Annotated in this window: 214 protein-coding genes, 2 tRNA genes and 1 riboswitch (2 of these 217 cut by a window edge); of the genes, 122 read left to right on the top strand and 94 right to left on the bottom strand. The window is 62.7% G+C overall.

Features of this window, described 5'->3' with window-relative positions; translation table 11 throughout:
* Positions 1 to 1,077: the 3' portion of a CaiB/BaiF CoA-transferase family protein gene (locus tag DOM56_RS11095; RefSeq protein WP_110709339.1), read on the top strand. Its footprint begins 165 nt before the window's first position; 1,077 of the gene's 1,242 nt are visible here — the last part of the coding sequence; its start codon lies off the left edge, out of view; it ends in the stop codon at positions 1,075 to 1,077.
* Positions 1,078 to 1,127: 50 nt separating this feature from the next.
* Here DOM56_RS11095 and csiR read toward each other — a convergent pair whose 3' ends face one another.
* The gene (gene csiR / locus DOM56_RS11100) at positions 1,128 to 1,817 is read right to left on the bottom strand and encodes a DNA-binding transcriptional regulator CsiR (protein WP_110708809.1); all 690 of its coding nucleotides are present in this window, start codon (positions 1,815 to 1,817) and stop codon (positions 1,128 to 1,130) included.
* A gap of 228 nt (positions 1,818 to 2,045) precedes the next feature.
* On the opposite strand from csiR, the gene DOM56_RS11105 reads away from it, so the two are divergent.
* Positions 2,046 to 3,254 carry an AGE family epimerase/isomerase gene (locus DOM56_RS11105; protein ID WP_110708810.1) on the top strand — a complete coding sequence of 403 codons (1,209 nt, stop codon included), beginning with the start codon at positions 2,046 to 2,048 and terminating at the stop codon, positions 3,252 to 3,254.
* On the opposite strand, the gene sulP is transcribed toward DOM56_RS11105, so the two are convergent.
* The 3 genes from sulP to DOM56_RS19935 all read right to left on the bottom strand — a co-directional run bounded on the left by sulP (position 3,249) and on the right by DOM56_RS19935 (position 6,680).
* The gene (gene sulP, locus DOM56_RS11110; protein ID WP_110708811.1) at positions 3,249 to 5,123 is read right to left on the bottom strand and encodes a sulfate permease; all 1,875 of its coding nucleotides are present in this window, start codon (positions 5,121 to 5,123) and stop codon (positions 3,249 to 3,251) included. The two genes, DOM56_RS11105 and sulP, sit on opposite strands and share 6 nt — an antisense overlap.
* A 160-nt stretch (positions 5,124 to 5,283) precedes the next feature.
* The gene (locus tag DOM56_RS11115) at positions 5,284 to 6,213 is read right to left on the bottom strand and encodes an alpha/beta hydrolase (protein WP_110708812.1); all 930 of its coding nucleotides are present in this window, start codon (positions 6,211 to 6,213) and stop codon (positions 5,284 to 5,286) included.
* A 92-nt stretch (positions 6,214 to 6,305) separates the two neighbouring features.
* On the bottom strand, positions 6,306 to 6,680 hold the full coding sequence (locus DOM56_RS19935) for a flagellar protein FlaG (protein ID WP_232822255.1): 375 nt from the start codon (positions 6,678 to 6,680) through the stop codon (positions 6,306 to 6,308).
* Positions 6,681 to 6,848: 168 nt separating this feature from the next.
* Between DOM56_RS19935 and DOM56_RS19940 the strand changes: the two genes are divergently transcribed.
* Together DOM56_RS19940 and DOM56_RS11125 are read left to right on the top strand one after the other, a co-directional pair.
* Positions 6,849 to 7,193, top strand: a complete 345-nt coding sequence (locus DOM56_RS19940) for a hypothetical protein (protein WP_232822256.1) — start codon at positions 6,849 to 6,851, stop codon at positions 7,191 to 7,193.
* Between the two features lie 371 nt (positions 7,194 to 7,564).
* A complete protein-coding gene (locus DOM56_RS11125; RefSeq protein WP_110708814.1) occupies positions 7,565 to 8,137 on the top strand; it encodes a polymer-forming cytoskeletal protein in 573 nt (190 codons plus the stop codon).
* Between the two features lie 74 nt (positions 8,138 to 8,211).
* Here DOM56_RS11125 and DOM56_RS19690 read toward each other — a convergent pair whose 3' ends face one another.
* The 4 genes from DOM56_RS19690 to DOM56_RS11140 form a co-directional block, all read right to left on the bottom strand.
* Entirely contained in the window at positions 8,212 to 8,979 is a 768-nt protein-coding gene (locus DOM56_RS19690; RefSeq protein ID WP_157958213.1) for a hypothetical protein, read from the bottom strand.
* Between the two features lie 56 nt (positions 8,980 to 9,035).
* Complete coding sequence (locus DOM56_RS11130; RefSeq protein WP_110709341.1) at positions 9,036 to 9,596, bottom strand: acyltransferase; 561 nt, start codon at positions 9,594 to 9,596, stop codon at positions 9,036 to 9,038.
* Between the two features lie 8 nt (positions 9,597 to 9,604).
* A complete protein-coding gene (locus DOM56_RS11135) occupies positions 9,605 to 12,448 on the bottom strand; it encodes a tetratricopeptide repeat protein (protein WP_110708815.1) in 2,844 nt (947 codons plus the stop codon).
* 163 nt (positions 12,449 to 12,611) lie between these two features.
* Entirely contained in the window at positions 12,612 to 13,508 is an 897-nt protein-coding gene (locus DOM56_RS11140) for a flagellin (RefSeq protein ID WP_110599439.1), read from the bottom strand.
* Between the two features lie 766 nt (positions 13,509 to 14,274).
* Here DOM56_RS11140 and DOM56_RS11145 point away from each other — a divergent pair.
* From DOM56_RS11145 to DOM56_RS11185, 10 genes are all read left to right on the top strand, one after another.
* Positions 14,275 to 14,514, top strand: a complete 240-nt coding sequence (locus DOM56_RS11145; RefSeq protein WP_232822257.1) for a hypothetical protein — start codon at positions 14,275 to 14,277, stop codon at positions 14,512 to 14,514.
* 193 nt (positions 14,515 to 14,707) lie between these two features.
* Positions 14,708 to 15,934 (top strand): oligosaccharide flippase family protein, encoded by a 1,227-nt coding sequence (locus DOM56_RS11150; RefSeq protein ID WP_110708817.1) that lies wholly within the window; start codon positions 14,708 to 14,710, stop codon positions 15,932 to 15,934.
* Positions 15,925 to 16,776 carry a glycosyltransferase family 2 protein gene (locus tag DOM56_RS11155; RefSeq protein WP_110708818.1) on the top strand — a complete coding sequence of 284 codons (852 nt, stop codon included), beginning with the start codon at positions 15,925 to 15,927 and terminating at the stop codon, positions 16,774 to 16,776. The genes DOM56_RS11150 and DOM56_RS11155 overlap by 10 nt, the downstream gene beginning before the upstream one ends.
* Positions 16,769 to 18,124 (top strand): hypothetical protein, encoded by a 1,356-nt coding sequence (locus tag DOM56_RS19695; protein WP_157958214.1) that lies wholly within the window; start codon positions 16,769 to 16,771, stop codon positions 18,122 to 18,124. Before DOM56_RS11155 ends, DOM56_RS19695 begins: the two co-directional genes overlap by 8 nt.
* Positions 18,117 to 19,121 carry a glycosyltransferase family 1 protein gene (locus DOM56_RS11160; RefSeq protein WP_110708819.1) on the top strand — a complete coding sequence of 335 codons (1,005 nt, stop codon included), beginning with the start codon at positions 18,117 to 18,119 and terminating at the stop codon, positions 19,119 to 19,121. Before DOM56_RS19695 ends, DOM56_RS11160 begins: the two co-directional genes overlap by 8 nt.
* A 60-nt stretch (positions 19,122 to 19,181) precedes the next feature.
* On the top strand, positions 19,182 to 20,306 hold the full coding sequence (locus tag DOM56_RS11165; protein ID WP_110708820.1) for a glycosyltransferase family 4 protein: 1,125 nt from the start codon (positions 19,182 to 19,184) through the stop codon (positions 20,304 to 20,306).
* Positions 20,307 to 20,400: 94 nt separating this feature from the next.
* The gene (locus DOM56_RS11170; protein ID WP_232822258.1) at positions 20,401 to 21,798 is read left to right on the top strand and encodes an undecaprenyl-phosphate glucose phosphotransferase; all 1,398 of its coding nucleotides are present in this window, start codon (positions 20,401 to 20,403) and stop codon (positions 21,796 to 21,798) included.
* Positions 21,799 to 21,940: 142 nt separating this feature from the next.
* Complete coding sequence (locus DOM56_RS11175) at positions 21,941 to 23,221, top strand: O-antigen ligase family protein (RefSeq protein WP_232822259.1); 1,281 nt, start codon at positions 21,941 to 21,943, stop codon at positions 23,219 to 23,221.
* A gap of 91 nt (positions 23,222 to 23,312) precedes the next feature.
* On the top strand, positions 23,313 to 24,668 hold the full coding sequence (locus DOM56_RS11180) for a UDP-glucose/GDP-mannose dehydrogenase family protein (protein WP_110708822.1): 1,356 nt from the start codon (positions 23,313 to 23,315) through the stop codon (positions 24,666 to 24,668).
* 49 nt (positions 24,669 to 24,717) lie between these two features.
* Positions 24,718 to 26,124, top strand: a complete 1,407-nt coding sequence (locus DOM56_RS11185; RefSeq protein ID WP_110708823.1) for a mannose-1-phosphate guanylyltransferase/mannose-6-phosphate isomerase — start codon at positions 24,718 to 24,720, stop codon at positions 26,122 to 26,124.
* Here DOM56_RS11185 and DOM56_RS11190 read toward each other — a convergent pair whose 3' ends face one another.
* The 3 genes from DOM56_RS11190 to DOM56_RS11200 all read right to left on the bottom strand — a co-directional run bounded on the left by DOM56_RS11190 (position 26,125) and on the right by DOM56_RS11200 (position 29,771).
* Complete coding sequence (locus DOM56_RS11190) at positions 26,125 to 27,510, bottom strand: mechanosensitive ion channel domain-containing protein (RefSeq protein WP_232822260.1); 1,386 nt, start codon at positions 27,508 to 27,510, stop codon at positions 26,125 to 26,127.
* 163 nt (positions 27,511 to 27,673) lie between these two features.
* Entirely contained in the window at positions 27,674 to 28,660 is a 987-nt protein-coding gene (locus DOM56_RS11195; protein WP_110708824.1) for a tripartite tricarboxylate transporter substrate-binding protein, read from the bottom strand.
* Between the two features lie 163 nt (positions 28,661 to 28,823).
* On the bottom strand, positions 28,824 to 29,771 hold the full coding sequence (locus DOM56_RS11200; protein WP_110708825.1) for a LysR family transcriptional regulator: 948 nt from the start codon (positions 29,769 to 29,771) through the stop codon (positions 28,824 to 28,826).
* 186 nt (positions 29,772 to 29,957) lie between these two features.
* Between DOM56_RS11200 and DOM56_RS11205 the strand changes: the two genes are divergently transcribed.
* Both DOM56_RS11205 and DOM56_RS11210 read left to right on the top strand, forming a co-directional pair.
* Positions 29,958 to 31,175, top strand: a complete 1,218-nt coding sequence (locus tag DOM56_RS11205; protein WP_110600421.1) for a CoA transferase — start codon at positions 29,958 to 29,960, stop codon at positions 31,173 to 31,175.
* On the top strand, positions 31,175 to 32,110 hold the full coding sequence (locus DOM56_RS11210) for a hydroxymethylglutaryl-CoA lyase (RefSeq protein WP_110708826.1): 936 nt from the start codon (positions 31,175 to 31,177) through the stop codon (positions 32,108 to 32,110). Before DOM56_RS11205 ends, DOM56_RS11210 begins: the two co-directional genes overlap by 1 nt.
* Before the next feature lie 6 nt (positions 32,111 to 32,116).
* Here DOM56_RS11210 and guaD read toward each other — a convergent pair whose 3' ends face one another.
* Genes guaD through xdhA form a run of 4 tightly spaced genes read right to left on the bottom strand, consistent with a single transcriptional unit; the run spans position 32,117 to position 38,328 of the window.
* Positions 32,117 to 33,442, bottom strand: coding sequence for a guanine deaminase (gene guaD, locus DOM56_RS11215; protein ID WP_110709346.1), 1,326 nt, complete (start codon positions 33,440 to 33,442; stop codon positions 32,117 to 32,119).
* Between the two features lie 2 nt (positions 33,443 to 33,444).
* A complete protein-coding gene (xdhC, locus tag DOM56_RS11220; protein ID WP_110708827.1) occupies positions 33,445 to 34,401 on the bottom strand; it encodes a xanthine dehydrogenase accessory protein XdhC in 957 nt (318 codons plus the stop codon).
* A complete protein-coding gene (xdhB, locus tag DOM56_RS11225; protein ID WP_110708828.1) occupies positions 34,398 to 36,881 on the bottom strand; it encodes a xanthine dehydrogenase molybdopterin binding subunit in 2,484 nt (827 codons plus the stop codon). The genes xdhC and xdhB overlap by 4 nt, the downstream gene beginning before the upstream one ends.
* Entirely contained in the window at positions 36,865 to 38,328 is a 1,464-nt protein-coding gene (xdhA, locus tag DOM56_RS11230) for a xanthine dehydrogenase small subunit (protein ID WP_110708829.1), read from the bottom strand. Before xdhA ends, xdhB begins: the two co-directional genes overlap by 17 nt.
* Positions 38,329 to 38,600: 272 nt before the next feature.
* Between xdhA and DOM56_RS11235 the strand changes: the two genes are divergently transcribed.
* Positions 38,601 to 39,245, top strand: a complete 645-nt coding sequence (locus DOM56_RS11235) for a TetR family transcriptional regulator C-terminal domain-containing protein (RefSeq protein WP_110708830.1) — start codon at positions 38,601 to 38,603, stop codon at positions 39,243 to 39,245.
* A 381-nt stretch (positions 39,246 to 39,626) separates the two neighbouring features.
* Here the strand turns inward: DOM56_RS11235 and modC are convergent, their stop codons facing one another.
* The 7 genes from modC to DOM56_RS11270 form a co-directional block, all read right to left on the bottom strand.
* Positions 39,627 to 40,760 carry a molybdenum ABC transporter ATP-binding protein gene (gene modC / locus DOM56_RS11240; protein ID WP_110708831.1) on the bottom strand — a complete coding sequence of 378 codons (1,134 nt, stop codon included), beginning with the start codon at positions 40,758 to 40,760 and terminating at the stop codon, positions 39,627 to 39,629.
* Positions 40,757 to 41,467, bottom strand: coding sequence for a molybdate ABC transporter permease subunit (gene modB, locus DOM56_RS11245; protein WP_110708832.1), 711 nt, complete (start codon positions 41,465 to 41,467; stop codon positions 40,757 to 40,759). Before modB ends, modC begins: the two co-directional genes overlap by 4 nt.
* Before the next feature lie 7 nt (positions 41,468 to 41,474).
* Entirely contained in the window at positions 41,475 to 42,266 is a 792-nt protein-coding gene (gene modA / locus DOM56_RS11250) for a molybdate ABC transporter substrate-binding protein (RefSeq protein ID WP_232822261.1), read from the bottom strand.
* Positions 42,267 to 42,358: 92 nt separating this feature from the next.
* Complete coding sequence (locus tag DOM56_RS11255; RefSeq protein WP_110708833.1) at positions 42,359 to 42,751, bottom strand: winged helix-turn-helix domain-containing protein; 393 nt, start codon at positions 42,749 to 42,751, stop codon at positions 42,359 to 42,361.
* 61 nt (positions 42,752 to 42,812) lie between these two features.
* Positions 42,813 to 44,192, bottom strand: a complete 1,380-nt coding sequence (locus tag DOM56_RS11260) for a PepSY-associated TM helix domain-containing protein (protein WP_110708834.1) — start codon at positions 44,190 to 44,192, stop codon at positions 42,813 to 42,815.
* Between the two features lie 113 nt (positions 44,193 to 44,305).
* Positions 44,306 to 44,704 carry a DUF2946 domain-containing protein gene (locus tag DOM56_RS11265; protein ID WP_110708835.1) on the bottom strand — a complete coding sequence of 133 codons (399 nt, stop codon included), beginning with the start codon at positions 44,702 to 44,704 and terminating at the stop codon, positions 44,306 to 44,308.
* Positions 44,705 to 44,807: 103 nt separating this feature from the next.
* Positions 44,808 to 45,512: a response regulator transcription factor gene (locus tag DOM56_RS11270; RefSeq protein ID WP_232822262.1), complete on the bottom strand. Its 705-nt coding sequence runs from the start codon at positions 45,510 to 45,512 to the stop codon at positions 44,808 to 44,810.
* Between the two features lie 126 nt (positions 45,513 to 45,638).
* On the opposite strand from DOM56_RS11270, the gene DOM56_RS11275 reads away from it, so the two are divergent.
* Positions 45,639 to 46,145, top strand: coding sequence for a hypothetical protein (locus DOM56_RS11275; protein ID WP_232822263.1), 507 nt, complete (start codon positions 45,639 to 45,641; stop codon positions 46,143 to 46,145).
* 22 nt (positions 46,146 to 46,167) lie between these two features.
* Positions 46,168 to 48,405, top strand: coding sequence for an ATP-binding protein (locus tag DOM56_RS11280; RefSeq protein WP_157958215.1), 2,238 nt, complete (start codon positions 46,168 to 46,170; stop codon positions 48,403 to 48,405).
* On the opposite strand, the gene DOM56_RS11285 is transcribed toward DOM56_RS11280, so the two are convergent.
* From DOM56_RS11285 to DOM56_RS11315, 7 genes are all read right to left on the bottom strand, one after another.
* On the bottom strand, positions 48,379 to 49,539 hold the full coding sequence (locus DOM56_RS11285; RefSeq protein ID WP_110708838.1) for an EAL domain-containing response regulator: 1,161 nt from the start codon (positions 49,537 to 49,539) through the stop codon (positions 48,379 to 48,381). The genes DOM56_RS11280 and DOM56_RS11285 overlap by 27 nt on opposite strands.
* Before the next feature lie 63 nt (positions 49,540 to 49,602).
* The gene (locus DOM56_RS11290) at positions 49,603 to 51,270 is read right to left on the bottom strand and encodes a methyl-accepting chemotaxis protein (protein ID WP_110708839.1); all 1,668 of its coding nucleotides are present in this window, start codon (positions 51,268 to 51,270) and stop codon (positions 49,603 to 49,605) included.
* A 260-nt stretch (positions 51,271 to 51,530) separates the two neighbouring features.
* The gene (locus tag DOM56_RS11295) at positions 51,531 to 52,055 is read right to left on the bottom strand and encodes a methylated-DNA--[protein]-cysteine S-methyltransferase (RefSeq protein WP_110708840.1); all 525 of its coding nucleotides are present in this window, start codon (positions 52,053 to 52,055) and stop codon (positions 51,531 to 51,533) included.
* Positions 52,052 to 53,416, bottom strand: a complete 1,365-nt coding sequence (locus DOM56_RS11300; protein ID WP_110708841.1) for an AlkA N-terminal domain-containing protein — start codon at positions 53,414 to 53,416, stop codon at positions 52,052 to 52,054. The genes DOM56_RS11295 and DOM56_RS11300 overlap by 4 nt, the downstream gene beginning before the upstream one ends.
* 174 nt (positions 53,417 to 53,590) lie before the next feature.
* Positions 53,591 to 55,726, bottom strand: a complete 2,136-nt coding sequence (locus tag DOM56_RS11305) for a YjbH domain-containing protein (RefSeq protein ID WP_232822264.1) — start codon at positions 55,724 to 55,726, stop codon at positions 53,591 to 53,593.
* Positions 55,727 to 55,735: 9 nt separating this feature from the next.
* Complete coding sequence (locus tag DOM56_RS11310; protein ID WP_157958216.1) at positions 55,736 to 56,572, bottom strand: capsule biosynthesis GfcC family protein; 837 nt, start codon at positions 56,570 to 56,572, stop codon at positions 55,736 to 55,738.
* Positions 56,573 to 56,645: 73 nt separating this feature from the next.
* Positions 56,646 to 57,329, bottom strand: a complete 684-nt coding sequence (locus DOM56_RS11315; RefSeq protein ID WP_110708843.1) for a hypothetical protein — start codon at positions 57,327 to 57,329, stop codon at positions 56,646 to 56,648.
* Positions 57,330 to 58,558: 1,229 nt separating this feature from the next.
* Here DOM56_RS11315 and DOM56_RS11325 point away from each other — a divergent pair.
* From DOM56_RS11325 to DOM56_RS11390, 14 genes are all read left to right on the top strand, one after another.
* Positions 58,559 to 59,692 carry a polysaccharide export protein gene (locus DOM56_RS11325; protein ID WP_232822265.1) on the top strand — a complete coding sequence of 378 codons (1,134 nt, stop codon included), beginning with the start codon at positions 58,559 to 58,561 and terminating at the stop codon, positions 59,690 to 59,692.
* Position 59,693: 1 nt separating this feature from the next.
* Complete coding sequence (locus tag DOM56_RS11330) at positions 59,694 to 60,131, top strand: low molecular weight protein-tyrosine-phosphatase (protein ID WP_110708845.1); 438 nt, start codon at positions 59,694 to 59,696, stop codon at positions 60,129 to 60,131.
* 19 nt (positions 60,132 to 60,150) lie between these two features.
* Positions 60,151 to 62,355 (top strand): polysaccharide biosynthesis tyrosine autokinase, encoded by a 2,205-nt coding sequence (locus DOM56_RS11335; RefSeq protein WP_110708846.1) that lies wholly within the window; start codon positions 60,151 to 60,153, stop codon positions 62,353 to 62,355.
* Positions 62,356 to 62,410: 55 nt separating this feature from the next.
* Complete coding sequence (locus DOM56_RS11340) at positions 62,411 to 63,754, top strand: oligosaccharide flippase family protein (protein ID WP_110708847.1); 1,344 nt, start codon at positions 62,411 to 62,413, stop codon at positions 63,752 to 63,754.
* Positions 63,755 to 63,858: 104 nt separating this feature from the next.
* The gene (locus DOM56_RS11345) at positions 63,859 to 65,019 is read left to right on the top strand and encodes a hypothetical protein (RefSeq protein WP_110708848.1); all 1,161 of its coding nucleotides are present in this window, start codon (positions 63,859 to 63,861) and stop codon (positions 65,017 to 65,019) included.
* A gap of 4 nt (positions 65,020 to 65,023) precedes the next feature.
* The gene (locus DOM56_RS11350) at positions 65,024 to 66,109 is read left to right on the top strand and encodes a glycosyltransferase family 4 protein (RefSeq protein ID WP_110708849.1); all 1,086 of its coding nucleotides are present in this window, start codon (positions 65,024 to 65,026) and stop codon (positions 66,107 to 66,109) included.
* Positions 66,102 to 67,319, top strand: coding sequence for a hypothetical protein (locus DOM56_RS11355; RefSeq protein WP_110708850.1), 1,218 nt, complete (start codon positions 66,102 to 66,104; stop codon positions 67,317 to 67,319). Before DOM56_RS11350 ends, DOM56_RS11355 begins: the two co-directional genes overlap by 8 nt.
* Entirely contained in the window at positions 67,319 to 68,164 is an 846-nt protein-coding gene (kdsA, locus tag DOM56_RS11360) for a 3-deoxy-8-phosphooctulonate synthase (protein WP_110708851.1), read from the top strand. Before DOM56_RS11355 ends, kdsA begins: the two co-directional genes overlap by 1 nt.
* Positions 68,165 to 68,184: 20 nt before the next feature.
* A complete protein-coding gene (locus DOM56_RS11365; protein ID WP_110708852.1) occupies positions 68,185 to 68,739 on the top strand; it encodes an HAD hydrolase family protein in 555 nt (184 codons plus the stop codon).
* Positions 68,740 to 69,052: 313 nt separating this feature from the next.
* The gene (locus DOM56_RS11370) at positions 69,053 to 69,985 is read left to right on the top strand and encodes a KpsF/GutQ family sugar-phosphate isomerase (protein WP_110599521.1); all 933 of its coding nucleotides are present in this window, start codon (positions 69,053 to 69,055) and stop codon (positions 69,983 to 69,985) included.
* Between the two features lie 170 nt (positions 69,986 to 70,155).
* Positions 70,156 to 71,517 (top strand): undecaprenyl-phosphate glucose phosphotransferase, encoded by a 1,362-nt coding sequence (locus tag DOM56_RS11375; RefSeq protein ID WP_110708853.1) that lies wholly within the window; start codon positions 70,156 to 70,158, stop codon positions 71,515 to 71,517.
* 134 nt (positions 71,518 to 71,651) lie between these two features.
* Positions 71,652 to 72,710, top strand: a complete 1,059-nt coding sequence (locus tag DOM56_RS11380) for an acyltransferase (protein ID WP_157958217.1) — start codon at positions 71,652 to 71,654, stop codon at positions 72,708 to 72,710.
* A 122-nt stretch (positions 72,711 to 72,832) separates the two neighbouring features.
* Entirely contained in the window at positions 72,833 to 74,800 is a 1,968-nt protein-coding gene (locus tag DOM56_RS11385; RefSeq protein WP_157958218.1) for an acyltransferase family protein, read from the top strand.
* A 107-nt stretch (positions 74,801 to 74,907) separates the two neighbouring features.
* Positions 74,908 to 75,108, top strand: a complete 201-nt coding sequence (locus tag DOM56_RS11390) for a hypothetical protein (protein ID WP_110708856.1) — start codon at positions 74,908 to 74,910, stop codon at positions 75,106 to 75,108.
* A gap of 80 nt (positions 75,109 to 75,188) precedes the next feature.
* Here DOM56_RS11390 and DOM56_RS11395 read toward each other — a convergent pair whose 3' ends face one another.
* From DOM56_RS11395 to DOM56_RS11405, 3 genes are all read right to left on the bottom strand, one after another.
* Complete coding sequence (locus DOM56_RS11395) at positions 75,189 to 77,579, bottom strand: right-handed parallel beta-helix repeat-containing protein (protein WP_157958219.1); 2,391 nt, start codon at positions 77,577 to 77,579, stop codon at positions 75,189 to 75,191.
* Between the two features lie 163 nt (positions 77,580 to 77,742).
* Positions 77,743 to 78,471, bottom strand: coding sequence for an LrgB family protein (locus DOM56_RS11400; RefSeq protein WP_110708858.1), 729 nt, complete (start codon positions 78,469 to 78,471; stop codon positions 77,743 to 77,745).
* Complete coding sequence (locus tag DOM56_RS11405; protein WP_110708859.1) at positions 78,468 to 78,836, bottom strand: CidA/LrgA family protein; 369 nt, start codon at positions 78,834 to 78,836, stop codon at positions 78,468 to 78,470. Before DOM56_RS11405 ends, DOM56_RS11400 begins: the two co-directional genes overlap by 4 nt.
* 266 nt (positions 78,837 to 79,102) lie before the next feature.
* Between DOM56_RS11405 and DOM56_RS11410 the strand changes: the two genes are divergently transcribed.
* Positions 79,103 to 79,179, top strand: a tRNA-Pro gene (locus DOM56_RS11410).
* 107 nt (positions 79,180 to 79,286) lie between these two features.
* Here DOM56_RS11410 and DOM56_RS11415 read toward each other — a convergent pair.
* Complete coding sequence (locus DOM56_RS11415; protein WP_110708860.1) at positions 79,287 to 80,741, bottom strand: DASS family sodium-coupled anion symporter; 1,455 nt, start codon at positions 80,739 to 80,741, stop codon at positions 79,287 to 79,289.
* Between the two features lie 184 nt (positions 80,742 to 80,925).
* Here DOM56_RS11415 and cysQ point away from each other — a divergent pair, with 184 nt between their 5' ends.
* From cysQ to DOM56_RS11475, 12 genes are all read left to right on the top strand, one after another.
* Positions 80,926 to 81,732, top strand: coding sequence for a 3'(2'),5'-bisphosphate nucleotidase CysQ (gene cysQ / locus DOM56_RS11420; RefSeq protein WP_198655755.1), 807 nt, complete (start codon positions 80,926 to 80,928; stop codon positions 81,730 to 81,732).
* Positions 81,733 to 81,824: 92 nt separating this feature from the next.
* On the top strand, positions 81,825 to 82,307 hold the full coding sequence (locus tag DOM56_RS11425; RefSeq protein WP_110708862.1) for a DUF2489 domain-containing protein: 483 nt from the start codon (positions 81,825 to 81,827) through the stop codon (positions 82,305 to 82,307).
* Positions 82,308 to 82,701: 394 nt separating this feature from the next.
* Positions 82,702 to 83,583 (top strand): OmpA family protein, encoded by an 882-nt coding sequence (locus tag DOM56_RS11430; RefSeq protein ID WP_110708863.1) that lies wholly within the window; start codon positions 82,702 to 82,704, stop codon positions 83,581 to 83,583.
* A 298-nt stretch (positions 83,584 to 83,881) separates the two neighbouring features.
* Positions 83,882 to 85,792, top strand: a complete 1,911-nt coding sequence (gene thrS / locus DOM56_RS11435; RefSeq protein WP_110708864.1) for a threonine--tRNA ligase — start codon at positions 83,882 to 83,884, stop codon at positions 85,790 to 85,792.
* A gap of 34 nt (positions 85,793 to 85,826) precedes the next feature.
* Positions 85,827 to 86,366, top strand: coding sequence for a translation initiation factor IF-3 (gene infC / locus DOM56_RS11440; RefSeq protein ID WP_083387150.1), 540 nt, complete (start codon positions 85,827 to 85,829; stop codon positions 86,364 to 86,366).
* A gap of 90 nt (positions 86,367 to 86,456) precedes the next feature.
* On the top strand, positions 86,457 to 86,651 hold the full coding sequence (rpmI, locus tag DOM56_RS11445; protein ID WP_071230088.1) for a 50S ribosomal protein L35: 195 nt from the start codon (positions 86,457 to 86,459) through the stop codon (positions 86,649 to 86,651).
* A 36-nt stretch (positions 86,652 to 86,687) separates the two neighbouring features.
* The gene (rplT, locus tag DOM56_RS11450) at positions 86,688 to 87,038 is read left to right on the top strand and encodes a 50S ribosomal protein L20 (protein ID WP_110599548.1); all 351 of its coding nucleotides are present in this window, start codon (positions 86,688 to 86,690) and stop codon (positions 87,036 to 87,038) included.
* A gap of 149 nt (positions 87,039 to 87,187) precedes the next feature.
* The gene (pheS, locus tag DOM56_RS11455) at positions 87,188 to 88,207 is read left to right on the top strand and encodes a phenylalanine--tRNA ligase subunit alpha (protein WP_110708865.1); all 1,020 of its coding nucleotides are present in this window, start codon (positions 87,188 to 87,190) and stop codon (positions 88,205 to 88,207) included.
* 28 nt (positions 88,208 to 88,235) lie between these two features.
* Complete coding sequence (gene pheT, locus DOM56_RS11460; protein WP_110708866.1) at positions 88,236 to 90,617, top strand: phenylalanine--tRNA ligase subunit beta; 2,382 nt, start codon at positions 88,236 to 88,238, stop codon at positions 90,615 to 90,617.
* A gap of 28 nt (positions 90,618 to 90,645) precedes the next feature.
* Positions 90,646 to 90,954, top strand: coding sequence for an integration host factor subunit alpha (ihfA, locus tag DOM56_RS11465; protein WP_110599554.1), 309 nt, complete (start codon positions 90,646 to 90,648; stop codon positions 90,952 to 90,954).
* Positions 90,955 to 91,102: 148 nt separating this feature from the next.
* Positions 91,103 to 91,564 carry a flavodoxin domain-containing protein gene (locus tag DOM56_RS11470; RefSeq protein ID WP_110708867.1) on the top strand — a complete coding sequence of 154 codons (462 nt, stop codon included), beginning with the start codon at positions 91,103 to 91,105 and terminating at the stop codon, positions 91,562 to 91,564.
* Positions 91,561 to 91,950 carry a hypothetical protein gene (locus DOM56_RS11475; protein WP_110708868.1) on the top strand — a complete coding sequence of 130 codons (390 nt, stop codon included), beginning with the start codon at positions 91,561 to 91,563 and terminating at the stop codon, positions 91,948 to 91,950. The genes DOM56_RS11470 and DOM56_RS11475 overlap by 4 nt, the downstream gene beginning before the upstream one ends.
* Positions 91,951 to 92,177: 227 nt before the next feature.
* On the opposite strand, the gene ppnN is transcribed toward DOM56_RS11475, so the two are convergent.
* Both ppnN and DOM56_RS11485 read right to left on the bottom strand, forming a co-directional pair.
* Entirely contained in the window at positions 92,178 to 93,542 is a 1,365-nt protein-coding gene (gene ppnN / locus DOM56_RS11480) for a nucleotide 5'-monophosphate nucleosidase PpnN (RefSeq protein ID WP_110708869.1), read from the bottom strand.
* A gap of 33 nt (positions 93,543 to 93,575) precedes the next feature.
* Positions 93,576 to 93,905, bottom strand: a complete 330-nt coding sequence (locus DOM56_RS11485) for a YfcL family protein (protein ID WP_110708870.1) — start codon at positions 93,903 to 93,905, stop codon at positions 93,576 to 93,578.
* 267 nt (positions 93,906 to 94,172) lie between these two features.
* On the opposite strand from DOM56_RS11485, the gene DOM56_RS11490 reads away from it, so the two are divergent.
* Positions 94,173 to 95,093: a LysR family transcriptional regulator gene (locus DOM56_RS11490; RefSeq protein WP_110599564.1), complete on the top strand. Its 921-nt coding sequence runs from the start codon at positions 94,173 to 94,175 to the stop codon at positions 95,091 to 95,093.
* Positions 95,094 to 95,226: 133 nt separating this feature from the next.
* Here the strand turns inward: DOM56_RS11490 and gcvP are convergent, their stop codons facing one another.
* Complete coding sequence (gene gcvP, locus DOM56_RS11495) at positions 95,227 to 98,127, bottom strand: aminomethyl-transferring glycine dehydrogenase (RefSeq protein WP_110708871.1); 2,901 nt, start codon at positions 98,125 to 98,127, stop codon at positions 95,227 to 95,229.
* A gap of 88 nt (positions 98,128 to 98,215) precedes the next feature.
* Complete coding sequence (gene gcvH / locus DOM56_RS11500) at positions 98,216 to 98,620, bottom strand: glycine cleavage system protein GcvH (protein ID WP_110599568.1); 405 nt, start codon at positions 98,618 to 98,620, stop codon at positions 98,216 to 98,218.
* 497 nt (positions 98,621 to 99,117) lie between these two features.
* On the opposite strand from gcvH, the gene DOM56_RS11505 reads away from it, so the two are divergent.
* Together DOM56_RS11505 and gcvT are read left to right on the top strand one after the other, a co-directional pair.
* Complete coding sequence (locus tag DOM56_RS11505; protein WP_110709355.1) at positions 99,118 to 100,512, top strand: sodium:alanine symporter family protein; 1,395 nt, start codon at positions 99,118 to 99,120, stop codon at positions 100,510 to 100,512.
* A gap of 33 nt (positions 100,513 to 100,545) precedes the next feature.
* Complete coding sequence (gene gcvT, locus DOM56_RS11510; RefSeq protein ID WP_110708872.1) at positions 100,546 to 101,658, top strand: glycine cleavage system aminomethyltransferase GcvT; 1,113 nt, start codon at positions 100,546 to 100,548, stop codon at positions 101,656 to 101,658.
* 91 nt (positions 101,659 to 101,749) lie between these two features.
* Here gcvT and DOM56_RS11515 read toward each other — a convergent pair whose 3' ends face one another.
* From DOM56_RS11515 to DOM56_RS11535, 5 genes are all read right to left on the bottom strand, one after another.
* A complete protein-coding gene (locus DOM56_RS11515; RefSeq protein ID WP_198655756.1) occupies positions 101,750 to 102,361 on the bottom strand; it encodes an alpha-ketoglutarate-dependent dioxygenase AlkB in 612 nt (203 codons plus the stop codon).
* Between the two features lie 9 nt (positions 102,362 to 102,370).
* A complete protein-coding gene (locus DOM56_RS11520; protein WP_110708873.1) occupies positions 102,371 to 102,925 on the bottom strand; it encodes a phosphatase PAP2 family protein in 555 nt (184 codons plus the stop codon).
* Entirely contained in the window at positions 102,894 to 104,051 is a 1,158-nt protein-coding gene (locus DOM56_RS11525) for a glycosyltransferase family 1 protein (protein WP_110708874.1), read from the bottom strand. The genes DOM56_RS11520 and DOM56_RS11525 overlap by 32 nt, the downstream gene beginning before the upstream one ends.
* A gap of 139 nt (positions 104,052 to 104,190) precedes the next feature.
* Positions 104,191 to 105,024, bottom strand: a complete 834-nt coding sequence (locus tag DOM56_RS11530) for a M23 family metallopeptidase (RefSeq protein ID WP_232822266.1) — start codon at positions 105,022 to 105,024, stop codon at positions 104,191 to 104,193.
* Positions 105,024 to 105,899, bottom strand: coding sequence for an acyltransferase (locus DOM56_RS11535; RefSeq protein WP_110599578.1), 876 nt, complete (start codon positions 105,897 to 105,899; stop codon positions 105,024 to 105,026). The genes DOM56_RS11530 and DOM56_RS11535 overlap by 1 nt, the downstream gene beginning before the upstream one ends.
* 410 nt (positions 105,900 to 106,309) lie before the next feature.
* On the opposite strand from DOM56_RS11535, the gene DOM56_RS11540 reads away from it, so the two are divergent.
* Positions 106,310 to 107,626 carry an MFS transporter gene (locus DOM56_RS11540; protein WP_110708876.1) on the top strand — a complete coding sequence of 439 codons (1,317 nt, stop codon included), beginning with the start codon at positions 106,310 to 106,312 and terminating at the stop codon, positions 107,624 to 107,626.
* A 146-nt stretch (positions 107,627 to 107,772) separates the two neighbouring features.
* On the opposite strand, the gene DOM56_RS11545 is transcribed toward DOM56_RS11540, so the two are convergent.
* From DOM56_RS11545 to DOM56_RS11560, 4 genes are all read right to left on the bottom strand, one after another.
* On the bottom strand, positions 107,773 to 108,042 hold the full coding sequence (locus DOM56_RS11545) for a GrxA family glutaredoxin (RefSeq protein ID WP_110708877.1): 270 nt from the start codon (positions 108,040 to 108,042) through the stop codon (positions 107,773 to 107,775).
* Between the two features lie 127 nt (positions 108,043 to 108,169).
* The gene (locus DOM56_RS11550; RefSeq protein ID WP_280951294.1) at positions 108,170 to 108,991 is read right to left on the bottom strand and encodes an inositol monophosphatase family protein; all 822 of its coding nucleotides are present in this window, start codon (positions 108,989 to 108,991) and stop codon (positions 108,170 to 108,172) included.
* A gap of 151 nt (positions 108,992 to 109,142) precedes the next feature.
* Positions 109,143 to 109,679, bottom strand: a complete 537-nt coding sequence (locus tag DOM56_RS11555) for a response regulator transcription factor (protein ID WP_110599584.1) — start codon at positions 109,677 to 109,679, stop codon at positions 109,143 to 109,145.
* A gap of 42 nt (positions 109,680 to 109,721) precedes the next feature.
* Positions 109,722 to 110,993, bottom strand: coding sequence for an ATP-binding protein (locus DOM56_RS11560; protein ID WP_110708878.1), 1,272 nt, complete (start codon positions 110,991 to 110,993; stop codon positions 109,722 to 109,724).
* A 303-nt stretch (positions 110,994 to 111,296) separates the two neighbouring features.
* Here DOM56_RS11560 and DOM56_RS11565 point away from each other — a divergent pair, with 303 nt between their 5' ends.
* From DOM56_RS11565 to DOM56_RS11575, 3 genes are all read left to right on the top strand, one after another.
* A complete protein-coding gene (locus tag DOM56_RS11565; protein ID WP_110708879.1) occupies positions 111,297 to 112,886 on the top strand; it encodes a peptide chain release factor 3 in 1,590 nt (529 codons plus the stop codon).
* 146 nt (positions 112,887 to 113,032) lie between these two features.
* Complete coding sequence (gene mscL, locus DOM56_RS11570) at positions 113,033 to 113,530, top strand: large conductance mechanosensitive channel protein MscL (protein ID WP_110599590.1); 498 nt, start codon at positions 113,033 to 113,035, stop codon at positions 113,528 to 113,530.
* A gap of 3 nt (positions 113,531 to 113,533) precedes the next feature.
* Positions 113,534 to 114,310, top strand: coding sequence for a TatD family hydrolase (locus tag DOM56_RS11575; protein WP_110708880.1), 777 nt, complete (start codon positions 113,534 to 113,536; stop codon positions 114,308 to 114,310).
* A gap of 16 nt (positions 114,311 to 114,326) precedes the next feature.
* Here the strand turns inward: DOM56_RS11575 and DOM56_RS11580 are convergent, their stop codons facing one another.
* A complete protein-coding gene (locus DOM56_RS11580) occupies positions 114,327 to 115,385 on the bottom strand; it encodes a folate-binding protein YgfZ (RefSeq protein ID WP_110708881.1) in 1,059 nt (352 codons plus the stop codon).
* A gap of 175 nt (positions 115,386 to 115,560) precedes the next feature.
* Here DOM56_RS11580 and DOM56_RS11585 point away from each other — a divergent pair, with 175 nt between their 5' ends.
* The 8 genes from DOM56_RS11585 to DOM56_RS11620 all read left to right on the top strand — a co-directional run bounded on the left by DOM56_RS11585 (position 115,561) and on the right by DOM56_RS11620 (position 124,333).
* Complete coding sequence (locus tag DOM56_RS11585; RefSeq protein WP_110708882.1) at positions 115,561 to 115,758, top strand: hypothetical protein; 198 nt, start codon at positions 115,561 to 115,563, stop codon at positions 115,756 to 115,758.
* 81 nt (positions 115,759 to 115,839) lie between these two features.
* Positions 115,840 to 117,873: an excinuclease ABC subunit UvrB gene (uvrB, locus tag DOM56_RS11590; protein WP_110708884.1), complete on the top strand. Its 2,034-nt coding sequence runs from the start codon at positions 115,840 to 115,842 to the stop codon at positions 117,871 to 117,873.
* Between the two features lie 21 nt (positions 117,874 to 117,894).
* Positions 117,895 to 118,716, top strand: coding sequence for an endonuclease VIII (gene nei / locus DOM56_RS11595; RefSeq protein WP_110708886.1), 822 nt, complete (start codon positions 117,895 to 117,897; stop codon positions 118,714 to 118,716).
* 178 nt (positions 118,717 to 118,894) lie between these two features.
* Positions 118,895 to 120,400, top strand: a complete 1,506-nt coding sequence (locus tag DOM56_RS11600) for a fumarate hydratase (RefSeq protein ID WP_110709361.1) — start codon at positions 118,895 to 118,897, stop codon at positions 120,398 to 120,400.
* A gap of 172 nt (positions 120,401 to 120,572) precedes the next feature.
* Positions 120,573 to 121,994, top strand: a complete 1,422-nt coding sequence (gene cls, locus DOM56_RS11605; protein ID WP_110708887.1) for a cardiolipin synthase — start codon at positions 120,573 to 120,575, stop codon at positions 121,992 to 121,994.
* 60 nt (positions 121,995 to 122,054) lie between these two features.
* A complete protein-coding gene (locus tag DOM56_RS11610; RefSeq protein WP_110708888.1) occupies positions 122,055 to 122,972 on the top strand; it encodes a LysR family transcriptional regulator in 918 nt (305 codons plus the stop codon).
* Positions 122,973 to 123,126: 154 nt separating this feature from the next.
* Entirely contained in the window at positions 123,127 to 124,122 is a 996-nt protein-coding gene (locus tag DOM56_RS11615; RefSeq protein ID WP_232822267.1) for a YihY/virulence factor BrkB family protein, read from the top strand.
* Complete coding sequence (locus DOM56_RS11620; protein WP_110708890.1) at positions 124,061 to 124,333, top strand: acylphosphatase; 273 nt, start codon at positions 124,061 to 124,063, stop codon at positions 124,331 to 124,333. The genes DOM56_RS11615 and DOM56_RS11620 overlap by 62 nt, the downstream gene beginning before the upstream one ends.
* 209 nt (positions 124,334 to 124,542) lie before the next feature.
* Here DOM56_RS11620 and DOM56_RS11625 read toward each other — a convergent pair whose 3' ends face one another.
* From DOM56_RS11625 to DOM56_RS11635, 3 genes are all read right to left on the bottom strand, one after another.
* On the bottom strand, positions 124,543 to 125,499 hold the full coding sequence (locus DOM56_RS11625) for a nucleoside hydrolase (protein WP_110708892.1): 957 nt from the start codon (positions 125,497 to 125,499) through the stop codon (positions 124,543 to 124,545).
* Positions 125,500 to 125,572: 73 nt separating this feature from the next.
* Positions 125,573 to 126,517 (bottom strand): ribokinase, encoded by a 945-nt coding sequence (locus DOM56_RS11630; RefSeq protein ID WP_110709365.1) that lies wholly within the window; start codon positions 126,515 to 126,517, stop codon positions 125,573 to 125,575.
* Positions 126,517 to 127,461, bottom strand: coding sequence for a D-2-hydroxyacid dehydrogenase (locus DOM56_RS11635; RefSeq protein ID WP_110708895.1), 945 nt, complete (start codon positions 127,459 to 127,461; stop codon positions 126,517 to 126,519). Before DOM56_RS11635 ends, DOM56_RS11630 begins: the two co-directional genes overlap by 1 nt.
* Before the next feature lie 303 nt (positions 127,462 to 127,764).
* On the opposite strand from DOM56_RS11635, the gene DOM56_RS11640 reads away from it, so the two are divergent.
* The 13 genes from DOM56_RS11640 (at position 127,765) to DOM56_RS11700 (ending at position 138,572) form a co-directional block, all read left to right on the top strand.
* Complete coding sequence (locus DOM56_RS11640) at positions 127,765 to 128,058, top strand: zinc ribbon domain-containing protein (protein ID WP_110600447.1); 294 nt, start codon at positions 127,765 to 127,767, stop codon at positions 128,056 to 128,058.
* 44 nt (positions 128,059 to 128,102) lie between these two features.
* Positions 128,103 to 129,884: an aspartate--tRNA ligase gene (aspS, locus tag DOM56_RS11645; RefSeq protein WP_110708897.1), complete on the top strand. Its 1,782-nt coding sequence runs from the start codon at positions 128,103 to 128,105 to the stop codon at positions 129,882 to 129,884.
* 163 nt (positions 129,885 to 130,047) lie between these two features.
* Positions 130,048 to 130,587 carry a crossover junction endodeoxyribonuclease RuvC gene (ruvC, locus tag DOM56_RS11650; protein WP_110708899.1) on the top strand — a complete coding sequence of 180 codons (540 nt, stop codon included), beginning with the start codon at positions 130,048 to 130,050 and terminating at the stop codon, positions 130,585 to 130,587.
* Positions 130,588 to 130,661: 74 nt separating this feature from the next.
* Positions 130,662 to 131,267: a Holliday junction branch migration protein RuvA gene (gene ruvA / locus DOM56_RS11655; protein WP_110708901.1), complete on the top strand. Its 606-nt coding sequence runs from the start codon at positions 130,662 to 130,664 to the stop codon at positions 131,265 to 131,267.
* A 7-nt stretch (positions 131,268 to 131,274) separates the two neighbouring features.
* On the top strand, positions 131,275 to 132,327 hold the full coding sequence (gene ruvB, locus DOM56_RS11660) for a Holliday junction branch migration DNA helicase RuvB (protein ID WP_110708903.1): 1,053 nt from the start codon (positions 131,275 to 131,277) through the stop codon (positions 132,325 to 132,327).
* Entirely contained in the window at positions 132,320 to 132,730 is a 411-nt protein-coding gene (gene ybgC / locus DOM56_RS11665; RefSeq protein WP_110708904.1) for a tol-pal system-associated acyl-CoA thioesterase, read from the top strand. The genes ruvB and ybgC overlap by 8 nt, the downstream gene beginning before the upstream one ends.
* 13 nt (positions 132,731 to 132,743) lie before the next feature.
* A complete protein-coding gene (tolQ, locus tag DOM56_RS11670) occupies positions 132,744 to 133,433 on the top strand; it encodes a protein TolQ (RefSeq protein WP_110708907.1) in 690 nt (229 codons plus the stop codon).
* A 14-nt stretch (positions 133,434 to 133,447) separates the two neighbouring features.
* The gene (gene tolR / locus DOM56_RS11675; protein WP_110599628.1) at positions 133,448 to 133,888 is read left to right on the top strand and encodes a protein TolR; all 441 of its coding nucleotides are present in this window, start codon (positions 133,448 to 133,450) and stop codon (positions 133,886 to 133,888) included.
* Between the two features lie 9 nt (positions 133,889 to 133,897).
* Positions 133,898 to 135,028 (top strand): cell envelope integrity protein TolA, encoded by a 1,131-nt coding sequence (gene tolA / locus DOM56_RS11680; RefSeq protein ID WP_110708909.1) that lies wholly within the window; start codon positions 133,898 to 133,900, stop codon positions 135,026 to 135,028.
* Positions 135,029 to 135,039: 11 nt separating this feature from the next.
* Positions 135,040 to 136,344: a Tol-Pal system beta propeller repeat protein TolB gene (gene tolB / locus DOM56_RS11685; RefSeq protein ID WP_110709367.1), complete on the top strand. Its 1,305-nt coding sequence runs from the start codon at positions 135,040 to 135,042 to the stop codon at positions 136,342 to 136,344.
* 47 nt (positions 136,345 to 136,391) lie between these two features.
* Positions 136,392 to 136,904, top strand: a complete 513-nt coding sequence (pal, locus tag DOM56_RS11690) for a peptidoglycan-associated lipoprotein Pal (RefSeq protein ID WP_110708911.1) — start codon at positions 136,392 to 136,394, stop codon at positions 136,902 to 136,904.
* Positions 136,905 to 136,922: 18 nt separating this feature from the next.
* Positions 136,923 to 137,765, top strand: coding sequence for a tol-pal system protein YbgF (ybgF, locus tag DOM56_RS11695; RefSeq protein ID WP_110708913.1), 843 nt, complete (start codon positions 136,923 to 136,925; stop codon positions 137,763 to 137,765).
* 48 nt (positions 137,766 to 137,813) lie between these two features.
* The gene (locus DOM56_RS11700; protein WP_110708915.1) at positions 137,814 to 138,572 is read left to right on the top strand and encodes a YciK family oxidoreductase; all 759 of its coding nucleotides are present in this window, start codon (positions 137,814 to 137,816) and stop codon (positions 138,570 to 138,572) included.
* Positions 138,573 to 138,584: 12 nt separating this feature from the next.
* On the opposite strand, the gene DOM56_RS11705 is transcribed toward DOM56_RS11700, so the two are convergent.
* Positions 138,585 to 139,262, bottom strand: coding sequence for an HAD-IA family hydrolase (locus tag DOM56_RS11705; protein ID WP_110708917.1), 678 nt, complete (start codon positions 139,260 to 139,262; stop codon positions 138,585 to 138,587).
* A complete protein-coding gene (gene ubiG / locus DOM56_RS11710) occupies positions 139,259 to 140,014 on the bottom strand; it encodes a bifunctional 2-polyprenyl-6-hydroxyphenol methylase/3-demethylubiquinol 3-O-methyltransferase UbiG (protein WP_110708918.1) in 756 nt (251 codons plus the stop codon). Before ubiG ends, DOM56_RS11705 begins: the two co-directional genes overlap by 4 nt.
* A gap of 273 nt (positions 140,015 to 140,287) precedes the next feature.
* Between ubiG and galU the strand changes: the two genes are divergently transcribed.
* On the top strand, positions 140,288 to 141,175 hold the full coding sequence (galU, locus tag DOM56_RS11715) for a UTP--glucose-1-phosphate uridylyltransferase GalU (protein WP_110708920.1): 888 nt from the start codon (positions 140,288 to 140,290) through the stop codon (positions 141,173 to 141,175).
* Between the two features lie 4 nt (positions 141,176 to 141,179).
* Entirely contained in the window at positions 141,180 to 142,460 is a 1,281-nt protein-coding gene (locus DOM56_RS11720) for a nucleotide sugar dehydrogenase (protein WP_110708922.1), read from the top strand.
* 44 nt (positions 142,461 to 142,504) lie between these two features.
* Here the strand turns inward: DOM56_RS11720 and DOM56_RS11725 are convergent, their stop codons facing one another.
* Entirely contained in the window at positions 142,505 to 143,089 is a 585-nt protein-coding gene (locus DOM56_RS11725; RefSeq protein WP_198655757.1) for a Fe-Mn family superoxide dismutase, read from the bottom strand.
* A 382-nt stretch (positions 143,090 to 143,471) separates the two neighbouring features.
* On the opposite strand from DOM56_RS11725, the gene DOM56_RS11730 reads away from it, so the two are divergent.
* From DOM56_RS11730 to msrA, 4 genes are all read left to right on the top strand, one after another.
* Positions 143,472 to 144,416: a hypothetical protein gene (locus DOM56_RS11730; RefSeq protein WP_157958220.1), complete on the top strand. Its 945-nt coding sequence runs from the start codon at positions 143,472 to 143,474 to the stop codon at positions 144,414 to 144,416.
* 4 nt (positions 144,417 to 144,420) lie between these two features.
* Positions 144,421 to 146,262 (top strand): autotransporter assembly complex family protein, encoded by a 1,842-nt coding sequence (locus tag DOM56_RS11735; protein ID WP_110708928.1) that lies wholly within the window; start codon positions 144,421 to 144,423, stop codon positions 146,260 to 146,262.
* Positions 146,226 to 150,404: a translocation/assembly module TamB domain-containing protein gene (locus DOM56_RS11740; RefSeq protein WP_232822268.1), complete on the top strand. Its 4,179-nt coding sequence runs from the start codon at positions 146,226 to 146,228 to the stop codon at positions 150,402 to 150,404. The genes DOM56_RS11735 and DOM56_RS11740 overlap by 37 nt, the downstream gene beginning before the upstream one ends.
* A 68-nt stretch (positions 150,405 to 150,472) precedes the next feature.
* Entirely contained in the window at positions 150,473 to 151,111 is a 639-nt protein-coding gene (msrA, locus tag DOM56_RS11745; protein WP_110708930.1) for a peptide-methionine (S)-S-oxide reductase MsrA, read from the top strand.
* A 57-nt stretch (positions 151,112 to 151,168) separates the two neighbouring features.
* Here msrA and DOM56_RS11750 read toward each other — a convergent pair whose 3' ends face one another.
* The 9 genes from DOM56_RS11750 to DOM56_RS11790 form a co-directional block, all read right to left on the bottom strand.
* Positions 151,169 to 152,197 carry a hydrolase gene (locus DOM56_RS11750; protein ID WP_110708932.1) on the bottom strand — a complete coding sequence of 343 codons (1,029 nt, stop codon included), beginning with the start codon at positions 152,195 to 152,197 and terminating at the stop codon, positions 151,169 to 151,171.
* Positions 152,198 to 152,204: 7 nt separating this feature from the next.
* Complete coding sequence (pepQ, locus tag DOM56_RS11755; protein ID WP_110708934.1) at positions 152,205 to 153,542, bottom strand: Xaa-Pro dipeptidase; 1,338 nt, start codon at positions 153,540 to 153,542, stop codon at positions 152,205 to 152,207.
* Complete coding sequence (locus DOM56_RS11760) at positions 153,539 to 154,477, bottom strand: LysR family transcriptional regulator (protein WP_110708936.1); 939 nt, start codon at positions 154,475 to 154,477, stop codon at positions 153,539 to 153,541. Before DOM56_RS11760 ends, pepQ begins: the two co-directional genes overlap by 4 nt.
* A gap of 118 nt (positions 154,478 to 154,595) precedes the next feature.
* Complete coding sequence (locus DOM56_RS11765) at positions 154,596 to 155,651, bottom strand: oligopeptide/dipeptide ABC transporter ATP-binding protein (protein WP_110708938.1); 1,056 nt, start codon at positions 155,649 to 155,651, stop codon at positions 154,596 to 154,598.
* Complete coding sequence (locus DOM56_RS11770) at positions 155,648 to 156,664, bottom strand: ABC transporter ATP-binding protein (RefSeq protein ID WP_110708940.1); 1,017 nt, start codon at positions 156,662 to 156,664, stop codon at positions 155,648 to 155,650. The genes DOM56_RS11765 and DOM56_RS11770 overlap by 4 nt, the downstream gene beginning before the upstream one ends.
* 4 nt (positions 156,665 to 156,668) lie before the next feature.
* On the bottom strand, positions 156,669 to 157,610 hold the full coding sequence (locus DOM56_RS11775; RefSeq protein ID WP_110708942.1) for an ABC transporter permease: 942 nt from the start codon (positions 157,608 to 157,610) through the stop codon (positions 156,669 to 156,671).
* Complete coding sequence (locus DOM56_RS11780) at positions 157,607 to 158,653, bottom strand: ABC transporter permease (RefSeq protein ID WP_110708944.1); 1,047 nt, start codon at positions 158,651 to 158,653, stop codon at positions 157,607 to 157,609. The genes DOM56_RS11775 and DOM56_RS11780 overlap by 4 nt, the downstream gene beginning before the upstream one ends.
* Positions 158,650 to 160,191, bottom strand: a complete 1,542-nt coding sequence (locus DOM56_RS11785; protein WP_198655767.1) for an ABC transporter substrate-binding protein — start codon at positions 160,189 to 160,191, stop codon at positions 158,650 to 158,652. Before DOM56_RS11785 ends, DOM56_RS11780 begins: the two co-directional genes overlap by 4 nt.
* Before the next feature lie 233 nt (positions 160,192 to 160,424).
* Entirely contained in the window at positions 160,425 to 161,069 is a 645-nt protein-coding gene (locus DOM56_RS11790; RefSeq protein ID WP_110709371.1) for a carbonic anhydrase, read from the bottom strand.
* Positions 161,070 to 161,290: 221 nt separating this feature from the next.
* On the opposite strand from DOM56_RS11790, the gene gorA reads away from it, so the two are divergent.
* The 4 genes from gorA (at position 161,291) to DOM56_RS11810 (ending at position 165,384) form a co-directional block, all read left to right on the top strand.
* Positions 161,291 to 162,652 carry a glutathione-disulfide reductase gene (gene gorA, locus DOM56_RS11795; protein ID WP_110708948.1) on the top strand — a complete coding sequence of 454 codons (1,362 nt, stop codon included), beginning with the start codon at positions 161,291 to 161,293 and terminating at the stop codon, positions 162,650 to 162,652.
* Between the two features lie 356 nt (positions 162,653 to 163,008).
* Positions 163,009 to 163,587: a diaminobutyrate acetyltransferase gene (gene ectA, locus DOM56_RS11800; RefSeq protein WP_110599674.1), complete on the top strand. Its 579-nt coding sequence runs from the start codon at positions 163,009 to 163,011 to the stop codon at positions 163,585 to 163,587.
* Between the two features lie 50 nt (positions 163,588 to 163,637).
* Complete coding sequence (gene ectB, locus DOM56_RS11805; RefSeq protein WP_110599676.1) at positions 163,638 to 164,903, top strand: diaminobutyrate--2-oxoglutarate transaminase; 1,266 nt, start codon at positions 163,638 to 163,640, stop codon at positions 164,901 to 164,903.
* Positions 164,904 to 164,988: 85 nt separating this feature from the next.
* Positions 164,989 to 165,384 (top strand): ectoine synthase, encoded by a 396-nt coding sequence (locus DOM56_RS11810; protein ID WP_110599678.1) that lies wholly within the window; start codon positions 164,989 to 164,991, stop codon positions 165,382 to 165,384.
* An 85-nt stretch (positions 165,385 to 165,469) separates the two neighbouring features.
* On the opposite strand, the gene cyoE is transcribed toward DOM56_RS11810, so the two are convergent.
* The 5 genes from cyoE to cyoA are packed head-to-tail and all read right to left on the bottom strand — an operon-like array spanning position 165,470 to position 170,301.
* Complete coding sequence (cyoE, locus tag DOM56_RS11815) at positions 165,470 to 166,363, bottom strand: heme o synthase (protein WP_110599680.1); 894 nt, start codon at positions 166,361 to 166,363, stop codon at positions 165,470 to 165,472.
* A 7-nt stretch (positions 166,364 to 166,370) separates the two neighbouring features.
* Positions 166,371 to 166,703, bottom strand: coding sequence for a cytochrome o ubiquinol oxidase subunit IV (cyoD, locus tag DOM56_RS11820; RefSeq protein ID WP_110599682.1), 333 nt, complete (start codon positions 166,701 to 166,703; stop codon positions 166,371 to 166,373).
* A gap of 1 nt (position 166,704) precedes the next feature.
* Positions 166,705 to 167,322: a cytochrome o ubiquinol oxidase subunit III gene (gene cyoC, locus DOM56_RS11825; RefSeq protein ID WP_110708950.1), complete on the bottom strand. Its 618-nt coding sequence runs from the start codon at positions 167,320 to 167,322 to the stop codon at positions 166,705 to 166,707.
* Positions 167,323 to 167,324: 2 nt separating this feature from the next.
* Positions 167,325 to 169,307: a cytochrome o ubiquinol oxidase subunit I gene (cyoB, locus tag DOM56_RS11830; RefSeq protein WP_110708952.1), complete on the bottom strand. Its 1,983-nt coding sequence runs from the start codon at positions 169,305 to 169,307 to the stop codon at positions 167,325 to 167,327.
* A 4-nt stretch (positions 169,308 to 169,311) separates the two neighbouring features.
* A complete protein-coding gene (gene cyoA, locus DOM56_RS11835; RefSeq protein WP_348627114.1) occupies positions 169,312 to 170,301 on the bottom strand; it encodes a ubiquinol oxidase subunit II in 990 nt (329 codons plus the stop codon).
* A gap of 413 nt (positions 170,302 to 170,714) precedes the next feature.
* Here cyoA and DOM56_RS11840 point away from each other — a divergent pair, with 413 nt between their 5' ends.
* The 3 genes from DOM56_RS11840 to yidD are packed head-to-tail and all read left to right on the top strand — an operon-like array spanning position 170,715 to position 171,919.
* Entirely contained in the window at positions 170,715 to 171,173 is a 459-nt protein-coding gene (locus tag DOM56_RS11840; protein ID WP_110708956.1) for a transcriptional repressor, read from the top strand.
* Between the two features lie 21 nt (positions 171,174 to 171,194).
* Positions 171,195 to 171,638 (top strand): phosphoribosyl-AMP cyclohydrolase, encoded by a 444-nt coding sequence (gene hisI, locus DOM56_RS11845; RefSeq protein WP_110708958.1) that lies wholly within the window; start codon positions 171,195 to 171,197, stop codon positions 171,636 to 171,638.
* Between the two features lie 20 nt (positions 171,639 to 171,658).
* Entirely contained in the window at positions 171,659 to 171,919 is a 261-nt protein-coding gene (yidD, locus tag DOM56_RS11850; RefSeq protein ID WP_110709373.1) for a membrane protein insertion efficiency factor YidD, read from the top strand.
* A gap of 16 nt (positions 171,920 to 171,935) precedes the next feature.
* Here the strand turns inward: yidD and DOM56_RS11855 are convergent, their stop codons facing one another.
* Positions 171,936 to 172,364: a SufE family protein gene (locus DOM56_RS11855; protein WP_110708960.1), complete on the bottom strand. Its 429-nt coding sequence runs from the start codon at positions 172,362 to 172,364 to the stop codon at positions 171,936 to 171,938.
* Between the two features lie 174 nt (positions 172,365 to 172,538).
* Between DOM56_RS11855 and DOM56_RS11860 the strand changes: the two genes are divergently transcribed.
* Complete coding sequence (locus tag DOM56_RS11860) at positions 172,539 to 173,510, top strand: DNA-binding protein (protein WP_110708962.1); 972 nt, start codon at positions 172,539 to 172,541, stop codon at positions 173,508 to 173,510.
* 13 nt (positions 173,511 to 173,523) lie between these two features.
* Here DOM56_RS11860 and DOM56_RS11865 read toward each other — a convergent pair whose 3' ends face one another.
* Positions 173,524 to 174,489 carry a TAXI family TRAP transporter solute-binding subunit gene (locus DOM56_RS11865; protein ID WP_157958221.1) on the bottom strand — a complete coding sequence of 322 codons (966 nt, stop codon included), beginning with the start codon at positions 174,487 to 174,489 and terminating at the stop codon, positions 173,524 to 173,526.
* Between the two features lie 222 nt (positions 174,490 to 174,711).
* Positions 174,712 to 175,299, bottom strand: a complete 588-nt coding sequence (gene nfuA, locus DOM56_RS11870; RefSeq protein ID WP_110599700.1) for a Fe-S biogenesis protein NfuA — start codon at positions 175,297 to 175,299, stop codon at positions 174,712 to 174,714.
* Between the two features lie 185 nt (positions 175,300 to 175,484).
* On the opposite strand from nfuA, the gene metH reads away from it, so the two are divergent.
* The 3 genes from metH (at position 175,485) to DOM56_RS11885 (ending at position 181,548) form a co-directional block, all read left to right on the top strand.
* Positions 175,485 to 179,252 (top strand): methionine synthase, encoded by a 3,768-nt coding sequence (gene metH / locus DOM56_RS11875; protein ID WP_110708966.1) that lies wholly within the window; start codon positions 175,485 to 175,487, stop codon positions 179,250 to 179,252.
* 117 nt (positions 179,253 to 179,369) lie between these two features.
* On the top strand, positions 179,370 to 181,025 hold the full coding sequence (locus tag DOM56_RS11880; RefSeq protein WP_110708968.1) for a nitrite/sulfite reductase: 1,656 nt from the start codon (positions 179,370 to 179,372) through the stop codon (positions 181,023 to 181,025).
* Positions 181,015 to 181,548 (top strand): DUF934 domain-containing protein, encoded by a 534-nt coding sequence (locus DOM56_RS11885; protein ID WP_110708970.1) that lies wholly within the window; start codon positions 181,015 to 181,017, stop codon positions 181,546 to 181,548. The genes DOM56_RS11880 and DOM56_RS11885 overlap by 11 nt, the downstream gene beginning before the upstream one ends.
* A 106-nt stretch (positions 181,549 to 181,654) precedes the next feature.
* Here the strand turns inward: DOM56_RS11885 and smrA are convergent, their stop codons facing one another.
* Complete coding sequence (gene smrA, locus DOM56_RS11890) at positions 181,655 to 182,254, bottom strand: DNA endonuclease SmrA (protein ID WP_110708972.1); 600 nt, start codon at positions 182,252 to 182,254, stop codon at positions 181,655 to 181,657.
* Positions 182,255 to 182,429: 175 nt separating this feature from the next.
* Between smrA and DOM56_RS11895 the strand changes: the two genes are divergently transcribed.
* From DOM56_RS11895 to pdxH, 6 genes are all read left to right on the top strand, one after another.
* On the top strand, positions 182,430 to 182,855 hold the full coding sequence (locus DOM56_RS11895; RefSeq protein WP_198655758.1) for a gamma-glutamylcyclotransferase family protein: 426 nt from the start codon (positions 182,430 to 182,432) through the stop codon (positions 182,853 to 182,855).
* Between the two features lie 149 nt (positions 182,856 to 183,004).
* On the top strand, positions 183,005 to 183,349 hold the full coding sequence (locus tag DOM56_RS11900; protein ID WP_110708976.1) for an arsenate reductase family protein: 345 nt from the start codon (positions 183,005 to 183,007) through the stop codon (positions 183,347 to 183,349).
* Between the two features lie 196 nt (positions 183,350 to 183,545).
* Positions 183,546 to 184,190: an NAD(P)H:quinone oxidoreductase gene (gene wrbA / locus DOM56_RS11905; RefSeq protein WP_110599714.1), complete on the top strand. Its 645-nt coding sequence runs from the start codon at positions 183,546 to 183,548 to the stop codon at positions 184,188 to 184,190.
* On the top strand, positions 184,187 to 184,573 hold the full coding sequence (locus tag DOM56_RS11910) for a DUF2069 domain-containing protein (RefSeq protein WP_110708978.1): 387 nt from the start codon (positions 184,187 to 184,189) through the stop codon (positions 184,571 to 184,573). The genes wrbA and DOM56_RS11910 overlap by 4 nt, the downstream gene beginning before the upstream one ends.
* Entirely contained in the window at positions 184,570 to 185,820 is a 1,251-nt protein-coding gene (locus DOM56_RS11915; protein WP_232822270.1) for a hypothetical protein, read from the top strand. Before DOM56_RS11910 ends, DOM56_RS11915 begins: the two co-directional genes overlap by 4 nt.
* Before the next feature lie 148 nt (positions 185,821 to 185,968).
* Entirely contained in the window at positions 185,969 to 186,619 is a 651-nt protein-coding gene (pdxH, locus tag DOM56_RS11920; protein WP_110600457.1) for a pyridoxamine 5'-phosphate oxidase, read from the top strand.
* Positions 186,620 to 186,720: 101 nt separating this feature from the next.
* Here the strand turns inward: pdxH and DOM56_RS11925 are convergent, their stop codons facing one another.
* The 4 genes from DOM56_RS11925 to DOM56_RS11940 all read right to left on the bottom strand — a co-directional run bounded on the left by DOM56_RS11925 (position 186,721) and on the right by DOM56_RS11940 (position 192,703).
* Complete coding sequence (locus DOM56_RS11925) at positions 186,721 to 187,611, bottom strand: glycine betaine ABC transporter substrate-binding protein (protein ID WP_110708980.1); 891 nt, start codon at positions 187,609 to 187,611, stop codon at positions 186,721 to 186,723.
* 81 nt (positions 187,612 to 187,692) lie between these two features.
* A complete protein-coding gene (locus DOM56_RS11930; RefSeq protein WP_110708982.1) occupies positions 187,693 to 188,535 on the bottom strand; it encodes a proline/glycine betaine ABC transporter permease in 843 nt (280 codons plus the stop codon).
* Positions 188,535 to 189,737, bottom strand: coding sequence for a glycine betaine/L-proline ABC transporter ATP-binding protein (locus tag DOM56_RS11935; RefSeq protein WP_110708984.1), 1,203 nt, complete (start codon positions 189,735 to 189,737; stop codon positions 188,535 to 188,537). Before DOM56_RS11935 ends, DOM56_RS11930 begins: the two co-directional genes overlap by 1 nt.
* A gap of 182 nt (positions 189,738 to 189,919) precedes the next feature.
* Positions 189,920 to 192,703 carry a bifunctional acetate--CoA ligase family protein/GNAT family N-acetyltransferase gene (locus DOM56_RS11940; RefSeq protein WP_110708986.1) on the bottom strand — a complete coding sequence of 928 codons (2,784 nt, stop codon included), beginning with the start codon at positions 192,701 to 192,703 and terminating at the stop codon, positions 189,920 to 189,922.
* A gap of 154 nt (positions 192,704 to 192,857) precedes the next feature.
* Between DOM56_RS11940 and DOM56_RS11945 the strand changes: the two genes are divergently transcribed.
* From DOM56_RS11945 to glp, 5 genes are all read left to right on the top strand, one after another.
* A complete protein-coding gene (locus tag DOM56_RS11945) occupies positions 192,858 to 193,793 on the top strand; it encodes a histone deacetylase family protein (protein WP_110708988.1) in 936 nt (311 codons plus the stop codon).
* A gap of 110 nt (positions 193,794 to 193,903) precedes the next feature.
* Positions 193,904 to 194,536 (top strand): XRE family transcriptional regulator, encoded by a 633-nt coding sequence (locus DOM56_RS11950; RefSeq protein WP_110708990.1) that lies wholly within the window; start codon positions 193,904 to 193,906, stop codon positions 194,534 to 194,536.
* A gap of 62 nt (positions 194,537 to 194,598) precedes the next feature.
* Positions 194,599 to 194,934: a DUF1244 domain-containing protein gene (locus DOM56_RS11955; RefSeq protein ID WP_110599730.1), complete on the top strand. Its 336-nt coding sequence runs from the start codon at positions 194,599 to 194,601 to the stop codon at positions 194,932 to 194,934.
* Positions 194,931 to 195,461 carry a molybdenum cofactor biosynthesis protein B gene (gene moaB, locus DOM56_RS11960; protein ID WP_110708992.1) on the top strand — a complete coding sequence of 177 codons (531 nt, stop codon included), beginning with the start codon at positions 194,931 to 194,933 and terminating at the stop codon, positions 195,459 to 195,461. The genes DOM56_RS11955 and moaB overlap by 4 nt, the downstream gene beginning before the upstream one ends.
* Positions 195,454 to 196,656: a gephyrin-like molybdotransferase Glp gene (glp, locus tag DOM56_RS11965; protein ID WP_110708994.1), complete on the top strand. Its 1,203-nt coding sequence runs from the start codon at positions 195,454 to 195,456 to the stop codon at positions 196,654 to 196,656. The genes moaB and glp overlap by 8 nt, the downstream gene beginning before the upstream one ends.
* 6 nt (positions 196,657 to 196,662) lie before the next feature.
* Here glp and DOM56_RS11970 read toward each other — a convergent pair whose 3' ends face one another.
* The 6 genes from DOM56_RS11970 to DOM56_RS11995 form a co-directional block, all read right to left on the bottom strand.
* Positions 196,663 to 197,211, bottom strand: coding sequence for an ACP phosphodiesterase (locus DOM56_RS11970; RefSeq protein WP_110708996.1), 549 nt, complete (start codon positions 197,209 to 197,211; stop codon positions 196,663 to 196,665).
* A gap of 20 nt (positions 197,212 to 197,231) precedes the next feature.
* On the bottom strand, positions 197,232 to 197,582 hold the full coding sequence (locus tag DOM56_RS11975) for a TusE/DsrC/DsvC family sulfur relay protein (RefSeq protein ID WP_110599739.1): 351 nt from the start codon (positions 197,580 to 197,582) through the stop codon (positions 197,232 to 197,234).
* Entirely contained in the window at positions 197,582 to 197,869 is a 288-nt protein-coding gene (gene tusB, locus DOM56_RS11980) for a sulfurtransferase complex subunit TusB (RefSeq protein WP_232822271.1), read from the bottom strand. The genes DOM56_RS11975 and tusB overlap by 1 nt, the downstream gene beginning before the upstream one ends.
* A 19-nt stretch (positions 197,870 to 197,888) precedes the next feature.
* Entirely contained in the window at positions 197,889 to 198,275 is a 387-nt protein-coding gene (gene tusC / locus DOM56_RS11985; RefSeq protein ID WP_110709000.1) for a sulfurtransferase complex subunit TusC, read from the bottom strand.
* Positions 198,272 to 198,667 (bottom strand): sulfurtransferase complex subunit TusD, encoded by a 396-nt coding sequence (gene tusD, locus DOM56_RS11990; RefSeq protein ID WP_110709003.1) that lies wholly within the window; start codon positions 198,665 to 198,667, stop codon positions 198,272 to 198,274. The genes tusC and tusD overlap by 4 nt, the downstream gene beginning before the upstream one ends.
* A 114-nt stretch (positions 198,668 to 198,781) precedes the next feature.
* Positions 198,782 to 199,453 (bottom strand): Bax inhibitor-1/YccA family protein, encoded by a 672-nt coding sequence (locus DOM56_RS11995; RefSeq protein ID WP_110709005.1) that lies wholly within the window; start codon positions 199,451 to 199,453, stop codon positions 198,782 to 198,784.
* A 165-nt stretch (positions 199,454 to 199,618) separates the two neighbouring features.
* Here DOM56_RS11995 and DOM56_RS12000 point away from each other — a divergent pair.
* From DOM56_RS12000 to DOM56_RS12025, 6 genes are all read left to right on the top strand, one after another.
* Positions 199,619 to 199,709, top strand: a tRNA-Ser gene (locus tag DOM56_RS12000).
* Between the two features lie 255 nt (positions 199,710 to 199,964).
* Positions 199,965 to 200,294, top strand: coding sequence for an STN domain-containing protein (locus DOM56_RS12005; protein ID WP_110709006.1), 330 nt, complete (start codon positions 199,965 to 199,967; stop codon positions 200,292 to 200,294).
* 87 nt (positions 200,295 to 200,381) lie between these two features.
* Entirely contained in the window at positions 200,382 to 200,750 is a 369-nt protein-coding gene (locus DOM56_RS12010) for a hypothetical protein (RefSeq protein ID WP_110709008.1), read from the top strand.
* Positions 200,751 to 200,853: 103 nt separating this feature from the next.
* Positions 200,854 to 201,096 (top strand): DUF1654 domain-containing protein, encoded by a 243-nt coding sequence (locus DOM56_RS12015; protein ID WP_157958222.1) that lies wholly within the window; start codon positions 200,854 to 200,856, stop codon positions 201,094 to 201,096.
* A gap of 107 nt (positions 201,097 to 201,203) precedes the next feature.
* The gene (locus tag DOM56_RS12020; protein ID WP_110709012.1) at positions 201,204 to 201,506 is read left to right on the top strand and encodes a hypothetical protein; all 303 of its coding nucleotides are present in this window, start codon (positions 201,204 to 201,206) and stop codon (positions 201,504 to 201,506) included.
* Between the two features lie 92 nt (positions 201,507 to 201,598).
* Positions 201,599 to 201,814, top strand: a complete 216-nt coding sequence (locus tag DOM56_RS12025) for a hypothetical protein (RefSeq protein ID WP_157958223.1) — start codon at positions 201,599 to 201,601, stop codon at positions 201,812 to 201,814.
* Between the two features lie 15 nt (positions 201,815 to 201,829).
* Here the strand turns inward: DOM56_RS12025 and DOM56_RS12030 are convergent, their stop codons facing one another.
* Entirely contained in the window at positions 201,830 to 203,539 is a 1,710-nt protein-coding gene (locus tag DOM56_RS12030) for a potassium/proton antiporter (protein ID WP_110709016.1), read from the bottom strand.
* An 82-nt stretch (positions 203,540 to 203,621) separates the two neighbouring features.
* Positions 203,622 to 204,488, bottom strand: coding sequence for a hypothetical protein (locus DOM56_RS12035; protein ID WP_157958224.1), 867 nt, complete (start codon positions 204,486 to 204,488; stop codon positions 203,622 to 203,624).
* Between the two features lie 69 nt (positions 204,489 to 204,557).
* Positions 204,558 to 204,659: riboswitch (TPP riboswitch) on the top strand.
* Between the two features lie 31 nt (positions 204,660 to 204,690).
* Between DOM56_RS12035 and DOM56_RS12040 the strand changes: the two genes are divergently transcribed.
* From DOM56_RS12040 to DOM56_RS12055, 4 genes are all read left to right on the top strand, one after another.
* Positions 204,691 to 205,434 carry an ABC transporter ATP-binding protein gene (locus DOM56_RS12040; RefSeq protein ID WP_110709020.1) on the top strand — a complete coding sequence of 248 codons (744 nt, stop codon included), beginning with the start codon at positions 204,691 to 204,693 and terminating at the stop codon, positions 205,432 to 205,434.
* On the top strand, positions 205,427 to 206,203 hold the full coding sequence (locus tag DOM56_RS12045; RefSeq protein ID WP_110709021.1) for an ABC transporter permease: 777 nt from the start codon (positions 205,427 to 205,429) through the stop codon (positions 206,201 to 206,203). The genes DOM56_RS12040 and DOM56_RS12045 overlap by 8 nt, the downstream gene beginning before the upstream one ends.
* A 72-nt stretch (positions 206,204 to 206,275) precedes the next feature.
* Positions 206,276 to 207,286, top strand: a complete 1,011-nt coding sequence (locus tag DOM56_RS12050; RefSeq protein WP_110709023.1) for an ABC transporter substrate-binding protein — start codon at positions 206,276 to 206,278, stop codon at positions 207,284 to 207,286.
* A gap of 24 nt (positions 207,287 to 207,310) precedes the next feature.
* Entirely contained in the window at positions 207,311 to 208,210 is a 900-nt protein-coding gene (locus DOM56_RS12055) for a hypothetical protein (protein WP_110709025.1), read from the top strand.
* Positions 208,211 to 208,237: 27 nt separating this feature from the next.
* On the opposite strand, the gene DOM56_RS12060 is transcribed toward DOM56_RS12055, so the two are convergent.
* On the bottom strand, positions 208,238 to 209,029 hold the full coding sequence (locus DOM56_RS12060; protein ID WP_110709027.1) for an alpha/beta fold hydrolase: 792 nt from the start codon (positions 209,027 to 209,029) through the stop codon (positions 208,238 to 208,240).
* Between the two features lie 70 nt (positions 209,030 to 209,099).
* Positions 209,100 to 209,780: a 7-cyano-7-deazaguanine/7-aminomethyl-7-deazaguanine transporter gene (locus DOM56_RS12065; RefSeq protein WP_110709029.1), complete on the bottom strand. Its 681-nt coding sequence runs from the start codon at positions 209,778 to 209,780 to the stop codon at positions 209,100 to 209,102.
* A 272-nt stretch (positions 209,781 to 210,052) separates the two neighbouring features.
* On the opposite strand from DOM56_RS12065, the gene DOM56_RS12070 reads away from it, so the two are divergent.
* Positions 210,053 to 210,355 (top strand): metalloregulator ArsR/SmtB family transcription factor, encoded by a 303-nt coding sequence (locus DOM56_RS12070; RefSeq protein ID WP_110709031.1) that lies wholly within the window; start codon positions 210,053 to 210,055, stop codon positions 210,353 to 210,355.
* Between the two features lie 10 nt (positions 210,356 to 210,365).
* Here DOM56_RS12070 and sohB read toward each other — a convergent pair whose 3' ends face one another.
* Entirely contained in the window at positions 210,366 to 211,406 is a 1,041-nt protein-coding gene (sohB, locus tag DOM56_RS12075; RefSeq protein WP_110709033.1) for a protease SohB, read from the bottom strand.
* Positions 211,407 to 211,534: 128 nt separating this feature from the next.
* On the opposite strand from sohB, the gene DOM56_RS12080 reads away from it, so the two are divergent.
* On the top strand, positions 211,535 to 211,855 hold the full coding sequence (locus DOM56_RS12080; protein ID WP_110599907.1) for an SCP2 sterol-binding domain-containing protein: 321 nt from the start codon (positions 211,535 to 211,537) through the stop codon (positions 211,853 to 211,855).
* Between the two features lie 8 nt (positions 211,856 to 211,863).
* Here DOM56_RS12080 and nudC read toward each other — a convergent pair whose 3' ends face one another.
* The 4 genes from nudC to DOM56_RS12100 all read right to left on the bottom strand — a co-directional run bounded on the left by nudC (position 211,864) and on the right by DOM56_RS12100 (position 214,655).
* Entirely contained in the window at positions 211,864 to 212,634 is a 771-nt protein-coding gene (nudC, locus tag DOM56_RS12085) for an NAD(+) diphosphatase (RefSeq protein WP_110599909.1), read from the bottom strand.
* Positions 212,634 to 213,383: a DNA polymerase III subunit epsilon gene (dnaQ, locus tag DOM56_RS12090; protein WP_110709035.1), complete on the bottom strand. Its 750-nt coding sequence runs from the start codon at positions 213,381 to 213,383 to the stop codon at positions 212,634 to 212,636. Before dnaQ ends, nudC begins: the two co-directional genes overlap by 1 nt.
* Before the next feature lie 53 nt (positions 213,384 to 213,436).
* Positions 213,437 to 213,892, bottom strand: coding sequence for a ribonuclease HI (rnhA, locus tag DOM56_RS12095; protein ID WP_110709037.1), 456 nt, complete (start codon positions 213,890 to 213,892; stop codon positions 213,437 to 213,439).
* A gap of 100 nt (positions 213,893 to 213,992) precedes the next feature.
* Positions 213,993 to 214,655 (bottom strand): methyltransferase domain-containing protein, encoded by a 663-nt coding sequence (locus tag DOM56_RS12100; protein ID WP_232822272.1) that lies wholly within the window; start codon positions 214,653 to 214,655, stop codon positions 213,993 to 213,995.
* A gap of 425 nt (positions 214,656 to 215,080) precedes the next feature.
* Between DOM56_RS12100 and gloB the strand changes: the two genes are divergently transcribed.
* The 6 genes from gloB (at position 215,081) to DOM56_RS12130 (ending at position 222,813) form a co-directional block, all read left to right on the top strand.
* Complete coding sequence (gloB, locus tag DOM56_RS12105; protein ID WP_110709041.1) at positions 215,081 to 215,848, top strand: hydroxyacylglutathione hydrolase; 768 nt, start codon at positions 215,081 to 215,083, stop codon at positions 215,846 to 215,848.
* A 78-nt stretch (positions 215,849 to 215,926) separates the two neighbouring features.
* Positions 215,927 to 217,093: a transglycosylase SLT domain-containing protein gene (locus tag DOM56_RS12110; RefSeq protein WP_110709043.1), complete on the top strand. Its 1,167-nt coding sequence runs from the start codon at positions 215,927 to 215,929 to the stop codon at positions 217,091 to 217,093.
* Positions 217,094 to 217,193: 100 nt separating this feature from the next.
* Positions 217,194 to 219,047, top strand: a complete 1,854-nt coding sequence (locus tag DOM56_RS12115; RefSeq protein WP_232822273.1) for an extracellular solute-binding protein — start codon at positions 217,194 to 217,196, stop codon at positions 219,045 to 219,047.
* 9 nt (positions 219,048 to 219,056) lie between these two features.
* Entirely contained in the window at positions 219,057 to 220,130 is a 1,074-nt protein-coding gene (gene yejB / locus DOM56_RS12120; RefSeq protein WP_110709378.1) for a microcin C ABC transporter permease YejB, read from the top strand.
* The gene (locus tag DOM56_RS12125) at positions 220,130 to 221,233 is read left to right on the top strand and encodes an ABC transporter permease (RefSeq protein ID WP_110709045.1); all 1,104 of its coding nucleotides are present in this window, start codon (positions 220,130 to 220,132) and stop codon (positions 221,231 to 221,233) included. Before yejB ends, DOM56_RS12125 begins: the two co-directional genes overlap by 1 nt.
* A complete protein-coding gene (locus tag DOM56_RS12130) occupies positions 221,230 to 222,813 on the top strand; it encodes a dipeptide ABC transporter ATP-binding protein (RefSeq protein ID WP_110709047.1) in 1,584 nt (527 codons plus the stop codon). Before DOM56_RS12125 ends, DOM56_RS12130 begins: the two co-directional genes overlap by 4 nt.
* A gap of 69 nt (positions 222,814 to 222,882) precedes the next feature.
* Here the strand turns inward: DOM56_RS12130 and DOM56_RS12135 are convergent, their stop codons facing one another.
* Genes DOM56_RS12135 through DOM56_RS12145 form a run of 3 tightly spaced genes read right to left on the bottom strand, consistent with a single transcriptional unit; the run spans position 222,883 to position 225,402 of the window.
* Positions 222,883 to 223,587, bottom strand: a complete 705-nt coding sequence (locus DOM56_RS12135) for a pseudouridine synthase (protein ID WP_110709049.1) — start codon at positions 223,585 to 223,587, stop codon at positions 222,883 to 222,885.
* A 32-nt stretch (positions 223,588 to 223,619) separates the two neighbouring features.
* A complete protein-coding gene (gene corA / locus DOM56_RS12140; RefSeq protein ID WP_110709051.1) occupies positions 223,620 to 224,567 on the bottom strand; it encodes a magnesium/cobalt transporter CorA in 948 nt (315 codons plus the stop codon).
* A gap of 13 nt (positions 224,568 to 224,580) precedes the next feature.
* Positions 224,581 to 225,402 (bottom strand): amidohydrolase, encoded by an 822-nt coding sequence (locus tag DOM56_RS12145; RefSeq protein ID WP_110709053.1) that lies wholly within the window; start codon positions 225,400 to 225,402, stop codon positions 224,581 to 224,583.
* Positions 225,403 to 225,505: 103 nt separating this feature from the next.
* On the opposite strand from DOM56_RS12145, the gene rarD reads away from it, so the two are divergent.
* The gene (gene rarD, locus DOM56_RS12150) at positions 225,506 to 226,486 is read left to right on the top strand and encodes an EamA family transporter RarD (protein ID WP_110709056.1); all 981 of its coding nucleotides are present in this window, start codon (positions 225,506 to 225,508) and stop codon (positions 226,484 to 226,486) included.
* 105 nt (positions 226,487 to 226,591) lie between these two features.
* On the opposite strand, the gene fliE is transcribed toward rarD, so the two are convergent.
* Entirely contained in the window at positions 226,592 to 226,918 is a 327-nt protein-coding gene (gene fliE, locus DOM56_RS12155; RefSeq protein WP_110709057.1) for a flagellar hook-basal body complex protein FliE, read from the bottom strand.
* 305 nt (positions 226,919 to 227,223) lie between these two features.
* Here fliE and fliF point away from each other — a divergent pair, with 305 nt between their 5' ends.
* Positions 227,224 to 228,510, top strand: partial view of a flagellar basal-body MS-ring/collar protein FliF gene (fliF, locus tag DOM56_RS12160; protein ID WP_110709059.1) — the 5' portion only. It continues 552 nt past the right edge of the window; the window shows 1,287 of its 1,839 coding nt (coding positions 1-1,287); it begins with the start codon at positions 227,224 to 227,226; the stop codon falls past the right edge of the window.

A 228,510-nucleotide genomic window follows, 5' to 3' on the forward strand; every position in this document is an offset into this window, starting at 1 on the left:
CTCGACGGCATCGGCACGGGGTCGGGTGCCGGAATGAAAGAGTCCGCCTACTTCCTGAGCGCCAATCGCGGCAAGCGCTCGGTCGCCATCGACCTGTCGACCGCGAAGGGGCAGGAGCTGGTTCGGCGCCTGGCAACGAAGGCTGATGTCGTGATCGAGAACTTCAAGGTCGGCGGGCTGGCTGCCTATGGGCTCGACTACGCCAGCCTCCAACGACTCAAGCCGGACCTGATCTACTGCTCGATCACCGGGTTCGGCCAGGACGGGCCCTACGCCGGCCGCGCCGGCTACGACTTCCTGATCCAGGGTATGGGCGGGCTGATGAGCCTGACCGGTGCGCCCGACGCACAGGGCGGCGAGCCGATGAAGGTCGGCGTCGCGATCACCGACATCTTCACCGGGCTCTATGCCGCCAATGCGATCCTGGCGGCGCTGCGCCGCCGGGATGCGACCGGCGAGGGCGGCTACATCGACATGGCGCTGCTGGATGTCCAGGTCGGCGTCCTCGCCAATCAGGCACTCAACTACCTCACCAGCGGCCAGACGCCGCAGCGCATGGGCAATGCGCACCCCAACATCGTGCCGTACCAGGCGTTCGCCGCTGCCGATGGTCATCTCATCGTCACCGTGGGCAATGACAGCCAGTTTCGCCATCTCTGCGAGGCGCTGGGGGAGCCGGCGTGGGCGGTGGATCCGCGTTTCGCCACCAATGCCCAGCGGGTGGCCCACCGCGAGACGCTGGTTACCCTGCTGGAGGCGAGGTTGATCGCCAGGCCTCGCGACGAGTGGCTGGCGCTGCTGGAGGCCCATGGCGTGCCCTGCGGACCCATCAACACGCTCGATCAGGTCTTCGACGATCCCCAGGTGCGCCATCGCGGCATGTCCTGCGAGAGCGCCATGGAAGATGGGTGCCGTGCCAGATTGGTGGGCAACCCGATCACGCTGGATGGCTGTCGGATGACATCGCCCCGATCGCCGCCGCGCCTGGGGGAGCATACCGCGTGCGTCCTGCACGAATGGTTGGCGCTGGACGCCGAGGCGCTGGCGGATCTGCGTCGCGATGGAGCGATTGGCTGAACGAGCCGTATCTGGGCCCGGTGGTGCCAGACAAGCGGCGAGACATCCCACTAGACCCAGCCCCGTTCCTCGAGCCGCTCGCGGATGATCGGCACCGGCGTCATCAGATGCTCGCGCATCATTCGGCTGGCGGCCGTGGCATCGAGTGACAGGATCGTGTCCACCAGTGTCTGATGCTCCCGGTGCTTGTCGGCCAGCGCCTGATCGGAGAAGACCGTTTGGCGTAGCCATAGATGGCGGTAGCGCTGGGCCTGATCGAACAGGGCCGCCCGCGACTGCAGCAGCGGCGGGCAGTCGCAGCCGGCGACCATGGCATCGTGAAGTGCCTGGTGTCGCCGGTCCCAGCGTTCGAGCATCTCCTCGCCATCATTGATACGGTCGACCTTGGCCAGGGTATGGGCCCGGGCCAGGATCGAGGCCTCCCAGTCATCGTCGCCGCGCTCGATGGCCAGGCGTATCAGCAGGCCCTCGAGTTCGGCGCGAGCGTCGTAGATCGCGGCCAGTTCGGCCACCGACATCGGCGCCACGCGATAGCCACGCTGGCTGATACCGGTGACCAGGCGTTCGCCGATCAGTCGGGTCAAGGCCTCCCGCAACGGGCCGACGCCGGTGTCGTAGCTCGCCTTCAGCCGGCTCATCAGCAGCTTTTCCTGCGGTGCATAGGCGCCGCGGATGATATCCGCTTTCAGGCGCCGGTAGACGTCGAGCGCGGTGGGGGATCGTTCGGAAGTTGCGGTCATCGCCAGGCCCTATCGGGGTCGATCGGTGTCGGTTGGTCAATTCTGTCGATGTTGAAGAAAAATATCGACACCTGTGCTGCGTCGACCGGTATCCGACGAGAGGCGCATTGTGGCCGTCGGCGATGCCGACCAGAATGAACTCGAAACCTTCGGCGCTACCCGGCATCCGTCCGGTGTCGCCATGCACCGGATCCCTCGTGCATCGGCATCCGTCAAGCGAGGTTCGCCATGCCGCTCACCACGCCGCACCAGATCGAACAGCATATCGCCAGGACCATGGCGTTCTATCACCCGCGCTGCATCGATCCCCAGGCGGGTTTCTACCACTACCTCACCGACGACGGGCATCGCTACAACCGCCATCATCGACATCTCGTCTCCAGCGCCGGTTACGTGATCATCTACGCCCGCTCCGCGATGCACACCGGCGCGCCCGAGGCTCTCAAATGGGCACGCCACGGTTTGAAGTTCATCGAGGAGAAACACTACCAGACCCGTACCCAGGGATTCGCCTGGACGCTGGACCACGGCAAGGCAGAAGAAGCCAACCATCACTGCTACGGGCTGGCCTGGGTCATGCTGGCCTACGCAACGGCGCTGAAGGCCGGGGTTGCCGAGGCGCGAATCGGGCTCGACCGAGTTCACGCGCTGATGGATCGCCGGTTCCTTGAGTCCCATTCGCGGCTCTACGCGGCCGAAGCGGACGCGAACTGGCATCTGACGAGCTATCGTGGCCAGAGCGTCAATCAGCGGAGCTGCGAAGCGCTGATCGCGGCGTTCGACGCCACTGGCGAGTCTGCCTTCCTCGACCGGGCGCTGGGTATCGCTCGAACGCTGTGGCAGCGGCTGGCGCCCATGGGCGATGGCTGGTTGTGGGAGAACTACGACCGCGACTGGCATATCGATTTCGACTATCACCGCGACCGTCCCGATGACCAATTTCGACCCTGGGGGTTTCAGATCGGTCACCAGACAGCGTGGGCCAGACTGCTGCTGCGGCTCCATCATCATCGTCCGGCCGAGACCTGGCTGCTGCCGACGGCCCGCCAGTTGTTCATCGAAGCGGTCGAGAAGGGATGGGATGACAAGTATGGCGGATTGATCGGCGGGGTGGATTTCAACCGTCGGCCTCTCCATCGCGACAAGCTCTACTGGGTCCAGGCGGTTAGCCTGGCCGCCGCCGCGATGCTCGGCGACCTGACCGGGGAGGCGCGCTACTGGCGCTGGTACGACAGGATCGCCAACTACTGCTGGCAGCACATGATCGATCACGAGCACGGCGGCTGGTATCGCATCCTGACCCAGGACAACCGGCGCTACTCCCGGCAGAAGAGCCCGGCCCCCAAGACCGACTGCCACAATCTTTCCGCCTGCTACGAGATCCTGCCCATCATGCAGCGCCAGCACGGCGAGCGCGGAGTGGCGGCATCGCTATGACTTCCCGCCTGGTGATGGCGTTTCGGCCGGGTCCGGATCGGTTTCTTCGGCCGGGCCGTCGCTCGTTGCCTCCTTCGCCGCCAGCAGCGCCGCACGCTCGTCGTCGAGGCGATGACGGATATCGGTCCAGGCCGCAAAGGTGCTGAGATAGGCCTCGCCGGTCAGATGATCGAGGAAGTCGCTGTTGCCGAGCATGTCCATCACTGGCCCTTTCACCTCGGCCAGGTGCAGGGTGACCTGCGAATCCTTCAGGCGGGCGTTGATCGCCTCCAGGCTCTCCAGCGCCGAGGCGTCGATCAGGTTGACCGCCGAACAGATCAGCACCAGGTGTCGCATGTTGTCGCGGTCGGCGAGCAGCCCGTAGACGGTATCCTCCAGATAGCGCGCGTTGGCGAAATAGAGGCTCTCGTCCACTCGCAGCAGGGCGATCTCGTCATCGACTTCCGCTTCGTGACGCCGGATGTTGCGAAAGTGCTCGGTGCCCGGGAGGCGCCCGACTTCCGCGGTATGGGGACGGCTGGTGCGGTAGAGGTAGAGCGCCAGCGAGACGCCGACGCCGGCCATGACACCGGCCTCCACCCCTTCGACGAAGGTCAGCACGATGGTGATCAGCATCGCGGCGAAGTCGCTTCGGGAGTAGTGCCAGGTTCGCTTGAGGCCGGGGAGGTCGACCAGCGTCATCGCCGAGACGATGATGCTGGCGGCCAGTGTGGCAATCGGCAGGTAGACGATCAGCGACGTCAGAAACAGGATCACCAGCCCTACGCCCAGCGCGGCGAACGCCCCGGCAGCCGGGGTGCGGGCGCCAGCGTCGAAGTTGATCACCGTGCGTGACAGGCTGCCGGTCACCGGCATGCCGGAAGTGAAGGCCGCCGCCAAGTTGGCGGTGCCGAGGCCGACCAGCTCCTGGTCCGGGGAGATACGCTCACGCCGCCGTGCGGCCAGCATCTGTGCCAGCGACACCGACTCGATGAACCCGACCACGCTGATCAAGAACGCCGGCAGCAGCAGGTCGCGCAGCAGGCCTGGCTCGAACGACGGCAGGCTTAGTGGAGGCAGATGTGCGGGGATGTCGCCGACCACGTTGACGCCATGCGCGGGGAGCTGCAACGCCCAGGAGACCAACGTGGTAATGGCGACGGCCATGACCGGGCCAAGGCGTACGATGAAGGTTGCCTTTCCGGCGCTCAGCCCCATCTTCTGCAGCATCGGCCCTGCCCGCCGCATCAGCAGCAGAAAGACCAGCGCGGCGACGCCCAGTATCAGTGTCGGCCAGTGAACGCCATCGAGATGGCTCAACAGATGTGCCAATTGGTCGATCAGCGTGAATCCCGAGCCGCCGACGCCGATCAGGCTGGCGAACTGGCTGGCGGCGATCAGCACGCCAGAGGCGGTGAGCAGGCCGGAAACCACCGGATGGCTGAGGAAATTGGCGAAGAACCCCAGTCGCAGCAGACCCATGATGGCCAGAATCAGGCCCGACAGCATCGCAAGCGTCATCGCGGCCTGGCTGTAGGCTGGGGTGCCGCTGACGAACAGGGGAGAGAGGGCGGCGGCGGTCATCAGCGAGACGATCGCCATCGGGCCCACCGCCAGCGTGCGGCTGGTGCCGAAGATCGAATAGAGAATCAGCGGCAGCATGCTGGCGTAGAGGCCGGTGATCGCCGGCAGCCCTGCCAGGATGGCGTAGGCCAGGGCCTGGGGAATCACCATCAGGGTGACGATGATGGAAGCTACTAGATCCTCGCTCAGCAGGTGGCGGTTATAGTAGGGCGCCCAACTGATGATCGGGAAATAGCGTGCCAGACGGGCACGGAAGTGGATCTGTTCTCGCGTGTCGGTTCCCGTCAATCGGCGCCAAAGGCTCATCGTCTCGTCACGCTCCCGGTAATAAGCTTATCGTTTAAAAGGATAATCAGGGCGGTAAATGGTGCGCGCACTCCGAATCGTGTGCAAGCCGATGAGTGTTCCGAAATGTCCCCGCGTGCGACGGTGCGGCACGCGCGATGACCTGGCTGGCGGTGTTTCTTCAGGCGTTTGGCGCCGGCATCTCCCGTGCCAGGAAATCCAGTGCGGCGGATTCCGCGCTGCCGCGAAACAGGAAGGTCGTGATGTGACCGCGGCCATTCATCCAGAGCAGTTCCACATGGTTGCCGTCCGCTTCCAGCGCCTGCATGAAGGTTTCGGCCTGCTCGGGGGGCACGAGACTGTCCCAGCTGCCATGAAACAGAAAGAAGGGTGGTGCACCGGGGTGAACATGGAAGACCGGCGATGCCTCGGCATAGGCTGTCGGACGCTCCGCCTCGGTCCCATCCATCAACTGGATCAGCAGGCGACCGCTGTCCCATAGCCGCAGATCTGCCGGCGTACCGCCGGACACCACCGCCGCGAAGCCGGTATCGCTACCGCCGTAAGGGGCGTCCAGCCTGCTGTTCGTGCCTGCCACCAGCGCCAGCAGGCTGACGAGATGCGCCCCGGAGGAGTAACCGAGACCGGCGATGCGCTGCGGATCGATACGCCACTCGACGGCGTGGTCATCGATCCAGTGACGGGCGACCTGCAGATCGTTCAACTGGGCCGGGAAACGATACTCCGGCGCGAACCGATAGCTCACGTTGACCACCACATAGCCTCGGCGCACGAACCGCTTGGCGATCGGAGTCATGTCATCTCGCGAGCGGCCTTCCCAGCCGCCGCCGTGGACCATCATCACGGCAGGGCGCAGCGCCTCGCCGGTGGTTTCCGGCAGGTAGATATCCGCCTGCAGCGGCTGGGGCCAATCCGATGGCGTGTAGGTTTGATTCTTGACCACGCGATAATCGAGGTCGCGTGGCTGTTGCCATGTTGGGGGAAGATCGCCCTTGGGAGCGTTGACGTAGGTAGTGCAGCCGGCAAAGAGAACGCAGGAGAGGACCGCTGGCAGCCAGCGCCCCAGCGGTTTCATGACTCGGATTGGCATTCACGCACATCCCTGATTCGTGTCTGGTGAGTTCAGCGTAAGAGGTCACTGCCCATTGCGCGAATCGTGACAGACGAAGGCTCGATGGTGGATCAGACGGAGGCGTCGAACAGCCGCCCCTGATTTTCCGCGAACGCCTCGGCGATCCTTACCATCTCTTCCGCCGGGATCTGGCGGATGATGTCCCCCGTCGTCCGATCGATGACCTGCGTAATGACTCGACTATCGAACTCGCTCAACTCGAAACGCAGTCCGTACTGAGACATGACGCCGTTGAGCGAGTGAAGCCGATCACTCAAATAACCGACTCCTGGGGCCGAACCGTCCGCTGGCGAAGAGGAAGGCGCCGCGATGGGGGGCGGTGCAACCAACCCCGCCTGGCTCAGCAACGTTTCCAGTCTTTGCTGGGAAGAGCCGTCGGCACTCGGATTGAGAGAGAGCGAAGCCAGATCGATGGGGGTAGGCATGACCATCTTCCTCGAACAGTCGACACGGGGCGTAAACGTCCAGATTTCGTCATCGCTATCTGGACTCGGAGTCAAGACAGGGTGAAGCAAGGGAGAGAGAGAGGCGGGATGAGAAGGAGCAGTTCGTCTGCTGCCGATATCGAAATTGCCCTGGATCCATGCACCCTCGTGGCAGTGCAGGCTTGCCGTGGAGAGCTGGCCTTCCAGCCGCGCCCCCATTTCGATGACGACATGCTCGGATACTTCCTGCCGGCCCAGAGAGGTTCCCGCCAGATGGAGTTCGCGAGCCGCGAGCCACGGCGCTACCCGGGCACCCGTGCCAACCACGACCCGTTGACCATCGGCCGCAACGTCTCCCTCTACCTTCCCTTCGATCCAAAGCGTCTCGCGCGTCTCGAGACGACCCCGCACATCGACCGTTCGGCCGATCCGGCTGCCTTCAGGGAAGGTGGGCGTCTGCCCTGGAAGCGACTCGCTTGCGCATGGGGCGGGAGTGGCATGCTCGAGCAATGATCTGTTACCCGGAGGGGCGGTGTTAAGCGGCGTCCCCGCGGGTAGTCGTTGTCGCCTCGTTACCCGGCGATACCCATCCAACAGCAGCAGGGCGCAGCAGATGAGTCCGCCGAGCAGAAGCCATTCTGCCGAGTCCATAGATTTCATTCCCAAAGCGGCTCCAACCCCCGTGTCGAATAGACCGTTCGGCGATGGTTGGGCGAGATATGTCGATAGCTATCGGCGCGGCGGGAAATATCTGAAGGTGAGAATTGCCGGTAGGCATCGAAGGGAGATAAAGATGCCTCGTCTTCTGCCGATCTATCATCACACCGGGTGGCCATGCTTCAGGCTGAATCCGCCATCCCCCGACAGCGACAGAGAACCGCGACATGTTTCAGAAATCGAACCACAATACCCGGCAGTCGGTGGCGCCATCCCGCAGCAGCGACAGCCCGGCGTCATCTGGCGGCAACCCCATTCCCACTCACGGCCTCTCTCGAATCGGGGGCAAGACGACCCTGCAAGGCGACATCAGCGGCGAAGAGGACCTTCTTATCGAGGGGCGGATCCTGGGCGACGTCCTGTTTCGGAAGCATGGCGTTACCGTCGGTGCGGAAGGCGTCGTGGAAGGCCGGATGGTGGCCAGGGAGTTGACGGTGAAAGGACGGGTGGATGGCACCCTGATTGCCGCCGAGAAGATCACCCTGAAAGCGGGGGCCGTCGTCAACGGCCAACTTCACTCTCCTGGCCTGGTGCTGGAAGACGGCGCGGCATTTCACGGCAACATCGACATGGAGCCGGAACAGGAAGAGCTCAGGAATGCCTTCGAGACTGAGTCAGCGCGCGCCGACTCCACGGTTCCGGCGTCGGCTCGCCTCGGCGCGGAGCCGTCTCCGGTTGCAGAAGCCGGTACCTCCCCGGCGGATGACCGGAGCGCGCCCGTTCCCCCGGTGGGGTCCTAATTATCGAAGGAGCCCAGGGGCTCCTTGATGTTTACTTCGAGATCACCAAGGGCGGCGTCATGCAAAAGTGTTGATCAATGTAATTTTTTAGCCAGAGAAGCATCTATGAACTGAGAATGTCGGACATGTTCGATAAATAGCAGGTCATAAAAGGCCACTCTGTCAATGACTTCCGTTTCTTCCTCGTCATGATCAATTGGAGTCTCCCCTATGCCGGCTGGAGATGGTCTGTTGGGGTTGTGATGAATAGTAGTGATTTCTTCGTGGATGCACCGGGCTTCTTCGAGATTGTCGACGTGAAGGCCAAGCGTACTACCAATTTTCAAGGTTTTTTCAAAGTCGTTGAAATCTTCCGTTGAAGCCCATAAGAAGTTTCCGGATATCTTCTGATATAGTTGTTCGACTTGGATTTGTCGATAATAGGCGTCTAGGACACCCCAATAGCAGAGCTGATAGTTTGAAAGTGTATGGGGTTCAAAAATAGGTAGAGAGCCAGGGGCCGTTGGATCGGCTGAGAATCTTCTCCCTAAGGCCGTTCTCATCGGAAAGCTGCCACGCGTGTATAGACTTTTTGCCGTTTTTCTGAATTCTCTATTGAGAAAAATTAACTGTGGGGAAATACCCATTCTGACGAGTGGGATCAGGAACCCTTTTCCGAAAACGTTGCTTGTTTCAGCATAATGTTGCTCTTTGAAACCGTTGATGATATCTATTTTTTTCTTCAGGAAATTTATCGATTCCCTGGGATTTTCTTTGACGCTCGGAAATATGTCGGCGTAATTTGGGGCCGGCTCGTGTTCGCTGCGAATGTCGGAGAAGATTTTTAAAATCTCCGTCAACATTGTCGTTCCCGTCCTGCCATGGGTAATAGTAAAAATGATGTTTTTATTCGTTTCGATCATAACTTGGAACCATCGATTTTACGTACAGGCTTAGCAGGTCGCCCTGCTACGATCGTGTTGGCAGGTACATCTTGCGTAACCAAGCTACCAGCGGCCACCACAGCATTTTCACCGATATGAGCTGGGCCTAAAACGGTGACGCCTGAGCCCAGCCATACGCCTTTTTCCAAAATGATATCTCTACCGGTATCCGGCACTGCTTTCAGCCTTTTGAGGCCAGTTTCTCTGTAATCATGGGTTCCAGTTAAAAGCATGCAACGATGACCAAAGAAGCAGTCTTCCTTGATAGTGACATTTCCCGAACGAGTGTTCACCAATAGATCATTGATCGATATCGTTGCTCTATCCATATGCAGTCTGCTCGGCTCGCCCCATATTTTTGGCTGTCGCAGTTCCAAGTCGGCTATGAATGGCATCAATAGCTTGGCTAATGCTTGAAGCTCTTTCTTTTTGGCCGTTCTCAGAAGGGCAAGAAAGTCGCTTTCATTCTCATTTTTAGGCTGAGTAGGTGAAGTCGGAACGCTGTGGGGAGTGGTGGTTTTTTGTATGGAAAGCATGGTCAATGCTACCTCAGAAGTTTATCTAGGTCGTCGGAAATGGTGTCTGTATTATTGCAGTCTGAGCCAGATGCGAATGGTTGGATGATTGAGCACGGGCTTGTAATAGCACTCTCTTTTTCCAGGGAATTTCCCCAGTTATTTGCCAATATGGAGTTTGCGGACATCAACAGCCAATGGCTGAGGTCGCGAATGTCGTAGAGTTGATGTAATAGAAACGCCAGCTTGATACGTAGACCATCGTTCATCTCTGCCATGCGATCTATGTCCGGCACGAACAGTGCATCAGCAGTGACCAGTTCCGAGGCTTGTCTAAGTTGCACCGGTGCTTCTTCTGGCGCACTGCTAAGGTAATCAGCATGGTGTAAGCGGTGGAAGCGGAAACCATGTTCACTAGCCCATCGGGTAAGGCTGCCGAGGTCTGCCTGATTTTCATGAGTAGGGTTGAAGCAGACCCGGATCTGAAGCAGTAGCGCTTTTTCCAGAGCCTTGGCTCCATGCTCAAGAATCGTCAGACTGTCATGACGATCGTCGAGGGCCAACATGTCTAGGCTTTCCAATCCTTCGATACTGTCAAGGGCGATGCTAGGAATTTCCAACATCTGCGGAGGCTCTGTAACGCTAGGGGATAACGGCCTAAGACTTGTAATATCGTTTTCGCCACCAGCGCTTGTGAGTATGACAGGTTGACCGCTGCCAAGTGTGACTTGCGAGAAGCACTGAATTTCGCCGTATTGAGCCAACTCCTCTGCATCGTCGAGTGCATTTATTGGATCGAATACCAGGACTGCGATGTTACCCGAGCCGAGCAACTCCTTGGCGTCGCTGCGCATCGCAATACCGGCGCCGTTATCGAGAATCGTAACGGGGCTCTCCAGATCCCAATCGAACTCCTTTAGAAGCGATGCAGGCAGTTTGACGGGCTTGGCCTCATCTTCGAACCAGGCTTGGCCTCCTTTGTTGAAAGTCAGGGCTGCCGGCGCCTTGTCTTCACAGTGGCGTTGCCAGATGGCTCGTAAGACTTTGTGCAGATTTCGGGCAAAGCGAGGGGCATCGCAGATGGGCGACTGTTCGAGATAGGTGCGTAGCGCCGCTCGAATCACTGCCAGACTCGGTAGGTCCGAAGCGAGGTCGAGAACACGTTTGCGGTAGTCTTCCCAGTTGTCCGTCACCAATTCCGGCATGCCGGCGTTGCACAGATGGGTCGCGCTATGGCGGCCGGCAAAAGTCGGGCCGGTGTGGGTGACCACGGGAACGCCCATCAGCAGGGCTTCGCATGTGGTCAGGCCGCCGGAGTACGGCCAGGTGTCCAGCGCGATATCGACACGGTTGTAGCTCTCCAGTAACTCCTTGTGTTGCGAAGGGCCCTCCAGCAGGACTCTCGACCGCTCGACGCCGTGTCTTTCCAGCGTCGCGAGCACGCGCTCGCACACCTCGTCGCTGCTGTACTGGCCGCCTTTCAGGAATAGGCGGCTACCCGGCAGCTGTTGCAGGAGAATTGCCCACTCGGCCAGCAGAGTGTCGTTGACCTTGGCAGGATTGTTGAAGCAGCCGAAGGTGATGTAGCCATTGCTGAGCGAGGGTAGTGCGGTAATGGCGGGCTTGTAGCCCGGGGGCTGATAACAGATATAGTCGTCCGGCAGCCGGATGAGCTTTTCGGTATAGAGGTGGTCGATGCCCGCCGGGGTTTCATGACTGTCGCTCAGGAAGTAGTCAAACGCATCAATGCCCATGCTACTAATCTGCATGCCGACCCATTTGACAATGATGGGAGCCGGCTTCGTGTCGACGGTCGGCAATCGGTTGAGACCGCCATGTCCGGCGAGCTCGATCAGAATGTCGATGTCGTCCTCGAAGATCTTCTCGGCGAGTTGGCGATGATTCAAGTGATAGACGGGATGCCACACGCAGGCCTGCTTGATGCGTTTGGCAATAGGATCATTGTCTCCGGCGTCGGCATCGGAATAGGCATGGAGCTCGATGTCTTCAGGGAGCTGCTCGAGGGCGCTACTGATCATCCAGCCGACCGGATGGGCGCGCAGGTTCCCGGACAACAGACCCACTCTCAACCGGCGATTGGGGGATGTATCCTTCTTGCCGTGATCGAAGACCTGGGGCGGCTTGAAACGCGCGCTCCACTTTTTCGACTTTTCAAGGATGCTCTCTGCCGAGGCTTCCGGATCATAGTGCTTGGTCAGGATCTCGTTGGAGTAAGCACCCGAATAGTCGGGTCTCAAGCGCAGGGCTTCTCGATAATGCCACTCGGCCTTTCTGAAGTCGGCCATGTCCTTGTGGTAGTTACCGAGCGTGTTATGCACTGTGGGGTCTTGAGGCCTCAACGTATAAAGACGATTCAGTGCCTCCAGCCCTTCCTTGAACTTGAAATGGAGCGAGAGGATCACACTGCGCATGGCCAGGACTTCAGCGGGGGAGTGGCCTAGCTCCTCGGCTTTGGACAGGAACTTTTCTGCCTCCGAATAGGAGCCCATCTGGTAGAGCATATGACCCATGTTGAAATGGGCCTGGGCATTGCCGGAATCGAGTTCGATACTGCGGGCCTGCAGTGCCTGGGCTCGCTGCTTCTCTCCCGCCATGAAACAGGCTCGTGCCAGTGCCGTCAGCGTTAAGGGATCATCGGGATCGAGCGCATAAGCTCTCTCCAGTGTCTCTTTGGCCTCATCGGGGGCAATCTGCAGCTGGCAGTTGCCCAGTGCTTTCCAGGCAAAAGCATCCTCGGGATAGTTCTGGACCAGTTTCTCGGCTTCCGTCATGGCGAGTTTGTGCTTGCCCTGCCGGTAGAGATCCATGAACTGTTTTTGACGGGAGGCGGGGGCTTGAAGACTCTGGCTCATAAGAATCCGTATTCCGGTGTGGTGCTGACGAGGATTGGATCAGCTTCCCATACTCGGATAGATTCGAAGCGACGAAGTGATGTCACTCCAAGCCTTTTATCGTCGTGAACCGAAACGTAAAAAGGCCGGCATATTGCCGGCCTCGTTTACCGCTTGGGCGTGCTTACTGGAGCAGTGACAGAACGCTCTGCGGGGACTGGTTGGCCTGGGCCAGGACCGAGGTGCCGGCCTGCTGCAGGATGTTGGCTCGTGTCATGTTGGAGACTTCGACCGCATAGTCGGCGTCTTCGATGCGCGAACGGGCGGCAGACAGGTTGGTCGAGGTCGTGGTGATGTTGTCGATAGCGGTCTCGAAACGGTTCTGGACCGCACCGAGGTTGCTACGCTCGTTGTCGACGTTGTTGAGCTTGTTGTCCAGAATGGCCAGTGCACTGGTGGCGAGCACGTCGAAACCGTTGGTGCTGACAGCGCGAGCCTCGCCGTTGACGGAAGCTCCGGCTGCAGTCGCGGTGCTCGTGTACATGTTCCAGCCGGAGGTGCCGGTGCTGGAGGTACCGGAAGCGCTTGCACCGCCGATGGTGATGCTGATGGTCTCGCCGTCTTTGGAACCGACCTGGATACTGAAGGAAGAATCGCTGGCGTTGGTCTTGAAGACGTTGGTTCCGTTGAAGGACGTCTGAGTCGTAACGCGGTTGATCTCTTCCAGGCGCTGGTTGACTTCCTTCTGGATGGAGTCGATGTCCTGGGCGCTGTTGGTACCGTTCTGGGCCTGTACGGTCAGTTCACGGATACGCTGCAGGTTGTCGTTGATCTGATCCAGCGAGCCTTCGGCAGTCTGGGCCAGGGAGATGCCGTCGTTGGCGTTACGGCTGGCTTGGGTCAGGCCGGTGACGGTAGATGTCATGCGGTTGGCGATGGCCTGGCCGGCAGCATCGTCCTTCGCGCTGTTGATACGCAGGCCGGAAGAGAGACGCTCCATCGCAGTCTGAAGCTGGCCCTGAGACTTGTTCAGGTTGTTCTGACCGATCAGGGAGGTGATGTTGGTATTGATAACTGCCATTGTCGTATTCCTTTCTCGCTTGAGAGGGCAATTTGGGCCTGATCCGCTGCGCGATGGCAGATGGTGCCGGATCCTGCTGCAACGGCCCCGTGGCCGTTGACCCAGTTATCGGCGCTGCCCGATATCGCTTTAGCCCCGGTTGAGAAATTTTTGATGTAATGATTCGGGGCTGATGGGCGTGCCGCCATGCGAGGCCGCGTGGTTGTGGGGATTCTGGCAAGGTAAGAGACCTGACGGCAAAAACCCGAGCAACAAAAGACTTCCGTTGGTTACCAATGGTTACCTTTGGGGCTTGATTTGAGCTGCTGCACTGGGGCAGACGGGGTGGCTGCGTGCTCCAGGCCTCGGGGTTAGGGCCGATCCAATGCGAGCGTGAGAGATTTTCCCCGTTTGCTTCGGCTGTTCGAGAGGAGGAGCGTACTTGATCATGGGCTGGTGGGGGGCTCCGGTGTTACACCATCTTCTCCTGTCCATTGCGTAAGCGCGTCTATAGAGGACGCTGGACGCGATCGCCCCAGGTCACTATCGAACGCCACTATTGATTCGCTCGTTGCTTTGCTCGCCCGCTTTTTCGGTTCCTGGCCCGGCCAGTGCAGGCATGGTGATTTTTCGGGTGTCTTTCGCTAGACTGAGCAGGCCCGTGTCAATGGCAAAATGCTGAATCTTCTGTCGGCAAATAGTGACTCTTTCGTGCCTATCAGAAGGTGGTAGCGCCGACGATGCGTCGATTTCTCTTTTTATTGATAGGGTTTCCTGATAAATCACTATGCCACGCACCATGAATGAACGTGAGAAGATTCGTAAGTTCCGTGAACTTGATGATGCCTTTGCCGAAGCCCTGCGCGAGCTGGATAGCGGGCCCATGCGATCCGAGCAAGTATCGGTAGATCAAATAGATTCAGACTTTAATGATCGTTTGCAACACCTGATGCAGGAGTATGCTTTGAGCCAGCGCTGCGTGCACAAGATGTTGAGCACGCTGATGGAGTATAAGCGAATATCTTGAGAACTTTACATGCTCTTGAGCGAGACCCCATTGTTTCCTGCGCTCTATTTGGTAGAGTTTGGAAAGGGGCTGGGATCTAATATTTCAGTGTTATTTTTATAGGTTGGCATGTGAAATAAAATTCATTAGCAGGCTGTTTGCGTCTGTTTTGGGGGTTCTTTCCTGTATGCTTGCTAAGGCCGGTCTCTAGTTTATGTCTAAGCTGCTAAAAAATAGTGGTTGGTCGCTCTTGGCTCAAGGCGGGAAAGTTATCACACAGGCTGGCCTATTCGTACTGTTAGCGAGAGGATTTGGGGTTCATGATTTTGGTCTTTATATGGCCATATTCTCGATATCGCAACTGCTCTATCCTTTTTCGGGGCTAGGCACACACAACACCATGGTAATGCGAGTTTCGCGTTGTCCCCGTCTACTGCCTGTCTACTTCTGGACTCCGTTGGTCAGCACCATATTTATGGGGCTAGGGGCGGCTGCGGTGCTGTCTCCATTTATTTCAAGTATGTATACGACATCTATTGTCGCCGTGGCTTTGATTCTGTTGACAGAGTTGGTTGCCTACCGATTGCTCGACTTGGCGACGCATGCGTGGCAGTCGATGGAGAATCTGCGAAGTGGCGCATTTGCTTATCTATCTATCAGTGTTGGAAGGCTGTTGCTCGCTGCATGTCTATTTCTGTCGGACCATTTGACTCTAGTGATCTGGGCCGTCGGAAATTTTGGGCTGACATTGTTAGTAGCTATTTACAATCTTCAAAAGATGACAAGAAAGTATGCTATCAAGTGCCAATATTTCGTTTTTTATCCACGTGAAATCAGGCGGGGTATTTACTTCTCGTTGTCGGGCGGTAGCCAGGCTGTCAACGCTAATATCGACAAGATAGTATTGTCTCGATTAGGGGGCCTCAGCGACCTAGGGGTGTATTCTGCAGCCTATCGTGTTATCCAGATGGGGCTGCTGCCAATGATGGCTATATTTCAAGCCACTTATCCACGCTATTTCAAAGCGGGGCGCGCAGGTTTGAAGCCCGCATTGGCAGTCAGCCGAAGCGTCGCTATGCCGCTTCTGGTCTACGGTATCGTCGCCTCAGCGGGAATCGCGTTGCTTGCGCCATTTGCCCCTTGGGTGTTGGGGGGTGAATACAAACCCGCAATCTTTTTGATTCAGCTTCTTGCTCCTTTACCATTACTACAGATAGGCCACTATCTTTTAGGGGAGGCGATGACAGGTGCGGGTCTACAACGTCAGCGTGCCTTGATACAAATAGGTGCAGGCGGTGCCAGTCTGTTTTTAAATATTCTATTGATCTCACTGTTTGGTGTGGTGGGCGCAGTTGTTGCAGCGTTGGTGTGCGAAGTTTTGCTCATTGTTGGTTATTCTATTATTGTCAAGAATAGGTTGGTTAGACACCAATGTTTTTGAGCGTCGTTATACCCACTATTGGCCGAGGCATTGAGCTCATTCAGATGCTAAAAAGTGTTGAGCCGTTTCTCGACTCAGGGGTGGAAGTAATTGTTGTGGATCAAAACCCCAAAGGTTTTTTGGATAAAAGTATTCCACCGGCATTGCTCGAGAAAATTTCAGTTCACCACACCGATAAAAAGGGAGTCTCGATTGCAAGAAACTTAGGGCTATCATTGGCTTCTGGCTACTATGTTAATTTTTGTGATGATGATGCAGTCATAGAGCCGAATTTCATAGAAATTATTAAGTCCAGTTTTTTGCTTCACCCTTCTGCTTCTATGGTGAGCCTTAGGGTTTTTGAGATGGCTAGAGATTTTCCCTGCATGCTACCTTTTCCTGAAAAGGACGCGCCCATAGATAAGTATAATTTTCATTCTGTAACTCTGGAGTTTTCTCAGGTCTGGATAGCAGATCATCTCAGGGAGCTCGGCGGCTACGATCCAAATCTAGGCGTTGGCAGCCGTTATGGTGCAGAGGAAGGAAAAGATCTGGTGATTCGCGCCATTGCCGCGCAAAAGGCTATGTTTTATATGGCAAAGACTGCTTTTCGCCATCCGGCGAAAAAAGAGGCTCCTGCTCATCGTTATTTTAGCTACGCTGAAGGGACAGGAGCGCTGGCCGTAAAGCATTGGAAGAAGTTTTTTGTTGTGCGGCATGTGGTTGAATTTTTGATGAAAAGTGTTGCGGGTGTCTGTGTCTATAATCTTTGGAAGATTAATGAGAGTCGTCGTTACACCATGAGATTTTTAGGCTTTTTTTCAGGGTTCGTTAAAAGGCTAAGAGACTTTAGAAATGGTTGATCGTGTCGGCGTGTGGTGGCTTTACTGGACTCTTATATCCCTAATGTGCTTCAGTGGAGCTGTTTCCAATATCTATTTTTATGCTATTGGGGGCGATGGCATCAATGTCGGCACCTATTTGGTTTTTTTTGCGGCGCTATTGAGCTTGGGTTTGGGCTTGTCAGACTTTCCTTCAATTGTCAGAGGGGTGGCAGGACGTCGCATGATGTTGTTGATTGCATGCGGATTTATCCTGGGAGGCTACTATCAACTAGGTTTCAGTAGGGAACCAATAGTAGCGTTCAAGGCAACGCTTTCTTTTTTCTTTCTTCCTGTCTCAGCGATGGGAGCCTACGTGCTATGTCGCCGCTATCCTGCTCAATTCTTTCGTCTATTATTGATACTGGGTGGGCTGTTGGCGGCAGTGGGGTTGTTTCAGTTTTTATTGGGTATGAGTGTACCAAGCGGGTGGCAGGTGTTGCACGGTGAGGAGTTGCTTAGTTTCTGGAGCCTAGGTTGGGTAAGACCTACGGCCTGGGTTGGTAATTCGATTTTTTTCTCTTGTCTTATGTTTTTGATGTTTGTTCTTGCATTCCAGTGCTTTTTGCTACTGGGGAGTGGTTTGGCAGGTTTGACTTCTCTTTTGACCGCTTCTGCCATATACGTGGCAATGTCTCGTTATACTATAGCTATGTCCTTGAGTGTGGCTATTTTATTTGTTCTGTGGTGGTTGTTCGCTTCGGGGAAGATTTGTTGGCGGAGGCTTATAATCTTTGTTCTATCATCGGGCCTCCTAATGATTGCCCTTAACTACTATAATGGCTTCGGCGTGGGAGCGCCGGATAAAGCACTGGCCCAGTCTCAGAGTTCATCCTCTTTAGTATTCGATCGGTTTCGTCCTTCTAGTACTCATTCTCAAGGTTCCAACGAAACACATGCTCTCGAAACCCGAGAGGCGGTGAGATATATTCTAGGCGATCATGAATGGACTGGCTGGGGGAGTCAAGGGATCAGTGCGAGTAACAGTATTATAAGTGACGGGCTTTGGTTCCAGTTTGCCATAGAATTGGGGGCTATCAATGCGCTGCTTTTCGTGGGTTGGTTGTTTGTCATACTTTTTATGTTGATTTTGGCGTTATTGAATGCTTATCGATGCGGTGTTTTTTCCAAAGTGGTGCGAGAAAATGAGTACGCTTTTCTTGGTGTGTTAGGGGTGACTCTTGTTTCTTATTTGGGTTACTCGCTGCTTGGAGGTTTTATTAATTCTTCGTTCGCCGGACGTGTAAGTTATTCACTATTCTGGGTGATGGTCGGATGCTTTTTTGGTATGCTGGATCGTCATAAAGATTTTGGATTGGGAAATGAATGAACTTCGAGGTTATGCTTTCGATGAGCGGTGGTGTGGTGATCATGGTATTGGAAGGTTTGCCAAAGAAATCGGTCAACGTGTAAGTGGTCTGGAGGATGCTCAATTTAAGGGTAGTCCAAGCGATGCCTTTGATCCGTTAAAAACGGGGGTTTGGCTGTGCTTTAACTCTGAGAGACGCTTGTTCACTCCCGGGTACAATGCACCACTTTTTGGACGTTCTCGTAGCGTGATCACTGTGCATGATCTTAACCACATTGATGCGATTGCTGGCAGCAGTAGGTTAAAGCGTCTATATTATTCTTATGTTTTGAGGCCTGCTTGTCGTCAAGCTTTCTGTGTTTTGACTGTTTCTGAATTTTCTAGGCAGAGAATCATTGATTGGAGTGGTGCTAGTCCTACACGAGTGGTGAATGTCGGCAACGGTGTTTCTGATGTTTTTAAAGAATCGTCTGATGCTGATATGACTGTTTCTGAAACTCCTTACTTTTTTTGCGTTAGTAATCGTAAGCCACACAAAAATGAAATTCGCCTTCTTGAGGCTTTCTCCAAAGCTCGTATTTCAGAGAGAATAATGCTGTTGATGTCGGGCGATCGGTCCCCGGATATGGATGAGCATATCGACCGTCTTCACTTAAGCTCGCGCGTGAAGTTTATTGGGCGTGCTAGTGATGTGGGTCTCGCTAAGTTCTATCGTTCTGCTATTGCTTTGCTTTTCCCATCTTTGTACGAAGGTTTCGGTCTTCCTGTTGTTGAAGCAATGGCTTGTGGTACACCTGTACTCACGTCGAATGTGACTTCTTTACCTGAAATTGCCGGTGATGCTGCCTATCTGGTCGACCCGTACTCTGTTTCTGAGATACAGAATGGTATCGAACGTCTTGAAAGTGATGCATCATTACGTGCCCGTTTGAGAAAAGCAGGGCTCGAAAGGGCGAAATCGTTTAGTTGGGATCAAGTCGCGGGACGTGTGCGTTCGGTTTTATCTGAGAGTAATTAGTAAGATGATCAGGAAGCGCTCACTGCGCGAAATTAAATAGCCAGTCTAAGAGAGTTCCCAATGAAAGTTGCGCTGATATCGGACTGGCTCGTCTCGTACGCCGGTTCCGAGAAGGTCGAGGAAGCCATTCTGGGGCTGTTCCCTCAAGCCGATGTCTTTACCTGTGTCTTCAATCGCGAAGCGTTCAAGGGAACCGGGTTCGAAAAGGCCCGGGTGACGGAGTCGTTCATCGCCCGGCTGCCTGGCGCGTTGAAGCATTATCAGAAATACCTGCCGCTGATGCCGCTGGCCGTGGAGCAGTTCGACCTGTCCGCCTACGATGTCGTGATATCGAGCTCGCATGCAGTGGCCAAGGGGGTGCTCACCGGGCCGGATCAGCTTCATATATGCTATTGCCATACTCCCATTCGTTACGCATGGGATTTTCAACACCAGTATCTGAACGAGTCTGGCATGGGCCGCGGCCTGAAAGGGTGGCTCGCGCGCTATCTGCTGCACCGGTTTCGTATCTGGGACGTACGCACCGCGCATGGCGTCGACCATTTCATCGCCAATTCCCGCTATATAGGTCGGCGGATCCGCAAGGTCTATGGCCGCGATGCCGATGTCATCTATCCGAATGTCGCCGTCAATGATTTTTCGCTGGTGTCCGAGAAGGAGTCTTTCTATCTGGCTGCGTCACGCCTGGTCCCCTACAAGCGCATCGACCTGGTGGTAGAGGCTTTTTCCCGGATGCCGGATCGCCAGCTCGTGGTGATCGGGGAGGGCGACCAGGAGGACAAGATTCGGCGAATGCTGACGCCCAATATCACTTTTCTCGGTCATCAGCCCTTTTCGGAGCTCCGTGGCTACCTGCAGCGCGCCAAGGCTTTCGTGTTCGCCGCCGAAGAGGATTTCGGCATCATTCCGATCGAGGCCCAGGCCTGCGGCACGCCGGTGATTGCCTATGCTCGTGGTGGCGCGCTGGAAACCGTTCAGCATGGCAAGACGGGCTTCCACTTCGATCGCCAGACACCGGAATCAATCCGTGAAGCAGTCGAAAATTTCGAGACAAAAGGAGTATCATTCGGCGCCTCCGAAATCCGGCAGCACGCCGAGAGTTTCTCGCGTGAACGATTCGATCGGGAGATGGAGGCATTCGTTCTGGAGCGTTGGGACGCCTTGAAGCGGAAACGGGGGTTCTAGGCTCGGCGGCCGAGTTCTGGCTGCCGGCCACCAGTGGCGGCGACTGGCCGATGGGCGTTGTCCTCATCGGAAGCGTGAGGATTGGGAGAAGATGATGTCGCCTGCAGAAGAGCGGTCGCGGCCCCGAGGTCACGACTGGTTGATGGCCCTGCTGTCTCGCGGGGCGGATTTCTGTGCCGTGCTGCTGGCCGGGTGGGCCGCCTATGCGTGGCGATTCGATAGCGTGGTCGTCCATTATGAGCGATACCAGTGGGCGCTCCTGGTGGGCGGTCTCATCCAGCTTTGGCTGTTCCCGCTGTTCGGGCTCTACCGCTCCTGGCGGGGGCGTCGCTGGCTGGCCATGGTCGCCAAGCTCCTTGGGGGCTATCTGGCCTGGGGCGTGGCACTTGCCGTCGTGATGTTCGCGTTCCAACTGTTCGACTACTCGCGCATCTGGCTGCTGGGGTGGATGCTGCTGGCCTTCGCGCTCTCCACAAGCGCGCGTGGGATCGCCTATCCGTTGATCACCCGGCTGCGCAAGCATGGCCGCAACCAGCGCAAGGTATTGTTGATCGGCGACGCTTCGTCGTGTCGCAACGCTTTCTACGCGCTGCGCCGGGACCCCGGACAGGGGTTCGATGTCGCTCGGGTTCTGGTCCTGGATTACGGCTTCCGCCGGCGGCTCAAGAAATACCAGGGCGTTGTCGATAACTACGAGTTCGGACGACGCATCACGGTCGAGGAGGACGAAGTCTGGGTATGTCTGCCGCTGTCACGCGGGAATGATGCGCATCGCATCATCGACGCGCTGGATACGGTCACTGCCAATATCCGCCTGATGCCGAACCTGTCGGATCTGCGCCTGATCAATCACAGCACATCGGTCATTGCCGGGCAGCATCTCATCGACGTGTGCTGTTCGCCGATGACGGGCTGGCGACGAATGAAGAAGCGCATACTGGACGTGGTGTTGTCCAGTCTGATCCTGGTGACGGTTGCGCCCCTGCTCCTGGTCCTGGCCTTGGGCGTGAGGGCCAGCTCCCGGGGTCCGATCTTCTATCGGCAGGAGCGTGTCAGTTGGAACGGGCGACCTTTCTGGATGCTGAAGTTCCGCTCCATGCATGTCGATACCGAGCAATCCGGTGTGGATTGGGGCGGGGCGAGGAACAAGTCGACGACCCGCTTCGGAGCCTTCCTGCGGCGGACCAGTCTCGATGAGCTGCCGCAGTTCATCAACGTGCTTCGTGGGGACATGTCCATCGTAGGCCCGCGGCCGGAGCGCACGATCTTCGTCGAGCGCTTCAAGCACGAGATACCGGGCTACATGCAGAAGCACATGGTCAAGGCCGGCATTACCGGATGGGCCCAGATCAACGGCTGGCGTGGCGACACGGATCTCAACAAGCGGATCGAGTGCGATCTCTGGTATATCGAGAACTGGTCGCTGTGGCTCGATCTGAAAATCATTCTGCTGACGTTCTTTCGGGGATTCACGAATCCCCACGCCTATTGAGGCCTAGTTAGCGGCACGATACCCGTGAAGGGTCGTTTCGAGATGGGTGAGTTTTTGACGCCGCCACTGCGGCGTTTTCTTTTTCAAATGGAAAATATGAGGGAAAGGGATGGGTTGGTACTGCCCTAGGGGGATATGGTGGTTGGGCTTTTCATTGGTGCTGGTCTATGCCGCCCTGGGAATCGCTGCGCATTCGCTGAAGGACGTCATCGAGCCTTACATGGCGTTCCTGGGTCTGGCTTCGTTGCTGGTGTTCGGAGGTTGGCGGCGCAAAAGCGGGGCACTGGTCCTACTGGTGGCGATCTGCCTGATTCAGATTGTCAGTTGGTGGCTCGCCATCGCCGATCATCCGCAATGGGCCAGGCCCAACCCCGATACGGAAAGAATGGCAAAGCTGTTCATCTTCATCGCCATCGCCTGGTGGTTGAGAGGAAGCCTGCGCCATCTCTTCTGGGTGTGGGGGCTCGCGCTGGTAGCTTTTCTGCTGACGACGGTCGCTTATCCCGAGGGGCGTGAATCATGGGTCCTCGGCTTGCAGGGGGAGCGCGTCGGGTTCGGTATCCAGAACAATCAGCATGCCTCGATGCTGTTCGGTGTCGCGCTGTTGGGGCTCTGTATCTTTGCCCGGCGGTTCTGCTGGTCGGGTGGGTTTCGCCTGGGCCGCGCGGGCGTCTGGGCCGGGATGACCCTGATGGTGCTGGTGGGTATTCTGTTCGGCCAGACTCGGGCCGTCTGGTTGGCGCTGCTACTCTCCTTGGTCGTCATCTTGTTCGTGCTCGGGATTTACGCCAAGAAACGCTATCGGGTCCGGCTGCTGAATCGGCTGACCGTGGGCATCGGCGCAGGGCTGATTCTGGCAGGTACGGTCGTCACGATGCTATTCGGCCATGTGCTGACCGACCGAGCGTTGGCGGAAGACGAGATCATCGCGCAGTTACTGTCGGGGCGACTGGATACGTTGCCCTACAGCAGCATCGGCATTCGCATCCACTCCTGGGTCGCGGCCACCCAGTGGATCAGCGAACGGCCCTGGATCGGTTGGGGCAGCAACGGGCGCGAGCTGGTGATCGAGCACACGCCCTGGTTGCCGGAGTTCGTGAAAACCCACTTCGGGCATCTGCACAATTTCCTGTTGGAGACGCTGGTCAATTACGGCTTCCTGGGGCTCGCCTGCATGATCGGATTGATAGCCTGGGTCGGAACCATCACTTGGCGGGCCTGGTCGCGGGGCGACATGCCCAACGACGTGGCGCTGTTCGCGGTGGCGTTCTTCTGCTATTGGCTGATCGTCAATCAGTTCGAGTCCTACCTCTCGTTCTGGACCGGCATCTATGTCCACAATCTGATCGTGGGAGGGCTGGTCACGCTTTACTGGCGTTCACCCGCCGACCCGAGCCGCGCCGTCGAAAACCGATTACCATAGGCCACAATCGTATAGTGGCGAGTGCGACGCGTAGGCAGAAAGATGGTGTGGCGGCTCGCGCTTTTTTCATCCGATGGTTGAAGGAACAGCAATGCGAATCACGATTTTCGGTACCGGATATGTCGGCTTGGTCACCGGAGCCTGTCTGGCCGATGCGGGCCATGACGTCATGTGCATGGATATCGATGAACAGAAGGTCGCCCGGCTCAAGCAGGGCGAGATTCCGATCTACGAACCCGGGCTGGAAACGCTGGTCACCGAGAACGTCGGCCAGCAGCGGCTGCTGTTCACCACCGACGCCGCGGAAGCGGTGGCGTTCGGCACGCTGCAGTTCATCGCCGTGGGCACGCCGCCGGACGAGGATGGCAGTGCCGACCTGCAGTACGTGCTGGCGGTGGCCAAGACCATCGGTCAGCACATGGAGGAGTACAAGGTCGTGGTCGACAAGTCCACGGTGCCTGTCGGTACCGCGGATCGGGTTCACGAGGCGATCAGTGGGACCCTGGGCGAGCGCGGCGTCGCGCTCGACTTCGATGTCTGCTCGAATCCGGAGTTTCTGAAGGAAGGGGCTGCCATCGAGGATTTCACTCACGGCGCACGTATTGTTGTGGGCACCGACTCGGAGCGGGTCAAAACACTGATGCGCGAGTGCTACGCGCCCTATAACCGGCGCGTCGAGAAACTGATGTTCATGGACGTGCGCAGCGCGGAGCTGACCAAGTACGCCGCCAATGCGATGCTGGCGACCAAGATCAGTTTCATGAACGAGATCGCGAACCTCGCCGAGCGGTTGGGCGCGGATATCGAGCAGGTCCGCCGAGGGATCGGCAGCGATCCGCGAATCGGCTATCACTTCATCTACCCCGGTTGCGGTTATGGCGGCTCCTGCTTTCCGAAGGACGTGCAGGCGCTGGCGCGGACCGCCAGCCAGATCGGCTACGATCCGCAGTTGCTCAATGCCGTCGAGGCGGTCAACGACCGCCAGAAGTCGACCCTGTTCGACAAGCTCGGCCAGGCTTTCGATGGTCAACTGGATGGCAAGACGGTGGCAGTCTGGGGGCTGGCGTTCAAGCCCAATACCGATGACATGCGCGCAGCCCCGAGTCGCCACCTGATGGAAGCGCTCTGGGCCGCTGGCGCCAAGGTTCGGGCGTACGACCCGGAAGCCATGGAGGAGTGTCGACGTATTTACGGCGAGCGCGCCGATCTGACGCTGGTCGGGGGGCGCGACGAAGCGCTGCAGGAAGCGGATGCGCTGGTGATCTGCACCGAATGGAAATCCTTCCGGACGGTGGATTTTGGCCATCTTCAGCGCACGCTGCGGACCCCGGTCATCGTGGACGGCCGCAACCTGTTCGAGCCCGAGCAGGTGCGTGCCGCCGGCCTGCTCTATTTTGCGGTGGGTCGCGGTGATTCGCTACGTATCAGCGGCCGTCCGGCGCACTGAGCGCCTGACCATGCCTAACCCGACAAGCGAGCGCGAAGGAGAGGCCGGAATGCTCATACCCGTGGTGTTGGCCGGCGGTGCCGGCACGCGTCTGTGGCCGATGTCCCGCGCGAGTCACCCCAAACAGTTTCTGCCCATTACTGGGCGTCGCAGCATGCTGGTAGAGACACTGGCGCGGTTCGATTCGCTGTCGCCGGCGGCGCCGATCGTCGTCTGCCAGGATGCGCATCGTTTTTTGGTGGCCGAGCAGCTGCGCGAGGCGGGTGTGACCGGCGATATCCTGCTCGAGCCGGCGCTGCGCAACACCGCACCGGCGATTGCCCTGGCGGCGTTACAGGCCATTGGCCGGGATGACGATGCGCTGATGCTGGTATTGCCGGCCGATCACGCGGTGGCCGACCCGCAGGCGCTGATCGCGGCGATCGCGCCGGCGCGGGCGGCGGCGGAGCAGGGCAGGCTGGTGACGTTCGGCGTGTCCCCGGCGCGGGCGGAAACCGGTTACGGCTATATCGAGGCCGCTGACGCCCCTAGCGCCGATAGCGCGGTGCCGATCCGGCGCTTCGTCGAGAAACCGGATGCAGAGACCGCGCACTCCTACCTCGCTAGCGGCCGCTATCTCTGGAACAGCGGCATGTTCCTGATGCGGGCGGATCGCTACCTGCAAGCCCTGGAGCGCCAGCGGCCGGCCATGCTCGCGGCCGTGAAGTCGGCCTGGGACGCACGCCAGGTCGATCTCGATTTCCTCAGGGTGGGCGTGGATGCCTTCAGCGCCTGCGAGGCCGAGTCGATCGATTATGCCGTGATGGAGGACGCCCCGGATGCCAGCGTGGTGGCACTGGATGCCGGTTGGTCGGATGTCGGCTCCTGGCAGTCGCTGTGGGAAATCTCTGCCAAGGACGAGGATGACAACGCGCTGCGTGGGGATGTGATCGTCGACGGCGTGAGCGGGAGCCTGATCCATAGCGAAAGCCGACTGGTGGCGGCGATCGGCGTCAGGGACCTGATGATCGTCGAGACGCCGGATGCGGTGATGGTGGCGCATCGCGACGCCTCGCAGGCGGTCAAGCGCGTTGCCGAGACGCTCAAGCGCCAGGATCGCACCGAATGGGATCAGCATCGCCGGGTCCACCGTCCTTGGGGCAGCTACGACGGCGTGCACGCCGCCGAGCGATACCAGGTCAAGCAGATCAGCGTGCGGCCGGGCGGCCGGCTATCGCTCCAGAAGCATTTCCATCGCGCCGAGCACTGGATCGTGGTGCGCGGTACGGCACGGGTAACGCGGGGCGAGGAGACCTTCCTGCTGGAGGAGAACCAGTCGACCTACATCCCGCTGGGGGTGCTCCATCGTCTTGAGAACCCTGGCAAGATCGAGCTGGAACTGATCGAAGTCCAGAGCGGCAGCTACCTCGGCGAGGACGACATCGAGCGCTTCGACGACGTCTACCGCCGGGAGTGATCACTGGGCCGGCCCGATCCTGCTGCCCTGGTCGTCGGCCTCCGCGGCTCTCGTCGTCGCCGAGTCCGGCGGCGTACTGCCGCCATCGCGCTGGGGAACGTCCAGACGCAGGGTCGGCAGATACTCGGGATAGTTTGCGCAGATGAAGTCGATCAGGCCTTCCCGGATCTCGCAGCGTAGATCGAAGGTATTGGGGCCGCCGCTGCTGCTGATCAGCACACGCAGCTGCTTGTTGCGCTCGGTCATCTCCAGCATCTGCACCTTGCAGACGCGCCCGGTCCAGAATGGCGAGGCCTCGGCGATTCGCTGACACTCGGCCCGCAGCGGCTCCATCGGCAGGTGGTAGTCGACGTAGAGAATGACGACGCCGATCAGATCCTTGTCGCGGCGGGTCCAGTTCTCGAAGGGGTGGTCGACGAAATAGGTGATCGGCAACACGACCCGGCGCCAGTCCCAGGTCCTCACCACCGCGTAGGTGAGCGTCAACTCTTCTACCCAGCCCCACTCGCCCTCGACGATGACCGAGTCGTTCAACTGGATCGGCTGGGTGAGGGCGATCTGGATGCCGGCGATCAGGTTGCCCAGTACCTTCTGCGCCGCGAAACCCAGCACCACACCCAGGATCCCGGCGGAGGCGAGGATACTGGCGCCCAGTTGACGGACTTTCTCGAACACCATCAGCATCGAGGCGAGTGCCAGAATGACGATGACGAAATTGATCAGTTTTCGCAGCACGGTGATCTGCGTGTGCACCTTGCGCGCGACCGCATCCTCGTCATCGAACTTGTAGCGCTCGCTCAATGCCCGCTCGCTGATGTTGATCCCGTGAACCAGCACGCCGGCGATGCTGCCGATCAGTATCAGGCTGGTGAGGTCGTGCAGCGCCGCGTCGAGGCGGGCCGAGGTGATGAAAACCGGGAAAAGCGAAAACAGCACGAAGATCGGGATCAGCGCGGCCAGGCAGCGCGCCATGAACGGCACCAGGAAACGTTCCAGTATCGAAGTCCGAGAATCCCCCCAGCGATCCATGGTGGCGACCAGTCGTCGGCATAGCCGAATCAACAGCCAGACGCCAAGCAAGGCGGCACAGAAGTGCGCCACCGTCATGATCAGCGCGTGGCCCTCGACGCCGATCGGAACCAGGAAGTGGGCCGCGCCGAAGAGTCCGTAGACCCAGAGTACGCCCACCAACGGCGGATGGACGGCCTTGGCGGTGGTGCCGAGCAGGGAGTGGCGGCTATCGCCGAGTCTTCGCAGCCGGAAGTGCACATACTTGAGCAGAGCATGGGCGGCGATGGTGACGACGACGATGATCGCCGCCGTGAGCCAGAATGGCAGCGCATCGAGCCACGCCGCCATCGTCGTATCGATGACTGATGCCTTCATGGAGGAGCCTGTTGTTGCTGTTGTCGACTTCCTCCAGCTTAGGCGCTCTGGCTACAACTTTCGTCGGGTGGGACACTTTTCTCCGGCAGGGCCTTCATTGGATCGGCGATACGGCGAGCGGCGCTCGCGGGGCGATGCCCGCCAGCGCCGGATATGCGGCGGGTTATCGGGAGAGCCCGATCTGGCGCGAGATATCGTCGATCTGGGCGATCTGATCGTTGACGAACGTCGTGAAGGCTTTGCCATGCATCTCGAACGGCATCAGCCCGTTCTGCGTCATGACGCTTTTCCACTCATCGCTGCTGTAGAGCGTGTCGATAGTGTCGACCCACCAGGCGTAGGCGTCGTCGGAAACCTCTGCCGGCATGTAGAAACCACGCCAGTTGGGGGCGATGGTATCGATTCCCTGCTCACGCGCCGTCGGCCACTCCTGCAGCTTGCCGGGCAGGCGCTCCTCGGAGAGGATCGCCAGGGGGCGCAGGTCACCGGACTCGATGAAGCTGATCACTTCCGAGATGTCGCCGGTGAAGGCATCGACGTGGCCTCCCAGGGTCTGGGTCACCGCCTCGCCGCCGCCGTTGTAACCGAGGTAGGGGATGCGCGCCAGATCGTCGACGCCCGCGGCATCGGCCGCCATCAACAGCTTGAGGTGATCCCAGCCGCCGGTCGCGGTGCCGCCGGTGAAGGTCAGCGCCCTGGGATTCTCCTTCAGCGCTTGCATGACGTCGGAGAGCGATTGGTAGGGCGAATCGGCGGCAACGGCGATGACACCATAGTCCGCGCCCAGCGTCCCGATCCAGTTGACCATGCTGGCATCCATCCCGGGAAACTGGCCGCGGGCCAGGCCGGTCGTGGTCACGGTGCTGGCGGCGACGATCACGTTCTCCTGACCGGCACGTTTCTGGACCACGTGGGAGAAACCGACACCGCCACTGGCGCCTGGCATGTTGATGGTCTGCACGTTGCCATCGACCAGGTCGAGGTCGCTGAGCACTCGCCCCACGGAGCGGCAGGTGAAGTCCCAGCCGCCACCGGGATTGGCGGGAGCAATGCAGTCCACCTTTCCGCTCTGCTCGAAAGCCTGGGAGGCACTGGCGACGCTCCAGAGCAGACCGCCCACGATGAGCGTCTTGAGTTGAGGCTTGATCATTGGCGCGTTCCTCTTCGTCTTGTTATCGATTGGCATGGGAGACCTGTCTGCTGTGCCTTGTCACCGGGAGGGGACGACAGCAGACGGTAGAGGACTGTAGCGAGGGTCGCCGACGGGAAAAATTGGTTTCTGGGCAAGCAAGGCTTCGTGCTTTTCGAAGGGTTTACACCTTCGTCGCAGCGACCGCGCCGGGTCGCGTCTCGCTGGCTTCGAGCTCTCGGGTCCCCGCGCCGACCAGATGGTCTACCATCTGGCGGGCGATCAGCGGCAGTGCGTCCAGGTCGCGGACGCCGATGACCAGCTCGCGCTCCGCCCACTCGTCGATCAGCGGGACCGTCGCCAGGGATAGGCTCTCCCGATAGGCGGCGACGGCCCGGGCGGGCAGGATGCCGATTCCCATGCCCCGGTCGATCATGCGGCAGATGCCCTCGAAGCTGCGTACCTGGATGCGCATCCGCAGTGGCCGGGACAGCCTCTGGGAATCCTGGTGCAGCAGGGCGTGGAGTGACGAGTCCTGCTCCAGCCCGATGAAGTCGTGATCCAGGGTCTCGGCGAACGCCAGCCGCTGTCGGTTCGCCAGTGGATGGTCCCGGGCGGTGACCAGCACCAGTCGGTCCCGGCGGTAGGGCTGGATCGAGAGGCCGTCGGCGGGGATGTGCGCGGAGAAGATGCCGATGTCGGTAAGGCCGTCGCGGACGGCCGTGATGATCTCGTGACTCAGGCGTTCCTGCATGTCGATGCGAATCTGCGGATAGCGCCAGGTGAAGTCGCTCAGGTCGTCGGGCAGGAACTCGATCACCGCGGAGGTGTTGGCGTGCAGCCGCACATGCCCGCGGATTCCCACGCTGTACTCGCTGAGATCGGCGTTGAGGTGGTCGAGGCTGTCCAGCATGTGGCGGGCATGGTGGAGCAGCGCATGGCCGGCGGGGGTCAGCTCGACGCCGCGCGGGCGCCGATAGAGCAGGGTGGTCGAGAGCTGGGTCTCGAGATCGCTGATGCGCTTGCTCACCGCTGCCAGGGCCAGGTGCTCCCGTTCGGCGGCGCGGGTCAGGCTTCGCAGGTCGGCGATGGCGACGAACAGCTTGAGTGTGATGAAGTCGAGCCGCTTCATGGTGAGGGTGTCCGTTTGGCGACGAGTTTGCGGCCACTCTAGCGTTCGCCATGGACGAAGCCTAGCTTGACGATCGCCTAATTGTGGCAGCCCGAGTGCTGGGTCACTCTGCCGCTATCGATAAACGATCATGGCGGCAGCGGTTCGAGCGAGGCGGTGCCGGTGTACGTGACGGAGGAGAGCGATATGGCGGCCAGCGACGACGCGCAGGCGCTAGCGGGACTCAAGGTGGTGGAGCTGGGTCAACTGATCGCGGGGCCCTTTGCCAGCAAGCTGCTCGGCGAATTTGGCGCGGACGTGATCAAGATCGAACCGCCGGGCACGGGTGATCCGTTGCGCAAGTGGCGCGTGCTGAAGGACGACACCTCGCTGTGGTGGCACGTGCAGACCCGCAACAAGCGATCGCTGGCGCTGGATCTGCGCTCGGCAGAGGGGCAGGAGATCGTGCGTCGGCTGGTCGACGAGGCGGACATCGTGATCGAGAACTTTCGCCCCGGCACGCTGGAGAAGTGGGGGCTGGGCTGGGAAACCCTGAGCGAACGTAACCCCGGCCTGATCATGGTGCGTATCTCCGGTTACGGACAGACCGGCCCCTATCGCGACCGACCGGGTTTCGGCGTCATCGGCGAGGCGATGGGCGGGCTGCGCTATCTCTCGGGGCATCCCGACCAGCCCTCGGTGCGGGTCGGCATCAGCATCGGCGATTCGCTGTCGGCGCTCTACGGCATCATCGGCGCCCTGCTGGCCTTGCAGGAGCGCCATCGCAGTGGCCGGGGGCAGTACATCGATGTGGCGCTCTACGAGTCGGTCTTCGCGATGATGGAGAGCCTGATTCCCGAGTACGACGGTGCCGAGGTGATCCGCGAACCCAGCGGCAGCGCCCTGCCGGGGATCACGCCCTCCAATGCCTACCCCTGCGCGTCGGGCGATGGCGATAGCGACGAGTACGTGCTGATCGCCGGTAACGGCGACAGCATCTTCAAGCGCCTGATGACGGCGATCGGTCGCCAGGACCTTGCCGATGACCCGCGCTTCGCCCACAACGATGGCCGCAGTCGACACGCCGAGCTGATCGATGGGGCCATCGCCGACTGGACCCGACGCCACCGTCGCGACTACGTGCTCGACGTGCTGGAGAGCGCTCACGTACCGGTGGGTTATCCGTATACCGCCAGGGATATCGTCAGCGATCCGCACTATCTGGCCCGGGAGATGATCGAGACCATTCGGCTGGGCGATGGCGAGTCGCTCAAGGTACCTGGCGTGTTACCCAAGCTGAGCCGGACGCCGGGCCGTATCCAGGGCGGCGGCCCGGCACTTGGCCAGCACACTCGGGACGTGCTCGACGAGCTCGGCATCGACCGCGAGACCCAGGCGAAGATGCGCGAACGAGGAGTGATCTAATGACGACGCCGACACAGTCCATCACCGTTAACGACGTGGCGCCGCGAGACGGTCTCCAGATCGAATCGCGGTTCGTTCCCACGGAGGAGAAGATTCGGCTGATCGACGCGCTCTCCCGTACCGGGCTGGCGAAGATCGAGGCGACCTCGTTCACCTCGCCCAAGGCGATTCCCAACCTGCGTGATGCCGAGGAGGTGATGCGCGGTATCGAGCGAGTGCCGGGGGTCGAATACGTGGTCCTGGTTCCCAACGAGAAGGGGGCCGAGCGCGCGCTCGCCTGCGGGGTCGACGAAATCAATCTGGTGCTGTCCGCCAGCGACAGCCACGGCCGAGCCAACCTTCGCATGACCGCGGAACAGTCGCTGGAGCGCTTTGCCAACATTCTGGAGATCACCAAGGGAAGCGACGTCTTCGTCAACGCCTCGATCTCGACGGCATTCGGCTGCCCGTTCGAGGGCGAGGTGCCGTTCAAGCGGGTGCTGTCGATCACCGAGAAGCTGCTGGCGCTGGGCGTCCAGGGGATCACCCTCTGTGACACCACCGGGATGGCCAATCCGCGCCAGGTCGCCGATCTGAGCCGCGAGACGTTGAGCCGCTGGCCGTGGCTGCCGGTGACGCTCCACGTCCACAATACCCGCGGGATGGGGCTGGCCAACGCCCTGGTCGCGTGGCAGAGCGGGATCACGCGCTTCGATGCCGCGCTGGGTGGCCTGGGCGGCTGTCCCTACGCGCCGGGGGCCACGGGCAATGTCTGCACCGAGGACCTGGTCCACATGTTCGAGCAGATGGGCGTGGAGACCGGCGTCGACCTCGACCGGCTGATCGCCGCCGCCGAGTTGCTGCCGGCGATGATCGGCCACGACGTGCCGGGTCAGGTGGTCAAGGCCGGCACCTCGGATCGCCGCTATCCGCTGCCGGAGAAGGCCAACGGCTGAGCGTCGTCAGGCCGCTGCCGCGTCGCGCTGGTGAGCCAGGCGGCCATTGGCCCAGGTCGCCGCCACCGTACGGTCGTCGCCCAGCGTCATCAGTGCGAACAGGCGTTCGGACAGGGTCGTTGCCTGGGATAGCCGGCGCGCCATCAGCGGGGTGGACTCGGGGTCGAGAACGGCGATATCCGCCTCGAACCCCGGCTGCAGGCTGCCGATCTTGTCATCGAGGTGCAGCGCCCGGGCGTTGCCCAGCGTGAGCCGGTAGAACCCCTGCCAACCGGTCAGCGGCTGGCCCAGCAGCGCCCCCACCTGATACGCCCCCTGCAGCGTGCCGAGGCCGGACAGCGAGGTGCCGCCGCCGACATCGCTGGCCAGCGAGGTAGCCAGCCCGGCGTCGCGGCAGGCCAGGCGGTCCATCAGCCCACTGCCGAGGAACAGGTTCGAGGTCGGGCAGAAGGCGATGTTGGCGCCACCCTGCGCCAGCCGCCGGCGCTGCTCCGCGTCGAGATGAATGCCATGGGCGAAGGTGCTGCGCGGGCCGACGAGTCCATGACGCTCGTAGACATCGAGATAGTCACGACTTTCCGGGAACAGCTCGGCGACCCAGGCGATCTCGCCGCGATTCTCCGACAGGTGGGTCTGCAGGTAGAGATCGGGGGCATTGCGCAGCACGCCACCCACGGCGTCGAGCTGCTCGCGGGTCGAGGTCGGGGCGAAGCGTGGGGTCAGGGTGTAGTCGAGACGGTCGCGTCCATGCCAGTCGGCGATCAGCCGCTCGCTGTCGCGAACGCCGCCGAGGGTGTCGTCGGTCAAGGCCTCCGGCGCATGGCGATCCATCAGCACCTTGCCGGCGATCATGCGCAACTGTCGACGCTGGGCCGCCGCGAAAAAGCTGTCCACCGAGACCGGATGGGAGGAACAGAATACCTGCGCGGTGGTGGTGCCGACCCGCAGCATCTCGTCGAGGAACCGTTCGGCCCCGGCCTGGGCGTGTCCGGCGTCGGCGAACCGGCATTCGGCGGGAAAGGTGTAGTCGTTGAGCCAATCGAGCAGCTCGCGGCCATAGGACGCCATGATATCGAGCTGAACGTAGTGAACGTGGCTGTCGATGAAGCCGGGCATCATCAGCTTGTCGCGGTAGTCGACGATCTCGATCCCGGCCGGTAGTCGATCGGCGAGCCCCTCGAAGGGTTCGACGGCGTGAATGTGGCCGTCGACGATCCAGATCGCGCCGTCCTCGAGATAGCGGGTGGTGCCGGTCAAGGGCACGGCATCCTCGCCGGGATCGTCGAGGCAGGTGAACAGCGGGCCGCGAAGCAGACGTTGATGATTTGTCATGGTCATTCTCTGGCGGAATCTCTTGAATGGGCGGTGTCGGTCGGCTCGGCGCCTGCAAAGGCGGAACGAAGTCGCTCCGGCGCCGCGCCTCGTTGTGCCGGTGCGCCTCCCGGCGGGCGTTGATCGGCCAGCAGTTCGGCGGCAACGCTGATCGCGATCTCGCGGGGGCGCTTGCTGGCGGTGGAGACCAGGCCGATGGGACAGCGAATCCGCGCCAGAGCGGCGCCATCGAATCCGGCGGCGGCCAGGCGCGAGCGAAAGCTGGCCCATTTGCTGTTCGAGCCGATCATGCCGATGGAGCGCAACGCCCCATCGCCCGAGTTCGTTCGGGATAACAGGGCGGCGACAAGATCCCGGTCCTGGGCGTGGTCGTGGGTCATCACCAGCACGTGCGTATTCGGGGGGATGGCCGCCACGGCCCGTGCCACGCCTTCGGCATTCGCCGCCAGCGTCAAGGGGCGGATTCGGTCGGGGTAGCGGTCGTGTGAGGGCCGGGGCGGAAACGCCCCCGCGCGGCTGTCGTACCAGTCGATGCGCCAGGGCAGTGGCGCGAGCAGTTCGACCAGGGCCTGACCGACATGGCCGGCACCGAACAGCGTCAGATGGCTTTCGGCGCCGGCGAAGACCTCGATCAGGACATGCACGAACCCGCCACAGCACTGCCCGGAGCGGCCGCCCAGCGCAAACGCCTCGAGATGGGTGCCTGCCGCCACGGGGGTTGCCGCCAGATGCCGCCGGGCGATCTCGATCACCTGCTGCTCGAAATGGCCGCCGCCCAGCGTATCGATGACCGCCGTCGGAGTGATCACCAGCTTGGCGCCGGGCTCCCGAGGGGTCGAGCCGGCAGCGCCGACGACGCTGGCGAGCACGTGAGGGACGCCGCGCTCCTGCAGGCGATGGAGCGCGGCGTGCCAGCTTTCGTGGTGGTCCCCAGCTTCGCAAGCCTCGTCGACGCTCATCGTGGGTCCCCGGCGTTCGCCTGCGCGGCGCGTAGCGCCTCGGCTGCCATTAGTACCCGCTCCGGCGTGGCAGGAGTATCCAGCGACGGACTGGCGCGGTAGCCGGTCAGGCTCGAGAGTGCATCGCGCAGCGCCGACCAGACCGAGATGCCGAGCATGAATGGTGGTTCGCCCACGGCCTTGGAGCGATAGATGCTGGCCTGGGAGTTGGGATGGCCCTCGAGCAGCTCGACATTGAAGATGGGTGGCAGGTCGCCGAAGGTCGGGATCTTGTAGGTGGCGGGGCCGTCGGTCAGCAGCCGGCCGTCGTCGTTCCACTTCAGTTCCTCGCTGGTCAGCCAGCCCATGCCCTGAATGAAACCGCCCTCGACCTGACCCAGATCGATGGCCGGATTGAGCGAGTCGCCGACATCGTGAAGGATATCGACGCGCTCGACCCGATACTCCCCGCTCAGGGTGTCGATACGGACCTCGCTGACCGCGGCGCCGTAGGCAAAGTAGTAGAACGGCCGGCCCTGGCCGGTGTCGCGATCGTAGTGGATCAGGGGCGTGGCGTAGAACCCGGTCGCCGATAGCGAGATGCGACCGAGATAGGCCGCCTGGACCAGGTCCCCCCACGCCACCCGCTGATGCACGTCGCCGACGCCGGAGACCAGTTCGCCGTCGACGAGACGCAGCCCCTCGCGGTCCAGGCGATAGTGCTCGGCGGCGAAGTCGAGCAGACGCTGGCGGATCTGTGCGGCGGCGTCACGGGCGGCCATGCCGTTGAGATCGGCACCGCTGGAGGCCGCGGTGGGCGAGGTGTTGGGGACCTTGTCGGTGCGGGTGGCGCTGATGCGTACCGAGTCGAAATCGAGCCCCAGTTCGCGGGCGACCACCTGGCAGATCTTGGTGTGCAGACCCTGGCCCATCTCGGTGCCGCCATGATTGATCATTACGCTGCCGTCGGTGTAGACGTGAAGCAGGGCGCCCGCCTGGTTGAGGTGCTTGGCGGTGAAGGAGATGCCGAACTTGACCGGTGTCAGCGCCAGGCCGCGCTTGATCACGGCACTTTCGCGGTTGAACGCGGTGATCTCGTCGCGGCGCTGCCAGTAGTCGCTGCTGCGTTCCAGCCGCTCGATGATCTCCACCATCAGCGGATGCTGGTCGACCTGCTGGCCGTAGTGGGTGGTGTCGCGACCGCTGCGATAGAGATTGCGCTTGCGCACGGTCAACGGGTCCTGGCCGACATGGCGGGCGATGTCGTCCATCGCCAGTTCGGCGATCATCATTCCCTGGGGGCCACCGAAACCGCGAAACGCCGTGTTCGAGGCAGTATGAGTACGCGCCCGATGGCCGGTCACGCGCGCGGCCCCCAGCGAGTAAGCGTTATCGGCGTGGAACATGGCGCGGTCGACCACCGCTTCGGAGAGATCCGGCGAGTGACCGCAGTCGCCGATCAGGGTGATGTCGCCGCCGAGGATCACACCGTCATCGTCGAAACCCAGCCGGTAGCGATTGTGGAACGGATGGCGCTTGCCGGTAGCGCGGGTATCGTCGCCGCGGGGCAGGCGCATGCGAACGGCGCGGCCGGTTCGCCTCGCCAGCAATGCCGCGACGCATGCCCAGGGCGCGGCCTGGGTCTCCTTGCCGCCGAAACCGCCACCCATGCGTCGATTCTCCACCGTCACCGCATGGAACGGGATATCCAGCACCTCGGCGACCAGCTTCTGGGTCTCGCTGGGGTGCTGGTTGGAGGTATGGACGATGACGCCCTCATCCTCGCTGGGCACGACCAGGCAGGCCTGACCCTCGAGGTAGAAGTGTTCCTGGCCGCCGACGAACTGCGCGGCTTCGAGCACGTGGGGGGCGTGCTCGAGCGCCTGCTCCCAATCCCCGCTGACCTGCCGGTGGGTGGGGCGTACGAATTCGCCGGCCTCGGCGGCGGCGACCGGGTCGAAGCGGGGCGGCAGCGGCTCGATCTCCACCACTGCCGCCTTTACCGCGCGGCGCGCCTCGAGATAGCTGGTGGCGGCCACGGCGAACAGCGGCTGGCCGACATAGCTGACTTCCTCGTCGGCAAACATGGGGTCGCCCGGGAACACCGGCCCGATATCGCGATGCCCGGGAATGTGCTGCGTCGTGATCACGTCGACCACGCCGGGCATCGCCCGCACCGCATCGAGGTCGAGGCGGATCACCCGGCCATGGGCCACGTCGCTCAGTCCCACCATGGCGTGCAGCGTATTGCCGGGTGCCGGCAGGTCGTCGATGTAGCGGGCGCGTCCGGTGACATGCTTGATGGCGCTCTCGTGAGCCTGGGCGTGACCGGCAGTGTCCCGGGTCGGCCGTGGGCTGACGGTGTCGCGGGCAACCGGCTCGTCGCCTTCGAGCCGGCCGATCTCGGCGCCTTTCCCCCGGTCGGCCTCGGCCAGGGCTTCCGGCACGGCTTCGGAAGCGACGCGCGCCGATCGGTATCGTTTTTCAGTCAGCGTACGCATCGAGTGTCACCTCCTGGGTCGGTTCTTCCAGGCCCGCATGGGCGAGTGTCAGTCGCCAGCGTTCGAGCAGGTTGGCCGCGGCGGTGGCGCGGTAGTCGCGGGAGCCACGGGCGTCGCTCATTGGCGTGAGCGACTGGTGGAGTGCCCGCCTGGCGGCGCCGAAGCTCTCCTCGTCGGGGGCCTTGCCCTCCAGCGCGGCCTCCACGGCAGTGACTCTCAGCGGGATCGCCGCCATCCCCCCGTAGGCGACGCGCACGTCCCGCAGCGTGCCGTCCTGCAGTTGCCAACGGAAAGCGCCCAGCAGCGTCGAGATGTCGTCCTCGCGCCGCTTGGAGAGCTTCCAGACGCGCTGTTCGTGGCCGTCGCCCGGCCTGGGGAGGAAGATGGCGGCGATACACTCGCCGGGAGCGAGAGCGGTCTGCTTGTAGTCGAGGAAGAACGACTCTAGCGGGATCTCCCGAATCCCGTGCGGTCCGGCGAGACGCAAGATCGCGTCCAGCGTCAGCAGCACGGGCGGCGTATCGCCGATGGGGGACGCGTTGGCGATATTGCCGCCGACGGTGGCCCGATTGCGGATCTGCTCCGAACCCAGCCGGGTCAGAAGATGCGCGAAAGCGGGGTAATGGGTTTTCAGCAGCGGCTCCCACTCGCGGTAGGTGACCGCCGCACCCACCCACCAGCCGTCCGCGACTTCCTCGATCCGGCGGAGCTCCTCGACCTGGCGCAGATCGATCACGGCGTCGAACCGCGCGAGCCGCTGGGTGATCTCGAGCCAGAGGTCGGTGGCGCCGGCGACCAGCCTGGCCTCGGGATGGCGCTGCATGGTGGCGATGAGCTCGGCGAGCGTGGTCGGCGTGAGATAGCCAGTCTGGTCCTCGCCGGCCACGGTCGGGGAGAGATCGCGAACCACCTGCTCGAAGGCGGGGTCCTCCGCCCAGGGGGGGCGAGTGTCGGTGCGTTCACCCATGCTACGGGCGGCGTCGCGTATCGGGCGGTAGCCCGTGCAGCGGCACAGATTGCCGCCGAGTGCCGCTTCCAGGCGGTGGTCGTCCAGTTCTTGCCGGGGGAGCGCTCGCTGCTGTTCGTGCAGCGCGAACAGCGACATCACGATGCCGGGGGTGCAGAACCCGCATTGACTTCCATGGCACGCCACCATCGATGCCTGGGCCGGATGCAGCGCATCGCCCCGAGCCAGGCCCTCGACGGTCACCAGGTGGGCGCCCTGCAACTGATGAGCCGGGGTGATGCAGGCATTCAAGGTGTGATAGGCCATCGCGCCTTCGTGGTCGGGGCGGGCGATGGCGACAGTGCACGCGCCGCAATCTCCGGAGGCGCAACCTTCCTTGGTGCCATGCTGCGCGAGAGGGCCTCGCAACAGCTCGAGTATGCTCGTGTCGGGCGCGGCGGCCAGCCGCCGATGCTGGCCGTTGAGGAAGAATTCGATCATGGGGAGCCTGCCGTTGTCATTGTGCGGGGTGCCGTCTGCCGGCAACCTTGCAGGATAAATCCTGACCGATCGGTCAGCTTCGTATAGCGTCTTCGATTCCGGCCATGATGGCAAGTGCTCTCCGCCGGGGCCGAAATGGGTCCTCCGGCAGACAACCCTCATGATTCAGCATAGCATCGGCATCGGAAGCCACTGATAGGCGCGCCAGGGGCGTGGCAGCCTGGCACGGCAGCGGGCGCTTTCAGTCTGATTGATGGGTAAAAGGAGTTCAGGTGGATAATCACGATCTTCCCGAAGCCACGGCCCGGGAACGTAACGAGCAGCGGATCTTCGAGGCGGCGGAGAGCGTCTTCGCCCGACACGGCTATCGGGGCGCCAGCATCCAGGCGATCGCCGCGGCTGCCGGGATCCCCAAGTCCAACGTCCTCTACTATGTCGGCAGCAAGCGCCGCCTCTATATCACCCTGCTCGAGCGTACGATGTGGCGCTGGAACGCGATGCTGAGCGATATCAGCGTCGATGACGATCCGGCGGAGGTGCTGGAGGCGTTCATTCGCAGCAAGATGCGGCTGAGCCAGACCCATCCCAGAAGCTCGCGCCTCTTCGCCAACGAGATACTGCAGGGGGCACCGTTCCTGAAGGAGTCGCTATTCGGTGAGATGCGGGAGTGGGTGGAAGCCCGCGCCGAGGTCTTCCGCCACTGGGCGGAGCGCGGATTGATGGACCCGGTGGATCCCGTCTGGCTGATCTTTCTGATCTGGTCGGCGACCCAGCACTACGCCGACTTCGAGACCCAGATCGTGGGGATCACGCATCGTGAGAAACTCAGCGAAAGAGACTTTCAGTCGGCTGGCGATTTTCTGTGCCAGGTGATCATCAAGGGGTGTGGTGTCCGAAGGCGTGATGGTGCGGTCTAGGTCGATGATGAACCGGGCTGGAAAGCCACGCGGCGTCGAAGCGGGAGGGGGTTGGTAGAGGTCGGCTGACCGTTTCGGCGTGCGACCCGATGACGGAAGCGAGTCCTTTCGCACTCAACTTCCTGTCGAGTCTCAACCTTGAGGGCCGGCAACGTCCTGTTGCTCTGCTGTCGATCCCTGGATGCTGTCCCTATCGCGTTCCGTGCGTCGTCGCATCGTCCTTGAAGGGGCTTCCTTGCGGCAGCGGCATCCTGCCATGGGCAGTGTATATGAGACTCGATCGCCAAGGCGACGGGAAAATCGCTAAAAAGCGTTAAGTTACAAAGCGATACGCTTGGGGTGGGGTTCGCCTTGACTTGCTCTCAAGTGATTGTTTCGCCGCTAGAATCGAGAGTCGAACGCGACGCTTCGAATCAGCGCGACCGTCGGCTTGCCGACCACCAGTTGCATTTCGTCACAGGCCTGGCGGGTGAGTCGGGCGCGCAGCGGTTGGCGCCCAATCGTCAGGCGCACTTCATTGGCGCTGGGTTCCTGGGTCGAGGGTTCGATCGCGTCGATCACCACCGCGAGCCCGTTGCGATAGCTGGTGCCCTCGGGCATGGCATGGGCGAGGGCAACGTCGCGCACGCCCACGCGCAGACGTACCGGCGTCCCCGGTGGGTGGTCGAGCGCCGGGATGCGAAGCGTCTGTCCGTCGTCGAGGACGACCCGGGTCAAGGCGTAGGCGGGGTCGTGGTCGACCACCCGGGCACTCAGTCGCGTGACGGCATCGAATCCACCCAGTCGCTCGGTGAGGTCGAGTCGCATCATCAGCGCGTCCAGCTGGCCGTGTGCCGTCAGCCGGCCCTGCTCGATCAGGGCGAGGTGATCGGCGATGGCGGCGATCTCCGTCGTGTCGTGGCTGACGTACAGCACCGGCAGGTCGATCTCCCGGGTCAGGCGGACGAGATAGCTCAGCAGCTCCCGCTTGCGCTCTCCATCGAGCCCGGTCAGCGGCTCGTCCAGCAGCAGCAGGCGAGGTTGGGTCAGCAGCGCGCGGCCGATGGCGACCCGGCGCGCCTCTCCCCCCGAGAGGGTGCCGGGCAGGCGCTCGAGCAGATGGCCGATTCCCAGCAGTGCCACCAGGTCGTCGAATTGGGGACGCGCTGCCCTCGGCATGCCGTAGGTGAGGTTGCCGCGAACCCGGTAGTGGGGGAACAGCCGCGCTTCCTGAAAGACGACACCCAGATGGCGCTGGTGAGGCGGTACATGGGTACGGCTGGCGACCTCGGTCAACAGTCGCTCGCCCAGCCGGACATGGCCGGCATCGGGGCGATCGAGGCCGGCAATGAGTCTCAGCAGGCTGGTCTTGCCGCTGCCGGACTCGCCAAACAGCGCGGTCACGCCTCGGCCCGGCACCGTCAGGGCGATGTCCAGGTCGAAGCCGCCCAGCCGCTTGCGCAGCCGACACTCCAGCGCACTGCGCTCGGCGGCGGCGGGTACGCCCGGGGTCGAGGGATGAATGTCTCCGCTCATCGGTCGCGCTCCTCCAGGCGCTTTCTGGCGCGCCGCGCCAGCCACTCGGAGGCCATCAGCGACAGCATGGCGATGACGATCGACAGCACACAGAGTCTGGCGGCGGCGGCTTCCCTGCCGGGCGTCTGGATCAGGGTATAGAGCGCCAGGGGGAGGGTGCGGGTCTCGCCCGGGATGTTGGACGCGAAGGTGATGGTGGCGCCGAATTCCGACAGCGCGCGGGCGAATGCCAGGACCGTGCCGGTCAGCAGGCCCGGCACCGCCAGGGGCAGGGTGATCGTGAACATGACGCGCCAGCGGTTGGCGCCGAGGGTGCCCGCGGCCGCCTCCAGCTTGGGGTCGACGGCCTCCAGCGAGAGCCTGACGGCGCGGACCAGCAGCGGGAATGCCATTACGCCGCCAGCGATGGCCGCGCCTTGCCAGGTGAACGGTAGCGACAGGCCGAAGCCCTGATAGAGCCAATGCCCCAGCCAGCCTTGGCGTCCCAGCGACAGCAGCAGCAGATAGCCCACCACCACGGGCGGGAGCACCAGCGGCAGGTGGAGCAGGCCGTCGAGCAGGGATTTGCCGCGAAAGTCGTGACGGGCGAGCAGCCACGCCATGGCGACGCCGGGAACCAGAATCCACCCCACGGCACTGCCGGCGATCTTCAGGCTGAGAGTGATCGCCTGCCACTCTGCATCGGAGAGCGCTATCGCCTCGAACATCCGCGACTCAGTCGGATTCGACCGGCGTGAAGCCGTAACGAGCGAAAATCGCCAAGGCGTCGTCACCCGTCAGCCAGCGCCGGAACGCCTCGGTGGCATCGCTTGGCGTTGGATTGACCACGGCGAGCGGGTAGGTGATCGGGTCGTGGCTGTCGTCGGGGAATACGCCGACCTGCTTGACCCGATCGCTCGCCTCGGCGTCGGTCTGGTAGACGATGCCGAGCGGCGTCTCGTCGCGCTCCACCAGCGCCATGGCGGCGCGGACGTTGTCGCCACTGGCCAGCCGCGACTGCAGTGCGTCCCACTCGCCGATCGACTCCAGCGCCTGCCTGGCGTAGATGCCGGCCGGTACGTGGCTGGTCTCGCCGACCGACAGGCGCTGATCGTCGCCCAGTAGGGAGGCGATCGTGGTCCCGTCGCCCGGGGTGAAAGCGGCAACGTCGCTGGTCGTCGGCGCGATCAGCACCAGTCGGTTCCTGAGCAGGTCGGCGCGCGCCTCGACCGAGAGATCCTGGGTTTCCAGCCAATCCATCCACTGCTCGTTGGCGGAAAGATAGATGTCGGCGGGAGCGCCGCTGGCGATCTGGCGCGCCAGCGTCGATGAGGAGGCGTAGACCGGGACGATATCGACATCGTGGTCGGATTCGTAGGCCTGGATCGCTGCGTTCATCGCATCGGTCACCGAAGCGGCGGCATAGACCCGGACCGGATCGGACGCGCCGTCGGCATGCGCGACGGCCGGTACGCAGAGCGCCAGCGCCAGCAGGGCAGGTGGGATTCGACGGGCCGAGAGATTCACGGGCTTCTCGCTATGTATGAATGGAAATAACGGGAAGTCACTATAGCTGCCGGTAACGCGGTGGTCGAGAGGGAATCGGGCGGAGCCGTGGATCAGTCGGCGTCGGCCGCCGCTTCGGCATCGGGGGTGCCAGTCGACGCGAGACGGTTCAGCAGCGTTTTTCCATGGGGGCTGTCAGCGAGATCGGCCATCAGCCGGCGATAGTCGTCGACCAGGGCGCGCCCCTCTGCCGTCAGAGTGGCACCGCCACGCCGAGTACCGCCGGTGACGGTGTCGATCACCGGTGCGGCGAGGTGCCGGTTCATGGTGTCGAGAAGTTGCCACGCTTTCTTGTAGCTCAGGCCCATCTCGCGACAGGCCGCGGCGATCGAGCCGTGCCGCTCGATCGCCTCCAGCAGCTCGATCTTGCCCGGTCCGACGACGATCTCCCGGTCGGCAACCAGGCGAAGCTGAAAGCGTGGCGAGGGGTGGTGAGTTCGGGTCATGGCGGCATCGTGGCGGTGGCGAGCCCCTGTTGTAACACAGGCGCTCGCCACGGGCCCAGGATCAGGCCGTCTGTGCCACCTGCTGGCGGACCCCAACCCGCCAGCGCAGGTAATCCACGGCGACGAACAGCAGCAGACTGGCGCCCATCACCGGCAGGGCGTAGCCGAGGGCGGCCGCAACGAGGAGGGCGACCAGTCGCGAGCGCCGGTCCATGAGCCGGAAGATGGCGGTCAAGGTCTGCGGCTCCCCGGAAGCGGCGGCCCGCCGACGCCACCACATCGCGTAGCCCCAGCAGATCAGGGTGGCGAGGCACGAGGCGAACGCGATCAGCGCCAACTGGTTGGGCAGTCCGAACAGCACGCCCATGTGCAGGTCGATGCCCCAGCGAGTGAGCTTGGCCGCCAGCGGGAAGGTGGTGAAATCGGTGCGGTCGAGTACCGCAAAGCTGTGCGGATCCAGCGCCACCTGATCGACCTCGGTGGGCCATTCGCGGCCGATCTCGCGCACCTTCCAGGCGCGGTCCGGCGCTGACGGCGGCTGCAGCTCGATCTTGCCCGCCAGCAGGCCGGCGTGGCGGGCTGCCGCCAGTGCTCGGTCGAAGTCGGCATCGGTGACCGGCGCCGTTCCCATGTCCATCCCCCCCGCGCCGTGGTGGTGCTCGGCGTGAGGATCGGCGGCCGCGGTCTCCTGCCCCTGGAGCACCGTGGAGACACCCGGTGTGCCCCAGCCCCAGGCGTGGCGCAGTTCGGCGATATTGCCGCCAGCCCACTTCGACCAGGTGAGACCGGTCGCCGAGAAGAATACCAGTCCGACCAGCGCTACCGCTCCAAGGGTGGCGTGACGCTGGCGTAGGCGTTGCAGTCCCGCCGCCTGCCGGCGGGTCCGACGGCGGCGCCACCACAGGAAGCCGCCGCCCAGCGCGGCGATCCAGAGCCAGGAGGCGGCCAGTTCGCTGTAGAGGCGGCCGGGTTCGCCCAGCAACAGGCTGCGGTGGAGCTGGTCGATGGTGGTGCGCAGCGGCAGCACGCCACTGGTGCCGTAGACCGGCAGATCGCCGCGTACCGCCAGCGTCACCGGGTCGATGAACAGCGCGCGGTGCTGGAACTCAGCCACGCTGGGGTCGTCGAACATCACTCGCGTGGTCTGGCCTGCCGCCGGCGCCGGGCGCACCGCGGCGGGGGCCGCGCTGGTCCCCGCGGCTACCTGGGCGGCGGCGATCTGGCGTGCCAGCGGCTGTGCCTCTCCCTCGCTCCGGGTGGTCAAGGCGTCATGGTAGAGCCAGCTCTCCAGCTGGGGCGTCAGCGCATAGGCAATCCCCGATAGCGCGGCGACGAGCAGGAAGGGCCCGACGAACAGGCCGACGTAGAAGTGAAGACGAGTGATCAGTGCAACCCACAAGGGGCGCTGGCGGCGATCGGCCGCCGATGAAACGGTGTCCATGGGTGAACTCCAGGCCTGAACCGGATGGCAGCGCCCGACGACGGTCGTCGGGCGAGCGTGACATGGCCCCGATGCGCATCGGGTCACGATGGGCGCGCGGAGCGGGGAAGGGTTCAGGCCAGGGGCGGTGCACGAGAGGCGTAGCGGGGATAGACCGGCGTCGGCGACGGCGGGGCGATGACCTCCAGCGGATGTTCGGCCGACGGTGGCGGCGTTACCGGTGGTGTGACACGCGGCGGCGCGATGCCGGGTGCGTGGAGAAACAGCTCACAGTACCCGCAGGCGGCCATGTGCCAGTGGTCGTCTGCGCTCATGCTCCGAGCGGACGATGGCATCCGATGGTCGTCGACGGCGGCCGCGTGATGGGACGTGGCCATCATCATGCCGCCGTGGGCCGGCATCTCCATCAGGCGCTGCATCTGGCTGATCAACGGGCCCGTGAACGCCATCAGCATGGCGAACAGCGCGAGCGCAGTCAGCGGGCGGTAGCAGCGATGCCAGAAATGCGTCATATCTCGTCCAGGACGCCGTCGTCAGAGGGGGACTCTACGCGCTGGCGGTTTGGCCGCCAATCATGACCGCCCGGGTGTGTAATTATGTCGCACCCGACGCGAGTCAGGGATGGGCGAGCTGGACGTCGAGGCGATACCCATGCTGGTAAATGCTCTGCAACTTGATGCCGTGGCGGCCATCCAGTTCCAGTTTGCGCCGCAGTCGGCTGACATGAGTGTCGACCGTGCGGGTAGCGATGTCGCCTTTATGGCCCCATACGACTTCCAACAGGTGGGCTCGTGAGAGCAGTTCGCCGGCGTGAGCGAACAACAGGCTGACCAAGCGGTATTCTCTTTCTGTCAGCGGGATCCCTTCCCCAGCCAGCGACACCTGGCGCTGGTTGGCATGGAGCTCGTAATCGCCGAGTCGATGGCGTTCACGGGGCAGGGGAGAACTGACGCGTCGCGCCAGCGCGTTGACCCTGGCGACCAGTTCCCGTGGTCGCAGCGGTTTGCCGAGGAAGTCATCCGCGCCCAGCGCAAGCGCCTTGACCACGGTCTCCTCCTCTTGGTTCGCCGTCACGAACAGGATCGGGCCCAGCCAGCCATCGTGCTGTCGAAGCTGCGCCAGCACGTCCATGCCGCTGGCATCCGGCAGATACCAGTCGAGGATCATCATGTCGAAATGATGCTGCTTCAGTCCTCGGCGGAAGTCGCTGGCGCGGGAAAACATCCGCGGCCGGTGGCCGGCGCCGTCGAGGCAGATTTCAATGAAAGCCTGCTGATCCGGATCGTCCTCCAGCACGCCGATGTGCATGGATGTCGTCATGAAGTCCCTCGGCCGTCGAATGGTGATTCGCCGCTTGGTCCAGTCTGCCTCAGTGTCACAAAGGTTCACAGTCTGGATCGAGAAACTCGAAATATAATCGACAAAAGATCTGGGGGAGCGGCGGAAATGGGCGCACTGACACGGTCATTTGGCGGTCTGTTGGTTTTCGGGATAACGCTGTCGATGCCGGCCTGGGGGCTGGAGCAGCCGAGTGGTTCGATCCTGCTGACGGTCTCCGGCAATATCGGCACGACCAATGTCGGTGATACCGCCCAATTCGATCGCGCGATGCTCGAGTCACTGACGGGGGGCCGCACGCAGACTCACACGCCATGGCATGACGGCCTGATGACCTTCGAAGGCCCATTGGGCCGTGCCGTGCTGCAGGCGGTCGACGCCAGAGGTGACGCGCTGCGAGTCGTGGCCCTCAACGATTATGCGGCGACGATACCCGTTGGTGACTGGCAGCGCTTTGACGTGTTGCTGGCGCTGACGGCCAACGGGGAACCGCTGCGCGTCAGGGACTACGGGCCGATATTCGTGATCTATCCCTTCGATGATCACCCTGAACTGAAAAACGAGGACATCGTCACCCGCTCCGTCTGGCAGGTGACGCGGATAGAGGTCCAATGAGGTCTCGAATCCGGTGCCGGGCGTGACCGCCAGATCCCTGTTCTCTCGGCGATTCAGGGTCGCGACCTTCGCGGCCGTGCTGTTCTTCTCGTGCACCCTCGTCACCGGCGGGATCATCGTCGCCCGACAGCAAACCGTTGCCGGCCGCCTGCTCGAAAATCTGGTATGGGCCGCGTACCAGCTCGATCGCGAGGGTCGAGAACTCTCCGCAAGATTGTCATCCCTGGCGTCGGAGGCAGAGTGGGAGGCGGTTCAGCTTCGTTTCGAGATCTTCTACAGCCGGTTGACACTCCTGCAACGCGGGGAGCTCGGTCGGTCGATCGAGGCGGTGAAGGATGCCCGATCGCATCTCGACAGGCTCGTTCGCGAGATCGTGATGCTGGATCGAACGCTTCAGGCCTTGTCGACCCTGCCGTGGACCGAACGGATCCCCAGACTCCCCGCTCCCCGGCAGCGGCTGGAGGCGATCAAGCTGTCGACCCAACAGTTACTGGTCGACATCAACGCGAGGGTTTCCTCCGGTCGCCTGATCGAGCGTCGCCAGATGATGCAGCTGTACGGCCTGGCATTGGCACTGGTCGTATTGGCGATGCTATCGGGTGCCATCCTGATCAGGGCCCTGTTTCGAGAGGCGAGGAGTCGACATCACAAACTACAGCAGCTGGAGGTCCAGCGTCAGGCGCTGAATGAGGCCGTCGAGCGCGCCGAGCGCGCGAGTCGCAGCAAGTCGGAATTCATGGCAGTCATGAGTCACGAGATTCGCACGCCGCTCAACGGTGTGGTCGGGATGTCGGACTTGCTGTCCACGGAGGTCGTCTCGACGCGGGGGCTTCAGTATCTGAAAGCGCTGAAACAGAGCGCCTCCGGGCTTCAGGTCATCATCAACGACATCCTCGACTACTCCAAGCTGGAGAGCGGGAGCCTGGAACTCGATCGGCACGCTTTCGACTTGCAGGAATTTCTCGACCAGATCTACGAAGAGTACCGACTCTGCGGCACCCGCGTTGCCTTCGTCCGGGCGCTTTCACCCCGACTGCCAAGATATGTCGTCGGCGATGTGACCCGGCTACGGCAGGTATTGATGAATCTGCTAAACAATGCCTTTAAGTTCACCTCCGAAGGCCAGGTGGCCCTGAACGTCTTCCACGACGAGGCGTGTCGAATTCAGTTCGAGGTGTGCGACACGGGCTGCGGTATTCCCGACGATTATCGAGCCCGACTGTTCACTCCCTTCTCCCAGGTCGATGCATCCATCGCCCGGCGACACGAGGGGACCGGATTGGGACTGGCGATCTGCAAGCGTCTAGTCGACGCCATGGGCGGCGAGATCGGTTTCACTGGCCGCGAGGGCCTTGGCACTCGCTTCTGGGTGAGCCTGCCGCTGCCGGAGGTTTCCTCCGTGGAGGCGGTGGCCGCGTTGCCGATACTGGCGGTACCGGTGCAACGAAGCATTCTCGTCGTCGAGGACAACGCCATCAATCAGCAGGTCGCTCGCGGTATGCTGGAGGCACTGGGCCAGCGTGTCACGGTGGTCGAGAACGGCCGTGAGGCACTGGCACTGTTGCGGGAACATCGCAAGGCGTTCGATCTGGTTTTGATGGATATGCAGATGCCGGTCCTCGATGGCGTCGAGACTACCCGGCGCTGGCGATCGCAGGAGCCCCGGCCGATCTTGCCGATCGTCGCCATGACCGCGAACGTGATGCCCGAGGATCAGCAGCGCTGCCTCGACAGTGGCATGCAGGGCGTGATCCTCAAGCCGTTCACGCGTCAGGAGCTGCGTCAGGTGCTGTTAACGCATCTGGGATCGGTCTCCGGGACCGTCGGCGACGATGGTGCCACTTTTCCACCGGGGCCGGCTGGAGGCATAGCCGAACCGCCGGCGCTCGTGGACGACTCGGTCTGTCGGGAGTTGCGCGCCTCGCTGTCGAGGGATGCTCTCGAATCGCTCTACCACCGTTTCTTCCTGCGTCTGGAAGACAGGATCGACGCCTTGAGGTCGGCCATCCGGAATGGCGATGTCGTGATGATTCGTCGGGAAGCGCATTCGTTGAAAGGGGCCGCCGCCGCGCTGGGCTGTCTCGGCCTGGCGGAGCTGGCGGCCGGTTTCGAGGCGCTGGCGACGGCGGAAGGTCTGGGTCATATCGAGGACCAAGTCGATCGGTTGATCGCCTGCGCCGAGCGCACCCGCCAAGCCATCGCGATCCCGTTGGCAACGGTGTCCCTGGAGGCCTCAACCCAAGGCGGCGAGCACGCTTGACGAGCGATACCAGGCCTCGAACTTTGACCCCGGCATGGGGCGGCCCAGCCAATACCCCTGAGCGATGTCACAGCCGGCATGGCGCAGGAGTTGATACTGCGTCTGTGTCTCGATGCCCTCGGCCACGACCTTCATGTGCAACCGATGGCCGAGGTCGAGGATCGACAAGGTGATCGCTTCGGCGACAGGGTCCTGGTCGGCGCGGGAGACGAAGCTGCGATCGAGTTTCAGCTCGTCGAAGGCGAGGCGGTGAAGCTGCGTCATCGACGAGTAGCCGGTGCCGAAATCATCCAGCGACAATCGACAGCCACGCTCGCGTAATCCCCGCAGGATATGGGCGGCGTAACTCAGGCACTCGATGCCAGTGGATTCGGTGACTTCCAGCGTGAGGTGACGCAATGGCGCTCCCCGGGATTTCGCCAGCAGATCGAACGACGCCAACACGCCGGCGGACCGGATCCATGCCGAGGGTATGTTGACGGCCAGATTCAGTGCCCAGCCATTGGCGTGCCACCGGGCAAGCTGCTCGAACGCCAGGGTGAGCACTCTCCAGGTCAACTCGACGATGAAGTCATGACGTTCGGCGAGCGGGATGAAAAGATCGGGCGCGATCGTCCCATGATCCCGCGTCTGCCAGCGCAACAGGGCCTCGGCGCCGGTCACGCGCTCCCGGCGCAGATCGAATTTCGGCTGGTAGACCAGGAAGAATTCGTTGCGTGACAGAGCGCGAACCAGATCCTCGATGGCGAGTTGTCGTGGGCGTGACGCCAGGGGTTCGAGCAGTTGATCCAAGCCGGTCAGCAAGCGTCGCTTCGGCAGAAATCCCAGCATGCCGAGGCCTTTCTTGCGACCTGCCTGGATGACTCGATCGGCGATATCGTCCGCGCATGCGCTCAACAGCACGATCGAGGCGTCCAGTCGCAGATCCTGAAGATATTGCAGGACATCGAAACCGTCGAATTCGCCAAGTGCGAAGTCCAGCAAAATCAGGTCGACCGCCATTCTCTCGGGCCCGCGAGCCAGCTCGTCGAGGCCGCCCACGGCATCGACCTGATAATCCCGCTGGCTGAGCAGATGCGCGGCCAGGGTGCGGATTTCGTCGTCATCGTCGATGACCAGAGCGCGTCTCGGCATGCTTCTCCCTTGTTGATGGCAGGATCGGTGCGTTCCAGGACGGCGGCCAGGGCCGCCGTGCCCTCAGAACGATTCCCACTCCAGCGCCCGACTGGCCTTCGGTGCAGTGGTGATGGCGTGCCGATTCGGCGTCGCCGGCGTCGTGCGCGCGCTGGACTTGACCGGTGGCGCGGTCTGGCTGAGCTTGAAACTCGACAGCAGCTCGTCCAGTCGCAGTACCTGGTCGCGCATCTCTGCCGCCGCCGCGCGCGACTGCTCGACCATGGAGGCGTTATGCTGGGTCATGCTGTCGAGGTCGGAGACGGCGGTGTTGACCTGACCAATGCCGATACTCTGCTCTTTGGTGCCGGCACTGATCTCGTTGATCACATCGTTGACATGCTGAACGCTCTTGACGATGTCCTGCATCGCGCTCCCTGCCCGGTCCACCAGCTCCGCACCGCTGCGCGCGTGGGCGACGGAGGTGTCGATCAGCGTGCGGATCTCGTTGGAGGCCTCGCTGGAGCGACTTGCCAGAACCCTGACTTCCTGAGCGACGACGGCAAAGCCACGACCGTGCTCACCCGCGCGTGCGGCTTCCACCGACGCGTTGAGCGCGAGGATGTTGGTCTGGAAGGCGATGCTGTCGATCATCGCGATGATCTCGCTGATCCGGTTCGATGAATCCCTTATATCGCCCATGGTAGCGATCACCGCTTGCATCGTGTTCTGACCGGCCCTGGCGTTGTCGACGGTGTCCTGGGTCAAGCGAGAGGCTTGCTGGGCCGAATCCGCGGTGTTCTTGACCGTGGCGGAGATCTGCTCCATCGAGGCTGAAGTCTGCTGCAGGTTCGACGCCGACTGCTCGGTACGGGAAGCGAGATCGTCGCTGCTGTGGGCAATTTCGTCAGCCGCGACGCTGACCGAGGCGGTGCTGTTGCGAACGCCCTGCAACAGTTTGTCGATCCGGGTGATGAAATTGTCGAACTGGGTTGCCAGATCGCCGATCTCATCTCGCCGGCGGCTGGCGATTCGGGCGGTCAAGTCACCGTCGCCCTCCGAGATTTCCCGGATGCGGGCAGTGATCTGGCGAAGCGCTCGGGACATCAGAAGCGGCCCGCCCAGGGCGAGAGAAACCGAGAGGACGAGGACGACGATACCGAACCCGATGATCGCGGTTTCCTGGGTGTCGGCGCGGGAGAGCGCGGCGGACTCCAACTCGGGAATGAGTTCGAAAGCACGCTGTCCCGCAAGATCGTAGATCAGTCGCAGTTCCTCGAAGGCTGCCAGAGAGTCGCCCTCCAACTGGTCGCGAGCCGCGGCGGTGTCGCCATTGGCGTGAAGCTCGAAAGTTTTTCGTGAGGCGTCGAGCCAGTCCCGGTATTTGTCATCGACACCGGCGGTCGTCGCGACCACCTCCGGGTAGTCGGCCATCAGGGTCCGGAAACTCGTAACGCGATCCCAGGCCTGGCGGGCATTTTCACCATGCTCGGCCAACGCCTGTCGGGCGCGCTCGGAGCCTGGTGTCGACCGCAGGAATTCGAGTTCAGCGACTCTGGACTGGTAAAGATCACGGTCGCCGTTCAGGACATCGCCAATCGCGGCATTGAACGTGCCGCCAAACTCCTGCATGCGAAACTTGAGAGATTCGATCAGTCGGTAGTCGGCCAGATAGACAATCATCAAGGCGAGGGGGATCAGGAGAAACGCAAGCGTGTACTTGATGCGGATTTGTCGAAAATTGGTCAGCATGGACGTTGCCTCGGTTCGGGGTAGGTAACCGATAAATAAGGCGCTTCCCATGCTTAGTCGACTATGTGAATCGATATGTTACATTTGTTGACATTGCCGGATTTTCCGAATGGTACTTTCGTCCTGCTGGCGTAAAGAACTATCCAATCCGGCCGATATTGCTGGATTTTAACCCCCCATTTTTTCGACCCTATCCATGATGTATTGCGCGAAAAACTCTCCGGATACAGCGGTCGGAAACTGTCGGATGGGTATCGCCACTAACGCTCGGTGAGGGCGACTTCGTGGGCCAATAGCCACTGTTTTCTGCCGACACCTCCCGCATAGCCCGTCAATCTGCCGTTGCTGCCGATCACTCGGTGGCAGGGGACGACGAGAGAGATCGGATTGCGTCCGTTGGCGGCGCCGACCGCTCTAACCGCCGTTGGGGCGCCGATCTCCACGGCGATGTCGCGATAACTGCGAGTCTGGCCATAAGGGATCGCCCGAAGCGCCTGCCAGACCCGGGCCTGGAAGTCGGTGCCCCGAGGGGCCAGCGGCAGGTCGAATCTCGTCAGCTCTCCCAGGAAGTAGGCTTCCAGCTGCCGCGCACATTGCGCGGTGACGGCATTGGGGTTGTCGACGTGATCCGGGGTCTTCGAGAAAGCGATCCAGGTTAGGCCCTGCGCGGTGGCGCGAATCTCGATGGGGCCGAGAGGGATCGAGGCCGGCGGTTGATAGCGCTGGACGAATTCGTCGTGATGCGTCGGCAGGCGGGCGTCGTACTGAGGGAAGTCGGTGTTCATAGGATCTGGTTCCAGAGCTGCATTGTGAGATAGCTGCGCCACGGGGACGCGGAGGCGACATTCACTGGCGTCTCCCGACGGGCGAGTGCGCGGCGCAGGCCGACATCGCCGTCCAGCCAGATGTCGGGGTCGCCGTTCCCACGCATGGCGACGACGTTGGCCGTCCATGGGCCGATGCCCTTGAGCGAGAGCCACTGCCGTGGGTCGTCGCCGATGTCCCCCCGGTCATGGGCGTTCGCCAACCGCCGGACGGTTTCCCGGCGGCTGGCGGGTAGCTTCAGGAAAGCCAGATCGCTGGCGGCGATGGCGCTGGCGGTAGGAAAGCGCCGGCGTCCGCCGGTTTCGGTCTCCCCGAGGTGGTCGACCAGGCTCTGGATCAGGCGATTGGCGGCGGCGATCGAGATCTGCTGGCCCAGCACGGCACGGATGCCGGCTTCGAAGACGCTCCAGGACCCCGGCAGGCGCAGCCCCTCGGCCAGCGGTAGATCCGGTAGATGTCGCTGCAGGTGGGCTTCGATGGTGGCGGTGTCTGCATCCAGGTCCAGCATCCGCCGGATCTGACCCACGATGGCACTGAGGTCACCGAGCTCGCTCAGGATCAGCGTGACCACGAACTGGTGGCGCTCGGGGTCGTGCCTGGCCTCGAAGTAACCGGTGGTCTCCCCCTGTCTCAGGGTCCGCCCCAATGAATGTTCGTCGACCCACTCGAGGCCGTCGATGACGTGAAGCGCATAAAAATGGCGCAGGCGTTCCCACTGGTAGGGCGGGCGATAGGCGAGTTTGACGGTCAGGGCGGCGCTGTTGCGCTTGCGCCGTCGGATATCACTGGGGGCCAGCGCCATCTGTCGTTTGAAGGCATCGTTGAAACGGCGGAGGCTGGAGAAGCCGCTGGCGTGGGCGACATCGATCACCGGCAACGTCGTCTCGTGCAGCAGTTTCTTGGCGAACAGGCACTGGCGGTAGATTGCGTACGCCTTGGGCGATACCCCGAACCGACGCTGGAACAGCTGGCGCAGATAGCGCTCGCCGATACCCAGTCTGTCGCAAAGCGCCGTGACATTGCCCTGCTGCAGCGCGCCGGCATCGATCAGACGAATGGCCCGCGCCAGCGTGGTCTGGGGCCCCTGCCAGGCGGGAGAGTCCGGTGCGCTGTCCGGACGGCAGCGCAGGCAGGGGCGAAAGCCGGCGCGGGCAGCGGCGACTGCCGACTCGAAGTAGCGAACGTGGCGCTCCTGCGGGAGCGCCGCCGGGCAGATCGGGCGGCAGAAGATCCCGGTGGTTTCCACGGCAATGAAGAAGCGACCGTCGAAGCGGGCGTCCCGAGCCAGGCGGGCACTGCGGCATTGCTGAGGGTCGAGCATGGTGGCGCGTCCTGATCATCGTCTCGACCTCATTGTAGCGGGACGAGTCGGCGGGGCTGGCCGGATCCGGCACTCAATGACCGCCACGACGAGGATATCGGGTCGTCGGGTCGAGGCAAGAACGGCGCCCGCGAGGCGCCGTCCGAGAGCGAGGTCGGCAGGTCGCGCGCGTTGCTATTCCCAGAGCTTGTCGTAGTCATTCCAGTAGTGGCCCATGTCACGATCCTGGGTCAGGCCATACAGCGTGTAGCGGCGGGCCAGACGGGCGCCGCCATCGCGGGTCAGCGGCTGCCAGGCGATGGTCGTGCTGCTGCGGCTCGATTCCGAGAAGAAGACATCGAGCGGGATCGAGACGTAGAGCCCTTTGTCGAAACTGCCTTCGCCGTAGTCGTCGCCGGCGTCCGTCAGTGTTGCCCAGGCACCGATCCGCACCCCGGAATCGAACTGGCGGGAAAGGTCGAATGTTGCGCCGAGGTCCTTGGCCAGATAGCGACCCACGCTGACCTGAGCGAGGACGTCCTCGATGCCGGTCTCGATATAGGCGGTCGCATGGCCGGTCCAGGTGTCGTAGTCGCGCATGTCGAAGCGCTGGTCGAAATCCCGCTGCTTGACCCAGTTGAGGTCGACGCCGAACGCTACGGGACTGTTGAACGGGCGATAGAGCACTTCGCCACCGGCGCCGGCATACATCATCTCGAGCAGACCGCCGTAGGCCATACCGTACCAGTCCTGGCCGAATCGCAGGGTGCGGGTGTACTGCAGGTTATAGATACCGAGACTGGTTTCATCCAGATAGCTGTTGATGTTGGTGCGAACGCGAGGCAGCCTCGAATTGGCGACGTAGTCGAAGTCATCGAAATTGTCCGCCAGGTTCAGAGCGGCGCGGCCGCTGAACCAGCCGTTGGGGTCAGTGCGGTATTCGGCGTCGAGCTTGGCATAGATCTGATAGAGGTAGCCGTCGGGACCTCCCAGGTTCTGATTCAAGCCCGGCGACAGGCTCCAGGTGAACTGATCGAGATCGTTCTGATAGAGCAGCTTGCCAGCGGGAGGGGTGTCGCCGGGTTGCGTCAATGCCGAAGCGTACAGACCGTAGCGGTACTGCTGGTCATAGGCCGTGGAACCGGCTGCGTCGAGATAGGCCTGGCGATCATGGACATCGTCGCGCAGCCCCATGCCGACACTCTGCCAGCGGTAGCGGTACGTGCCGATATCTTCCGCGGTGTGGTTGTTGAGGATGCGATTGGCGCGGCCTTCGCTCTCCAGCATCGAGCGATACTTTGTCGCCTCGGCCTCGACGATCAACTCGTCGTCGTCGCGGGTGATACGCCGCACGCGCATCCCGGCATTGGCCTGTAGTTCAGAACTGACGGCTTCCCAGTCCTGCGCGGTCCGCTCCGGTGCCGCCTGGATCGGTACCGGGCGCGGATCGTCGGTCTTGGGTTGGGCAAGGCCGGCGAGGTTGCCTCGGAAGGTGATGCCGAACATGGCAGTGTCGCCGCGCTCCCATCCGGCGCTCAACGAGACGTTGTCGTTGAGGCTCAGGCGGGCCCCGAGATTGAGCGGAGAAGATTGCGCCAGGGTGGTCTCGAACGGTTCACTCCGGTAGTCGTTGCCATCGTATTCGAGCTGGAGGGTCAGCGGCTCCCAGCCGGTCTGGTATTCGATGCCGCCGAACAGCCCGACGTCGCCGCTGAAGATGTCGCCGAACTCGAAGTCGCCGGCTTCATCGGGGTTCTCCGTGGAGCGCTCGTCGAAGCGATCCGATACTGCCCCCAGCGGATTGCCGATGCTGCCACCATTGGCCAGATAGCCCCAGCCCAGCCCGAGCGTGAAATCGAAGTCGTACCAGCGTTTGCTGGCGACCAGATACTCGCTGCCGAAGAGGCCGGTACCGCCGAAGTCGCGGAAGCCCAGCGCCACGGCTGGCGTGTTGCGGTCCTCCTCGAGCAACCGGAGCTTGAAGTCGATCCCTTTGTCCAGGTAGGCGCGGCCGGGATCGCTGGAGGCCGGGTAGTCCTGGTTGGTGATCGCCGTGTAGCGAAAGCCGGCCTCCAGCCAGTCCATGGGCTGAAAGCTGATGTTGTAGCGGAGGTAGGGCGACACATGGCTGTGATTGAGAGAGATGTCCCCCAAGGGTGCCATGCGCGCCGTCGGCGTCTGCATCAGTCCGACGCCGCCGAAATCGGTGCGGGCCTGACCCAGGTCTGCCTGCACGATGGGGGCGTGCGCCATCAGCATCGGGAGCGAGACTCCCATGACCGGGGTGAAAAGGCGCAGCTGTGTCCAGCGGCGATCTGCGAATGTCGTCATGAGCATGGTTTATCGATAGAGATGGGCTGGATCGAGCGTGATGCATTCGTCGCCGGGCAAGCGTGTGGCCAGAAACTGGGGTAGGGCCATATCGACCCACTGGGCGCCAACGGAGTCCAGGGGCAGGGGGACCACAACGCGGCTGCCGGGGACCAGTGGGGCCCACTGGTGATTCCAGGCGGCGATGCCCAGGCGATGGATCTCGCCCTGGGGGCTCACCAGTTGCAGTGTGTCAGCACCGGTATGGGCGTCTCCGTCGAGCCGGGCGAGCAACGCATCGGTGGTCATCCCCGGCTCCCATGCCAGCCTGGTGACGCCCAGGGGCGTCCAGGCCTCGATCCAGTCGGGGGTCTGGCACCAGCCCAGTGCGTCGACATCCTCGAGTCGGGGGACCTGACGCAGATGCGCCATCAGCCAGGTCGGATCGACGCGCCCCGGTATTCGACTCTTGTCCAGTTTGCCGAGCGCCTCCCGCCACGCTTCCAGGCCGTTACCGACCCGTGGCGCCCCCAGTAGCCGGGCCTGCATGGCAAGGCCCTCGAGTTCGGCGTCCAGGCGGCGTTGACGCTGCCGGTCCTCGGCCGTGGCGTCATCTCGAGTTACGAAGGCACGCGACCAATTGACCGTGGTCTCCCGTTCCACGGTCAACCAGGCATCGAGCAGCGACGGGGAAGGCGACGGCGGTCGACGTCCCTCGATATCGATGGTGAAGGTCGAGGTCGGTTCGCTGTCGTCCTGGGCGTCGGCGTTACCGGCCAGACCGAGACCGCATAGTGCGATGGCGATCCAGTAACGCGTGGTGCGCCATGGCTGGCGCCGATGATACGGGAAACGGGGGGTCACCATGTGTCGATCTCGTCCTTGCTGCGCTTCACGAAAATCCCTGTCTCGCTCTCGCCGAAGGGCGACGCTACCTGGGTCACCAAGGGCGGGCGACCTGCCAGTCGAATATCGGCGCGCCGGGCCACGGTTGGGTTTCGACCGCCCATGGCCGGCCATCTTCCGGCGCTCGCCAGAGTGTGCCGTGAGTGACGTTGCCATCCTCCCAGTTCACGGTTTCATGGCAGACCTGCAACGCTCGCGACATCAACGGCAGTTCGACCTGGGAAGGTGCCGCGTCACACTCGAGCAGGGCGGTCGCCTGGCCGTGGTGCAGGTCGCCGTCCGCCGTTTGCCACTCCCGCGTGAGGCGATAGGCGATCGAGGAGGAGGTCCCTCTCCAAGGGCTTTCGTCGACGATCTCGCCCTCCTTGCCAGTGATACTGGTGTCGATCAAGTTCTGCTCGAGACCGGCGCTGCTGTGCAGGTAGCCATCCTTCAGGGCGACGGTGGCCGAGTCGCGGAACTGCCAGTAGGTCATGTCTCCAACCTGACTCGCCAGGATCACCAGTCCGCCATGCCCCCCGACGTGAAAGTCGAGCGAGGCGTAGGAAGTGGCGGCGGCTTGGTCGGACACGTCGCCGGTGGCGGACCCCGGGACCAGGCCATCAAGGGCGCGCCCACCGCCCAGGGAGCAGCCGGAGAGGATGAGGCTAGCCATGGCGAGACAAAAGAAGACCGCCCGAGGGCGGTCTTCCAGGCGGTAATGACGTGCTGCTGTCATTACCGGGTCCCGGTCGTACCGGTGGTGCCGGTCGTTCCGGTAGTGCCGTCACTGCCCCCTGCTGCGGCCAGCGCACCGACCGACGACGCCGCAGTGCTGGTGCCGACAGACGAGGCTGTCGATGCACTAGCGGCGGTGCCGGCTCCGGCGGCGCTGCCCGTTGCGACTTCCTGGGCGGCGGCGAGTGAAGAGACAGCCATTAACGCGACTGCCATTATGGCCAGTTTCTTCATAAGTACCTCCTAACGTGTTGGTTAAACCAACGATGTGGTCCGAAGACCACCTATATTCTTACTAATATCACGTATCTGGGCAATTATAACTTTCAATTTTTTGACGTTGTAGTGTGTCAAAACAAAGACACCCGGGACCTTGCACTGAATGGCATCAAGTATAATTAGTCATCTCCATTATGGTGCAAGCGTTGCGAGATAAAGCAATAAAATTATAATGTGTTTTTATGAAACGGTGGTTGTCTTTAGTGTGATCGCCGAGTTTAATTTGTCTAAAAATGGCGACAGCTGGCTTGTTTGCAAGGTTCATGAAGTTCAGAAATTGGCCGGTCGCTGGTAAAAAGCGCTCGGGGCATCGCGCCTCTCTTGGTCCGAAAACCCGGTGCTGCAAGGTGATTTCGCGCCTTCCTTTCTCTAAGTCATTGAAAAGAAAAGACGGACATTTCCACCGCCAGGAATTGTTTCGCTTGGTTTCCTGTGTCACTCGATGTGTATTTCAAGGTCTTAATAGTAATTTTCTGATTTTGTTGATACTTCCGGCTGTCGCGAATTCGTCACACCAGATCGTTATCAGTAATGGCCAGATCCATGTGGGTTCGTGGGATTCTTGGTTCTTGCACACTTTTGACAGCCTTTTTGTAACTCAAAAGTTAGGTGTTTTGTCTGTTTTGAAAAGGTGGCACGTTATTGGCATTGGTTGATTTGCGAGGAGGCTGCGTCAAGGATTGCTCGACTTCAAATGTTGCGCATCGGTGATCGGTAGGCGTCGATGATGCGCGATTCTTTTCTATAGAGAACTCGACACGATAATCAGGGCTTCGGGGAATGCCGTTAAAATCCCGGGGCGGTAGCGTGTTTAAAAATTATTTTAAAAGCGGATGTCATTCACGGGTCATAGTAGTCAGGGCTTTATATGGACGAAATAAAGGGTGTTCGACAGGGATGATGAAAATTCGCGAAGGTTGCAGTCGCTCTATTTTCCGAGGGTGTTTGCCCGTGTTGGCGTTATCGCTGGTCGTAACCGCCTCCGGCTGCGCCTTTGCGCCCGGGGGGCACATCGACTACGACACGGATTCCGCCCCTATCGATGATCTGGTCGACGTGGAGCCGATCACGCTGGGCCTGGTCCGGACACAGCAGGCGATGACGTCACTTCGGGGTGGGAGCGGCGACAAGGCCGACCTGCAGCGGGTGTCGGCGGCTTCCCATGGTGACCCGGCGCTGGACGACCGCTACGAGTATCACATCGGTATCGGTGACGTGTTGTCGATCATCGTCTACGACCACCCGGAGTTGACCATACCTGCCGGCAGCGAGCGGCCGACGGAGGACACGGGCAATACGGTCTACAGCGACGGCACGATCTTCTATCCCTACGTCGGACGTATCCAGGTGGCCGGCCGCACGGTGGAGGATGTCCGCTCCCAGCTTCAGCGCCGCCTGGCGACCTACGTCACCGAACCCCAGGTCGACGTCAAGGTCGTGGGCTTCAATTCCCAGAAGGTGTACGTCACCGGGCAGGTCGAGAATCCCGGGGTGATGCCCATCACCAACGTTCCGATGACGGTGCTGGACGCCATCAATCTCGGTGGCGGCCTCAATGGAGAGGCCAACTGGCACGACGTGGTGCTGTCGAGAGGCAGCGTCGAAACGCATATCGACGTCTATTCGATGCTCCAGAACGGCGATATGCGCCAGAACCAGTTGCTTCGGGACGGGGATGTGCTTCATGTATCCGATATCGGCAGTCAGAAGGTCTTCGTCATGGGCGAAGTGATGGACCCGGTGACCCTGCCGATGGGGAATTCGCGCCTCTCGCTGACCGATGCGCTGTCCCAGGCAGGCGGGATGGACGAGACCCAGGCCAACGCAAAGGGCATTTTCGTGATCCGTCAATCCACGCCGGACAGTGGCAAGCTGGCCACGGTCTATCAGCTCGACGCACGCAATGCGACGGCGCTGGTGCTCGGGGCGCAGTTCATGCTGCAGCCCACCGATATCGTCTATGTCACCGCCGCGCCGCTGAGTCGTTGGAATCGGGTCATCAATCAGCTGACGCCGACGATCAGTTCCGTCTATCAGGTGACACGAGCCACGCGTGACTTCGACGAACTTCGCGACGGCAACTGACATGTTCGATCGAATACTGGTGTTGTGTACCGGCAATATTTGCCGCAGCCCGGTGGCCGAGGCGCTGCTGAGGCAGCGATTCCCCGGCAGGCAGATCGACTCCGCGGGGCTGGGGGCGCTGGTAGGCGAGGGCGCGGAGCCCACGGCCCGGGAGCTGGCGGAGCGGGAAGGGCTGGATCTGTCCGCCCATGTCGCGCGGCAGGTCGATGTCGGCATGTTGCAGTCCGCCGACCTGATCCTGGTGATGTCCGATGGTCAGCGTCGGGCGGTGACGGAGCTTTATCCCGCTGCCAGTGGCAAGACGATGCTGGTCACTCGCTGGACCGGGGAGGGCGAGGTACCCGACCCCTATCGCAAGAGTCGGAGCGCTTTCGAACACGTTCATCGTTTGCTGACACAAGCTGCAGATGCCTGGGTAGGCAAGTTGCCGGATCGCTGAAAGGATGCAAAAACCCCACATGACCACAAGCAACACATCGACGACATCGACAGCGAGTAACCACGAAGAGATAGACATTCGTCGGCTGCTGGGGATCTTACTGGATCACAAGAAATGGGTGATGGCGAGCATTCTGGGCTTCGCGCTGATCGGCATCCTGTATGCCAGCCTGGCGACACCCATCTATCGAGCCGACGCCCTGGTGCAGATCGAGAGTGACTCGCCGGGCAACAATCCGCTCCAGGAGGTGACGAGTCTGCTGGGCGAGAAGCCGCCGACGCTCTCGGAGATCGAGATCATTCGGTCGCGGATGGTGCTGGGCCAGGCGGTCGACCTGCTCAATCTCGACATCAACGTGGCGCCGGTTACCCTGCCGATCATCGGGGCTTTCCTGGAGCGTCAAGGCATCGGGCGGCCCGGGTTCGCCAACGGGTGGGGCTATGCATTCAGCGGCGAGACCATTGCCGTCAGCGAGATGCCGATGGCCGATGCCTATCTCGGCAAGACGTTCACCCTGGAGGTCGAGGACAGTTACACCTACCGTCTGCGGGATGCCGACGGAGAATCTCTGGGGTCGGGCAAGGTCGGGCAGTTGAGTACCTTCCTGAACGGTGACGTCGCCATGCGGGTCACCTCGATCCAGGCGCCGGCTGGCGCCGAGTTCACCGTCCAACACGTGCCCAGACTGGCAGCCATCAACGGCTTGCGGGGGCGCTTCGAGGTCGGAGAGGCGGGCAGCGAGACGGGGATTCTCAGCTGGAGCCTGACCGGGCCGGATCCGGATGCCGCCAAGAAGACACTCAATACGATCGCCGACATCTACTACTCGCAGAACGTTCAACGTCAATCGGAAGAGGCGCGCAAGAGCCTCGAGTTCCTGAATACTCAGGTGCCGCAGATCCGTAGCCAGTTGAACGAGTCGGAAGAGAAGCTCAACGAGTATCGCGAGTCCAAGGATAGTGTCGACCTCTCGCTGGAGACGAAATCGGTCCTCGAGCGGATCGTGAATCTGGAGTCCCAGTTGAACGAACTGGAGATGAGCGAGGCGGAGATATCGCAGCGCTTCACCAAGAGCCACCCGACCTATCAGGCGCTGCTGGAGAAGAAGGCGCAGCTCCAGCGCGAGCGGGACAATCTCGACAAGCAGGTCAAGGGGTTGCCGGAGACGCAGCAGGAGATCCTGCGGCTGCAGCGGGACGTCGAGGTGACCAACGAGATCTACGTCCAACTGCTCAACAAGGTGCAGGAGACCAAGATCGCCGAGGCCAGCACGGTGGGTAACGTGCGGATTCTGGACGGCGCCGAGGTTTTGCCGGCCCCGGTGGCACCGAACAAGCCGCTGCTGGTCGCCGTTGCCATCATCGTCGGCCTGATCGTCGGGGTTGCCGCCGTCTTCCTCAGGGCGCTGTTCAACCGCGGTATCGAAACCCAGGAGCAGATCGAGGATCTGGGGCTGCCGGTCTACGCCACCATTCCGCTGTCGGATGAGCAGGGCAAGCTGAATCGACGCGTGAAGCGCTCCGGCAAGGAGTACGCCCGCAGCTACCCCAGCGGCCTGCTGGCCGCCCGTAATCCCGCCGATGTCTCGGTCGAGGCGCTGCGCGGGCTGCGGACCAGTCTTCACTTCGCCATGCTCGAGGCGGGCAACAATCGCCTGATGATCACCGGGCCCAGCCCAGGCGTGGGCAAGAGCTTCGTCAGCGTCAACCTGGCGACGGTGTGTGCCCAGGCGGGGCAGCGCGTGCTCGTCGTCGACGCCGACATGCGCAAGGGGCAGATCCACAGCGCCTTCGGTGCCGCTTCCGAGAACGGGCTGAGCGACGTGCTGTCCGGCAAGCAGGGGCTCGAGGAGGTGATTCGACCGGTCGACAAGGTGGACAACCTGTATTACGTCGCCCGTGGCATGGCGCCGCCGAATCCTTCCGAGCTCCTGATGACCCAGCGTTTCAGCGAATTCCTGGCCCAGGTCAGTGAACGCTTCGATCTGGTCATCGTCGACTCCCCGCCGATTCTCGCGGTGACCGACGCGGCCATCATCGGCAAGCAGATGGGCACCACGCTGATGCTCGCCCGTTTCCAGACCAACCCGGTCAAGGAGCTGGAATTGGCCATCAGCCGGCTGAGGACGGCGGGCGTCGAGCCGCGCGGAGCCATCTTCAATGCCGTGGAGCGCAAGGCCGCTACCGAGTACGGCTACGGCTACTACCACTACAGCTACAAATGATGGCCACCCGACCGTTCGAATCCAGGCGGATTGATCCGACTCAGGGACTATCCTCATGACGCTTTCTCTGCTGGGCGGCCGACACGCGCAGATCGTTTCGCGGTTGCGTGGCGAGCTGTTCGTCAACCTCTGTCGCACCTTCGCCGCCCGGGGCATCGCCGCGCTGGGGACGATCCTGCTGGGTGTCGTCCTGGGGCGCCTCTACGGTGCCCAGGGAGTCGGGGTCTTCGCGCTGGCCCAGAGCGTCATCTTCGGTGCGGGCATCATCGCCTGTTACGGCCTCAACGGGTCGCTGATGCGCTACATCAGCCAGGACAGCGCCAGCCCTTACATCACGCGCTATCTGCGCTGGGCACTGGTGCGGGCGGGCTGGCTGAGCCTGCTCCTGGGGGGCGGGATCGGCCTGCTGCACCGCCAGATCGCCGAGGCCTTCGGTTCGCCCGAGCTCTCGTCGCTGCTGATCAGCATCGCGGTGGCGACGCCGGCCTTCACGCTCTCGTTCGTGCTGGCGGGGTTCCTGAAAGGCGTCCACATGCCGGCCAGGGCGAGCCTGCAGGAGAACGGCTCGATATCGCTGCTGGCCGCGCTCTGCATCCTGGCCACGGTTGTCGTCACCGATTCCCGCTCGCTGCCGCAGGCCGGCTGGGCATTCTGCCTGTCGGCCTGGCTGGTATGCCTGCAGGGGGCTCTCCAGATGGTGCTGTGGTTGCGCCGTCATCCCGCGGTGCGGCACGCCGACGGGGAGGATGCCGAGGCGCCGCCTGGCCGCGCCGAGTTCTTCGCCACCGCGCAGAGTTTCATCGTGCTCAACCTGTCGATGTTTCTCCAGCAGGTGGTGGCGATGCTGATTGCCGGTGCGCTGCTGAGTCACGCCGATCTGGGGCTGTTCAAGTCCGCCGAGCGGGTCGGCATGGTCATCAGCTTCATTCTGCTGGTCATCAATGCGGTCTTCCCGCCGCGCTTCGCGCAACTGTTCCATCGTGGCGAGCACGAGGCGCTGGGGCGACTGGCCCGACAGAGCTCGATGGTCGCGGCGGGCATGGCAACACCGCTGGCGATCGTCTGCTTGCTCTTCCCTGAGTGGGTGCTGGGCTGGTTCGGGCCGGAGTTCCGCGAGGCGGCGAGCCTGTTGCGTATCGTCGTGGTCGGCCATCTCGTCAATGTGTCGTTCGGCTCGGTGGGTTTCCTGCTGACGATGACGGGGCGCGAGAAGGTGATGCGCAATATCTCGCTGGTCTGCAGCGCTCTGGGGCTGCTGGCGTTCGTGGTGCTGATTCCGCTGTGGGGGGCCGTCGGTGCCGCAATCTCCCTCGCCATGGTGCTGGGGATGCAGAACCTGGTCGCGGCATGTTTCGTCTGGCGTCGGATGGGCATCGTCATGCTGCCAATCCGGCGCTGAACCACCGCGGATGCCGGGGGCGGGCAGTCTCCGGCTCGGCACCCTACCTTGATCGAAATCGCAGGCCACGGATTGCCGTCGGCGGTTAATGGATAGCGAGAGACATGCTGGTAATCAACGCCAAACGGCTGTTCGTGGCGATGGCGATCGTTTTCGCCATCGCGCTACCGAAATCGGGGGTCGCCGTGGGCGGCATCCCCCTCAATACCATCTATCTGCTGATCTGCTTCTCGTTCCCGATCCTGTTCATCAAGGCGATCCTGGGGACGGGCCAGCTGGGCCGCCAGGATCGCTACTCGATCTACATCTGGTTGCTGATGCCGTTCTGGGCGTTGTTCCTGACGGTGACGCTGCTCAATGGCATTGCCAGCGTCGGGATCTACTTCGGCTACATCATGGCGCTGATCGTGGTGCCGATCTTCTTCTACGTATGGTCGAAACGGCTGTCGGCGGAGAACGTACGCTATCTGCTGGTCTGCCTGCGCAACTGCACTCGGTTCGCGGTCGCCTTCGGTCTCTTTCTTTTCGTTCTCAAGATCGGAACCGGGCAATATTTCTCCATCCCCGCACTGACCACGACCTTCGGTGCCGAGCGGACGCTCGAGGCCCGGATGAACGACCGCGGCGGAATCTACAAGCTGTTCTCGACCTACAACAACGGCAATATCTACGCGGTCTGCATGATCATGCTGCTGCCGGTCTACGCCGTCATCGAGAAGAACCGGTTGTGGCTCCTGGCGCTGATGCTGACGATCATGTTGACGCTGTCGCGCACCGCCTGGGCACTGTTGCTGATCTACTGCGCGTTCGAGTACCTGATCTTCAACAAGGCGATATCGGTCAAGAAACTGATCGTGATCTGTCTGGCAGTCTGCCTGGTGGTGCCGGGCATCATCGGGCTGCTGGGCATGATGGGCAAGGACGTCACGTTCCTCTTCGACAGCAATCTGGGCGGCCGGGCGGCTTATCTGGAGTACTTCTTCGATGCCGGCCTGATCTCCAGTACGCCGATCTACTGGTCCTACGAGATCCCCTACGTCTCCATCGCGGAGTTCGTCGGCCTGATTGGATTGATCCCCTTTCTGATGTTCTTCGCCAACATCGTGATGGCGCGGAGCCTCTTCGACGCGACCCGGCCGATCAGTCGCGCCGCTTCGATCGGATGCGTGATGTATTGGGTGGCGACGTTCTCCGATGCCGCGCTGGTGCTGGTTCCCACCTTCATCATCTATTGCCTGCTGGTGATGCTCTCTTTCAGCGAGTGAATTCATGAAAATCATGCATGTGTGCGAGACGGTGACCGGCGGCATCGCCACGTACCTCAACAACGTGGTGGCGGAGCAGGCGCGACGCCCGGAAGTCGAGGCCGTGTCGGTGTTGCTGCCGCTCACCCAGCTCGAGGAGATCAACCTGGGCGACATCGACGGGCTGCAGGGCAAGATCCATATCGTCGGGTTCGAGGGAGCGGGCCGGATCCAGCGACTGAAACATCTTGCGCTGCGTCTGCGCGGCGCGGTGTCCCAGGCGCGCCCCGATGTGGTGCATGTTCATAGTACCTTCGCCGGCTTTATCTGCCGCACGTTGCCGGTCTCTTTCCACGGCGCCAAGTTGATCTATCAGCCGCATGGGGTCGCGTTCGATCCGCATCGCATCTCCGGCCTCAAGAAACATGGCATCCAGTGGGTGGAGCGAGTGTTGTATCGACGCACCGATGGTGTCGTCGCCATCTCGGAGTATGAGCGCGCACTGCTGGAAGCGGCCGGGATGGGGGACAAGACGCTACTGATCAAGAACTGTGTGCGCGATACCCGGGAAGCGATCGGCGACGAGCGCAAGGAGGACTTCTATCTGTTCATCGGGCGCTTCGATCGTCAGAAGGGATTCGACCAGCTCCACGCATTCTGGGGCGAGGATCGCCCGCTGCTGAAGATCGTCGGCGGCAACGTCGTCGATTCCGATGCCACGTTCACCCCCCGCGACAACATGGAATTTCTCGGGTGGCAGGACAACACCGCCCTCGACGGGCTGATCGCGCGGGCCAAGGCGCTGATCGTCCCCAGCCGTTGGGAGGGGTTCGGGCTGGTAGTCCTGGAGGCATACCGCAACGCCACGCCGGTGATCTGCTCGAACCGCGGTGCTCTGCCCGAGCTGGTGAGTCATGGCGAGACCGGCTTCGTCTTCGACTTCGACGACTTCCCGGCCTCTCTCTGCGCGGCGATGACGGCCTTCGACCACTGCGACCGGCAGGCGATGGGGCGGCGCTGTCGTGAGCGCTACGAGCGGGATTTCTCGCCGGCCAGCATGAATGCCGAACTCTTGAAACTCTACCAGCCTAGTGGGCAGTGCTATGTATAGTCAGGTTCTGATCAACATCTCCAATCCCGAGGATTACCGCTTCTTCAAGCGCGTTTTCGCCGCTCCCGGCGCCAGTGGTTGTCGTGTCGAGTTCGTGGCCAACAACCTGATCATGTATGTCTACCTGACGCTGAAGCGCGAGACGGTGTTCATGCCGCGTCGGGGCCGCGGCCGTACCTGCCGCGAGAACAACTTCAGCATCCTGACCGGCCGCCTGACCCACGCGCAGGCCGACAGGGTCTACTCCGGTTTCGCGGAGTTCATCGAACGCGAGCAACCCAAGCGCCAGTGGGATCTCTATATCCTGCCGAGCGGGCGCCTCGCGTCGCAGTCGGCACTGGCCGATCATGCCCGAGTCAACGGCATCGACGTGCTCTACACCGGCTACGGCAATATCGGCAACAAGACCTTCGCGGATCCGCAGGGTACCGACATGCAGTCCTATCTCTACGAGCATGTGGAGGTGCTCGACGAGTACCCGGTCGATCTCGACGCCTTTCGCCGGTGGAAGCGCGAGTACACCGCCGCACGCATGAAGCGGCACGTAATAGGGCAGGCGCGGAAGCTCGATTTCAAGACCGCGTTCCAGAAGTTCGTTCAGGTGGTGGGGTGCCGCCTCGAGGCGATCCTGGGTTACGCCGGCGAGAACGCCTACGGCTTCGACGAGCTCAGCAAGCTCCGCAAGGCGGATGAGGTCGCCCTCGACGAAATGGATTGGGAAACGCCCTACCTGTTCTTCCCGATGCAGGTGAGTACCGATGCCCAGATCATCCTGAACTACCACAAGAACAGCGTGATCGACGGTCTCAAGGAGGCGATCGCGATGGCCAGGGAGAAGGGGCTGAGGCTGGTGGTCAAGCCACATCCGGCGGAAATCAACCAGGCCATCCCGTCGATTCTGGCCGGGCTGCGGGCGGAGCACGGTTTCCTCATCGTCAACGAGAACACCTTCCAGTTGCTGGACCGGGCGGTAGAGGTGGTGACGATCAACTCCACGGTGGGTCTCGAGGCCAAGTTGCTGGACAAGAAGGTGACGTTCCTGGGCAATACCTTCTACGCGCACTTCAGCGAGCGTCGTCTGGCGGCTTACATCGATCACTACCTGGTGAACGAGGACTACTTTCAGGAGACTCCCTTCAGCGAGGCGAATTTCGTTAAGCTAATGGACCGCGCAAGATTGCATTCAATGGATAGAAGTGAGGTGGCTTGATGAAATCCGTATCGGTCGGCGGACTGGCAGTGGCCAACGACGCGCCTTTCACGCTGTTTGGCGGCATCAACGTGCTGGAGGACCTCGACAGCACCTTGAGGGCCTGCGAAGCCTATGTCGAAGTGACCGGAAAACTGGGGATTCCCTACGTGTTCAAGGCCTCTTTCGACAAGGCCAACCGTTCCTCGATTCACTCCTTCCGCGGCGTCGGTCTCGACCAGGGGCTGAAAATCTTCGAGGCGGTCAAGCGCGAATTCGACGTGCCCGTGATCACCGACGTGCACGAGGTGGCGCAGGCCCAGCCCGTCGCCGAGGTCGCCGACGTGATCCAGCTGCCGGCATTTCTGGCTCGCCAGACGGACCTCGTCGTGGCCATGGCGAGGACCGGCAAGCCGATCAACATCAAGAAACCGCAGTTCCTGAGCCCGGGGCAGGTCAAGAATATCGTCGACAAGTGCGCCGAAGCGGGCAACGAGCAGGTGATCCTGTGTGAACGCGGCAGCTGCTTCGGCTACGACAATCTGGTCGTCGACATGCTGGGCTTTCGCGAGATGATGAACGTCAGCGGCAACGCGCCGGTGATCTTCGACGTGACCCACAGCCTGCAGCGTCGGGATCCGACCAGCGAGGCCTCGGGCGGGCGTCGTCGTCAGGCTCTCGAACTCGCCCGCGCCGGGATGGCCGTGGGGCTGGGCGGGCTGTTCCTCGAGTCGCATCCCGACCCCGACAATGCGCGCTGCGATGGCCCCAGCGCGCTGCCGCTCGACAAGCTGGAACCGTTCCTGGCCCAGATCAAGGCGGTGGACGATCTGGTCAAGAGCCTGCCCACGGTCGAGATCGACTGATGGAAAGACGAGATCGATCGATGACTCGCCCGGATCTTCGTGACCAGATCGAGCTCGTGCTGTTCGATGTCGATGGCGTGCTGACCGACGGCACGCTGTTGATCGGCCCGGAGGGTGAAGCGCTCAAGCCGTTCAACGTGCGTGACGGCGTCGCGATCGGGCTGCTGCGGCAGCACGGCATCAAGAGCGGCGTGCTGTCGGCCAAATCGAGCCGGCCACTGCTGACGCGAGCTACCCAGTTGGGCATGGACGTGGTCAAGATCGGCTTCAGTCGCAAGCTCGAAGCCATCCAGCAGATCGCCGAGGAGCAGGGCATCGCCGCCGAGCGTATCGCATTCGCCGGGGACGACATCATCGACATCCCGGTGATGCGGGAGGTCGCTGTGGCCTACGCCCCGGCCGATGCCCATCCCCTGGTTCTCGAGGCCGCCGACCATGTGATGACGACCGCGGGCGGCCGCGGTGTCGCCCGCGAGATCGCCGAGGACTTGCTCCTGGCGCGGGGCCTCGACCTGGCCGGTATGTATGCACATATGCTGGGAGATGACGACGCGCTGCGTCGCCTGGTCCAGTAGCACGCCGGCGGGAAAGCGCCCGCTTGCGCCTCCCGCCATGCCTCAAGGCGCCGGACTCCCCCTCCGGTACCCAAGTCACCGACCGCCCGGTCGGTGACCTCGTCGAAGCCAGGGTCCTCGATCCCTGAAACCCTCAGGTGTCGGAGGCACGGCCCTCGACTCTCGATCCTATCGACATCTTCTTATCGCGAAGTCGCGCGTCCGCGCGCGCTCGAATCATGGGCCCAGATGCCGTCGGTGCGGCGTCATCGGTCCGCCGTCGGCAGTCGGCCGGTTCGGTCTGACAGCTACCCGTGTCAGGGAGGAGCAGTGAATGAATCTGGAATATCTGGAAACGGCACGACAGGTCTTCGTCAAGGAAGCCGAATCGCTTCTGGAGGTTTCCCGCAAGCTCGACAACGACCTGAGTGCCGCCATCGACGCCATCCTGCAGACCCCGGGACGAGTGATCGTCTGCGGAATGGGTAAGTCCGGGATCGTCGGTCGCAAGATAGCGGCGACCCTGGCGAGTACTGGCAGCCCGAGCTTCTTCATGCATCCGGGGGAGGCGTACCACGGCGACCTGGGCATGGTGACGCCCCACGACGTCTTCCTGGCGATCTCTAATTCGGGAGAGACGGAGGAGGTCGTCAAGCTGATCCCGTATCTCAAGGATAACGGCAACTATCTGGTCGGCATGACCGGTAACCGTGGCTCGACGCTGGCGCGCGCTTCCCACAGCCATCTAGATATCGGTGTCGTCGAGGAGGCTTGTCCGCTGCAGCTGGCGCCGACATCGTCGACCACCGCCACGCTGGCGATGGGGGACGCGCTGGCGGTGACGCTGATGAAGGCGCGGGACTTCCAGCCCGAGAACTTCGCCCGATTCCACCCGGGGGGCTCGCTCGGGCGCCGCCTGCTGAGCCGGGTCGAGCACGAGATGCACAGCGACAACCTGCCGGTGGTCAAGGCGGAGGCGGAGGTGCTCGATGTGATCCAGGCGATGTCGCGCGGACAGTTGGGGATGGCGGTGGTCCAGCACAACGATAGTTGGGGCGTCATCACCGATGGTGACATTCGCCGTGCCATCGAGAAGTACGGCGAATACGTCTTCTCCAAGAAGGCCTATGACTTCATGACGCCGCAGGCGTCGCGAATTGCTCCGACGGCCCGCGTCGAGGACGCGTTGGTAATGATGGAGTCCAAGAAGATCAACGCCCTGCTGGTTTTCGACAGCGACCGGCTGGTGGGGGTTTTCCAGAAATAGCGGGCGGGTTCGGGAGACTGTCCGCCGAAACCCGAGCGTGATTTCCCCGGACGCTTTCAAGGATGGATCTCGACGACGGAGTGTGAAATGACCTTCAAGGATGAGTTCCGGCAACCGTTTTCAACAACAGCTATGTCAAGGGTCATCAGGATGGTATCGGGAGAACGAATATGAAGAGTCTGAATCCTGTCAGGCGGTTGGCACCGTTGATCGACGTCATGGCGATTCTGCTGGCGGGGATTCTCGCCAACGGGATCCGGTTCCAGACGACGCAGCTGGAGAGCGTCAATAAGCTGGTCCTGATCGTGATGGCGCTGGCTGTCGTGCTGATCAACCTGTCCGGTGGCGGTTACAGCAAGTGGCGTTCCACCCGGCTGCGCAGCCGAATCTATCGGCTGCTATGGGTATGGGCCGCGGTATTCGCGGCAGTAAGCATCCTGATGTTCCTGCTCAAGCTGTCGGACGAGGTCTCCCGCCAGTGGCTGGTGTTCACCTTCATGCTGTCGTTCTGCCTGGTCGCCGCCTCCCGGGCGCTGCTGATGATGCTGACGATGTACCACAACGGCAGCATTCGCAATCGACGCAAGGTGTTCCTGGTCGGGCCTGAGGCGAACCTCCTCGATGTGGCGCGTTCGTTGCGTCGGCATCAGGAGCAGGGGTATGCGATCGCCGGTGTCTGCCGCGGTCGTGTGCTGCGGGCGGAGAAGGCGCCACGCAACCTGGCTCGCCGGGTGGAGAAGTCGGGTGCCCATGAGGTGTGGATCTGTCTGTCGGTCTCCGAGGGCGAGCATGTCAAGGCGATCATGTACAACCTTCGCCACCTGCCGTTGGAGATTCGCTTCATCCCTCATTTTGCCGACATCCCGCTGCTCAACCATCGCGTCAGCCATATCGCCGGCACCCATGCCATCGATCTGAGCGTCAGCCCGATTGCCGGCAGTGCACTATGGGTCAAGCGGCTCGAGGATATCGTCATCGGCGGGCTGATCCTGCTGCTGATCGCGCCGGTCTGCGCGGCTTGCGCCATCGCCGTCAAGTTTTCCTCCCCCGGCCCGGTACTGTTCAAGCAGCTGCGTACCGGCGCCAATGGCCAGGACGTTCAGGTCTACAAGTTTCGCTCGATGAAACTGCATCAGGAGGAGAACGGCCAGGTCGCCCAGGCGACGCGGCGGGATCCTCGAATCACGCGGGTCGGCGCGTTTCTGCGCCGTACGTCGCTGGATGAGTTGCCGCAGTTCATCAACGTGATTCAGGGACGCATGTCGATCGTCGGCCCGCGGCCCCACGCCCTGGCGCACAACGAGTACTACAAGGATCTGGTCGAGTCGTACATGCAGCGGCACATGGTGAAACCGGGAATTACCGGCTGGGCCCAGGTTCGAGGTTTCCGTGGCGAAACCGATACGCTGGACAAGATGCAGCACCGTGTCGAGCACGACCTCTGGTACATCAATAACTGGTCCCTGCTGCTGGACCTCAAGATCATCTTCCTGACGGTCTTCAAGGGCTTCACCGGCAACAACGCTTACTGATCCCCCTGTGTCCGGCCGCCGCCGGCGGCCGCAGATCTCCTACATCAATCGCGATCCCACCGCTGCCTTCATCCGCTACGACGTCGGCGGGGCAGGTGTGGCGCGCTTCAACCCAATGCCCAAGGAAAGCTCTCGTGGAACAGACGACGGCAGCACGCTATCGATGGATCGACCTCGTCAGAGGGACGGCGGTGGTCCTCGTGATCGTGCTTCACTCCCAGTACGGGATTTCGATTCGCTATGACGGACTCTGGTCCTGGCTCCCGCTGATGTCGGAATACCTGGCGCCGTTCAGGATGCCGGTGCTGATGTTCCTGTCAGGACTGATGGTGGCGCGGTCGCTCCAGAAGGGGCCGCGCCGGTTCTTCACCGGAAAGCTGAAGAACATCGCCCACCCCTACGTGGTGTGGACCCTGGTCGCCTTCGTGCTCTATTCGCTGCGCTGGGTGCTGATGAACGAACCCATGCCGGATGAGCTGTTTCCGCTGCTGATCCTGCCCTACAACTATCTCTGGTTCCTGTACTGCCTCTTCATCTACTACATCCTCGCTTTCTTCCTGTTCAAGTTGAGTGCCAAGGGCGCGGTCGCGGTGACGTTGTTCGGCTATCTGCTCTATTTCTATCTGGCACAGCACCTGGCGCCGGACTGGCTGCTGGTGCCGGACGACGACGGCCGGATGGTGCCGACGCTACCGACCAAGATCGTCTTCTATGCGGTCTTCTTCATGCTCGGCGGCTGGCTGGGCGAAAACCTGAGCAGATTCGCCGAGGGTCTCGCGCGGCTGAATCCGATGGTGGTCTGGCTGCTGGTGGCGATCTGCCTGGCGGGCTACCTGCTGCCGCTCCATCCGTTCTCACCGGTCTATCTGCTGATCTCCCTGGCATCGCTTGTGCCGCTGGCGCGTCTCGCCATGCTCGGTTGGGTGCAGCGTTGCACAACGCTGCTGCAGTGGTGCGGACGCCAGTCGATCGTACTTTTCGTGGCCCACATGCCGATCATCCTGGTGGTCGTCACGGTCCTGTCGAAAGCGATGCCCGACTCGAATGCCAACCTGGTGTTCGCGCTGCTCTTCGCCGTGACCTTTGTCTGCTGCTGTGTCCTGGCGCGGATGTCTCAGCGCTGGGCCGCGGTCAGATTCCTGTTCGCCTACAACCTGAAGGGGCGTCAGGTCCGGGTCGAGAGCCGGGCCTGACGCTCCTTGGCCAGGGGGTGATCGAGAGGCTCTCTATCATCGGCGTGGGCTTGGATAGCGCTTCCCGCCGGACGATTGCCGTCCCGCGGGGAAGTACTTAGGGAATGGAAAGGAGCCATTCGTTGGGCAAGGAACGTAAGTATCTCTACGAGATTCAGGGGTTGCGGGCCGTCGCGGCCCTGATGGTCGCCGTCTATCACATCTGGATTCAACGCGTCTCGGGCGGCGTCGACGTCTTCTTCGTGGTTGCCGCCTTCTTCGTCGTGGGATCGCTGACACGTCGGGCGCCGCTGTCGTTGGCCGACGTGCTGGATTACTACGGCAAGACACTACGGCGGCTGCTGCCGAGCGCGGCGCTGGTGGTATGCACGACGATTCTGCTGTCGATGTGGTTGATGCCGGACTCGATGTGGCGCAACCAGATCAAGCATGCGATGGCATCGATGCTGTTTCTGGAGAACTGGTCGCTGGCGTTGACCGCCACCGACTATCTCCAGCAGGGGGCACCGCCGTCGCCGTTTCAGCAGCTGTGGGCACTGGCGGTTCAGGTGCAGTTCTATTTCGCGTTTCCGCTGCTGCTCTGGGCAGGGTTGAAGCTAGATGCACGCCGGGGGCGTCGGGACAACCACGCCTGCGTGCTGTTGCTGCTGGCGATCACCGTCCTGTCGCTCTGCTACAGCATCTACATTACCGAGAAGAATCAATCCTGGGCCTATTTCGACACCTTTGCCCGGGCCTGGGAATTCGCCCTCGGCGGGCTGCTCGCGCTCGGGGTGTCGCGGGTCTCGCTGTCACCGCCTGCTGCGAAGATCCTGGGCTGGATCTCGCTGGTCGTGCTGACGACCTTCGCCCTATTTCTCGACGTTTCGACCCTGTTCCCCGGCGTCGTTGCCCTGGTGCCGGTGCTTGCCGCGATCGGAATCGTCATCGCGGCGCGGAATCGATGCGACATGCGGTTGCTGAACAACCGATTCGTCGTCTGGTTCGGTGACATGTCGTTTTCGTTCTATCTCTGGCACTGGCCGCTGCTCTCGTTCTATCGCTATGTCACCGGAGCGTTCGATGTCGGCCTCCTCCCGGGGCTGGCAATCATCGGCGGGGCCGGCGTGCTCGCCTTCCTGACCACGTGGGGCCTCGAGACGCCGGTGCGGCGTTCGCCGCTGCTGTCTCGCCGGCGAATTCATACCTATGGCGCCTGCGTGCTGTTGATGGCGTTTCCGCTTGCCTCGTTGGCAATTTGGTATCAGGACTATCAAGGACGTAGCGCGGCAGCCAGATCGGAACTCGCGACCTTCCTGCGCGCGCCCGACGTTCCCGATCACGATCTCCAGCCGTCGACTCTGATCGCCAGCCTGGATCTGCCCGCTTCCTCGTTCGATGGTTGCCATCAGAACTATCTGCAGCCCGAGGTCCGGGAGTGTACCTATGGCGATCCGAAAGCGGACTATACGGTCGTGCTCGCGGGCGGCTCCCACGCCCAGCACTGGTTGGCGGCGCTGAAGGTCGCAGCGGAGCGTGAGGCGTTCCGGTTGATCTCGATGACCAAGGGCGCGTGCATGCTATCGACCGATCCGCATGCCCGCTATCAGGTCAACCCTTCCTGTCTGGCATGGAATCGCGAGGCACTCGAGCGCCTCGGCGAGTTGAAACCCGACCTGGTATTCACCACGGCGACTCGGGGGCAGGGGGCAAAGGAGCGCGTGCCAAAGGGATACCGGCAAGTCTGGCAGCGGTTGGCCGACGACGACATCGACGTGCTCGCGATTCGCGACAACCCTTGGTACGGCTTCGACGTGCCCAAGTGCGTCGACCTCCAGGATAATCCGAGCGTGACGTGTTCCATCCCCAGGCGCTCGGTATTGAAGGCGCAATCGCCCACCGGCGAGGTTCACCTGCCGAACGTTCAGTTCGCTGACCTGAGCGATCTCTTCTGCGACGACCAGCGCTGCTCGCCGCTGCGGGACAACGTATTGGTCTACCGCGACGATCATCACATTACCAACACGTTCTCCCATCTGGCGGCAGATCGCATCATCGCGGCGCTGCATCGGGCGGAGTCGACATTCGACGACTCTCCTCGAGGGCGCTGAAACACCTGAGCACCGGCGGGTCATCCGGTGCTGGCGAGCCGCCCTCGTGCCCGAGCTCCACAGTGCACGCCCCCTCATCGATCCCATCAGCCGCAGGAGAGTGTGTCATGCCGAGCCGACGTCAAGTGCTGGCCGCGGGACTTGGCGGCCTGGCCATCATCGCCATGCCGTCCCTGACCATGGGAGCCAGCCAGCGATCATCCAAGTCATCGTCGAGGTTACCGGCCCCGGCAGGGCGGATTCAGGAAACCCCGCCCCAGGGGGCGATCCGTCTGCGTCAGGCGGAGGGACTTATCGTGCTGGGCTAGCCCGACATCTCGAAAGGTGGCAAGTGGGCCGGGCTGAAGAGAAACCGTTCGCGAGCGTGGCGACGCTACCGAGGCCCGGCTCAGCGCGGGCGAGTCGCCTTGAGACCAACGCGTAGCCCGCGATAGCGTTCGATGCCCTCGTTCTGGTCGGTCTCGACGTCGACGGGAGAAAAGCTCAGGTCCCGGTTGTTCAGGGCTTCCCACTGGAGCGCCGCGCCACCGGATCGCTGGTTGATATTCAGTGCCACCAGCCGACTCCCGGCTGTCACCAGGTTGCCGTGGAGGCGGAAGGCGTGGCCGGGCGAGCGGCCCGAGCGGCGGGCGTCGCCGATCAGGATCGAGGTGTCGACGCCGGGCACGTCGATTCGACACTCGATGATGTCGACGATGGTCACGCCCCCGTAGGCGCGCGCCTGAGCCAACAGCGGTATCACTCCCGGCGGTTGTTCGACCGTCGATTCGATGACCCCGCCTTGCCAGCGGGCGTAACTTGCCCCGTTGGGGCCGATGGCGACGAGGGTGTCGCCGTCCGACGCCGGTTTGGTGAATGTGAAGCGGTTCTCCTGCAGGCACTGTTCCCGCGCGTTGCTGTGCGCGCGCAGATCCATCACGACGTTATGGTGATTGACGTTGCGGTAGGTGACGTTGACCCAGGAGTCGACCGCCACCAGGCCAAAGCCTTCCCCCTCGTAGACGAAAGATCCGGTATCCAGCACCACATCCTGTTCGAAATCCGGATCCTCGAATCCCGCCAGGCGCCTGAATAGCGTCTTCCCCAGCCCCGGCTTGAAACGCTTCGTCGCGTAGCGTTCGCGCAGCCGTGCCGCTTCGGCGGTCTGCCGCGCATGGAAGTTCTTGATCACATTGCCGCGGGTCGCGTAGAAGATCGAGATGCCGAAATTGCCAGCATTGACCGAATGGATGCCATCGAACAGGCAGTAGGTGCAGCCTTCGAAATCGAACGCTGTATCACTCACATCCCGGGCGCTGCAGCCGAATATCTTGACGTTGTGGGCGTTGTTGAAATAGATCGCGCCGTTGGAGCGAGTGCAATGGACGTCGCTGATGTAGCCGTCGCGCAGGCGTCGCATCCAGCGTAGTTCGCCTCCCTTGCCGGGCCTGGCCGATCCTCCCCAGCCGGAAATGTTGCAGTAGTCCATGCGCACATGGGCGATGCTGAAGTCGCTCACGAAGTTGAGCCGCACGGCCACGGCTGCCTTGCCGTCTCCAGGGGTATAGCTGTAACGATCGGCGCCCCCGGTGAGATGGCTGATGCGAATGCCCTGGTTGAGATCGTCCGGGGTGTCGGGATCGAAACCCGCGATGACGGCGTTGTCGGTGGTGGGATCGTCCTCGCGCGCCAGCGAATAGCGGCGGTTGAGCTCCAGTTCGTGGAAGAACTTGATGCCGCCGCAGCGGACGTGATGATTGTCGTGGTAGTCGACGCCGCGCACGCAGACCAGGGTGGCCGCGGCGCTGGCGAAGTCGCTGGCCTCGAAGGTCAGCCCCCGCAGCTCGATGTCGTGGCTGAAGCCGAGGTCGACATCGCCGGCGGGGCGCCCCTCGGCCCAGGCCGCCACCACATGGGGTTCGCGCAGCCAGAACAGGCCGTCGCGAAAAGAGGCGCCGACGTAGTCGCTGACGATGCGACTGTTGGCGAGCGCGCCATCGCCGATGATGCGCGTGCCGGAACAGAGCCGAATCCGCTGCTTGCCGACGTAGAGACCGCGACCTGCGGGCAGGCTGGGCAGGTACTTGGTGCGGTAGGGCGTCTTGTCGAGGGTTTCCTGAAGCCAGGCCGATTCGTCCGTGCCGGCGCGACCATCATCACCGAGGCCGTAATCGGCGCGGAATCCCACCTTGAGCAGATGGACGTCGTGACTGCAATGCTGATACGCCGCGCCATCATCCGCCCACAGCGTGAAATGGTGATGACCGGCGCGCTCGTCGCGCTCGTCGCGCTCGTCGCGCTCGGCATCGCCAGCCAGCCAGGCTCGTTGACCGGCGCGTGACGGGTCGTCCCGGGCCACGCAACGTTTCAGCTCGACATCGACCTCGTCGGCCAGGTCGTGGTGGAACCGGCGGCAGATGACCGCGCAACCGTCGGGTACGCGATGTGCGGGCCAGCGCCTGAGGGTGTCGACCGAGTCGATGGCCAGCAGGCGCTGATCGAGCGCCTCGGTCAGGGACTGTTGGCCAGAGGCGGAGTGAACCTCTCCCTGATCGAAGAACTGCGTGTTCAGGCGCTGGTGGCTGTCTTCACTCCGAACCTCGATTCGATAGTGTCCGTTGGGCGCCGCGAACTGGATCTGGCCGTCGTCACCCGCGGAGAAGGGGTTGTCGAGCGGGTCGCCAGCAGCGTCGCGGAGCGTCGCCAGCGGATCGCCATCCTCGAGGGAATAGACAGTAACCCGGGCGTGGGGGATGACTCGGCCGTCGGTACCTTGGGCAAAGAAGGTCTTCAATTCCATATCGTCGTGCACCTAAGCCTAATCCGTTAGTCGCATTATCCGGGCTCGACGTGGGCAACGCCTTAGCGAAGCGTTGTTCTTTTGTAAGAGGGATGAGGTATCGGGTAAGTCTCCGGAAAGGCGCTGGCCGACGAACCAGGGAAGGCCGGTTCGACGGGGTGGATCAGAGCCCGAGCAGATGGACCAGCGGAGGCAGCAGGAACGCGGTGGTCAATCCAGAGACCCCCATCGCCAGGCCGGAGAACGCGCCGGCAACCGCGCCCACCGAGGCAAAGCAGTAGGCCGTGCCGAAGCCGTGGGCCGCCAGCCCCATGGAATATCCCTGAATCGTGGGATCGGTAATGCGGGTCAGGCGAAAGATCCAGGGGCCGACGATGCAGCCGATGACGCCGGTGATGAGGACGAGCCCCGCGGTCAGTGACGGAATGCCCCCCAGTTTCTCGGCGATACCCATGGCGATCGGTGAGGTGACCGATTTCGGTGCCAGCGAGAGTACCGTTTCGGTGTTGGCACCCAGGGCCATGGCGACCCCCACGGCGGAGATCACCGCCGTGGCCACGCCGGTGATCGTGCCGATGACGATGGGCCGGAGCATTCGGCGCACTCGCTCCCGATGGTCGTAGAGCGGAATGGCCAGGGCCACGGTGGCCGGCCCCAGCAGGAAATGCAGAAACTGCGCGCCCTGGAAGTAGGTGGCGTAGTCCGTGCCGGTGAACAGCAGAAAGCCGATCAGCAGCGCGATGGTGACGATGACGGGGTGCAGCAGCGGGGTGCCGCCTGCCCAGCGGTTGATATAGGTGGCGAGAATGAAGGCCAGCAGCGTGGCGAAGAGGTGCAGCAGGGGGGAGGCGGAGAGATAGACCCATATCTGCTCGAGCCCGAGAGCGTTCATGCCTCGTTCTCCTTGGCGGGTTGGCGATGGCGGGCGGTGCGCTGGAGGATCTGGCTGGTCACGAGGATCGTCACCGAGGTCGAGGCGATCAGGGTGGCAATCAGAATCCAGATCTCCTGGCGGATCAGGCCGAAGTGCTGGATCAAGCCGACACCGGCAGGCACGAACAGCAGCGTGAGGTACTTGAGCAGGCCTTCGCCCATCACCCTCAGGCTGGCGGGAACGCTGCCGCGGATCAGCAGGCCGATCAACAGCACCAGCATGCCCAGGACCGGCCCGGGAACGGGCAGGGAGAGTGCTCGGCTGATGACTTCCCCCAGGAACTGGCAGCCGAGCAGAATGCACATACCGATGATCAACGACATGACGCCACCTTGTTAGACTTTGGTCTCGATATCGGCGAATTGTACCCATGGCTGGCCATGGAGACGAGGCCTACGCTCAGCGCCTCCATCCCGCCAGGCGCGTATCACAGCCCCCGCGATGGCCTTGCTGCCGCGCCTGGCTTGTGTCGAGAAGGTTTTCGCAACCGATTGAAAAAAAAGCCTTAAGAAGCGCTTTTCATTTGCGGGGACGCAAGGTAGTATACGCTGCGTTTCACGGGGACCGCCGCTGGTGGCCCTGTCGAAATCGGAGCGTGGCGCAGCTTGGTAGCGCGCTGCAATGGGGTTGCAGAGGTCGCAGGTTCGAATCCTGTCGCTCCGACCAGATACGACGAAAAGGCCGCCGGGGAATCTCTGGCGGCCTTTTTTGTTGCCTCGCTTTGCTGGGGGAGCCGGCACCGCAGTGGGGCCATGATGCCGGCTTCGGTGCGTCTATAGCCAGACCAGCTCGATCAATCCCAGGCAGATCAGGGTGACCACCACGGTCCCTGCGACGTTCAGGAAGAAGCCGGCACGGATCATCGATTGGATCGTCATTCGGCCCGTGGCGAACACGATGGCGTTGGGTGGGGTGGCCACCGGCATCATGAAGGCACAGCTGGCGGCGATGGCGGCCGGCACCGTAATCAGCAGGGGATCGACCCCCAGTGATATCGCCAGGGCGCCGAGCAGCGGCAGGAACGCAGCGGCCGTTGCCGTGTTCGACGTCAGTTCGGTAAGGAAGATGATCACCAGCGTGATCACCCCGATCAGAAGAAGAAGCGGCAAGTTGCCGAAGACGGTGAGTTGATTGGCAATCCAGTCCGCCAGGCCGGAACTGCTGATCGAACTGGCCAGGGCGAGGCCCCCGCCGAACAGCAGCAGAATTCCCCACGGGAGATCCCGGGCGTCCTCCCACAGCAGTAGCGGACGATGCCGCTCACTGCCGCTCGGGATCAGGAACAACCCGACACCGGCCAGCAGTGCGACCGAAGTGTCCGAGAGCCATTCGACGCCCCAGTCGTTGAGTAGCGGTCGCGTGACCCAGGCCAGCGCGGCCAGGAGAAAGACGATGCCGACGCGTTTTTCGGCCGGTTTCATCTCGCCGAGCTTGGCCAGTTCGTCGCCAATGACGTCGCCGTTGTCATCATCGAGCTTGAGTTTGAAGCCGCCCCGGGTCAGCCACCACCAGGCTACCGCCATCATTACCACGCTGACTGGAAGGCCGATCACCATCCATTGCGCGAATCCAAGCTCGATATCCTGCTCGCTGGACAGATAGCCCGCGAGTATGGCATTGGGCGGGGTGCCGATGAGCGTCGCGATGCCGCCAATGCTGGCGGAGTAGGCGATGGCCAGTAGCAGGGCGGTGGCGTATCGTTTCACGTCTTCCGATTCCGCGTTGGCGAAAAGGGAAACCACCGACATGCCGATGGGCAGCATCATGATGGCGGTCGCGGTATTGGAAACCCACATGCTGATGAACCCGGTGGCCAGCATGAAGCCGGCGATCTGCTGCCTGGGTTTCTGGCCGACGACGTCAAGAATGCGCAACGCAATTCGACGGTGCAGGTTCCATCGCTGCATGGCGATCCCCAGCAGGAAGCCGCCGAGAAACAGAAAGATGGTTGGGTTGGCATAGCTGGCGGCGGTTCCCTTGAGATCGGCGATGCCGAGCGCGGGAGCCAGCGGGATGGGGAGTAGCGAAGTCGCTGGAATCGGGATCGCCTCGGTCGCCCACCAGGTCGCCAGCAGCAGTGCCAGGCCCACGCAATGCCAGGCTGCCGGCTCCATACCGGCGGGGGCTGGCAGCAGCTGTGTCGCGAAGACCCAGAGCGGGCCGAGAACCAGGCCGATCCGGGCGGCCATCGAAGGCGCTTCGGATGATTGATCGGATGCTTCCGTCATCGTGTGAATTCCTTGTCCATAGGCGGGGTGATCTCCATTCTACTTAAGACGTAGATAACTCCGAGCCTGCCGGGTCTTAGTCTTTGGTCTAACTCGGTGACGGGGTGATAATGGTGATTCGCTTTGCAAACGACGATCGACTGGCCCGATCGCCAATCGATCTCCTTGTTAGAAGAGCTGACTGATGAACCTATCGCTGCAATCCTTGATTGACCCTCTTGTCGCCCTGGTCAGGGAGGCCGGGGCCGCTATCGAAGCGGTCGGACATGGCGCCCTCGACACGCAGCGCAAGGTGGACGATAGCCCGGTTACGGCTGCCGACCTGGCCGCTCACCAAGTGCTCGTCGAGGGGCTACCGTCGATTGGTTCTCGCGACTGGCCTATCCTGTCCGAGGAGTCGGCATCCATTCCGTGGTCGGAGCGTAGCGAATGGTCCACCTACTGGCTGGTCGATCCACTGGACGGCACCAAGGAGTTCATTCGTGGCTCGGACCAGTACTCCGTCAATGTGGCCCTGATCGACAGCAACCTTCCCGTGCTGGGGGTGGTCGGGAAACCGCGCACCGGAGAGATATGGGTCGGTGAGCCGGCTCGAGGAGCCTGGTACCAGGCGAGTGATGGCGGGGCTTGGGAGTCACTGCAGGTCCGCTCACACAACCCCTTGCGTCTCGTCGTCAGCCGTTTTCACCGAGGGGCGAGCACCCGGCGTCTGATCGAGTCACTGGGCGATGTCGAAGTCGAGGAACTGGGCAGCTCGCTCAAGTGCTGCCGGGTGGCGGAGGGCCTGGCCGATCTCTATCCTAGGTTCGGTCCAACCAGCGAGTGGGATACTGCCGCGGCGCAGGCCGTGCTGGAAGGCGCCGGCGGACATCTTGTCGATTGCCACTCCTGGAGAGCGCTGCGCTACAATGCCGGGGATAGCCTGCTGAACCCGGCCTTCGTGGCCTGCGCCTCCTTGGACGGCGTATGGCGGGACGTCTGGCCGGATTGACTGACAACCTGGGGCGCCGTCACGAAAGCGTCGTGGCGTCGGTGTCTCGGAAACCTCGATGACCACATCACCAGAAGGCGGCTTTCTCTCTCATGTCCTTGTCTCTTGCGGTAGGGCTTTCACTCCTGGCCATGCTCGTCATCGTTGCGCTGTCCGTTTATGCGTGGCGACTTTGGCGTGAGGTCGAGCGGCGCAAAGCGCGCCGGGAGGAGGAAGTCGCGCGCGCCAATCGAAATTGCATCGAGAGCCTGCAGGCGCTGTCTCAGGCCATGCTCGAACGCCAGGTGGACATGGTCGAGGGCGCGTTACGCTGTAAAGTGCTGCTCGATATCATCGATCATCGCTTGACCGAGCGGGATGGCTGGAAAGTATTCCGCGAAGTCCAGGCCGAAGCGAAGCATCTGCACACCCATCAGGCCCGGCGCGAACTGTCGCCGAAAGACCGCCACCGGGAGGACAAGGAGCGTGAGGCCATTGCGGCCAGGCATGAGCGCAGTCTTCACCATGCGGCGGCGGCGCTGCAGGCTTTCTGTCTCAAGTGGTCGGGACACGGCGCTTCCCGCGCCGCGAACTGAGATCCGGGCCTTCGGTCGCCGACAGTTGTTATTCGGTTACGGCGCGAAAGTGAAGTAGGCGCGTGATGCGCCCGTGATGCGAAAGGATAGGGATTAAAAAGCGAAGTTTTCGCTAATCCACTTTGCCAATCTTGGAAATGATGCTAAAAAAGAACAGTGTTTCCCGACACGGGTTTGCATCTCGGGCTGGAATCGATAATGCTGTTACGGAGCTGCAAAGAAAAGGGACAATGGGAACATTGACCACTGCTCAAGTCGACGCGAATGACGGTCGCCGAGAGATTTCTTTGTCGTTGGGGAAGGAACACCTTTCTCTTGACGAATTCGGCTTCTATACTCGAAGCCGCTGGGTAACGCCCGTTACGACTAGCGCTGTGTTAAGAAGGAGTCTTACATGAAAAAATCAACGACTGGCCTGCTACTGGGTTCCGCTCTGGTAGTCGGTCTCTCTGGTTGTGCCAGTTCCGGTATGGAATCCACCGGTAGCTCGTCAGACCAGGCCTGGTATCAGTCCCCGTTCGTCTGCGGCATCGCCGGCGGCCTGATCGGTGGTGGCATCGGCTACGCGACCAGCAGCGATTCCGACGAAGATACCGGTGCTGCAGTTGGTGGCGTTGCCGGTGCTACTGCCGGTGCACTGCTTTGTGCCGACTATTCCTCGAACGTCATGGATAGCGATGGCGACGGCGTGCCCGACGATCGCGACCAGTGCCCGAACACGCCGGCTGGCGTAGCGGTCGACGCCGTGGGCTGTCCGCTCGACACCGACGGTGACGGCGTGCCGGACTACATGGACCAGTGCCCGGGAACTCCGGCTGGCGTAGAAGTCAACGCTCAGGGTTGCCCGCTGGATTCTGACGGTGACGGCGTGCCGGACTACCAGGATCAGTGCCCGAACACCCCGGCTGGCGCAGAAGTCAACTCGCTGGGCTGCGAGGAAGACCTCGTGCTGCGTGACGTCAACTTCGAGTTCGATTCGGCCAAGTTGACCTCCAGCGCTGAAGCTATCCTGGACGGCATCTCCGAGAAGCTGATGTCCAACGACCAACTGCGCATCCGCCTTGAAGGCTTCACCGACTCCGTCGGTCCTGCAGCCTACAACAAGGATCTGTCGCAGCGTCGTGCGGACTCCGTCAAGGCCTACTTGGTCAACAAGGGCTTCTCTGCCAGTAACATCACCACTATCGGTTACGGTGAAGAGCAGCCGATCGCCAGCAACGATACCGCTGAAGGTCGTGCTCAGAACCGTCGCGTCGAACTGGGCGAGTGGGAATAAGTCTTTTCCCAACACGCTTCTGACGTGATTTTGAGGGCGCCTTCGGGCGCCCTCAATGTTTGTAGCAACAAAATGGTTGCCCCCAGGGGCGACTGGCCGTTCATGGATGGTCAAGCGGCGTTGCCGCTGCTAGTCTACGGTTCCCCGTAACCGCCGAAGGGCGATGCCAATCCACTTCCCTCGCGTATCGGTCGGCCTGCCCGTATGCAGGTCCTGTCGCATGGAGGGGGTGTTCTGTTGATCGATCGAGTTCATGTGGTCTTTGGTGTGGACCACCACTGAACGTAAGGATGTTTTGATGCCTATTGTGACACTGCCCGACGGCAGCCAAAGAACGTTTGAAGAACCCATTACCGTGATGCAGCTGGCCGAATCTATCGGCCCTGGGCTGGCCAAGGCGTGCATCGCGGGAAAGATAGATGGCGTTGAAGTCGATGCCGCCGACGTCATTGACCGTGACGCCGAGGTGGCGATTCTGACCGCCCGCGATGAAGAGGGGGTCGCGATCATTCGTCACTCGTGCGCCCACCTGCTGGGGCATGCGGTGAAGCAGTTGTATCCGGACGCCAAAATGGCCATCGGTCCGGTGATCGACGACGGTTTCTACTACGATATCGATTTTGCAACCTCGCTCTCTTCCGAGGACCTGGAGGCCATCGAGGCGCGGATGAAATCGCTCATCGAGCAGGAGTACGATGTCGTTCGAGAGTACGTCGATCGCGCTGAAGCCCTGTCGGTCTTCGTATCGCGAGACGAGCCTTACAAGCAGGAGATCGTCGAGGGTATTCCTGAGGACGAGACCATCCGTCTCTATCATCACCAGGAATACATTGACATGTGTCGCGGCCCCCACGTGCCGAACACTCGCCATCTCAAGGCGTTCAAGCTGACCAAACTGGCCGGTGCCTATTGGCGTGGCGATGCATCGAAGCGCATGTTGACGAGAATCTATGGCACGGCCTGGGGTGACAAGAAAGCGCTGAAGTCGTACCTGACGCGGCTGGAGGAGGCCGAAAAGCGCGATCACCGCAAGCTGGCACGGCGTTTCGACTTCTTTCACATGCAGGAAGAGGCGCCAGGCATGGTCTTCTGGCACCCTCGCGGTTGGACGCTTTGGCAAGTCGTCGAGCAGTACATGCGAGGCGTCTACAAGCGTAGCGGGTATCAGGAGATCAAGTGCCCCCAGATCATGGATGTGTCGTTGTGGAAAAAGTCCGGCCACTGGGACAACTACGCCGACAACATGTTCTTCACAGAGTCGGAAAAGCGTGAGTATGCGCTCAAGCCGATGAACTGCCCTGGGCATGTCCAGGTGTTCAATTCGGGCTTGCGCAGCTATCGTGAGTTGCCGATTCGCTATGGTGAGTTCGGTGGCTGCCATCGCAACGAGCCTTCGGGCGCCTTACACGGTATCATGCGGGTTCGAGCATTCACTCAGGACGATGGGCATGTCTTTTGTACCGAGGGGCAGATCGAGCCCGAGGTGACTGCCTTTCATCGCCAGGCGCTCGAGGTCTATGGTGACTTCGGCTTCGAGGATATCGCCGTCAAGATCGCGCTGCGTCCCGACAAGCGCCTCGGTAGTGACGAGACGTGGGATCGCGCGGAGGATGCACTTCGCGCAGCGCTTAGCAACTGCGATGTCGAGTGGCAGGAGCTGCCTGGCGAGGGCGCGTTTTATGGTCCGAAGATCGAATACCACATGAAGGACTGCCTGGGACGTGAGTGGCAGGTTGGAACCATGCAGGTCGACTTCATGATGCCGAGTCGCCTGGGAGCGCAGTACGTCGCCGAAGATGGCTCGCGTCAGGTGCCGGTCATGCTGCATCGTGCCATCGTGGGCTCGATGGAGCGTTTTGTCGGTATTTTGATCGAGCATTACGCCGGGGCCTTGCCCTTGTGGCTCTCTCCGGTCCAGGCTGTGGTGCTCAACATCACGGATGCTCAGCGTGATTATGCCGAAAAACTCGCCAAACGCTTGCGTGAAGCGGGTTTCCGAGTCGAGTCGGACTTGAGGAATGAGAAGATCGGCTTTAAAATCCGCGAGCATACGCTGCAGAAGATTCCTTATCTGCTGGTTGTCGGCGATAAGGAAGTCGAATCGGGTGCCGTTGCAGTGCGTACTCGGTCCGGTGAGGATCTTGGGTCGCTATCGTTGGAGGCGCTGCTGGCGCAGCTCCAGCGAGATGGCCAGCCGGACAGGCACTGAGCAGCAACGTTAATCGCCAAACGGAGATCTAACGATCAAGCGTAATAATCAGCGCGGGCGCCCTCAGGAAAAGCGCGCGCCCATCAATGACCGTATTCGTGCAGACGAAGTTCGCCTTATCGATGCCGAGGGCGAACAGGTGGGAGTCGTTCCCATGCAAGAGGCGCTGGAACGCGCCGAGGAAGCCGGAATGGATCTCGTTCAGATTTCCAATGCCGATCCCATCGTCTGTAAAATCATGGACTACGGCAAGTTCCTCTTCGAGCAGAAGAAGCAAAAATCTGCTCAGAAGAAGAAGACCAAACAGATCCAGGTCAAGGAAGTCAAATTCCGGCCTGGCACGGACGAGGGCGACTATCAGGTGAAGTTGAAAAACCTGATACGTTTCCTCGAAGGTGGCGACAAGGGTAAGGTCACGCTGCGTTTCCGGGGTCGTGAAATGGCACACCAGGACATCGGTCGTCGACTGATGGAACGGATTGCCGCCGATCTCGAAGAGCTGGCCGCTGTCGAGTCCTTCCCCAAGATGGAAGGTCGGCAGATGATCATGATCCTTGCGCCCAAGAAGAAGTGATCCGCTGGCAAGTCGAACGGGGCGTGGCGAGTGCGAACTCGTCACGTCCGGCCTCGGGTTTTCTCAATAAAACGGAGTGGAGTTTTTCCCATGCCGAAAATCAAGAGCAACAGTGGCGCTGCCAAGCGCTTCAAGAAGACTGGTAACGGCTTCAAGCACAAGCAGTCTTTTCGTAGTCACATCCTGACCAAGAAGTCCACCAAGCGTAAGCGTCAGTTGCGTGGCATGAAGCAGGTACACGCTGCCGACAAGCAGCTCGTCACCCGCATGCTGCCCAACCTGTAACACTTGGTCGTCAGTCTTTAACGTCAGGAGAGTACTATGTCTCGCGTCAAGCGTGGTGTCGTCGCACGTCGTCGTCACAAGAAGATCATGAAGCAGGCCAAGGGCTACTACGGTGCGCGCTCGCGCGTCTTCCGCGTAGCCAAGCAGGCCGTTATCAAAGCCGGGCAGTATGCGTATCGCGACCGCCGCCAGCGCAAGCGTCAATTCCGCGCTCTGTGGATTACGCGTATCAACGCGGCGGCTCGCGTCAACGGCATGTCCTACAGTCGTTTCGTGGCGGGTCTGAAGAAGGCCGGCATCGAGATCGACCGCAAGGTGCTGGCTGATCTGGCAGTTCACGAAAAAGCGACCTTTACGGCGCTCGTCGAAAAAGCCAAAGCTGCATAAGCGGGTCATGCCTTGCCTTTGACGGGCAATGCGTTGTACGACCGATCCAGGGGAAGAGCAGCTGCTCTTCCCCTGTTTTTTTATACCGTTTTGCTGCGTGGCCCATGAGAGGCGGCGCGGCATGCCGAACGACAAGCGGAGCTCGACGGATGGATCATCTCCCTGCCCTGGTGAACGAGGCGAGAGCGGCGATCGCCGCTGCCGAAGACGCCCAAGCCCTGGACCAAGTGCGCGTGCGTTTTCTGGGCAAGAAAGGCGAGATCACGGCTTTGCTGAAGGGGCTGGGTCGGCTTTCCGCCGAAGAGCGCCCGGCGGCCGGTGAGCGCATCAATGAAGCCAAGCAGGCCTTGCAGGCGGACCTCGATCAGCGCAAGCAGGTGATCGATGAGGCTGCGTTGGCGGCCCAGCTCGAAGCCGAACGCGTCGATGTCACGCTCCCGGGGCGGGGCGAGGTCAACGGCGGGCTGCACCCCGTGACCAGAACGCTGGAGCGCATCGAGTCGCTGTTTCAGCATATCGGTTTCGAGGTCGCCGTCGGTCCGGAGATCGAGGACGATTTCCATAACTTCGAAGCGCTCAACATCCCGGCCCACCATCCCGCTCGCGGCATGGCGGACACGTTCTATTTCGACGCGACACGTCTTCTTCGAACCCACACCTCGCCGGTTCAGGTTCGCACCATGCAGTCCCAGGAGCCGCCGATCCGAATCGTCTGTCCCGGTCGTGTCTATCGTAGCGACTCCGATCTGACGCACACGCCGATGTTTCACCAGGTGGAGGGGTTGCTGGTCGACGAGGGTGTCAGCTTCGCCGACCTCAAGGGCACGATTGCCGACTTCCTGCACGCGTTCTTCGAGCGTGATGACCTGGAAGTGCGGTTTCGACCCTCCTATTTCCCCTTTACCGAGCCGTCGGCCGAGGTCGATATCCAGTGCGTGATGTGCCGGGGCGAGGGTTGTCGAGTCTGTTCCCAGAGTGGCTGGCTGGAGGTGATGGGGTGCGGCATGGTGCATCCGGCAGTATTCCGTCACTCAGGCATCGATCCTGAGCGCTATACAGGCTTCGCTTTCGGGATGGGAGCCGAGCGCTTGGCGATGCTGCGCTATGGCGTGAACGACCTCCGGTTGTTCTTCGATAACGACCTGCGTTTTCTGAGTCAGTTCAACTGAGTCCACCGCCCAGTCAAGGAGTGTCAAGATGAAGTTTTCCGAAGCATGGCTGCGCGAGTGGGTGTCACCGGCGCTGGAGACGCAGGCCTTGGCCGATGCGATCACCATGGCGGGACTCGAGGTCGATGCCGTCGAGCCTGTCGCCGCGAGCTTCCATGGTGTGGTGGTGGCAACGGTGACCGACAAGTCGCCGCACCCCGACGCGGACAAGCTCAACGTCTGTCAGGTCGATGACGGCTCGGGTGAGCCGGTGCAGGTGGTGTGTGGCGCCCCCAACGTGGATATAGGGCAGCGGGTCCCGTTCGCGCGAGTGGGGGCGGTGCTGCCCGGTGATTTCAAGATCAAGAAAGCCAAGCTGCGTGGGGTGGAGTCCCGCGGCATGATCTGCTCGGCCTCCGAGCTCGGCTTGGAAGAGGGGCATTCGGATGGGATTTACGTGCTGCCACCGGATGCGCTCACCGGGCAGGATTTTCGAACCTGGCTGGGCCTCGACGACCACACCATCGACGTCGACCTGACGCCCAACCGCGGTGACTGTCTCAGCCTTCGTGGAGTCGCACGCGAGGTGGGGAGTGTCACCGGCACCAAGGTCAGCGAGCCGACCGTCTCTACCGTCGTGGCCCGAAACAACGCCCAGTTCCCGGTCAGCGTGCACGATGGCGAAGGGTGTCCCCGCTATCTCGGGCGTGTCATTCGCGACGTCGATGTGACGGCGAAGACTCCGCTGTGGATGCGCGAACGCCTCCGTCGCAGTGGCATCCGCAGCATCGATCCTGCGGTCGATGTGACCAATTACGTCATGCTCGAGCTCGGCCAGCCCATGCACGCCTTTGACCTCGACTCGCTGGAGGGCGGCATCGAAGTCCGCCGTGCGGCTGTTGGCGAGCGCCTGACCTTGTTGGATGGACAGGAGGTGGCGCTGGACGACTCCACGCTGGTGATCGCCGATCGTAGCGGCCCGCTGGCGATCGCGGGAGTGATGGGCGGCGAGTCTACCGGTGTCACGTCTCGGACACGCCACCTGTTTCTGGAGGCTGCCTTCTTTTCGCCCCTGGCCATCGCTGGCAAGGCGCGGGATTTCGGGCTGCACACCGATGCCTCGCACCGTTTCGAGAGAGGAGTGGACCCGGATATCACCCGCACCGCGATGGAGCGGGCGACCGAGTTGCTGCTTTCGATCGTCGGCGGCGCGCCCGGGCCCATCACCGAAGTAAGAAATCCCGCGACCCTTCCGCACCGGGGTAGCGTCGAGCTGCGCCGTGATCGTCTGGCTTCCTGCCTGGGCGTGCGTCTGGCGGACGAGGAGATTCAGCGCATCTTCCGCTCGCTCGGTATGACCAGTTCGGTGTCGGGGCAGACCTGGCATGTGCAGGTGCCGAGCTGGCGCTTCGACGTGTCGATCGAGGAAGACCTGATCGAGGAGTTGGCGCGCATCCATGGTTACAACCGGCTGCCCGCCACGCGACCCGAGGCCCGTCTGTGGCTGAAGGCCGACGACGAGGCCACCCAGCCGTTGAAGCGTCTCCGTCGTCACATGGTGTCCAGGGGCTATCAGGAAGCCGTGACATACAGCTTCGTATCGCCCGAGTTGCAGTCCCTGATCGTGCCGGAGGGCGTTTCTCCCGCGTTGGCGAATCCGATTTCCAGCGACATGTCGGTCATGCGTCACAGTCTGTTCCCGGGATTGATCAAGGCGCTCACCCACAACCTCAATCGTCAGCAGCATCGCGTCAGGCTGTTCGAGACCGGGCTGGTGTTTCAGGGGGCGCTGGACGACCTGACCCAGACATCGATGTTCGGGGGCTTGATCTGTGGGCCGCGCAGTGCGGAAGGGTGGTCCGCCAGTCGCGAGGGAGTCGACTTCTTCGATCTGAAAGGCGACCTCGAGAGCCTGATGGCCATGAGTGGATGCGGGGAGGAATGGACGTTCGTCTCGGCGTCGCATCCCGCTTTGCATCCGGGGCGCTCTGCCCGCCTCGAGCGCAACGGAGTGGCGGTCGGATGGCTGGGCGCGCTGCATCCGGATGTTCGCTCGCAGCTCGATATCAAGCCTGACGTTTATGTGTTCGAGGTCGAGCAGGAAGCCCTGACGCGCGGTGTCATACCAAAGTTCAAGCCGCTGTCGCGATATCCGGAAGTCCGCCGCGATCTGGCCTTCCTGGTGGATGAGAGCGTCGGCGTCACACCGCTGGTCGAAGCGATTCGGGCCCAGGCCGGCGAATGGTTGACTCGCTGGCAGCTGTTCGACGTTTACCAGGGTGCCGGTGTCGAGTCGGGAGCCAAGAGCGTTGCCCTGGGCTTGACCTGGCAGCATCCTTCGCGCACTCTCAATGACGAGGAAATCAATCAGTTAATCGCAGACGTGGTGCAGGCGGCTCAAGCTCGCTTCGGTGCCAGGCTGCGGAGTTGATCTGTCATCCTGCGCGAAGGGAGCGATCATGGGAGCGCTGACGAAAGCTGAGCTTGCGGAACATCTTCACACCGAACTTGGTTTCTCCAAACGAGAGGCCAAGTACATGGTGGAGACGTTCTTCGAGGAAATTCGCGGATGTCTGCGCGAGAACGAACAGGTCAAGCTCTCCGGGTTCGGCAACTTCGACCTGAGAGACAAGCGGGAGCGGCCTGGACGCAATCCCAAGACCGGCGAGGAGATCCCCATTTCCGCCCGGCGGGTCGTGACTTTCCGTCCCGGCCAGAAGCTCAAGGCCCGAGTCGAAAGCTTCGACGGTGAGTTGCAGGAAGAGTAAGCCGCCGGACTGGCCTCTTGGTCCCACGGATTTCGCGATCGCCTGCCAGCATCACGCTGGCAGGCGATCGCGTTTTCGTTTCCGGCGCGTGAGCCCCGCTGCCGGTGTGTGCTAAGCTCCCGCGCAAATCAACTGTCGACTGAGTGTTATGTCCAAGCTGAAGATTTTTGTCGGTACCGTCTACGGCGGTGCGCTCGATGTCGCCGAGCAGGTTTCTCCCTTGTTCGAACAGTCCGGTTATGAAGTCACTATCGTCGAGCAGCCATCGCTGGAAGCGTTGACCGATGATATGCCCGACCTGGCACTGTTCTGTGTCTCGACCACGGGGAGCGGTGACTTCCCTGGCGATTTCGTGCCATTCGTCCGTGAGCTGAAGACCCGGTCGCCGAGTCTCGCGGCTCTGCGTTATGGTCTGATCGCTCTGGGCGACAGCTCTTATGGCGACACGTTCTGCGGCTCCGGCCGGGCGCTCGACGAGATGCTCGCCGATCTGGGTGGGACGCGGCTGGGAGAGCGTCTCGAGATCGATGCCATGGAAACGTTCATGGCGGATGATGCCGCGCTGCCCTGGGTGGAGGAGTGGCTGGCATCGCAGGAGTTGAAGGGGTGACGGTACAGCAGGGGCCGGCAGCGTCGCGGGCACTGACCGCCACGCGCTGGAGCACGCTGCTCGGACTGTGGGTGGTGATGTTGGTCTCGCTGCCACGCTACTGGCTACTGCATGACCCGACGCGGCTATGGCTGCTGGCCATCCTGGCTGCGGCGGTCACCGTCGCGTTGATAGGGTTGTGGTGTCTGATGGCCGTCGCCGAGCGTCAACGCTGCCGCGGCGCCGTAGGGCACCTGGTCGTCTGCCTCGCAATCGGTGGGCTGCTGATCTCCGCCTGGCACTGGGTCGACGTGGCGGTCGATCATTGGGCGGTAGTGCTCTCGCAGGGAGCAGCCCTGGGGCTGCTGATACACGTCGTGCTGCGTCTCTGGCGACGACGGCGCTAGATCCGGTCGGGTCCTGCCTGTTTTCCCGTCCTTCAGGACTGAAACTCGCCACCGTGTCCGGTACGCCATTCGGCGATCGTCGTTGCCTTGAGAGCCGGAAAGGGGGCCGTCAAAGGCTTCTCTTTCCCACTCTTTCCTATTCGATACCGTTTCCACTCGATTCAGAACCCTGGATCACGATCAGGCAGGCCTGATCGTGATCCGGGGCGGGCCGCCGGCAGTCGACGTTAGCCCAGGGTGTAGCAGGGCACGTATTCGCTGCCGGGCAGTTTCATGCGGCCCTGGGCGACGAACGATGTCAATAGCGCATCCAGGCGGGCCATCAGCTCGGGCTCGGCGTGCAGGCGGAAGGGGCCGCGCGCGGCGATGGCGCGAACACCTGGCTCCTTGACGTTGCCGGCGACGATGCCCGAGAACGCCCGGCGCAGGTTGGCGGCGAGTTCGTGGTTCGGCTGATCGTGATGCAGGGCCAGCGCCGCCATGGCTTCGTGAGTCGGCTCGAAGGGCTGCTGGAACCCGCGTTCGATATTGAGCCGCCAGTTGAAGTAGAAGGCATCGTTCTGCTCGCGTCGGAACTCTGCCACCTTTTGGATGCCGTCGCGCATCAGGCGGGAGACGGTGATCGGGTCGTCCACGACGATGCGATAGTGACGACGGACCGACTCGCCGAGGGTATAGCACAGGAACTCGTCGATACGCTGGAAATAGTCCCGGGCACTCTCCGGACCGGTGAAAATGACCGGGAAGGGAATGTCGCGGTTGTCGGGGTGCATGAGGATTCCGAGCAGATACAGAATCTCTTCCGCCGTCCCCACGCCACCGGGGAAGACCACGATGCCATGCCCGATACGCACGAACGCTTCCAGACGTTTCTCGATGTCCGGCATGATCACCAGTTCGTTGACGATCGGATTGGGAGACTCGGCGGCAATGATGCCGGGCTCGGAAATCCCCAGATACCGACTGCCATGGCGTCGCTGTTTGGCGTGGGCAAGATTGGCACCCTTCATGGGGCCTTTCATGGCGCCGGGACCGCAGCCGGTGCAGATGTCCAACCCGCGCAGCCCCATGTGATACCCGACCCCCTTGGTGTAGTCGTACTCTTCGCGGGTGATCGAATGCCCGCCCCAGCAGACCACCATGCTTGGCTCGTGGGCCGTGCGTAGGGTGCTGGCGTTACGCAGGATGTGGAAAACCGCGTTGGTGGCTCCCTCGTTGGTCTCCAGATCGAACTTGGGGTTGTTCTGTATCTCGTTGTAGACGTAGACGATGTCACGCAGTACGGCGGACAACTGCTCGCGTACACCACGAATCATGCGACCGTCGACGAAAGCGCAGGCAGGGGCATTGGAGAGTTTGAGTCGGATGCCGCGATCCTGCTGCAGGACTTCGATGTCAAAGTCCTTGTAGGTCTCCATCACCGCCAGACCATCGTCGGTAGGGGTGTCGCAATTCAATATTGCCAGTGCACAACGGCGCACCAGGTCGTGAAGGCCACTGGTCGAGGTGTCCCTGAGTCGATTGACTTCGGATTGAGAGAGCACCTCGAGGCTGCCCTCGGGGGAGACGATGGTCGATAGCGTCTCAGGCATGGACGACATCCTCGTGCAAATAGGTTCGATAATTCAGTGCTCGGCCCGCGCAGCGGCGGTTTGCCAGAGTCCCGCGATCTGTTCGCGATCGGCTTCGCTCATGTTGTCCTGAGCGAATGTGCTCTCCAGCCATTGCCAGTAGGTGGCGTCGAAGTCTTCCGCTTCGACATCGGCGGGATCGTATTCGGCCATTTCCTGCACCAGGCCGATCTGGGGAATCATGTAGCCGAGCGCGAACAGCTCGCTGTCATCGGCGCGCTGCTCCATCGCGAGAAGCGTTTGCTGCACGGCCTTGGCGCGCTGCGCAAAGGGATCAGACATAGCGTTTTTCAATCCTGAGTGAAAGCCCGTCAATGCTAACATAGGCACCGGTCCCTATCGCAGTGGCGCGGGAGGGCGGATCAGGCCGTCGTGGCGCCGCTCGGGTTCGGTGGGGGCGGGACCGGGAAATCGTGGGGAAAGGCCAGGACCCGGCCGGGCTTTTCTCGGAGGCGACGGTGCGAGTTCGGGCATAAATTGTTATGATTGGAAAGTCCACAGGCGACAACGAGGCGTTATCGACTTTCGGCAGCAGCAGGCCATCGAATCGAAGCGCTTTAATTGCTTACAGCGTGAGTGATCCGCGTTTCCATGTTCAACGCCCAGTATTTCCGCACCTACATGATGCTCGTCGAGACAGGTAGCTTTACCCAGACCGCGGGCAAGCTGGACATGACGCAGCCGGGCGTCAGCCAGCACGTGCGCAAGCTCGAGGAGTATCTCGGCCGCTCGCTGCTCAATCGACATGGCCGCCGCTTCTCGTTGACCGACGCGGGACGTCGGGCCTACGACTATGCGGTGAAGCTTTTCGCCGAACACGAGCATTTTCGCCATTCACTGGATGATGATTCACCGGATAGCGGTGAATGTCGTATTGCCTCGCCCGGTAGTGTCGGCCTAATGTTCTACCCCTTCCTGCTGGGATATCAGCAGATGCATCCGGGGCTGACGGTCAACTACAGCTTCGCTTTCAACCACGAGATTGCTCAGGATGTGGTGGCCGGTCGTTATGACGTCGGTATCGTGACCGAAGTCAGCAAGCATCCCGACTTGAGTTACGAGGCTTGGCACCAGGAGCCACTGTGTCTGGTGGTACCGGCTGATTTCGCCGGCACTAGTCTCGGTGAATTGCTCGCGCTCGGGTTCGTCAACTACAACGACGGCAACACCAATGCGAGCCTGCTGTTGAAGAGCAACTTCGGCAGCGAGTTTCGCAGCATGAGTCATTTTCCGCGGCAGGGCTTCACCAATGAAGTGGGGCAGGTTCTGGATGCGGTGGCCAGGGGGTTGGGATTCACGGTCGTGTCGCGCCCGGTGCTGGAAACCTCGCCATGGCAGCGCCAGGTCAAGGAGGTCTCGCTGTCGAAACCGGTCTATGAGACGTTGCATCTGGTATCGCGAACCGACGTCGAACTGCCCAAGCGTTACCGCCAGTTGCTCGAGTCCTTTCGCCAGCAGCGACTCAACTCGCTGTATGGTTATAGCGAACTGCCCGCCATGGAACCCAACTAGGGGCCGTCTGAAAACTGCCCGTGCTTGTCCATACGGCGTTAAAAATCAGTCTCACTGAACCCTATCCGTCCCTGGCTTAATGACAACGGCCGCTCGATGAGCGGCCGTTGTCGTTGGATCCTTGCTATGCGCTTCAGAGAGCCTCCCGATAGGCCTCGATCGGCGGGCAGCTGCAGATCAGGTTGCGATCGCCGAAGACGTTGTCGACCCGATTGACCGCCGGCCAATACTTGGCTTCGCGCACGGCGTCGGTCGGGAATGCCGCCGTCTCCCGGGAGTAGGGGCGATTCCACGCTTCCTCGGTCACGTCCGTCATGGTGTGCGGTGCCAGTACCAGGGGGTTGGTGTCCCTCGGCCACTCCCCGGATTCGACCCTGGCGATCTCTTCACGAATCGCGATCATGGCATCGCAGAAGCGGTCGATCTCGTAGCGAGACTCGGATTCGGTGGGTTCCACCATCAGCGTGCCCGCTACCGGGAACGACATCGTCGGGGCATGGAAACCATAGTCCATCAGACGCTTGGCGATATCCTCTTCGCTGATACCGGACGCCGCCTTGAGCGGGCGCACATCGAGAATGCACTCATGGGCCACGGTGCCGTTGGCACCCTGATACAGCACCGGATAATGCGTCTCGAGCCGCCTGGCGATGTAATTGGCGTTGAGGATGGCCAGCTCGGTGGCTTCACGTAGCCCGCGGGCGCCCATCATCTTGATGTAGGCCCAAGAGATCGGCAGGATCGAGGCGCTGCCAAAGGCGGCCGCCGAAACCGCGCCGGAATTCTTCTCGATGCCTTCCTGTGGAGTCACCACGTGATTGGGCAGGTGTGGCGCCAGGTGTGCCTTGACGCCGATGGGGCCCATACCCGGGCCGCCGCCGCCGTGCGGAATGCAGAAGGTCTTGTGCAGGTTGAGATGGGAGACGTCGCCGCCGTAGTCACCGGGGCGACAGAGCCCGACCTGGGCGTTCATGTTGGCGCCGTCGATATAGACCTGGCCGCCATTGTCATGAACGATCCGACAAGCATCACGAATGTTCTCCTCGAACACGCCGTGGGTCGATGGGTAGGTCAGCATGATGGCCGACAGATTGGCGCTGTGCTTCGCGGCCTTGGCTTCGAGGTCCGTCATGTCGATATTGCCATCGCGGTCGCACTCGACGACGACGACCTTCATCTGGGCCATGGCCGCGGAGGCCGGGTTGGTGCCATGGGCGGAGCTGGGAATCAGGCAGATATCGCGATGGCCTTCATCCACCGCGGCCTGATACCGCCGAATCGCGACCAGGCCGGCGTACTCGCCCTGAGCGCCCGAGTTCGGCTGCATCGAGATGCTGTCGTAACCGGTGATCTCGATCAGGAAATCGCTCAGCTCGGTGATCATCTGGCGATAACCGGTGGTCTGCGCCGCAGGGGCGAAAGGATGGATGTTGGCAAACTCGGGCCAGGTGATCGGTATCATTTCGCTGGTGGCGTTCAACTTCATGGTGCAGGAACCCAGCGGAATCATCGCATGGGTCAGCGAGAGATCGCGATTTTCCAGGCGCTTGAGATAGCGCAGCATCTCGGTTTCGCTGCGGAAACGCTGGAAGTTGGGATGCTGCAGGAAGTCGCTCTGACGGCGGTAGGCAGCGGGGATCCCGCAGGCGTCGCCCTCGATGGCCTGATGGTCGAGCTCGCTGACGGAAAGGCCGTGTTCCTCGCCGATCAGCACATCGAACAGCTCCGCCAGGTCGGCCGCGGTGGTAGTCTCGTTGAGGCTGACCCCGACTTCTCCGTCGGCGGGATAGCGCAGGTTGATCTCGCGCGTCAATGCGCGGCCCTGAATCCGGTGGCTGTCGACACCGGACAACGTCAGCGTGTCGAACCAGCTGTCGTGCTTGAGCGCGATCCCATGCTGCCTCAGACCCTGTGCGAGCAGGGTCGTGAGGCGATGAATACGGTCGGCGATGGTTCGCAGTCCGTCGGCACCATGATAGGTCGCGTAGAACCCGGCGATGTTTGCCAGCAGCGCCTGCGCGGTGCAGATATTGGAGGTCGCCTTCTCGCGGCGGATGTGCTGCTCGCGGGTCTGCATCGCCATGCGCAGCGCCGGGCGTCCACGGCTGTCCTTGGAAACGCCGATCACCCGGCCGGGCAGGGAGCGCTTGAGCCCTTCGCTGGCGGCGAAGAAGGCGGCATGCGGGCCGCCATAACCCATCGGCACACCGAAACGCTGGGAGTTGCCCAGCACGATGTCCACGCCCATGGCGCCGGGCTCCTTCAGCCTGACCAGGCTCATCAGGTCCGCCGCGACGCAGGTCATGATCTGGCGCGAGCGGGCCTCGGCAACGAGGCTTTCGATATCGACGATGTCGCCGTCGACACCGGGGTACTGCAGCAGCGCGCCGAAAACGTCTTCCTGCGCCAGCTGGCTCGCGGGTGCCACGACCAGCTCGAATCCGAGGTAGGCCGCCCGGGTGCGGAGCACGTCCAGGGTCTGGGGCAGCACGCTGTCGGCGACGAAGAAGCGCTGGCTCTTCTGCTTCTTGTTGGCGCGCCGGCAGAGCGCCATGGCTTCCGCCGCCGCCGTGGCCTCATCGAGCAGCGAGGCGTTGGCGATCGCCATACCGGTCAGATCCATCACCATCTGCTGGAAGTTGAGCAGCCCCTCCAGGCGTCCCTGGGCTATCTCGGGTTGGTACGGCGTATAGGCCGTGTACCAACCGGGATTCTCCAGCACGTTGCGCTGAATGACGCCAGGCAGGTGCGTCGGATAGTAGCCCTGACCGATGTAGCTCTTGAAGACCTTGTTCTGGCGAGCCAGACCCCGTAGATAATCCAGTGCCTCCGATTCGCCACGCGGGCCATCCAGATCCAGTTCCCGGCCGAGTCGGATTCCCTTGGGAATGGTACGATCGATCAGCGTCTCCAGCGATGACATGTCGAGCGCTTTGAGCATCTCGGTGACGTCGAGAGAATTCGGGCCATTGTGACGCTGAATGAAGTCGGCGTGATTGGCCAGGTCAGTCAGAGGGCGAGTCTCGGTGGGCATGATCTATCCGGCGAGGTTGGCGGGGAAAGGGGCGGCCGTTCGACGACGATGGCAGCGAACGGCCGAGCGGGTAAGGGCGAGGCGGCGATCAGTCGTCCTGATCTTCCTCGGCGGCAACCAGTTCGCGGTAGGCGTCCGCCGACATCAGCGACTCCAGATCGCCTTGATCGGTCAATTGCAGCTTGAGAATCCAGCCGTCACCATAGGGTGAATCGTTGACGGTCTCCGGCGCGTCCTCCAGCGACTCGTTGACCTCGACGATCTCTCCCGCCAGGGGGGAGTATAGGTCGGAGGCGGCCTTCACCGACTCGATGACGCCAAACTCGTCGCCGGCGTCCAGCTCCCGCCCGGGATCCGGAAGTTCGACGAAGACCACGTCTCCGAGGGCTTCCTGGGCATGATCGGTGATACCGACGGTCACGGTACCGTCGCCGTTGTCCAGCACCCATTCGTGGCTATCGGTGTACAGCAGGTTATTGGGGATATCGCTCATGGGAGTTTCCTATACGAAACAGTTTTCGATATGGGGAATTTTGGTGAGCATTATGCACGAATGCGGGATCGATTGGCATAGTCTCGAGCGTCTCCAGCGCACCTTTGCGTGGAGTGCGCTCCTAGGTTGAGCCCAGATCCACGAAACGTCCAGTGTCGGGAGGCGATCTCCGCAGAGCCCCGGCATATACGCCACCGACATCGGTCGCTCCGTCGCCGACCGCCGCCACTGGACATCGCTACGCCAGGTCCGGACACCCGGAATGGCGATGAGGAAAAAGTTTCTTATTGGAAACACCAGGCGCTTTTCGCTAAGGTGTATCGTCCCGTCATATGAGGCATGGCGGCGGCTGCTGGATGAATGCTTTGGAATAATTGTGAACGCGTAGTTGAATCCTCTATTGTTGCCACGCTTTGACTTATTAATGATCGATCGTGGCGACGGTTGGCCGTTCTGGCCCGTTCGACAGCAACAACAACGTGAGAATGGAGGTCGACGTGGAGCAACTCAATGCGGTTTTCAGTGCCATCAATGGTGTCGTTTGGGGGCCATTGATGCTGATCTTGCTGTTTGGGGTCGGTATCTATCTGCAGCTAGGGCTCAAGTTGATGCCCATTCGCAAGCTTGGCCTCGGTTTCAGTCTGCTGTGGCAGGGACGACGCAGTGAAGCCGATAGTCGCGACGAGGGCGAGATTTCTCCCTTCAACGCGTTGATGACAGCGCTCTCCGCGACCATCGGGACCGGCAACATCGCCGGCGTCGCTACCGCCATTGCGCTCGGAGGTCCGGGCGCGGTGTTCTGGATGTGGCTGACAGCCCTGGTGGGGATGGCGACCAAGTTCGCCGAAGCCGTGTTGGCTGTCCGTTACCGCGAGACCGATTCGACCGGCAATCATGTCGGCGGCCCGATGTACTATATCCGTAACGGGCTCGGCAAGCGCTGGGCATGGTTGGGCGGGCTATTCGCGTTCTTCGGTGCGGTGGCGGCCTTCGGCATTGGCAATACCGTTCAATCCAACTCCGTCGCGGATGCGTTGACGACCTCATTCGGGGTGCCGGCCTGGTTGACCGGTCTGATCATCATGGTGCTGGCCGGCGCGGTGATCCTGGGCGGAATCAAGCGCATCTCCCGCGTCGCCGGCAAGCTCGTGCCGTTGATGGCCGTTGCCTATTTCGCGGCCGGCGTGGTCGTGCTGGTGCTGAACGCCGACCAGATCGGTGGCGCTCTGGGCACGATCTTCTCACACGCCTTCCAGCCGATTGCGGCCAGTGGTGGCTTCGCCGGCGCGGCAGTAGCGGCGGCGATCCGTTTTGGTGTCGCCCGCGGGATCTTCTCCAACGAAGCCGGCCTGGGCAGCGCGCCCATCGCACATGCCGCAGCGCAGACCCGCAATCCGGTCCGTCAGGGACTGATCGCCATGCTGGGGACATTCATCGATACGCTGGTGGTCTGCACCATGACTGCGCTGGTGATTCTGACCTCGACCCACTGGCTCGACGGCGAAAGCGGCGCGGGGTTGACCTCGCTCTCCTTCGACAGCGCCTTGCCCGGCTTGGGGCAGCACATCGTGGCGATAGCGCTGTCGATATTCGCCTTCACCACCATTCTCGGCTGGTCGTTCTACGGCGAGAAGTGCTTCCAGTATCTGTTCGGCGACCGCGCGATTCTGCTGTATCGCATACTGTTCGTGCTGGCAGTGCCGGTCGGGGCCATGGCGAAGCTGGACTTCATCTGGCTGGTGGCGGATACCTTCAACGCGATGATGGCCATTCCCAACCTGATCGCATTGGCGCTGCTGTCGCCGGTGGTGTTCAAGCTGACCCGGGATCACTTCGCCGGCAAGACGGTTCTGCCGGGAGAGGAGCTGGAAGGTCGCGGCCCTAAAGCGTAACGTTTTTCTATTTGCCCTGATCTGGAGACATCCATGTCCGACATGAAACAGACCCCGCTGTTCACGCTGCATCAAGAGCTCGGTGGCAAGATGGTGCCATTCGCCGGATACAGCATGCCCGTGCAGTATCCGCTGGGCGTCAAGAAGGAGCATGAGCATACGCGCCGGGCCTGTGGGCTGTTCGACGTTTCCCACATGGGGCAGCTGATGGTGACCGGACCCGCGCCAGCGAAGGCGATGGAGACTCTGGTCACCGCCGATGTCGTCGGACTGGCGGAAGGAGGGCAGCGCTACGCGCTGTTCACCAACAGCGAAGGTGGCATCCTGGACGACCTGATGATCGTCAACCAGGGCGACTCGCTGTACGTGGTGGTGAATGCCGCATGCAAGGACCAGGACCTCGCGCTGCTGCGCACCGGGCTCGGGGCGAATCACGATGTCGAGGTCCTCGACCGCGGGCTGCTGGCGCTGCAGGGCCCCGATGCCGCGACCGTCATGCAGCGGCTCTGTCCTGCGGCTTGCGATCTGGTCTTCATGGAGCATGACCGGTTCGAGGTCATGGGCAACGAGATCTGGATAAGCAGAAGCGGGTACACCGGCGAAGACGGTTTCGAGATCTCGGTACCGTCCGAGGCGACCGAAACGCTGGCACGCTGGTTCGTCGATCAGCCGGAGGTCGAGCCCATCGGCCTGGGAGCGCGAGACTCCTTGCGCCTCGAGGCTGGACTCTGCCTCTACGGGCACGATATCGACACGACCACCACGCCTGTCGAAGCCAGCCTCTCCTGGGCGGTGGGCAAGCCTCGTCGCGTTGGCGGAGAGCGGGAAGCCGGCTTCCCAGGCGCGGACAGGGTTCTGCACCAGCTACAGGCCAAGGATCATCGCCGCCGCCGTGTCGGTCTGCTTGGCGAAGGCCGAGCGCCGGTCCGAGAGGGGGCCAAGCTGTTCGACGCGGATGATCAGATGGTCGGGCAGGTCACCTCGGGTAGTTTTGGACCGAGTGTAGGTGCGCCTGTCGCCATGGCCTACGTCGTGGTCGAGGCCGCTGAGAAAGGCGCAACGCTCTATGCCGACGTTCGCGGCAAGCGATTGCCGATGGTGATCACGCCGATGCCTTTCGTACCCGCCAACTACCATCGCGGCTGATTCCCCAACATCTCCAGGTTTATACCGTTATCTTGAAAGCCTCCTCAATCGAGAGGCTTTTTTCTGTCCGTTATAGCAGGAGCGAGGCTGGCTATCGGATTCGGCGGAAGGTCAGGTTGATCCGGGCGCCGTCGATCGCGCGTGGCGCCAGCGCGTGTTGCCATCGAGATTGCGCGCCGGGGCCCATCAGCAGCAGGCTGCCGTGAGGTAGCCAGACGTTGAAGGCGCGACGGGCGTCGGCGCTCTTTTCCCGAAAGCGAAGCGGGCGTTCGCTGCCGAGCGAGACCGACGCGACGATGGGATCTGCTCCCAGCTCGGGCTCGTCGTCGCTGTGCCATCCCATTCTCTGGTCGCCGCTCTCGTAGCGGTTCAGCAGTACACTGTTGAAGTCCTGGCAGGGTAGATCTGACGTCTCGAGCGCATGGATCACCCGGTTTCGCAGATCCGCCACCAGCGGGTGCCAGGGCCAGGGCTGCAGGGCGCGACCGGAGTAGCGATAGCTAGCGCCGTCATCGCCCATCCAGCACTGGGAGCGAGGAATCACATGTCGTTTGCCGTAGAGCGACAGGGTCGGCGACGACCATGTGATCTCCCGCTCGAGCCGGTGCTGAATGGCGGAGGCCTCGGCGGCGGCGATGAAATCGGGGAGCAGCATCAACGGCGGAGCGGCGGCGACGCATTGCCAGCGGTCAGGGTGGGACATACAGACGCTTCAGTTCCAGATCATCAATGCCAGCAGGCCGCTGCACCAGGCGAGGCCCGCCCCGATCAGCGCCCCCACGATCACGTCACTGACGTAATGGAGTCCCAGTATCACGCGGGAAATAGCGATCAGGCCGGCAAGCGGCAGGACCACGGGCAGCAGCTGCGGGCTGCTGGCGGCGGTCAGGCTGGTGAACATGACCGCGTGCAAGGTATGGCCGCTGGGAAAGCTGTAGCGATCCACGGGCGGCATGGTGCAGCGGATCGTGGTGAAGGTGATATAGGGTCGCTCACGACACAGGCGAGTCTTCAGCAGCCGGTAGAGCAGGGCGGCGACGCTGGCCGTCAGGCCCCACTGAACCGCGAGCCACCAGCCCTGGCGGCCGTGAAGCAGCGGCTGCAACAGGGCCAGGAACACCCAGGCAGGCCAGTCTCCCAATCGGCTGACGCAGCGGAAGAGCCAGAGTGTCGGGGCATGGCGAGACAGCTCCGCCAGACGGTGGCTGAGCCGGCTCTCGAAGCGATCCAGTCGCTCAAACGTGAGACGTTGAGTGCGTGGCGGCATGTTGGGTCCCCTGAACTTGAATCAACTGCGCAAGAAAGCGATCACCAATGTGGCTCCAGCTAAGGCTCGAGACGCGCTGGTGAGCCTGACGGCCCAATCGAGCGTAGATTGCAGGCTGTCGGCATAGCTCGCTGGCGGCCTGGATGAAGCCTTGGGCATCTTCGGGCGGCACCAGGCGACCATCGATGTTGTCGGTGATCAACTCTCCCGCTGCCGCATGATCGAAGGCCACCACGGCTAGCCCGGAGGCCATGGCCTCCGGAACGACGTTGCCGAATGTCTCCGACAGCGAGGGAAAGATGAACATGTCCGCACTGGCATAGTGCCGTGCCAGCGTTTCGCCTGTCTTGAAGCCCGTGAATACGGCTTCCGGCAGGCGTCTGGCGATCGTCTTGCGTGCCGGCCCGTCTCCGACCAGGACCTGTACCAGCGCTGGATTGACACGCTGCATCGCCGCCATCGTGTCGGCCAGCAGGTCGATATTCTTCTCGCTGGCGAGCCGTCCGACATAGAGTGCCACCGGTTGGTGCGGACCGGCTCCCCATTCGCGCCTGAGCTCGACGTCCCGGCGCGAGGGGCGATAGCGTTGGGCATCGACGCCCCGGGCGAGTACCGAGACCCGCCGATATCCGCTGCTCTCGAGCATTTGCTGCTGTGCCGCGGTGGGGACCAGGGTCGCCTCGCAGCGATTGTGGAAATACCGCAGACCCCGGCGAGCGATGGGGATGCTCCAGCCGAGATGATAGTTGCTGGCATACTGATCGAAGTTGGTATGAAAGCCACTGACCACCGGGATCCGCAGGTGTCGAGCGGCATTCAACGCCGACCAGCCGAGTGGACCTTCGGTCGCAATGTAGATGGCGTCCGGACGCTCCTGTCGCCAGAGCCGGATCAGCCGGCGGCGGCACGGCAAGCCGATGTGCACGTCGGCATAGATGGGAAGGGCGATTCCCCTGACGTGAATGTCTCGTTCAGCCAGGGCGTCACGTTCGCCATTCACCGGGCTGGGACGAATCAGCTGAAGCAGGACCCCCTTGGATGCCAGATGGCTGGCGAGCTGGCTCAAGGTATGAGCCACGCCGTTGACCTCCGGCGCCCAGGTTTCACTGACCAGGGCTACACGCATCTTTACCACTCCTTCCACGCCAGCGAGGCTCTCCAGCAGTCCAGCCCGATCGCCAACCGTGTTCGAACCGGTCTCCGATACTGGGGGCTGCCGATGACGTCAATGCGTCACGGTAATGACGAATTCATGACACCGTTGATTAGCGTAGCACGCGTGCGGGGTCCACGGGCTTGCCGCCATGGCGGAGATCGAAAAGCAGATGATATCGGCTGCTGGCGCTCTCCTTTCCGATCTCGCACAGCGGGGTGCCGGCGGATACCGCTTGTCCCTCCGACACCATCAACTTGTCGCAGAACGCATAGACACTCTGCATGTTGTCGGCGTGGTGGAGGATGACGACCTGCCCCAACTGACGCATGCCACTGGCGAATCTGACCTTGCCCGAGGTGGTTGCCCTGGCCGTGGCAGGCGAGGGTGTCGTCAGCATCATTGGCTGCAGTGTGCCGTGGGCATCTCGTCCGAAGCGGCGCTCGATGGTGTAGTTCTCCAAGGGCCAGCGCCAGCCCCCTGCCGACGAAGGGAGCGGGCCGGGATCGGGCAGCGATCGAGATGCCGCCGGTGTTGGCGCTGATGAACGACGACCCGCCGAGCCGCCTGCCAGCGGTACCTGGATCAACTGGCCGACGGCCAACTGGGAGGGATCGATGCCCGTGTTTGCGGCCTGGACACGCTGCGGATTGGCGCCGAAGTATCGCGCGATCGAGTAGAGGGAGTCTCCTCGTCTCACTTGGTAACGGTAGGGGCCGCCGCCGGGTGCGCGCTCCTGTTGCGAAGGCAGCAGCAGGCGCTGGCCGACCGCAAGGCGGCGCGAATCCACGCCGGGGTTGAAGCGCTGGAGCCGGAGCAGCGGTATGCCCGCCTGGTCCGCGATCTTGCCCAGCGTGTCGCCACGCTGCACCGTCACCCAGCCACCGCCGTCGGCGATGCGGGCCTGGCTACCACCCCCGCTCGCGCAGCCCGCGAGCAAGAGCATCAATCCCAGGAGTAGGAGGAGAGCGCCGCGTCTTTTTCCTGCCACAGTGCATTCAACCATGTGTAGAAACGTTCCTTGTATTGGGCATCGTCGTAGCCCCCGTCCAGCATCCACTGCGGCCTGTCGAGACATCTCGCGACGATCGCGACGTCGGCCTCGCGCCCGCACAGGAAGTCCCAGAAGTTGGGTGTGCCCCGACGGTAGTGAAGGGTGACGTCGATGATACCGTCCAGGCGCGGCCCCAGCAGCCCGATCACCTGGGCGACGCCGCCGGCCTTGGGCCGCAGGAGATGACGGTAGGGGCTCTTCTGAAGGCGCTGCTTCTCAGGCGTGCAGCGAGTCCCTTCGACGAAGTTGTAGATCGTCATCGGCATCTCGCGGGCATGATCGCACATGCGCCGGGTCGCCTGGCGGTCCCGCTCGGCGAGCTTGGGATTCCGAGCCAGCTTCTCGCGGGTGTAGCGACGCATGAACGGGAACTCCAGGGCCCACCAGGCCAATCCGACGATCGGCACCAGAATGAGCTCTCGCTTGAGAAAGAATTTTGGCATCGAGAGGCGACCCGTCAGCACGTAGAGCAGGGCGATGATATCGGTCCAGCTCTGGTGATTGGCCATGACCAGCCACCACCGGCGTGGAGAGAGCGAGTCGGGGAGGTCGGCGTGGATCGTGGGACGAATCCAGCGGCGAATCCAGACGTTGTTGGTTTTCACCCAGGCGAGGGCGATCCAGTGGAGCCCGCCGAGCACCCCAAGGCGCCAGCGCCGGGTGGGGGTGACCAGTTTCAATATCGTCAGCGCCACCAGAGGCATACCCCAGAAGAGCGTATTGAGAACCAGCAGCAGGACGCTGACACACCCTTTCAGGGTCGACATGCCATTCTCCATCAATGACTTGGCCCGATGTTACTGGAATGTCGCCAGACTGCACAGCGCTTCGGCTGGGATCCCGATGCCGCGTGGTGGTCTACGCGAATCCCGTGGCGGAATCCCGGAAAGGTTGAGATCCATCATTGCCGAAAAACTAACCAATCTAAGACCGGTGTCGGTAGGGTCGGCGGCCATCGCCATCGGCCACCGGAAATGCACAGTGTTATCCACAGAAGATGTGAATAATTCGTGTCGGTCCCCGGAATGCGGGCTTGGCGAGTGGTCTCGGCAAGAGCTGCTTCGAGTTGATAGACTGCCGCCGCCGTTGCCTTCTGATTTCGACATTCGGCGCTCTTCGACGCGATTCGATGTGCTTGCGCCGGATTTCACCTATTGACGCCTAATGGAGAACCTCGTTGCGTTCACTACCCGCGACCCTGCCGATCCTGTTCCTGTGTGAAATCAGCTTCCTGCTGGGGCACGGACTGATCATGACGCTGCTCGGCGTGCGCATGTCGCTGGAAGCGTTTCCTTCCCAGATGGCGGGTCTGCTCATGTCCTGCTTCTCGCTGGGCTTCGTCGCGGGCAGCTACTGGCTGGAAAAGCGCATACGTAGCGTCGGTCACATCCGCGTGTTCGCGGCCTGTGGGGCGTTGCTGGCAGCGACGGCGATACTCCATGGGCTCTGGGTCAATCCCTGGGCATGGCTGGTCTGGCGGCTGTTTGGCGGTGCGGCGACCGCGGGGCTGTTGATGGTGATGGAATCCTGGGTCTCTGGAGAGTCCACCAACGAGAATCGTGGTCGGGTACTGGGTTGGTATCTGGTGATCTCGACGCTCTCCCTGGCGGGCGGCCAGTGGATGCTCAACATGGCGGATCCGGCCACTTTCGTGCTGTTTTCGGTGGCTGGTGTCCTGTTCGCACTGTCGCTGGTGCCGCTTTCGATCCACCGTATCCAGGGGCCGTTGCGCAGCAGTCACGACGTGTCCGCCAAGATTTCGCTGCGAACCTTGATGACTCGGGCGCCGGTCGGGCTGGTAGGGGCATTCGTGGCGGGGCTCATGGTCCAGGCCTTCTTTGCAATGACCCCTTACTATGGCCAGGAGATCGGCCTCACGACCGCTCAGACCGCGAAATTCATGTCGATCACCACGCTGGTGGCACTTATCGCGCAGTGGACGCTAGGAAGGGTCTCTGATCGCTTCGACCGCCGCAAGGTCATCCTATGCATGGCGCTGGTGATGACGATATCCGGCGTGCTGATCGTGTTCGCCGCAAGATCGAGTTACTGGCTGCTGGTTTTCGTCGCGAGCTTCCATACTGCGATGCTGCACACCCTTTACTCGCTGAGCCTGGCCCACACCCATGACTGGCTCGAACCGGAAGAGACCATCCAGGCCAATGCGAAGATCCTGATGTGCTATGGCGTGGGCTCCATCGTCGGGCCGTTCAGTGCCTCGCTACTGATGCACAGCGTGGGGCCAGATGGCCTCTGGCTGTTCCTCGGCGCGGCTGCGCTGGGTCTGGCGCTGTTCATCGCCTATCGGTTGTGGCGCCGTGAGCCGGTCAAGGCACCGGAAGAGCAGGAGCCGTATACGCCGCTGGTACCGATGGTGGAGTCGACCCACTACATCAATGAGCTGGACCCGCGGTATGGCCCCTACCAGTACGAATTGAATCTGGAAGGGGAGCTGGAAGAGGCACAGGAAGAGCCCGAGCTGCAGCCGGCATGAGCTTGCACGACCGCCGCAGGCGCATTCCGGCGGCGGGCAGAAACGGCAAAAGCCGGCAAAAGCCGGAAAAAGCCGGCAAAAGCCGGCAAAAGCCGGCGAATGCCGGCTTCTGAAGGTTCTGTCTTGGCGTCGGGCGCCATTTCCCGTCAGGCGTTTTCGGGTATCAGCGCCTTGTCCCGCACGTACTGGTCGAATTCGGTGAAGCCGCCGATGTGAGTCTGGTCGACGAAGATCTGCGGCACGGTCTCTACCGGCTTGCCGATGGTCTTCTCCATGTCGGCTTTGGTGATGCCTTCCGCGTGGATGTCGATGTAGCGGAAATCGAAATCGTCTCGCGCTTCCTTCAGTTTTTCCGACAGCTCCTTGGCGCGAACACAGAAAGGGCAGCCGGGACGGCCGAAAATGACAGTCAGCATCGTGTGTCTCCTGTTGCTGTGAAAAGCAATTGGATGGGTGTAAAGCCTGAGAAAAGATGGGGGTTATTCTTTCGTATTAAACCCGCTCGGCCCAATAGAGTCTCTCTACGTCCATCATTGCAAGCCGCTATGGTTCGAGACGTCGCCCAGCGTCGGCATCCCGCAGCAGGTCACCCAGTGCCCGATGGATGCCGGGTGCCGTGACCAACAGGTTTTCGCCGTAGAGTTCCGCCGGTAGATTCCGGGGGCATTCGTAGAGGTGGCTGGTCTTCGCGCCGGCTTCACGGGCGATCAGCAGCCCGGCGGCGAAATCCCAGGGCGAGACGCTTTCATAGTAGGCATCGAGCTGGCCGCAGCCGACATGGCATAGGTCCAGCGCCGCGGAGCCGTTGCGGCGCACGTCGCGGCAGGCGTGCAGGACATGGTTCAAGCGCTTGACCAGCGGACCCCGTTTGTCGCGCGCGTAGGGAAAGCCCGTCCCGACCAGGCTTCTCTCGAGGGTATCCGACTGGCTGCAGGCCATCGGTTCGCCATTGAGGTGGGCACCCTCATCGCGCACGGCGGTGAAGGTCTCGCCGAGAAACGGGGCGTGAACCACGCCGAGTTGGACCTCGCCGTTGAATGCCAGGGCGATCGACACGGCGACATGGGCGTGGCCATAGGCGAAGTTGACCGTACCGTCGATGGGATCCACGACCCACAGCGGGCCGTCCTGCTCGAGTTGGCTGCGGTCCGGAGTCAGCTCCTCGGTCAGTCTTGCCTCTCCCGGAAACAGGGCCTCCAGCTCGCTGGCGATCATGCGATCGACAGCGACGTCGATTTCGGTCACCAACTCGTCACCACCCTTGTACTGGCGGGAGAAGTTTTGCTTCCGGCGAGCCTGGACGATCATGTCGCCGGCCTGTCGGGCGATACGGATCACCGAGTCGAGGCGTTGGGGGTGGTCCACGTTGAACTCCTGTCGGGGAAATGGCGTGGTCCCGGCGATCGGCGGAATCGTCGGGACGAACGGGGAACTTGTCTGCATGACGGCGTCGACCGGCCCCATACGGCGAGCCCGATCGACGCAGCGCGATGCCGAGGTGGCGCCGGGCGGTGATCTAGTGCCGCACCGGGCGCTTCTGGAGTTTACGCTGCAGGGTCCGCCGATGCATGCCCAGGGCCCGGGCCGTTGCCGAGATATTGCCGTCGTGTTCATGCAGCACTTTCTGGATGTGCTCCCAGGTGACCCGGTTCACCGAGGGGGGATTGTCGGCGATTTCCACGTCGACATCGCCGCTTTCGCGCTCGAGCGACTGCAGGATCTCATCGGCGTCGGCTGGCTTGCACAGGTAATTGACGGCACCGAGTTTCATCGCTTCCACGGCGGTGGCGATGCTCGAGTAGCCCGTCAGCACCACGATGCGACACGCGGGCGCCACTTCCAGCAGAGCCGGTAGCAGCTTGAGGCCGGAGTCCGACTCCAGCTTCAGGTCGAGCGTCGCCAGGGCGGGCGGTGCTTCCCTCGCTGCCGCCAGGGCCTGGTCATGAGTATGGGCGACGACCACGTCGTAGCCCCGGCGCCGCATGGCGCGCTCCATGACGAAACAGAGTTGTTCGTCGTCGTCGACGATCAGCAGACGTTCCGGATCGCTCATAGGTGGTTCTCCTTGGCGAATGATTGACGATCGACAGCAGCGCTACACGCTCTCGCCGACCTTGATGCGGGGGAGCTTGACCTCCGTCAGGGTGCCGCCTTCCTCGTGGTTGTAGAGGCTCACGCCGCCACCGAACCGGTTGACGGTGGCGTGGGTGAGGAACAGCCCGATTCCCATGCCCTTGCTCTTGGTCGAGATGAAAGTGTCGCCCAACTGATCCGCGATCGACATCGGTACGCCCGGGCCGTGGTCGCGGATGTCGATGACCACTTCGTCGGCATTCCAGTCGAGGCTGGTGACGACGGCATCGGGGCTGGCATCGGCGGCGTTGTTGAGCAGGTTGATCATCGCCTGCTCCAGGGTGGCGTCGACGGCGATGGTCGGCTGGCCGCGCTTGCCGAGCACTTCCAGGCGATGGTTGACATCGGGGCGCAGTACCAGCCAGCGCTGGATCAGGTTCTGGAGCCAGGGGGTGGCGCGAAGCGTCTCGGGCTTCTCCAGGCGCCGCCGGTCCGCATTGGCGACGAGGGTCTGCAGGCGCTGCTTGCAGGTGTCGACCTGATGACGCAGCAGGTCGATATCCTCCACCAGCGATGGCTGATGGATGGCCTCGTGGCGCATCTCCTTGAGCAGCACCGCCATCGTCGATAGCGGCGTGCCGAGTTCATGCGCCGTGCCGGCAGCCTGGGTTGCCACGGCCAGAATCTGCTCGTTGCGCAGCGCCGCCTCGCGAGTGCGCGACAGGGTCAGGTCACGTCGCCGCAAGGTGTGCGCCATCTTGAAGATGAAGAAGGTCAACAGGCTGCCGGAAAGAATGAAGTTCAGCCACATGCCCAGGGTATGCAACTGGACGCCAAAGACGACCGTGCTGTTGGTCAACTGCGGGACCGGCTCATAGAACAGCATCATGGTGGTGTAACTGGCGGTGGCCGCTATCGCGATGACCCAGGCGTGGAACCACGGCAGGGTGGCGGCGGCGATCCCCAGCGGTACCAGCAGGTAGGTGATGAAGGGGTTGCTCGAGCCGCCGGTGTAGTAGAACAGCAGGCTCAATCCGGCGATGTCGACCAGCCAGTGCAGCAGGTATTCGGTATCGGTGACCGCGCGGGGCCGGCCCAGTCGCCACCAGGTCGCCACGTTGAACAGGCCCATGGCAACGATGACGCTGATGACCGGAAGAACGTGCAACTGGAACCCCAGCACCTCGATGCCGAAGATGATCGCGGCGAGGAAACCGGTCCAGGTGATACCGCGGACGATCGTCAGGCGAACCAGGTTGCGGTTCGGCGTCGAGAGCGGAAGCGGTTGCAGCATGGTCTCTCCGGGATCGAGTCGGGTGACGGCGTCGAGGTTGCCAGCAGCGACGATGGGGCCGGTTCGGCAGCGTCGTCAGCCTCGTCGACATGTTAACGCAATGCCGGGAAGCGGCGTGAGCCCGGACGTCGCTGTCGGGATGGCGAGGGCAGTGTCCATTTGTCGCAGGTGCGGGCGGCGGTATCCGGCAGGCCTGGCGGCTACAACTCTGCGGGATCAGCGCGTACAATCGCCGCCATCTTCGATCCCCCGCGACCTCCCGGCCACGCCGCGTGAGCGTCGCCCCAGTCAGTGAAGCCTTTCATGTCAGATGCTCAGCTCGCCCAGGAAGCGGCCCTACGCCGCACCTTCGCCATCATCAGTCACCCCGACGCGGGGAAGACGACGATTACCGAGAAAATGTTGCTGTTCGGCAACGCCATTCAGTTGGCCGGCTCGGTCAAGAGCAAGCGGGCAGAGCGCCACGCCACCTCCGACTGGATGAAAATGGAGCAGGAGCGCGGCATCTCCGTCACCACCTCGGTGATGCAGTTCCCCTATAACGGGCGCGTCGTCAATCTGCTCGACACCCCTGGGCACGAGGATTTCTCCGAGGACACCTATCGCACCCTGACCGCCGTGGACTCGGCGCTGATGGTCATCGACGCGGCCAAGGGGGTCGAGGACCGTACCATCAAGCTGATGGAGGTCTGTCGGCTGCGCACCACGCCGATCCTGACCTTCATCAACAAGATGGATCGCGAGACCCGGGATCCCATCGAGGTGATGGACGAGATCGAGACGGTTCTCAATATTGCCTGCGCGCCGATGACCTGGCCGATCGGCATGGGCCGTGCGTTCAAGGGGGTCTATCATCTCTACGACGACGTTATCCATCTCTACACCCAGGGCCAAGGCAATCGGATTCCGGAAGACAAGCGCATCGAAGGGCTGGACAGTGCCGAGGTCGACCGAGTACTGGGCGAGAGTGCGGCGGAAGAGCTGCGGATGGAGGTCGAACTGGTGCGAGGCGCGTCCCATCCGTTCGATCTGGAAGCCTACCGTCGCGGCGAGCTGTCGCCGGTCTACTTTGGCACGGCGATGGGTAATTTCGGTGTCCGGGAAATGCTCAACGGATTCGTCGAGTTCGCACCGACGCCCCAGGTGCGGGAGACCGATACGCGGGAAGTGGTCGCCGAAGATGGCCGCTTCTCCGGCTTCGTGTTCAAGATTCAGGCCAACATGGATCCCAAGCACCGGGACCGGGTGGCGTTTCTGCGAATCTGTTCCGGCAAGTACGAACGCAACATGAAAATGCGTCACGTCCGGATCGGCAAGGAGGTCAAGATCGCCGATGCGCTGACCTTCATGGCCTCCGACCGTGCCCATGTCGAGGAGGCGTGGCCCGGCGACATCATCGGTCTGCACAATCACGGCACGATCCAGATCGGCGACACCTTCACCGCCGGCGAGGACATGCGCTTCCTCGGCATTCCGCACTTCGCGCCGGAGCTGTTCCGCCGGGTGCGGTTGCGCGACCCCCTGAAGATGAAGGCGCTGCAGAAGGGGCTTCAGCAGCTCTCGGAGGAGGGCGCGACCCAGGTCTTTCTGCCACTGGACAACAACGATCTGATCGTCGGCGCGGTCGGTACGCTGCAGTTCGATGTCGTCGCGCATCGGCTCAAGGAGGAGTACAAGGTCGACTGCCTCTACGAACCCGTCAACGTCAACACGGCACGCTGGGTCTACTGTCCGGACGCGAAGAAGCTCGACGAGTTCAAGCGCAAGGGCAGCGCCAATCTGGCGCTGGATGGCGGCGACTACCTGACCTACCTGGCGCCGACCCGGGTCAATCTCCAGATGACCCAGGAGCGCTGGCCCGAGATCGAGTTCCGGGCCACCCGCGAGCACTGAGATGCGGCCGTTCTAGCACTGCCTGGGCGAGGCGATTTGATCTTGCCGCTCCCGGGCGGTTGGGCCATGCTGACTAGCGTCGCGGCCCGGTGGACAGCGGCTCCCCTAACCAGCGTCGTGCGATCGACCAAAAAAGGAGAATGTCGATGGCTTCCAAATTCCTGAAGGAGTTCCGAGAGTTTGCCGTCAAGGGCAATGTCGTCGATATGGCGGTGGGCATCATCATTGGCGGTGCGTTCACGCTAATCGTGCAGAGCCTGGTCAAGAACGTGATGAACCCGATCCTGGGGCTGCTGATCGGTGGCGTCGACTTTTCCAACTTCTTCGTCGTGCTCAAGGAAGGCGCCACGGCGGGACCCTACGCCTCGCTCGCCGCTGCCCAGCAAGCTGGCGCCGTCACCTTGGACTACGGCCTGTTTCTCAACGCCGTGATCAGCTTCGTCATCGTGGCCTTTGTGGTATTCCTGCTGGTGCGCAGCATCAATCGCATGAAGCGCGAGGAGGCCGTTGCCCCCAAGGCGCCGACGGACAAGGCCTGCCCCTACTGCTTCATGACGATTCCGGTCAAGGCAACCAAGTGCGGCCACTGCACTGCCGACCTACCGGTGTCGGACCCCGAGCCGCAAGGGACAGCCGCGACCTGAGTCATGCTGTTCGACGCCCACTGTCACCTCGATTTCGACAGTTTCGACGCCGATCGCCAAGCCGTCTTCGAACGTGCCCATGCGGTTGGCGTTTCGCGTTTCATGGTGCCGGGAACGACGCGTGAGCGCTGGAAGGCGGTGTTGAGCCTAGTGGAGAAGCGCGCTGACGTGGTCGCCGCGCTCGGCCTGCACCCCTGTTTCATCGCCCAGCATGCCGCTGCTGATCTCGAGGCGCTGGAGGAGGCCGTGGCGCATGGCCACCGACTCGTCGGCATTGGCGAGTGCGGGATCGACGCCAGATTCGAGGCGACGCTGGAGCGTCAATGGGAGCTGTTCGAAGCGCAGCTGCAGCTGGCGAAGCGGTATCGACTCCCGGTCATCATCCACTGCGTCCACGCCGATGACCAGGTGGCCAAGCGGCTGAAGCAGCTCGATCTTCCGGCGCGCGGATTGATTCACGCCTTCGGCGGCAGCCCGGAACAGGCCAGACGTTTCGTGGATCTCGGCTACTGGCTCGGGCTTGGCGGTGCTGTCACCTACGATCGCGCCAAGCGCTTGCATCGGGCGGTAAGGGCGATACCCGACGACGGCTTCGTGCTCGAGACCGATAGCCCCGACATGCCGTTGGCCGGGCGTCAGGGGCAGCGCAACGAGCCCGCCCATCTCGAAGAGACCCTGGCCCGTGTTGCGCTGTTACGGGGCCAGGATGCCGACTGGGTCGCCGCCAAGGCCTGGGACAATACCCACCGGCTCTTCCGACTGGAGGCGGCGTCGCCCTGAGTGGGGGCCGTGGTCGTCAGGCGGTCGCGGTCCCGTCGACGACGGATTCGGGATCGAGACGTTCGAGCGGATAGGGCAGCTCGCGCAACACCAGGTGACGTTCGCCGACGAACAGAGGCGATTCCTCGTCCTGGCTGGTGTTGAGAACGGCCAGGACGGCGCATGAATCGGAATCGTCGTCGTTGACTGCCTGGAATATCTCGCCCACGCGCTTGGCCTCGCCATTGCGGATCTCCTCGCCGATGGCGGGCAGCGAGCTGCCTTCCAGCGAGGCGATCCGCAGGCGTCTTTTGACCTGCCCCCGGAAATGCGCCCTTGCCACCACTTCCTGACCGGTGTAGCAGCCCTTGCGAAAGCTGATGCCGCCCAAGGCTTCCCAGTTGATCATCTGCGGCAGAAAGGCGTCGCTGTGATCGGCGGTAAGCCAGGCGACGCCGGCATCGATATCCGCACGCCGCCACAGGATCGTATTCGCGGCGCTGGCGGACCGGCTCAACGACTCCCATGGTGCCGCGGCCTCGGCGGCAGGCAGGATCAGCATCGCGCGGGACCGACCGGCGGGCTGGCGCAAGGCGACGATGCCATCCTGTTGGGTCATGTGCCAGTCGAGACGGGGCAGGTCGGGCAGGCCGGCAACGGACTTCTCCGACTCGGGGTATCCGATCATGCCGATCAGGGCCAGGTCCTGGCGGTGGCTCAGCTTCACCTTGTAGAAAGGGGCGTATTTCCCGAGATGCGTCGCCAGGGAAGCGGCCAGCGAGGTATGCAGCAGCAGCCAGTAGCGTTCGGCGGATACCTTGAGCACTTCGGCATTGGCGATCATGCGCCCCTTCGGCGTACAGAAGGCGGTCAAGGGCGCGAAGTCGCCATCCGCATGGTCGACGTTGGCGCTGGTCTGTCCCTGCAGAAAGCGGGCCGCATCCGGGCCGTCGCATTCGAGAACGCTCAGGTGGGTGAGCGGTACCAGATGTGTGCCGGCACTGGCGGAGCCGTGATCGTTGTTCGGAAACACCCAGTCGTGCTCATTCGACTGGCGTCCGCCCTGGGCCGTGAGATATGCCAGCCAATCGTCCATCCGATGCCTCCTGTGAAACGGTCGTCGGTACCGGCGTCGGCGGTACCAGAGTGTGGTGTCTGGCCTCAAGATGGCGGCGATATCCGGCTATTGCAACGCCAGGTCGCGCAAACGACATGCTAGTCTATGCTGTCTGCCTGAAATCATCGTGGAAGACCGTTGTGGAGAGCCTCGCATGTCACATATCAATCTCACGCTGAGCGGCGTATCGACGCCGGAAGACCTCAATCGTGTCACGACCGCCCTGATGATGGTGGATGGTGTCGAAAGCGTCGATATCGGCCGGGAGTGGGCCGAGGTGGAAGGGCGTGTCAATCGCGACGCGCTGATCGCGGCGGTGGAGGCGCTGAAATCGGGATTTACCGCACGGTGATCGTGGCTCGCCCCCGAGCGATGGCACTCTAAGTTGCACCTCGCCCTTGAATGACGGTCGTTTGGACCCTAATTAGTCACCATGAACAAACCTTTCAAGATTCAATCCAAGTATCGTCCGGCCGGTGATCAGCCGGCCGCCATCGAGGGGCTGGTCCGCGGCCTGGGTGCCGGTCTGTCTCATCAGACGCTGCTCGGCGTCACCGGGTCGGGCAAGACCTTCACCATGGCCAATGTCGTCGAGACGCTGCAGCGTCCGACCATCGTGCTGGCGCCGAACAAGACCCTGGCCGCCCAGCTCTACGGCGAGTTCAAGAGCTTCTTCCCGGACAACGCGGTCGAATATTTCGTCTCTTACTACGACTACTACCAGCCGGAAGCCTATGTTCCGTCTTCCGACACCTTCATCGAGAAGGACGCCTCGATCAATGACCATATCGAGCAGATGCGGCTGTCCGCAACCAAGGCACTGCTGGAGCGTCGCGATGCGCTGATCGTGGTCTCGGTCTCCGCGATCTACGGTCTGGGCGACCCCGAGCAGTACATGAAGATGCGGCTGCATTTCAATCGAGGCGAACAGATCGACCAGCGCAGCTTCCTGCGTCGGCTGGCGGAACTTCAGTACACCCGCAACGATGCCGACTTCCGCCGCGGTACGTACCGGGTCCGCGGCGACGTCATCGATGTCTTCCCCGCGGACGCCGAGGACGAAGGCGTGCGAGTCGAGTTGTTCGACGACGAGATCGATTCGATCCGACTGTTCGACCCGCTCACTGGCGAGGTGCGCGGGCAGGTGCCGCGGATGACCATCTATCCCAAGAGCCACTATGTCACACCACGGGATACCATCCTTGGTGCGATCGAATCGATCAAGCAGGAGCTGGCGGATCGACTCGAGTACCTGCGCAAGCACGAGCGCCTGGTCGAGGCTCAGCGTCTCGAGCAGCGCACGCTCTACGATATCGAGATGATGCTCGAACTGGGCTACTGCAACGGTATCGAGAACTACTCCCGCTATCTCTCCGGACGCCCGCCCGGCCATGCGCCGCCGACGTTCTTCGACTATCTGCCGGACGACGCGCTGCTGTTCATCGACGAATCACACGTCAGCGTGCCGCAGGTCGGCGGCATGTACCGCGGTGACCGGTCCCGCAAGGAGACGCTGGTCGAGTACGGCTTCCGCCTGCCGTCGGCGCTAGACAACCGACCGATGACGTTCGAGGAGTGGGAGGGCATCGTGCCGCAGACGGTGTTCGTTTCGGCCACGCCCGGCCCCTACGAGGCGGAGCACGCGGGGCAGGTCGTCGAGCAAGTCGTGCGCCCGACCGGTCTGGTCGACCCGCAGATCGAGGTGCGCCCGGCCACGACCCAGGTCGATGACCTGCTCTCCGAGATCCGGCTGCGCGTCGACGTCGGCGAGCGGGTGCTGGTCACCACGCTGACCAAGCGCATGGCGGAAGACCTGACCGAGTATTTCGACGAACACGACATCCGCGTTCGCTATCTCCACTCGGACATCGACACGGTGGAGCGGGTCGAGATCATCCGCGACCTGCGCCTGGGCAAATTCGATGTCTTGATCGGCATCAACCTGCTGCGCGAGGGGCTGGATATTCCCGAAGTGTCGCTGGTCGCCATTCTCGATGCCGACAAGGAGGGCTTCCTGCGCGCCGAACGCTCGTTGATCCAGACCATCGGCCGGGCGGCACGCAACGCCCACGGCAAGGCGATTCTCTACGGGGATCGAGTCACCGATTCGATGCGGAGGGCGATGGATGAGACTGAGCGCCGCCGCAACAAGCAGATCGCGCACAATGAGCGCCACGGCATCACCCCGATGACCGTGACCAAGTCGGTGGCCGATATCATGGAAGGGGCGCAGGCGCCTGGCAGCCGCAAGGGGGGCCGCAAGCGCACCGAACAGTTGGTGGCGGAGGCGCCGGGCGAATACACCCGCGAGGCCCTGGGTCAGATGAGTGCGCCGCAGTTGACCAAGGAGATCAGCAAGCTGGAGGATCGCATGCACGAGGCGGCCCAGAATCTCGAGTTCGAGCAGGCCGCGAAACTGCGTGATCAGTTACAGACGCTCAAGTCCAGGTTGCTGGAGCTAGGATAGGCGAGGTCAGGAAGCGCGAGGATGCCGGAAGGACCGGAAATACGCCGCGTCGCGGATCGGTTGGGGAAGGTCCTGGTCGGCAGACCGCTGGTCCAGACCTGGTTCGCCTTTGCCGAGATCGCGCCGATGGCCGGGCGCCTGGGCCGAAGTCGGGTAACGGCGGTCGACTGCTGGGGCAAGGCGCTGTTGATCACCTTTAGCGATGGGCACGTGCTCTACTCCCACAACCAGCTCTATGGCGTCTGGCGTATTCACCGTCGCGGCCACGCGCCGACCTCGGGGCGGACGCTACGTGCCCGGCTGACGACCGCGACCCACGCCGCTAGTCTCTACAGCGCCTCGGACATCTCGCTCTGGACCACCGAGACCATTCGGCAGCAGCCATTTCTGGCCCGCCTGGGACCGGATCTGCTGACTCACGACGTCTCGGTGAGGGATATCGAGGCGCGGTTGACGGAGTCCCGCTTCGCGGGCCGGGGACTTGGGGGGCTGCTGCTGGATCAGGGGTTCTACGCCGGTATCGGCAACTACCTGCGTTCGGAGATCCTGTTCTACGCCGGGTTGTCGCCGAGACAACGCCCCAAGGATCTGACGGCCGAACAGCGCCAGCGACTAGCGCGCGTCATCCTGGCCACGATCCAGCAGGCCTATCGACAAGCCGGGGTCACCAACCGTCCCGTGTGGCGCACGCGCTTGCAGCGGGCCGGGATGCACCGCAACCAGTGGCGGTTCGCCGTTTTCGACCGCGAAGGCCTGCCATGTCACGCCTGTGATTCGATCATCGTTCGCGAAGCCGTTGCTTCTCGGCGCCTCTATCGTTGCCCCGTCTGCCAGCCGAAGTGACGAAACTCCGTTGCCTGGGTCAGCAATACATTCAGGTTTATACCGTTATCTTTAATGGCTAACAAAAGTTGCAAACTGCCAATCTTCGTTCGCTAGGGTATGATTGGCGCCCTCGAAGCTACCGACCCGCGGACGATCGAACCGTCGGGCAGTTACCGTGACCAGCAGGAGACCGATGATGACCGTGATCCGCCAGGAGGATCTCATCCAGAGCGTGGCCGATGCGCTGCAGTACATCTCCTATTATCACCCCAAGGATTTCATCGATGCCATGCACGCGGCCTACCAGCGGGAAGAGAACCCCGCGGCGCGCGATGCCATCGCTCAGATCCTGATCAACTCCAGGATGTGTGCCACCGGCCACCGGCCGATCTGTCAGGACACCGGCATTGTCACGGTCTTCGTTCACGTCGGCATGAACGTGCGCTGGGAAGCCGACATGAGTCTCGACGACATGGTCAACGAAGGAGTGCGCCGCGCCTATCTGCTGCCCGATAACGTGCTGCGCGCGTCGGTGCTGGCCGACCCCGATGGCAAGCGCAAGAATACCGGTGACAACACGCCTGCGGTGATTCATCACAAGCTGGTGCCGGGCGACACGGTCGAGATCCACGTCGCGGCCAAGGGTGGTGGCAGCGAGGCCAAATCCAAGTTCGCGATGCTCAATCCCTCCGACAACGTGGTCGACTGGGTGCTGGAACAGCTACCCAAGATGGGCGCTGGCTGGTGTCCGCCGGGAATGCTCGGCATCGGCATCGGCGGGACCGCGGAGAAGGCGATGGAGCTGGCGAAGGAAGCGCTACTCGACCCGATCGACATTCAGGCGCTGCAGGCACGCGGCGCCGGCAACCGGGCCGAGGAGCTGCGCCTGGAGCTGTTCGACAAGGTCAACCGCAGCGGCATCGGCGCTCAGGGGCTGGGCGGTCTGACCACGGTGCTCGATATCAAGGTCAAGGATTACCCAACTCACGCCGCCAACAAGCCGGTAGCGATCATCCCCAACTGCGCAGCGACCCGTCACGTGCACTTCACGCTGGATGGCAGCGGCGCGGCTGTGCTGCCGGCACCGAAACTCGACGATTGGCCCGAGATCACCTGGGAGGTGGGCGAGGGTGTGCGGCGGGTCAATCTCGACGAGATTACCCCGGAAGCCGTGCGCGAATGGCAGCCCGGCGATACCGTGCTGCTGTCGGGCAAGCTGCTGACCGGACGGGATGCCGCGCACAAGCGAATGATCGATATGCTGGCCAAGGGCGAGTCGCTGCCGGTAGACCTGAAGAACCGCTTCATCTACTACGTCGGCCCTGTGGATCCGGTGGGTGACGAGGTGGTCGGACCGGCGGGGCCCACCACGGCGACGCGGATGGACAAGTTCACACGGACGTTGCTCGAGCAGACCGGCCTGCTGGGCATGGTCGGCAAGGCCGAACGCGGCCCGCTGGCGATCGAGGCGATTCGCGACAATCAGGCAGTCTATCTGATGGCTGTCGGCGGCGCCGCCTATCTGGTCGCTCAGGCGATCAAGAAGGCCGAGGTGATCGCGTTCGACGACCTGGGCATGGAAGCGATCTACGAGTTCGAGGTCGAGGACATGCCGGTCACGGTGGCTGTGGACCACCTGGGAACATCGGTTCACCAGACGGGGCCCGCCAAGTGGAAGGAAATCATTGCCGAGCGGGTCTGAGAGCCAGGTGACGGAACCCCGTCGGCGAGCGTAGTCGGCTGCTATTGCATCAACAGAACGCGTAAAGAAGAGAGCCCCTGTGGGGCTCTCTTCTTTTTTCGGTATGATGTTGGTTAGGCTGACGATTTCTGGCGGAGAAGATGACAATGCAGCGTTGCGGAAGATGTCGGACATGACCTTGCTGATCGGCTGGCTGTTGTTCGTTTCTCACGTGGCCGGAATCGCCACGGCGGTTATGGCGCTGATGTCCAGCCGCACCTCGCAGGGTGCCGTTGCCTGGATCGTGACGCTGATCAGTTTTCCCTATATTGCCGTGCCGATTTTCTGGACGTTCGGCCGCCCGAGGTTCTACGGTTACGTCTCGGCGCGGGGCGAGCGGGACACCGTGCTGCGCCAGGTTCTTCAACGTTATCGGCCAAACATGGAGTCGTTCATTTCGCGTCCGGAAGCCGTCAGCGGACGTATTCGTGCGGTCGAGGAGCTGGCGCGTATGCCGATGACTCGAGGCAATCGCGCGGAGTTGCTCATCGACGGCGATGCCACTTTCGACAGCCTTTTCGAGGGGATCGATCGTGCCGAGGAGTATATCCTGGTCCAGTTCTTTATCGTGCGCGCCGACGAGATCGGCCTGGCCTTCAAGCGTAAGCTGATCTTTCAGGCAGAGCATGGCGTCAACGTCTATTTCCTCTACGACGAGATCGGTAGTCGAGGGCTGCCCGGCGGTTATCTCAGGGACCTGGAAGAGGCCGGAGTCAGGGTCTCTGCCTTCAACTCCTCGCGCGGCTGGCGCCATCGATTCCAGATCAACTTCCGCAATCATCGCAAGATCGTGGTCGTCGATGGCCGAGTGGGCTGGACCGGCGGGCTCAATGTCGCCGATGAATACCTGGGCCGGGTCGAGCGTTATGGGCCCTGGCGCGATACTCACTTGAAGCTTCAGGGCCCGAGCGTGCTGGCGCTGCAGGAAGCGTTCTGGGAGGACTGGTACTGGGCAACCGGCGACATTCTGGCGCTCGGTTGGAAGCCCAGACAGATTCCCGATGCGTCCCAGCACGTGGCGATCGTGCCCTCCGGTCCGGCAGACGGGCGCGAAACGGCCAGCCTCCTGGTTCAGCACGCCATTCATGGCGCACGTCATCGGCTCTGGGTGACCAGCCCCTATTTCGTTCCTGATCACGGTGTCCAGGACGCGCTGACCCTGGCGGCGCTCAGGGGCGTCGACGTCCGGGTGCTGATTCCCGAACGTCCGGATCATCTGTTGGTCTTCCTCTCCGCCTTTGCTTTTCTGCCGGAAATGATCCGCAACGGCGTCAAGATATACCGTTATCAGCCCGGTTTTCTGCATCAAAAAGTCCTATTGGTGGACGATCACACCTCGATGGTGGGCACAGTCAATCTGGACAATCGGTCTTTTCGGCTCAATTTCGAAGTCACCGCCTATGTCCCCGACAAGGTCTTTGCGGCTTCGGTTTTCGAGATGCTCGAACAGGACTTTGCCAGCAGCCGGCAGGTCAGCCAGCGCGAACTCGAGGAGCGGCCGCTGTGGCGCAAGCTGGTATCGCGCGCCACTTATCTGCTGTCGCCCGTGCAGTAGCGCTGCCACTGGCATGGCGGCCGACGTCACCAACGCTTGAAGGGTTGCCGGGAGGCACCATTGAATCTAGAAACCAAATGGCTCGAGGATTTCGTGGCCCTGTCCAACACGAGGAGTTTCTCGGCGTCGGCGCGTCAACGGCATGTCACTCAACCCGCGTTCAGTCGGCGCATCCGTTCCCTGGAACAGGCCGTCGGCGCCACTCTGGTGGACCGCTCGACGACACCGGTCAGTTTGACGCCGGAAGGGCAGCTCTTTCTGGTGACGGCGAGAAACATGGTCGAGCAGCTCAACGACAGCCTGGCGCACCTACGCGGTCTGGCCATGGACAACGAAGCCTTGGATATCGTTGCCGCCCATTCGCTGGCACTGGCCTTCTATCCGCCCTGGATATCGCGCCTGCAGAAAGGTGTCGGGGAGCTACCGACGCGATTGGTCGCCATGAACGTGGGCGATGCCATTCACGTCCTGCGGGAGGGCAACTGCGACCTGATGCTGGCCTACCACGATCCCTATGCCACCATGCAGCTGGACGCCGAGATATTCCCCTCGTTCTCCATCGGCCAGGTCAAGATGATCCCCGTCAGCGTCCCGGATACGAGCGGCGAGCCAAGGTTCTCGTTCGATGGCGACGGGCCGATTCCGTTCCTCTCCTACACCCAAGGCGCCTTTCTCGGCCGCAGTGTCCGCATGCTGCTCAAGAACGAGCCTGGGCGTATGCGTCTCAAGACCGTCTACGAGACGGCCATGGCGGAAGGGCTCAAGGGCATGGCGTTGCAGGGCGTCGGGCTGGCCTGGATTCCGGATTTCTGTATTCGTGACGAACTGGCGAACGGAAAGTTGGTGCGCGCTGCGGAGACCGACTGGGATATCCCGCTGGAAATTCGCCTGTATCGATGCTCGCTGGTCCACAAGCCCGGTGTCGAGAAGCTGTGGCGGCGCATGATGAAGCTTCCCAGCGATTTCCTGCGGGCATGAGGCGAACCGGTAGCGGTGGCGTGTCGTCGACCAGCACGGGAAATCCGGAAATCTCGTCTAGACTGCTGGTGTATCGTCCACAGGCCTCGCTCCGTCGAGGCGTTGGCGTTCATCTTTGCCGCTCTCGGTGACAGCAGACAACAGGGAACTCCACTTGATAGCCCTTTACTCCAAAGCCGTCTCTTTCTGCCAGTACTGGTTCGCCGTCGTTCGCGATTCCATCAAGTTGTGGCTCGACCGCAACGCCTTCAGCTACGCCGGCTCGCTGGCGTTCTACACGCTCTTCTCGCTGGCACCGACGGTGATTATCGCGGTGACCGTGGTGGGACTGTGGCTGGGCGAGGATGCCGCCCGGGGCGAGATCGTGAACCGCCTGCAGGATACGCTCGGCCCCTCGGCGGCCAGCGCCATCGAGAGTGCCGTCGCGCAATCGAGCATCCAGGCCTCGGGCATCCTGCCGACGGTGGCAGGCTTCGTCACGCTGCTCATCGGTGCGACGACGGTGTTCGGTCAGATGCAGTTTTCACTCAATACCATCTGGGGTGTCGCGCCCAACCCGGACCGCAACAGTATCTTTCTATTTGCCAAGAAGCGTCTGCTGTCGATGGCCGTCGTGCTGGCGATCGGGTTCGTGCTGCTGGTGTCGCTGATATTGGGCATCATCGTGCAGGCGACGTTCAGCTACGCCGGGGATTGGGTTCCCGGCAGCGTGTTCCTGCTCGAGATCGCTCAGTACGCCTTGTCCATCGTGGTCATCACGCTGTTCTTTGCCGCCATCTTCAAGGTGCTGCCGGATGTCGTGCTCTCCTATCGCGACGTGTTGCTGGGCGCCCTGGTGACAGCGGTGCTGTTCATCATCGGGCGCAACGCGATCGCGGCCTATCTGGCGCACACGGCAACGGCTTCGACGTACGGGGCGGCGGGTTCGGTCGTGCTGGTCCTGCTCTGGGTGTACTACTCGTCGCTGATCCTGCTGTTCGGCGCGGCGTTCACCCGAACCCATGTCCTGGCCAAGGGCGGCAGCATCATTCCTCGCAATACGGCCGTGGCAGTGCGCCATGAAGTGATCAGAAAGGAGGAGGCATCTCATGACTCATCGGACGATCAAGGCCTGGGTGAGCGGGAGAGTCCAGGGCGTCAGCTATCGTGAACATATACGTCGTCACGCGGAGCGCTGGGGCATCACCGGTCATGCGATCAATCTCGAGGATGGGCGCGTCGAGGTAACCGCCCATGGCGAGGCCATCGCCATCGCCGAGCTGATCGATCAACTGTGGGAGGGCTCCCCGGCCGCTGACGTCACCGATGTCACGGTCGAAGAGGCGACGATCGCGGCACCCGCGAGCTTTACCACAGGCTGAGACTCCGGGAGCCAACGCCGGCCGAGAATCGACCAGCGATAGCCGAACAAAATCGGCGATGACGGGCCAGGTTGGTGCGTCAGTCGATTGCTAACGTTGTACGGGTGGGCAACAGGCGTTTACCGGCCAGCGCGCAGGCCGTGCCCGGCGGTATCGGATCGCGGTGGAATCTCGCCCGCTCGCCTGGCCGGCGATCGGGCGAGCCGGTTTCAGTGCGAGGGCGGAGTGGCCAGCGTGTCGACGATCCAGTCGATGACGCCTGGGCCATCGGCGTTCATGCAGACCTCCGCCACGTTGCCTTGGGACCAGCGGGGATCGACGAACTCGCGTCGTTCCGGGGCCATCAGGGTCTGGCCCTCGGCCAGGCCGTCGGTGACCACGCTCAAGTAGCCGCGCTCGACGCGGAACAGGTCCGGACGCATCAGCCACACCAGCGCACAGCTATCGTGGGGGCAGCAGCCATCGATGCCCAGCGCCTGCTGGTAGAAGGCGCGGTAGAAGTCATAGCTCTCGCCCAGTACCTTCCCCAGGCGCCCCTGGGCTTCGACGATCCGCGCCATGCTCTGCGGATCCAGCACGCAGCGGTGTGTCGCATCCAACCCCACCAGCGTCAGCGGCCAGTCGGCCTGCAATACCCGGGCTGCGGCATGGGGGTCGTTGAAGATATTGGCTTCCGCGACGGGCGTCACGTTACCGCCTTCACGGATCGATCCGCCCATCACGACCACGCGCTTGACCTTGTCGACCAGCGTGGGGTCGAGCTGCAACGCAGCGGCCAGGTTGCCCAGCGGGCCGACGGCGACCAGCACGACTTCGCCCGGCCGGGCGTTGACCTGCTCGACGATGAATTGGGCGGCACTCTGCTTCAGCGCCTGGGTGGAGACCTGTGGCAATTCGATGTTGCCCAGGCCGTTGTCGCCGTGGATGTGCCCCGGCGGTGGGTTCTTGGGTTTGACCAGCGGCCCGGCGGCCCCCTGGGCAACGGGAATCGACTGACCGGCGAGCTCCGCAAGCAGCAGCGCATTCTGGGTGGCCACCTCGATCGTGACATTGCCGAAGGTGGTAGTCAGGCCCAGTAGCTCGATATCCGGGTGGGCCAGCGCGATGGCGATGGCCTGGGCGTCGTCGACTCCGGGGTCGGTGTCGAAAATGATGGGCGTCGGCATGAGAATTCCTAGAGTCGGTTCAGTTGACGCGCCGCCACCCGCCGGAATGGCGGCGCGGCGGCGATGAAGAGGTTCAGAGGGTCGAACGCTCGACCGGGAGTGCGGGCAGGGTGGCCACGGCCTTCTCGACGGCATCCGCATCGGGAATGCTGGGTTCGGCACCAGCCTTCTGGACACAGAGCGCCGAGGCGGTCGTCGCCAGGCGCAGCGCCTGTTCGATATCGTCGCCGCGCTGCCGTGCCGCCATGAAGTAACCGATGAAGGTATCGCCGGCGGCCGTGGTGTCGATCGCCTCCACCTTGTGGGCGGCCAGCATGACGCGCTCACCGCGATGCTGATGACAGGCCCCCTGACCGCCCAGGGTCAGGACGATCTCCACGTCCGGCAGACGCGTGGCCAGCGCCTCGAGCAGGGTGTCGGAATCGACGGACTCTCCCTCCCCGACCAGCGCCGCCGCTTCGCCGCGATTGAGGAACAGGAGCTGGCACAGATCCAGTGGCAAGCCGACGATCTCCGCGGAAAGCGGGGCCGGGTTGAACGCGATCGAGAGGCCCTTGCCGGCCGCCAGGCGCAGCATCTTGCCGGCATCGTTGCACTCGTTCTGGAGCAGGATCCAACTGCCGGGGGCGGCCGAGCCGACCAGTGCCTCGAGGCGGTCGTCGTCGAAGCCGTGATTGGCGCCAGGGTAGAGGATGATCGCGTTCTCGGCGTCGTCGTCGACCTGGATCAATGCGTGGCCGCTGGCGCCATCGATCAGCTCGATATCCGCGGTATCGACGCCGGCGCGGGTCAACGGTTCCAGCGCCCACCGGTCGCCCTCGTGCAGGCGTCCCCAGTGAACAACGCGCCCGCCGGCACGCGCCAGGGCCAGCGACTGGTTGGCACCTTTGCCACCCAGTACCTGATGCAGGCTGGTGCTGGAGAGCGTCTCGCCCGGGCGCACCAGGTGTGGAACCCGATAGACGTGGTCGATGTTGATCGAGCCGTAGTTGTAGATCCCCGGAATTTCGGTCGCCATCATCCGCGCTCCTCGGTCAGCCAGGCGCGCAGGTTGTCGGCGGTCAGGTCGACGACGCGTTGACGCGCTTCCGGCGTGATCCAGGCATTGTGCGGCGTCACGATCAGATTGAGCGGCTCGTGCAGGGCATCGAGCAGGGGGTGCCCCTCTCGTGGCGGTTCGACAGGCAGGCTGTCGACGGCCAGCCCGCCCAGGCGCCGCTCGCGGAGGGCGGCCAGCGCCGCCTCCTCGTCGATGATCCCGCCGCGAGCACAGTTGATCAGCAGCGCATCTCTCTTCATCGTCGCCAGCGCCTCGCGGCCGATCAGGCCCCGGGTCGCTTCCGTCAACGGGCAGTGCAGGCTCAGCACGTCGGCATCACCCAGCAGCGAGGTCAGACTGGGGCGAGCATCATTTGCCTCGTTGCCGGGGCGGGCGGCAAAACTGACACGCATGCCGAAGGCTTCCCCCAGCCTGGCCACCGCCGAGCCCAGCTCCCCGCGGCCGACGATCACCAGGTGCTTGCCGGCCAGTTGCAGGGTGCGATGGTCGAGCAGGCAGAAGAAGTCGCTTCGCTGCCAGGCGCCATCACGCACGTCGGCCTGGTACAGCGGCAGTCGCGCGGCCAGCGCCAGCACCAGCATCAGGGTGTGCTGGGCGACGCTCGCGGTGCCGTAGGCCGAGACGTTACGTACGATGATGCCACGCCGTTCCGCTGCGGCCATGTCGACGTTGTTGGTGCCGGTGGCCAGCACGCAGATCAGCTTCAGATCGGGCAGGGCGTCGATCAGCTCGGCGTCGATGACGACCTTGTTGGTCAACGCGATGGTGGCGCCCTCAAGCCGGTCGAGCCTTTCGTCCATGGCAGTGAGCTGATGAATCACGAGATCGTCGACGAACGTGCGAATCGGTGCGAGGTCGACGTCGTCGCCGAGGGAAGCGGCATCCAGAAGTACGGCTTTCATGCGTCTTTTCCTTGTCTCTTTTCCGTGCCGGCTGTCATCGCCTGGCAGTCGCTGGCGTGCGGACGACGACATCGGCATTGTCAGCCGGTAATATTGCCTGCGACCGGCCGCTACGCGCTATACTATGCGGCTTTCGAGCTTGGCTTGGGAAGGTCCGCGTGGCCACCGGCCATGACGAACGACGAACGAAAAACCGACTAAAGGATGCCGCGACGCCCGTCGGGGGAAGCGCGCCTGGATATCGTCAGCGAGCCGCCCGATCACCGGCCGGCGACCCTGGCACTCATAGAGAGTGACGACATCATGCCCATCTATGAATACGAGTGTAAGGCTTGCGGTCATCGGCTGGAAAAGCTCCAGAAGATCGGTGCGGCACCGTTGACCGATTGCCCGGCCTGCGAGCGCGCCGAACTGTCTCGCCTGGTCTCCGCGGCCGGCTTTCGGCTAGCCGGTGGCGGCTGGTACGAGACCGATTTCAAATCGGGCAGCAAGAAGAACCTCGTTGGCGATAGCGCCAAACCGGCGACTTCCGGCGATAGCGGCGGCAAGTCGGACGGCGCCAGCAAGGCGAGCGGCGAGAGCAAAGCGTCGGCCTGAATACCGTCTTCACCCTTTTTAGCTTCACAATCTTAGGATCCAGCATGCGCAGTCATTATTGCGGCCAATTGAACGAGTCATTGATCGATCACGAAGTCACGCTTTGCGGGTGGGTGCATCGCCGCCGCGACCATGGCGGTGTCATTTTCCTCGACATGCGCGATCGAGACGGTGTCGCTCAAGTGGTAGTGGATCCCGATACCGCAGAAGCGTTCGCCAACGCCGATCGCTCACGCAGCGAATATGTGCTGCGTATCGTCGGCCGCATTCGACTCCGTCCGGAAGGCACCCAGAACCCCAACATGCCCACCGGCATGATCGAGGTACTGGCCAAGCAGGTCGAAGTGCTGAATACCGCCGCCACGCCGCCTTTCCAGCTCGACGAGCATGGCAAGGTCGGCGAGGAGGTGCGACTGAAGTACCGCTACATCGACCTGCGCCGCCCGGAGATGATCGAAAAGCTGCGTCTGCGCTCGCGCATCACCCATAGCGTGCGTGCCTATCTGGAGGAGCAGGGCTTTCTCGATATCGAGACGCCGATCCTGACCCGTGCGACGCCTGAGGGGGCGCGGGACTATTTGGTGCCCAGCCGGACCCACGATGGTCACTTCTTCGCGCTGCCACAGTCTCCGCAACTATTCAAGCAGTTGCTGATGGTGTCCGGTTTCGATCGCTACTATCAGATTGCCAAGTGTTTCCGCGACGAGGATCTGCGCGCGGACCGTCAGCCGGAATTCACCCAGATCGACATCGAAGCCTCGTTCATCGATGAGCAGGCGATCATGGGTACCACCGAGCAGATGGTGCGCCAGCTGTTCCAGGAAGTGCTCGACGTGGCGCTGCCGGAATTCCCGCGCATGCCTTACAGCGAAGCCATGCAGCGCTACGGCTCCGACAAGCCGGACCTGCGAATCCCGCTGGAACTGGTGGATGTCGACGACCTGATGCAAACGGTCGACTTCAAGGTCTTTTCCGGTCCGGCCAAGGCCGACGATGGCCGGGTCGCCGCGCTGAAGGTCAGCGGTGGCGCCAAGCTGTCGCGCAAGGAGATCGACGAGTACACCAAGTTCGTTGGCATCTACGGCGCGAAAGGGCTGGCCTGGATCAAGGTCAACGAACGCGCCAAGGGGCTCGAAGGCCTGCAGTCGCCGATCGTCAAGTTCATGGAAGGGATCGTCGAGCAGTTGCTGGATCGTGTGGGTGCCGAGGATGGCGATATCATCTTCTTCGGCGCTGACAAGGCTCGCATCGTCAACGAGGCGATCGGCGCGCTGCGCGTCAAGCTGGGCGAAGACCTCGATCTTTATACCGCCAAGTGGGCGCCATTGTGGGTGGTCGATTTTCCGATGTTCGAAGCCGACGACAATGGCCGGCTATCGGCGCTGCATCACCCGTTCACCGCACCATCCTGCTCGCCGGAAGCGCTTCAGTCGTCGCCGTCGACGGCGCTGTCCCGCGCCTACGACATGGTGCTCAACGGTACCGAACTGGGTGGTGGCTCCATCCGTATTCACGACCAGGCCATGCAGCGAGCCGTGTTCGAAGTGCTCGGCATCGGCAAGGACGAGGCGGAAGAGAAGTTCGGCTTCCTGCTCGATGCCCTGCAGTACGGCGCGCCGCCCCATGGCGGCCTGGCTTTCGGTCTCGATCGACTGGTGATGCTGATGACCGGTTCGCGCACCATTCGCGACGTCATTGCCTTCCCCAAGACCCAGAGCGCCGCGGACCTGATGACCGATGCCCCGGGCGAGGTCACCAACCAGCAGCTGCGTGATCTGCATATTCGCCTGCGCCAGAAGGCGCAGCCGGAAAACGCCGGCGAGTAGGCGGTCTGGAGACGACGATGCCGGCGCCCCAGGTGGGCGCCGGTTTGCCTTCGGGGGTTCTGCGAGGCCCGTGGACGCATGTTGTTCGCCGAGCTCCATCGCCACAGTGGGTCCGTCATCCGGAAGATTGGTGGGAAAGGCGGCCAAGTAGGGAGGCCAGCGCTTGATTCTGTTGGGCATTGACCCCGGTTCGCGCATCACCGGCTACGGCGTCGTCGACGTTACCGCCAAGCCCCGCTATGTCGCCAGTGGCTGTATCCGTATCCAGGGAGACGATCTGGCCCAGAAGCTGGCGCGAATATACGCCGGCATCAGCGAGCTGATAGGCAAGTATCGACCCGCGGAGTTCGCCATCGAGCGGGTGTTCATGGACAAGAACGCCGACTCGGCGCTCAAGCTCGGCCAGGCGCGTGGCAGTGCGATCGTCTGTGCGGCCAATCATGGCCTGCCGGTGCACGAGTATGCCGCCCGCCAGGTCAAGCAGGCGATTACCGGGAACGGTGGCGCCGACAAGGCGCAGATCCAGCATATGGTGACGGCGCTGCTCTCTCTGGATGCGCCGCCACCGACCGATGCCGCCGATGCGCTGGCCATCGCACTGACCCACGCATACGCCCGACAGGGGTTGCTGGCCGTTGCGCCCAAGCGTCGTGGCAAACCGTCTCGAGGCGGGCGGTGGCGCGACTTCGAGCCGGATCGCTAGCCGCGTGGTGGCAGCTAGTCAGTTGAATCGGCGATGCGTATAGTGGACGCGGTCAGAGTAAGGACACGGATGGCATGATTGGACGTTTGCACGGCACGCTGCTGGAGAAACACCCCCCCTGGATCGTCATTGATGTCAACGGCGTGGGCTACGAGCTCGAGACCTCGATGACCACGCTGGTTGCGATGCCTGGCGCCGGGGAAGAGGTGCGCGTCTACACGCACCTCAGCGTGCGGGAGGACGCCCATCTGCTCTACGGGTTTGCTCGCGACGAAGAGCGTCAGCTGTTTCGAGCCCTGATCAAGGTCAATGGCATCGGCCCCAAGCTGGCGTTGGCCATTCTCTCGGGCATGGATACCGACGCTTTCATTCGCTGCGTCATGGACGGTGACAGCAAGGCCCTGACCAAGTTGCCCGGCGTCGGCAAGAAGACGGCGGATCGTCTGATCGTCGAGATGCGCGACCGTTTCCCGCACTGGCAGGAGGGGCAGGGGTCGCTGCTCGACACGCCCCGTGCCGCCGCGCAGCCCGCTTCCGATCCGCAGGCGGATGCCGAGGCGGCGCTGGTGACGTTGGGCTACAAGCCTGTCGAGGCTTCCCGCATGCTGTCCGGCCTGGACAAGAATCTGCCGACCGAGGCGCTGATCAAAGCAGCGCTGTCACGCCAGTTGGCTGGATAACGCGCCCATGATCGAACCCGACCGCCTGGTGGCAGCGCCACCGCAGCAGGGCGAGCAGCAGGTCGACCACGCCATCCGTCCCCGTCGGCTCGATGATTACATCGGCCAGCCGCGGGTGCGCGAGCAGTTGGACATCTTCATCTCCGCGGCACGCAAACGCGGGGATAGTCTCGATCACACCCTGGTCTTCGGCCCGCCCGGGCTGGGGAAGACGACCCTGGCCAATATCATCGCCGCGGAGATGGAGGTCGATATCAAGTCGACTTCCGGCCCGGTGCTGGAACGGGCTGGAGATCTGGCCGCGATGCTGACCAATCTGCAGCCGGGTGACGTACTGTTCATCGACGAGATTCACCGCCTGCCGGCTGCGGTGGAGGAAGTCCTCTATCCGGCGATGGAGGATTTCCAGCTCGATATCATGATCGGCGACGGCCCGGCGGCGCGCTCGATCAAGCTCGACCTGCCCCGGTTCACCCTCGTGGGTGCCACCACGCGAGCCGGTCTTTTGACCTCGCCGCTGCGTGACCGGTTCGGCATTGTCCAGCGACTCGAGTTCTATGCCATCGACGAACTGACCGAGATCGTCGCTCGTTCGGCGCGTCTGCTCGAGGTGCCTGCCGATGTCGCCGGGGCTCGGGAAATCGCGCGGCGGGCCAGGGGCACGCCACGCATCGCCAATCGCCTGTTGCGGCGGGTACGCGACTTCGCCGAGGTCAAGGGCGACGGTAGTGTCGACGCCGCGATCGCCGACCAGGCGCTCAACATGCTCAACGTCGATAGCCATGGTCTCGACCATATGGATCGACGGCTACTGCTGGCGATGATCGAAAAGTTCGATGGTGGTCCGGTGGGGGTCGATAGCCTCGCAGCGGCCATCAGCGAGGAGCGCGACACGATCGAGGACGTCATCGAGCCTTATCTGATCCAGCAGGGATTCATGATGCGAACCGCCCGTGGCCGTGTCGTCACTCGCTCCGCTTATCACCATTTCGGCATCGTGCCCAGCGATCAGGCGCCCCGAAGCGCGCCCCCCAACCACGATGAGCCCGGCCATGAATGAATTCATCCTGCCGGTGAAGGTCTATATCGAGGACACCGACGTCGGCGGCATCGTGTACTACGTTAACTACCTGAAATTCATGGAGCGCGCACGAAGCGAGTGGTTGAACGCATTGGGTTTCGGTCAACGTGGACTGATCGAGCAGGGCGTACAACTGGTGGTACATTCGCTTCAGTGTCGCTACGCACGCCCGGCACGGCTCGATGACCGGCTGGAGGTGACCGCCAGCATCGAGCGCCTGGCCGCCTGCTCGTTGCGATTCGCGCAGGCAGTGCGGTACGACGGGGATACATTATGCGAAGCGTCGGTCGATATTGCGTGTGTCGACGCGCAACGCCTGAAACCAAGACGTTGGCCCAGCAATCTACACGCGGCGCTGACTTCCGCCATTCCTAGCCAGTGATTCGAGGATTTTCGTGAACGACTCCATGTCCATCCCCCATCTGATCATGAACGCCAGTCTGGTGGTCCAGCTGGTCATGCTCCTGCTGTTGGCCGCTTCAGTCGCTTCCTGGGTCGTCATCTTTCAACGCAGTTTCGCGTTGAGCCGAGCCCGGAAGGCGCAGAAGGCCTTCGACGAGCGTTTCTGGTCAGGTGTCGATCTCAACGAACTCTATCGTGACGTACCGGAGAACTACGAAGCGCAGGGCTCGGAGCATGTGTTCCGAGCGGGCTTCCGGGAGTTCAACCGGCTGATGCCCAAGACACGCAGCAGTGAAGCGGTGCTGGACGGAGTGCAACGCTCCCAGCGAGTCGCGCTGTCACGCGAGGAAGACAACCTCAATGACAAGCTCACCCTGCTGGCCACGGTGGCGTCGGCCAGCCCCTACATCGGCCTGTTCGGCACGGTCTGGGGGATCATGGGTTCCTTCCAGAGCCTGTCGATGGCGCAGCAGGCGACGCTCTCTACCGTGGCTCCCTGGATTGCGGAAGCCCTGGTGGCAACGGCCATGGGCCTGTTCGCGGCGATCCCGGCGGTGATCTTCTACAACCGGCTGTCATCCATCGCCAGCCGTCTGCTCGGCGAGTACGAAGACTTCGCCGAAGAGTTCCATTCGATTCTGCACCGTAACCTGCAAGGTCGCGGTGGCAACCCGGCGGCCTGAGGCGGAGGTTCAACATGGGTGGACCCTATAGCCGCCATCATCGGCGCAAGCCGATGGGCGAAATCAACGTCGTCCCGTTCATCGACGTCATGCTGGTACTGCTGGTGATCTTCATGATCACCGCCCCGATGCTGACCCAAGGCGTGCAGGTCGATCTGCCGCAGGTCACGTCGGAGCCGATCGATACCGACGAGCAGGAGCCGATCATCGTCTCCGTGGACAGTCAGGGCGAATACTTCATCTCGCTGGGCGAACAGGACAAGGCGGTCACGCTGCAGACCGTTGGCGACCAGGTCGTGGCGATTCTCGAGCGCAAGCCCAACACCCCGGTCATGGTACGTGGTGACAGGAACGCCTCTTACGGTCAGGTCGTAACATTGATGAGCACGCTACAGATGGCAGGTGTGGCGAACGTCGGATTGATTTCCGAGCCGCCGCAAGGCAACGACGGGTAAGGAGTCAGCATGGCGAAGCGAAACCGCCGTGTCGGTTACGGCCTGCCCGTCGTTCTGGCGATCGCCGTTCACGTGGTGGCACTGTTGTTGACGATGCTGCGTCTGCCGGATAGCGAGCCCACGCCCAGCTCATCCTCGGTGGTCCAGGCCACGCTTGTCAGCGACGTGACTGCCACGGATCAGGCACAGTACGCCCAGGAAGCGCGGGCACGTGCTGCGCAGCGGCAGGCGGAAGAGGCCGCCCAGCAGGCGGCCGAACAGCAAGCCCAGGAGCAGGCCCAGCAGCAAGCCGCCCAACGCGAGGCCGCCGCGGAACAGGCTCAGGCTGAGTCCGAGCGGCGCCAGCAGGCTGCGGAGCAGGCGGCGGCCGAACGTGCCGAGGCAGAAGAGCAGCAGAAGGCGGCCGAAGCCGCACGCCAGGCCGAGCGCGAGAAACAACAGGCCGAAGCCGAGGCAGAAAAGCAGCGTCAGGTCGAACAAGCCAAGAAGCAAGCCGAAGCCGAGGCGGAGAAGAAGCGCCAGGCCGAAGAAGCCAAGAAGCAGGCCGAAGCCGAGGCAGAGAAGAAGCGCCAGGCTGAAGAAGCCAAGAAACAGGCCGAAGCCGAGGCGGAGAAGAAGCGCCAGGCTGAAGAGGCCAAGAAGAAAGCCGAAGCGGAGGCGGAGAAGAAGCGTCAGGCCGAAGAAGCCAAGAAAAAAGCCGCGGCCGAGGCGGAGAAGAAGCGCCAGGCTGAAGAGGCCAAGAAGAAAGCCGCCGCCGAGGCGGCGGCAAAAGAGGCGGCAGCCAAGGCGTTGAGCGACTCCATTGCCAACGAAAAGGAACGTATCGCCAATGCCCAGCAGTCCGATCAGGCCTCGAACAGCTTCATCAACCTGGTCAAACGGGCCGTCGAGGACCGGTGGCACTTGCCGGCCAACGCGGACAATGGTTTGGTGGCACAAGTGAGAGTGCGGCTAGGGCCTTCGGGTGAATTGCTGGCAGCCAGCATCACTCGCAGCAGCGGTAATCCCAGCTTCGATCGCTCGGCCACGCAGGCCGTGGAAGCCGCAGCGCCGTTCCGTGAGCTGCAGCAACTGGACGCCGGTCTGCAGCGGCGGTTTCGCGATTTCAATCTCAAATTCACCCCCGGGGATATACAGTGATGAAACGATGGATGTCTCAAGGATGGAAAGCCCTGGCCGCTGGCTGGCTGGTGTCGCTGGCGTGTCTCGCGACCACGGCCCAAGCGCAGAACCTGACCATCGAAATCACCCGCGGCAGCGATCAGGCAACGCCCATCGCCATCGTGCCGTTCGAATTCAGTGGACAAGGCGGGCTGCCACAGGACGTGGCGCAGATCGTCAGCGATGACCTGGAACATAGCGGCCAGTTCTCGCCACTGAGCCGTAGTTCTCTCGTGTCACTGCCCAGCAGCAGCGAAGACGTGTTCTACGACGACTGGAAGCGGGTCGACGCCCGCTATCTCGTGGTTGGAAAAATCGAGCCCCAGGGAGATCAGTATCGTATCCAGTACGAGCTGATGGATATCCTGGGGGGCAAGCGCATGCTGGGAGAAACGCTGACTTCGTCAGACGGCAACCTGCGTGCCAGTGCCCACTACATAAGCGACCAGATTTTCGAGGCCATCACTGGTATCCGAGGGGCTTTCTCCACTCGCATTGCCTACGTCGCGGCCAGCGGTACCGGTGATAACGCACGCTACGCCCTCTATGTGGCCGATGCCGATGGACACAACGGGCAGCAGGTCTTGTCGTCAGACGATCCGATCCTGTCGCCAGCGTGGTCGCCGGATGGCCAGAAGATCGCCTACGTTTCGTTCGAATCCGGTAACTCGGCCATCTACGTGCAGAATGCCTCCACCGGCGAACGGGTCCGCCTGACCTCTTTCCGTGGCATCAATGGGGCGCCGGCCTGGTCGCCTGATGGCCGCAAGCTGGCGATGTCGCTTTCCAAGGATGGACAGCCCGAGATCTACGTGATGAATCTGGCAACTCGTCAGTTGACCCGGCTGACCACCAACCCGGCCATCGAGACCGAGCCCGATTGGTCCCCGGACGGCCAGTCCCTGATTTTCACCTCCGATCGCAGCGGGGCGCCGCAGCTCTATCGCATGTCGGCCACAGGAGGACAGGCCGAGCGGGTAACCTTCACCGGCAACTACAATTCCGATGGACGCTTCTCACCGGATGGAAAAACATTGTTCATGGTGACCCGTGATGGCAGCGGCTATCACGTGGCGAAGCAGGAGCTCGACACGGGTCGGGTGACGGTTCTGACAGATTCACGTTGGGACGAATCGCCCAGTGTCGCGCCGAATGGCACCATGGTAATCTTCGCTACCCAGCAAGGGGCGCAAGGTGTGTTGGGGGCAGTTTCTTCGGATGGACGAGCGTCTTTCCGACTGCCTTCGGCGCAGGGTGACGTACGCGAACCCGCGTGGTCGCCGTTTTTGAACTAAACGACTACAGTCATTGTGTCATTCGACATCCGAGCAAGGAGATGACAATGCAAATTAAGACCTACGCCAAGACGTTAGCAGTCGCGCTGTCGCTAGCCGTAGTGGCTGGTTGTTCCAGCAGTGGCGGTACCCAGGAAGGGGACATGAATGGCACTTCCGGTGGCATGTCCGGACAGGGCATGACTTCCGGACAGGGCACCTCGGGCTCGCAGATGGGCGCCAACGATCAGCGTCCTAGCGTCGACACCATCTATTTCGCGTTCGACAGCGAAGAAATTCGCCCTGAATTCGAATCGGTACTGCGCGGCCACGCCCAGTATCTGATGGCCAACTCGAACGTCAACGTGACCCTTCAGGGTTATGCCGACGAGCGCGGTACTCGCGAATACAACCTGGGCCTCGGCGAGCGCCGTGCGCAGGCGGTCGAGCAGTACCTGACCGTTCAGGGCGTATCCCCGTCGCAGATCCAGATCGTCAGCTACGGTGAAGAGCGTCCGGCAGTTCAGGGCCATACCGAAGAAGCGTACGCCAAGAACCGTCGTGTCGTGTTCGCGTACTAAGCTGCGACGGAGAAAAGCATGAAACACGGTCTGAAAAGACTGTGCGGCGCGGGAGCCTTGGTGCTCCCGCTGTCCGTATGGGCTCAGCAACCTGTCGTCGATGATCTCACCGGTCAGTCGAACGGCTTCTACAGTCAGACGGAAGCCCGCCAAAGCGGCGGCGGCACTCTGACGATCCTCAATCAACTGCAGGACAACAAGCAGCAGATCCAGCAGCTTCGCGGCCAGGTCGAGGAGCTGCGTTATCAGCTGGATCAGCTCAAGCAACAGACCCAACAGCAGTACCTGGATCTCGATGACCGTATTTCCGGCGGCGGAATGGATTCAGGTAGCGCCGCGGGAGATGCCAGCGGCGATCTGAGCGGATCCGATGTCGACAGCGGCACGGCAAGTGAGGTCTCCGGCGCTTCCGCTTCAGCCAATGGTGGCGCTGCCAGTGAAGCCGACACCGGCACCAGCCGTTCGAACGCCTCCAGCACCACGGGCGGTGAAGGGCGAGAAGCCTATCAGGCGGCATTTCAGCAAGTGCAGTCGCGGCAGTTCGGTGCTGCCATCGACGCCTTTCAGCGTTTCATTTCCGACTACCCGCAGTCCAGCCTGCTACCCAACGCACACTACTGGCTGGGTGAACTCTACTCGGCGCAGTCACAGCTCGATCAGGCCGCCGATGCGTTCGATACGGTCATCAGCGACTATCCGCAAAGCAACAAGGTGCCGGATGCGCTCTACAAGCTGGGCCTGCTGAAGGCGCGTCAGGGCGATGCGGAAGGCAGTCGGCAATTGCTGCAGCGGGTACGCAGCGACTATCCCGATAGCAACGCCGCGCAGATGGCGGGCGATTTTCTCAATCAGATGGGCTGATCGGATCGTTCAGCGATCCGCCGGCGCCGCGACTCAGGATCTCTCCCTATGACCTGCCATATCGATTACCAGGCGCCCGCTGACCTGCTCGCCGGAAAGATCGTGCTGGTGTCTGGCGCCAGCGCCGGCATCGGCAGGTCCGCGGCCATGACTTACGCCCGCCACGGCGCCACGGTCATCCTGCTCGGGCGTAGCGTCAGCCGTCTCGAGGTGGTCTACGACGCCATCGAGGCAATGGGTGCCCCGCAGCCGGCGATCTTCCCGCTCAATCTGGAAAGCGCGACCGCCCAGGACCATCTGGCGGTGGCCACCAAGCTCGAGAAGGAGTTCGGGCGCTTGGACGGGTTGCTGCACAATGCGAGCATTCTGGGAGATCGGGTGTCGGTGGCGTCCTATGACCTTGAGCTCTGGGCCAAGGTGATGCAGGTCAACTTCACCGCGACACTGGGATTGACCCAGGCTCTGCTGCCGCTACTGGGTCAATCCGCCAGTTCATCGGTGGTGTTCACTTCCTCCAGCGTCGGACGACGAGGGCGGGCGAAGTGGGGCGCCTATTCGACTTCGAAATTCGCCACCGAGGGACTGATGGAGATTCTGGCCGATGAGCACCACGGGTCGACCATTCGTTTCAATTCTCTCAATCCCGGTGCCACGCGCACGGCCATGCGCCAGGCGGCCTATCCCGACGAGGATCCTCAGCGTCTTCGCACGCCGGAAGAGATCATGCCGACCTATCTGTGGCTGATGGGCCGGGATAGCGAAGGAATCAGTGGCGAGGCCTTCGACGCCCAGCCGCCGAAGCGCTGAGCCCGGGCCCGGCTAGCGGGACGTCAGTAACGCCAGCAGCTCGTCGGCAAGGGACTCCGAGGTGTCGAACCAGCGCTCCGCCGGCCATTCGTCGAGAGGCTCTTCGGCCGGAATATAACCGTAACGCACGGCGATCGCCGTCATCCCGGCCCGCTCCGCGGCTTCCATGTCCCGCCGATGGTCCCCGACGTACCAGCACTCTCCCGGCTCCACCTCCAGTTGACGAGCGGCAAACCACAGCGGTTCCGGTTCGGGTTTCCTGACAGGTAGATCATCGGCACAGACCAGCACCCCGGGCCGCAAGGAGAGCGCCTCGATCAGCGGTTCCGCATAGGCCCTGGGCTTGTTGGTCACGATCCCCCAGCCCCGCGCCTCCGCCTCCCACCGCGCGATGAGATCTGACAATCCAGGATAGACGCGACTGTTGTCGGCCACGACTTCCGCATAACGATCCAGCAGATATTGACGGGCGTCGGCATGTTGCGGGTGATCACTGGCGAGATCCAGCGCCAGGGTCACCAGGGCACTCCCGCCGTTGGAGACCTGGGCCCGGATGACGGGGTAGGGAAGTCGATCCATCCCATGATGCTCCCTCAACCGGTTGGTGGCCTCGGCCAGGTCGGGAGCGGTGTCGACCAGGGTGCCATCGAGATCGAACAGCAGCGCTTTCGGGAGGGCATACGGAGTCATTTGTCGTTGCCGCTACCGGTCCACTCGGGGCGCACATGCACCATGTAGTTGACCGAGACATCGTTGGGTGTCAGCCGGTAGCGTCGGGACAGCGGGTTGTAGGTCAGCCCGGTCTGGTCTTGCAGTCGCAGGCCGGACTGTCGACACCAGCCGGAAAGCTCGGAGGGGCGGATCAGCTTGCGGTAGTCGTGAGTGCCCTTCGGCAGAAGGCCCAGCACGTATTCGGCACCGACAATCGCGAAGGCGTAGGATTTCGGGTTGCGATTGATCGTCGAGAAGAACAGATGGCCGCCGGGTTTGACCAGCTTGGCACAGGCCGCGATCACCGAAGCCGGATCCGGCACATGTTCGAGCATCTCGAGGCAGGTCACCACGTCGAACTCGCCACTTTGCGCCGCCGCCATCGCTTCCACGCTGATGCAGCGATAATCGACCTCCACGCCGCTCTCCTGCTGGTGCAGCCGTGCCACCGCCAGGGGAGCCTCTCCCAGATCGATCCCAGTGACTTCGGCGCCGCGCATCGCCATGGCTTCACTCAGGATCCCGCCCCCGCAGCCGACATCGATGACCCGCTTGCCGGCCAGGGAGACATGGGCGTCGATGAAGCCCAGACGCAGCGGATTGATATCGTGCAGCGGCTTGAAATCGCCTTCCCGATCCCACCAGCGGCTGGCAAGCGCATCGAACTTGGCGATTTCGGCATGGTCGACGTTGTGATGCACGGAGGTGTCGTCGTGAGGTGATGATGTCATGAACGGATTTCCTTTCCGGGAATGTCGGTACACCGTCAAGCGGGGACGGCCGGCCAAGCGCATGGCGGTGCATCGCTTTGCGATATTCTACTATGGACGGTAGCTTGTCTGGAGGCCATGTCGGCGAAAAGCGAGTCGGTGGGGCAGCGCCTCGAGTTGTCGCTTTTCTGCGACTGTGCTTTCGGCTTCTCGCCCGCTAAGCTAGCAGAAGGATACGCTGTCGGGACACCGGCAATCGTTGATTTCATACCCAGGAAGGGAAGGACCTAAAAGATGATTCGCAAGGCCGTACTGCCCGTCGCCGGATTCGGCACCCGCTGCTTACCCGCTTCCAAGGCGATTCCCAAAGAGATGATCACCATCGTCGACAAACCGGTGATTCAGTACGTGGTCACCGAGGCGGTCAAGGCGGGCATCAAGGAGATCGTCCTGGTCACTCACTCCTCGAAGAGCGCCATCGAGAACCATTTCGACAAGCACTTCGAACTCGAGACCCAGCTCGAGGCCAAGGGCAAGAACGAACTGCTCGAAGAACTTCGCAACATCATCCCGGACGACGTCAATATCATCAGCGTGCGTCAGCCGGAGGCGCTGGGACTGGGACACGCCATCCTGTGTGCCCGCCCGGTCATCGGCAATGACCCGTTCGCCGTGCTGCTGCCCGATGTGGTCATCGACGACGACGGCATGACCAGTAACGATCTCACCGGCATGATCAAGGCGTTCGACGAGACCGGCAAAGCCCAGATCATGGTCGAAACCGTTCCCAAGGAACTGACGTACAAGTACGGCATCGTGGCTCTCGAGGGTGACGAGCCCGCCGCCGGTAATAGCGCACCGCTGACCGGCATGGTCGAAAAGCCGAAGGTCGAGGAGGCACCGTCCACGCTGGCCGTGATTGGTCGTTACCTGCTGCCGGGCGAGATCTTTCCGATCCTGGCCGAGACGCCGCCGGGGGCGGGCAACGAGATTCAGCTAACCGATGCCATCGAGACCCTGCGCAAGAACAGCGGTGCGGCGGCCTATCGCATGCAGGGCCAGACTTACGACTGCGGCAGCCAGCTTGGCTACCTCGAAGCGACCCTGGCCCTGGGGCGGAAACATCCCACCCTCGGTGAGGGCTTCCGTCAATTGATCCAGCAATACGCGGCCGAGGGCTAAGTCGATGCGCGTGGTCGTACATGGTAGCGAACTGGCCGCGGCAACCGCCGCCGCCGCATTGTGCTCGGTTGGGCATCAGGTTACCTGGATGCCACATGCCGAATTTCGCTGGGACAGCCTGGCGCGTGCCGACTGGCTGATCAGCGAGCCCGGACTGAAGGATCAGATTCTGGCGGGCGAGGAGTCCGGCCAGTTGGCGATCGTGGACGAGGTGCCGGCCGACGCCGATGCCGACGTCCATTGGCTGGCACTTTCCCCGGATCAACGCGAGTCGGCGGAGAGCTACGTCCGGCAGGTGCCGGGGCGCCAGAGCACGCCTCTGATCATCGTCAACAACTCCACCTTCCCGGTAGGCCAGACGGAGAAACTCGAAGCGCTGCTGGGTCACGCCGGCCAGGTGGCCGTGGCGCTGCCCGACCGCATCGAGGAAGGGCGTGCCTGGGAAACGTTCACCCGCCCCGCGCATTGGCTGCTGGGGAGCGAGGACGAATGGGGAACCCAGCAGATACGCGAGCTGTTGCGGGCCTTCAATCGGCGCCACGAGGTGTTCCAGTTGATGCCCAGGCGTGCCGCCGAACTGACCAAGCTGGCCATCAACGGCATGCTGGCGACACGGATCAGCTTCATGAACGAGCTGGCAGGCCTCGCCGACTCGCTCGCCGTGGACGTGGAGTATGTGCGCCAGGGGATGGGGGCCGATACCCGTATTGGCTTCGAGTATCTCTATCCCGGCTGTGGCTTCGGCGGTCCCAACTTTTCGCGGGACCTGATGCGTCTGGCCGACGTCCAGCACTCGACCGGGCGGGAATCCCATCTGCTGGAGCACGTCCTCGACATCAACGAAAGCAAGAAAGAGACGCTGTTCCGCAAGCTCTGGAACCACTTCAAGGGAGAACTGGAAGGCCGCACCGTAGCCATCTGGGGCGCCGCCTTCAAACCCGGAACGGCGCGGATCGATCATGCCCCGGTCCTGACGCTGCTGGAAGCGCTGTGGGCCCAGGGGGTCACGGTCAGGGTTCATGATCCGGCGGCACTGCATGCGCTGGGTGAACTCTATCCCGACCACCCGCAACTGATTTTGTGCGAGGGCGATTTCTATAGTGCTTGCGAAGGCGCCGATGCCCTGATGCTGGTGACGGAGTGGAAGTGTTACTGGAATCCGGATTGGCGCAGGCTACTGCAATCGCTGAAGACGCCGCTGATCCTGGACGGGCGCAACATCTACGATCCCTCTTACGTGGCTTCACGCGGACTGGTCTACCGCGGGATCGGCCGCCGCGCCTAGTCCCGTCCCCGGCGAGCGCCTGAATTCTGGCCCTTGGCCGGGGCTCAGGCGCTCGCCTCGATGTTGAGCTGCGCGTATTCCCAGTTCAAGTGGGGCCATAACGCATCGAAATAGTCGCCTCGGCGTTGAGGGTAATCGATCCGGTAGGCGTCCTCGTTCAGGACAATGGCCAGCAGGGGGGCCACTCCGGTGGGGCGCGCTCCAGTTGGCGAATGCCGCAGTTCCAGCTTGCCGTCGGCGTCGACCGCCAGCCAGGACCACCCCTCCGAAACATCCTGGATGCTGGCTCGCCATCGATACTGCAGTGCCCCGATACCGCCGAAGGCCTGGTCGATTCTCCGCGCCAGATCGTCGGGCACCGCGATGCTTCCGGCGCTGAGTCCATGCCAGAAGAACACCAGATTCCAGGCCTCCTGCGCGGATCGGCGGATCTCCTCCTCGTGGTGTTCGGCAAGGCTCGCCAAAGAGTGTTCGGGTAGCCTTGGCTCTCGAGCGTTGAGCGCATCGATATGGCGGCGATGGTAATGACTATAGAGCAGGTCGACCTGAGCCCGGGATACCTCGGGCTCCAGCGAATGGCGCTCGAATGGCAAGGCGGGCAGCTCGAATCGGTTAGCGAATTCAGGCATCTGGCTCATCGACGAGTAAAGGTGGAGAGGGCTACATTACGGCCTAGCGGGAGCGGACATGCTACCGCGATCGCACCCGCCATCGCCAACGACGCGCCCGCAGCCGCCAGTATCTTGCGAGCCGACCGCGGCCAAGTCTGGGCTTTGCAACGGCTTTCACGTAACGTGATCTCGTCAGCCGCCAGAGACCCGCATTTCGTGGCATAGTGGCGTCCATGGCTGACGCGTCGAAACCGGCTTCCAGGCTCCGGGACCTGGATGTCGAGCGTTGTTTCTGTTTTACGTACTATCCGCATCACTATTGGCAAGGTATACGACGGCAATGCCATCACAATCGGACGAGCATCGCACATCCCCATCCATCGTCCCAGATCGAGACGACATGACGACACGCCGCTCGGGAGCGGTGCATTATCAAGGTTCTTCCGGGCGCGGCCGACCCAGGGTGTGGCCGTTGTGGTTCCTCATCCTGCTGCTCATTGCCGGCGCGGCTGCGGGGGGGTGGCTGCTCTGGCAGCGGCTGGAGGCGCAGCACGCCCAGATCGACCGGCTCAACCAGCGTGTGGATGCGACCGGGTCGACCCTGGACGCTTCAGGGGAGAGTCTGCGGGCCGAATTCGATCGCCTGCGTGACCAGTTGGAGGCCACGCGAGCAGCAGTGGGAAGCCTGGAGACGAGGGTGGCGGATTCCCGGTCTAACGACCAGACGGCTCAGCAGATCGAGAAACTGCAGGATGCCGATCAAAACCTTCAGGGATTGATCGACGCGTTGCAATCCTCGCTCAGCGCCCTCGAAAGCACCGGCAAGGACGAGCGCGGCGCGATGGCTGCCAGGCTGGCCTCGCTCGAGAGTGACCAGAATCAGCAGGGCGATCGCCTCGATTCGATGGCCGACTCGCTCGATCAGCACCAGCAGGAGAACCAGGCACTTTCGAAGCAGCTCACGGCCTCGCTCGAGGAGTTGCGTCAGTCCCAGCAGGCGCTCTCTCGCCAGGTGGAGGGAGACGACTCGACCGATCTGGGTGCCGCTATCGCGGATCTGGAGTCTCGTGTCGAGACCCTGGCCCAGCAGGATGTGCCATCGACCGATGCCCTGAATCAGCTTCGTGGCTCGGTGACGGAACTTCGCCAGGGCCAGACGGCTCTTAATGCTGGTCTCGAATCGCTACGGTCACGGGTCGATGCACTGCCAACGGGGGCGAGTGCCGGCCAGATTCGCGAGCTCAAGGAGCGGCTGGGATCCCTCGAGGCCAGCCGTTCGCAATTGACGAGCCGCGTGGCCTCGTTGATCACGGACGTTTCCAACCTACAGCGCGGCGGAGGCTGATCTCATGCGGCAAGTCAAGGTCCTACGGATGGGACTCTTTTGCCTGGCGTTGCCCGCCGCGGGGCATGCCTGGGCACTCGGTGTGACGGTCAAGGGATTGAGCGGACCTCCGGCGGAGAACGTGGTCAACATCTTGTCCGAACTCGAACCCGACAGCCAGGCGACCCGGGAACGCTTGGACGGGGTGGTGAGGAACCGTGCCCAGCAGGCGCTACAGGCCTTTGGCTACTACAACGCCAAACTGGCCACCCATTATCCCGATGCGGACAATCGGCGGGTCGTGATCGATGTCGAGCCGGGCGAGCGCACCAAGATCACCCAGGTAGACGTCAAGCTGGAGGGCGACGCCAGGCAGGATGAAGCGTTCGAGGAGGTGATGCGCTCGAATCCGCTCAAGGTCGGCGACCCGCTGCTGCACTCTCGCTACGATGGTTTCAAGGGCAAGTTGTCGACCCTGGCGCTGGAGCGAGGCTACTTCAACTCTCGTTTCCGTCAACAACGAATCGAGGTGCGACCCTGGGAAGAGAGCGCCCGCATTTTTCTCGATCTCGATAGTGGTCCACGCTATCGTTTCGGGCACGTGCACTTCCGAGGGAGCCAGATCGAACCGCATCGGCTGCAAAACATGGTTCCCTTCGAACCTGGCGACCCGTATCTCGCGGGTGATCTCGCCACGCTCAACCAGAATCTCGGCCAGACCGACTGGTTTGCCGGCGTAGCGGTGCGCCCGCGCGTGAACGAGGAGGCCGCATCCACGGTCCCCAGCCAGTGGTGGAGTGAGTCGACCGGGCGCGATACCACCGCCGACCCGTCCAGTGTGCTCGGCGGGCCGGGGCTGAGCATGGCCCGCGAGTTGACCGACAGCCAGCCCACGGTGGTTCCGGTCGATGTCGAACTGACACCGGCCGACCGCCATCAGTTCGAGGTCGGTGTCGGCTACGCCACCGACGTGGGCCCGCGAACTCAGTTCTCCTGGACCATGCCCTGGCTAAATCGCTATGGTCACAGCCTGACCAACTCGCTCTATCTCTCTGCCCCCGAACAGCGCTTTTCGGGGGAGTACAGGATCCCGCTGGAGAACCCGCTGAGAGACAGCTACCGGGTTCGTTACGGGCTAAAGAATATCGACAACGAGGATACCAAGAGCTTCGAGAGCTCGGTGCAGTTGGCCCGCCACTGGGAGTTTTCCAACGGCTGGATCCAGGATCTCTACTGGCAGACCACCTACGAGGATTTCACCCAGGCCGATCAGAACGACGCGGTGCTGCTGCTCTATCCCGGCATCAGCTGGTCGCGAACGCGCAAACGCAACCCGATCTTCCCGAGCTGGGGCGACAAGCAGGAACTCACCCTGGAATGGTCCGACCCTTCGTGGGGGTCGGACGCCCGCTTCGTGCGCACCACCTTCAACTCCCAGTGGGTGCGGATGCTCGGCAGCGAGAACCGCTTCGTCGGGCGTATCGGTGGTGGTGCCATGGCGACCAACACCTTCGACAAGATCCCCCCCTCGCTGCGCTTCTTCGCCGGTGGCGATCAGAGCATACGCGGCTACTCCTACGAGAGCCTGTCACCGGAAAACGACGATGGCGAGCTGCTAGGCGGGCAGCACATGTTGACCAGCAGCATCGAGTATCAACGCCATCTGACCGGCAATTTCTGGAGCGCGACCTTCGTCGATACCGGCAACGCCTTCGACGAGTGGTGGCCCGATGAGCTCAAGACCGGCGCCGGCGTCGGCGTGCGCTGGATTTCACCCGTTGGGCCGATCCGTTTCGATATCGCCCACCCGTTTGACGACGAGGAGGACTCTTGGCGTCTTCATTTCTCCATCGGACCGGAGTTCTGATTCGGCTACTGCTGTTCCTGATCCTGTGGCTGCTGGGTCTGGTTCTAACGCTGGCCGGGTTGGGATTGTCCCCCTGGGGTAGCCAATGGCTGTTCGAGCAGGCCCAGTCAAGAGGCTGGGTCGAGGCGCAACGTTTCGAAGGCGCGCCGCTCGACGAGTTGACCGTCGACGGTCTGCGCCTGTCTGCCGGTGCATTGGACCTGTCCGTGGATCATCTCCACTTGGCTTGGGCGGACGACTGCCTGCTCAAGGGACGGGTTTGCCTGGACGATCTGACGATCACGGGGGCGCGAATTCGACTGGGTGAGAGCGAATCGCAACCGACCCCCGAGCCGGGTGCGGCCCAAGGGGGTGGCATCCCGTCGATCTCCGTGCCGCTGCCCATCGAGATTCGCCAAGTGCGCCTGGACGACATCGGCATTCAGCTCGCCGACGGTACCAACGTGCACTGGGATCATTTCCAGACCGGTGCCGAGATGGCCGGCAACCACCTGAAACTGCTCCCAACGACCTTGGAGCGGACTCGCATTGCACTTCTCGAGAGCCCAGGCCTGACGCTGGCAACGCCCGACCTGGGCAGCGGCGTCTTGAGCCCGGATGCCATCGATGTGTCGGTCGCCATCAACACGGTCGATGGCGACAGCGCCAATGACGGCGGAGCCAAGGTCTCCACGCCGTTGACGGATGCCGCGGCGCTGGCCGCCGTTCCCGATGCCCCGGTCGCCATCGCGCTGACACCATTGACCCTGGCGGCGGCTGCCAACGTTGCCGACGGTAGTGCCGAGCAGACCGATGCGCGGGTTCAGCGCATCGAGCAGAGCCTGCGGGAGATCCGGGATCGGCTGCCCGATATCCAGCTGCCGCTGGAGGTCGAGATACCGGACCTGACGGTCAGCGACCTGCAACTCGAGGGACCGAGCCCGCAGCATCTCAACCGGTTGGCGCTGTCGGCCTCCGCGGTCGACCGCCGGGTCGAGATTCACCGGTTGATGGTGGATGCGCCCGATGGCCACGCCGAACTTACCGCCAGTGCCGAGCTGCAAGGGGATGTTCCGCTCTCGCTGTCGCTGCAGGGGCGCATTACCCGAGCGCCGATCTATGGCCAGACACTATCGCTCGACGCCAACGGCACCCTGGCCGACCTGGACATCCGGCTACGCACGGCCGGCAATGCCGAGGCCGCAATCGATGCGCGACTCCAGGCGTTCGCGCCAGGATTGCCGTTTTCGGTGAACGTCAATGCCAAGCGAGTGCGCTGGCCGCTGGCCGCGCGGCCCTTTGCGCCGCTCACCGATCTGGAAGGCGGACTCGATGAGGTCGCGATCCTGAGTGCCCGCGAGCTTCGCGGCATCAAGCCGGTCGAGCAGACCCCAGCGCAGTACCAGCTTGACCACCTGACGCTGGCTGTCGAGGGTCGACTCGACGACTATCGTGCCAGCGTCGACCTTGCCGGTCAGGGCGAGGGCCTGCCCCCGGTGACACTAAGTGTCGCCGGCGAAGGGGACCTCGATCATTTCCGCTGGCAACCGATGCGGCTGGCAGCCGAGGGCGGCCAGCTCAACAGCCAGGGGACGGTACGCTGGACCCCGGCTCTCTCGGCCAGCGTGAACCTGGATTTCGAGCAGCTTCCGCTGGAGGCGTTCACCCAGGCCGTGACAGGGCAATTGAACGGCCAGGCCCGTGCGGCCTTCGCCATGCGCGACGACGGCGGCTGGCAGCTGTCGGTGCCGCAACTGGCGATCGATGGCCGGCTGCAGCAGCGCGCACTCAAGCTGAATGCGCGTCTCGACGGCAACAGCGATAACCAGTGGGACATCCGCGCACTCGATTTTCGTCAGGGTGACAATCGCGTGACCGCCAGCGGCCGCGTCGACGACCATCTCGCTATCGATGGCCGGATCGATGCTCCGGCGTTGGGCACGATCTTGCCAGACCTGTCGGGGGCGCTGCGCGGCCAGTTCCAAGGGCGCGGCACGCTGGCGAGGCCGCAGATCACGGTCGACCTGCAAGGCAGCAATGTTGGATACGCGGAGAACCGTCTCGAGCAGTTGGTGCTGAAGGCCAACTCCACCGGTACGCAGGACCCGCAGTTCGACGTCAACTTGAACGCCAGCGGCGTCCAGGCCGGCGGACAGCAGCTTCGGAGCGTCGATCTGGACCTCCAGGGGCGACTGTCGCGACATCAACTGGCACTCGACGTCAGTGGCGGTGAGGGCCTACCGGTCTCGCAGGCCTCGGTGAGGTTGCAGGGTGGCCTGGACAGCGCGTTCCAGAACTATCGGGGAGCATTCTCCCGGCTCTCGGCATCGACCGACTACGGCGACATCGCCCTGCGCGACTCGCTGGACTTCAGCGCCAACCTGACCAACGCCAGTGCGACGATCTCGCCGTTCTGTCTCGATCGCCAGCAGGGCGGCGCGCTCTGCCTGACCGAGCGCATGAACGCGTCGGCCGCGCAGGGGCGCGCTGCGCTCTCGATCGATGACGTCCCGATGGCGCTGCTCAACGATTTCATGCCGAGCGGGTGGCAAGTCGATGGCCAGACCGGCGGCAACGTGGTTGCCAGCTGGTCACGCGGCGGCCAGGCCTGGGCCGCCACGGCCGATATCGATAGTCGCATCGATGTCAGCGGTGTCGACGCGAGGGGGGCTCCCTGGCAAGTGCCGGCGGCGACGATCTCTCTGTCGCTGGACGCCGACCAGCAGCGAGCCCAGACGCAACTCGACCTCCAGTTGGAAGATGCCGGGCAGGTGCAGTTGCAGGCTCGGATCGACGATCCGGCGGGGCAAGGCAACCTGCAGGGGCGTCTGCAGATGAGCGACCTTCGCTTCAGTCCCTATCGGCCACTGATATCCGGGATCGACCAGTTGGAGGGCGCCATCAATGGCGACGTGTCGCTGGGTGGCACGGTGGCGATGCCGGCCCTGAATGGCAACGTTACGATCGACGGCGTCAGGGTCAAGGGCGGCGTATCTCCGGTGGCGGTGACCGATGGACAACTGACGCTGGCACTGCGGGGCCAGTCATCGACACTGCAAGGCTTCGTTCAGAGTGAGGATGGCCGGCTCGACCTGACCGGCGACGCCAATTGGCAGCAGCCCGAAGAGTGGAGGGCCAATGTCGATATCGATGGTACCCAGTCTCCGCTCATGGTCGCGATGCCGGCCTATGGGCGTCTGCGGATAGCGCCGGACCTGCAGATTCGGGCGATGCCACAGCGCTTGCAGGTTCGGGGCGACGTGAGCGTACCGTGGGCACGCCTGGAGATCGGCCAGATTCCCTCGTCCGCCCAGGCGCCCAGCAGCGACACCGTCGTGATTACCGAGGAGGAGGACCGGCAGCAGCAGGCCGCTGCCGCCGCCCGCCAGAACGACGAGGGTGCCGGCACTGCCCAGGCTCTGGCCGATGCGGGGATGCAGCTCGACGTTCGGGTCAATCTGCACCTGGGGCCCGACATGAAGTTGGAGGCCTATGGGCTGGAAGCCGGCCTGCGGGGCGAACTTCAGGTCCGCCAGGGCACCGGCCCGGTTCAGTTGTATGGCGATGTAAACCTGGTCGATGGTACCTACACCTCCTTCGGCCAGGATCTCATCATTCGGCAGGGCCAGGTGCTGTTCAGCGGGCCAGCGTCGCAGCCAAGCCTGCAGTTCGAAGCCATCCGCAACCCGGATACCACCGAAGACGATGTGATCGCGGGCTTGCGGGTGACGGGCTCCGCTTCCGCGCCGCGCCTGACGATCTTCTCCGAGCCGGCGATGACCGAGAGCCGGGCGCTCTCCTACATCCTGAGAGGCCGGGCACCCGAGGACTCGGGTAGTGGAGACGACGCCCTGACCTCGGCGCTGATCGGACTCTCGCTTTCGCAGACCGGCAGCGCCGTGGGTCAGGTAGGCCAGGCGTTCGGCGTTCAGGACCTGAGCCTCGATGCCTCGGGATCGGGCGACGACAGCCAGGTCGTGGTCAGCGGCTACGTCTTCGACGACTTGAAGGTAAGCTATGGCGTCGGCATATTCTCTCCCATCGCCGAGCTGACCCTGCGTTACCGCCTGATCCAGAATCTGTACCTGCAGGCCGTTTCCGGGGCGGCGCAGGCCGTCGATCTGATCTACACCTTTAGCCTGGGTCGCGCCAACAGCCGTTGACCCGCTCAATCGACACGTCCGGCGTGCGCCCTCAGCGCACGCCGGCCTCGATCATTCGGAGGCAAGCCATGTTTCAACGACGTTCCGATTCACTGCCGACCGCGGAGACAGCGCTGCCGGGCCGCGACACCCCCCTCGAAATCCGCGGAGAACATCTGCTCACTGGCGTCTCGATGCTGCCGCCTTTCCCGGCCGGCACCGAGCAGATCGTGCTGGGGCTCGGGTGCTTCTGGGGCGCCGAGCGGCTGTTCTGGGAGTTGGATGGCGTGACCGTCACGGCGGTGGGTTATGCCGGCGGGATCACGCCCAATCCGACCTACGAAGAGACCTGTACCGGGAAGACCGGGCATGCCGAAGTCGTGATGGTCGTCTACGACCCGTCGCGGATCACCCTCGAGTCGCTGCTGGGCACGTTCTGGGAAGCCCATGATCCGACCCAGGGTATGCGTCAGGGCAACGATCTCGGTACCCAGTACCGTTCGGCGATCTACACCACCAACGAGTCGCAGCGAGCGACGGCGGAGCAGAGCCGAGACGAATACCAGGCAGCGCTGCGGTCGCAGGGGCTCGGAACGATCACCACCGAGATCCGCCCGCTGGAGACGTTCTATTATGCCGAGGAGTATCATCAGCAGTATCTGGCCAAGAATCCCAACGGCTATTGTGGCTTGAAGGGAACTGGCGTGACCTGCCCGATCCCGGCTTGACCGGGAGCCGGGCGCCATCCTCCGACAGCCGCCCTCCGGCGCCGCTGTCCACCGGTTCTACGGATAGGGCAGGTGAGAGGGCGTCGCTCGCTCGAGTTGGCGTGGCGCCCACTGTCGCAACTGTTGCTCGATGCGGCGCGTCAGCCAGGAGCGAAGGCGTCCACCGCGTCGCTCCACGTAACCGACATGTCCGCCATGACGGGCGATCTCGACCCGGACCGATGGCGAGGGTGGCGGTAGCCGCGAGAACAGGTCTCCCGGCATGAATGGGTCGTCTGCCGCATGCAGGATCAATGTCGGCAGCTCGATCTCGCCCAGCAGCGGGCCAGCCGATGCCCGGCGATAGTAGTCGCTCGCGGAACGGAATCCATGCAGCGGGGCGGTAACGTCATTGTCGTAGGCCCAGAAACTGTTCAGCCGACGAATCTGGCCCGCGTTGATCTTGAGCGGCAGCGGCGTCGTCTGTAGCCGGGTCAGCACCTTGTGCTTGAGCTGGCGCAGCAGATAGCGTTGATAGAGGCGGGAGATGCCGCGGTTGAGGGTGTCCGCGCTCGCCGCCAGATCCAGCGGCGCATTGATCGCGATGGCCCCCGCCAGCGGCAGGCCGTCGCCCCCCTGTTCGGCAACCAGTTTCAGCAGCATGTTGGCACCCAGCGAAACGCCGGCGGCCACCATCAGCGCCTGGGGATAGCGCTGTGCCAGTTGCCCCACGATCCAGTACGCATCGGCGGTATCACCGGAATGGTAGGCCCGCGGCAGTCGATTGGGTGTCTGCCCGCAGCCGCGAAAATGCATCAGCACGGCGCGCCATCCCATTGCCGCCGCCGCGTGGAGCAGCTCGCGGGCATAGGGGGAGTCGAAGGATCCCTCCAGGCCGTGAAACAGCAGGAATATCGGCGCATCGTCTCGCGATGGGGCCGGCCGAGCCCAGGCCAGCTCCACGAAATCGCCATCCGGCAGATCGACGATTTCGGTCTCTCGCGCCAGCTTTCGCCCGGGCAGGATCCGGGGCAGCAGCGTCTGAACGTGGGCGTTGCGCAATCCCGCCGGCGCCCGGAAGTCGGCCGCTACGATCGTGCTTGCCATGGCGAGCTCAGCCCTCGACGACGGATGTGCCCTGGGTCAGGTTGTCGTGACCATCGGTAGTGATGATCACGTTATCCTCGATACGGATGCCGCCATGATCCTGCAGGCGATCGATGGCTGCCCAGTCGACCGCGTCGCGCTGGGCACCGTCCCGGAACGGCTCCAGCAGCATCGGGATCACGTAGAGTCCGGGCTCGATGGTAACGACCATGCCGGCATCGAGCGTTCGTGTCAGGCGCAGGGCTGGGTCCTCCGCCGGCGGTGGCAGCGGCGTTCCCCGGTCATCGCGCTGGCGCCCAGCCACGTCGTGAACCTGAATTCCCAGGCTGTGCCCCAGCCCATGGGGGCAGAACGCCCGGGTCAGGCCGCACGCTACCGCGGCCTCGGCGCTGAGCGTGACCAGGCGAGTCTCCACCAGCAGCTCGGCCAGATGGCAGTGCATTTCCCGATGCAGATCGACGAACGACAGGCCCGGGGAGAGGCGGGCAATGAGTCGCTGTTGATAGTCGATGACGCCCTCGAGGAGGCGCTCGAATAGTGGGTCGGCGTGGGTGGATGCCCAGGTACGGGTGATGTCCGCCGCGTAACCGGCATGGGCATGTCCTGCGTCGACCAGCAGCGAACGCGGCATCTCGGGCGCTTCCAGGTCGTAGTGCTGATAGTGAAGGGTACCGGCATGGTGATTGATGCCGATGATGTTCTGGTAGGGAACCTGGGATTCGCGCTGACGGGTCGCGGCAAGGTAGGCGAGCTGGATGTCGAGTTCGCCGGCACCATCGGCGAAGGCGGCACGGGCCGCCTCGTGGCCCGCCAGGGCCCACTGGTTGGCGACGAACAGGCAATGACGTTCGTGATCGTCCTTGCGCATGCGGAGTTCGTCCAGTGCCGCCAGCAGTGCCGGTGGGTTGAGTTCGGCGCCCAGTGGCATCGCCGAGGCATCCACGTTGCCGATCACCGCCAGTCGCCGTGCGGAGATCTGGCGCGGCGGCGGCCAGCCGATGTCACGTAACGGCTCCAGCGTCATCATCTGTGCCAGCACGCCCGTCGGCGCCGGCGTCGAGAGATGCCAGAAGTCCGCCGGGGCGTAGTAATACCAGCGGGGCATGCTGCCTGGCTGGATCAACAACCAGTCATGCTGGTGGTGGCTCGCACCGGTCCAGTGGACGAAGTGTCCATAGCTCCTGAAAGAGGCCTCCTGATCGTCGGCAAAATGAACGCCGGCATGGCCGCTGTAGATGAGCACGGCGTCGAACCCCTGAGTGGCCAGGATGTTGGCGTAGGCAGCCTCCAGGCGTTCCAGATGGTTGCGTTGGCGTGTCTCGGCGCTAGCGGTTTGAGAGCTCATGGCGCGTGTCCTGTCGTTGACGTTGTCATCGAGCCGGTGGTGAGCTGCTGCAGCAGCCCCGGCAGTGAGGGGTGACGGCTATCGTGACGAAAATAGAGGCGCAGCGACAGCGGCACGTCCCAGCGCTGATCGCCGGCCCGGGTCAGCTCGCCGGCCTCGAGTAGGTGGCGAACGGTGCGCCAGGGTAGCCATCCGAGCCCGTAGCCCTGCTGCACCAGTTCGCGAATGTTGGACGTCTGGATGTTTTCGTTGAGCGTGGCCAGGTGGACTTCCTGTCGCGAACGACCCCAATGCGCCTGCAGCGCCGCCGCGATCAGGCCGCTGGGGTGATAGGCGATGTGCGGTACCGGCTCACGCTTGCTGCCCGGCAGCATGAAGCGCGGTTGGCCGTCGAGATTGGCCAGGCTGACGGGCACCAGTCGCTCTTCACCGATCTCGAGATAGCGTACGCCCCCGAGGTCGAGGTCCAGCGCCGTGCGGCTCTCCGGCCAGTAGCACAGCGCCAGATCCACCTCGCCGCGTTCGAGCGCCTGGAAATATTCCCCGATCAGCCAGCTCGTGGCTCGCAGGTAAGGCTCCACCTGGGCATGAAGGGCGTGGGCCTCCAGCCAACCCGGGACGAAATGCGTGATCAGACTCTGCGGCGCAGCGAGCTTGATGCGGCGGGCGTCTTCATGGCCGAGGTTCTTCAGTCGCTCCCGTGTCACCCGCACCCGCTCGGTGATCTGCTGACACAGGATCAGGAACTCCTCGCCGGCCGGAGTCAGGCTGAGCGGCAGCGTCTGGCGGTTGATCAGCGTCGTCCCCATCGACTCTTCGAGCAGTTTGATGCGTCGCGAGAAGGTCGGCTGGGTGACGTTCTGCTGATCGGCAGCGCGTGAGAAATGACGCGTTTCGGCCAGGACGATGAAATCCTCTAGCCAACGTAGTTCCATGGCTTTCTCTATCGTGGATCCTGCTGTTGCGAGGCACCGGGCGGCGTGTTGGCATAGCGTGGCGTCGATCCGGGACAGCCTACCCGATGGGCCCGGGGCCGCCTATTGGGGACCATCATCAGATTCGGCCCTCCTCGACGGCATGGCAGGCGATCCGATGGCCCTCGGAGAGTGTCTGTGGCGATGGACGCTCGCGCTGACAGCGGCTATTGGCGTGCGGACAGCGGGCGCGAAACACACAACCGCTCGGCGGCTCGATCGGCATCGAGGTCTCACCGTTCAGGCGCAATGGCGGGGCGTGCCCATCCTGCAGCCTGGGGCTCGCCGCCAATAGCGCTCGGGAGTAGGGATGCCGGGGATTGGCGAACAGCGTATCGGCGTCTGCCAGCTCGCAGATCGTGCCCAGGTACATCACCGCGACTCGGGTGGCGAAATGCTCGACGACCGCCAGATCGTGGGTGATCAACAGATAGGTCAGGCGACGTTCCGCCTGGGCGTCCATGAGCAGGTTCAGGATCTGGGCCTGCACGGAGACGTCCAGGGCGGAGACGGGCTCGTCGGCAATGATGAACTCCGGGTTCACGCTGAGGGCCCGGGCGATGGCGATACGCTGTCGTTGGCCGCCGGAGAACTCGTGCGCAAATCGCTCGCTCCAGCCAAGGTCGATCCCCACGTCGGCCATCAGCGCATCGGCGCTGGCGCGCACCCGGGCGCGAGACCAGTCGGCGTGGTGAAGGCGAATGGGCTCCTCGAGCGCCTGGCGTACCGTCAAGCGAGGATTGAGCGAGGCAAAGGGGTTCTGAAAGATCATCTGCAAGCGCCGACGATAGGGTCGCCACTGACTCGCCGTCAGATGATCGACACGCTGGCCGTCGTAATGCACTTCGCCGCTGCAGGGGGCCAGCAGCCCCGTGATCAGACGCGCCAGGGTCGACTTGCCACATCCCGATTCGCCCACCACGCAGAGCGCATCGCCACGCTGAATCTCCAGATCGACACCGTTGACCGCATGAATTCGTTGACGTCGCCAGGCGCGGGAGCGCTTGTCGAATCGCCAAGGCAACAGGCGTTCCGGATGCAGCGCGAAGCGCTTGCTGAGCCCTTGGACCCTGAGCAGCGGCGTCGGCGCGTCGGCGGCACGACCCAGCGTCTGCAGCGAATCGGCCGGTGTCATGTTGCCTCCTCCTCGATGGGCAGGGTGGCTATCAGTTCCCGCACCCAGTGGCAGGCGACCTGGCTCTCGCCGGAGACGACGGCCTCGGGAACCCGTTCGCTGCAATCCCGGCGAGGCTGGCCCTGGGGCGTGAGGCGGTAGCGACAGCGTGGATGGAAGGCGCATCCAGCCGGCACCTGGGAAAGACTCGGCATGTTGCCGGGAATCTGGGCCAGTGGCTGCCGGGGTAGTGCCATCTGGGGCAGGGCGTTGATCAAGCCCTGGGTGTAGGGGTGCTGGGCGTCGTTGATGATCTCTCGCGTCGGCCCCTGCTCGACGATGCGGCCCGCGTACATCACCAGCAGCCGCTGCGTCAGCCGACCGATGACCCCCAGGTCATGGGAGATCACGATCAGGCCGACATTGTGTTTCTCGCACAGGTGCTTGAGCAGGGCGATGATCTCCGCCTGGATGGTGACATCGAGCGCGGTGGTGGGTTCGTCGGCGATGATGATGTCGGGGTCGAGCAGCAGGGCGATGGCGATGACGACCCGCTGACAGAGACCACCGGACAACTGGTGCGGATACTGCGCCAGGCGTTGCTCGGGAGACGACACCTGGACCTGGCGCAGCTTGTGCAGGGCCACGCTCCTGGCGCGACGGGAGGAGATCCGACGGTGCGCCTTCAGGCTCTCGATCATCTGCTGGCCGATGGTCAGCACCGGATTGAGCGTCGTCAGCGGATCCTGGAAGATCATCGCCACCCGGTTACCCCGGATCCGGCGCAGCTGGCGATCGGACAGCTGGGTCAGTTCCTGCCCCTCGAAGCGAACCTGGCCCCGGGCGATACGTCCCGGGCGGGAGAGCAGTCTCAGCAGGCTGAAGGCGAGCACCGACTTGCCGGCGCCGGATTCGCCCACGATTCCCAGCCGCTCGCCGCGATCCAGCGCGAAGCTCACGTCGCGCACCGCGCGGATCTCGCCGTGCCTCAACGGAAAACGCACATCGAGATGCTCCACTTCCAGCAGCGCCATGCCCTTAACCCTTGTAGAGACGGGGATTCATCGTATCGCGCAACCAGTCCCCCAGCAGGTTGACGACCAGCACCAGCAGCACCAGAAACAGGCCGGGCAGCAGCGTGATCCACCAGGAGCCGGACTGCAGGTAGTCGAACCCGGACTTGATCAGCGACCCCAGCGACGGCTCGGTCTCGGGCATGCCCAGGCCCAGAAACGACAGCGCCGCTTCGGCCATGATGGCGTTGGCGATCTGGACCGTGGAGAGCACCAGGATCGGCGAGAGGGTATTGGGCAGAATGTGCCGCCACATGATGCGGTAGCTGGAGAAACCCAGCACTCGGGCCGCCTCGACGTACTCCTTGCTTTTCTCCGCCAGCACGCTGGCCCTCACCGTGCGGGCATACTGCGGCCACTCGCTCAGCCCGATGATCGTGATCAGGATCGCGATGCCATAATCGCCGTAGAACGCGCCGCCAAAGGCCGCCTTGACCACGGCACCGACGACGATGGCCATCATCAGGGTCGAGAACGATAGCTGGATATCGGCCATCCGCATCAGCAGCGCGTCGACGACACCCCCTCGATAGCCCGCAAGCAGGCCCAGCGCCGTCCCCAACAGGGATTGAACGAGCACCGCTCCGAAGCCGATCGCCAGCGAGACGCGAGCGCCGTACAGCATGGTCGACAGCAGATCCCGCCCCTGGGCATCGGTACCCAGCGGGTGGCCAGGCTCACTGCCGACGATCCAGAACGGGGGCAGCTCGGAATCGAGCAGGTTGATCTGGGCCAGGTTGTAGGGATTGCTCGGGGCGATCCACGGGGCCAGCAGCAATCCGATCATCAGCAACCCGAACAGCAGCAGACAGATCTGGGCGCGCCGGTCTCGCTGCAGCCGGTAGAGAAAATAGGAGTCGCGGAAGCGGCGCCATGTCGTGGATAGGGAGCCGTTCTCGAAACTCATGCGGGCCTCCCGCCCAGCGTTACCCGTGGATTCAGGGCCCGGTAGAGCAGGTCGACGAGGGTATTGGTCACCACGAACATCAGCCCGACCACCATCAGGTAGGCAACGATCAGCGGCATGTCGGCTCGCTCGATGGCATCGAGGAACATCAGACCGGCGCCGGGCCACTGGAACACGGTCTCCGTCAGCAGGGTATAGGCCACCAGCGTACCGATCTGGACCCCGCCGAGGGTCACCACGGTCAGCAAGGTGTTCTTGAGCGCATGCAGGAAGTAGATCCGTGACGGTCGCAAGCCCCTGGCCCTGGCGTACTTCACGTAGTCCGACTCCAGCACTTCCAGCATTTCGGCATGAATGAGACGGACGAACAGCGGCAGCATGACGAACGCCAGGGAGAGGGCGGGAAGCAGCAGATAGAGAAGCCCCTGCCACGAGGCGAAGTTGGTGTACCAGACACCCCAGACGTGGACGGGGTTGCCTCGGCCGTAGGCCGGCATCCCGCCCTGGATGGAGAGCAACTGGTTGAGCCACTGCCCCCAGCCGGTATCCGTGGGAAACAGCGCCACCTGGACGCCGATCGAGAAGAGCTGGATCAGCACCATGGCGCTCAGGAAGACCGGTACCGAGATACCGATCAGCGATAGCCCCATCAGTCCCCGCGACAGCCAGCTGCGAGGCCGGATCGCGCAGAAGATGCCCATCGGTATCGACAGCAGCAGGGTGATCACCGCACTGGCGGCAACCAGCTCCAGGGTGGCCGGAAGGTAGCGCGCGATGACATGGAGTGCGGGCTCATGGAAGAAATAGGAGTTGCCGAAGTTCAACTTCACGGCGTCGCCGGCGAAATCCAGGTACTGCAGCCACAGCGGCCGATCCAGACCGAGCGAGTGTCGCAGTGCCGCCGACTCGGCGTCGGTCGCCGTCGGCCCCAGTAGCTGCCTAACGGGATCTCCCAATCCGTCCTGAATGGCGAATCCGATCAGGCTGATGACGAACATCACCGCCACGGCCTGCAACAGCCGGCGCATCAAGAAGAATATCATCGGGGCTGGACCACCACGTCACCCAGGTAGGGCATGTTCATCACGTTGAGCACCGGTGCAACATCGACGCGATCGGCCGCCGCCCAGGCGAGATTCTGCCAGTACAGAGGGATGAACGGGGCTTCGTCGTGAATCTCCTGCTCGGCCTGCTGTAGTAGCCGGGCTCGCGCCGCCGGCTGCATGGTGAGGTTTGCCCGCTTCACCAGCGCATCGATCCGTGGATTGCAGTACTCGCTGGCATTGTACTGACCGGCGCCGGTCTCGGCGTCGGGACAGAAGGTCAGGTACTCGAAGAAGTTGGCGGAGTCGCCGGTATCCGAATACCACCCCATCATCATCATGTCGGCCGCGCGGTTGTCGTACTCGGCCCAGTACTGGTTCTTGGGCAGGGTCTCGAACTCGACGGTGACGTTGATCTTGGCCAGCATCGCGGCGATCGCCAGCGCCACCTGGGCGGTCTGGGCATCGTTGACGTAGCGGTTGTTGGGCGCCATCAGGGTGACTGAGAATCCATCGCTATAACCAGCTTCGCGCATCAGCTCGCGAGCCTTGGCGAGATCGTGGCGCGGGATCAGCGTCGGGACATGGCCCTCGTATCCCTCGGGTGACATCTGGGCCGCGGGAGTCGCAAACCCCTTCAGCAGGCGCTCGGCGATGGCGGTCTGGTTGACCGCGTAGGCGAAGGCGAGGCGCACGCGCCGGTCGCGAAAGGCCGCTACCCGCTGCTCGTTGAGCTGCAGCATGGTGATGCGGGTGCCGGGCATGGTGACCAGCTTGACCCCTTCGGCGTGACGAAGTCGCTGGACTGCATTGAACGGGACCGGGGAGATGAAATCGACGTCGCCGGAGAGCAAGGCGGCGACGCGGGTGGCGTTCTCGGCGATGGGTGTCATCACCAGACGCTCGACATTGCCGGGGGAGTCGGTGTCCCAGTAGTCCGGGAACCGCTCGAACTCTATCCTGGCGCCGGGCTGGCGTTTCAAGACCTCGAAGGGACCGGTACCCGACAGGTGACTCGAGGCAAATGAATTGCCGTTCTTGACGATATCGCTCTTGTCGAGCCCCTCGGCCGAGGTGCCGGAGTAGAACTGACTGTCCATCGGGAAGATATAGGTCGCAAGGTTGAGCAATAGCGGGTAAGGCTGACGCGTTTCCAGGTCCACGGTGAACGCGTCCACGGCTTCTACCCGGCTTATCGGCGCGAAGATGGCCCGGAAGTCCGGGCTCCGCTGCAGCCGGTGCAGCGTCCAGACGACATCCTTGGCGGTGAACGCATTGCCGCTGTGGAAGGTGACGCCGTGGCGTAGATGGAAGCGCATGGTCGTATCGTCGAGCTGCTCCCAGCGGGTGGCGAGGCGAGGCTCGAAATCGAGCTCGCGATTCCAGCGAACCAGCGGATCGAAGGCCAGGTGCGACAGTTGAAGCATGCCAATGGAGAGCTGTTCGTGGATGTCCAGCGATACCGGGTCGGTATCGTAGGCGACCCTGAGCGTGATGGGGCTGTCGTCGGCCAGCGCGGCCCCCGTCGAGAGAGGCATCAGCAGCCCCCCGACCACCAGGCCGAGCAGGAACGTTGTGAGACGCATTGCGGGTTCCGCTATTGTTATTGAACGTCATTACCGGATCGATCGGGCTGAAACCGAGCCTGTCGATCACCACCTTACTGATGGATGGTCGGCCAGCCCAATCGAAATGTTGTTACGCGCCATTCAGTTGATGAATAGCGGCGGTGAACGCCGCGCCGCGACGGCCCAGGCCCGACGGAGAGCGATCAGCCCTGGGCGGGAATGGTCGGCTGGATACGGATGGTCCCGGTCTCATCGGCACGGGAGACGGTGCAACCCAGGTCGTTGACGCGGCCATCCTTGAGCCCGTAGACCCAGCCATGTACCGACAACGGCTGCTCTCGCTCCCACGCCCGCTGGATGATCTTGGTGCGACACAAGTTGGCGACCTGAAGCCGCACGTTGTGCTCACACAGACGGTCGACCCGCTCGTCCAGTGAGAGCGGCTCCATCTCCGGCCCGAGCTGCTGGTAGAGTTCGCTGACGCTGTTGAGCCAGTAATCGACGATGCCATGCTCGCCACCGGTGATCGCCGCCTTGACGCCGCCACAGCCGTAATGTCCCACGACCATGATGTGCTTGACCTTGAGCACGTCGACGGCGAACTGGATGACCGACAGCGCATTCATGTCATTGTGATAGATCAGGTTGGCGACATTGCGGTGAACGAACACCTCGCCGGGTGGCAGATCCACGATCTGATTGGCGGGCACTCGGCTGTCGGAGCAACCGATCCAGAGATAGTCGGGATTCTGCTGTTGAGAGAGTCGAGCGAAAAAGTTTGGATCGCGCAGCTGAATCCCGTCGGCCCAGTGCCGGTTCTGCTCGAGAAGAGTCTGGATATCGTTCATGACGGTAACCTGATAGTGGGGGGTGGACGAACCACTGGTTCGCGATCGAACCAGCGATTCTAGGCCATCCGTCGCCATTTTCGAAGTCGCCCGGTCGACCACGCGAGCGCCAGCCCCATAGCACCAAAGCATTTTCTATATCACACCGATAGCCTTGGCCTTTTCCGACGTCGACGCCGGGCTGGTATGATCGCCCCAACATTTTCTCGAGGAGTCTCACAGTGGCGAGTTACGATTACGACCTTTTCGTGATAGGAGCCGGGTCGGGGGGCGTCCGCGCTGCGCGTACGGCTGCAGCGACCGGCGCCAGGGTTGCCGTTGCCGAGGACCGCTATCTCGGTGGCACCTGCGTCAACGTGGGTTGCGTGCCGAAGAAGCTCTACTCCTACGCCGCGCATTTTCACGATGCTTTCGAGGATAGCCGCGGTTTCGGCTGGACGATTCCCGCATCACCGCAGTTCGACTGGGCCACGCTGCGCGACAACAAGATCGAAGAAATCAAGCGTCTCAACGGCATCTACGGCCGCTTGCTGGACGGCGCCGGTGTCAAGCTCATCAACGGTCGCGCCAAGGTCGTCGATGCCAACGCCGTCGAGGTCAACGGCGAGCGTATCACCGCCGAGAAGATACTGGTCGCTGTCGGCGGCTGGCCGTGGACACCGGAGTTCGAGGGAAGCGAACTCACCGTCAACTCCAACCAGGTGTTCGATCTCGACAGCTTCCCTCGACGCTTCCTGGTATTGGGCGGTGGCTATATCGCCGTCGAGTTCGCCAGTATCTTCAACGGGCTGGGGGCGGACACCCACCTGATCTATCGCGGCGAGCTGTTCCTGCGGGGATTCGACCAGGAGGTGCGCGAATTCACCCGTGACGAGATGGCGAAAAAAGGCGTCAACCTGCACTTCGAGACCAACATCGAACGCATTCGCCAGGTCGAGGGCGGACTCGAAGTGACATTGACCAACGGCGACCGGCTCGAGGTGGATGCGGTGCTGGCCGCCACGGGTCGCCGTCCGCATCTCGAGGGTCTGGGACTGGAAGCGCTCGGTGTCCAGCTCGACACCGACGGCACGCTCAAGGTCAACGAGCGTTTCGAGTCCTCCGTACCCTCGATCCTCGCGCTGGGAGACGTCACCGGAGGTCCCGAGTTGACGCCCGTCGCGCTGGCAGAAGCGATGCACCTGGTTCAACACCATTTCGGTAACAAGACGCCGCCGCCGCTCGACTACGAGAATATCGCGACAGCGGTGTTCTGCCATCCCAACATCGGTACTGTCGGTCTCTCGGAAGAGGAGGCTCGGGCCCGGTTCGATGCGATTCGCGTCTACAGCGCCGATTTTCGCCCGATGAAGCATACGCTTTCCGGCAGTGACGAGCGTTGCCTGATGAAGCTGGTGGTCGATGACGCCAGCGATCGCGTCGTCGGGGCCCATATGGTTGGCGACGAGGCAGGGGAGACCATTCAAGGTATCGCGATTGCCGTGCGCGCCCGCCTGACCAAGGCAGACTTCGATGTCACGGTGGGTATTCACCCGACCGCGGCGGAGGAGTTCGTCACCATGCGAAGCGTCACGCGACGCTGATCGCCTCGAATCGGCTGCCTTTCAATGACCGCCGCTGAGGCGGTCATTGTCGTTTCACGCCAGGACCGTCTGCCGGTCGCTCCCCCAGTGGTGGCACCGGAACCCGCTTTTCCGCACCCCTTGCATCGCTCGCGCTCGTACCGTTCTCAGCGAAGGGCCGTCTTTCGGTCGCTCTTCCAGGGTTTCCCGCTTTGCCACACCTTTTTCCGCTTCTCGTCTAGACTCAATAGCCAGAAGGCTAGAGCTACCCGTATAAATAATATTTATTGATTCAGCGCTGGAAAATAACCTGCCGTTTGAAGCATCTCCGGCACGCTGTTATCCTTGTTCCCACTTTCGCCATAATGATGATGACGATGACCAATCCCAACCCGGCGTTCACCCCTTCGGCAGATCTGGCACGACCGACGGTTGCCGATGCCGTCGTGGGCAAGCCAGACATGCCCTTGTTCATTCGCAAACCCACGACGGAAGACGGATGGGGAATCTATGAACTGGTGAAGGCTTGCCCGCCACTGGATGTCAATTCCGGATACGCCTATCTGCTGCTCGCGACCCAGTTCCGTGACAGCTGTGCCGTCGCCACGACGGAAGAGGGCGAAATCGTTGGGTTCGTTTCCGGCTACGTCAAGGCCGCCGCACCCGACATCTACTTCCTGTGGCAGGTCGCGGTGGGCGAGAAGGCACGCGGAACCGGCCTGGCGCGGCGCCTCGTCGAAGCCGTGCTGACCCGCCCGGAACTCGCCAGCCTGAATCATCTGGAGACCACGATCACCCCCGACAACCAGGCCTCGTGGGGATTGTTCAGGCGTCTTGCGGACCGCTGGCAGGCGCCGCTCATCAGCCGCGAATATTTTTCGACCGATCAACTGGGCGGCGAGCACGATCCGGAGAATCTCGTCCGAATCGGCCCGTTCGACCCGCAACGCATCTAGGGCGGATCTCGATCCGCACCTCATCACGCATCGCCAACCAGGGAGGTTGTATGCAGACCCAGATTCTCGAACGCATGGAATCCGAAGTCCGGACCTATTCTCGCTCCTTTCCCATCGTCTTCACCAAGGCGCAGGGCGCACGGTTGACCGCGGAAGATGGCCGCGAGTACATCGATTTTCTCGCCGGCGCCGGCACGCTGAACTACGGTCACAACCATCCGAAACTCCAGCAAGCGCTGGTCGAGTACATCACGTCGAATGGCATCGTCCACGGCCTCGACATGTGGACCGCGGCCAAACGCGACTATCTGGAAACCCTGGAAGAGGTGATCTTCAAGCCGCGCGGCCTGGACTACAAGGTCCACCTGCCTGGCCCCACGGGCACCAATGCGGTCGAGGCGGCCATCCGACTGGCTCGTGTCGCCAAGGGGCGCCACAACATCGTCACCTTCACCAACGGCTTCCATGGCGTCACCATGGGAGCGTTGGCGACCACGGGAAATCGCAAGTTCCGCGAAGCGACCGGCGGCATCCCGACTCAGGGCGCCAGCTTCATGCCGTTCGACGGCTATCTCGGCGAAGGCACCGACACGCTCGACTATTTCGAGAAACTGCTGGGCGACAAGTCGGGCGGGCTGGACGTGCCCGCTGGCGTGATCATCGAGACGGTCCAGGGCGAGGGCGGCATCAACCCGGCCGGCCTGGACTGGCTGAAACGCCTCGAGAGCATCTGCCGGGCCCACGATATCCTGCTGATCGTCGATGATATCCAGGCGGGATGCGGCCGTACCGGCAAGTTCTTCAGCTTCGAGCATGCCGGCATCGTGCCCGACATCATCACCAACTCGAAATCGCTGTCCGCCTACGGCCTGCCGTTCGCGCACGTGTTGATGCGCCCGGAACTGGACAAGTGGAAGCCAGGTCAATACAACGGCACCTTCCGTGGCTTCAACATGGCGTTCGTGACCGCTGCCGCGGCGCTGCGCCACTTCTGGAGCGACGACAAGTTCGAGCGTGACGTCCAGCGCAAAGGCCGCATCGTCGAGGAGCGGTTTGCCCGAATCGCCGCCTCATTGACCGAGATGGGCTACCCCGCGAGCGAGCGTGGCCGCGGCCTGATGCGCGGTATCGATGTGGGCGATGGCGACATCGCCGACAAGATCACGGCGAAAGCCTTCGAAAATGGTCTGGTCATCGAGACCGCTGGCCAGGACGGGCAGGTCATCAAGTGCCTCTGCCCGCTGGTCATCACCGACGAGGATCTGTTGGAAGGGCTGGACATCCTGGAGCGCAGTGCCAGAGAAGCTTTCGCCTGAGTCTCGATTATCGACGGTCTCGAGCGGCCTCTGGGCCGCTCTCCCATTTTTTCAGCAGCAGTCACTCACCAAGGAGTTGTTATCGATGATCGTACGTAATCTCGAGGAATGCCGGAAAACCGATCGTTTCGTCAAGGCGGAAAACGGTAACTGGGACAGCACTCGGCTGATGCTGGCCGATGACAATTGCGGTTTCTCGTTCAATATCACTCGTATTCATCCGGGTACGGAAACCCACATCCACTACAAGAATCACATCGAGGCGGTATTCTGCTACGAAGGTGAGGGTGAGGTGGAAACCATTGCCGATGGCAAGATCCACAAGATCAAGGCCGGCGACATGTACCTGCTGGATCAGCACGACGAGCATTGGCTGCGTGGCAAGGAGAAGGGCATGACCGTGGCTTGCGTCTTCAGCCCGGCACTCACCGGCCGCGAAGTCCATCGCGAAGACGGTTCCTACGCGCCGGCCGACGACTGACATCGACAGCAGGTCGGTGCGCCTGCGCACCCGCAGAAGAAAAAAGACCGCCGAGGCGGTCTTTTTTTGGCTCTAGACTGCCTCGTCAACGCAAGGCGAACGAAACCAGCGACTCGGTCATCGGCACGCGGCTGTCCACGGACATCATCACGCTAAGGGCCGTCACCACGAGGATCGAGATACCGAACACCTTGCGAGCCCAGGCTCCATCATTGGTGGCGCGATATCCCTTGAGAGTGATGCCGAACCAGTACGCCCCGACGGCGACGGCGACGATGGCGTATGCCCAGCCAGTGTAGCCGGATACCGAAAGCATCACCGACGCGACCACGAACAGTGCCGTATAGATCACGATATGTCGCTTGGCCACGGCGATGCCGCATTTCACCGGCAGAACCGGAATCGACGCCGACGCGTAGTCGTCGAAGCGGAAAATGGCGATCGCATAGGAGTGCGGCATCTGCCACATGCTGAAGATGATCAGCAGCAGCAGGGCGCCCAGATCGAACTGCCCCGTCACTGCGCAATAGCCGATCACCGGCGGCGAGGCGCCGGAGAGACTTCCGATCAGGGTGCTGTAGACCGAGTGTCGTTTGAGATAGAGGCTATACGCACCGACGTAGATGGCGAACCCGAAGGCGGCGAATCCGGTCGCCAAAGGGGTCGTCATCCATGCCAGCAAGCCGAAGCCGGCGAAACCCAGCAAGCCGCCGAGCAGCAGGGCAATCGGGATCGATATCTCGCCGGTCACCATGGCGCGGGACTGCGTCCTGGCCATATGCCCGTCGATATCGCGATCGATCACGTTGTTGAAGACGCAACCCGAAGCGACCACGAGCGATGTGCCAAGCACTGCCGCCAGAAACAGCCACGGTTCGAAACGGCCACCGGCGGCCAGAAAGTAGCCGCCGATGACTGTGACGAGATTGCCGAAGATGATGCCGGGCTTGGTAAGCAGCAAATAAGGCTTCAAGGCCATTTGCAGGCTAGCCCAGCATCATGTTGACGTGGATGTTGTGCATGATCCAAAGCGAACCACCAACGATCAGCGTCAAGATGCCGATGGTGAACACGAAGGAAATCACGTTCCAGCCACCTTCGGCCTTGGTGTTCAGGTGCATGAAGAGAATCAGCTGCACTAGCACCTGGATCACGGCGGTGACCACCACCGTCACCATCATGACCGGAAGGCTGAAGCTGCCGGTCATGACGACACCGAACGCAATCAGCGTCAGCACGATCGAGAGAACCAGCCCAATGGTATAGGACTTGTAGCTGCCGTGACTGGCGCCGTCGTGCGAGGTATGAATGTCGCTCATATCACATGGCTCCCATCAGGTAGACGAACGAGAAGACACAGATCCAGACGATGTCCAGAAAGTGCCAGAACAGGCTGAGGCACAGCATGCGTGGCTTGGTCACGCTGTCCAGACCCTGCTTGGAGATCTGGAAGAACATGATCGCGATCCAGATCAGACCGAACGTCACGTGCAGGCCGTGGGTGCCGACCAGCGTGAAGAAGGCCGACAGGAAGGCGCTGCGATCCGGACCGTGGCCCTGGGCGATGAGGTGATGGAACTCGTACACCTCCATCGCGACGAAGCCGAAGCCGAGCAGGAAAGTGACGGCGAGCCACTTGAGTACGGCACCGCGATCGCCGGCGTTCTGAGCCAGGACTGCCAGACCGAAGGTGAAACTACTGATCAACAGCAGGAAGGTTTCGACCAGCACGAAGGGCAGTTCGAAGATTTCCTGAGACGTGGGGCCGCCGGCGGTGGCCGTGGCCAGCACGCCGAAGGTCGCGAACAGGGTGCCGAAGATCACCAGGTCGCTCATCAGGTAGATCCAGAACCCGAAGACCTTCATTGCACCGGCGTCGTGGTGCTCATGCCCGTCGTGGGCATGAGCGTCGTGCTGCTTGAGTGTGTCGGTTGCCATGATTAAGCCTGCATCTCCAACCGTTTGTGGTATTCACGCTCGGTCTTTTCGACCTCGGCAGCGCTGACGTGGTAGTCGGTATCCTTGTTGAAGATACGGAACATGAACGTCACGAACATGCCGATCGCGCCCAGGCCGACCAGCCACCAGATGTGCCAGATCAGCGCGAAGCCGAAGAATAGGCTGAACAGTGACAGGATCGGACCTTCCGCGGTGTTCTTGGGCATGTGAACGTCCTCGAACTTGGTCGCGAGCTCCCGTTTGAAGCCACCCGGCTGCTGCTTCATCTCCCAGTAGCTGTCGATGGAATCGACCTTGGGCAGATAGGCGAAGTTGTAGTTCGGGGGCGGGGAGGAGGTCGACCACTCCAGCGTGCGACCATCCCACGGGTCACCGGTCAGATCGCGATTTTTCTCACGGTCGCGGATACTGACGATCAGCTGGATCACGATGCAGGCGATACCGGCGGCGATGACCACGGCGCCGAACCAGGCGACGATCATCAGCGGCTGCCACTCGGTCTGCTCGTAGGACTGCATGCGACGCATGGCACCGAAGAAGCTCAGCGCGTAGAGCGGCATGAAGGCCAGATAGAAGCCGACCAGCCAGCACCAGAAGGAGCGCTTGCCCCATTTCTCGCTCAGCGTGAAGCCGAACGCTTTCGGGAACCAGTAGGTGAAGCCGGCCATCATGCCGAAGACCACGCCGCCGATGATGACGTTATGGAAGTGGGCGATGACGAACAGGCTGTTGTGCAGCACGAAGTTGGCACCCGGTACCGCCAGCATGACGCCGGTCATGCCACCCAGGGTAAAGGTGATGATGAAGCCGATCGTCCACAGCACCGGTGTAGTGAACTGGATACGACCACGATACATCGTGAACAGCCAGTTGAAGATCTTCACCCCGGTCGGGATGGCGATGATCATCGTCATGATGCCGAAGAAGGCATTGACGTTGGCGCCAGCGCCCATGGTGAAGAAGTGGTGCAGCCAGACGATGAAAGAGAGCACGGTGATCGCGGCGGTCGCCCAGACCATGGTCTTGTAGCCGAACAGGCGCTTCTTGGTGAAGGTCGCGATGACCTCGGAGAAGACGCCGAAAGCCGGCAGGATCAGGATATAGACTTCCGGATGTCCCCAGGCCCAGATGAGGTTGACGTACATCATCTGGCTACCGCCCATGTCATTGGTAAAGAAGTGCATGCCCAGATAGCGATCCAGGGTCAGCATGGCGATGGTGGCGGTCAGAATAGGGAACGACAGGATGATCAGGACGTTGGTGCAAAGCGCCGTCCAGGTAAAGATCGGCATGCGAAACAGCGTCATGCCCTGGGTGCGCATCTTGAGAATGGTGACGAAGAAGTTGATACCCGTCAGCGTCGTCCCGATCCCCGATAGCTGTAACGCCCATATCCAGTAATCGACGCCGACGTCCGGACTGTATTGCAGCTCCGATAGTGGGGCATACGCCAGCCACCCGGTCTTGGCGAATTCGCCGACGACCAGCGACACGTTGACCAGGATCATGCCCGCCGCGAACAGCCAGAAGCTCAGGTTGTTCATGAACGGGAAGGCGACGTCGCGGGCACCGATCTGCAGCGGCACGACCAGGTTCATCAGGCCGATGACCATGGGCATGGCGACGAAGAAGATCATGATCACGCCGTGAGCGGTGAAGATCTGATCATAGTGGTGGGGCGGCAGAAACCCTTCGGCCCCGCCAGCCGCGAGGGCTTGCTGGGATCGCATCATGATAGCGTCGGCGAAACCGCGAATCAGCATCACCAGCGCGACCAGAAAGTACATCACACCGATCTTCTTGTGATCGATGGACGTGACCCACTCGGTCCAGAGATAGCCCCACTTGCGATAGTAGGTAATCAGACCGACGACCAGGGCACCAACGATACCAATGACCGCTGCGGTGACCATGATGATCGGCTCATGGTATGGAATCGAATCTAAACTGAGTTTTCCGAACATGACGTTACTCCGCTGCCTGCGCACTCATGGGCATTGAAGACTCCCGTGCTTCGTTGTGCTCGCCATGGCTATCGGGACCGCCGTGACCAGCTTTATAACTTTTGATCAGATCGCCGTAGAAGTCGGGCGAGACCTGCGAGAAGTACTCCACCGGGTTGGCAATGGAGGGTTTGGCAACCTGCTCGTAGTCTTCCGGAAACATCATGGTGTCAGGAGACTGCTTGACCTTGTCGACCCACGCCTGAAAATCCGCATCCGACGTCACGTGGGCGTCGAAGAGCATCTCCGAGAAACCTTCGCCGCTGTAGTGTGTCGAACGACCACGGAAGGTGCCCACTTCGTTGCCTTCCAGATAGACGTCGTTGTCCATGCCGGCCATGGCGTAGATCTGGCTTCCGAGGTTCGGAATCATGAAAGAGTTCATGACCGTACCCGAGGTGACCCGGAAGTGGATCGGAGTGTCCACCGGAATGGCCAGCTCGTTGATCGTGGCGATACCTTCATCGGGATAGATGAACAGCCATTTCCAGTCGAGCGAGATCGCGTCGACGGTCATGGTTTCATCTTCGCTGGCGATGGGCTTGTGTGGGTCGAAGGAGTGCGACGTCTGCCATGTCAGGATGGCGAGGAAGAAGATGATGACGCACGGAATTGCCCAGACAAATACCTCGATGATATTCGAGTGTTCCCAGTTCGGCGTGTATTTGGCCGCGAGATTGGTCCCGCGATACTTCCACGCAAACAGGATGGTCATCACGATGACCGGGATTACCACGATCAACATCAAGCCAAAGGCCGTGATGATCAACGACTTCAGACCCTGGCCGATCTGGCCGGATGGATCCATGAGTGCTGATCCACAACCACTCAACAGCAGTGGCGTGGTTAGCCACGTCATCACGCTCAAATACTTGAGGGAGTTCCTTTTTCTCATCTCACGACCCCAGTGGAGGAAAGCTTTTCGGCGCTGCAACAATCGGTTAGCGGCATGCATCATACGCCGCTAGCCAGGGCTGACAACTCTGACACGACGCGCAATGGCGCACTGAGCATCCGACGTCGCCAACGAAGTAGGGATTTCGCGGTCGGCATTGTACCGAAAATTTGGCTTCTGATCAGAGGAAGGCGGGAAACTCTCCGCCTGTGTGGCGATTTGTCGCAGAGCGTCGCGGTCCGTTTTTGACCATCTCGATCAGCGTAGCCCAACTCGATGGCGATCTCAGGGTTTTCGTCGTGCACGTGCGCGTCATGGCACATCATGCCTATTCGCATAATATATATTATGTTAAATATACTATCACTGAACGAGGGTGACGAATATCCAGACCCTGCCAGCCGGCCTCCCCGGTGGCTCCCCGCCACGCGAGCGCGTAGAATGTGCTGCTGTCGATGATAACGGGAAATTCGATGCTCGATTCGGATGTGCTGCTGAGACAGGCAGATCAACAGTGTCAGGAACGCGGCGTCCGCTTCACGCCGATTCGCCGCCGCGTACTGGAGATGATATCCAGCACGCCGGGAGGCCTGAAAGCCTACGATCTGCTCGACCGGCTATCGGACGAGCACGCTTCCGCGCGTCCACCGACCGTCTATCGGGCGCTGGATTTCCTGATCGAGCAAGGCCTGGTTCATCGCATCGAATCGCTCAACGCCTATATCGCCTGCCCGTGTCCCGAACACGTGCATCGCTTCCAGCTGTTGATCTGCCGGCACTGCGGCCGTGTCGAAGAACTCCATCAGGAAGTCGTCGGCGAGATGCTGTCGCGGACCGCACGGGAGCGCGGATTCACAATCCAGCGCCAGACCATCGAGCTGCTCGGCGCTTGCGACGCCTGCCTCGAGAAAGACGCATCCTCGCCTGACTGATCTCAACCTACGGTGACACCCATGTCCGGCCTTTTTCACGATCTCGAGCGCTCCCCATCTGGCGCTCGCGTCGCTATCGGCGAGCTACTCACGGCAGCCAGGTGGAACGCCGACGGACTGATTCCCGCCATCGCCCAGCAGCACGATAGTGGCGAGGTCCTGATGATGGCGTGGATGAATCGCGCTGCACTGGAAGAGACGCTGACCACCGGACGTGTCTGCTACTGGTCTCGGTCCCGACAGGCGTTCTGGCGTAAAGGCGAGACATCGGGCCAGCAACAGCATCTTGTCGAGGCCCGCCTCGACTGCGATGGCGACACCTTACTGCTGAAGGTGGACCAGTCGGGCCCCGCCTGTCATACCGGTCGACGTCACTGCTTCTATCTGCGTCTGACCCCGGAGTTCGGTGAAGTCGACAGCAACCCCCTGATCTCACCGGAAACGCTCTACGGCCAGAAGCGCTGAGGCCCATCGTGATCGCCAAGATAGCCACCTGGCTTGTTATCGGGCTGATTCAACTCTACCGCTATGGCATCAGCCCGCTGATCGGACCACGCTGTCGATTCTGGCCGACCTGCTCGAACTACGCGCTGGAGGCCATCAACCTGCATGGACCCTGGCGCGGGACGTGGCTGGCCATTCGCCGCCTGCTCAAATGCCACCCTTTTCATCCCGGCGGGGTCGACCCGGTGCCCGACCCCCATCACCGGAAATGCCCATGTCACCAGGCAGATCGACAGAAGTAGGAGCCGGGCCGCCCGGTCAGTGAACCGAGCGGCTGCCCCGAGTCTCGCGGGCAATGGCGTAGATGCTTTCGATCATGGCATGCAGACCATTGCTGCGTGTCGGAGACAGGTGCTTGTCCAGCCCCAGTTCTGCCAGAAATCTTGGTTCCTCGTTCAGAATTTCATCGGGTTCGCGATCGTCGTAAATCCGCATCAGGATCGCGATCAGCCCGCTGACGATGGCGGCATCCGACGTCGCGCGGAATCGCAACCGCCCCGCTTCTTCCGTGGCGCGCAACCAGACGTTGGACTGACAGCCTTCGATCTTGTAATTCGCCACCTTGTCTTCTTCCGGATATTCCGGCAGCTGGCGTCCCATATCGATGATGTACTGATAGCGATCCATCCAGTTGTCGAAGATCGAGAACTCATCCAGCAGCTCGGCCTGGGCCTGCTCAATACTCATTAGCGTCTCCTAGTCTCTGGGTCACATTATAGGGGTTGCACGATTCGATCCCCAGCGTCTGATTCCTCTCATTACATACAGATTTTTACGTATACAGCTTACGTAAATCGCCTATGCTGGATAACAGGAGCCACAAGAAGCTCCGGAATCATTGGCAACGCAAGGGAACCAGACATGGCACGTAATGGCATCCGCTACGATGACGTCTGCCGCGCAATCGATACACTCCAGCAGCGTGGAGAAGCGATCAGCGTCCAGAAGGTCCGGGAATTTCTCGGTACCGGCAGCTACACCACCATCAGCGACCATCTGCGCGAATGGAGACTGCGCCAGAGCGGAGACTCGGTACAGGCCATTCCGCGCAATTTCGAGCGCCCCGAGGGCCTCGATGCCTGGGTCGCCGATATCTGGGACAAGGCGCAGCAGGCCGCCTACGAGAAATTGGCCGTCTACCGCCAGGAAGCCGACGAGCAGATCCGCGAGGCCGACGACGCCAGCCATCAGGCAAGGCGTCAGTGCGAGGATGCCGAACAGCGACTGCAGGCGCTCAACGAGCACATGCTCCGCGTCCAGGAGCGTCTCGAGAACAAGACCACCGAAGCCGCGCATCTCCAGGCGGAACTGCAGTCGCTGCAATCTGCCCAGAGTCAGCAACAGAAGCGTATCGTCCAGCTCGAGCAGACCTGCCAGCGCCATCAGTCCAGTCTGGAGCAAGCGGAACAGCAGCATCGTGACGCCATGGCCAAGCAGCACCAGGCCAACCAGACCAAACTCGCCCAGGAAGAGAAACGCCACGAGTCCGCCGAATCGCGGTTGATGGGACTGCTGGAGGATGCTCGTCAGGAGCGCTTGAAGCAGGAAAAGCAGTATGAGCAGCGCCTGGCGTCGCTGGATCAACGCTGCGAACGCCTGCAGCAGGATCTTTCCGAGCAGCGCCGTCAGTACGGCCAGCTCCAGGAGTCCCTGCGCGCCGACAAGGTCCACATGGAGCAGGCCGAAAGCGAGAAACGCGTCAGCGACGACCGAGTCAAGTCCATGCAGCAGGAGCGCCAGCGCCTGGAAAGCGAACTCAAGAATCTCCGTGCCGCCAACCGTGAGCTGCACGACAGGCTGTCTCGCGCCGCCCTGCCCCCCACTGCCAGTTGATGTCGCCCGCCGGTCAGTGCTCGGCCGGCAACAGCCCCACCTCTTCGTAGTAACGCCGCGCTCCGGGATGCAGGGGCGCGGTCACTCCCTCGCTGACCATTCTGGCCGGTGCCAACCGTGCCAGTGACGGATGCGACCGACGGAGCGTCTCCAGATGCTCGAACACGGCCTTGACCAGTCGATAGACATCGTCGTCATCGGCGTCCGAACGTGTCATCAAAGTCGCCCTGACGCCAAAGGTCGTCGTGTCATCGGGTGTGTTGGCATAGGTGCCGCCCGGGATGACGGTGACACTGTAATAAGGCGCGGCTTCGATCAGATGGGCGACATCGGGTCCGGAGACGTCGACCAGATGAGCACCGCAACGTCGGGTCGCCTCGTCAATGGCCTGCGAGGGATGGCCGACGACGTAGAAAAACGCGTCCAGCTTGCCACTGCACATGACTCGGGTCATGTCCTCGGGTTTCAGTTCACTGGCCAGGGCGAAGGCCCCTTCCGTCTTGCCCTTGATCGCCAGCAAGGCGTTCAGCGTGGCACGGTGGCCGGATCCAGGGTTACCCACGTTGACACGCTTTCCCAGCAGGTCGTCGAACTCGTGGATGTCGGCTGACTCGGCAACGACCGTGAACGCCTCGGCATGCAACGAGAACAGGGTTCTCAAATCGGGGCTCGGGCCGTTGTCGTAGAACTGGGCGATACCTTCGAAGGCCGCGTACTGAATGTCCGACTGGACGATGCCGAAATCCAGATCGCCATTGCGAACGCTATTGGTGTTGTAGAACGAACCCCCGGTCGGCAGGGCCTGGCAGGTAGCGCCGGTCGCTTGCTGGTAGAGCTGGCAGATGACGCGCCCGGTCGGGAGATAGACACCGGATGCGCCCCCCGTGCCGATGACGATGGACGAGTTCGCCCATGTCGGAACAGACCAGAGCAGCGAGGCCAAGGCCAGACAACCGAACTGAAACCGCTTTGTGGACATGGGCGCCTCCGCTCTCGTCACTGCCAAACCTGGCCAGCACGGACAGGCTGCTGTCATCCAGGTTATCGGCTGCAGCGACAGAAGCTGAAACCCGGGCGTGACCGACGGCTTGCCGGGCGCTCGCCAGAACGCGAAGAGCGCTCGTGACGAGCGCTCGTGACGAGCGCTCTTCGCGGGAGACCGTGGATCGCAAGCGTGCCGCCTTGCGAGCTCCGGTCGGCCTCAATAGTAGGCGTTGGTGGTATCGGTGTGGTCGGTGACGTCGCGAATGCCGGCCAGCTCCGGGATTCGCTCCATCAGCGTCTTCTCGACGCCATCCTTGAGGGTGAGGTCGACCGCCGCGCAGCCCTGGCAGCCGCCGCCGAACTGCAGCACCGCGACCTGCTCTTCGGTGAGCTGGATCAGGCGGATCTCGCCGCCATGGGACGCCAGACCAGGATTGATCTCGCTATAGAGAATGTAGTTGACACGATCCTCGAGCGGACTGTCGGCGTTGACCTTTGGCATCTTGGCGTTGGGCGCCTTGATGGTGAGCTGGCCGCCCATGCGGTCCGCATTGAAATCGACCACGGCCTCTTCCAGGAACGGCACACTGTTCTTGTCGAGATAGACGCTGAACTTCTCCAGCTCCACCCGCTCGTCGCTGGGCTCCTCCTCGCCAGGACGACAGTAGGCAAGACAGGTCTCCGCGTACGGGGTACCAGGCTGGGTGATGAAGACGCGCACGGCGATGTCGTCGACGTTCTGCTTGGCCAGCAACTCGGCCAGGTACTCCTGGCCGCTTTCGGTGATCTGAATCGGTTGGCTCATGAGACTGGGAACTCTGCTTGAGATGTACCGTTATGGTAGGAAAAAGCACGCGCCAAGACAATCCCGAGTGATTTAGTCAGGCTTGTCGTCCAAGTCCCGCCATCCGTGCCTTTCTGATACCATGCGGCCCCTTGGTGTCTCGCGAGGGACGCGACCTGTTTACCTGCTGTTGGAGAGTCACCGCCATGACTGCCATTACCGCCTCTGCCTCGCTCGCCACGCTGAAGAAGACACTGGGCGAGCGTATCGTGATCCTCGACGGCGGCATGGGGACGATGCTCCAGGATTATGGCCTGGGGGAAGCGGACTTCCGTGGTCAGCGTTTTGCCGATTGGCCTAGCGAACTCAAGGGCAACAACGATCTGCTGACGCTGACGCGAGCGGACATCGTCGAATCGATCCACCGCGCCTACCTGGAGGCCGGGGCCGACATCGTCGAGACCAACACCTTCAACAGTACCCGGCTGTCCCAGTCCGATTACGGCATGGAGTCGCTGACCGTCGAGCTCAATCGCGAGGCGGCCCGCCTGGCCCGCGAGGTCTGCGATGCCGTCGCCGAGGAGACCGGCGTTCCACGCTATGTCGCTGGCGTGCTGGGTCCGACATCGCGCACCGCCTCGCTGTCACCGGACGTCAACGATCCGGCCAGACGCAACGTCACCTTCGACCAGTTGCGTGACAACTACATCGAGGCCGCCACCGCGCTGATCGATGGCGGTGCCGATATCATCCTGATCGAGACGATCTTCGACACGCTCAATGCCAAGGCCGCCATCTACGCCCTGGAGGCCCTGTTCGAATCCCGCGGCGAGCGTCTGCCGGTGATGATCTCCGGCACCATCACCGACGCTTCCGGCCGCACCCTCTCCGGTCAGACGACGGAAGCGTTCTGGAACGCGGTACGTCACGCCCGGCCACTCTCCGTCGGCTTGAACTGCGCGCTCGGCGCCCAGGAGCTTCGGCCCTATCTCGAGGAGCTTTCGAACAAGGCCGACACCTTCGTCTCCGCCCATCCCAACGCGGGGCTGCCCAACGAATTCGGCGAGTACGACCAGACCGCCGAAGAGATGGCGGCCATTGTCCGTGAGTTCGCCGACAGCGGATTGATCAACGTCATCGGTGGCTGCTGTGGCACGACGCCGGAGCACATCGCCGCGGTCAAGCGCGCCGTCGACGGCGTTGCGCCCCGCGCCGTTCCCGAGCGCCCCGCTGCCTGCCGGCTCTCCGGCCTCGAACCCTTCAACATCGAAGCGGATTCACTGTTCGTCAACGTTGGCGAGCGCACCAACGTCACCGGTTCTGCTCGTTTCAAGCGCCTGATCCAGGAAGAGGATTACACCACCGCGCTGGAAGTCGCCCTGGAGCAGGTCGAGAACGGCGCCCAGGTGATCGACATCAACATGGACGAGGGCATGCTGGAGTCCGAGGAGGCGATGGTGCGCTTCCTCAACCTGATCGCCGGCGAACCCGATATCGCCCGGGTGCCGATCATGGTCGATTCCTCCAAGTGGGAGATCATCGAAGCCGGTCTCAAGTGCATTCAGGGCAAGGCGATCGTCAATTCGATTTCGCTGAAGGAAGGCGAAGCGTCGTTTCGCCATCAGGCCAACGAGTGTCGGCGCCACGGCGCCGCCATCGTGGTCATGGCGTTCGACGAGCAGGGCCAGGCCGATACCTTCGCCCGCAAGACCGAAATCTGCCAGCGCGCCTACCGTCTGCTGGTCGATGAGATCGGCTTCCCCGCCGAAGACATCATCTTCGATCCCAATATCTTCGCCATCGCCACCGGGATCGAGGAGCACAACAACTACGCTGTCGATTTCATCGAGGCCACCCAGTGGATCCACCGGAACCTGCCTCACGCGATGATCTCGGGCGGCGTCTCCAACGTCTCGTTCTCGTTTCGCGGCAACAATCCGGTGCGCGAGGCGATTCACTCGGTGTTTCTCTATCACGCGATCAAGGCCGGCATGTCGATGGGCATCGTCAACGCCGGCCAGTTGGCGGTCTACGACGACCTGCCGAGCGAACTGCGCGAGGCGGTCGAGGACGTGGTGCTCAATCGCCGCGACGACGGCACCGAACGGCTGCTGGAGATCGCCGAGCGCTACCGTCAAGACGGAGGTGGGGACGGCAGCGGCGCGGCGAAGAAAGAGGACCTCGAATGGCGAGGGTGGGAAGTCAACAAGCGGATCGAGCACGCCCTGGTCAAGGGGATCACCGCCTATATCGAAGCTGACACCGAGGAGGCCCGGGCGGCCGCCGAGCGCCCCATCGAGGTGATCGAGGGCCCCCTGATGGACGGCATGAACGTGGTCGGCGATCTGTTCGGCGCCGGTAAGATGTTTCTGCCGCAGGTGGTCAAGTCCGCGCGAGTGATGAAGCAGGCCGTCGCCTATCTGATCCCCTACATCGAGGCCGAGAAGTCCGGCGAAGTGCAGTCCAAGGGCAAGATCGTGATGGCCACGGTCAAGGGAGATGTCCACGATATCGGCAAGAACATCGTCGGCGTGGTGCTCCAGTGCAACAACTACGAGGTGATCGACCTCGGCGTGATGGTGCCGACGGAGAAGATCCTCAAGACCGCGCGAGACGAGAATGCCGATATCATCGGTCTCTCCGGCCTGATCACGCCGTCGCTGGACGAGATGGTCCACGTCGCCAAGGAGATGAAGCGCCAGGGCTTTCAGCTTCCGCTGCTGATCGGTGGCGCCACCACCTCGAAGGCGCATACGGCGGTAAAGATCGCGCCCCAGTACGACGAACCGGTGATCTACGTCAGCGATGCCTCCCGTGCCGTCGGCGTCGCCAGCCGCCTGCTCTCGCCGACCCAGAAGCCCACCTACTTCGCCGAGATCCGGCAGGAGTACGAACAGGTCCGCGAGCGCAACGCCAAGCGCCGTCCCAAGGCTTCCGATCTACCTTACAGCTCGGCTCGAGAGCGGCGCTTCAAGGTGGACTGGAACCACTTTCAACCGGCCAGGCCGATCCAGCCGGGGATCACCGTTTTCGACGACTACGATCTCGACGAGCTGGTCGAATTCATCGACTGGACGCCCTTCTTCATGACCTGGCAGCTCTCGGGCAAGTATCCGCGGATACTCGAGGACGAGGTCGTCGGCGAAGCGGCACGCAATTTGTTTCGCGATGCCCAGGCCATGCTGCGCAAGCTGATCGACGAGCGCCACATCCACGCCCGCGGCGTGATCGGGCTGTGGCCGGCCAACAGCGTCGACGACGACGTGATCGAGGTCTATGCCGACGACAGTCGCGAAACGGTGATCGAACGGCTCCACCATATTCGCCAGCAGAGCACCAAGGGCCGAGACGGCGTGTGCCACAGCCTGGCCGACTTCATCGCCCCGAGGGCGAGTGGAAAGCTCGACTGGATCGGCGGTTTCGCCGTAACGTCCGGACATGGTGCCGACGAGCTGGCCAAGCGCTACGAGGCCGCCGGCGACGATTACAACGCTATCCTGGTTCAGGCGCTGTCCGATCGTCTGGCGGAAGCCTTTGCCGAGCGCCTCCACGAACGCGTACGCAAGGAGTTCTGGGGCTACGTGCCGGAGGAGGCGCTGGACAACGACGCCCTGATCGCCGAAAAATATCAGGGCATCCGCCCGGCTCCCGGCTATCCGGCCTGCCCCGATCACACCGAGAAAGCCACGCTGTTCCGCCTGCTGGAGGCCACCGAACGCACCGGCATTTCGCTGACAGACAGCTTTGCCATGTGGCCGGCGGCGGCGGTCTCCGGCTGGTATTTCGCCCACCCGTCAGCGAAATATTTCTCCACCGGCAAGATCGGTCGGGACCAGGTCGAGGCGCTGGCCCGGCACAAGGCGATGCCGCTGGCGGACCTGGAGCGCTGGCTGTCGCCCGTGCTCTCCTATGATCCGGAGCTGCCGGCAGCCGCTGACGGCGGGCGCGACGCCGACTCCGCGCTGGCCTCATGACGGCGTGACCGTAATAACGATAAAGCAAGAAATTATGAGTATTTATTCTTTTGTAGAATAAAGCGCACGCGGTAAGGTGCTCTCATTGGCAATCCATGACTAGCAGGATCAGGCCCGATGTATCGCTACGACTCTTATGACCAGACGCTCGTCGACGAGCGCGTTGCGCAGTTTCGCGACCAGATGGATCGCTATCTCGCCGGCAAGCTCGGTGAAGAAGAGTTTCGTCCGGTCAGACTCCAGAATGGCCTCTATATCCAGCGCCATGCACCGATGCTGCGCATCGCCATTCCCTACGGCATGTTGAGCAGTGACCAGCTGCGCGCGCTGGCAACCATCACCCGGCGCTACGACCGCGGCTACGGCCACTTCACCACCCGCCAGAACCTCCAGCTCAACTGGCCGGCGCAGGAGGACGTGCCCGATATCCTGGCCGACCTGGCCAAGGTCCAGATGCACGCTATCCAGACCAGCGGCAACTGCATTCGCAACACCACCAGCGATCAGTTCGCAGGCATCGCCAAGGATGAAGTGGTCGACCCGCGCCCCTGGTGCGAGCTGATTCGCCAGTGGTCCACCCTGCATCCGGAATTCGCCTACCTGCCGCGCAAGTTCAAGATCGCTGTCACCGGTGCCACCGAGGATCGCGCCGCGATCCACGTCCATGACATCGGCCTGCGGCTGTTCTTGAACGACGCCGGCGAACTGCGCTTCCGCGTCCTCGCGGGCGGCGGCATGGGGCGTACGCCGATGATCGGCGAGGTGGTGCGCGCGGATCTGCCCTGGCAGCATCTGCTGACCTATCTCGAAGCCATCGTCCGGGTCTACAACCAGTTCGGTCGCCGCGACAACAAGTTCAAGGCCCGGATCAAGATCCTGGTCAAGGCGCTGGGCGTCGATGAGTTCGCCCGTCGCGTCGAGGCCGAGTGGGCCCATCTCAAGGATGGCCCGCAGACCTTGAACGAAGGGGCGGTGGACGAAGCCAAGACGCACTTCCCGGAGCCGGCGCGTCGCCCGGTCGCCGAATCCGCGATCGTCGCCTACGAGACACTTCGTCAGGAAAATCGCGCCTTTGCCCGCTTCGTGACCAACAATGTCATGGATCACAAGGTGCCTGGCTACAAGGCGGTCACGCTGTCGTTGAAACGTCGCGAGGCGGCCCCGGGCGACATCACCGCCGATCAGATGGACGCGGTGGCGGATCTCGCGGAGACCTTCGGCTTCGGCGAGCTACGCGTTACCCACGAGCAGAACCTGGTGCTGTCGGACGTGCCCGTCGACGAGATCGAGGCGCTGTGGCAGCAGCTCGATGCGCTGGGCATGGCCAACCCCACGGTGGGTACCTTGAACGACATCATCTGCTGCCCGGGCGGTGATTTCTGCTCGCTGGCCAACGCGGTCTCGATCCCGATCGCCCAGGCGATTCAGGAGCGCTTCGAGGATCTCGATTTCCTGTATGACCTGGGTCCGATCGATCTCAATATTTCCGGCTGCATGAACGCCTGCGGGCATCACCATGTCGGCAATATCGGCATCCTCGGCGTCGACAAGAAAGGCGAGGAGTACTATCAGATCTCGCTGGGCGGCAACGCCGACGACGACGTGTCGTTGGGCAAGATCCTGGGCCCCTCCTTCTATCGCGAGGATGTCCCGGACGTCATCGACAAGGTTCTGCAGGTCTACGTCGAAAAGCGCCTCGACGATGAGCGCTTCCTCGACACCTATCGTCGTGTCGGTCACCAGGCTTTCAAGGAGCGGGTCTATGCAGCCTGAACAGGAGTTTCAAGAAGCGCCGGAAGCCGTGGCCGCCACGAGCACGCTGATCAAGCTCGGCAAACCGGTCACCGATACCTGGGGGCTCTCCCGCGACGAGGAGAGCCTGCCCGTGAGCCGTCCTGCCATCGTGCCGCTCGCCTTGTGGCAACGGCACGCGGATCAGGATGATCTGGCGCCCTGGCTACCCAGCGACACCGAGTTGACTCCGGAACTGGCGGCGACACTGGAGAAGGCCGCGTTGGTGGCGATCGACTTCCCTGCCTTCACCGATGGCCGCGGCTACACGCTGGCGCGACTGCTGCGGGAACGTTTCGGTTATGCCGGCGAAGTGCGGGCGATCGGCGACGTCCTGATCGATCAGCTCTACTACATGACGCGCTGCGGCTTCGACGCCCTGGCACTACGCGAGGATCAGGAGCTCGAGCCGGCCCTCAAGGCGCTCGCCGCCTTCAGCGTCAGCTACCAGCCCGCCGTGGACCTGAACGAACCGCTGTTCGCCCGCCGCCTGCGGGAGCGCTGATATCGGTTCGGAGCCGGTTTTCCAAGCAATGACCCCAGCCAAGGCTGGGGTCATTGCGTTGGGCCAACGATCTCCAAGGTTTGTGTATCCGGCACCAAACGGTCACTTAGCCGCGCCGCTTCTGCTGCCGCTCCCGATTGTGCGATCTGGCGCGCTCCGACTTGCGCAACATCACGAAAGTCGCCCCGATTCCCCCTTGCTGGGCCGGCGCCGAACTGAAGGCCTGGACCTGCTCGAACTGCCGAAGCCAGTGGCCGAGATAGGAGCGCACGACGTTGGGGTGGCCGTCGTCCTCGCGCGAGCGGCCGTGGACGACGAGCACACTGCGCAGGTCGTGTTCATAAGCGTCGCGGAGAAAGCCGAACAGGGCGCGGCGACATTCGATGACCGGCATGCGCATGATGTGCAGCCGCGCGTCGGCGGGATAGCCGCCATGGCGCAACCGCTCGAGCACGCCTACCTGAATGCCGTCGCGACGAAATTCGATCGGATCGTGGGCACCGACCAGGTCGACGAATTGGTCGGACAGGAAGTCCCGTTCGTCGTCGCGGGCCTGCTGGGCACTCTCGCGACGGGCGAGCTGGGCATCGGAGGGGGATCTCTGGGGCCGGGTGACCGCGGCCTTGTCCCGGCCCTTGCCGATCGGCCGTACATCGGGACCCAAGGCTTCGCGGAATGCCTGGAAGTCGTTGGCGGCGTGACTCATGATGGCGCTCCTCCGTCGCTGACATCGTTGACGCTTCGACTTCGAATGCTAGCACGGGGTTCAGGAGACGCCTCAATGGCCTCTGCGGAACCGTGTCTGCATGCGACGTCCGCGCCTGAGGTAAGCTGACAGGCATGTTCCTCGAAATCCATTACGCAGAGCAAGGTTGTCAATGATGCGACGATTCGCCAAGTGGCTGTCGATTCTGCTGGTCGCCGCGGCGATCCTCGCCGGCGGCGGCTTCTGGTACATCTTCATGAGCCCTTATGGTTATCATCCCGCCGAGCCCGCCATCATCGATGAGCGAATTGCCGAGCAGGACGTGTTCGTCTACGGGACACTGCGTCACGACGGCTTGCGCTGGATCATCATGGGGACTCCGGTCGCGACGCGGGAAGCGACGCTGAAGGGCTATCGGAAACAGGATCTCGACATTCACCCGCAGCCGGATGGTGAGGTGCACGGCGAGGTGCTGACCGTCGGCCCTGCCGCACTCAGGGCGCTGGATCGCTACGAGCGCCTCGGCGTTCGCTACACGCGGGAGAGCGTCAAGCTGGAAGACGGCACGACGGCCTGGGTCTACAAGCGGCTGCCGGAATAGAGTCGACGGCGCTTGCCGTCGGCGGCGACGATTGAGGCCTCCGCTGATCAGCCGCTACAATATCGCTTCCGCCCCGTTGCGCTGTCCCGCGTCGATCGACGGCCAGCAAGACCCCGCGCCGCACTGTCATAAAAGGTTCCGCCGCACCGATGTCAACGCTCACGCTCTACCACAATCCGCGCTGCTCCAAGTCACGGGAGGCCCTGGCGCTGCTGGCGTCTCGAGGCATCGAGTTCATCGAACGCCGCTATCTCGATGATCCGCTGTCTCGCGAGCAGCTGGAAGGCCTCGCCAGGCGACTGGGCGACGATGCCGACCAGATGCTGCGCCGCGACGAGCAGGAATGGCGGGCGCGCGGCATCGATGACCCGACCCCGGCGCAGATCATCGACGCCATCGTCGAGCATCCCCGCCTGATGCAGAGACCGATCGCCGACGACGGCGAGTACGCGGTCATTGGGCGACCGCCGCAGGCCGTCCTGCAACTGATCTGAGCCTTGTACGAAAACCGCCTGCGCGAGGCCATACGGTGTTGAACCCGCTCAATGTACTCCTTTACACCCCGTGAACTGGTGCGCCAGTCCGGCCCGGTTGCGCTGGCTTTTGCCTTGTCTGGTCATCGCTCGCCCACTTTTTCGTACAACCCCTGACGAGCGCGCTTGATGCAAGCCGTCCCCTCGAGGAGAAGTCATGACCGATCATACGGCCTCCAGCGGCCCGACCCTGCCCTATGTCCTGGTGCTCTACTACTCGCGCCAGGGGGCAACGAAAACACTGGCTGAACAGCTGGCCAGCGGCGTCGAGAGCGTCTCCGGCGTCGAGGCGCGACTGCGTACCGTGCCGGCGGTCTCGCCGGTATCCGAGGCAACCGCCCCCGAGATCCCCGACCAAGGGGCGATCTATGTCGAGGAAGCGGACCTGCGCCACTGTTCGGGCCTGGCGCTGGGCAGCCCGACCCGGTTCGGCAACATGGCCGCGCCGCTCAAGTATTTTCTCGATACCACCAGCGGGCTCTGGATGAACGGCGCGCTCGTCGACCGGCCGGCTACCGCGTTTACCTCCACGGCCAGCCTGCACGGCGGCCAGGAGAGCACCCTGCTGACCATGCTGATTCCGTTGCTGCATCACGGCATGGTCTATGCGGGCGTGCCCTACAGCGAGACGACGCTGCTGAGCACCCAGAGCGGTGGAACGCCCTATGGCACCAGCCATCTGGCCGGCCCCAATGCCGACCGCGAAGTCGACGCCGACGAGCGCAGACTGGCGGTCGCCCAGGGGCGCCGCCTGGCCGAGCTCGCCCTGGCACTCGCCGCGATGCGGAGCGGGCGGCCATGAACGAACGTCCTTCGCCACGGCAGAACCCGGAAGCGCTCGACACTGCCCGGCGCGGCGTGTGGATCGCCTATTCGGCGCTGCTGGCGCTGCTGGTGGTGAGCGGTATCTGGCATTACCTCCAGCAGCACGCGCAGGTCGCTGCGCTACTGGTTAGGATCCTGCCGCTGGTGCTGTTCCTGCCGACACTACTGATGCGACGCCGACGCGGCCACATCTGGCTGACGGCGCTGGGCGTGCTCTACGTCGTCCAGGGCATCATGATCGTGACCAAGGGTGGCGGTTCGGTGCTGGTCGGCGCCGAGATCCTGGCAGCCGGTGCTCTGGCCTTCACGGCCTATCGCTACGTTCGCCTGCGCGGTCGACTCGACTCACCGGCGGCATGAGACCTTCCAGCGTCCTGATTCTGGCCATGCTGGCTCTCAGTGTGGCCTGCAACCTGTTTGGCTGGCCGATCTGGCCCGCCGCGATACTGGCCTGGCTGGCGACGTTGCGGCTGTTCCGCACCCTGCCCCGGACCTCCCGCCGCCAGGCAGGAACGCTGTTCGCGGCCGGTTCGTTGCTGTGGGCGGCAGCGCTGGTGCGCGGCACGCCCTATTCGCCGTTGAACGCGCTGACCATCAACCAGTCGTTGCTGATGATGTTTGCCGGCGTCAGCTTCCTGACCATGGCCACGCCGCAGGCCAGAGCGGACCATCAGCAGTCGGGCAGTATGCTCGGGACCATGCTGGGGGCGCATCTGTTCGGCGCCGCCATCAATCTCTCCGTGGTCTTCCTGTTCGGCGAGCGAATGCAGCACGAGGGGAGACTCACCCGCTCCCAGGCACTCATCGTCGGCCGGGGATTCACCGCCGCCGCGGCCTGGTCGCCATTCTTCGTCGCGATGGGTGTGGCCCTGACCTACGCGCCGGGCCTCGACTATCTCGGCCTGCTGCCCTGGGGTCTGCTGGCGGCCGCGGCGCTGCTGGCGCTCAACTGGCTCGACATCCGACGGCTGAACGCGCCCTTCGTCGGTTACCCCATCGAAAAGAGTGCGCTGCTGATGCCCTGCACGCTGGCGATCGTGGTGATCGGGCTGCACCTGCTCTATCCCGCTCTCTCGATCCCGCTGATCATCGCCATCGTCGCGCCCCTCTTCTCCTTTCTGCTGATGCCTCGCGACAACCGGCGCGAGCGCATGCACCATCAGTTCACCCAGGGCCTGCAGCGCCTGGCTCCCCAGTTCGCCCTGTTTCTGGGGGCTGGCGTCATCTCGACGGGATTGGCGGCGCTACTGGCCAGCCTGCCGGACGGGCTCGACCTGCCCATCGATCACTTCGGTCACTGGCAGGCGTGGTTCGCCCTAGGCATCATCGTGGTCGTCTCCTTCACCGGCATTCACCCCCTGATCGGTATCGCCACGTTGGCACCGTTGATCGCGCCGCTCCACCCCGACCCGACCCTGCTCGGCATGCTGTTTCTCATGAGCTGGGCGCTGGGGACCGGCAGCAGCCCGCTCTCCGGCAGCAACCTGGCGATCTGCGTTCGCTACCAGATTGCCGTGCGCGACATGCTGCGCTGGAATCTCCCCTATGCCATTCTCGGCTGGGGCTGCTGCGGCCTGGTGCTGGCGCTTCACGCGGGTTCGATCTGACCCGATTCCACGCCGGGCGCGGGCGAACGTTCAGCGCGCCCCGGCGAGAGGTGAACGCCCATAGGCTAATGACTGAGAGAGGGTTGGCCACCACACCGGCTTGGCGCGCTACAATGATGGCCATTCATCGCATTCGCATGGAGAACAACTGATGAGCGATCTCGCCGGTATGCGACGGGACTACGAAGGTGACGCCCTGGCGCCCGAGAACACGCCCGACTCGCCACTTCCACTGTTCGAGGGCTGGCTGGAAAAGGCGATCGAGACCGAGGGACTGGATGCCAACGCCATGACGCTGGCGACGGTCGACAGCGCGGGCCACCCCCACGCCCGCATCGTCCTGCTGAAAGGGTTCGATCAGAGTGGCTTCCGCTTCTATACCAACTACCAGAGCCAGAAAGGCAATGAGCTCGCCCACGTTCCCAACGCCGCCGTGGTGTTCTGGTGGCCGGCGCTGCAGCGCCAGATCCGAGTCGAGGGGAGCGTCTCGAAGGTGGACTCCCGACAGTCCGACGACTACTTTGCCAGCCGGCCACGCCAGAGCCAGCTAGCGGCCTGGGTCTCCCAGCAGAGCGTCGAGATTCCCAATCGTGACTGGATGAAAGAGCGACTGTCGCGCTTCGAGCAGGTCTATTCGGATCAGGATGTCGAACGGCCGCCGCACTGGGGCGGCTATCTTCTGGCGCCGCTGGCGGTGGAGTTCTGGCAGGGACAACGCAGCCGATTGCACGATCGCGTCCGCTACACCCGCCGCGACGAACACGCCCAGGAGTGGCATCGCACCCGGCTGGCGCCTTGAGCAGTCGCATCGGCTGATTCGCCAGCGGGGTTTTCTCCCATCCTATGCAAAGCGCCCGGTCATTTGACCGGGCGCTTCGCCATGAACCCCAATGAATGTCGTTACTGGGCCGTGCCGTCGGTCCATTCGGCGACGACATCAGGATTCTCCTCGACCCACTTCTTGGCGTTCTCGTACGGATCCGAACCCTCTTCCTGGTTCATGAGCATGACCTCACCCATCTGGTCCGGCGTCCAGTGGAAGTTGTCCAGGATAGCGTACGCCTGCGGCATCTTCTCTTTCAGACCCTTGTGCACGACGGTGTCGATGTGCTCGGCATCTCCGTAGGCTTTCTTCGGATCGTCGAGGTACTTGAGATCCCAACGTGCGAACATCCAGTGCGGCGTCCAGCCGGTGACCACGATGTCCGCCTTGTCATCAATGGCACTCGCCAGTGCCGACGTCATGGCGGGACCGCTGCTCGACTGCAGCTGCATGTTGTCGAGGCCGTACTCGTCGATGGCATCTTCGGTCTGCGCCATCAGGCCGGCGCCGGGGTCGATACCCACGATCTTGTCGTCGAACAGGTCGGCGTTGGCGTTGAGATCGGCGATCGATGAGACCTTCTCATAGGTATAGGCGGGGACGACCAGCCCCAGCTTGGTGCCGTTGAGATTGGGCCCGAGGTCCTCGACCTGATCCTTCACCTTGGCCATGTAGTCGCCATGTGTAGTCGGCAGCCAGGCGGCGACCATGGCATCGGCATCACCGGTACCCACCGCCTGCCACATCACCGCGGCGCTCAGCGAGTCCATTTCGACATCGTAACCCTGCTGCTCGAGCACGGCGCGCACCACGTTGGTGGAGGCGACTTCCGAGGCCCACTCGACATAGGCCAGCTTGACGGTGCCCTTGCTGTCCTGCGCCTGAGCCACACCGGCGGTCATGCTGAGGCCGGCGACCATCATCAAGGCACCATAGCGAACGGCTTGCGACATTACGTTGCGTGTCATCGACTTTCCCCTTCTTGTGGTTTACGTACCGCGAGTCCGGCTGTCGGCGAGAAATTCGACGACAGCAGGCTCCACCCTGCTTCACTTCGTCTTCTTGCTTCCGCTGAGGGACTGCGTCAGTCGGTCGAGCAGCATCGCCATGATGACCACCGCGATGCCGGCCTCGAAGCCCTCGCCGGGACGCAGGCGTTGGATGGCCCGCCAGACCTCGCTGCCCAGGCCATTGGCACCGATCATCGCCGCGATGACGACCATCGACAGCGCCAGCATGATGGTCTGGTTGATCCCGCCCATCAGGGTGGGTAGCGACAGTGGCAACTGGACCTTGATCAGCTTCTGACTGCGGGTCGAGCCGTAGGCATCCGCCGCCTCGATCAGGTCCTTCGGTACCTGCCGGATGCCCAGCGTGGTGAAGCGGATGGCCGGCGGCATCGAGAAGATCACGGTGGCGAAAATGCCGGAGACCGAGCCGATGCCGAAAAACGGGATCGCCGGGATCAGGTAGACGAATGCCGGCATCGTCTGCATGAAGTCGAGTATTGGCATGATCACCCGATAGAACCGGTCGGATACCGCTGCCAGAATGCCCAGTGGCAACGCGATCACGATCGCTACCAGTGTGGCGATGACTACCAGCGTCAGGGTCTGGATCATCGGATTCCACAGGCCCAGATTCCAGATCAGCGCCAGGCCGGCCAAGCCACCGATGGCCAGACGCCGGCCGCTGAGCTTCCAGCACAGCAGCACGACCAGCGCAATCAGCGCCCATTCAGGCAACCACATCAACCCGTCGTTGAGCAAATTGATGCCGCTTTGCGTCCCTCGCGAGATCGCCCGGGTGACACCGGAAAACTCGGTGGTCAGGAAATCGAGCCCACTCTCGATCCAGTCGCCCAGCGGAATTCTCGGAATATCGAAATCCATTATTGTTCTCCCGTCTGAGCCAGTTGTTCGAGTACGGCACCCTTGACGATCACGCCCAGCAGGCGCTGCTGGTCATCGATGACCGCCACCGGATAACTCTTGCCCTGAAACATGGGATAGAGCGTCGCCAACGGCTCATCGGGTCCGATGTGGGGAAAGTCCGTGATCAGCAGCTCTTGTATCGAATCCTTGCCGGCCTTCGCCGCTTCATCGACGTCATCGACCTCGACGATGCCCAGCAGCTTGCGTTCGCGGTCGACAACGTAGATGGAGTCCAGCGCATTCTCGCTCATCTTGCGCAGTGCGGTTCGCGGGCCGTCGTCGTAATGGGCGGTGGCCCGCACCGGCCGCATCACCCGGCGGGAGGTGACGACCCGGGAGCGGTCCACCCCCTCGGTGAAACGGGCGACGTAGTCATCCGCGGGCTGCGTCAATACCTCTTCAGGGGTGCCGATCTGCACGATCTCGCCGTCACGGAGCAGAATGATGCGGTCGCCGATGTGGAGGGCTTCATCGAGATCGTGGGTGATGAAGATTGTGGTCTTCTTCATCCGGTGCTGCAGTTCGATCAACTCCTGCTGCATGTCCCGCCGGATCAGCGGATCGAGGGCGGAGAACGCCTCGTCCATCAGCAGCACGCTGGCGTCGTTGGCCAGCGCGCGAGCCAGCCCGACCCGCTGCTGCATACCCCCGGAAAGCTGGTTGGGATAGGCGTGCTCCCACCCCTCCAGCCCGACCTGCTTGAGCGAGTTCTTGGCTTTCTCGGCTCGCTCGGCTTTGTCGACGCCGCGAATCTCGAGACCGTACTCGGCATTCATCTGCACGGTCCGGTGCGGAAACAGCGCGAAGTTCTGGAACACCATCGAGAAGTGCCGGCGCCGGCACTGCAACAACGCCTTGTCACTGAGCTGGGGGATGTTCTCGCCGCCGATGATGATGTCGCCTTCGGTGGGCTCGATCAGGCGGTTGAGGCAGCGGATCAGCGTCGACTTGCCCGAGCCGGAGAGCCCCATGATGACGAGAAGCTCGCCCTCCCGGACATCGAAATTGATGTTGGAGAGACCGAGCGTCTGTCCGGTCTTTTCGAGGATCTGGGCGCGATTGAGACCCTCGTCGCGTAGTTTGAGTGCTTTCTTGGCGTCGTCGCCGAACACCTTGCTCAAGTTCCGCACTTGAATCTTGGTTTGCTGTGTGTCGGTCATGTCAGGCCTAGGTTGGCAAAGCAGAAAATGTCCTTCACGTCGTTGTCAGGATACGTGTCGAACGGTATCTGTTGGTGTTGTTAGGTTTCGTATCATACGGTTTTATCGATATCCCTTCAAACGACAATATCTTATAATTGAATGAGCGTTCAAACGGCTCTACCCCCCCCCTCTTTCGTTGGTCAATCCATCGCCGCATCGAGACGATGACGTTGCCAGTCGCTCTGCGGCTCGTTCAGTTTCAGCGTGGCTTCCACGGCGCCCTCCTCGACGTTGGTGCGCAGCTCGAACCCGAGCGAGGCCAGTAGCCGGCGCATCGGCAGGTTGTCGCTGAGGATCGTGCCCTCCATGACCAGCGTCCCCACCTGCCGGCTGTAGTCGATCATCTTCCGCATCAATCGGCGCCCCAGGCCGCTGCCGTGGAGATCGTCCCGAACGATGATCGAGAATTCGGTGCGGATGTTGTCGGAATCGTTCCATACCCTGACCACGCCAAGCATCTCTTCCGAAGGTGAAGCGGTGCCGGCTGCACCGCTCTGCTGCCCGCCAGCCTGCTCGACGCGCCGGACCGCAATGAATGCCATCTGGCGGTCGTAGTTGATCTGACTTAGTTGTGACAGCTCCCGGGGTGACAGCACGGCCTTGTGGTGGAAGTAGCGGTAACGGATGCTCTGCTCGGACAGGAAGGTATGGAAATGGGTGATCAATGGGGCATCCTCACCACGGATCGGCCGGATCTCGATCTCCATGCCGTTCAATGTCACGGTTTCCCGCAACTGCTCCGGGTAGGGCATGATCGCCTGGGTCGACGCAGGCCCAAGGTCGAGCGCGAAGTCGACCGCCATCATCCCCTCGTGATTGAGCAGCAGCGGGTTGATCTCGAGCCCCTTGAGGCGCGGCAGATCCGAAGCCATCTGGGACAGCTTGACCAGCAGCCGGGCGACCCAGCCGACGGCGCTGTCCGGGTCCTCGCTGTGCTCCCGAATCAGGCGGCCCGCCCGGGTACGGTCCATCAGCTCCTCCGCCAGGCGCATGTTGAGTGGCGGCAGTGCCGTCTGACGGTCGGCCATGACGTCGACCTTGTAGCCGCCCATGCCGAACACGATGACCGGGCCGAACTCCGCATCCCGCGTGATGCCAGCACACAGCTGCAGCGACCCCTTGCCACGCTGCATGGTCTGGAGGCAGTAGCTGTAGATGGGGCTGTCGGGAAGCGCCTCACCAATACGCGCCTCCAACCGTACGACGGCGTCCACGACGCTGCCCGGCTGCTCCAGATCCTGGACCAGCGAGGTGGCCTGCCGCCGCGACTCGCCCCAGTAGCGAAACGGCTCGCAGTTGTCGCGGTGGACGATCTTGACGGCCCAGGGGCCCTGCAGTCGCTCGGTGGCCCGCTCCGCCTGCTCGAGATCGAACACGTACTCGCTGGGCGCACATTCGATGCCGTAGGCGGCCAGTACCTCACCGGTCTCCTGGTGCGTCAGCCGGTCTCGCTGGCGATTCAGGGCGTCGTCGATAAGCGCATGGCAGCGCTGCCGGCGGCCAGTACTGGAGTCGAACGGCAGCGAGGGGGGCGTCTCCTGCAGTAGATGCTGGACCTGGCGATAGCGCACCAGGTGGAGGAAGGCCCTGACGGCCTTTTCCGGCGACACGTAGCTGGGAATGCCGGCACGATTGCAGGCCGCGCGGGCCTCTAGCGCCTCCTTCAGCCCCATCCAGCTCACCAGCAGGCGGTGGCGGAAGCGCTGGCGCGCCTCGATCAGCATGTTGGCCGTGGCCGGCGATGGCGCCAGCCGCGTCGGCGCGTGAAGCACCAGAACCGCGTCGACGTTGGGGTCGCGAGTCACGATCTCCAGTGCGCTCAAATAATCTTCCGGGGTCGCCCTGCCGCCCAGGTCAACCGGGTTGCGTCCCGGTCTGCTGACATCCAGCCGGCGCTCCTTCAAGGCGTCGGCGGCCGTCTCACCGAGCTCTGCCAGCCGGCCCCCGCCATCGATCAACCTGTCGATCGCCAGCAGCGCCGGACCCACGCCGTTCGAAACGATCGCCAGACGGTCGCCTTTCGGCGGCTTGAGCCGCGACAGCGTCTCCAGGGCATCGAACAGTTCGTCGGAATCACCGACCCGCACCACCCCGGCCCGGGCCAGTGCGGCATCGACGATGATGTCTCGGCGATCGACACCCGCGGTCGGCGGCACCGGCCTGAGCGTCGCCTCGGCGGTACGCCCGCTCTTGATCGCCAGCACCAGGCGATTGCGCGACGACTCCCGTAGCGCCGTCATGAAGTGACGAGCATTGCCGAAGGCTTCCAGGTGCAGCAGTAGCGCCCGGCAGCGACCGGACTGGTTCAGATAGTCGATGAGGTCGGGCAACTGCACGTCGAGGCTGTCGCCCAGCGTGACAAGATGGGAAAACCCCACCTCGCGACCGGCGGCCCAGTCGATCATCGCGTTCCCCAGCATCCCCGACTGGCCAAGGTAGGCGACGCTGCCATCGCCTATCGGCTGGCTGGCATAGGTGGCATTGAGCTTCATGGAGGGGACCGCGATGCCCAGGCACTCCGGTCCGAGCACGCGCATGCCGGAGCGCAATGTCGCCCGTTCCAGTCGCGCGCGCAACGCCTTGCCGTCGCTGGAATCGTCTTCCAGCGACGCGCCACCCGAGACGATCAGCGCTGCTCTGACCTGTCGGCGCCCCAGCCGCTCCAGCACCGCCGGGACTCCGCTCAGCGGAGAGCAGACGATGGCGAGATCAGGGATCTCGGGAAGATCGGCGATGCGCCGGAAGCAAGTCACGCCATGAACCTCCTGGTATCCCCGGGGATTGATCGCCCATACCGGCCCCGCAAAGCCGGCCTGCAGTAGATTCTGCAGGACGATCCCCCCCATCGATTCCGGTTTGGGGGAGGCGCCGATCACCACCAGTGATCTCGGCGCGAAAAAACGGCGCAGGAATTGCGTGGCCACCGTGAACCTCACGACGTCGACAAGGATGCGTTCAACCCTACACGGTCACGTCATCGAGGTTCAGACCCTAGACCAAAGTCGAAGCGAGACAATGTGACTTGTTGCGCCGGCCTCGCCCAGAATGGAGCTACCTCGAACCGGCCGGCGAGTCTCAATGATCACCTCCTATCTCACCCACCCCGATATCGCGCTGCACGACATGGGCTCTCATCACCCGGAGTCTCCCATGCGGCTCGAGGCCATTCGCGCCAGGCTCATGCTCAGCGGAGTGCTGCAGCAGACGATGCAGTCGGAACCCGGCCCGGTATCGACGCTCCAGCTCGAGAGAGTGCACGCCCCAGATTACCTCAGCGCGCTCGATGTCCAGCAACCGCAAAGCGGCCTCCAGCAACTCGATAGCGACACCCGCATGGGGCCTTACTCGCTGGCTGCGGCATCGCTCGCGGCGGGCGCAGCGGTCCGCGGTGTCGATCTGGTCTGTGGCAACCGCGCCGACAACGTGTTCTGTGCCGTTCGGCCACCTGGCCATCACGCCGAGCGCGCGCTGGCGATGGGGTTCTGCTTCTACAACAACGTCGCCGTGGCGGCCGCCCAAGCCAGGGCCGCCCATGGCATCGAGCGAATCGCCATCCTCGATTTCGATGTCCATCAGGGCAACGGTACGCTGGATATCTTTCACGACGATCCCGCGGTACTGGTCTGCAGCAGTTACCAGGAAGCGTTCTACCCGTGGCGCTATCTGGACGGAGCGTGGCCCAACATCGTCAATACCCCCTTGCCTGCCGGTACCGGCAGCCTGGGGTTCAGGACCGCCGTCGAGCGGAACTGGCTGCCGGCGCTGGAGCGTCACCGGCCTCAACTGGTACTTCTCTCCAGCGGCTTCGATGCTCACCGTGACGACCCGCTGGGCCAGTTGGCCCTCGATCACGAGGATTTTCACTGGGTGACCACGCTCGCCATGGATGTCGCTCGCCGTCACGCCGGCGGCAAGCTGGTCTCGGTGCTGGAGGGTGGCTATCACCTCAAGACCTTGCCACTGAGCGTCGAGGCGCACCTGATCGCGCTGCTGGGTCACGCCTATTCGGTCTGAGGTAGCGGAGAGGTCGTTCTCGGCGCAGAGCCGCCGCCTCACGCTGTGATACTCTTGCACTCCGACACGAGACAACGACTCGACACTCCACGCTCCCGACAGAGAGTTTCATGGCCGCCAGTAACGATCAGGATGCCGCACTGCGAATCGCCGCCGGTCGCAAAGCCTTCGTCGAGCCCCTGCGTCTGGGCGAACGGCTCAAGGAGATACGGCTCTCGAACCAGTGGACATTGGGCGACGTCAGCACGCGTACCGGCCTGGCCCGATCGACGCTGTCCAAGATCGAGAACGATCAGATCTCGCCCACGTTCACCGCGGTCCAGAAGCTGATTACCGGCTTGGGCATCGACCTCCCCCAACTGCTCAAGCCGACCAAACCCAGGCGCCAGTCCAGCGGCCGGCGCGATCTCACCCCGCGTGGCGACGGCAAGCGCCACCCCACTCCGACTTATGAGCACGAGCTGCTCTCATGTCAGTTGGCGCAAAAGCGCATGATTCCGTTCAAGACCATCGTGCGAGCGCGCCGCTTCGAGGAGTTCCAGGAGTGGGTCCGCCACGACGGCGAAGAGTTTCTGATGATTCTCGAAGGGGAAATTCTGATCTATTCGGAACTCTACGAACCCTTGGCGATGGCGGCCGGCGATTCGCTCTATTTCGACAGCGACATGGGCCACGCCCTGGTCTCCACCAGTCCGAACGATGCCGTGGTGCTCTCGGTCTGCACCCCCGGCGAGACCGACTGACCGAGACGGCACTGTCATTCGATCCTGACTGCCACTCATCCTCCACGACAGGAGCTCCTGCTATGCACCACCTCGATGAGCAGACCCGCACCGAACTGGAAGCGGCCGCCTTTCGTCGGCTGCTTCGCCATCTGGACGCGAACAAGGACGTCCAGAACATCGATCTGATGATCCTGGCGGATTTCTGCCGTAACTGTCTCTCCAAGTGGCTGGTCAGCGCGGCCGAGACGCGGGGCGCCGAGCTGGATTATGAAACGGCGCGCGAGTACGTCTACGGCATGCCCTACGCCGAATGGAAGGCTCATCATCAGGCACCGGCGACCGACGAGCAGCTCGCCGCGCTGGAAGCACGTCAGGCACGCAAGGCCGGCGCCGACGGCAGTCGGGAGGAAGCATGAGCGACTCGGCCATGATTCCGCTGTCGATCGCGGTACTGACGATCTCGGACACCCGGGACGAGGCCAGCGATCGCTCCGGGCAGACCCTCGTCGGCCGCCTCGAAGCGGCAGGCCATCGTCTCGCCGAGAAACGCATCGTACCTGACGACGTCTATCGGATTCGGGCCGTGGTCGCGGGCTGGATCGCCGATGATGGCGTGCAGGTCGTGCTGACGACCGGCGGCACCGGCTTCACCGGCCGGGACTCCACGCCCGAGGCCGTCGCCCCGCTGCTCGACAAGCATATCGAAGGGTTCGGTGAGCTGTTCCGGCAGCTCTCGTTCGAGGAGATCGGCAGCTCGACCGTACAGAGCCGCTGCCTGGGCGGGCTATCCAACGCGACCGTGATCTTCTGCCTGCCGGGGTCGACCGGTGCCTGCCGCACCGGCTGGGATCGGATTCTCCAGGAGCAGTTGGATAGCCGTCACCGACCCTGCAACTTCGCCAATCTGGTGATCCCGGGACGAGGCACGCAGGATCATGGCTGACAGAAATCAGGCTGAACTCCAGAGCGTCGAACGTGCCCTGGAAGCGCTGCTCGAGGGCGTCTCGCGGCTCGAGGGCGAGCGCATCGCCTGCCCGGACGCCGACGGCCGGGTGCTGGTGGACGATGTGCGGGCCGCCATCGATGTACCGCCGGCAGACAACAGTGCCATGGATGGATTCGCGCTGGCCAGCGCGGACAGTGGCAGGCAACTGCCGATCTCCCAACGCATTACCGCCGGCCAGCCAGCGCAGCCGCTGGCGCCCGGCACCTGCGCGCGGATCTTCACCGGCAGCGAGATACCGACCGGGGCCGACTGCGTGGCGATCCAGGAAAATGTCGAAGTGGTCGGGGATACCGCGATCGTTCCGGTGACCCAGGCTGGACAAAACGTGAGACGTCGTGGGCTGGACGTGACCATGGGGCAGCCGCTGCTCGGCGCCGGCACGCGCCTGGGCGCGGCCGCGCTGGGGCTGCTCGCTGGCCAGGGTTGCACGACGGTCGACGTGGTCAGGCGGCCGAGAGTGGCACTGCTGCTCACCGGCGACGAGATCGTCGAGCCCGGCCAGCCCCTGTCACGCGGACAGATCTACAATAGCAACGGCCCGATGCTGGCCACGCTGATCCGACGCTTCGGTGGCGAGCTGGTCAGCCAGGTCCGGGTTGCCGACGATTTCGGCACCACCCTGGCACGCCTGGAGGAAGCCGCGGCCGTTGCCGATGTCATCGTGACCACGGGCGGTGTCAGCGTCGGCGAGGAAGATCACGTCAAGCCGGCGCTGGAACGGCTCGGAACGCTCTCGCTGTGGCGACTGGCGATGCGACCGGGCAAACCGCTGGCGCTGGGGACGATCGGCTCCACGCGCCTGGTGGGGCTGCCCGGTAACCCGGTATCGAGCTATGTCGGCGCCTGGCTCTACCTGCGGCCACTGTTGGGCAGACTCCAGGGTTGTTCCGACCAGGAGTCGCTTCCGGTGATCAGCGCCGAGGCCCAGTTCGAGACCCGCACCCAGGGTCGACGTCACTACATGCGCGCCAATCTCGAGTTTCACGGTGAGCGCATCCTTGCCACGCCCTACCCCGAACAGAGCTCGGCGGTCCTGACCTCCTGCGCCGAGACGAATGCCTTTGCCGTCATCCCGGCCGACAGCCATATTCGTCCCGGTGACCGGGTCGACTGTCTGTGGCTGCAGGGCTAAGCCGGTTTACTCGCGGAAGCGCTGCTGCATGTCGGGCCAGAGCGCGACGAAAGCGGCCTCGAGACTGGCGTATTCGTCGCGCAACCAGGGCGTCAACGCAGCGAGTTGATTAGGGCCGCGCAGCCGCTGGCCGATGCCGGCGATGGCACGGCAGGTGAAGTCGAAGTCGGCGTAGCGCTGCAGCCAGTTGCCATCGATCATCGCCGGCACCAGGCCCTCGAGCCGCGAGGGCGCCGGCCGCGCTCCAAGCACCCGATAGCAGCGCTCGACCAGTCTGGCGTCAGGGTGCCGGCTGGCCAGGAAGTGGTCCCAGACCAGATCCAGCGCAATTCCGGCAAAACGCCGCTGGGCCTGCGGCGCCATTCGCAGCAGGTGCAGTACCTCCGCATGACGATCGATGGCGGCATCCACCTGGCGATGGTGACGGATGCCCGCGGCCACGGCTGGCGGCCATGACGCCAGATGCGCGCCCTTGATCCCGTCGGCAACCAGGTTGCCGTAGAGGAAGTCGTCGCTGCCTTGACGTGAGAGCCAGGCATGGGCAAGAAAGTTCATGGCGGGAATCGTTGGCGATCCTAGAGGCAGTTGGTCGGCTTGGGCAGCCCGGCCAGGCGGGCACCGACCTTGGCCGGGCTGTCGGGAAACAGCCGCATTAGATAGATCGAGTTGCCCTTCTCTTCACCCAGGGCCTGTTTCACCGCCTTGACCAGCGGGCGCATGGCTGGCGCCGCCTCGAAGCGCTGGTAGAAATCACGCAGCACTCCGATGATCTCCCAATGGGCGGGTGTCAGCTCGCGTCCCTCGTCCGCGGCCAACGCTTCGGCGACGCGTTCCGACCAGTCGTCGAGCGAGACCAGGTAGCCCTCGGGATCGAGAGCGACGGGATGCCCCTCCACCATCAAGGTTCTTGCCGTCCTGGTTGCCATCAGAACCAGCTCACGCAGCGTTCGTGGGTCTCCGTCAGCGCCAGGAAGCCGTTCATGTCGACGACTTCGACGGACGGGTCGACCCGATCGGCCAGCCCTCGGGCGACCAGATCCTCCTGGAGCACGGATACCCGCCCGCCAAAGGGTTCGAGCGCTGCGCCGGCCGAAGGCTGCGCCGCATAGCACGCGTCTTCGATCAGCAGAAGGTGATCGTCCGAGCCGAAAGCTTCGCTCAAATCCTGGTAGGTGGCGGTCGATCGAGGGGAGCGGTTGAGCAGATGCAGCATCATGAGCGTCGTTCCGAGCCTAGAAGATCAAGGTGTGGGGGTGGCACTGAAGGAGTTCCACCATGGCGCTGGCTTCCAAGGGTATCACCGGCAACATCAGGTCGTCCGTCGAGAGACCGCGCTCGCGCAGCCCCCTGGCGCTAACCCACAGGGTGTCGATGTCGTACATCTCCAGCATGGCGAGCTGCGGATGGGTGCCCTTCTGGCCCAGGGCGCCGGCCTGTTGCCCCTTCAACAGCGCGTAGATGCCATCTCCCTGGAACAGCAGACCGACGCGCTGGCCGAACGCCGCCGCAACCAGCGCCACGTCCAGACCTTCGCGCAGCCACTGGGTACCGTGGGGTGGATGGCGCAGCACCACCAGCAGATCCTGCGGTACGGGGCGGGAGCCAGAAACGTCGATCATGGCGCGAACGTGATCATTCGATCACTGGTCAGCATGGCATCGACCAGTTGGCCGACCCCCGTCAACTCGAAGGGCGCTTCGAGGCTATGCGACATCGCACCATGGCGGCTGGCTTCGCCGACGTCCAGCAGCCCGCGGCGCAACCCGGCTGCCACGCAGACCAACAGTTCCGTGCCATGTTCGCGGTGAAGCCGCCTCCAGCCATCGGCCAGGTGGACCTCGTCCTGCGGCGGCGCCATCAGGGCCGAAGCGTTGTGGACGCCGTCGTGATAGAAAAAGACCGTTTTCATTCGGTGACCATTCGCCACGACGGTATCGGCAAAGCGTAACGCCGACAACGCCGCCTGATGACTGTAGGGCGCGGCATGTAGCAGTAATGCGTAATTGAGCATGACGACCGATGATTCCGTGCAAGCTGCCGGGAGAAGTCTGACATGCTCATGGTACCAAACGGCGAGGCCCCACCGTAGTGGGGCCCCGTTTCCGTCGATATCAAGCCGTTAAGGTCAGTCGCGAGACATGACACCCAGGATCGACAGCAGGCTGATGAACAGATTGTAGATCGAGACGTAGAGCGTGACGGTTGCCAGGATATAGTTGGTCTCCCCGGCGCGATTCACGATCTCGCTGGTCTGGTACAGAATCGCCGCCGACGAGAACAGCACGAAACCGGCGGAGACTGCCAGCGCCAGGCCCGGGATGTTGAAGATCAGCGCAGCGACCATGGCCAGTACCAGCACGATGGCGCCCGCCATCATGAAGTTACCCAGGAAGCTGAAGTCCTTGCGCGTGAACAGCGCCACGGCCGACAGCCCCAGGAAGGTGGCCGCGGTCATGCCCAGCGCCGTCATCACCAGCTGCGCGCCGTTGGGAATCGACAGGTAGAGGTCGATGATCGGCCCCAGCGTGAAACCCATGAAACCGGTGAAGGCGAAGATTGCCGCGATGCCGGCACCGGAGTTGGCAGTCTTGTGGACCAGGAACATTAGGCCATAGGCACCGATGAAGAACACGAAGATATTGAGCTGCGTCACGCCCATCGCCATGGCGGCGCCAGCGGTCACGGCGGAGAATAGCAGTGTCATGGCCAGCAACATGTAGGTGTTGCGCAACACCTTATTGGTGCTGACCGCACTCGATCGGCGATCGGTGATGTCGTGCGACGTTCGATAATCCATTTGTCGTCCCCTCAGTTCTGTTGAAACTCACCCGTAGACCAGAATGCCCTTGCAAAGTTCCCCTGACAAGCGTTATACGCTCGCCGCAAAGCGAAATAACTCCTTGAAAGCTAAAGAACCTATTGACGCGCTCCAATAAGCTGGTAGTATTCCCCGCCGTAAGCCGGAGGGATGGCAGAGCGGTTGAATGCACCGGTCTTGAAAACCGGCGTAGGTTAATAGCCTACCCAGGGTTCGAATCCCTGTCCCTCCGCCACCTTGCATTCGAAAGCCCCGTTAGCTTCATCGCTGCGGGGCTTTTTCGTTTCTGGCCCCGTCAAACCGCTTCAAGCCAATCATCTTTGAAGGGCTGGATCACGTGCGCGCTCCCCCGCTTGAACCCCATACCGTATAACGGCGCAGGGTCAGCCCCGCTTCTCCGAGCCGAGGCAGAGGCATCGGCGCCTATTCACCTCGACCGTTAGCCGCTACTCTCGTGACTCACGGGATCGCATCGGCAGGGAAGGAGTGGATGAAACCCGTGTTGGCTGCGCTTGCGCTCGTCGCCCTGGCCGGGTGTTCGAGCCAGAACCGGGACGCATCGATCGCCTCGACGGACGCCTATGACGAGATGGCACGTTACGATATGCCGGCGCAGCGATTTGACGAGACAGTCCAGCAGCTGGCGCATGCTACCGGCTGCTTCGTGAAAACCGACTTGACCAGGACGGCTGGCATTCGGGTCAATGGCACTCAGGGGACGATGTCCATCCGTGAAGCGCTTGAAACGGCTATCCGAGGCACCAACTTGGAAATCGCCGACAGCGAACCGGACACTATCCATGTCGTGATAATGCCTTAGTTTCTGGGAGCGCCCCTCGCCCGCCCCAATCCCGGGAACTCGGGGGGACCGCGAGCCAACTAGATCAGCGAAGAGACACATCACCTGATGAGGAATACCGCCTTGGGTCAAACTGTAAAATTCGCCTTTGCCGGGCTACTGGTCGTGGCCACCATGCCAATGCATGCGATGGCCTCATCTCTGGAGTGTTCGTCGGATAGCTTGATGAAGCATGTCAGCGAGCAGACCCGGGAAATCGATGCCTATATATCGAACAGCGACAATCCGCAGCAAACGCAACAGGCGCTGACGAGCATGGCTAGAGGGCTGCGCGAGAGCGGCCAGGTCTCCAACCATGACGATGAAATGAAGCAGCTGGCGAGCGGCGCGGAGTTCCAGCCCTCTCAGTCATTCTGCGACGACATGCAGACCACCATGGCTGCCATTCGGTCGTACATGGAAAGTCATCCGCAATAACCCGGGAGACGCTCACGGGATTCTCCTCGCGGCCCGATAGCGGTTGTATTGACGCTGCATGTCGCGGAAACTGTATATACGAACAGTCATTGCGGAGCGATCGATGATCATCCCCTTCCCGACGCCCGAGAGAAGGCTCGTCCAGCGTGTCGAGCGGCTGATTTCGCAAGCGCATGCCAACCGCTTCCATCAGGTCACGATCAGCCGAGACGTGCATGAGCCCATCCGTGAATGGGAGCGTCTCGTCGAACGGTTGGACGACGGTGACCAGGTTCGGGTCATCCACATCACGCATCACGATATTCTGCTGAGCTGGCGCCTTCCCACGACCGGACTGGCTTCGTGATCCAAGTTGGACAGCCTTGATCGAGGCGCCCGGCGAAATTTTCATCAGAGGGACGGATGAGTTCGCAAACAGTGCTACTCTGCATCTAGCTTTCAGTGATGTCGATAATGCACCGAGCGTTAATCTCTTTCGTCGTTCCCCTTGTCCTGGCTGGCTGTGTATCGGCGACGCCGCGACTGACGGCGACGAACTTTCTGCGTGACAGCAATACCTGCGAACGCCAGACGCACCAGATCGCCGGCGAGCCGGAGTATCAATTGTGCATGGCGCGCCTGGGATGGCCGGATCCACAGACGCAAACGTCACTGGAACAGGCCGACGTTGGCCGCGACGGTCAGAATGCAGGCTTCATTGACGAAGCGATCAATGGCCTTCAGTTCGGTCTGCAGTGGGACCTGGATCCAGACTGATCTTTTTTGCGATGAACAACCCCATCCACTGCCGTACCATGTCGGTACCGCAGCCAACCCGACAGCCGATGCATCTTCAGGAGGATTCGATCATGGCAGAGCCATTCGTCGAGATAAGAAAGACGCACAAGCCCGGCAAGCCCGAGCAGGTATGCTACGAGGTCTATGATGGCGATACGGGGGGCAGCCTGGGCCATTTTGCGGAAGCTGCCGAGGCGAAAAAGCGAGCCGACAGCATGAACAGGATGACTTCCCGCGAAACCGGCAAACGGCTGGACAATCCCACCGATGATGCCGACGTCGAGTGACGCCGGCCGTCGGCCTCAGTGGTAGAGGCGCAGCCCCACCCGCGTCACGCGATTTCCCTCCATTTCACTGACTACCCAGTGAAAACCATGCCAGTCGACGTCATCTCCGACGACGGGATGACCGCCGACACGCAGCGCCACGAACTCACCTAGCGTCATCTCCTGCTCTCCCGGGCTCAGGGTCAAACCGTAGGCACTGGCGACTTCCTGCATGAGCGCTTCGCCGTCCAGGGTAAAGGTACCGAAGAAGGCGCGCTCGCGCTTGAGCTTCGCTTCCCCATTGAACAGCCGGTTGAGAGATGGCAGGTCACCGGTGCGTCCGATCAGGCAGATAACGTCTCTCAACCGCAAGCGGGTACTGCCCTTGGGATGCAGCATGGCATGCTGGCGGAAAATCGCTGAGATCAGGGTCCCCGAGGGCAGACGCAGCAGGCGGATCGGCACGTCATCCAGTGATTCGTTCTCGACCTTGTAGACGAACATCTCGTAGTCGTTCTCCGGAAGCACGCCCAGTTGCCCCCGACGATCGGGCGTCGTGGTCTCTGGAAGCACCACGCGCATCCAGCGAGCGACTCGAGCCAGGGTGGAGCCTTGCAGCACCAGGGAGATCAAGACCACGAAGAACGCCACGTTGAAATAGAGCGCCGCGTTCTCGACACCGCTTATCACGGGGAAGATGGCCAATACGATGGGAACCGCGCCACGCAGCCCGACCCAGGAGATGAAGCAGACCTCTCGCCAGCGAAAGCTGAAGAACGGGACCAGCGAAACGATGACGGCGACCGGACGCGCCAGCACGATCAGGGCGATGCCCAGGATCGCGCTGGGTACTGCGTAATCGATCATTTCCGATGGCGTGACCAGCATGCCGAGCACCAGGAACAGCCCTATCTGGCTCAACCACGCCAATCCATCGTGCACGGGGAGAATATGGTTGAGGTGGCGTCCCGGCTGGTTGCCGATCATCAGGCCGGTGAGATAGATGGCCAGGAAGCCGCTGCCGCCCGCGGCACTGGTCGCCCCGAAGATAAAGAAGCCCAGCGCCAGCGCCAGCAGCGAGTAGAGCCCGGGAGCCAGATCCAGCCAGCGCAGCAGTTTGGCGGAAACCCAGCCGCCCCCCAGTCCGACGGCAAGCCCCAGCCCGAACTGCAGGGCGAATCGCATCAACGTCTCCCCGATGCCACCCACCGCGCCTGTCAGTAGCTCGGCGAGCGTGATGGTAAGAAAGATCGCCATCGGATCGTTGGTACCGGATTCGATCTCGAGCGTCGCGCCCACTCGCTCGTTGAGATTGACGCCCTGCCCCTTCAGCATCGAGAACACCGCCGCGGCATCGGTAGAGCCGACGATTGCACCGACCAGAAGGCCCTCCGTGAGCGACAGGTCGAGCAACCACATGGCCAGCAATCCCATGATGCCGCTGGTCAGAAACACTCCGACGGTCGCCAGCGATAGCGCCGGCTTCAGGCCAACGCGGAACGTTCGCAACCGCGTCCGAAGCCCGCCATCGAGCAGAATCATCGCCAACGCCAGGTGGCCGATCAGGAAAGCCTGGGAGTAGTCGTCGAACTTCAGGCCCAGCACGCCCTCCTCGCCGGCGAGCATGCCAAGGCCCAGGAACAGCACGAGCAGAGGCACGCCAATTCGCGATGATACGCGACTGGCCAGAATACTCAGGGCTATCAGCGCCCCGCAGACAATGAAAAGGCTATTGATCGAATCCAAGAATCAACCATCGGTTATCAAATGGGGATACCTTAGTATGCCATGCACGGATACCGTTGCGTGGCGAAAAAGGACTGCAAATTTAATCTTTTAGCCAGCATGGATGATGGAGGGTCCGGGCCGTTGCCCGCTCGCCATGGAGTGCCAGCAACAGCGCCAGGGAACGCATGCCAGGACGATAACCGGAAAGATCCGGTATGGCATGATGACGCCGGTAGGCCGCCACGAACGCATCGCGCTGGGTGCGATTCTCCAGCACCAGTTCGAGCAGGCAAAGGTCCCACTCCAGTGGTGCCCAGACCAGCGCCTCCCAGTCGCTCCAGCGCCACTCCTGTGCCCCGGCGAGAAACTGGTCGCTGCGCAGATCCGGCAGTGACCAGACGACCTTTGACGGCAATGGCCACGACGGCAGGTCGTCCAGCCAGTCGCGATTGGGGTGCGTCTCCACGAAATGCTGTGCCCGCCGGGGCCAGCTCGTCAGGGGGAAGACATCGCCCGCGGGATGACCGAAGCCGGGCAGCGCTCGCCGATGCAGTCGTGCCAGTTGCGTCCCGAGCCGTGCGGCCAACGCCTCGCCCATCGGCGGCGGCGTGGCACAGCACCAGGGCAGGCTCCAGAGCGGAGCGCTCCCCAGTCGACCGACGAAGATCATCGGCAATGGCGACAGTGGCAGGCCGGCCGGCAGCATCGATGGTATCCGGGTCAATGCCTCGGGCGATCTCCAGCGATCGAGACCGAAAAGTTGCTGGATCCCCCACCAGAAGCCGTCGCTAGCCGGCGATCTCCTGGCCAATTTGAACAACTGTGGTGACACCTCTTCGCTCCGCCAGAGCCAGTTGGCGCTATCCTGCCAGCGCAACGGCAAGGGCATCAGCGCCCTTCCGCTCAACTGAGAGACCCGGTGAGTCAACTCGGAATCCGCCTGAAGCGGGGCGTCGTCGGTCCGCAATGAACGTTATCCTCTTGTCGGTGAGCCCCGCGCCTGTGGGCAGGCGGGGCTGGTCGGCGTACAATCCATTGCACTGGATAGGGGTGCCCGGTCAACGGGCTGAGAGTGCCATGCACAACCCTGGAACCTGAACCGGCTAATACCGGCGGAGGAAATGCCAGCAGTTCTCGCATGACTCCGCCCGCGCCCACTGGGAGCTGTCATGCCACCGCCCGGACTCATCGTCCGCGATGCCTCGCTGACTTTCGGCGACCGCCCGCTGTTTCAAGCCCTCCAGGCACGATTCGACGCTGGCAGTTGGACCTGCCTGCTGGGTCGCAGTGGCAGCGGCAAGAGTTCGCTGCTGCGAATGATCGCCAGCCTGAGACTGCCAGACAACCACCATCTCGTTCTCGATACCAGCGATGGTGCCCCGCTGAGGGGTCGGCTAGCCTGGATGGCTCAGCAGGATCTTCTCGTTCCCTGGCACCGGGTGATCGGCAACGTCATGCTCAGCGCCCACTGGCGCGGCCGCCCCACCCTTCGGGATCGACAGCGTGCCGAGCGACTGCTGGCCCAGGTCGGATTGGTCGACAAGGCCAGCCGTTGGCCTGATGAACTCTCCGGCGGCCAGCGCCAGCGGGTCGCCCTCGCCCGAACCCTGTTCGAGGATGCCAGCGTGGTGCTGATGGACGAGCCGTTCTCCGCCGTCGACGCCATCACCCGACTGGAACTTCATGACCTTGCCAGCAGGCTTCTGGACGGGCGCACCGTGATCATGGTGACGCACGACCCGCTCGAAGCGCTCCGCCTGGCTGACCGAATCCTGATCCTGCAGGGAGAACCCGCGCGACTGGTATCGATGCCGGTGCCGGAAGGCCCCCGTCCCCGCCCGCTCGACAACAGCGAACTGCCGCAGCGCCAGGCCCAACTGGTGGCCGAACTGCGGGAGGAGACGCATGCCTGATCGAGCGCTCTGGAGACGGATGGGACGTCCGCTGCTGGCACTCGCCACGCTCGCGGCGATCTGGCAACTGGTACTGATCCTGTCCGGGGTACCCCGTTACATCCTGCCCTCGCCGGCGGCTGTCGCCAACGCGCTGTTCGAACACCGCGGGCTGCTGGCTCATCATGCCGCCATCACCGCCATCGAGATCGTGGCAGGGCTGATCGGCGGCATCCTGCTGGGTCTGACGACGGCACTGGCACTGGCCAGGTTCCGTGCACTTCGTCGAACGCTGCTACCGCTGCTGCTGATCAGTCAGGCCATTCCGCTGTTCGCGCTGGCTCCGATTCTGATGCTGTGGCTGGGTTATGGCCTGGGCCCGAAGATACTGATGGCGATGGTGATCATCTATTTCCCGGTCGCCTCCACCGGTTACGACGGCCTGCGCCAGACGCCCCAGGGCTGGCTCGACCTGGCCCGGACCTTCGGCTTGAGCCGGCGGCAACAGCTACTGAAGGTCCAACTGCCGGCCGCCCTGCCGGCACTGGCTTCCGGCCTGCGCATGGCGGCAAGCGCGGCGCCGATCGGCGCGGTGATCGGCGAGTGGGTAGGCGCCAGCCAGGGGCTGGGCTACCTGATGCTCAACGCCAACGCGCGACTGCAGATCGACCTGATGTTCGCGGCGCTGGTGGTACTCGTCACCTTCGCCGTACTGCTCTATTTCGGTGTCGACGCGGCCTTGAGAGCGGCGATGCCCTGGCAGCGGGACCGCACGGCCCCCGACCAGTGAGAGATGCGCACACCGCCGACCGCCACGCGCCGAAACGGCTGAATAAACAGCAATGGATAAAAGGAACAGGCAATGACAAAGACGTTTTCCCACCTATGGCGCCGCAGTCTGGCGACGGGCCTGGCCCTGCTCGCCCTGGCCTCCGCCCTGCCCGCACTGGCGCAGGAGACCGGCGACGATCTTGCACCACCACAGATGATCCCGCTGAGCGTGATGCTCGACTGGTACGTCAATCCCGTCCATGCGCCGATCATCATCGCCCAGCAGCGCGGGTTATTCGAGAAACGCGGCCTGGATGTGGACATTCAGGCGCCGGCCGACCCCAGCGTTCCGCCCAAGTTGGTCGCCGCCGGACGGATCGATCTCGCCGTCAGCTATCAGCCCCAACTGCATCTCCAGGTCGACCAAGGGCTCCCCGTCGTCCGTGTCGGCACCTTGATCGCGACGCCGCTGAACGCGTTGCTGGTGCGTGCGGACAGCGGTATCGACGATATCTCCCAGCTCAAGGGAAAAAAGATCGGATACTCGGTCGGTGGCGTCGAGGAGGTACTGCTCGCGGCCATGCTGGAGCACAACGGCCTGAGCCTGGATGACGTCGAGATGGTCAACGTCAATTTTTCGCTGACGCCGGCGCTGATCAGCGAAAAGGTCGATGCCGTGACCGGGGCGTTCCGCAACTTCGAACCGGCCCAGATGAAACAGGAGGGTGTCGAGAGCAAGGCGTTCTATATCGAGGAGCAGGGTGTCCCCGACTACGACGAACTGATCTTCGTGGCCAACCGTGAAACCCTCGACCAGCACCGCGATGCGGACCGGCGATTCATGGATGCCATTGGCGAGGCGACATCATGGATCATCAATCATCCGGATCAGGCCTGGCAAAGCTTCATCGGCTACGATCCGGCGCTGGACACCCCCTTGAATGCCGCTGCCTGGAAGGCGACCCTGCCCCGTTTCGCGCTGCGCCCTGCCGCGCTGGACGCCAAGCGCTATCGCGATTTCGAGGCGTTTCTGCTGGAGCGGGCCCAGATCAAGGCGCAGAGCCCAGTCTCTCGCCTGGCGGTGGATCTCAACGCGCCGTAGCGAAAAATCGGCTAGATTGTTGATATGACTTCAAGATCATCAGCTTACGAGCCGCTACTCTACGATCCGCGGCAGGATCCGAGCCGTACCCTGCCCAGCACGACCCTTCAGGACCTGGGCGCGTTACCCGCGCGCCCGGGAGTCTACGTCTTCTTCGGCAGCAATGAGCTGCCGCTCTACGTCGGCAAGAGCGTCGACATCCGCAGCCGCGTCCGTAGCCATGTCCAGCAGCCAGTATCCAGAAGACACGCTCAGATGGTAGCGCAGACTCAGCGTGTGGCCTGGCTACGCACCAGCGGCGACCTCGGGGCCCAACTCCTGGAAGCTGACCTGATCAAGCGCTGGATACCGCTCTACAATCGGCAACTTCGCAAGCGGACACGCATGGTGAGCTGGAACTGGCCCCAAGGCGAGGCGCAGCCGACGCTGACCGACGGCCAGTGGGTGGTCACGGCTCGCTCCCGGTTCCATGGCCTGTTTCGTAATCGTCGCGACGCCCAGATGACGTTGCGGGATATTGCCAACCAGGAGTCGCTCTGCCTCCAGGTGCTGGGGCTGGAGAAAGGAGCGGGTCGCTGTTTTGGCTATCAGATCGGCCGCTGTCTGGGCGCATGCTGCGGCGCGGAACCTCAGGAGGCCCACACCCGGAGAGCACGAGACGCGATGGAACGGCTGCGTATCGAGAACTGGCCGTGGCCCGGTCGCGTCGCCTTCCGGGAGAGCGGGCCCGACGGCGACGTCGGGCTGCATGTCGTCGACCACTGGCACTATCAGGGCAGCGTCGGGCGGCTCGAAAACCTGCAGGCCCTACCCGACGCCCGCGGCTTCGACATCGACACCTACCGCATTCTCAATCGCTTCCTGTCGGCGCCCGACGGCAGGATCGAGCCGATCCCGATCGATGGCGAGATCGACATGACATGATGCCAGCGCGGCCGAAAAGCCGCGCTGTCACGAGTTGGCGATGAAACGATTGATGGCGTCCCGAAACGCGTCGGGCTGTTCGGCGTGAAGCCAGTGCCCCGCGCCTTCCAGTGTCTGCCACTCGACGTTGGGCATCACCGCCTCGATCGTATCGCGATGACGATCCTGAACGTAGGGCGAGGCACCGCCGCGAATCAATAGTGCCGGGCCCTCGAAAGGCCGGTCGCCGTCTGGTGGGGCGATGATGTCTTCGTACCCGGCACTGATTTCGTCGAGGCCGACGCGCCAGTGCATGACGCCATCGTCGCCGCGAAGCAGATTGGTCGCCAGGAACTGGCAGGTGGCGGCATCGTCGATCTCTTCCTGCATCAGCGCCATGGCATCGCGCCGCGAGGTCGGCCTGCCCGCCTCGACCCGTCGCATCGCGGCGAAGACGTCATCGTGGCCATGATCGTAGGCGACAGGCGCAATATCGGCGACGATCAAATGCGCCACCCGCGCTGGGTTCGACCGGGCCAGCGTCATGGCGACCTTACCGCCCATCGAGTGGCCCAGCAGGTCGAATCGCTCGATGCCGAGATCGTCCAGCAGCGCGATGACGTCGGCCGCCATCGCCGCATACCGCACTCCCTCGACGTGGGGCGAGCGTCCATGATTGCGCAGGTCAACCGCAACCACGCGACGATCGTCCTGCCACTGCTTGATATGGGAGCGCCAGTTGTCCGCGCTACCGAACAGGCCATGCAGCACGACCAGCGGTAACGCCGGGCTCACCCCGTCCGGTGCGCCGGTATCGATACAGTGAAGTTGCAACGTCATCCCTCCCGAGATCCGATTCGGCAGCCGGAACGGCCACCGCTTCCCTCCCTAGAATAACAAAGACAGCCGGTCATCCCCGCCCGCGTGACATGCCCGGCAGATTGACCTGATCGCCCCGCGTCAGCAGGCGACGGCCAAGATAGGCCAGCAGTGCGCCGTAGAGTGGCAGGAAGAAGATCAGGCTGATCGATAGTTTCACCGCGTAATCGAACCAGGCGATTTCCACCCAGTGCTCACGCATGAAGGGGTCCGGGCCTTGCCAGAAGGCGATGGCGAAGAAGGCGAAGGTGTCCGCCAGATTGCCGGCGATCGTGGAGAACGTCGGCGCGACCCACCAGGCGCGAAGCCTGCGCAGCCGGTCGAACACGTGGATATCGAGCAACTGACCCAGGACGTAAGCCATGAAGCTCGCCAGCGCGATGCGTCCAACGAAGAGATTCCACGCCATCAGTGCCTCGAGGCCCTGAAAACGCCCCTGCTGGAACAGCACGGATACCGCGTAGGAGACCAGCAGCGCAGGCACCATGACCCCGGCGACGATTCTTCTTGCCGCTGGCTTGCCGAACAGCCGCACCGTCAGGTCGGTTGCCAGGAAGATGAACGGAAAGCTGAAAGCGCCCCAGGTGGTATGCAAGCCCCACAGAGTGAAAGGGAGTTGAACCAGATAGTTGCTGGCCGTGATCACCAGCACATGGAAGCTCACCAGGCAGAGCAAGGCGAATCGAAGTTGACGGTTGTCGAGTGCAAGCATGAGAAACCTTTTTCGTCTGCCGAGGCGCTGCGGAAGGCGATCTACCGGCGCCAGGCCGAGGGGTTAGGGAACCCTCTGGGTGATAAAGGAGCGATTCAGACGATCTGAAGCGGGCGCGAATTATAGGGATCCCGACGCGCAAGCACCAGCCCTGCCACGAGAGACACATCAAAAACTATTGTAACTTTAAGTTACATTAGGCTAATATCAGAAACGCCTGAACATGAGGTTCAGCGGCGGCGATCCGCCCAGCGTGCTTGGGAATTTTGACTATGACGACAATGGCTGCCCCACTGGGAGACCACCAGATTGGCCCAGCGACCGCCACGCTAAAGGCCGTCGCCAACGAGAGCCGGCTACGCATACTCTGTCTTCTGATGAACGGAGAGCGCTCCGTTACACAGATCAATCAGGAGATGACGCTCAGCCAGTCGGCGCTCTCCCAACATCTTGCCGTGCTACGCCAGGAACGCCTGGTGACGACGCGACGCAGCTCTCAAGTGATCTATTACTCGCTGCGTGGCAACGTGGCCGAGCGTCTGATTCGGACACTCGGTGAACTGGATATCGCGTAGCTGGCGAGTGCTAGCGACGTTCCCAGCGCAGGTCATCGACCCGCTGCAGCACGCGATCGATGCAGTTTTCCATGCCGCCTTCCACTCCCTTGCCCAGCCTCCCCAGCAGGCCGGGACGAGATGCCAGCGACACTTTCAGAATTCGCGCTCGATCTCCCTGCCGTCTCAGTAGATAGGCATCGCTGGTGCCCACCGCATCGACCAGTCCCGCTTCCAGGGCTTCACTCCCATACCAGATCTCCCCGGTCGCGACTCGCTCGATATCCAGCGAGGGGCGACGGGCGGCCACGTAACGCTTGAACAGGTCGTGGGTGGACTCGAGGTCCTCGATGAACTTGGTCCGGCCTTCCTCGCTGTTTTCGCCCAGCACGGTCAGGGTCCGCTTGTAGCGCCCCGCCGTCAGAAGCTCGACATCCACGTCGTGCCGTTTCAGCAGACGGTGAACGTTGGGTATCTGCGCCACGACGCCGATCGAACCGATCACGGCAAAAGGTGCCGCGATGAGATGGTTGGCGCAGCAGGCCATCATGTAACCGCCGCTGGCGGCGACCTTGTCGACGCACACCGTCAACCGTGCTCCCGCATCACGCAGGCGATCCAGCTGCGCCGCTGCCAACCCGTAGCTGTGCACCAGCCCGCCGCCGGACTGCAGGCGCAACACGATCTCGTCTCCATCGCGAAGCTCTTCCAGCAGCAGGGATACCAGCTCGGCCAGCGCCGGTGTGCCCGAGGCCTTGAGATCGCCATCGAAATCGAGGACCCACACTCGCTCCGAGTCCTGCGAGGCCCCCTGCTTGTCTGCCTGCTTGGCAGCTTTACGCAGCCGCTTGGCCAGCTGTCGGCGACGCGCTTTGGGCTCGGCGGCCAGGCGCAATCGTCGAGATCGGCGCTGAAACCGCTCATCGAGCTCCGTGACCGTCAACTTGGCTTCATTGTCGCCCCGACCTCGACGCCGCCCGTGAGCCATCAGCGCCAGAATGATCCCGATGGCGACGACCAGCGTTACCGTTTTCGCCAGAAAGAGGCCGTATTCGGCCAGCCATTCGATCACGTCACACTCCTTGGTTCGGAAACTTCTTCGGTTTGAGCAACTCGCCACAGGCGATTAAGCTGCTCCGGCGCTTGCGTGCCGATACCGGCAATGATCTGCTTAGCGCTTCTGTCACGGGAGATGTCATCATGAACGACGATCCATTGATCGCCAAACTCAGGGCCCGATTCGACGCCGAGGCGGCCGAGGGCGTTTCGGCCATCTACCAGTTCGATCTCGACGATGTCGACGATTACCACATGACCATCGAAGACGGTTCGCTCGACATCCAGCCCGGCCGCCATCCGACTCCCGGCGTCACCATCACCAGCGACACGGCAACGCTGATGGCACTGGTCAGGAAGGAACTCAACTCGATGCAGGCGTTGCTCACGGGCAAGGTCAAGGTCAAGGGCGACATCGGACTCGCGAGCCGCCTGCCCAAGCTCTTCGCCAAGTCCAGTCGCTAAGCCGCGGGTCAACGCACCGCAACCGCGCCCCGGTGGGTCTCGATCAATTGACGGGAGATCGAGTACGCCGGCGGCAGTTGCGGCAACGTCGTCGGGCTGAACCAGGCCGCATCCACGATCTCCTGGCCATCGATACGAATATCCCGGCTGGCCGCTTCGGCGAAGAAGCCCATCATCAAAGAGTGTGGGAATGGCCAGGACTGGCTCTTGAAAAAGCTGACCCGGCCGACGTTCACGCCCACCTCCTCCATGACCTCGCGCCGAACGGCGGCCTCCACGGCTTCTCCGGGTTCGATGAAACCCGCCAGGGTCGAATACCGCTGGGGCGGAAAGCGAGGGCTTCGCGCCAACAGCATATCCGTGCCATGGGTCACCAGCGTGATGATGCAGGGCGATATCCGCGGATAACCGCGCAAGCCGCAGTGGTCGCACTGCATCGCGAACTCATGGGTCAAGCGTCGGGTGGCGTTGCCGCACCGTCCGCAGAAACGATGGTCGCGTTCCCAGCGAGTGACCTGCAGTGCGGTCGCCAACAACTCGCTCTGCGCGACGCTCACCTGGGCCAACCAGTCACGGAAGCCCGGCCAGTCGTCGCCGTCCGCCTCGACCACGACAGCGACCGGCTCGCCCTCCCAGTATCCCAGCCGCAGCGCCTGGTCCGGCCACCGCCGGCAATAACCGAGCATGCTGCCCGATTCGGCGGGCGCCACCCCAGTGGCGTTCATTCGCAGCAACCAGCCGCCGACGACGTCCATCGGCGGTATTTCCCGCCGTAGCATCAGTGCTGGGTCTCCGTTGCCGTCAGCGCATCCCAGCGGCACTCGCCGGCCGCCTGACGAATCTGCTCGAGACGCTGATGGTGAGCCTGCCACTCGGCTTCGCTGGGTCGGGTGACCGCCAGCGTCAAGCCGTCACGGTCAATACGCCGCAGCCCGCTGGCGCCGCCCGCCTCGCGATCGCCCCCCTCGTCGTTGCCTGCCAGCGACAGTGCGGTCTGGCCCCCGGTCATGGCGAGATAGACGTCGGCGAGGATCTCGGAGTCCAGCAGTGCGCCGTGAAGCACGCGTTGACCGTTGTCGATGTCGTAACGCTTGCATAGCGCATCGAGGCTGTTGCGCTGTCCCGGATGCATCTCGCGCGCCATCTTCAACGTATCCAGCACGCTGCAGTGCTCCGCCACCGGCCCCAGAACGGGTTCGCCACGCGCGGCTTTCAGCAGTCTGAATTCATGATCGAAGAACCCGACATCGAAGGGCGCGTTGTGGATGACCAACTGCGCACCCCGCATGAATTCCCAGAGTCCGTCGGCGATCTGCGCGAACACTGGCTCGTTGGCGACCCGCTCGTTGGTGATGCCGTGAATCCCGATGGCTTCCGCCTCGATGTCCCGCTCGGGATTGACGTACTGGTGATAGGTCCGTCCAGTAAACCGGCGGTTGATCAGTTCGATACCACCGATCTCGATGATGCGATGGCCTTCACGCGGATCGATACCGGTGGTTTCCGTATCCATGACGATCTGGCGCATGGTTATCCTCGCTGTAGTCTGGCGGTATTCCTGTCATTGCGGATGGTAACTCGCTACCTGGCCGCGCGGCGCCCGGCGACCACTTCATCGATCGCCTCGTTGACCAGCCGGTCGGCCGCTTCATTGCCCTGGTGTCCGCTGTGGCCCTTGACCCAGTGCCACTCGATACGGTGACGGCGGGTCTCGGCAAGCAGCTCCCGCCAGAGTTCCGCGTTCTTCACCGGCTGTTTCGCCGCGGTCACCCAGCCCCGCTTCTGCCAGCCGTGGATCCATTCGGTGATGCCCTTGCGGACATATTGGGAGTCGGTCCAGAGGGAGACCTGGCACGGCCGATCCAGTGCACGCAACGCTTGTATGGCGGCCATCAATTCCATGCGGTTATTGGTGGTCTCGGCCTCGCCGCCCTTTATCGGCTTCTCGTGTCGGCCGGAGACCAGCAAGGCCCCCCAGCCACCGGGGCCCGGGTTGCCGCGGCACCCACCGTCGGTGTAGATCGTCACGGCAGGCATCGTAGGGGATTCAGAGGTCGGGGCGGACAAGACGTACTCTCTCAGTGTCAGGCGATCTTGGTTATCTATCGGTGTCGAGGTGAGCGGGGCTGTATCCCGCTCAGGCGATCGTGCGGAAAGATCCGTTGCGCAAGGCGCCACGCGGTTCGGGTCGCTCTTGCTTCGCTGCGGTTTCCAGACCCTCTTGGTCGTTGCCCGGCGGCAGTGGCGAGGGCGCCCGGCGCCGGGCACTGACCGGGGTCGAATTCGACGCCTCGCGATCGCGCGACCGACTGGGGCCGGTCTCCTTCGCCAGTCCGAGCCATGCGCCCGAACGGCGACCCTGGAGCACCGGCTCACGCAGCTTGATGGGCTGAACGGGTATGTTGCGCCGACGAGCCACAAGCAAGTAGGCAGCAGCCAACGGCACATTGTAGCGCCGACCGAGCGTTTCCAGGCGATCGCTTCCGATCGCCCGGCCAGGCAGTCGAAAGCCGCAGTAGTCTACCCGCTCGATCTCGAAGTCGACAAACGCCAGCCAGTCCCGCAGCCGTCCCGGCGTCCGCCACTGACGCTGCCACGGCGCCGGACGCTTGCCACGGCGAGCTGCGGCGGGCCCGAACGGATGCCAGCCGAACACCAGCAAGCGGCCGTCTGCGCGGGTGACGCGAGCCGCTTCCTGCAGCACGTGATGCGGCCGGTCCACCGCTTCCAAAAGATGATGCAACAGTGTCAGATCGACGCTGTCGTCGGCCAATGGCAGGCTGTCGGGCAGGCATATCAAGCTGTTTCGGGTGCGAACGAGATCAGGGGAAGGCGCCCAATCCAGAGCGTGTCGGATGGGGCACATATCGCTCATCAAGGGCGCCATCCCCAACTGCAGACTCACGATGCCCCGGTGCTGTTCACAGTGCGGACCAAGGCAGGCGCGCTCGGCTCGCCAAAGCGAGAGACCTGATGCCGATTCCCAGAACCGGCGGCCCTCCCGGACGGCGGACTGCAAGCTCTGAACGGGCGACGAGATTGACACGGGCGACTTTACTCCCCAAGGTTAGCGCTTTTTGACGATGGTTCGAAGCAGCTCTCCACGTCACGTTCGCGCCCAGACGATGATCGTCTCGGTGAACCTGCGGCCGACGTGGGGGTCACAACGACGTTCGAACCCCGACATCCGAATCTCGAGACCAACCTGCCGGAGAAGCATGCCACATGTTGACCGTGATGCCGATTCCCGCGTTCCAGGACAACTATATATGGGTGCTGCGTCAAGATACCCAGGATCGTGTCGCCGTTGTCGATCCTGGTGACGCCGATCCCGTGATCGCCTGGTTGGAGCAGGAAAACCTGACCCTCGACACCATCCTCGTCACCCATCATCACAAGGATCACACAGGTGGGCTTAGAGCCCTGACCGAGCGCTACGCGCCGCAGGTCTACGGTCCCGCCAACGACGCCATCCCCGGTATTCACCACCGCGTCGGCGAGGGTGATGAATGTCGTGTCCTGGGTCGACGCTTCGAGGTCTACGCCGTTCCCGGCCACACCCTGGATCATATCGCCTTCCATGCCCCCGGCACACCAGGATTGCTGTTCGCCGGTGACACCCTCTTCTCCGGCGGCTGTGGGCGACTGTTCGAGGGCACCCCTCTGCAAATGCAGGAATCGCTCGCCAAGCTCGACGCCCTGCCCGAGGACACACTGGTGTTCGCCGCCCACGAGTACACGCTGGCCAACCTTGCCTTTGCCGCTGCTGCCGAGCCCGACAACGCTACCCGGGACCGCTATCGGAGCGAGTGCCAGAAGGCCCGCGATCTGGATCGTCCGACCCTGCCAACCACCATGGGCCGGGAGCGCCAGATCAATCCTTTCCTGCGCATCGGCAACCCAGGCCTTCGCGAAACGCTCAGCCAGCAGGGACCGGTCGATGACGACGCTGCCGCGTTTGCCACGCTGCGAGCCTGGAAGGACCGCTTCTGATCGCCACCGTCGAAGACGGGGGGCACCCACCGTCGGCCGCGCCGATTGGCCGCCGGTGTCATCAAGGATTTTGAACACATGAATTTTCGAACCCGACGCTGTCGGATTGTCGTCGGTCTCACGGGGGGGTTGCTGTTGTCGACGCTACCCTTCACGGCAGTGGCCAAGGAGGCTTCGGCCACCGCCAACAGTGCCTCCCGGCACTCGTTCTGGTCTGCTCTCGCCTTGCAGAGTCGTCGCGCACCCGATGCCTGGAGCCGACTACGCAACGGCTTTCGGCTGTCTCACGAGAATGCCAACCCCCGGGTCGCCGCATGGCTCGACTGGTATCGTGCTCATCCGCGCCACGTCGAAAAGGTCGCGGCGCAGGCCAAGCCCTGGCTGCGCTGGGTGACGCAGCAGCTGGAGTCCCATCGGTTGCCCAGCGAAATCGCGTTATTGCCGTTTATCGAAAGCGGCTACGACCCGACAGCCACCAACCCCGGTGGGGCCGCCGGATTGTGGCAGTTCATGCCGGCGACCGGCGATGCGATGGGCCTGTCGCGCACCGCCTGGTACGACGGGCGCCACGACGTCGTCGCCGCCACCGATGCGGCGATGAACTACATCCAGCAGCAGGCCGATCGCTGGTACGACGGCGATATCCTGCTGGCACTGGCCGCGTACAACGCCGGCGCGGGCACGGTCAACGCCGCCAGAGAGGCGGCCGCCAATCGCGGAGATCCGATCGACTACTGGCACCTGCGACTGCCCGCAGAGACCATGGATTATATTCCCCGCTTGCTGGCACTCTCCGAAGTCATTGCCGAACCGGAGCAATACGGCGTGGCCTTGCCGTCAATCCCGGACAAGGTCCAGTTCGCCCAGGTCGATACCCAGGGGCCTTTGACACTCTCGATGGCAGCCGATCTCGCGGGCGTCGATCCGCAGATCCTGCGAGCACTGAACCCGGGGTTCAAACGAGCGTCGACACGACCGCGCGACGATGCCAGTATCCTGGTGCCGGCGGCGGCCAAGCAGCGGTTCCTGGCCAATCTCGCCACGCTACCTGACTCGGAGCGCACGGTGCTGAACCGCTATGTGGTTCGCCGCGGCGACACGCTCTCCGCCATTGCCAAGCACTTCGGGGTCAGTGTCGGCGAGATTCAGCGGGAAAACGGCCTCGATGGCAGCACCATTCGCATCGGACAGGCATTGACCGTCCCTTCCATGGCGCTGGCTCAGAATAGCGGCGCCCGACGCTAGCCCCCGGAGCGAACGCCGTGGCGTCACGATCGTTGCCGACGAGACGCGCTGAACGCCAGGTACCCGTGCAGACCGCCGCACCGACAGGAGGATGTCGACAATGGCTGGATTTCGATGGCTGCTGATGGCCATCACGCTGGCCGCGCCGCTGGCGGTAGCCGCCGACGGCCAGCTTGACGCCCCCGAGCAAGTGCATCGCGATGTACCGACCGTGCACGCCATCGCGCTCTATGACGATCCGGCACTGCCCACGGGCTTCCAGCATCTGCCCTACGCCAACCCCGAGGCTCCCAAAGGCGGCACGTTGCGCCGCGCGGCCAACGGCAGTTTCGACTCGACCAATCCCTTCATCATCCAGGGCACGCCAGCGGATGGGCTCAATCAGATCTACGACACGCTGATGGAGTCCAGCGCCGACGAGCCATTCACCATGTATGGACTGCTGGCTGGAGGGATACGACTCGATCCGGATCGACACTGGATGGAAATCGATCTACGACCCGAGGCGCATTTCCACGACGGCCATCCTGTCACCGCCGAGGACGTGGTGTTCAGCTTCCAGCTGCTGCGCGACAAGGGCTCGCCCTTCTATCGCGCCTACTACGCCAGCGTGGAGTCGGTCTCGGCGGTGAGCGAGCGGACGGTGCGATTCGAGTTCTCGAACAACCAGTCGCGAGAGCTGCCGCTGATCCTGGGTCAACTGCCGGTATTGCCAAAGCACTACTGGCAGGATCGCGATTTCACGCGGCCCACGCTCGACAAGCTCCTGGGCTCCGGTCCCTACGAGATTGCCACGATCGACCCCGGCCGTCGCATCGTCTATCGCCGGGTCGACGACTACTGGGGCCGCGACCTGCCGCTGAACCGGGGCCGCTACAATATCGACCGCCTCGTCTACGACTATTTTCGTGATCAGTCGGTCGCCCTGGAAGCCTTCATGGCCGGGGCGCTGGACATGCGTATCGAAAGCAGCGCCAAGAACTGGGCGACGGCCTATGACACGCCAGCGGTCGAGGATGGCGCCATCCAGCGAGTGATCGTACCGGATGGACAACCCGCCGGCATGCAGGGCTACGTGATCAACACCCGACGAGCACAGCTCAGCGACCCGCGGGTCCGGCGCGCGCTTGGCCTGGCGTTCGATTTCGACTGGGTCAATCAACATCTGTTCTACGGCGCCTATCAACGCACCGAGAGCTACTTCCAGAACTCGGAAATGGCAGCCAGAGGGCTGCCCGGAGACGAGGAATTGGCGTTGCTCGCCCCCTATCGCGACCAACTGCCCGCCGCGGTGTTCGATCAGCCACTGCCCGTAGCGCAACCGGAAGCGCTCCGCCTGCGCCTGCGGGAAGCGTTGGGGCTGTTGCGTCAAGCCGGCTATGACGTGCGCGACGGCACCCTGGTGAATATCGAGACCGGTCGACCTTTCACCCTGGAGTTCCTGCTCTACGATAGCCAGTGGGAACGTATCACCCAGCCTTTCGCTCGCAACCTGGAACGGCTCGGTATCCGCAGCAAGATCCGGGTGGTCGACGTCAATCAATACCTCGACCGCCTGAGAGGCTTCCAGTTCGACATGATCGTCGGCAGCTTTCCGCAGTCGGCCAATCCGGGTAACGAGCAGCGGGATTTCTGGACCAGCGAATACGCCAATGTCCCCCAGAGCCGAAACCTGGCCGGCGTGCGAGATCCGGTCGTCGACGCCCTGGTCGATGATCTGATCCGTGCGGACAGCCGCGAAAAACTGGATACTGCCTCGCGAGCGCTGGATCGCGTGCTGCGATGGGGGTTCTACGTCGTGCCGCAATGGAACTTCGACGGTACTCGCGTCGCGGTGTGGAACAAATTCGCTTACCCCCGACCTTTCCCGCGCTATACACCCGATTTCTCGGTCTGGTGGGTCGACCCCGAACGGGCCGGCGCCATTGCCGCCCGTCAGCGCGGACAGGAGTGATTGCCGATCATGGCCAGCTATGTCGTTCGCCGTCTGCTGTTGATGATCCCGACGCTATTGGGAATCCTGCTGCTCAACTTCATCATCGTCCAGGCGGCGCCGGGCGGCCCCATCGATCAGATGATGGCCCGCTTCGAGGGCTTGAGCAGCACCGCGAGCACCGGCCTCGAGGGCGGAGGTGGGGATAGCGTCGGCGGCAACGACTCTCGGCGCCTTCAGGGCGTCAACGACCAGTTGCGCCAGACGCTGACCGAGGAGTTCGGGTTCGACAAACCCGCCTGGGAGCGCTTCGCCCTCATGCTGCGGGACTACGCCACGTTCGATCTCGGTGACAGCCTGTTTCGGGGCCAGTCAGTCACCACCCTGATTCTGGATCGACTGCCCGTATCGATCTCGCTGGGCCTCTGGACCACCCTGCTCGTCTACTTGATCTCGATCCCGCTGGGCATTCGCAAGGCGCTACGCCACGGCAGCGCCTTCGATATCTGGTCGTCGGGGGTGGTGATCGTCGGCTACGCCATTCCCGGCTTCCTGTTCGCCATCCTGTTGATCGTGGTATTCGCGGGGGGCAGCTACCTCAACTGGTTCCCCCTGCGCGGGCTGACCTCGGTCGATTTCGACGAGCTATCCCCGCTGGGCAAGATTCAGGACTACTTCTGGCACATCACGTTGCCCGTGGCTGCCTCGGCGATCGGCAGCTTCGCCACGCTGACGATGCTGACCAAGAACAGCTTTCTGGACGAGATCCACAAGCAGTACGTGCTGACCGCGCGCGCCAAGGGCGCCTCCGACCGGCGCGTGCTCTACGGCCATGTCTTTCGCAATGCCATGCTGATCATCATCGCCGGCATGCCGGCGGCACTGATCGGCATCTTCTTCACCGGCTCGCTGCTGATCGAGGTGATCTTCTCGCTCAACGGCCTGGGGCTGCTCGGTTTCGAGGCCGTGATGCAGCGTGATTACCCGCTGATCTTCGGCACGCTCTATCTCTATACCCTGATCGGCCTGTTGCTGAAGCTGGTCTCCGACCTGACCTATGTCTGGGTCGACCCACGAATCGACTTTGCCACCCGGGAGTCGTGATGACACCGAATCGACGTCAGCGACTCTCGCCGATCACCCGGCGCCGGCTTCAGGTCTTCCGGCGCCACAGGCGCGCTTACTGGTCGCTGTGGCTCTTCGGGCTACTGTTCGCGTTCAGTCTCGCCGCGGAACTGATCGCCAACGACAAGCCGATCGTGATGCAGTATCAGGGCGAGTGGTACGTCCCCATGCTGGTGGATTACCCGGAGACCGAGTTTGGCGGGTTTCTACCCACCACGGCCGATTACCGCGACCCTTTCGTGCATGAGCAGATCGAGCGCCACGGCTGGATGCTCTGGCCCCCGGTCCCCTTCTCCTACCAGACTCTCGATCGCGACGTTGAAGGCCCGGTTCCCTCCCCGCCGGGGGCACGCCACTGGCTGGGAACCGACGACCAGGGTCGCGACGTGTTCGCGCGGGTGCTCTACGGCTTCCGCCTGTCGGTGACATTCGCCCTGGCCCTGACCGTGGGTTCGATTCTGCTCGGTGTCTTCATCGGCGGCGCGCAGGGGTACTACGGCGGCAAGATCGACCTGTTCGGCCAGCGCCTGATCGAGATATGGTCGGGACTGCCTGTGCTGTTCCTGCTGATCATCCTGGCCAGCCTGGTCGAACCCAACATCTGGTGGCTGCTGGGCATCATGCTGCTGTTCTCCTGGCTGGGCCTAGTGGACATCGTGCGTGCCGAATTCCTGCGTGCCAGGAACCTCGAGTACGTCAAGGCGGCCCGAGCCATGGGCCTGCCCTCCCGATTGATCATGCGGCGCCATGTGCTACCCAACGCCATGGTCGCCACCCTCACCTTCATCCCGTTCCTGTTCACCGGCGCCATCACCACCCTGACCGCGCTGGACTTTCTCGGTTTCGGTTTGCCGCCGGGCTCGCCATCGCTGGGCGAGCTGGTGGCCCAGGGCAAGAACAACCTGCAGGCGCCGTGGCTCGGCATCACCGCCTTTCTCTCTCTCAGCGTGATGCTGTCGCTGCTGGTGTTCATCGGCGAAGGCCTTCGCGACGCCTTCGACCCGCGCCATATCATGACGTCGACGACTGCAGCGCGACCTCCGCTAGCGGCAACGACCCACGCACAGGACAGCCAGCCATGAGTCAAACGCCCCTGTTCGAACTGCGTCGGTTCTCGGTCCACTTCGGCGAGACGCAAGCGGTGTCCGAGCTTGACCTGCATGTGGAACAAGGCGAGACCGTGGCCATCGTGGGCGAGTCCGGCTCTGGCAAGTCGGTCAGCGTCCTCGGCGCGCTGGGGTTGCTTCCGCCTGGCAGCCGGGTGACGGGGACGCGCACCTTCGGGGGCCGCGACCTGGGCCGGTTGAGTCGGCGGGAATGGAACGAGCTTCGCGGCGGCGGCATCGGTTTCATTTTTCAGGAGCCGATGACCTCGCTCAATCCACTGCACACCATCGGCAAGCAGCTGCGGGAAACGCTGCGCCTGCATCAGGGTTTGCGTGGCAACGCCGCGACGCGGCGTGCCCGGGAGCTGCTGACGCAGGTCGAGCTCCCCAGAGTCGACGAGCTCATGGCTGCCTGGCCTCACCAGCTCTCCGGGGGCCAGCGTCAACGGGTCATGATCGCCATGGCGATCGCCAACGAGCCACAGCTGCTGATCGCCGACGAACCCACCACGGCGCTGGACGTCACGGTGCAGCGGCAGGTCCTGGCGTTGCTGGACGAGCTCCGCCAGCGCCTCGGCATGGGCCTGCTGTTGATCAGCCACGATCTCAATCTGGTCCGGCGCCACGCCGACCGGGTGGTCGTCATGCAGCAGGGCAAGCAGGTAGAGGCCGGCCCGGCTCGAACCCTCTTCGAGACACCGCAGGCCGCCTATACGCGACAGTTGATCGACGCCGTACCGTCCGGCCGCCCCAGGCCGCTGCCACCGCAGAGCGAGCTGCTGCTGAGCGCCAGCAACTTCAGCGTGACATTCAAGCGGCCCAAGCCGTTGCTGCGCCCCAGCCCGCCGGCTTTCGTCGCCGTCGAACCGCTGTCACTGGAACTCCGCCGCGGTGAGACTCTCGGCGTGGTCGGCGAGTCCGGATCGGGCAAGTCGACCCTGGCCTCGGCACTCATTCGACTGCTGCCCTCCCACGGTGAAATCCACTTCGCCGACCAGCGTCTGGACCAGTTGGGCGGAGAAGCGCTTCGACGCCAGCGGCGAGCGCTCCAGATCGTGTTCCAGGATCCCTACGGCTCGCTCTCGCCCCGCCTGTCGGTTGCCGACATCATCAGCGAAGGGCTACGTTTTCATCACCCCGAGCTGACGCCGCCGGTGGTGGCTGAACGTGTCGCCGAAGCCCTTCACGACGTCGACCTGCCGGCGGATTGCGGTCACCGTTATCCCCACGAGTTCTCCGGCGGTCAACGCCAGCGTATCGCCATTGCCCGTGCGCTGATCCTGAAACCCAGACTGCTGATCCTCGATGAGCCGACTTCGGCACTGGATCGCACGGTACAGAAGCAGTTGATCGAGCTGTTGCGTGACGTTCAGGCGAAACATGACCTCACCTACCTGTTCATCAGCCATGATCTCGCCGTGGTACGCGCGATGGCTCACCGGATTCTGGTGCTCAAGGATGGCAAGGTCATGGAACAGGGCGACTGCGAAACGCTGCTGCACTCGCCCCGAACCGCCTACACGCGAGCCCTTATCGAAGCCTCGTCATTGACCTGATGACGCTCGGCCTTTTGTTTTGGCGGAAAAAAAAGATAACGGTATAAAGTTTATTGACCGCTGGCTCGATCATTCGAAGGCTGCAACTTCTTCCGGACGCAGATGGCGACACTCCCCCGGTGCCAGCTCCGGATCGAGGGACAAGGGGCCGATGGATTCACGATGCAAGGTCTCCACCGTGTAGCCGACCGCCGTCAACATCCGGCGAATCTGGTGGTAGCGCCCCTCGGTCACGCCGACGATCACCTCGGACTCGCCCACGGCCTCGAAAATCGCGGGTTTCGTCGGTTTCTCATCGCCGTTCAGCATGATTCCCTCCGCGAACTGCTTCGCTACGCGCACCGCATCGTCAGCGGACAGGGTTTCGCCCAGTGTCGCTCTGTAACGCTTCTCGCAAGCGTGGTTGGGCGAGGTCACGCGATGGGTCCACTTGCCGTCATCGCTGATCAACAGCAGTCCCGAGGTGTCGACATCCAGCCGTCCTACCGGATGCAGGCGCTCGATCTGCTCGATCTCGATCAAGCTCATCACCGAGGGGTAGTGAGCCGGGCGCAGCGAGCACTCCACTCCGACCGGCTTGTGCATCATCAGATAGCGCCAGCCGATCCGCGCCAGCGCTGACCCCTGCCAGCGAATGTCCTGGGTATCCGAGACCTGGCGCGAGGCATCGCGCACGGTCTCGCCATCGACGCTGACTTCCAACTGGCGCAGGGCACGCTTGGCCTGGCTGCGCGTCAGCTCGGTGGCTTCACTGAGAAATCGGTCCAACCGCATGGGTTCTAGACACTCCTAGGTAGGCGGCGAGCTTACAACCAGCCGCGATATTTGAAGTAGAGATAGGGCGAGATTCCCGACAGCGCCATCAGGCCGATCGCCATCGGATAGCCGAAGCTCCAACTGAGCTCCGGCATCACCTCGAAGTTCATCCCGTAGATACTGGCGATCATGGTCGGCGGCAGAAACACCACCGAGGCGATCGAGAAGATCTTGATGATCTGGTTCTGCTCGATATTGATGAACCCCTGAGTGGTATCCATCAGGAAGTTGACCTTGTCGGACAGGAAAGTGCTGTGCGACATCAGCACATCAACGTCCTGCAGCGCCTCCTTGGCCTGCTCCTGTAGCTCGGCGTGATAGCGCAGGTGACGAATGAGAAAGTAGAGCGAGCGCTGGGTGTCCATCAGACACAAGCGGATCTTGCCCACGCTGTCCTCGACCTTGGCCAACCGGTCGATCGCCTCTTCCAGATCCGCATCCTCGATCTCCAGCACCATATGGCTGACCTGCTCGAGGTCGCGATGCATGTCCTCGATGCTGTCGGCGAGGTTCTCGACCTTCTGCTCGAACAGCGTGACGATCAGCGACTGCGGCGAATGAGCCTCGGTCTGACCGCGCCGTGCGCGCAGCCGGAACAGGCGAAAATCGGCCAGGTCGTCCTCGCGTAGCGACAGCAGCCGCTGCGACTGGAGGATGAAGACCACGGTATTGGTCTGGTGCTTGCCCTCGTTGCGGGATAGAAACAGCGAGTGCACGTGCAGGCCGTCGGTATCGGTGAAGAAGCGCGCCGAGGATTCGATCTCCTCGATATCGGTATTGGCCGGCAGCTCCTCGGCAAGGAACGGCTTCAGCGCCGCGCGATCCTCATCACCGAGATCATAGGCATCGATCCAGTTGGCCTCCAGCAGGCGTTCGGCGATGGCGCCGTCGTTGAGCTCCTGAAAATCGGTCTGGTCGAGGCGAAAGGTTCGGATCATTGCCCATCCTTACTCATTGCAGGTGATCGTCGAGGTCGATCAACGCGAAGGCATCCGCGTCTCTCCAGGCGGGGAAGGTATCGCGAAACGATGACAGCGCCGCTGCTGACAAGCTCACCGTCTCGACGAACGGCGTGTCGGCCGGGTGATCGATCATCGGCTCGCCCTTGAAGTCCACGACCATCGAGTCCCCGGCGTACGCCAGCCCGTTGCCATCACGCCCCACACGGTTGACGCCAATGACGTAACCGAGATTCTCTATCGCCCTGGCCTGCAGCAGCGTCCGCCAGGGCCGTCTGCGCGGCGCCGGCCAGTTGGCGACACACAATAGCGCATCGTACTCGAACGGCTCGTGCTCGCTTGGTCGTTGTCGCAGCCAGACCGGGAACCGCAGGTCGTAACAGACCGACAGCAGCAGCCGAAATCCCTTCAGCTCGACGACCTTGCGGGTCTGCCCCATCGCGTAGTGCAACGGCTCGTCACCCATCCGGAACAGATGGCGTTTGTCGTAGTGCTCGACACCGCCCTCCGGTGTCACCCAGTAGAGCCGGTTGTATCGGGCGCCACCATCGGCGATCGCCAGACTGCCAGCGATCACGCAATCACGCTCGCGCGCCTGGCGCCGCATCCAGTCCAGCGTGGGGCTTGCCTCGGCCGGCTCCGCCATCCCTTCGGCATTCATGGTAAAACCGGTGGCAAACATCTCCGGCAGCACGATCAGATCCGTCCGGCTTCCGTCCAGCGTGCCCATGCGGTGATCCAGCAGCCGCCGATTGGCCTCCGGGTTTTCCCATTCGAGCTCGCTCTGGACGAGGCTGACTCGTAGCTCGTTCATGGCTTTTCCTCCTGCCGCATGTCGGGATCGATCAATTCGTCAACGCGAATGGCTGTCATGATAGATTACCCGGCCTCCAAACCCGAGAGCGACGAGCAGCGACATGTCGGCATCCCCTTCAGACAAGACCCTGTCAGGCAGCGTAAAACCGTCGATCGATACGCCACGCAACGAGACCCGCCGCGGTGTCGGTTACGGCATTACCGCCTACGCCCTCTGGGGGTGCTTCCCGCTCTTCTTTTCGCTGTTCGACGGGGTACCGGCCTTCGAGGTGCTGATCCAGAGAATTCTCTGGTCCTGCATCTTCCTGATCGCCGTGGTCACGCTGATGGGGCGCTGGCCCGCCATCCGCAACAGTTTTTCGGGGCGCCGGGAGGCGATCCGCGGACTGGGATGGATTCTGGGATGCGCGCTGCTCATCGCGCTGAACTGGGGGCTCTACATCTATGCGGTGGAAACGCATCGTGTGCTGCAGGCGAGTCTGGGCTATTTCATGACCCCACTGGTCAACGTTGCACTGGGCATGCTGGTCCTGCGCGAACGGCTCGGCCGCTGGCAGATGATGGCGATGGGGCTGGCGCTGGCGGCAGTGATGCTCCAGCTTCTCCTGCTGGGGACACTGCCCTGGATCAGTCTGGTGCTGGCCATGACGTTCGGCAGCTACGGTCTGCTGCGCAAGCGCGTGCCGCTGGATGCGCTGTCCGGCCTGCTGGTGGAGACCAGCCTGCTGCTGCCGCTGAGCCTGGCGTCCCTCGCCTGGCTGACATGGCACGGGCAGTCTCATTTCGGTGTCAGCTTCGATATCACCACGCTGATGATCGTCAGCGGAGTGGTAACCACCCTGCCGCTGCTCGCCTTCGCCGGTGCCACCAAGCGCCTGACCCTATCCACCATCGGCTTCCTGATGTATCTCAACCCCACGCTGCAGTTTCTGCTGGCACTGTGGGTCTTCGGCGAGCCTCTCGTCTGGCCTCAGCTGCTGACCTTTGCATTGATCTGGGTCGGCCTCGGGCTTTACTCGATGGAGGCGTGGCGCGGCCACCGCAGGACCCTCGCCCGTGGCCGCGATGGCGTGGCGAAATGAGTGCATCAGGTCGACTTCCGCGCCGGGGCAACCTGGCTGGGACGCCCGGCCGGACTGGCGACGCCCGGGCGCAAATGGGAGATCGTGGGAAAGCGTCGCCGGGTGTTACACCTGCAGCCCCATGATCTCCTTGTAGGCGGTTACCAGACGGTTACGCACCTGAACTCCCATGTCGAAGGAGACACTCGCCTTCTGCATGTCGATCATCACGTCGTTCAGCGCCACATTCGGGTCGCCGGCCTGGAATGACATTGCCTGCTGATTGGCGGTCTGCTGCATCTGATTGATTCGTCCAAGCGATGCCTGCAACTCACCGGCAAAACTGCCGCCTGTCTCGGTCAGCGATGGCTGCGATGCCGCGGCCTGACCGCTTGCCTGGGTCGATAGCGCCTGCATCTGCTGAAGCGCCGCTTGAATGGCTGGAGCACTCATGGGGGGTTCCTGTATGACGATGCTCACGGCCATGATGCCGGGAGCCGTCGTGGTAATCGACGCTGGCAGCCTATCAACAGCGTGACCATGACCATCGCGGTAAATGCGTGTGAAAACACCGGCTTTTCCCACCTTCAGCGTTAACAGACCGACACATAATGGCTGCCATCAAACTAACGCCCCGGCCAGAGCCGCATCGGAGCAGCACCCCGAGCGTGTCGAGGTACGGATGAGCAGACGCGTTGCAGGGAGCAGACTACTGCCATGTTGTCGAGTTGCACCACGTGCCATGATCGGAGCACGACATGAGCACGGCCACGTCGCCCAACGACACTTCGAACCCAGGTAATTCGTCCGCACGGCAATCGACCCGACAAACCGCGTCGGAGACGACTGCCGGCGGACGCGACTGGTTGAGCAAGCTGCAGGGGAACCCGCGCATACCGCTTATCGTGGCCGGCGCCGCTGCCGTCGCCATCGTGATCGCGCTGCTGCTCTGGGCTCGCGCGCCGGAGTACCGCGTCCTCTATTCCACCCTGACCGATGCCGACGGCGGTCGCATCATCAATCAGCTCGACGCCATGGGCGTTCCCTATCAGTTCAGCGAAGGCGGTCAGGCACTGCTGGTGCCCGCCGACCAGGTCAGGCCCATTCGTCTCAAGCTGGCGGAGCAGGGTCTGCCGGAAGCCAGCGGCGTCGGCTTCGAGCTGATGGACGACCAGGCCTTCGGCATCAGCCAGTTCGCCGAGCAGGTCAACTATCAGCGGGCGCTGGAGGGAGAGCTGGCCCGCACCATCGGTACGCTGGGTAGCGTCGCCCGGGCTCGCGTCCATCTCGCCATGGCCAAGCCGTCGGTGTTCGTCCGCGAGAGCCAGCCCGCCACCGCCTCCGTCGTTCTCGACCTCCAGCCGGGCCGGGTGCTGGGTGAGGGCCAGGTCAACGCCATCGTTCACATGGTTTCCAGCAGCGTGCCCCAACTGGCCGTGGGCGACGTCACCGTGATCGACCAGAACGGCGACCTGCTGAGCCGCCCTGCCAGCAACGCCAGTCAGCTCGACGGCAGCCAGCTCGACTACGTCAGCAACCTCGAGAATCAGTATGCCGACCGCATCGAGGCGATCCTCGCCCCGATCGTCGGCGCGCGCAATGTCCGGGCACAGGTCACGGCCCAGGTCGACTTTTCCCAGCGGGAGCAGACCGCGGAACGCTACGGTCCCAATCAGGCACCGAACGAAGCAGCGGTGCGCAGCCAGCAGAGCAGCGCTTCGTTCCAGAGCAATGGCGATCTGGCCATGGGCGTCCCCGGCGCCTTGAGCAACCAGCCGCCGGGTACCGCGGCCTCGCCGATCAACGCGCCGGCAACCCAGGCGCCGGCCCAGAATCAGAATGCCGCCAACGGCAACGGCAACCAGGCCGACGGTCAGGCGACGGACACCCAGGGTACGGACACCCAGACCGCGAGCAATACCGACACCGGCCAGGTGCATCGTGACAGCACGATCAACTACGAAGTGGATCGCACCGTCGAACACGTCAAGCAGCATAGTGGCGACATCGACCGCCTCTCGGTCGCCGTCGTGGTCAACTATCGC

Source organism: Salinicola sp. CR57 (genome assembly GCF_003206585.1).
Classification (GTDB): domain Bacteria; phylum Pseudomonadota; class Gammaproteobacteria; order Pseudomonadales; family Halomonadaceae; genus Salinicola; species Salinicola lusitanus.

Coding starts and splice junctions, on each gene's coding strand:
- DOM56_RS12065 (WP_110709029.1), bottom strand. CDS start 209,780: ATGCTTGCACTCGACAACCGTCAACTTCGATTCGCCTTGCTCTGCCTG.
- DOM56_RS12115 (WP_232822273.1), top strand. CDS start 217,194: ATGGCTGGATTTCGATGGCTGCTGATGGCCATCACGCTGGCCGCGCCG.
- modC (WP_110708831.1), bottom strand. CDS start 40,760: ATGAGCGGAGACATTCATCCCTCGACCCCGGGCGTACCCGCCGCCGCC.
- mscL (WP_110599590.1), top strand. CDS start 113,033: ATGGCTTCCAAATTCCTGAAGGAGTTCCGAGAGTTTGCCGTCAAGGGC.
- DOM56_RS11415 (WP_110708860.1), bottom strand. CDS start 80,741: ATGACGGAAGCATCCGATCAATCATCCGAAGCGCCTTCGATGGCCGCC.
- DOM56_RS11935 (WP_110708984.1), bottom strand. CDS start 189,737: ATGACCGACACACAGCAAACCAAGATTCAAGTGCGGAACTTGAGCAAG.
- DOM56_RS11575 (WP_110708880.1), top strand. CDS start 113,534: ATGCTGTTCGACGCCCACTGTCACCTCGATTTCGACAGTTTCGACGCC.
- tusB (WP_232822271.1), bottom strand. CDS start 197,869: ATGCTGCATCTGCTCAACCGCTCCCCTCGATCGACCGCCACCTACCAG.
- DOM56_RS11200 (WP_110708825.1), bottom strand. CDS start 29,771: ATGAAGCGGCTCGACTTCATCACACTCAAGCTGTTCGTCGCCATCGCC.
- fliE (WP_110709057.1), bottom strand. CDS start 226,918: ATGAGTGCTCCAGCCATTCAAGCGGCGCTTCAGCAGATGCAGGCGCTA.
- DOM56_RS12055 (WP_110709025.1), top strand. CDS start 207,311: ATGACTTCAAGATCATCAGCTTACGAGCCGCTACTCTACGATCCGCGG.
- DOM56_RS11310 (WP_157958216.1), bottom strand. CDS start 56,572: ATGGTGACCCCCCGTTTCCCGTATCATCGGCGCCAGCCATGGCGCACC.
- DOM56_RS11565 (WP_110708879.1), top strand. CDS start 111,297: ATGTCAGATGCTCAGCTCGCCCAGGAAGCGGCCCTACGCCGCACCTTC.
- DOM56_RS11205 (WP_110600421.1), top strand. CDS start 29,958: ATGGCGGCCAGCGACGACGCGCAGGCGCTAGCGGGACTCAAGGTGGTG.
- nei (WP_110708886.1), top strand. CDS start 117,895: ATGCCGGAAGGACCGGAAATACGCCGCGTCGCGGATCGGTTGGGGAAG.
- DOM56_RS11900 (WP_110708976.1), top strand. CDS start 183,005: ATGTCAACGCTCACGCTCTACCACAATCCGCGCTGCTCCAAGTCACGG.
- DOM56_RS11555 (WP_110599584.1), bottom strand. CDS start 109,679: ATGAGCGATCCGGAACGTCTGCTGATCGTCGACGACGACGAACAACTC.
- modB (WP_110708832.1), bottom strand. CDS start 41,467: ATGTTCGAGGCGATAGCGCTCTCCGATGCAGAGTGGCAGGCGATCACT.
- DOM56_RS11430 (WP_110708863.1), top strand. CDS start 82,702: ATGAAAAAATCAACGACTGGCCTGCTACTGGGTTCCGCTCTGGTAGTC.
- DOM56_RS12025 (WP_157958223.1), top strand. CDS start 201,599: ATGGCAGAGCCATTCGTCGAGATAAGAAAGACGCACAAGCCCGGCAAG.
- DOM56_RS11135 (WP_110708815.1), bottom strand. CDS start 12,448: ATGAGCCAGAGTCTTCAAGCCCCCGCCTCCCGTCAAAAACAGTTCATG.
- DOM56_RS11585 (WP_110708882.1), top strand. CDS start 115,561: ATGTCACATATCAATCTCACGCTGAGCGGCGTATCGACGCCGGAAGAC.
- tusC (WP_110709000.1), bottom strand. CDS start 198,275: ATGATCGACGTTTCTGGCTCCCGCCCCGTACCGCAGGATCTGCTGGTG.
- DOM56_RS11700 (WP_110708915.1), top strand. CDS start 137,814: ATGACCTGCCATATCGATTACCAGGCGCCCGCTGACCTGCTCGCCGGA.
- cyoC (WP_110708950.1), bottom strand. CDS start 167,322: ATGGCAACCGACACACTCAAGCAGCACGACGCTCATGCCCACGACGGG.
- uvrB (WP_110708884.1), top strand. CDS start 115,840: ATGAACAAACCTTTCAAGATTCAATCCAAGTATCGTCCGGCCGGTGAT.
- tusD (WP_110709003.1), bottom strand. CDS start 198,667: ATGCTCAATTACGCATTACTGCTACATGCCGCGCCCTACAGTCATCAG.
- DOM56_RS12070 (WP_110709031.1), top strand. CDS start 210,053: ATGACGACAATGGCTGCCCCACTGGGAGACCACCAGATTGGCCCAGCG.
- ihfA (WP_110599554.1), top strand. CDS start 90,646: ATGGGAGCGCTGACGAAAGCTGAGCTTGCGGAACATCTTCACACCGAA.
- csiR (WP_110708809.1), bottom strand. CDS start 1,817: ATGACCGCAACTTCCGAACGATCCCCCACCGCGCTCGACGTCTACCGG.
- DOM56_RS11340 (WP_110708847.1), top strand. CDS start 62,411: ATGACGCTTTCTCTGCTGGGCGGCCGACACGCGCAGATCGTTTCGCGG.
- cyoD (WP_110599682.1), bottom strand. CDS start 166,703: ATGAGCGACATTCATACCTCGCACGACGGCGCCAGTCACGGCAGCTAC.
- ppnN (WP_110708869.1), bottom strand. CDS start 93,542: ATGCCTGAGACGCTATCGACCATCGTCTCCCCCGAGGGCAGCCTCGAG.
- DOM56_RS11975 (WP_110599739.1), bottom strand. CDS start 197,582: ATGGCAACCAGGACGGCAAGAACCTTGATGGTGGAGGGGCATCCCGTC.
- gcvT (WP_110708872.1), top strand. CDS start 100,546: ATGTCCGACATGAAACAGACCCCGCTGTTCACGCTGCATCAAGAGCTC.
- DOM56_RS11725 (WP_198655757.1), bottom strand. CDS start 143,089: ATGCCTGAATTCGCTAACCGATTCGAGCTGCCCGCCTTGCCATTCGAG.
- DOM56_RS11705 (WP_110708917.1), bottom strand. CDS start 139,262: ATGACTCCGTATGCCCTCCCGAAAGCGCTGCTGTTCGATCTCGATGGC.
- DOM56_RS11520 (WP_110708873.1), bottom strand. CDS start 102,925: ATGCCGCCACGCACTCAACGTCTCACGTTTGAGCGACTGGATCGCTTC.
- DOM56_RS11300 (WP_110708841.1), bottom strand. CDS start 53,416: ATGCTCGACCCTCAGCAATGCCGCAGTGCCCGCCTGGCTCGGGACGCC.
- DOM56_RS11620 (WP_110708890.1), top strand. CDS start 124,061: ATGACTCATCGGACGATCAAGGCCTGGGTGAGCGGGAGAGTCCAGGGC.
- gcvP (WP_110708871.1), bottom strand. CDS start 98,127: ATGCCCACCGAGACTCGCCCTCTGACTGACCTGGCCAATCACGCCGAC.
- DOM56_RS11730 (WP_157958220.1), top strand. CDS start 143,472: ATGACGACACGCCGCTCGGGAGCGGTGCATTATCAAGGTTCTTCCGGG.
- DOM56_RS11925 (WP_110708980.1), bottom strand. CDS start 187,611: ATGACACGCAACGTAATGTCGCAAGCCGTTCGCTATGGTGCCTTGATG.
- DOM56_RS11375 (WP_110708853.1), top strand. CDS start 70,156: ATGAAGAGTCTGAATCCTGTCAGGCGGTTGGCACCGTTGATCGACGTC.
- DOM56_RS11305 (WP_232822264.1), bottom strand. CDS start 55,726: ATGACGACATTCGCAGATCGCCGCTGGACACAGCTGCGCCTTTTCACC.
- DOM56_RS11180 (WP_110708822.1), top strand. CDS start 23,313: ATGCGAATCACGATTTTCGGTACCGGATATGTCGGCTTGGTCACCGGA.
- DOM56_RS11885 (WP_110708970.1), top strand. CDS start 181,015: ATGCAGCCTGAACAGGAGTTTCAAGAAGCGCCGGAAGCCGTGGCCGCC.
- cysQ (WP_198655755.1), top strand. CDS start 80,926: ATGAACCTATCGCTGCAATCCTTGATTGACCCTCTTGTCGCCCTGGTC.
- DOM56_RS11950 (WP_110708990.1), top strand. CDS start 193,904: ATGGCCGCCAGTAACGATCAGGATGCCGCACTGCGAATCGCCGCCGGT.
- hisI (WP_110708958.1), top strand. CDS start 171,195: ATGTCCGGCCTTTTTCACGATCTCGAGCGCTCCCCATCTGGCGCTCGC.
- DOM56_RS19690 (WP_157958213.1), bottom strand. CDS start 8,979: ATGTTGACGGAGATTTTAAAAATCTTCTCCGACATTCGCAGCGAACAC.
- DOM56_RS11545 (WP_110708877.1), bottom strand. CDS start 108,042: ATGCTGACTGTCATTTTCGGCCGTCCCGGCTGCCCTTTCTGTGTTCGC.
- rarD (WP_110709056.1), top strand. CDS start 225,506: ATGTCGGCATCCCCTTCAGACAAGACCCTGTCAGGCAGCGTAAAACCG.
- DOM56_RS11485 (WP_110708870.1), bottom strand. CDS start 93,905: ATGTTAGCATTGACGGGCTTTCACTCAGGATTGAAAAACGCTATGTCT.
- DOM56_RS11530 (WP_232822266.1), bottom strand. CDS start 105,024: ATGCTCTTGCTCGCGGGCTGCGCGAGCGGGGGTGGTAGCCAGGCCCGC.
- DOM56_RS11145 (WP_232822257.1), top strand. CDS start 14,275: ATGCCACGCACCATGAATGAACGTGAGAAGATTCGTAAGTTCCGTGAA.
- DOM56_RS11970 (WP_110708996.1), bottom strand. CDS start 197,211: ATGAACTTTCTTGCCCATGCCTGGCTCTCACGTCAAGGCAGCGACGAC.
- DOM56_RS11735 (WP_110708928.1), top strand. CDS start 144,421: ATGCGGCAAGTCAAGGTCCTACGGATGGGACTCTTTTGCCTGGCGTTG.
- DOM56_RS11580 (WP_110708881.1), bottom strand. CDS start 115,385: ATGGACGATTGGCTGGCATATCTCACGGCCCAGGGCGGACGCCAGTCG.
- galU (WP_110708920.1), top strand. CDS start 140,288: ATGATTCGCAAGGCCGTACTGCCCGTCGCCGGATTCGGCACCCGCTGC.
- cyoB (WP_110708952.1), bottom strand. CDS start 169,307: ATGTTCGGAAAACTCAGTTTAGATTCGATTCCATACCATGAGCCGATC.
- ectB (WP_110599676.1), top strand. CDS start 163,638: ATGCAGACCCAGATTCTCGAACGCATGGAATCCGAAGTCCGGACCTAT.
- DOM56_RS11260 (WP_110708834.1), bottom strand. CDS start 44,192: ATGGACACCGTTTCATCGGCGGCCGATCGCCGCCAGCGCCCCTTGTGG.
- DOM56_RS19695 (WP_157958214.1), top strand. CDS start 16,769: ATGGTTGATCGTGTCGGCGTGTGGTGGCTTTACTGGACTCTTATATCC.
- DOM56_RS11130 (WP_110709341.1), bottom strand. CDS start 9,596: ATGCTTTCCATACAAAAAACCACCACTCCCCACAGCGTTCCGACTTCA.
- DOM56_RS11945 (WP_110708988.1), top strand. CDS start 192,858: ATGATCACCTCCTATCTCACCCACCCCGATATCGCGCTGCACGACATG.
- DOM56_RS11915 (WP_232822270.1), top strand. CDS start 184,570: ATGAGACCTTCCAGCGTCCTGATTCTGGCCATGCTGGCTCTCAGTGTG.
- DOM56_RS11785 (WP_198655767.1), bottom strand. CDS start 160,191: ATGCCTCTCTCGACGGGGGCCGCGCTGGCCGACGACAGCCCCATCACG.
- guaD (WP_110709346.1), bottom strand. CDS start 33,442: ATGACAAATCATCAACGTCTGCTTCGCGGCCCGCTGTTCACCTGCCTC.
- DOM56_RS12040 (WP_110709020.1), top strand. CDS start 204,691: ATGCCACCGCCCGGACTCATCGTCCGCGATGCCTCGCTGACTTTCGGC.
- thrS (WP_110708864.1), top strand. CDS start 83,882: ATGCCTATTGTGACACTGCCCGACGGCAGCCAAAGAACGTTTGAAGAA.
- DOM56_RS11195 (WP_110708824.1), bottom strand. CDS start 28,660: ATGATCAAGCCTCAACTCAAGACGCTCATCGTGGGCGGTCTGCTCTGG.
- DOM56_RS11405 (WP_110708859.1), bottom strand. CDS start 78,836: ATGTCGTTGATCATCGGTATGTGCATTCTGCTCGGCTGCCAGTTCCTG.
- DOM56_RS11760 (WP_110708936.1), bottom strand. CDS start 154,477: ATGGAACTACGTTGGCTAGAGGATTTCATCGTCCTGGCCGAAACGCGT.
- DOM56_RS12050 (WP_110709023.1), top strand. CDS start 206,276: ATGACAAAGACGTTTTCCCACCTATGGCGCCGCAGTCTGGCGACGGGC.
- metH (WP_110708966.1), top strand. CDS start 175,485: ATGACTGCCATTACCGCCTCTGCCTCGCTCGCCACGCTGAAGAAGACA.
- DOM56_RS11265 (WP_110708835.1), bottom strand. CDS start 44,704: ATGACGCATTTCTGGCATCGCTGCTACCGCCCGCTGACTGCGCTCGCG.
- pal (WP_110708911.1), top strand. CDS start 136,392: ATGCAAATTAAGACCTACGCCAAGACGTTAGCAGTCGCGCTGTCGCTA.
- cyoE (WP_110599680.1), bottom strand. CDS start 166,363: ATGGCCTTGAAGCCTTATTTGCTGCTTACCAAGCCCGGCATCATCTTC.
- glp (WP_110708994.1), top strand. CDS start 195,454: ATGGCTGACAGAAATCAGGCTGAACTCCAGAGCGTCGAACGTGCCCTG.
- DOM56_RS11290 (WP_110708839.1), bottom strand. CDS start 51,270: ATGCTGACCAATTTTCGACAAATCCGCATCAAGTACACGCTTGCGTTT.
- DOM56_RS12020 (WP_110709012.1), top strand. CDS start 201,204: ATGCACCGAGCGTTAATCTCTTTCGTCGTTCCCCTTGTCCTGGCTGGC.
- DOM56_RS11770 (WP_110708940.1), bottom strand. CDS start 156,664: ATGGCGCTGCTGGAAGTGGAGCATCTCGATGTGCGTTTTCCGTTGAGG.
- DOM56_RS11355 (WP_110708850.1), top strand. CDS start 66,102: ATGTATAGTCAGGTTCTGATCAACATCTCCAATCCCGAGGATTACCGC.
- pheS (WP_110708865.1), top strand. CDS start 87,188: ATGGATCATCTCCCTGCCCTGGTGAACGAGGCGAGAGCGGCGATCGCC.
- DOM56_RS11275 (WP_232822263.1), top strand. CDS start 45,639: ATGGGCGCACTGACACGGTCATTTGGCGGTCTGTTGGTTTTCGGGATA.
- DOM56_RS12130 (WP_110709047.1), top strand. CDS start 221,230: ATGAGTCAAACGCCCCTGTTCGAACTGCGTCGGTTCTCGGTCCACTTC.
- ruvA (WP_110708901.1), top strand. CDS start 130,662: ATGATTGGACGTTTGCACGGCACGCTGCTGGAGAAACACCCCCCCTGG.
- DOM56_RS12005 (WP_110709006.1), top strand. CDS start 199,965: ATGAAACCCGTGTTGGCTGCGCTTGCGCTCGTCGCCCTGGCCGGGTGT.
- kdsA (WP_110708851.1), top strand. CDS start 67,319: ATGAAATCCGTATCGGTCGGCGGACTGGCAGTGGCCAACGACGCGCCT.
- DOM56_RS11765 (WP_110708938.1), bottom strand. CDS start 155,651: ATGACACCGGCCGATTCGCTGCAGACGCTGGGTCGTGCCGCCGACGCG.
- DOM56_RS11125 (WP_110708814.1), top strand. CDS start 7,565: ATGTTTCAGAAATCGAACCACAATACCCGGCAGTCGGTGGCGCCATCC.
- DOM56_RS11115 (WP_110708812.1), bottom strand. CDS start 6,213: ATGCCAATCCGAGTCATGAAACCGCTGGGGCGCTGGCTGCCAGCGGTC.
- xdhC (WP_110708827.1), bottom strand. CDS start 34,401: ATGAGCGTCGACGAGGCTTGCGAAGCTGGGGACCACCACGAAAGCTGG.
- DOM56_RS11720 (WP_110708922.1), top strand. CDS start 141,180: ATGCGCGTGGTCGTACATGGTAGCGAACTGGCCGCGGCAACCGCCGCC.
- DOM56_RS11285 (WP_110708838.1), bottom strand. CDS start 49,539: ATGCCGAGACGCGCTCTGGTCATCGACGATGACGACGAAATCCGCACC.
- DOM56_RS12060 (WP_110709027.1), bottom strand. CDS start 209,029: ATGACGTTGCAACTTCACTGTATCGATACCGGCGCACCGGACGGGGTG.
- pepQ (WP_110708934.1), bottom strand. CDS start 153,542: ATGAGCTCTCAAACCGCTAGCGCCGAGACACGCCAACGCAACCATCTG.
- sulP (WP_110708811.1), bottom strand. CDS start 5,123: ATGAGCCTTTGGCGCCGATTGACGGGAACCGACACGCGAGAACAGATC.
- DOM56_RS11525 (WP_110708874.1), bottom strand. CDS start 104,051: ATGCGTGTAGCCCTGGTCAGTGAAACCTGGGCGCCGGAGGTCAACGGC.
- tolR (WP_110599628.1), top strand. CDS start 133,448: ATGGGTGGACCCTATAGCCGCCATCATCGGCGCAAGCCGATGGGCGAA.
- DOM56_RS11995 (WP_110709005.1), bottom strand. CDS start 199,453: ATGGATTATCGAACGTCGCACGACATCACCGATCGCCGATCGAGTGCG.
- DOM56_RS11345 (WP_110708848.1), top strand. CDS start 63,859: ATGCTGGTAATCAACGCCAAACGGCTGTTCGTGGCGATGGCGATCGTT.
- DOM56_RS11400 (WP_110708858.1), bottom strand. CDS start 78,471: ATGAACGCTCTCGGGCTCGAGCAGATATGGGTCTATCTCTCCGCCTCC.
- DOM56_RS11775 (WP_110708942.1), bottom strand. CDS start 157,610: ATGAGTTTCGAGAACGGCTCCCTATCCACGACATGGCGCCGCTTCCGC.
- msrA (WP_110708930.1), top strand. CDS start 150,473: ATGTTTCAACGACGTTCCGATTCACTGCCGACCGCGGAGACAGCGCTG.
- DOM56_RS11855 (WP_110708960.1), bottom strand. CDS start 172,364: ATGAGTATTGAGCAGGCCCAGGCCGAGCTGCTGGATGAGTTCTCGATC.
- DOM56_RS11640 (WP_110600447.1), top strand. CDS start 127,765: ATGCCCATCTATGAATACGAGTGTAAGGCTTGCGGTCATCGGCTGGAA.
- DOM56_RS11190 (WP_232822260.1), bottom strand. CDS start 27,510: ATGAAGGCATCAGTCATCGATACGACGATGGCGGCGTGGCTCGATGCG.
- DOM56_RS11270 (WP_232822262.1), bottom strand. CDS start 45,512: ATGACGACATCCATGCACATCGGCGTGCTGGAGGACGATCCGGATCAG.
- DOM56_RS11160 (WP_110708819.1), top strand. CDS start 18,117: ATGAATGAACTTCGAGGTTATGCTTTCGATGAGCGGTGGTGTGGTGAT.
- cls (WP_110708887.1), top strand. CDS start 120,573: ATGACCTTGCTGATCGGCTGGCTGTTGTTCGTTTCTCACGTGGCCGGA.
- DOM56_RS11635 (WP_110708895.1), bottom strand. CDS start 127,461: ATGAAAGCCGTACTTCTGGATGCCGCTTCCCTCGGCGACGACGTCGAC.
- rpmI (WP_071230088.1), top strand. CDS start 86,457: ATGCCGAAAATCAAGAGCAACAGTGGCGCTGCCAAGCGCTTCAAGAAG.
- gcvH (WP_110599568.1), bottom strand. CDS start 98,620: ATGAGCGATATCCCCAATAACCTGCTGTACACCGATAGCCACGAATGG.
- DOM56_RS11165 (WP_110708820.1), top strand. CDS start 19,182: ATGAAAGTTGCGCTGATATCGGACTGGCTCGTCTCGTACGCCGGTTCC.
- corA (WP_110709051.1), bottom strand. CDS start 224,567: ATGATCCGAACCTTTCGCCTCGACCAGACCGATTTTCAGGAGCTCAAC.
- DOM56_RS11840 (WP_110708956.1), top strand. CDS start 170,715: ATGCTCGATTCGGATGTGCTGCTGAGACAGGCAGATCAACAGTGTCAG.
- DOM56_RS11600 (WP_110709361.1), top strand. CDS start 118,895: ATGACCGTGATCCGCCAGGAGGATCTCATCCAGAGCGTGGCCGATGCG.
- DOM56_RS11955 (WP_110599730.1), top strand. CDS start 194,599: ATGCACCACCTCGATGAGCAGACCCGCACCGAACTGGAAGCGGCCGCC.
- DOM56_RS11150 (WP_110708817.1), top strand. CDS start 14,708: ATGTCTAAGCTGCTAAAAAATAGTGGTTGGTCGCTCTTGGCTCAAGGC.
- xdhB (WP_110708828.1), bottom strand. CDS start 36,881: ATGCGTACGCTGACTGAAAAACGATACCGATCGGCGCGCGTCGCTTCC.
- cyoA (WP_348627114.1), bottom strand. CDS start 170,301: ATGCATGCCGCTAACCGATTGTTGCAGCGCCGAAAAGCTTTCCTCCAC.
- DOM56_RS11470 (WP_110708867.1), top strand. CDS start 91,103: ATGTCCAAGCTGAAGATTTTTGTCGGTACCGTCTACGGCGGTGCGCTC.
- tolA (WP_110708909.1), top strand. CDS start 133,898: ATGGCGAAGCGAAACCGCCGTGTCGGTTACGGCCTGCCCGTCGTTCTG.
- DOM56_RS11880 (WP_110708968.1), top strand. CDS start 179,370: ATGTATCGCTACGACTCTTATGACCAGACGCTCGTCGACGAGCGCGTT.
- aspS (WP_110708897.1), top strand. CDS start 128,103: ATGCGCAGTCATTATTGCGGCCAATTGAACGAGTCATTGATCGATCAC.
- DOM56_RS12015 (WP_157958222.1), top strand. CDS start 200,854: ATGATCATCCCCTTCCCGACGCCCGAGAGAAGGCTCGTCCAGCGTGTC.
- ruvB (WP_110708903.1), top strand. CDS start 131,275: ATGATCGAACCCGACCGCCTGGTGGCAGCGCCACCGCAGCAGGGCGAG.
- DOM56_RS11910 (WP_110708978.1), top strand. CDS start 184,187: ATGAACGAACGTCCTTCGCCACGGCAGAACCCGGAAGCGCTCGACACT.
- DOM56_RS11780 (WP_110708944.1), bottom strand. CDS start 158,653: ATGATATTCTTCTTGATGCGCCGGCTGTTGCAGGCCGTGGCGGTGATG.
- DOM56_RS11185 (WP_110708823.1), top strand. CDS start 24,718: ATGCTCATACCCGTGGTGTTGGCCGGCGGTGCCGGCACGCGTCTGTGG.
- DOM56_RS11390 (WP_110708856.1), top strand. CDS start 74,908: ATGCCGAGCCGACGTCAAGTGCTGGCCGCGGGACTTGGCGGCCTGGCC.
- DOM56_RS11155 (WP_110708818.1), top strand. CDS start 15,925: ATGTTTTTGAGCGTCGTTATACCCACTATTGGCCGAGGCATTGAGCTC.
- DOM56_RS12145 (WP_110709053.1), bottom strand. CDS start 225,402: ATGAACGAGCTACGAGTCAGCCTCGTCCAGAGCGAGCTCGAATGGGAA.
- DOM56_RS11170 (WP_232822258.1), top strand. CDS start 20,401: ATGTCGCCTGCAGAAGAGCGGTCGCGGCCCCGAGGTCACGACTGGTTG.
- DOM56_RS11490 (WP_110599564.1), top strand. CDS start 94,173: ATGTTCAACGCCCAGTATTTCCGCACCTACATGATGCTCGTCGAGACA.
- ybgF (WP_110708913.1), top strand. CDS start 136,923: ATGAAACACGGTCTGAAAAGACTGTGCGGCGCGGGAGCCTTGGTGCTC.
- DOM56_RS12045 (WP_110709021.1), top strand. CDS start 205,427: ATGCCTGATCGAGCGCTCTGGAGACGGATGGGACGTCCGCTGCTGGCA.
- DOM56_RS11535 (WP_110599578.1), bottom strand. CDS start 105,899: ATGTCGACCCTGAAAGGGTGTGTCAGCGTCCTGCTGCTGGTTCTCAAT.
- ubiG (WP_110708918.1), bottom strand. CDS start 140,014: ATGACATCATCACCTCACGACGACACCTCCGTGCATCACAACGTCGAC.
- DOM56_RS11425 (WP_110708862.1), top strand. CDS start 81,825: ATGTCCTTGTCTCTTGCGGTAGGGCTTTCACTCCTGGCCATGCTCGTC.
- yejB (WP_110709378.1), top strand. CDS start 219,057: ATGGCCAGCTATGTCGTTCGCCGTCTGCTGTTGATGATCCCGACGCTA.
- DOM56_RS11105 (WP_110708810.1), top strand. CDS start 2,046: ATGCCGCTCACCACGCCGCACCAGATCGAACAGCATATCGCCAGGACC.
- DOM56_RS11625 (WP_110708892.1), bottom strand. CDS start 125,499: ATGCCGACGCCCATCATTTTCGACACCGACCCCGGAGTCGACGACGCC.
- smrA (WP_110708972.1), bottom strand. CDS start 182,254: ATGAGTCACGCCGCCAACGACTTCCAGGCATTCCGCGAAGCCTTGGGT.
- DOM56_RS11860 (WP_110708962.1), top strand. CDS start 172,539: ATGGCACGTAATGGCATCCGCTACGATGACGTCTGCCGCGCAATCGAT.
- DOM56_RS11365 (WP_110708852.1), top strand. CDS start 68,185: ATGACTCGCCCGGATCTTCGTGACCAGATCGAGCTCGTGCTGTTCGAT.
- DOM56_RS11930 (WP_110708982.1), bottom strand. CDS start 188,535: ATGGATTTCGATATTCCGAGAATTCCGCTGGGCGACTGGATCGAGAGT.
- DOM56_RS11560 (WP_110708878.1), bottom strand. CDS start 110,993: ATGCTGCAACCGCTTCCGCTCTCGACGCCGAACCGCAACCTGGTTCGC.
- xdhA (WP_110708829.1), bottom strand. CDS start 38,328: ATGATCGAATTCTTCCTCAACGGCCAGCATCGGCGGCTGGCCGCCGCG.
- DOM56_RS12110 (WP_110709043.1), top strand. CDS start 215,927: ATGAATTTTCGAACCCGACGCTGTCGGATTGTCGTCGGTCTCACGGGG.
- DOM56_RS11295 (WP_110708840.1), bottom strand. CDS start 52,055: ATGAACACCGACTTCCCTCAGTACGACGCCCGCCTGCCGACGCATCAC.
- DOM56_RS11255 (WP_110708833.1), bottom strand. CDS start 42,751: ATGACCCGAACTCACCACCCCTCGCCACGCTTTCAGCTTCGCCTGGTT.
- dnaQ (WP_110709035.1), bottom strand. CDS start 213,383: ATGCGCCAGATCGTCATGGATACGGAAACCACCGGTATCGATCCGCGT.
- DOM56_RS11350 (WP_110708849.1), top strand. CDS start 65,024: ATGAAAATCATGCATGTGTGCGAGACGGTGACCGGCGGCATCGCCACG.
- DOM56_RS11810 (WP_110599678.1), top strand. CDS start 164,989: ATGATCGTACGTAATCTCGAGGAATGCCGGAAAACCGATCGTTTCGTC.
- DOM56_RS11895 (WP_198655758.1), top strand. CDS start 182,430: ATGCGACGATTCGCCAAGTGGCTGTCGATTCTGCTGGTCGCCGCGGCG.
- DOM56_RS12135 (WP_110709049.1), bottom strand. CDS start 223,587: ATGCGGTTGGACCGATTTCTCAGTGAAGCCACCGAGCTGACGCGCAGC.
- DOM56_RS11395 (WP_157958219.1), bottom strand. CDS start 77,579: ATGGAATTGAAGACCTTCTTTGCCCAAGGTACCGACGGCCGAGTCATC.
- DOM56_RS11370 (WP_110599521.1), top strand. CDS start 69,053: ATGAATCTGGAATATCTGGAAACGGCACGACAGGTCTTCGTCAAGGAA.
- DOM56_RS11140 (WP_110599439.1), bottom strand. CDS start 13,508: ATGGCAGTTATCAATACCAACATCACCTCCCTGATCGGTCAGAACAAC.
- DOM56_RS11210 (WP_110708826.1), top strand. CDS start 31,175: ATGACGACGCCGACACAGTCCATCACCGTTAACGACGTGGCGCCGCGA.
- DOM56_RS11750 (WP_110708932.1), bottom strand. CDS start 152,197: ATGGCAAGCACGATCGTAGCGGCCGACTTCCGGGCGCCGGCGGGATTG.
- DOM56_RS12125 (WP_110709045.1), top strand. CDS start 220,130: ATGACACCGAATCGACGTCAGCGACTCTCGCCGATCACCCGGCGCCGG.
- tolB (WP_110709367.1), top strand. CDS start 135,040: ATGTCTCAAGGATGGAAAGCCCTGGCCGCTGGCTGGCTGGTGTCGCTG.
- ybgC (WP_110708904.1), top strand. CDS start 132,320: ATGAATGAATTCATCCTGCCGGTGAAGGTCTATATCGAGGACACCGAC.
- DOM56_RS12080 (WP_110599907.1), top strand. CDS start 211,535: ATGAACGACGATCCATTGATCGCCAAACTCAGGGCCCGATTCGACGCC.
- DOM56_RS11315 (WP_110708843.1), bottom strand. CDS start 57,329: ATGACAGCAGCACGTCATTACCGCCTGGAAGACCGCCCTCGGGCGGTC.
- DOM56_RS11335 (WP_110708846.1), top strand. CDS start 60,151: ATGACCACAAGCAACACATCGACGACATCGACAGCGAGTAACCACGAA.
- DOM56_RS11330 (WP_110708845.1), top strand. CDS start 59,694: ATGTTCGATCGAATACTGGTGTTGTGTACCGGCAATATTTGCCGCAGC.
- DOM56_RS12010 (WP_110709008.1), top strand. CDS start 200,382: ATGAGGAATACCGCCTTGGGTCAAACTGTAAAATTCGCCTTTGCCGGG.
- moaB (WP_110708992.1), top strand. CDS start 194,931: ATGAGCGACTCGGCCATGATTCCGCTGTCGATCGCGGTACTGACGATC.
- DOM56_RS11515 (WP_198655756.1), bottom strand. CDS start 102,361: ATGTCCCACCCTGACCGCTGGCAATGCGTCGCCGCCGCTCCGCCGTTG.
- DOM56_RS11865 (WP_157958221.1), bottom strand. CDS start 174,489: ATGTCCACAAAGCGGTTTCAGTTCGGTTGTCTGGCCTTGGCCTCGCTG.
- nudC (WP_110599909.1), bottom strand. CDS start 212,634: ATGCTACGGCGGGAAATACCGCCGATGGACGTCGTCGGCGGCTGGTTG.
- rnhA (WP_110709037.1), bottom strand. CDS start 213,892: ATGCCTGCCGTGACGATCTACACCGACGGTGGGTGCCGCGGCAACCCG.
- ectA (WP_110599674.1), top strand. CDS start 163,009: ATGACCAATCCCAACCCGGCGTTCACCCCTTCGGCAGATCTGGCACGA.
- pheT (WP_110708866.1), top strand. CDS start 88,236: ATGAAGTTTTCCGAAGCATGGCTGCGCGAGTGGGTGTCACCGGCGCTG.
- nfuA (WP_110599700.1), bottom strand. CDS start 175,299: ATGAGCCAACCGATTCAGATCACCGAAAGCGGCCAGGAGTACCTGGCC.
- DOM56_RS11630 (WP_110709365.1), bottom strand. CDS start 126,517: ATGGCGACCGAAATTCCGGGGATCTACAACTACGGCTCGATCAACATC.
- wrbA (WP_110599714.1), top strand. CDS start 183,546: ATGACCGATCATACGGCCTCCAGCGGCCCGACCCTGCCCTATGTCCTG.
- rplT (WP_110599548.1), top strand. CDS start 86,688: ATGTCTCGCGTCAAGCGTGGTGTCGTCGCACGTCGTCGTCACAAGAAG.
- DOM56_RS11790 (WP_110709371.1), bottom strand. CDS start 161,069: ATGAACGATATCCAGACTCTTCTCGAGCAGAACCGGCACTGGGCCGAC.
- gloB (WP_110709041.1), top strand. CDS start 215,081: ATGTTGACCGTGATGCCGATTCCCGCGTTCCAGGACAACTATATATGG.
- DOM56_RS19935 (WP_232822255.1), bottom strand. CDS start 6,680: ATGCCTACCCCCATCGATCTGGCTTCGCTCTCTCTCAATCCGAGTGCC.